Below are 230,686 nucleotides of genomic sequence, written 5' to 3'. Positions count from 1 at the left end.
CCTATAAATATTTGTACAAATATAATGACCGGAATAACCGGACAGAATATAGTATATATGACAAAAAGGATAGTCTGAATGCGCAGTGGTTATATCGGTACAATAAGAATGATAATTTGATAGAAGAATATAAAGATAAAGGGCTAAAATATGAATCTAAGATACTTTATCAATATCAAAGCTTTGATGAAATCGGGAACTGGACCCGGCGCTCGCGTGATGGTAAATTTAAAATCGGGTACCCAATTGGTGAAATGATAACCGAAAGGCAATTTGTGTATTATTAATGAGCGTTATTTAGCGCTATTAGGTATACTGTCGGGCTCTTTTCCATCCATTGGGGAATTATATTAAAAATATTTTAAAAACGTACTTGAATATTTGATTTAAAAGTCTGATATTTGCAAACTCTTTTTGAATAAAGGGTTGATAATTAAAAATATTTGTCATGTCAAGAATTTGTGATCTAACAGGAAAAGGATCTATTGTAGGTAATAACGTTTCTAACTCAAACGTTAAAACAAAACGCAGATTTCATCCTAACTTAAAACTGAAAAAGTTTTATATCCCTGAAGAAGATAAATGGATTACCTTAAAGGTATCTACATCAGCTGTTAAAACTATCAGCAAAAACGGTATTACTGCCTGTATCAATAAATTTGTTAAAAAAGGATACATTTAGTAGGTTGTACGTTTGAGATTTTACGTTATACGTGAAATGGAAAGCGTGCAGAATAATTTGAAAAATTGCGTAAGCCGTGAGGCTATACGTACAACATAAAAAGAAAATGGCAAAAAAAGGCAACAGGGTTCAGGTAATTTTAGAGTGTACTGAACACAAAACAAGCGGTATGCCAGGCATGTCTCGCTATATTACCACCAAAAACAAAAAAAATACAACTGAAAGGTTAGAATTGAAAAAATTCAACCCGGTTTTACGTAAAGTAACCGTTCACAAAGAGATTAAATAATTAGTTGATTCAATTGATGATTGATTAAGCTTTAAGCTGAAATCACAAATTCAATAATTCACTAACTCAATAATTAAACAACATGGCAAAGAAAGTAGTTGCAACACTGAAAGTAGCAGGTAAAGGCAAAGAATATTCAAAAGTGATCACCATGAATAAATCACCAAAAACTGGTGCTTATTCATTCAAAACACAAATTGTCCCTAACGATTTTGTTAAGGATGCAATTGCAGGTAAAACACTGTAATCACTGCCGATCAAAATATACGAAGCCGTCTTGTTTTTACGAGAGGGCTTTTTTTGTTGAGGTCTGAACCGGAATTAAACGAATTAAGGAATTGACAGAATTATTTCATTCTGTGGATTCTAAAATTCCATAAATTCGGGTTCAGACAAAAAAATCTGCACATCTGAAAAAATATGGGATTATTTGATTTTTTTAAGAAAAAGGAAAATACACAGCAGGAGCAGCAGGCGCTTGATACGGGTTTGGAAAAAACCAAGGATAACTTTTTTTCAAAGATCACCAAGGTAATTGCCGGTAAATCAACCGTTGATGACGATGTTCTGGATGAGCTGGAAGAAGTTCTGGTTACATCAGATGTTGGTGTAAGCACCACCCTCAAAATCATCGAGCGTATACAAGCCCGTGTAGCCCGCGATAAATACGTAGGCACCGGCGAGCTGAATGGCTTGCTGAAAGACGAGATACAACAACTCCTGGCCGAAAACAACAGCAACGATTTCCGGAATTTTGAATATGGTAATCACAAACCCTATGTCATTATGGTGGTTGGTGTCAACGGTGTGGGTAAAACTACCACCATCGGTAAGCTGGCGCATAAGCTAAAACAAGCAGGTAACCAGGTGGTGTTAGGTGCCGCGGATACCTTCCGTGCTGCTGCGGTGGATCAGATTAAACTATGGGGCGAGCGTGTTGGTGTAAAGGTAGTGGCCCAGGCCATGGGATCAGACCCTGCATCGGTGGCGTATGATACCCTGCGTTCGGCAGTGGCCGCTGGTGATGATGTAGTCATTATTGATACTGCCGGTAGGTTGCACAATAAAGTTGGCCTGATGAACGAGCTCACCAAGATCAAAAATGTGATGCAAAAGGTAATTCCCGGCGCGCCGCATGAAATATTATTGGTACTGGATGCCTCAACCGGGCAAAATGCCATCGAGCAATGCAAGCAATTTACCGAGGCCACCAATGTAAACGCCCTGGCTTTAACCAAGCTTGACGGGACAGCTAAAGGTGGTGTAGTAATAGGAATATCAGATCAATTTAAGATCCCGGTAAAATATATAGGTGTGGGTGAAGGCATGGATCATTTGCAGTTGTTTGACAGGACCGAGTTTGTAAATAGTTTGTTTAAGCAATAAAAAATATGTCATTGCGAGGAGGAACGACGAAGCAATCTCCTCCCTTGCATTTTTGATACATAGTTCGCGATTGCTTCGTTCCTCGCAATGACATTATGGTTATTGCAATGATTAGTGTGTTATGAAAACAAAAGAAATTTCAAAGCCAGCAGCCAAACCGGTTAAACAACGTGTAAACGTAGTTACTTTGGGCTGCTCCAAAAATATATACGACTCCGAAATATTGATGGGTCAGCTGAAAGGCAACCAATTTGATGTGGTGCACGAGGCCGATAAAGTTGGTAAAAACGATATCGTGGTGATCAATACCTGCGGCTTTATTGATAACGCCAAGCAGGAATCTATCGATACCATATTACAATACAGCGAGCTTAAAGAACAGGGCAAAGTAGGCAAAGTAATTGTAACCGGCTGCCTGAGTGAGCGCTACAAACCCGAGCTGGAAGCCGAGATCACCAATGTGGATGCCTATTTCGGTACCAACGACCTGCAGAATTTATTAACCTCCGTAGGCGCCGATTATAAACATGAACTCATAGGCGAGCGTTTACTCACCACCCCATCGCACTTTGCCTATTTTAAAATTGCCGAAGGCTGTAATCGCCCCTGCTCGTTCTGCGCTATCCCATTGATGCGTGGCAAGCACCTGAGCACCCCTATCGACCAATTGGTTAAAGACGCGCAGGCCTTGGTGAAAAACGGCACCAAAGAATTGATATTGATAGCCCAGGACCTCACCTACTATGGTCTTGACCTGTACGGCAAACGTAACTTGGACGAACTACTGCGCCGACTGAGCGATGTGAACGGTGTGGAGTGGATCAGGTTACAATACGCTTACCCTTCCGGTTTCCCGATGGAAATTTTGGATGTAATGAACGAGCGTGACAATATTTGCAAATACATGGATATGCCGCTGCAGCACATCAGCGATAATATGCTGAAATCTATGCGCCGCGGACTTACCAAACAAAAAACTATCGAAGTTGTCAACGAGATCCGCGACAGGGTGCCGGGCATTGCCATGCGTACCACCCTCATTACCGGTTATCCCGGCGAAACCGAGCGCGATTTTGAAGAAATGATGGAATGGGTTGAAGAAACCAAGTTTGATCGCCTGGGCTGCTTTACCTATTCACACGAAGAAAAAACACATGCCTTCTCTTTAGTGGATGACGTACCTGCCGAAGTAAAACAGGATCGTGCCGATGCCATTATGGAAATTCAGCAGGGTATCTCGTTTGATAAAAACCAGGAAAAAGTGGGTCAAACCTTTAAAGTATTGATCGATAAAAAGGATGGTGATTACTTTGTTGGCCGTACCGAATTTGATTCGCCCGAGGTAGATAATGAGGTTTTGATAGATGCCAGCATTGACTACGCCACCGTTGGAAGCTTTGTAAATGTGAAAGTTAACAGCGCCGAAGACTTCGATCTTTATGGACAAATTGTAAAATAATGTTAATTTGTGGCGCGTTACCACTAATGATTTTACATTTGGCTTCCATACGTTTTTTGACGTACACGGAGAGTTAGTTAAATCACTAATTCGCTAAATCACTAATTCAATAATTGCTTACAGATGGAAGCTTCCTGTACAAGTTATAAAAACACCGGCTTTTTTTCGCCAACGGTTATTGATTACCTCGAAAACCGGGCCGATCTGAAACCTTTTTACAGCTACCGCCCGGATATGGCCGGCTTTGCCGAGCTGCTGAAAAACAAAAAAGTTGTTGCCGATCGGGAGATATTGCACCGTGTACTGACCAAGCAGTATAACCATAACGAGCCCTATCCATCCATCGTAAAACACAACCTCGATCTGCTGAAGGCAGATACTACCTATACCATAACCACCGGTCATCAGCTTAATATTTTTGCCGGCCCCTTATATTTTCTGTATAAAATTGCTACCGCTATAAAATTAGCCCAGCAATTAAAGGCAGCCCATCCCGATAAAAACTTTGTGCCCGTTTACTGGATGGCCAGCGAAGACCATGATTTTGCCGAGATCAACTATACCCACATTGGCGGTAAAAAGGTACACTGGTGGTACGAAGCCTCGGGCGCTACCGGGCGCATCAATCCCGATACCATGCGGCAGGCCCTTAACCAATACAAGGGTGTTTTGGGTATGGAAGGTCACTCCAAAGAACTGGCCGAAATTGTAGAAACTGCCTACACCAAATTTGATAAACTGGCCGATGCCACCCGTTATCTGGTAAACGCGCTGTTTGGTCAATACGGTCTGGTGATCATTGACGCCGACGATCACGAGTTTAAACAACAGTTCGCTCCCATTATAGAGCAGGATATCATCCACCAAAACAGCTTTAAAAATATAACTGCCACCAACGAGCAATTGCAAAAATTGGGGGTACATATACAGGTTAATCCGCGCGAGATCAACTTTTTTTACCTGAAAGATCAGCTGCGCGAGCGTATAGTTTTTGAGCAGGACAGCTACCAGGTAATGAATACCGACATCCGCTTTACCGAAGCGGAATTGAAACAGGAGATCGCTACATCACCAGAGCGTTTTAGTCCCAATGTGGTGATGCGCCCGCTTTACCAGGAATGCATCCTGCCTAATATAGCTTATATAGGCGGTGGCGCCGAAGTAGTGTACTGGCTGGAACTGAAATCGAATTTTGATTTTTACAAGGTTGATTTCCCTATTCTGATATTACGTAACTCGGCCTTGGTGGTTCGTAAAGAACAGGCCGCCAAAGTTGAACGTATGGATCTGGACGTAGCCGCACTGTTTAAACAAACAGATGCGCTGCAAACCGAATGGATAAAAAAACACAGCGATCATAATCTTTCACTGGAAGGCGAATGGCGCGAACTGACCGCCGTTTTTGAAAAGATCAAACTGCGTTCCTATAAAATCGATCCAACACTGTCGCCATCAGCAGCAGCCGTACAGGCCCGTCTGAAAAAAGCGGTTGATAACCTGGAAAAGAAACTGATCCGCGCCGAAAAACGCAATTATGATGTTCGGCTGGAACAGCTATCCGTAGTAAAAGCCGAACTTTTTCCAAAAGACAGTCTGCAGGAACGAACCGAGAATTTTGGCCTGATGTACGTAAAATGGGGACAATCATTTGTTGATGAGCTCATTCGCCATTTTGAGCCGCTTGATTTTGTGTTTACCATTCTGACGGAAGAGTAGCCTAGCCCCACCTTCTAAACCATCGTCTGTGTCCTCACAGACGATTTGCATTGTTGTCTGTGAGGACACAGACAACGGGGGAAGCTAAATTCATTTGTCATCCTGAGGAACGAAGGATCTATTCTTGCATAAGCATAACGGTAAGCAGATTCTTCACTGCGTTCAGAATGACAATATTTATTGGAGTGAACGTTTAAAGCCCCCTCTTTTTCTCCCCTACATCCCCCAAAATATCAGTAATTTCGCAGCATGAATAAAGCGAAACCAACTATACTTGTTGTAAACGATGATGGCATAACCGCCCCCGGTATAAAAGTACTGCTGGAAGCCATGAGCGAGATAGGCCGGGTAGTAGTAGTAGCGCCCGATAGTCCGCAATCGGGCATGGGGCACGCTATCACTATAGGTAAGCCATTACGTTTGGATAAAGTGGATCTGTACGAAGGTGTTGAAATGTATCGCTGTTCGGGCACCCCGGTTGATTGTGTAAAGCTGGCCGTAAATAAAATATTCAAGGGTCAAAAACCAGATCTGTGCGTATCGGGCATCAACCATGGTTTAAATAACTCTATCAACGTATTGTACTCCGGCACCATGTCGGCGGCCGTGGAAGGTGCCATAGAAAGTATCCCATCCATCGGCTTTTCTTTAGATGATTACACCCTGCAGGCCGATTTTAGTCACTGCATAAAATATATTAAAGAGCTGGCTTTACAGGTTTTGGCCAATGGTTTGCCACCGGCTACACTGCTCAATGTAAATTTCCCGAACACGCCTGATATTAAAGGCATTAAAATATGCCGGCAGGCGGCTGCCAAATGGGCCGAGGAATTTGATGAAAGGGTTGATCCGCATAAGCGGCCATACTACTGGCTTACCGGTGTTTTTCAATTAAATGATGGCGGCGAAGATACCGACGTTTGGGCCCTGGAACACAATTATGTATCGGTGGTACCCGTTCAGTTTGATATGACGGCGCATCATGCCATTCCTTATTTAAATAACTGGAAATTCAATGTTTAAGCACAACACAGTAACGGCGGGCACCATTTATGGCGCTATATTACCGGCCATAAGTCTGTTCATTTTTCTGTACCTGTTAAAAGGCAATTTTTTATTGTTTAATAAACCGGGAACTCCTTACCTCGTGGCTATTGGCTTAAATCTTTTGATCATCAGGTGGTATGCCAGCAAAAAGCTGGATAAAACGGTGATCGGTATAGCCGCTGTCACCTTTATATTTATGCTGGCCATATTTGTATTTAAACTGCAGCCCATCAAATGAAATATTACCTGGTAGCCGGCGAAGCCTCGGGCGATATGCATGGGGCCAATTTAATGAAGGCCCTCAAAGCGCTCGACCCAAATGCTGAGTTCCGCTTTTTTGGCGGCGATCTGATGCTGGCCCAGGGTGGTACCCTGGTAAAACACTATCGCGAAATGGCCTATATGGGTTTGGTAGAAGTGATCGTAAATTTGCCCGCCATTCTCAAAAATATCAAACAGTGCAAGCAGGATATTTATGATTGGCAGCCCGATGTACTTATCCTTATTGATATACCCGGTTTTAACCTCAAAATTGCGGCTTATGCGCAAACCATCGGTTTAAAAGTAAATTACTACATCTCTCCAAAAGTTTGGGCCTGGAACCAGAAACGGGTATTAAAGATCAAAAAGGTGGTAAACCATCTTTTCTGTATCCTGCCTTTTGAGGTTGATTTTTATAAAAGCTGGGGCATGGAGGTTGATTATGTGGGCAACCCGCTGCTGGATGCCATCGCGGCTTTTAAACCCGATCCCGGTTTTTTACAACGGCATCAGCTCAGCGGTAAAAGGATTATCGCACTACTACCCGGCAGCCGCAAGCAGGAAATCAGCAACCTGCTGCCCGAAATGATAGGTATTGCCGATCGTTTTCCGGATCATCAGTTAGTAATAGCCGGGGCACCATCTTTTAAACAAGACTATTACGATCAGTTTTTAGGCGGACAAAACATACCGGTATTATTTAATGCCACCTACAATTTATTGAGCCATGCCGAGGCTGCTGTGGTAGCTTCCGGGACAGCCACCCTGGAGACGGCCCTGTTTCATGTACCACAAGTGGTAGTTTATAAAGCCAACCCGCTTACTATAGCCGTTGGCCGCATGGTGATCAAGGTTGAGTTTTTATCCTTGGTAAATTTGATTGTTGGCCGGGGCGTTATCCAGGAATTGATACAGGAAAACTGTACAGTTGCCAAAATCAGCGATGAGATTAACCTGCTGATTAATAATAAAGAGCATCGCCAAAAAGTACTGGCAGATTATGATGAACTGGACAAACGTATGGGCCAGCCTGGGGCATCAGAAAAAACGGCTGCCCTGATTGTCAAATACGCTCAAAATAAATAAAGCCCTGTTTTCGCAGGGCTCTATCTTTTCATAGGTATAATGTATATATGGATCAGGCAGCTGACAGTGTTTGCTGTGCGGCTTTCTGTTGATTGCTTTGTTTAAATCTGTTTCTCGCTCTGAAATTTCTAAGATCTTCCAATAAAATTTCTAACAACTGATTTTCAAAGCGAGTTATCAATTTACTTGCTGATGGTGTTTTATAGTTTTTCATTGCGTGTGTTGGTGTTGTAGGTAAGTGTTTAGTTTGTAATGATTAAGCAGCGGTTGGCAACAATGGTGTTCTGCCTTTAATAGCTTTCAGATCGTTCATGATAATTCTTTTTAGCTGGTTATCAAAGTTGGCTACTAACTTGCTGATTGATGGTTTTTTGGTGCTTTTCATAGTTTTAGTTTTTGTATATTTTAAATTTCTTTAGTGTTTCTTGGTATCGTCGTCTTCGGTAAGGTTATCCTTCCGGCGTTTAGCTTCCTTGTATTGCCTTAGTATCTGTTCTTCATCACGTTCATCTGATGTTTTTGTCGGCTCTACCGGATTCTCCCATTCTTTCTCTGCTTCCTTAATGGTTTTCTTTGTAGCTTTCATAACAGTTACATTTAATAACTAGTATTCCAAACCTGTGCCAAAAAATTAATTACATCTCAAAAAAGTCATTAAAATCTACAGAAAAATTTACAATACCGTGTAAATAGCTGTATTTAAGGCATTTTTATAGCAATAAAAATTTCTGCTTTTTAATACAAGGGGCCTATACACATTCTAAAAAGCGTATGCTAATTGAACATCTCCGTACAGTAATACTAATTTCGAACGTTTGCCTTATAGTTAACAAAGTGCGCTACCAGCGCTATAAACGCCAGGCCACCGCCAATAGCACATACTCCGGTCCACCCGTAATTGTTCCAAAGCAAACTGGCCAGGAAGGTTCCGGACGCGCCGCCCACGAAATAAGACACCATGTATACCGTATTAAGCCGGTTACGGGCTTCCGGTATCAATGCAAAAATGATAGACTGGTTGGAGATATGCGTGGCCTGCACCCCCATATCTAAAACAATTACACCAATAATAAGTCCGGCGATACTGCTGCTGGAGAAGTAAAAGATAACATAGGAGATCAACACTAATAATAAAGTATAGCCCGATAATTTATAAGGGTTCATTTTATCGCTCAGGCGGCCCATTAAGCCTGCCGCCAATGCTCCAAAAGCGCCCACCAATCCGAAGGCTCCGGCTGCTGCACTGCCCTCGTTAAACTGGGGTTGTTTTAATAAAAACACCAGGGTAGTCCAAAAAGCGCTGAAACCTGCAAAACATAAGGCACCTCTGAACGAAGCCATACGCAATTTAGGTTGCGTTTTTATTAAATGAATAAGCGAGTGCATCAATTTTTTATAATTGCCTTTATAATCGGGCTGTACCTCGGGTAAAAAGAAAAATATCATGAGCCACATAGCTGCCATTAAGCCGGTAGCTATATAATACATACTGCGCCAGCCAAAATGCTGCCCAATAAAACCGCTCAGGGTTCGGGAAAGTAATATACCGATCAGCAATCCGCTCATGACAAAGCCCAGCTTTTTGCCTCTTTCGTGCGGCTTGGCCAGATGCGCCGCCATCGGGATTAATAATTGAGGTATGATGGACGATAAGCCTAACAAAAAGCCGGCAATAGTTAATACCAGTATGGATGAAGCAAGTGCACTCACCAATAAAGCGAAAATAACCAATATAAAATCCAGCAATATCAGTTGTTTGCGTTTTACCATATCGGCCAGGGGCACAATAAATAACAAGCCGCAGGCATAGCCAATTTGAGTAAACAGAGATAGTTGCTGGGCTTTTTTATCGGTTATACCAAAAGTATGTGCGATATCGGCCAATAAAGGCTGATTATAATAAATATTGGCTACCACCAAACCGGTAGCAATAGTCATGATCCATAAAGTAAGGGGTGTTAAATGCGGATGTTCTTTAGAGGCTTCAGTAGCTGTCATGATCAATAAAATATAAAATCCGCTGCAAAAGTGACAAAGCATTTTTAAAAAGATGCCTGTTTAAAGTAAATTTTCTTTCACAATAAACAATAAGATAGAATTTATGGAGTTTTATATTTTGACAAAAAGAATTGATTTTATAATCACTTCTTGAGAAACAAGCCTATTAAAATGATAATTTTATTAATTTATTGATTTTTTAGCGAAAAAACGGGTTAAAAATTTTCTATTATTTCATATAACTAATTTTTTAACACTTTTTTAATAAAAAATGCGAACTAAATTACTTTTTCAAATAAAAAAAAACTCATTTAATAAATAAACAACGATCAAACAGAACAATACTTAAAATTTATATAAAAAATTAAAAAATTTATCACATTATTAAAGTTTTATTAGTATTTTTGAGAATCAAATACGAAACAGACATGCATTTGATAAATGTTACAAAAAAATTACAAAATAAAATTGGTGAATTTGAAAACTTAGTGTTACTTTTACACCATAACAAAAACGATAAAAAAAGTCTTCTCATAATTTAGGTTTATAATTGGTTAGTAAAGGCCCCTGCCCATCAGGGGCTTTACTTATTTTAAAGGACCTGGTTTATATTTTAATCCATACTGAATTTATTGCTTTTTAAGACTTCTGCACGGACGACAATATTCATAAATACAGCGAATGATAAAAAATTATTAACAAGAGATTGTGTTTTACTGCATAATGTGATATATTTGCAGCCCAATCCGGGGGATTAGCTCAGCTGGCTAGAGCGCTTGCATGGCATGCAAGAGGTCATCGGTTCGACTCCGATATTCTCCACTCTGACAATCAAGGCTTTACGATTTTTCGTGAGGCCTTTTTTCTTTGTGATAAAACCGTGATAAAACAAAAAACGGTTAAAATCAATTTAAAATGTCTGGTCTTTTCTCACTTAGTTTCATTAAAACCATATCATTTCACTGATAACGAACTAACTTTAAAATTCATTTGCTTTAAATATCTTGTCAAGAACCAGATCTGTCTTATCTTCATTAATCAAATTATAATTACACTACGCCCGAAATTGATATAGGAATCTTGGGAGGAATTTGTCAACCAAATGGCATTTAAATGCCTACTTAAAATATTGTTGTGATCCTGGAACAAGGGACAATCTTCTAAATTATTTTTCTTTATTTTTTTGATAATTAAAATATTAATCGTAATATTGCAATATAATTATGGGGCTTACCAAAACAGAAATATTCACCGAAGAACAGAACAGGTTAGCTGTGATGCTCAAAGCCATCGCGCATCCTGCCCGTATCGCCATCTTACAGGAGATCATTAAATCGAATACCTGTATCTGCGGTGACCTGGTAGACGAATTGGGTTTAGCACAACCGACCATTTCACAGCATTTGAAAGAACTGAAAAATGCCGGCCTGATACAAGGAACCATTGATGGCGTGAGTGTATGCTATTGCATCAACCCGCCTGTTTGGAATGAATTACGTGAACAAATGAGCGGGTTCTTTGCGGCGTATGATTTGAAGACTACCTGCTGTTAAAAAAAATTTGATTAAATCCATCGCAATATTGCAATGATAAAATTAACTATAAAGCCATGAATAAAGTAGAAGCGATCAACTGGAAAACCTTTAAAGACACCTTATTACAGCACCCCGACCTTGACCTGCAATTCCAATACGCGGAAGGCAAACTGGTAGATGCAGCTTATCATATTACTGAGATCAAACAAGCGCCTATCACTTCGGTAGACTGCGGCGGTGTCATGAATGCCTGGACAGAGATCATCGTGCAATTATGGGTACCGGAGAATGCTGATCAGCAGGAACGTTCTATGAAAGTTGGCAAAGCTTTATCTATCGTAGACATTCTAGAAAAAATGCTGCCGCTTAACCCGAACGGTACGGTAAAGATCGAGTTCGGTAATTCAGGGTTTGATACCCGCCAAATGTTCCCGAACGAAATGATCGTTGACGGCAATGCTTTAACCGTAGACCTGCGCCCTGATGCGGTTCAGTGTAAAGCGATAGGCCGTGGCGGCAGTTGCGGTACGACCGAAAAAGGTGAAGAATGCTGTACACCCGCAGTAGCGGAAAAACCTAAAGTACAATTAGTGAACCTGGCTGCACCTGCTGAAGCTTGCTGCACGCCAGGCGGAGGCTGCTGCTAATATTGGAAATATGATCATCGACCAAGCGCAAACATACCGGGACAAAATAGTTGAGCTGCTGGTGGCTGAAAAGCTAGCGGTAGCCGACCTGCCGGAAACGCTGGATAATTTTATTGTTGCCATTCAGGATGGTAATGTGGTTGGTGTCGGTGGTGTTGAGGTTTATGGCAGTTACGGATTGTTACGCTCTTTAGCCGTGCACCGTGAACATAGAAATGCCGGAATCGCTGGCAAACTATTGGCAAGACTGGACAGTATGAGCAAAAAGAATGACCTTTCAGCTTTGTACCTATTAACAGAAACAGCATCGGCGTACTTCGAGCGAAAGAGATACAACCAAATTACCCGGGAAGAAGTGCCTGCCGAGGTTCAAGGATCATCCGAGTTTAGCCACGTTTGCCCGGTATCAGCTATTGTTATGAAAAAAGAATTATGAGCAAGAAAAACATATTAGTGCTTTGCACCGGTAACAGCTGCCGCAGCCAATTGGCCGAAGGTTACCTGCGCTTTTTTGCAGTTGATAAGGCCAATGTTTACAGTGCAGGAATTGAAACGCACGGTGTTAATCCCAAAGCCATACAGGTGATGGCTGAAGATCATATTGATATCTCCAAACATACCTCTAAACATGTAGATGAATATACGGCTATCCCATTTGACCGGGTGATCACCGTTTGCGATAACGCCAATGAAGCCTGCCCATTCTTTCCGGGTCAGGTGGAACGCTTCCACGAGAACTTTCCCGATCCGGCTAAAGCGACCGGCACACCCGAAGACGTAATGGATGAGTTTCGCAGGGTACGTGATATGATCAAAGTTTACGCGGCTGGTTTTGTAAGTAAACACGTTAACTAACCTTTTTTGACCTTATCAATCGTTAAATAGCAATAAACCAATTTAACCACCAAACTTAAAAATCATGAAACACTTATCCTTACTTTTCTTAGCAGGCCTACTGGTAGTAAGTTCCGCTTTTGCACCAGTGGCAGACCCCATCTATCCTGAACTCGCGCAAGCCTTTAAACAGATCAAAAAGAGCACTCTCGTTACAGATGAACGGCAGGAAGTGCTTTACGGTATCCAGCAATTGGGCATCGTTACTAAAGGCAAGAAACTACCGGTGATCGTAGAGTTTGTCGGCAACGATGGCTTTAGTGCACCGGTTGCTAAAGCGGTATTAAAATCAGCGTTAGCATCTTACGGTATCAATGATGTAAAGATCTTCGTAGTTGGTGCTTCATCTTCTCCTAAAGTAGCCCCGGCATTAGCGAAACTGGGCTTTAAGCTCAGCGGTGACGAAGCCAAATATAACGACCAGGGTGGTTCGGTGACAATGGAAACCTCGCCTTCAAACCCGCAGGCGATCCATGTGCTGGCACAGGAAAGCGCGGCTTCACTGCTGGCCAGCCCCGATAAGTTCGCCGTTAAACTAAAATATGCAGCTTTGCCAGCAGGTGCGACCGAGGAGCAATACGAGGCGCAAGCCAAATTAATTACAGCGGAAATGTTTTTTGCCGCCTCTAAATTCAAAGAAAACTGGAAGTAGTTTACACTCAATTCATATTAAAACCCGATATACGCCATAAATTATGTCAGCAAACAACTGTGCCCCGGCGGCAGAACGCAAAAAACTTAGCTTCCTTGATAGCTACTTAACCCTTTGGATATTCCTGGCGATGGCTATTGGCGTAGCTATTGGCTATTTCATTCCCTCATCGTCTGGTTTTATCAACTCCTTTTCGAGCGGTACAACCAATATCCCTTTAGCTATCGGTTTGATCTTAATGATGTACCCACCGTTGGCCAAAGTGAAATACGGGAACATGGGCGAGGTGTTCAAGGATACGAAAGTATTAAGCGCTTCACTTATCCTTAACTGGATCATCGGGCCGGTATTGATGTTTGTATTGGCGATAACTTTATTACGCGACCATCCGGCTTATATGGTCGGATTGATACTGATCGGTTTAGCCCGTTGTATCGCGATGGTGGTAGTTTGGAATGAACTGGCAGAAGGCAACCGCGAATACGCCGCTGGTCTGATCGCTTTGAACAGTATCTTCCAGGTGCTGTTGTACAGTGTCTATGCTTACCTGTTTATTACCGTATTGCCGCCATTATTTGGCCTGAAAGGGTTAGCCGTAAATATCACCATCGGTGAGATTGCGAAAAGCGTGGGCATTTACTTAGGCATTCCCTTTGCCGCAGGCGTTATCAGCCGTTACACTTTAATCAAACTCAAAGGCGAAGAATGGTTCCAAACGAAATATGTACCGTTCATATCGCCCATCACCCTGATAGCTTTGCTATTTACCATCGTGGTCATGTTCAGCTTAAAAGGAAACCTGATCGTACATATACCTTTTGATGTATTGCGGATAGCAATTCCGCTGGTGATCTACTTTACCATCATGTTCGTGCTAAGCTTTTTTATCGGCAAATCATTTGGTGCGGATTATTCCAAGAGCACCTCTATCGCTTTTACCGCTACCGGTAACAACTTTGAACTGGCCATTGCAGTTGCAATTGGTGTTTTTGGCATTAATTCAGGCGAAGCTTTTGCCGGGGTGATTGGTCCATTAGTGGAAGTGCCTGCGCTGATCGCTTTAGTTAACCTCGCTTTCTATTTCCGTAAAAAATACTATACCTCTAAAACTAAAACGCTAACTACTATACAATAATGAAGATTGCTCTTTTTTCTGATATACACGCTAACTTACCGGCGCTGGAGGCTTTCTTCAATGACGTAGAAACTCAAAAGCCTGATGCCATTTATTGCCTGGGTGACCTTGTAGGTTATAATATCTGGCCAAATGAAGTCATTGACGAGATCCGTAAACGAGGCATCCCCTGTATTACCGGAAACTATGATTTTGGCATCGGCCGTCACAGCGATGATTGCGGCTGTGCCTATAAAACCGACGAGGAAAAAGCGATGGGCAAAGTATCCATTGCTTATACCAACGAAGTGGTGAAAGATGAGCAAAGGGCTTATCTGCGTACCCTTCCTGCACATATTCGTTTAGAGTTTCAATTGAATAATGATAAACTGAACGTGCTTTTTGTACACGGCAGTCCCCGTAAAGTAAATGAATACCTGTTTGAAGACAGGGATGAAAAAAGTATGCTGCGTATTATGGAAGGAGGTGATGCCGATGTGATGTGCTTCGGCCATACCCACCAGCCCTATCACCGCATTTTACCAACTGAAATCACGGAGGATACCCATTACCGTCATGCCATCAATATCGGCTCGGTTGGTAAACCGAAAGATAAAGACCCGCGCGGTGGTTATGTGTTGCTGCAGATCAATGAAAACAGTTCTGTTAAAGATAAGAACAGCATTAAGGTAGAATTTATCCGCTTTGACTATGATATAGAAAAAGCGGCCAAAGCCGTGGAAGATAGCCAGCTTCCGAACGAATATGCAGATATGTTAAGGAACGGATAATGAGGATAGCACTATTTTCTGATATACATGCCAACCTGCCGGCATTTGAAGCATTTTTAACAGACCTGGACAGTCGTAAAGTGGATGCGGTTTATTGTTTAGGCGATATGATCGGATATAACATCTGGCCTAATGAGATCATTGCTGAAATCCGCAGGCGCGGTATTGCCACATTGGCTGGGAACCACGACCAAAAGACAAAAGGCTACGCTTATGAACTGGTTTCTGCCGAAAACAGGCAATACCTGACTATGTTACCCGCACATATTAAACTGGAATTTCAATTGAATAATGATCATTTGAATATAGTTCTGGCGCATGGCAGTACCCGCAGTATCAATGAATATGTTTTGGAAGATACTGACGAAACTTATGTACTGGCGATGATGAACGAAGCTGAGGCGGATATTTTATGTGTTGGTCATTCCCATTTACCTTATCATCGCATCATTGATGATAACGGCAGCTTTAAGCATGTCATTAATATCGGTTCCGTTGGCAAACCAAAAGATGGCAACCCCAATTGCTGCTATGTGCTGCTGACTATAAATGAAAGCAGTTCGGTTAATGACAGGGATGGAATCCATGTGGACTCTATCAGGGTACCTTACAATGTTGAACGGGCGGCTAAAGCAGTTGAAGATAGTCCGTTACCGGATGAACTTGCTGACCGCTTGCGCAAAGCTTACTGATATGCATAACGAGACATTAAACATCTGGAAACAGTTTGATAAGGGCTTGAAGCAGTATGTATGCGGCAAAGTCAATCACGGTGAAGAATGCCATGATATATTGCAGAACCTATACCTTAAAATCGACAGTTATGTTGAACTGGTTAAAAAGGTGCGTAACCTGCCATCATGCTTATTCCGAATGGCGCATCATGAAGTGATGAATCACTACCGGGGCAACTCAAAATATGAACTGCATGAAGTGATGGGCTTTGACCGGCCCGTTCATGATCCGGAGGTCAGGGATGGCAGCTTGAAACTGGCCGATTGCTGCCTGTATGTAATTTATACATGTTTTACAAAGTATTCAAGTAACGACTTCTAACCGCAGCAAGATGTACCCTGCTGAACAGGTGGACATTTGACTGATCCGTAACTGCAAAAGACACAGCAATCACCAGCCAGCGGCTTTAAACGGGTCTTGCAGCTTTCACATTCATAGAAAAACTGGCAGGCATCAGTTGGCATTTCTTCTTCTTTTTGAAAGCCGCATTGAGGACAGGTAATTATAGAATTAAGCAGGATCGTTGTTGCCATGAGATTAGTTATTTTTGATCAAAGTAGATTGATACCCTATTTCTTTTATTTTTAGATTGATGCTGTCGGTGTTCGTTTTGGTTGGATCATAACGGACAGCTGTTTCCGCATTTTCAAAAGACGTGTTGGATGCAGATACGCCGTTAAGTCCCATTAAAACTCCATCAATATGTTTGGTACAATCCGCACAGCCCATGCCTTTAATATTCAGTTTAACAAATTTGAATTTAGCTTGCGGAGTAATGGTTGCTATTGGTTGAGTGGTTTTGTAAAAAAAAGAAGAATAATAGGGAAAGGCAATTACCACTCCTGAAAACAGGGTTACGACGAGCAGAAACTTTTTCGACTTCCAGAATGATCGTTTTACAGGCTCACAACAATCCTCTTGCCCACGGCGAACCACAGCCAATTGCTGATACCAGGCCACAGCAAAAATCAGCATGGTCAAACCAATAATATAAGGCCGGAAAGGTTCTATCCAGTTAAAATAGGTAGCTGCCCCGCTTATTCCTCCAAATATGGCGAGCAAGGGTGTAATGCAGCAAAGGGATGCTGCTAATGCGGCAACGAGGCCACCAATCCAGCTGTTTTGAATGTTGACGCTCATGCTTTGATGGTTGATAAAGGCTGATTGATTAAATTAAACAAAGGTTGGAGCAAAGGTAAATGTGGCGGACAAATCGAATAAAATATAGTTTGCCCGGACTTACGAAACTGTATCAATCCGCCGTCTTTTAATTTACGCAGATGTTGGGATATAGCCGGAATAGTCATTTCCAGAATATTACTGAGATCGCAGGGACACAATTCTTTTTCCTGGTGCAAAAGAAAAAATATCTTCAACCTGACCTCATTACCTGCTAAAGCTAAAGCCGCTGACAATGCGGAAAATTCTTGTTGGTTTTCTTTAATGGTTTCTTTGCAATTCTTAATTTGTCCAGAATCAGCAAAAATTCGTTTACAGGTGCTCATCTCCATAATTAAGCAGCAAATATACCAGTATTTAAGCAATTACTTAAATACTGGTGCCAAATATTATAATTACATTTTCATGCCGCTCATGCTATTATTCCCATTTTTAAAAATAGCTTCGCTGTTTAATAAATAAGCGCCATTCGTTACCACAATATCGCCAGGATTTAAGCCGGAAAGGACAGATACATAATTTGAGTTACCCGCACCCGATTTTATCATTTTTGCTGAAAAGCTGCCATCTGCATTTTTTATCCAAACCAGGCTCCCTTTGCCGTCAGTTAAAACAGCAGAGGCAGGCACGGCCAATGAACGCTGTTTACTATTTGCAATAGAAATATAGGCCAGCATTCCGGGTCTAATTAAGTCTTGCGAGTTAGGAATACTGATCCTGATCAGATCCACTTTGGAGGCATCCGATAATTCAGGGTTAATAAACTCAACCTTACCTGCAATGACCTGTCCGCCGAGGTCAGGAAATGAAACACTAACCTGGTCATTTAGCTTATAATTCCCAGCTTCACCGGCATACAATTGAGCTTCTATCCATAAGCTGTTTAACGCCTGCGTTTTCAGTATGGACATGCCCTCGGTTACATAATCTCCCTCATGAACTGCTATTTCACTAACTGTTCCGCTAATTTTGCTTAAAACGGTTGTCATCGCAGATGTTTTTCCGGAAGCAGCTAAGCTCCTGATCTGTGCCGGTGACAGACCCCAAAGTTGCAGTTTGTTTTCGGCAGCACTGATCAGTTGCTGATAATCCACATCCGGGTTATGCAGCACTTTCTGCTGCTGTTTGGCCAGAAGGTATTCCTTTTCAGCTTCCAGCAGGTCTTCACTATAAAGGGAATACACAGGCTGGCCGACCGATACTTTTTCGCCGGTAGTTCTCACAAATAGCTGCTGTATCCTGCCGGCTATTCTTGCACTTAGCTCAGCTGCTGTATTTTCATTAGTGGTTACCGTTCCGGTCAATGTTTTTTCAATCCCAACATTTTCTTCCCGAACCGTGTCTGTCCTGATACCTGCTAACTGGATCTGTCCAGCGGTTAAAGTGATCTTGTTCATATCGGTATTGATATTACCTCCTGTAAGCTCCACTTTGATCAGCTTCATTCCACAGATCGGGCAATTACCTGGATGATCTTCGTGTATTTGCGGGTGCATGGAACATGTGTAATAAGCTTTGCTTTGTACTTTTACAATCTGCTGTGGTTTTTGCTTACAGGCGGCAAACAGCGCAGCTATCAATAAGGAAAAGGCTAATAATTGCAATGGTTTTAGCCAACTATGTTGTTTGATCTTGTTATTCATTGCCTGATGTTTTAATAAATCCTTCACTGTCTGTTAAATATTGAGCATTTGAAGCCAGGCTATCGGTGAGGGATAAGCCTTTCGTTATTTGTATTTCATTGCCATTTATAATTCCCGTATTTACCTGATGAGCCTGAAATAACGGCCCTTTTTTTAGCCATACTATTTTTGTACGGCCTAAGTCCAATAATGCCGATCTTGGTATCCATAAGCCTTTTGCTGAACGGGTTTGTATGTTAGCGTTAACCAGGCTGTTTACTTTCAGGGCATGATCCATGTTATCAATATAAACCCTGATGCTGGTGGTTTTATCACCGTCCTGCAGGGTAGGTTCAATAAAGTTGACTTTCCCGCTGATTGTTTTGCCGGGCATATCCGGTAAGGTGATCTTTACAGACTGGTTTATTTTTAAAGCGGCAACTGCCGATGGATCGATCTTGATCACGGCCCACAATTTATGCGGGTTGACCACATTAAAAATATTCTGCCCTTTTTCTACATACATCCCCTCTTTGATGGAAAGCGGCAGATTGTTTGCGAAATTTGGTGGTGCTTCGGCATTCGTAACGCCCGCCATTTGACTATGCGGCATATCATGAACATGTCCGGCATAGGGACTATACACCGGCAGACTATAAAATGGATTACCGCTTTTGACTTCCAGGGCCACCTGTGCTGTTGTCATTCCTAATAACGATAGTTTTTGTTTGGCCGCATTGATCAATCCCGTTTCCCCGGCTGAATTTTTGATCAGATAGATCAGGTCTTGCTGCGCGGTAACCATATCCGGGCTGTAAATATCAAATATGCGCTGACCTGCATGTATTTTCTGGAATGCGTATTTGATGTACAGCTTTTCGATACGTCCGGAAAAACGGGCCGCAATGTTATTAAATGTCCGTGTATCAAAATCCAGATAGCCCTGGGCTACGATTTGGGTTGGAATCGATTTTTCTTCCGGGCTAATGGCATTTATGTCAGCTATCACCGATGAATTGACTGGCTGCAACACCGTGTTCAGACTGATGCCTGCCCGCTCACTGGTCTGGCCCGATTTTTTAACCAGGGTCATGCCGCATATGGGGCAATTGCCCGGATGATCTTCCATGATCTGCGGATGCATCGGGCAGGTATATTTGATGTCGCTTTTTACCGGTGCTGCAGCAATACCGGATTGCTTCTTTTTATCCGAGCAGGCACTGATCAGCATCGTGATTAACAGGAGACCACTCAGTATGATCCTAATGAGTTTCATTTTCTTTTTCATAAGCTACCTGTACTAATAAAAGTTCCTGTAAACGGTCTAAAGCATCCATCCGGGCCGACTGCAAACCTTTAATGCTGTCCAATACAGATGGCAGATCGCCGGTATTCTGTTCATAAGCGAGCAGGGATGTTTTGTACGTATTCTGTAAAGCAGGAATAATGTTTTGTTTATAGTTTTTAAGCTGCCTTTTTTTGCTGCTCATATCCGTTCTTAAACCGGCCAGCTGCCCTTCAGCCTGGTTCAGCATATCCAGTTTTTTTTGCTGTAGTTCGGCTACCTCATACCGGATACCTTTCAGGTTGGCCTTGTATTCTTTGGATGCCCAAGGGACGATAGGTATAGTTACCGAAGCCATTAAAATGTACTGGTTCGCCATTCCCCCATAGCTGAACATGTGTCCCGCCTGGATACCGAAATCAGGCTTGCGCTTGCTGTATTCCATTTTAGCATTCAACTGCTGCAGATCAATATTCCGGCTGATCCCTTTAATATCACTACGGGCATTGGCAAGGCTTGCGGTATCTGTCAGAGCAGTTTCGTATTCCTTTAATACAATGCTGGTATCCACGGTAAAGGGCGTTTGTTTATCCCGGTTCATCAGCGTATTGAGCATGATATTCTTCTGGCTGATATCATCGTTTAATTGTTCCCGCGTATTGTCCAGCTGATACAAGTCTGCTTTGGCTTTGTAAATATTAGGCAGCTTTTCTTTACCATAAGTAAGCCGGATATTCGCGTCTTTGAGCATATACTCCAGCAGGCTTTGCGTGTTTTTCAATAAGGTTAGTTTTTTCTCCAGCACGACACGTTCATAATAATATTGCTTCGCCTGTGCGATCAGTTGATTTTTCAGGTAGTTTTTATCCTCGGCGGTTACTTTGGACATCCCTTTCATATAATCTTCTTTGGCCCGCAGTTTAGCCGGGTTGGTGAACATTTGCTCTGCCTGGATCATAAAGGATCCTGTATTTGGATTGACCTGATAAGGGGTTTGATACTGGCCTGCACTGATCTTTGGCGCATCCAGGCTTTTTGATCCGGTTGCATAAACATCCTGCGCACTTATTTTTGCATCATACGCCTGCAATGACGGGTTAGCTGTAATTCGCGCCAGTACGCTATCTAAAGGCAAGCGCTGAACCTGAGCTTTTGCTGTCAGCCCTGCAAAGCAGATAAGCACTATATAGGTGATTTGATATTTAGTTTTCATGATATTATTCCTTTACATCCAATACGTCCAGTTTGCCATGCTTCCTTAGTTCATATTCTTTGACCATCAGGAAGATCAATGGGGTAACCAGTAAAATATGCGTGGAAGAAGTTAAAACCCCGCCAATCATTGGCAGCACAATGGGCAGCATAACATCACTGCCAGTCCCGGTTGCCCAAAGCACCGGCACCAAACCAAACAAGGCTACGCAAACCGTCATCAGTTTGGGCCGTAATCGTTTTACTGCTCCATTCATCACATAGGTGCGCAGGTCTTCTTTGGTTATGGTTTCTTTCGAGTCTCCTTTTAAAGCGACTAATTGCTGCATCGCATCATTGAGATAGATCACCATCACGATACCCGTTTCTACCGCGATACCAAACAGAGCGATAAAGCCGACCGCAACCGCAACGGATAAATGCACCCCAAAGAAATACACCATGTAAGCGCCACCGATCAGCGCAAACGGGATACTGATCAAACTGAAAAAAGCTTCGCGGATAGAGTGGAATGCAAAATACAGACACCCAAAAATGATAATTAATACGATGGGAAGAATGAGCTTTAAGGTACGCTCCGCACGGATGAGATTCTCGTACTGGCCGCTCCATTCAATAAAATAGCCTTTGGGCAATGATTTTACCATCGTATTAAGCCTGTCCTGTGCTTCTTTCACGGTACTGCCCAGGTCGCGTTCCCTGACATTGAACAATACAGTGCCACGCAATAAGGCATTTTCAGACTGGATCATCGCCGGGCCATCGCTGATCTTGATATCCGCAACTGACGACAACGGAACAGGGCCATAACTCATCGTTTGAACCAGGGTGCGCCTGATCTCTTCCAGGTTGCTCCGGTAATCCTGCGCTAAGCGCAGATTCACACTGAAGCGCCTGCGACCTTCAATGGTTGGTGTAAGGTTCATGCCGCCTAACGCGCTTTCCACTACCTCGTTCACGTCATCCACGCTCAGGCCATATCTGCCAATAGCATCCTTGTTTACCTGAATATCCAAATATTTGCCGCCAGTAATCGGGTCAACATACAGATCCTTTACACCATTAATGCCCTGCAAAGCCTGTTTCATTTGGTTAGACAAGGCATAAATGGTATCCAGATTTTGGCCGTAAACCTTTAAACCTACATCGGTACGGATGCCGGTTGAAAGCATATTGATCCGGTTGATGATCGGCTGTGTCCAGCCATTCACTACACCCGGTATTTGTAATTTGCTATTCAGTTCATTGATAATATCTTCCTTTTTAATGCCCCTGCGCCATTCGCTGGTTGGTTTTAACAGGATGATGGTTTCCACCATGCTGATCGGTGAATTATCCGTTGCGGTATTCGCCCGGCCTGCCTTTCCTAAAACGTTTTTTACTTCCGGCACGCTTTTTATGATCCTGTCCTGTACCTGTAAAAGCTGTTTAGCCTCTGAGTTGGATACATCCGGCAAGGTAACCGGCATAAAAAGGATCGTTCCTTCATCGAGCGGTGGCATAAATTCGCTGCCCAGGCTCAACAAAAGCGGGATGCTGATCAGTAGTGCGACGATGTTGATACCTATAGTCGTTTTGCGCCAGGTAATGCACCAGTTTAAAATGGGCCGGTAAACGCGTTCTAAAAAACGATTCAATGGGTTACGGTCATCTGAGCTCAGCTTACCTTTCAGAAAAAAGGAGATCAATACCGGGGCCAGCGTAACTGCGAGGATCGCATCGATAGCCAGTATAAAAGTTTTTGTCCACGCCAAAGGGCCAAACAGTTTGCCTTCCTGTCCTTCCAGCATAAATACCGGCAGAAAGGATGCTACGATGATCAGCGTGGAAAAGAACACGCCTCGGCCCACCTGTTTACAGGATGCTTCTATAATTCTAATTCGTTCTGCTGTGGTCATGATTTTTCTTTTTCTTGTGCAGCGGATAAATTCCGGTGCGAATTTTCTACCATCACGATCCCGTTGTCAACGATCACCCCGATGGCTAAGGCAATACCGGTTAAGGACATAATATTGGAGCTAATGCCAAAGGCATTGAGCAGGATAAAGCTGGCCGCGATGGTGATGGGGATCTGGATAATAATGCTCAACGCGCTTTTTAAACTCAGTAAGAACAGGATAACGATGATTGACACCGTGATCATTTCCTCGATTAATGTATGTTTAACTGAACCGATAGCGTTTTCGATCAGTTCACTCCGGTCATAAGCTATCTTAAACTTCACGCCCGGCGGAAAGCCTTTTTGTATATCGGCCATTTTATCCTTAACCGCGTGAATGACCTTATCGGCATTTTCTCCATAGCGCATGACGACGATACCGCCAACCGCTTCCCCTTCACCGTTCTGATCGAATATGCCCAGGCGCAGGTCGCCACCCATTTGTACTGTTGCAATATCTTTCACCCTGACAGGAATGGTCTTGATGGTTCCGATGGAAATATTTTCTACATCCTGCAAACTCTTGATATAACCGAGACCACGGACAATATACCCGGTACCGTTCATTTCAAATTTGCGCCCGCCCACATCATTGTTATTACTTTTAACAGCCTTCAATACCTGTGATAGGGGGATATTGTAATAACTGAGTTTATGCGGGTCTATATTGATCTGGTACTGCTTTTCAAAGCCGCCGAAAGAGGCTACTTCACTCACGCCCGGTACGGTTTGCAGTCCTAATTTGACATACCAGTCCTGTAAGGCCCGCTGTTCGCCCAGGTCTATGCCTTTGGCATCCAGTGTGTACCACAGGATATGGCCCACGCCCGTTCCGTCTGGTCCGAGGGTTGGTGTGATGCCTTCCGGCAATAGACGCTGCGCATAACTTAACCTTTCCAATACCCGGCTGCGTGCCCAATAAACATCCGTATTGTCCTGAAAGACAACATAAACAAAGCTCATTCCAAACATGGAGGTGGCCCGGATGGCTTTGACTTTGGGGATGCCCTGCAGGTTACTCACCAAAGGGTAGGTTACCTGGTCTTCCATGATCTGCGGGCTGCGGCCTTCCCATTCCGTAAATACGATCACCTGGTTTTCCGAGAGGTCGGGAATGGCATCAATAGGATTTTCACGTACTGAATAAGCGCCCCATGCAAAAAGCACAATGGCGATCAGTAATACGATATACCTGTTTTTTAAGGACAGGCTAATAAGTTGATTGATCATCTTAAAGGTTTTGATAAGCCGTCCGTCTGCCAGCTGGCAGACGGACGGCTTAAATGAATTACATCTTCATGGTTTCAGCTTTCTTTTTAGCCGGTTCCTTTTTTACCAGTTCCATACCGCATTTAGGGCATTTGCCGGGCTTATCACTTAATACTTTCGGGTGCATAGTACAGGTATATTGTACTTTTGCCGGTTTAACTTTTTTCGTGGTGTCCGATAAAGCTTTAACGGGTAGATCCGCAGCAAATACGGTTGCAGCAGAGAAAAAGATGGCCGTAGCCATCAGGGTTACTTTTTTCATTTGTTTTTTAATTTAAAAATAGATAAATAGACGGGCATCCCTTAAGAATGATTGATTTTTGACAGGTAATAATTGATCCTGTACTGATGATGATAAGCATCGTAAGAAACCAAATCATTATCCGTCCTGAAGTTGCCATCTATCAAGTCGAAAGCTTTACCGTCCCTGTATATATTTTTCAAATTCTCCAGGGTAAGGGAATATATCTTTTCAGAATCTTTCAAGCTGAAATAGTAAGAAACAACAGGTTTAAAAAGATTAAGTTTATCTCCGGGACGCTCACGTTTGTATATGATGATGACGCCTTTATCCACAACATTATAATCAGAAGGTTGATGTTGTTGAACGGCAGTAATAACAGTATTATTTGAAAGAATTTCAGTAGCATTTAAGCTATGAGCTTGAATAAGTGTTGTTGAAAACAACAATACAAGCATTATAGTTGAAAATGTGATAGTTTTCATTTTTAAAAATTTAAATAGGTATCCCATTGCATGGGCTTGCATCAAATTTGATTAATAAAAAAAGGGATTACAGCTTAAAGAGCCAGATACTCCATTAAACCGTAAGAAAAAGGGGGGGGGAAATCAGATTCTGTAAGTACAAAACAGTGTATAAAGCGCATCCTGAGTGGCTGGCGGCGCATGACTATTATAAGCCAGGGCATTTTTGACGCTTATGTTTTCAGCAGGAATTTGGAAATAATACTCAGCAATTATTAGAGCAAATTGTACATATACAATGGAACTTGTTTTTGTAAAAACATGATTATCTTTTATCTTAAACTCTTGCTTAGTTGTTTTACAACAAGAGGGATCGGACTTGTTCGGACAATTCAGTTGTGCAGTTTTAGCAATACTGACGGTTGAAAGTTGCCCACAGCAATAAAATCTATTTACAGAAACCCCGTAAACAGAGATTGCGTAAGCAAATACGAGCAATAGGGCAATAACTTTTTTCAACACACAAATATAGATAAAAATTAAAAATTTGCCACACACTAAAGTAAAAAGTTTCTACAAAGCGAATTTATGAAAGACAGTTGTTCACGCACACCTGCCGTGCTCCATGTAATGCTTTTAAAGGGGTTGCACTAAACTTTTTGGCCTGACAGCAGATATAATCGCTATCGCCAAGCGAGTGCAGCGTATGACCACATATGCCAAGCGATTGGATTATAATAGGGTAATAGGATTACTAAAAAAAGAACAAGATCAAAACGCTCCGTAAAAAGGGTGAAGTGATATTATCACAAGGCAGTAAGCAAAAAATAGATTAATGATAGTCGGTGAAGAACTTGAATAAGTCTCAGAAATAATTCATCAGATATAAGAAAGCCCCGTAAGCCGGGGCGTTCAAAACTAATTTTAAATTACATTTTCATTTTACCCATCGAGGTTCCTTTTTTCATTTTCATGGGCTTTTTCTTCTTATGAATAACTTTTTTCTTATGAGTTTGAAAGACATCAACTTTTACAGATGAGTTTATGTTTGGTTCCGCATACACGCTGCTAAATGAGATCGCAGTTAAGGCAATCATACAAAAGAATATTTTCATGGTATTTCAATTTATTACTGGTGAACCACTTGATAAACAATAACCGTTCCAATATTTAAGAATATAATAGCTTTTGGTTTAGTCACAATATAATGTTTAAACTAAGCTAACGATTATTTGCCGGTATACCCACTTTGCTTAATGATTAATAAAAGCCAAACCCAAAGGTGTCATTTAACTACTTAAAAAATCAATCTAAGTGCTACTGTTACTGATACGGAACTTATAAATCTAAATCAACTAACAGTGGAATCTTCTTAGTAAAAGCAGGAAACAACATTGTTTCATTGCTGTCCGGCTATCTTTTCTTTTTTGAAAACTGTTTTTTTGGTAATGTTTTTTTTCTGTTAAGTAACAGGCCTTCCAGCCGGGCGATTGTCTTGTTTAACATAACAATAATGAGAAAGGCGATAATCAACGTAATAACTAATCCAATTATCGCCCAGGTATTGTCTGCAGATAAGTTTCTTTCACTAATTTTTCCTTTACTGTGTTTATCATCGTTGGCGGGTTGCATGGTTTTCCATTCGGTTTTTATATACGAAATGATATCCTTAACATCCTTATTGGTGAGGTTACTAAACACCGGCATCGGCTGCTGATTGAATTTATTATAAATCTCCAATGCCTCTGGATTCTTTTTTTCAATCAGGGCCTGATTGTTTTGTATCCAACTAATCAGATAATCTTCTTTGTGGCCCATTGTCACCATTGGCCCCAAGGCTGGCCCCACCATTTGTTCATCGATTTTATGGCAGGAACCACAGTTGTTGGCTGTGAATAATGCTTTACCTTTGACCGGATCCTGCGCGACCGCAATTTGTATAGCCAATAGCATAATTAGGTTAGTGATTAGTAATCTACGTGTGAATTGATCTGAGCTCATAGCAATAGCTTTTAATGGTTTAAAAAGAGGCCGGTTAGATAGCACTTATTATTTTCACTTTCATTTACTGAACTCGATATTAACATCCCTGTCGTGCAGATGAAAAATTATTTTTTCAATTCTCTGATCGGTCCAGCGTACTGTCAATCCGTAATCTAAATATCTACTTCCGTTCGGGTGAACCCCAAAACCTTTTAAAACTGTAATATATTTGTTGGCATGCACGATGCTCATAGGGATTGGCATGACAGACGTATCTCCGGTAGTATGTTCGTCAGACTTCTCAATGAAAACACTATATCCCGGATTTGTTGGCATATTAGTTTTGACCCTGATGACCGTATTTTTGGTATGACAGCCTGAGCTATCCGATTGGGGGCCTATTACAATTTGTTTATTCTGATAACGACGATAAGATGAAGAACAAAAATCTATGTCAACCCGTGTTTCGGCTTTCGATTTTTTAAATAAATTAAAAATTTTTATCATTCTTATTTTAGCAAATGGTTAATGAGACAATTTAACTTGATGATCTTGTAAATCGAGCGTAAGCTTTATAAAATTATTTTCGGCTAATCCATTTTCGATAAACCCACAATTTTTAAAAACTGAAAGCGCGGGCTTGTTTTCACAGTAGATTTTTGTGTAGAGACGTTTTAATTTGAGATAGGAGAAGGCGTAGTCGCTGACCAGGGATAAGGCCTTACCCGCTATTCCTTTGCCCCAAAATAGTTTTTCTCCGATAAGTACATTGCATCGGGCCTCTTCATCTGAAATATTCGTTAGTTCGATGTTTCCAATGTGATGATCAGGAAAATTAAGGCATATGGCAAAACATTTATCTGTTGTATTCTGAAGCACGTAAGATAGCCATGCAGCTTCTAAATCCATCGAGATGTACTTTCCCGGCATTTCCCCGGTTAATCTCCAGAGCTCCGGATCAATACTCCACTTTAAATTGTTTTCCGCATCGCTAATCAGCAAAGGCCTGATATAAATTGAATAATCCATGCCATCATTCTATTATTAAGTTATGACTATTTTACTTTTAACAAGCTGGCATTAATGGCTACGACAACCGTGCTAACGGTCATTAATACAGCTCCAGCTGCCGGGTTTAATACTATACCCTGATTATACAGCACACCGGCGGCGAGCGGCAGGGCAACGACATTGTAACCGGTCGCCCAGGCCAGGTTCTGAATCATTTTCCGGTAAGTGGCTTTACCAAACAAGATCAAATTAACGATATCCTTCGGATTGCTATTGACCAAAACGATTCCGGCCGTTTCTGCCGCAATATCACTGCCGGACCCCACCGCAATGCCAATATCTGCCTGTGCCAGGGCAGGGGCATCATTTACCCCGTCTCCGGTCATAGCCACAAACTCGCCTTTTTGCTGTAATTCCTTTATTTTATCTAATTTTTGATGAGGCAAAACTTCGGCAAAAAAACCGTCCATTTTTAAATAGTCACTTACACTTTCAGCTACCCGCTTATTATCGCCTGTTAAAAGCAGTGATTTGATCCCGTTGTCATGCAGGGTTTGTATGGCTTCAGCCGATTCAGGACGTATCATATCTGATAAAACAATATAACCGTATAAAACATCATTGATCATAACGAAAACCACCGTTTCACTGCCACTAGCCTCGAACCCTTCCGGTAATTTGATATGCTGTTCTTTCAGATAACCCGGGCTGATCACTTTTAGATGTTTACCCTCGACCATTGCTTCCACTCCTTTACCGGTGATCGCCTGAAAATCTTTTGCTTCCGGAACATCCAGGGAGCGTTTCTTGATCTCAGCGAGGATTCCTGTGGCGATGGGGTGCTCCGATTTTTGCTCCAGTGCGCCAACGATACGCAGGAGTTCGTTTTCCCATTTTTGATGATCGTCGCTTTGATGGTCGATAACGACTACCCTGGCCACTTCAAATTTTCCAATTGTAAGGGTGCCGGTTTTATCGAAAACAATAGTGCTGATCTTACGGGAGTTTTCAAATGCGGTCCGATTTTTAATTAACAGACCATGCTGCGCGGAAAGAGATGTCGATTTAGCTACCACTAGCGGAACAGCGAGTCCTAGAGCGTGTGGACAGCAGATCACGATGACCGTAACCATTCGTTCCATTGCAAAGGCCAAGTCTTTGCCATCAGCCAGCCAAAAGACAAAAGTGCCGATACCGGCGATCAACGCGATGATGGTCAGCCATTTTGCTGCTTTATCGGCTAATAGCTGTGTATTGGATTTGGCATCCTGCGCATTTTTAACCAAGGTAATAACTTTTGACAAATAAGAATCTTCACCACTATGGCTCACTTTTACCTTTAGTGAACCGTTGCCATTTACAGAACCTGCGATTACATCCTGTCCTTTTGTTTTTTGCACCGGAGTAGATTCACCCGTCAGCATGGATTCATTGAGGTAACTTTCTCCATCCTCAATAATGCCGTCAGCGGGGATTTTTTCTCCTGGTTTGATCAGGATCAGGTCGCCCAGTTTTAAACTATCCGTTTTAACTTCGGTTGTGTTTTTTCCATTGATCAAATGCGCTTCAGCAGGCATCAACTGTACCAACAACTCCAATTCCCTTGATGCTCCGGCGACTGAACGCATTTCAATCCAATGCCCTAAAAGCATGATCCCGATCAGGGTGGTTAGTTCCCAAAAAAAGTCCATTCCTTTTAAGCCGAACACGGTTGCCGCACTATAAATGTAGGCGACGGTTATGGCAAACCCAATCAAGGTCATCATTCCCGGACTTTTCGCTTTCAGTTCACTGAGCCATCCGGTCAGAAATGGCCATCCGCCATACACAAACACTACAGTCGACAGGCCGAATAGCAGGTAATTAGACCCTGTAAAGTGAAGTTCAAGGCGCAGCCATTGCTGGATTTGCATGGAAAGCAACATCACAGGAACGGTTAGCAGCAGCACAACGTAAAACCGCTTCTTAAAATCAGCGATCATCATTGCGTGATGATCATGGCCCCTCATTCCCATTCGTGCTTGAGCATCGTTTTTACCGTGCCTCATATGCTCCTTGTTTACTGCTGCCTCCAGGGTTTGTTTTTCATGTTCATGTGACGATGATATGCTATTCATATCTCCGGGATGATATTTGTGGGTGTCTTTCATTATCTGCTTATTTTGTTAATAAACTTTTTAAATATTTGATAAAATGTTCATCGTTAAAATCTAATCCCCCTTCCTGTTTGAACACAATTTTTCCAGATTGATCTAAAATGACTGTTGTAGGGATCGCATCGCCTATAAAATCCGCAGGAATCTGGCTCGCCGCCACGTAAACAGGGAGCGTCAATCTATTGCTACTCATAAAAGCCAGAGACTTTTTTAGATTACGATCCATATCCACAGTAACGAATACCAGGTTTGGATCGCTTTTCAAACGCCTGTATAATTTATCCAGACCAGGCATCTCTTCCCTGCATGGCGCGCACCATGGGGCCCAAAAATTGATTACTACGACCTTTCCTTTTAAATCGGTTAAATTTAATTTTTTACTTCTTTTATCTTCGAGCGTCAACGACGGTGTATCGCTTACTATTGAATAATAGGTAGCGGAGGTAGGTACAGGTACTTTGTTTGTATTTGAGTAGTAAGGTTCTGCCGAGCTATTTAATGCACCTGTTGACAGCAGCAAAAGAGCCGCTATTCGCGCATAAAAGCCTTTCTTTTTTTTATTTGTAGTTTGATAATCCATCGTTCATTGATTAAGCATCACATTTTCATAGGTTGACTTGTATGTCCTGGCTGCATTTTATATCTACCCCAATGAGCGGCAGCGGCACCGCCAAGAACAAGAAAGAGCAGGGAAAGAACAGCAACCATTATTTTTTTATTGATATTCTCGGAAGAAGGCATGGTCATCTGGCCATGGCCATTTTTGATGGCGACGTTGGCGGTTGCACCGGATGCCATATTCATTCCGGGCATGACCGCAGGTGATGGTTCATCCTTATTTATGACGGCACCGCCTTTTCCTAATACCCGTTGGGTGCCCATACCGTGTTTGAGTTTGTTTTTAACCATCCACCAGTTGACAGGGTAGGCCAGGCAACCCCCAATGAGGGAGGCAAGGGACATGATTCCCCAAAAACGCAGTGAACTAATTTCCATATTTTCCATGTTGTTGGTCATCAGAATGATCATTACCGGAATCATCCCGGACATCACAAAATTCATTGACATCAATTCCGGATACCAGGTTTTACGAACGGCGGCCAGGTAAGTACCACCCAACATATCTTTCATGAATAGGGCCTGAAAAATAAATAAACCGAAAACGAAGCCCGCCAAATATTCAAGGATACTATCCAGCCACATCGGTAAACCAAGCGCGGCAGTCAGAAAAGCAACCACAATAACGCCGGTTGCATCTCCGGCCATGCAATGGATTGTTGAACCAACCGCTTGTTTCCAAAGCGGCGCGATAAATTTTTCATGGGTGTTTGGGGCGGGCTCCCGGCACGAAATTATGTAGATAGCCAGTCCGAAGATGCCGGTATATAAAGTAACCAAGATCCATCCCCATTTCATTACTTTCATCTCAGGGGTACTGGTTACCAAATCATAAGTAACATATCCGACTGAGGCCGCTGTCAAAGAAAACCAGGTAATGAGTAATATTTCCATGAGCATGTTTATTAATTACCAATAACTTAATGCCGGCTTAGAAGCCGGCATTAAGTTAAATTTAATAAGTTACTGTTAAACCTGCACCCAATCCCATATCGCTGTCATAATGACTTGATAAGGAAAAGTATTTGGTGACAATATACCTTAGTCCTGCTGCATACTCTTTATCGGTGTTGATCATGAAATTCATACGAAGGCGTTTTGATAAAGGAATATCCTCACGGCCCAATTGAAACCGTAATTTACCGTCACCGTCAATACGCGCGTCTGCTATGACCAGCATCGGCAAAGTGTAGGCCATACCGGCTACCACAGTTCTGCGGCTTTCTTTGTTGCTTACCTGCCCGAATAGGTTCCTGTAATCGCTGCCAAAAATATTTTTTTCATTGGGATTAAATTGTTTGTAATGGTAATCGAATCCGACGTAAGGGAAAAACCATTGATTCCGGCCTATGTAACGACCAACCATCGTTTCACTCTCATAGCCCATTTTAGCATTTAACCCCAGGTGCCATATCGAGTTAGCTTTCCATCTAGTATTAGCAAACATGACTTCACCGTCTGTCCCACTACTTTCTAATCCGATACGTGCCATAGGATGGGGCATTTGATCGTCAGCATTTAAACGACGCCTTGCCAACTTGGGATCTGTAATATCCGTTTTATCAACCAGGGTATCTTGGTAACTAAATACCCGTCCCATTCCGCTCATCATGTGATACAAGATATGGCAATGAAAGAACCAATCACCCCCCGGCTCGGTCGCGGCAAACTCGATAGTATCACTTTCCATAGGCATAATATCCAGGACATTCTTCATCGGGGCATATTCGCCCTGCCCATTCAATACTCTGAAATCATGTCCGTGCAGGTGCATGGGATGTCGCATCATCGTATTATTATATAAAATGATACGGACATTTTCCCCCTTTTTGATCAAAATTTTATCCGCCTCGGAGACTACCTTGTTATCTATACTCCAGACATAACGATTCATGTTACCGGTCAAATTAAATTTGAGTTCTTTTACCGGACCTGGACGCAAGGTTGTTTTTTCAGGTGCCCGGAGCATTGCATAGCTTAGGGTTACAATATCTGCATTGCTATTTCCCATATCCATACCGGCCATGCTTTGAGCACCGCCCTGCGGCTGTATCTTTTCGCTACTATCCTTGGTCGGCGCAGGGCTTTTTTCCATATCGCTCTTCCGCATCTCCTGCTTAATTTTCACCGTATCAGCCGGATTTTCAGGTCCCGAAATCTCGGGATACATGACGGTGTTCATATCCATCTCCTGGTTTTTCATGTCCATCCCTTCCATCTTTACCAGGTTGCCCTTCATGTCCATCATGTCATTCATCATTTTCATGCCGGCAAAGTACTTTAGCTTCGGCATTTTTGCAGCCGCAACTTTTTCGCCACTACCCAGCCAGAGCGAAGCATGCTTGGTACGGTCCTCAGGGGTGACTAGAAATTCATAACTTTTATTTTCGGGGATCGTCACCACAATATCGTAGGTTTCTGATACCGCGATAATAAGCCGGTCCACTTCAACTGGTTCTACATCGTTACCATCATTGGCAACCACGGTAATCTTACCCCCCGCCCAATTTAGCCAAAAATAAGAAGAGGCTCCGCCGTTGGCTATACGCAACCTTACTTTATCACCGGCCTTAAATTGCGGCAGTGTAGACTGATTTTTACCGTTGATCAGAAAATTATCGTAAGCCACATCGCTCACATCCATAGCGGTCATTCTCTTCCACTCATTAGTCAGCTTAGTTTTTAAATGTCCGGTACGAATCGCTTCAGCATAGCTCTGGGTGGTTCCCTTAAGGATACTAAACCAGTCGGTTTGGTTGTGAAGACTTCTTTCCACTTCTTTGGGATTCATATCAATCCAGTCGCTCAGTACAACCGGGACCGTCGGAATATTCCATTCCTGCCTTTTTTTCATAATGAAGGCCCCGTACATACCGATTTGCTCCTGCAATCCTGAATGGCTATGATACCAGTGGGTACCATGCTGTACGATTGGAAACTTATAAAGATATTTGGTATGAGGTTTAATGGGCATCTGTGTAATGTAAGGAACGCCATCCATTTTATTGGGTAAAAACAATCCATGCCAGTGAAGTGAGGTTTCTTCATTCAATTCATTGTGAACCCATATTTCAGCGGTATCACCTTCGGTAAATGTCAGCGTGGGCATGGGGATCTGGCCATTTACTGCAATGGCGCGCTTTGATTTTTTCCCAAGCATTACCGTAGTATCCCTGATGTATAAGTCGTAACGGACGGTATGCGGAGGAGCAACAGCTGCAATCGTATTTATAGGGCCTAAATTGGCTTTGGCGCTTTTTATACCAGCCGCCGCAGCATCGTTGTCACCCATTTTCATTCCATCCATATTATCCGTTTTCTTGCCGTCGTCCTTGCCCATCGGCATTTCCATACCGGTTGGTTTTTCCGGATTTGATTTAGATTTCTCCTCTTCCATTTTCATTCCATCCATGCCACCCGTTTTTTTTGTGGTGGGATTTGCAGGCGTTTGCATGCCAGAGGCCTTTTTTGCAACGGTTTTGCTTTTTTCTTTGACCAGCTTCATACCACATTTTGGGCAATTGCCCGGCTTTGATGCATGAATTTCCGGATGCATAGGGCAGGTGTAAGTAACAGCCTGTTGTTTTTCCATCCCAGCCATATTCCGCATGTCGCCTTGAGCGAATGCCAGCTGTTTAAAACAAAGCATTACCACAATTACTAATATTTTTTTCATCTTTACATTTACATATTTAAGACACTATAGCTGGTCAGCCTTTCCGCGGCTGACCGGCTATTTTAGTCATTACTTTATTCATTGACCTTCCTGATCCAACTTTTAATCAGAGCCGTGTCTCGCGGATTAAGTGCAGCGTCGCGGTGAATAATCAGGTATGAAGGCAAAGGCATAGTTCCTTCATCTAAACTTGTGCTGATTGCCCGCAACTTGCTTCTTTTCTTTCTTGCCGAATATGTTCCGAATTCATCGAAGTTTAATTCAGCCTTGCCATTACGGACATGCCTGTCCAGCATCAGTCGCATCGGCTGCAAATGGGCGTAAAAGGGATAATTGGTGTTATTGCTATGGCAATCATAACAGTCTTTCTTAAAAATCGCCTGTACGTCCTGCGGCATGCTGTATACCTCAGCGATATTGTTCGCTGGAATAAGTTTACTCTGGTTGTATTCCCCGGGTATAAACTGAATAACAATAACCGCAATGATGACAACACCCAGCCCAATTAAAATTTTACGCTTCATGTTTCTATTTCAATTCTTCTTTAATCGAACCACAAGTAGGCATTGCCGAACCCAGGTAAGGGTTTTTTATCTCTTTTATTTCGCTTAGCCAAATGGCACCCTTTTTATCATTGAACATCGGGCAGCGGTCAACATATAAAGGCATGCTGGTTCCAAATAATTTTACAAGATCGTACATATCTTTACTCAGCATGTCGAAGTGTTCGCGTTGATGCGGTAATTTGCCGCCACTTATGCCAATATGCTCTGCCATTTCCTTCGCGTCATCAGCTATGTCTGTATACGACTTTTTTTGGTCTGCCGTCAATATAGATTTGTCGAGTTTAACAAAGCCCTCCGATAACGCTTTGCCGGCAGTAGCAGCATCGTTACTATTGTCAGCGGTTAAAGCATTCTTCAGTTGTAAATAATTAGCAATCATCTCCTTAACAGAAGCACTCGTTTTATTATCAACCCCTGGTTTTGATGAAGGAGATTCGGAGGTTGCCGCAGTTGCCACAGCTGACGTATCATTACCCGCTTGCGCAGTCGTGTTTTTAGTATTGTTATTACAAGCTGCTACAAGTAAAGAGGAAAGGCCAAGGGCCAAAACAATGATTAGATTTTTCATATTGTTAAAATTGAAAGTAAAATGCATCCGGAGCATAAAAACGCTCCGGGTACATCAATTAAATAATAGAGGTTAATTACTTATTCAGAGTTTCAGTTACTTTCCCGCAGGTAAGCATCTGGCTACCGAAATATGGATTTTTGATTGACGCATCCGCAGACAACCAATAACTTTTCTTCATTGGGCAATAGTCATAATAAACTGCCTGATCGGTCAGCTTTACAGCCTTAGCCAATTTAAAGAAGTTGGAAGAGAAATTAGCGAAGTGCTCGCGCTGATGGGCGATATCCTTGCTTTCTGAAATATGCTTGGCATCGAAGGCTAACTTGTCCTGGAATGACATAAAGGCATTCATATCAGCGGCAGGCAGCGATTTCATATCAACAGCATTAACCGCTTTGAGAAAGTCAGCTGCATGCGTCGCTGCATCGGTGCTGTTAGATTTGATCAAATCGTTCTTAACATCGTAATAAGAAGACAATAAAGAACCAAGTGCAGATGACTTTGCACTATTCTGAGTGAAGCCTTGGGTAAAAGTAGCTGCAGCTAATGCAACTAAAAGAAATATTTTTTTCATTTTGATTTAATTAATTTTAATAAACATTTAAGGCATGGCTAACCATGTCAACAAGTAACTAAAATTAAAAAAATCAAATTTGGAAACTCCGGATGATGAGCCGAATGCCCCTCGTCGGAGGCCGCTTTTGAGGTATCAGGTAATTAGAAGCTATATCCAAATCATATACGGGCACAAAACGGTAGTCGTAATATAAACCTGCAGAGATAAATGGAATCTGGATATGAACCTTCTCAGGTTGCGGAACAAGCTTAGCAAGCGCCGCAAAATTATTGGACATTCCCTGACAGCACGGGTCTGCTTTTGATTCAAATTGCGGACCGTCACTTTTCGGCTGTTGAAGGGACATCATCTTCATGTGATCATGATGAGCCGCGTGCAAACCATCTTCATGCAACACGCTTTTCCCCGTGCCCTCCACATTCATATGGAGCGCACAACTGAACCCGGCAACCGCGTTCAATAAAAAAACAGTTAAAAGAAATAGCGCCTTACTTTTCATTTTCCGAACAAATTTACATAACTATTTTTATAAATGTTTACATAATTCGGTAAAAAAATTACACAATTATCCATGGTTAAGCATATTGCAATCAACAAACGCATTTTGCTATCTTTTTCATGCTATGATGATCTTCACCTAATTTGCAGATTGCATCACAATATTGACGCAGGTCAGAAAAACAAATATAGGCCATTTGCATGTTCCCTTTACGGATAGAGGGCCTCGAAAGCTGCATGATGACATCCTTTTCCCGCTGATCCGGGACAACCAAATATAGCATTTCACCATCGTCCTGTACACTATAAATCAAATCAGTCAATCGTAGTATCCCCGAATAGATACTCGTACTCTTTTCGACTTCAAAAGCGGCAATCACTTTGGATGTGCCCTTAACGAACCACAAAACATCAATGAGTTTGACTGTATTCAAAATTTCTTTTTCAAGATCCATTTGCGGGAACTCTGCCAGGGAAATAAAAGTAAATTTATTTCCGTCCCAGGATTTGGAACGGTCATTAGATGCGGCTATTACATCATAGCCTAATGAGCACCCGATCTTTAAAAGGCGATACTGCATTTCATTATGTAAATGTTCATCTTCCGTTTCTGCCTTTTTGTCCTTATGCCGCTTTTCAATTAATTTTTCGAGACGAGTACGTTCAGTTTCTGATAGATATTCGTCCTTGCCTAACAACAACTTTTGCGTGCCAATCTCAAATAACAAACCGGCAAAAGCTCCAGTATCCAGCGAAAGTTCATTACAATATTTACGGTTCATATCCATAATGACCTCCCTGATCTTCAGGTACTCGCTCCAACTTCCCAGTTTCTTTTTGTCTTTAAATAAATAATTAAATCCATTGATGATCGCGGTGTTGAACGGCGGAATAAGTGTTGGATGTAAAAAATACAGGATACTGGCCACTGCAGGTCCTAAACCTTTTATCTTTAAAGCATCCAGCTTTTCAATTTCCCGCAGGATTTGGGCTTCATTCTTTGCGTTGATGCAGTTTTCCAAGAATTGTCCAAAAGCAATCTTATTTGCCTGGTTCTCATAAATATCGGGAATCCTTAGTTTAGGTTTCCAATAAAACGGGTGGGAAGCACCTTCAAAGACTTGTTTTTGTTCCGTAATGCAACTCAAAACAAATTCCAATGAAGATCCCTTAAAGTCATTGCCGAAACGTTTGGTCTTGATATCATCGATAACCTGCAATACCCCCCTACGGATAGAACGGAAGGCTTTTAAGCGTTCTTCATTATTGATGAACCAGGTATTATAGACGGATTCCTGATCATTCTTATACTGGGCAATGATAGATCGTAAATGTTCGCTCATGTTTAGCTTAATAGGCTAAGATAACAGAACTTTTTTTATTAATTCTAATCATTGCTAAATCATTAGAGCGATGAAAGCTTGTTTACTCAAGGTAAGCGTTAATAATATTATTTTGCGATCCAACGTGCTAAAGCCTGTTGTAGGGCTTTGAGATTGCGGATCAATCGTTCTTTATAACTATCCAGTAAAAATTTATTTTTCTGATTATCTGGTTGAATGGCTGCTTCGGATTTGCTAAGATCCGATGGCTGAATACTACAAAATCACTTTTTGCATGATGATGATAGTGATGTGCCATTTCGGCAAGACCTAATCCTTCGAAATACATTTTCGACCTGTTCGTGGCTTCTGCGAGTTCTTCAGGCTCATAAAAATGGGTATCTGTTATATGTATTTCACCACGGTCCGTTAAATGGTTTAGCGCCTCAATTATTACACCCGCAAAGGAAGCAAAATACTGTACAGAAGCGGAAAATAAGATAACATCAAATTTAAGTCCTGTTAAGCTTTCAGTTGGAAAGCTGTCATGGATAAATTTTAAATTTGACTTATTAAAAACAGCTATCGCCTGATGGATTTCGCTTTTGTTCGGATCTAATCCAATGATTTCAGTTTGCTGTATTTCGGCTAATTTTGCAGAAAGCCAACCATTGCCGCAACCTATCTCTAAAATCTTTAAGGGTTTCCTCTTCTTTTTAAGATAGTTGATCAATCTATCGCAGGATTTTTTTCTGATCTTCCACTCTTTAAAATGAACATGACCGGGTTCGATCTCGGGTAGCACCGATACCTGAAAATCAGAATAGGTTCTCTTTTCCTTTTGTCGCAAAAGGACATAAACCTTTTCAAAAACGGGATCATGATCTATATTATTAATCCTCAACACATGTATATCTGTATTTGAGCCCTAAAAAACAAGGGCTTCAATTAACATATACGCAAAAATAATAGATAACGTTGCTTCTAAATATAAGTAGTATGAGAACTCGCTTTGAAGCTTAACGACAGCATTTTTTTATAAATAAGAATTTGAAAAGCCAAATAAGGCCACTTTTAATCTTTTTCATATTTATGATTTCTATATTAAGGTATACGTTTAATCAGCCACGATTATTGTATGAACTTAACTGATTAGAGGCTCCGTTTAATTTACTTCATACATTGCAATCATTCCAGCCGCCAAATGATCATTCACATGACAGTGAAACTGCCAGCTACCGGTGTTGTTGGCGTTCATGTCAGCGGTAAGCAAGTTAGCAGGCCCCAAATATAACACATCCGTGCGACCGCCACTCACCGTAACGGTATTGCCATGCCAATGGGCGGTATGGTTATCCAGTTCATTTCCGAGGTCCATCACATACCAGCGTACTTTATCGTTAGCTTTGATCGCAGTAAATTTGCAATTTCCGTACATTAACCCATTCACAGAATGCTTCAGGTTACTTTCCTGGAAATCAGGATCATCATTACTTACGTGGTTTAACGTATATTTAGCTTTATTAGCTGACAGATAAAGACTATTATTCTCATCCATGATCATAAACAGGGCAAACTTCTCTTTGTCCATGTCCTTTGGTTTGTTTTGATCGAGATAACCTTTCCGGTAAATGACAATAGCACCGACAAGGCCCGCGTAAATATCCTTATTGTCTTCTTCCATGACATGGGAATGGTATATCCATCCAACAGAAGAACCATCCTCGCTGCCAGGCCCCGAATTTTCAGTGACTGCCCATTGATAGATAAAAGTTGCCCCAGGAGCGATGCCGGTAATCCCCTCATTATTGCTGTCGTAAACTACCCCATGAGGATGAATACTAAAAGGGAAGGTGGCTTTATTTTTAAAAATAACTTTAATACTGTCATTTACTTCCGCTCTGATGACCGGGCCGATCAGCCCCATGTCCGCCGATTCCTTTACTTTCGGTTGCGTGAAGCTGGCATCGGTATATTCCCGGTATACCGCCTTTATATATTTTTTGCCTATGCGGTCTGTGTCGTTTTGTAAATAAGTATTCTCCTTTATGCCGAAGGCAATCCCGGTTATTTGATTTATACCGGTCGGAGCGTAGTCCCATACTATCTCTTCTGCGGCTATATAATAAACCCGGGTGTTTGTCGCTGTAGTTAACCTCGAAATCGTTAAAATATTTTTATCTTTTTTACAGGCTGTCAAGATCATCAGAAAAACCAAGAGAATGGCTAAGGTGAATATGAGAGGTGATTTTTTTAATTTCATGGCTGTTTAATAAAAAATAATTAAAATTTAGCCCCTAGCCCAAAGTAGAAGCTTCTGCCTATTGCAGGAATGATTCCCGGCCCGGGATATTCATTCGTACGAATGGTGAAATATCGCTTGTCCGCAAGGTTATTCACCCCGAATTTTAAATTGTAGGAATGGAGGGTTAATTTGCCCGACCAATCTAAAACCTGGTAAGCAGGAATTAAACCGACCGCCGGATCAGAGCTATTTAGCGCGTTAGTGGCATCGGCATAAGACTTAGCCGTCTTACTGATCAAAAAGGTGGTAGAAAAAGGTTTATAAGAGTAAGTGATACCCAGCCTTTCTATAGCTCTTGGTGCATATTCGACATCCTTATTTTTAAATTCCCCTGTCGTGTAGCGCGCATCTATGTAGGAAAAAGAATTAAAAAAACTGATCTTGCCAAAAGAAGCATCGGGGAAGAAGGCCCTGGTTACATTCAACTCAATATAAGTTTCCAGTCCCCGGTGGACGCTATTGGCCACATTCGTGCGTAAGGTATATTCATTCCCCTGCGCATCTGTTTTTTGTATGATCCCAATCCGGTTATTATAGCGCAAATAAAAACCGCTGACATCAAAGTTAAAATAGTTTTTGACCGTTCCGCGCCAGCCTAAATCCGTGTTATAGCCATCGGCGTCTTTCATATTGGGGTCTATAACCGCGGTACTTGCAAATGGCGTAAGCTGGTCGTAAGTTACCGGCCGGTAAGCCTGTGAGATATTACCATAAATATTTGTGCTATTGGTGGTTTTGTATTGAAGACCTATTCCGAACAAGGCTACATACCTGTTTTTAGACCGATCAGAGGTCAGCACATCATTTCCGTCCGTAACATAGCCTTTCGCCGTGGAATTGATGTATTCATAACGAATTCCTGGTGTAATGGAGAACCTGTCATTAAGCTTGAACGTATTTTCTAAAAAGGGGGCGATATTTAAAGTGGTAAAATCAAGGTCATATTCATATCTTGGATCTAATAAGCTGAGGTCAAAATCGCTGCCGGTTGTTCCTTCACCGCCGCCTTGTCTTTTCATCCTACCTGTAAAAGCTCTTAATCCAGCCGCGAGTATATTCTCTTGCTTAAATAATTTGTAAGTATGCAATACACGAACCTCGGTCGTCCAGTTTGTAAACCGCTCTCTTTGAACTTCGCGATTCCCGTAAGCGTTGGTTACCGGGCTGATGGTGTCCAACTCGGCAGGTCCACCATCTTCATTTTTCCAAACGAGGTCGCGGGAACTTAACAAGACGGAGGATTTAAAATACAATAGCGTATGGGCCGTAAATTTATATTCTGCAGTCGCGGCAAAGATATTCCACGGACTGCGCAGCCAGTTCCTGGCACGGTAAGATGCCCGGCTGTCCAGATTGAATTGCACATCATCAAAACCACCCGGCATGTGGATACGGTTTCTCAAAATTGAATATTCCAATCCTATTTTTAGCCTGGCATTAGCCTGGTAATTAACACCCGCAAAACCGGAAACCTGCTGTACTTCCGAATTTGACCGCCAGCCTTGTATGTTTTTATATTGAATAAATCCATAATAATTAAATTTCCCTATGGTACCGCCAGCGGAGGTAAATGCATTAAATAGTCCAAAGCTTCCACCGGTTTCCTGAACATTGATCTCCAGTGGTTTATCTTTTACTCCCTGCTTAGTGATATAATTGATCACTCCGCCGAATTGGGGACCAAATTGCAATGACGACGCGCCTCTTGTAACCTCTATCCGTTCTATAGCTTCTAAAGGCGGGAGGTAATAAGCTTCCGGATAGCCATAAATATCAGCAGCGACATTATAGCCATTCTGTCTAGTATTTGTTTCAACTGATTGCGTTGGGTTTAATCCCCGGAATCCTATTCCGTTTGATGGAAAACCCCCGCCCTCCGTTTCTGAATAATTGGCGCCGGGAATACGTCCGAGAACCTGCCGCGGGTTATTTTGAGCGGTATTCGCATCCAGACTGTCCAGCAAAATGACCTCTGTTTTTTTACCAGCGTAAATTACCCCATTATGCACATCATTCAGATACCCCATACCGGTTATAGCTTTATAGCCCTTAACGGTCACTTCAGTTAACTGCTTTACTGCCACCTGGAGTTGGATATTAACTTGTACCTGTTCTATGCCGGTTAATACAATCGTCTTTTGCTGGCTAAAATATCCTTCCCGGCTTAGTTTGATCAGATGACTTCCATTCTGAATTTGAATAAACGAAAAAAAACCATTTTTGTCAGTCATAATCGTTAGCGTGTCCAATTGAACGGTGACTGCGGACAGGCTTATTCCGTTTTCGCCGGTAACGTGCCCGTAAATCTGATACCGCTTGATTTGAGCAGAAAGCGAAGATTGAATTATTAAAGACAACAAAATAAGAATTGTCGTCTTTGGTTTAGAAAGAAAAAAATTAAAGTAAGCTATATTCATTTTTATTTAGACTAATTACAAATAAGTCACAATGATACAAGAAATCACTTAGAAAATAAAACTTTATTAAAGTAAATTAAAAACTTCTTGCTGCAGTTGGCGTAAATCACACTTTCAAGGCTACATAGCCTACTCAATTATTTATGAAAGTTTAATGATTAATTTGAAACTGTGAATAGATATAGCCGAGTGTGAATAATTTGCTAAACAGTGTAAAACGCCGCTATTGTAATATTGAAGAGATTAATATAAATATTCAGAAAGAATCTTCACTTTAGGTTTTAAAGTAAGATAGTTTTTCGTTTTAAAAAAAAGATTGCTCGCAAAAGCTGGACGTAATGTCGTCCTCAGACTTGCGTCCTAATAACTGGAAATCGATTTAAATTTAAGGCATCACCTATTAAGATAAGTTTTAATAAGAAAACTGCGAAAAGGTCTCTATTAAATTCATGGGTCCTTATTTTGAAGCATTATATTGTTGTATCAATTTTCTGATAACCTTAAAATTGTATTTATTTTGTTGCTTGAAGGCAAGGTAGACCTGCTGTTTATCATTGATCAGATCGGTAAAGTGTTGGACTAATTGTTTGTCTGTTCCAAACAAACGCCTTTCGTTATTAATTTCGACCAGTGGCATATTCTTTTTATTTGCATACCAATACTTGGTAGTTGCTCTGTAACGATGAGATATCAATTCATACAAGTTAATTTCCCCGCGTTCGAGCAGGGCAACGAAAGTTGGCTTATCTTGACCTGGTAAAATGGCGGCTATGAATGTCTGAGGATTCATTTTTGACCAATGATAATCCTTTAGCTTATCTTCAGTTACCGACCCAAAATTCGTACTTCCGGGTAATTCATATAGAATATTTCCCAACCAGTTATATTTCAGTTTTACGGCGATGGTATCACCTTGTTTTGTAATAATATAATCGTTGGGCATCTTTTGAGCATAAGCACCTTTCAGGGATAAAAGAAGCACAATTGAGAGGGCGATAATCCTGGTCATAATATAAATTTTAATAGATAAAATTAACTTATTATTATGATGGTAACGTTATGAACTTGCCCATATTATGTAACAATACAGGTTGAAAGCAAAATTTAAAACCGCCTTTTAATTGACGGCGACAAAGGCGTATCTTATTCTGGCGTAATAAGAAATTATAAATGGTTCGTGTGACCGCTGTAGATCAAACGCTCTTTGCGCAGGATCTTTACCTTCGTTTTTCTGGATAATTCACCTACTCATTAATCCGGGTTCCGACCGTATATTTCGGATATCCACTATTTAATAAAACAAATGCGTTCGGGTAATCTTTATACTAATATGGAAAATCATTTCTTTATTAAAGCGCCTTTATGTTTTAACGCGCTGTCCAAAACCCTCGAAATCAATCACGAAGAGGAAATTTTCAGGGTCTCTTTAAATGGAACAACAATCGGCGCGGTTACCAGCAACGAAGATAAAAGCTGGGACCTGGCCGGGGGTGAACTTGATCAGGAAACAGTGAATTTGATAGGCGAAGGCATCGAAAAATATTATGATGAACATTACAGTTAATTTTTAATGTCTTAGTGCACTCAACCAGAAAAGCCCCGCCTAATCGTTTCGTAGGAAAACCCTTTGAAGAAGCTGCCTTTTCATTACCTGTCAAGATTCGTAACAATTGGGTAATTATCGTGCTTAATAATAGGATAACGAAAGAAAAGGAGGATGATTCCGAGTAAAGCGTATACCGCCAGGCTACTTTCGCTTTCATCTTTCGTTCTCATTTTATTAAAGCGTGCAGCCAGCACCTTTGTTCCGCCTTCCTGAATGTTTTTATATTCCGATTTGACGTAGGCGAGGATATTTTTTACATCCTGATCAGCAAGGTTAGTAAAACAGCCATGGCCTGCTGGTTAAACTGCTTATATATTTCCACCACTTAGGATCTTTCTTTGTGATCAGCGCCCGGTTATTTTGTATCCATTGGATCAGGTATTCCTCCTTATGTCCGATGGTAACCATCGGCCCGGGCCGGCCCTTCCGGTAGCGAGTCAATTTTATGACATGTGCCAAAATTATTGGCCGCCAATAACTTTTCCTTTCACCGCATCCGGGCCATTACAAAACAGTTACCGTAGTCGTTAGAACGTAAACAATTAAAATACTTTTAGCTGTGGTCTTATTTAATAGGTTTCATTGTTACGCTCTATGCCACGGTGCCGCTGTTTAAAAAATATATCGGTTAAATGTTCCGTATTTTTCCTTTATCCTTCCTTTTGGTAAACTAAGGGCCAGCAATACCAGACCGGACACTATGCCGTTCCATAAAGCAAAAGGCGGCACCCCTTTTACCAGAAGTATGGCTGCGATCAGCCAAAGGACGAAAATAAAATTAAGGAACCGTAAGGTCCGGCCAACCTCCGCCATGGCAATCACCGAAAAAGTGACCACTAATGCCCCAAGCGTTGTAAAGTAATTAGCGGTTTTACCGGTTATATTGAAATTTCCAGGATACAACATCCACCACAACCCTATAGCTGTGCACAACAGTAAACTCCAGGGCAGGTTCATTCCCCAGCCCATAGCCGGAAGTGTTTTGGAAATCGAATCCGTAAATAGCGGAGTGCGCACATCTTTACTGCCGCCTTTAACCGTGTCGCCCATCCAAAAAGTACGCCAAAAAGGCTTGCCTTCTTTTACCCGTCTGGTTAAAAATTGGATCATAGCTACCACTTCATCCAGTGTAAGGGGTATCATTACGACCATAGCGACAGCAGTTGTAAGACAAATAGTACACCAGTGTCCAACGGAAACCGGCTGCAATGTAATCAACACGATGCTGATCACACCGAGCGGAATGACCAGTATACCAAAAAAGCTGACCATCCATGGCATCGTACGCCACCGGTTCGACATACCCATATAGCCCATCAGCGCTTCTATGGTATAGGAAAGGTTACCCAGACCGGCATCAGATATAGGGAAAGATTTAGAAACCGAGGAGGTTAAAACCTTTTCAGTTCCCATGCTAAAAAAAGGGTCCCAGGCGTGATGGATATAGCCTAATTGATAAGCGGTTAAATAGCGGGAACAAAAAAAACCGATCCAGCCCAGTATGATAATGGGAGTGCGTTGCAGCCAGGTTGAAGGATTGTACGACCAGCCCGGCGGCGTATCTGGCCCCGGAGGCATCGTCATCATCATCTGCATCATACCAGGCATTTCCGGAATAAGCACCGATAAACCGATGGCAAAGACACCGGCTATACTATCAGTTATGTAAGCTGTCGCGTCGGGTGACCAAAAAATCAGCGGAGCGAACAGGAGCCATACACCAACAAACGCAGAAGCCCATGGTGCCCAAAGGCGGAAAGGGTTAGCCGAAAGTAAACTAAAGATAACCAGAAGCACCCCGCTGATAAGATCGCTATAGGTCATTGCGGCACTTTTATAACCAAACGTAAAAGGTGCTGCCATAAGAAAAAAACCGAGCAGGACATTCGTAACGTGTGTCCAATACAAGTTATTGTAATGTTCAACGATCATTTTTGTTTGATCTGCCAGCTGCTTTTGGGAAAATGGTTCACCTTGCGGCGACATGGAAGAATCATCGTGCTGCTTCATATAATTAGAATTTGGTTAAACCATAGTGGGGTTATTTTTTTAGTTTATTTACCTTATAGAACTTCTCTGGGTTTGCTTTTAGATTTTTAACAATTTCTGGCAAGGTATCGCTTAGCGCATGTTTTGGCCTCCAGTCGATCACCTGTTTTGCTTTCGTACTGTCCAGCTCGAAATGATCATCCGCCAAATCGATCATCCAGGGCTTTATAAATGCCTTGCCAAAAAGATTTAACATAAATGCGCCGGTTTTGGCAAACCACTTCGGTATCCGAATGATGTCTGATTTTTTGCCATTAATTGCTTTAGTGATGATATCCTGTAGTTCCTGATAAGCTAAGGTTTCGTTATCTCCGATATTCAAGATCACTTTTGGAGGCAACTCTTTCCTTTTGTCTATGACTTTAACAATAGAATCTACCAGATCATCAAGGTGAACATACGTACTGCCATGAGATATATCGCCAGGGTAAAGCCTTGCACTGATCTGCTCTTCATAAATACGCTGTATCTGGTTAGTAATGGGTATTGAATTGCCCTGTTCGTCATAAACGCCTGCTATACGCATTATCACGACCGGAATTTTACCTCTTTTCTCGTTCAGAACTTTTTCAGTTGCCACTTTTGACTTAGGGTAGTCCCACTTAGGCTTCAGCGGCCATTCCTCGTCCATTTTTACGCCCGGCGATGATGGTTTATATACAAGCATACTACTCGAAAATAAAAACTGGTCTACCTTAAATTTCTGAAGATTTTTTAATAACCTTTCCGTCCCTTTGACCGTTACTTTATCATATAAGTCAGAAGGCTTTCCTAAAAAATCGTAATAAGCTGCCAGATGTACTACAGATGCAATTTGGTTTCCGTAAGCATACCGAATCCGTTCAAAAGCAAATTCGACGCTTTGATCAGAGGTAAGGTCAACACAAATGCATTCAGCTTCGGCAGGTGGAAAAGGATAACCGGCGTTGTCTAATCCTGCAATAAGAAATCTTGAAGCCAGCTTTTCAATAAGCGCGGTACCTATCAACCCGCTGGCACCTGATACAACGATCAGTTCCTTCTGTATTGCACGGGGTTTGTTTGTCCTCTCTGTTTGTTCTTTTTCCATCTGTTCTACCAATTTAAATAGGTGGTTTTTTAATTTAAGCAATTCAGCCGCGAAAGTATATACTGACAGGCTTGCGCACATTCCGCGCAAGCCTGACTGCATTCACTGCTATGTTCAATTCCCATGCCGCAGAGCCTTTCGAGTTCTTCTCCGCAGGAAGTACAAATAAATGCACAAACCTGGCATAAATGTGGGGTAGTGATGTCATCCATTGTCAGCTCTAACGCCATTGCCCGGCAAACAGACGCACAATCCAAAGTCATGCGTATTCCCGTTTCCAACTCAGGTAAGGAAGCCTGTTGCATATTTTGAGCGGAACAGTATCCACAAATCTCAGCACACCGCTCAAACTTGTGGATAAGTTCCTGTTGATATAGATTGGACATCGTTTACTTTAAAATAATAATCGGCATAATCTCACCTTGATTTCTTTTTGACGAAACATTTGCTGCAATAATGTCAAGCGTACCAAAAGTGTCATTTCATAATCAAACACTAGTAGCCATTTGTTCACAGGCTTCAGCGCATTTGCGGCATGTTTCCGCACATTCGCTACAGTGTTCCATGCCCATCTGCGCATGTTTTTCGCATTCTTCCGCACATGCTTTGCAAACATCGGCACAGATACGGCACATATGCGCGCTATACTCACTGCCTAAACTCATCAACTCCGCCGCTGAACGGCAAACGGTCGCACACTCCAAATCAAGTTGAATACACCTTGCCATCATTTTGACTTCTTCCTCATTTAAGCATTCTGTAGCGCAATGGCTACAAGCAACCGCACATGCTACACAAGCATCAATGCAATCTTTGAATTTTTGATGTGACATAATTTTTCGATTATATGGTTAGAATTAATGAATGATGAAGTTATTTATTACCATTTGCCAGCAGCCAATCCTGAAACTGACCGATCTCTTTGGTTTGGCTGTCTATAATACTTTGGGCCATCGTTTTCATCGCATTTTCCGAACCCTTCAAAAGTTCTAAGCGTGAATTTTCAGTTGCCGTTTGGTGATGCCCAATCATAAGTATGGCGAAATCGTGATCGATCCTTCCATCGATAATCTGTAGATCGGCTTGTTTCATGCCTTTTTGCATATCCATCATCTGTTGCATGTCGAAATCCGGGTCGTTGCCGTGTGCCGGATGTGATTTTAAAAACGATGTCAACTGGGCAATCTCTGTCTGCTGAGCTGTAATGATGGATTGAGCCATTTGCTTCATGGTTGCATCAGTTCCGCTTTTTAGTTCAAGGTTGGCCATGTCAATTGCCCCCTGGTGATGGATGCGCATCATCAGCGCGAAGTCGTTATCCGGATCCTTGGTCATTTTTAACGTATCCATTTTCGCCATGGTAGCGTGCATGATCGCCATCATTTGATTTTGGTCATGCGCCTGTAATTGCAATTGGTTGCTGTTGTCTTTCTTACATGCACTGCATATCGCCATAAAAGCAGTTAAGATTGAAAGTTTAAATAGAATTTTCATGGTAATGTGTTTATATTAAATTATCGATTTTATCCTTTATGATTGGTCTTCCATTGCTGGAACGCTTTGATATCCTGGCTTTGCTGCGGAATGGATTTTTGTGCCATTGAACGAAGTTTGTCTGTTTTGCTGTAGGCTATTATACTTTTTGCCATTTGAATGCCGTCGGTATGATGTTTAATCATCATGTCAGCAAATTCATGATCCACCGAGGACATCGACATATGGCCCGGTTTTATCATAGACATCATATCATCTTGCATCGCTTTTGCCGGTCCTGAATTTTTTTTCATGGGATCATAGTTTTTCGGGGCGCTTTGCAAAGAAGCGATCAACTTATCCAAGTCTGAAACTTCCTTCGTTTGGTCATCAATGATCTTTTGGGCCAGTGTTTTCAACTTGGCGTCTTTGCCGTCCTGAAGTTCGATTTTGGCCATATTAATGGCTCCCTGGTGGTGGATTTTTAACATCGACGCGAAATCGAGGTCGACGATGCCTTTCATTGGCTGCGACTCCATATCTTTCATCATCTTATTCATTACCTCCATTAATTCGTCACCATGGAGCGCTTTTTTAATTTCAGAGCTTGAAATATTAAGCACTGCATTTGCCGGTAACCGGCCAGTCCCGATAACTGATCCATTAGCGTTGTTTAAGCTTATTGCATTAATTGTCAAAAATGGGATGATTAAAATTGCTGTTTTCATAGTTTTAGTTTTAGTTTTATTTGTTTTATGATTACATGATAGATTTTATAAGATGATGGTCAGACCTCCGCCAAAACCATATTGGTTATCGTAGCTTGCCGAAACCGCAAAATTTTTGGTAAGGATATAACGCGTGTCGACCTGGAACTCATTATCTGTATTATAAGAGGAGCCCATGTACAGCCTCGTAGTAAGTGGTATGTCCTCCCGGCTAATCGTGAAGCGAAACTGCCCTTTACTGCTGATACGCGCATCTGTTTGTAAGAAAAGCGGAAGAAGGTAGCGCAAACCAACTACCGCGCTGTTATCGCCGTTACGACGAAACAGCCTCCCCTTTTCTGTCTGCTCAAAGTTGCCCCCCACATAAGCAGCCAAATACTGGTTATTATCCAGGTACCGCTGGAAACGCGGGTCAATTTCATAACGTCCGTCGTAGCTGAACCTGTAATTAGCGTTGAATTCATACCGCGTATTCGATATGAAAATGGACCCGACACTGGTTTGTGAATGAAAGGAGGCCATGCCCCAGGTATACCACCGGCGATCATCTTTTAAAAGGGGGTTATTTTTCTGATAGGGCGCAACCTCGGCATTGCTGGGGTTATCTTCATAACGGACTACTCTGGCCATACCGGACATCATATGATATAAGGTATGACAGTGAAAAAACCAATCATGCGCTTCATCTGCTAAAAATTCAATCGTCTTAACCTGCATAGGTTCGATACTGACGGTATGCTTCAGCGGCGCGGAATCACCCATAGCATTCAGAACCCGGAAAAAGTGCCCATGCAAGTGCATAGGATGCTCCATCATCGTGGTATTATGTAAAACAAACCGTACAACCTCGCCTTTTCTGATCAATAATTTGTCTGCTTCCGATAGAGCTTTATTGTTGATCAGCCACGTGTAGCGAATCATACTGCCGGTAAGATAAAGGTGGTAAGTCCTGACCGTATGGTTCCCTTCTATGGCTGTGGAACTGTTGGCCTGAAGCATATCGTAGGTCAGTATTTTCCCTTCACCACCTAATCCAAGCAGCATAGAACCACCCGGCCCCATCTTTGTGCCCTTACCGTCATCGGTCATATTCATGCTTCCCATGTCTCCCATATCCATGTTACCCATGTCTTTCTGCTGGCCGCCCATACCTGGTTTCGTGTCTTTCATGGGCATTTTTTTCCCTTTTTCGCCGACCATTTTTTTCATGCTTGAATCGCCCTTCATGTCCATGCCGTTCATCTTCATTTCAGGCATAGGCTTAGCTGCTTTATCATCCATTTTCATGTCACCCATATCCATGCCATCCATTTTCATTTTGCCGGTACTTTTGCTGAATTCCAGGCCGTCGTTTTTTACTTTTGAGTTGGGCACGGAATTCATAGACATATTCATCTGGCTCATCATCCGGTTAAAGGTGTGCGTCAATTTATAATACGGCACGGGAGGAATGTCTTTCACTTTAACTTCGGCACCAGAACCAAACCAGGCCGACACTTTCCCTGAGACATCCTGATAGGTCGCACGGAATTCATATTTGCCTTTTAAGGGTATTTTGACAAGTACGTCATAAGTTTCTGCCGTTCCGATCAGGATCTTGTCAACCGTCACAGGTTTTACAGCCAGGCCATCAGCCGCGATCACCGTCATCTGGCTTCCGGCGTAATTCAACCAAAAGTAACTGGAAGATGAACCGTTGATAATGCGCAACCTAACGATCTCGCCCGGTTTGAATTTCGACAACTGCTGATCAGTATAGCCATTGACCAGAAACCGGTCGTATTTGACATCCGCCAGATCCATGGCCGGCATACGCCTCCAGTCCAGCTTTAATTTATCGCCCAGGTAACCTTTTGTGATCGCTCCGCCGTAACTGAGTACGCTTCCTTTCTGAATGGAGAACCAGTCGGTTCCACGTTTTAACATCCTTTGCACTTCTTTCGGTTTATAATCCGTCCAGTCGGAAAAAAGCATCACTTGTTCGGGGTATTCTTTGCTTTTCATTTGAGGATGTATCACAATGGAGCCGTAAAGACCAGACTGTTCGTCCAAATCTGTATGTGAATGATACCAGAAAGTACCGGTTTGCCTGAGAGGTATAATAAACAGATGGGTGGAATCCGGCATGATCGGCACTGTGGTCAGATAAGGCACACCGTCGTACTGATTGGGCACCAAAACACCATGCCAGTGAATAGACGTTTCTGTTTTCATCCGGTTGTGAACACGAATATAAGCAGTGTCTCCTTCCGTAAATGATAGCGTGGGGCCTGGTATATGGCCGTTTATCGCCATTGCTTTTACCGGTTTTCCGGTATAGTTAGCAATAGTATCCGTGATATAGAGGTCGTAGTTTATCCGTTTGCCGGCATGAATAAAATGATCATTCAGGGTAGAGGACATACTGGCTATAGTGTCCTTTCCCTGTTTAGTCATCGCTTTCATAGGCATACCCGGCATCCCGTCACCCATTTTCATTTGTTTCTGCATATCCATTTGCTTCATGCCAGTATCTTGCATCTTCATTCCGGGCATTGCCGTTTTGTCCTTCATATTCATTCCGGGCATACGTTCCTTGCTCATTTTCATCCCTGGCATTCCCGTCTTTTCCTTCATATTCATTCCGGGCATACTTTCCTTGCTCATATTCATCCCTGGCATGGCCTTACTTCTTTTTTTAATGCCCGAACGCTTACCTGAACTGCCCTCCATTTTCATCCCTGGCATCCCCGAAGTATTTTTTGAAGGCACATGATGAGTCACCGCAGTCGACTTTGCAGGTTTTTTTATGACATTTTTTGAGGCAGGCATCGGCATTTTCATGTGCATGGTGGTGTCGCCCATACGCATTTTTTTTTGTTGACATTGGGCTGAATGACCAAATCCAAGCAGTAAGATGATTATTAAGTTAATGGTGATTTTCATGAGCTTAAATTTTATCCAGTGGTTTCCTGTCGCTTTTATTGATTGATTTATATTCACTTGGAGTCAAACCAGTGATGCTTTTAAATTGATTAGACAAATGTGCATTGCTGCTATAACCCATAACATTAGCTATTTCATTCATATTCAGCTCACCATATTGCAGCAATTCCTTCACCTTTGCTATCTTTTGCTGAATGATGAACTTTTCGATAGTTACATCCTCGTGATCGGAGAATATACGACTCAGATATGAATATTCCATTTGCAGGGATTCGGCAAGCATACTGCTGAGGGTTTGATGAACATCGGTCAGGTCGGAATGGTGAATCAGCTTGATAACGGTATTTTTGATCTTTTCTACCAGCCGGTCACGTTCCTTATCGATGATCTCAAAACCCAGGATCTTTAACGAGGAAGCTATCTGCTGCATCTGTGCCTCGTTAGGTTCGGGATGGAACTGAACCTCACCAAGGCTGATGTCAGAGATCAGAAAATTATGATTATCAATTTGTTGTTTGACGACCATAATGCAACGGTCGCAAACCATATTTTTTATATGAAGAAGCATATTCGATTTTCAAGTGGTTAATGATTGAACATTAAAATACCAGCCGCGTGGGGTGCGGCAGCTAAAAATCAAATGAGGATGGAACGATTTAGAATGTATATAAATGGCTTCGAGGCATCAGGCGGTGCTTTAGAAATAGGCCATTTGAATTGATCTGTGCGTGTCTGAACAACAATATCCTGGCAATATGAGACGCCGTGAAGTGGAGGTTGATACACCTCCAAATGTAATTCTGATGATCCGGCAATATTTTCCTTGATCACCGATAAGTTCTGCTGGTTGCAGCAAGTACAATGTTGACTTCTTATTTGATAAGCGGAGTCTTCCGATGGCTCGTCACAGCAATGATCGTCGTCACAAGAATCAGTTTTAGACAATGCGGCCCCCTTGTTAACATAGCCGGGGCCTGCATCGGCACAACAATGAAAAAAGCAGGCTGATACCCCTGATGTTAACATCAGGTATAAGGCCGCCAAGATCAGTGCACTAAACTTCTTCATTCCTTATTACTACACAAAAAAGTTACAATTGTTCTTGGCTATATATTTTTCTTTTAAATTAAAATCCCGCTGACATCGCAGCAGGATTTCTGTCTGCTAGTTTGCTAATCAATTCTTTGTGCAAAATAGCCTTTTGCCGTCACGCTTTCGATGATCTGTTCGGCAGTCAATCCTTCTGCCTGCACGGTAAGCACCTTGTCGCGATTGGCTGTATCTACCTCCCATTTATCTATACCCTTTAAATTGTCTAATGATGGGGTTACAGCTGCTATGCAGCCACCACAGTTGATATTCGTTTTGAATTTGAAAGTTTCCATGTTATTGATTTATATTAAATGTTAATTTTTGACAATTTCAGCCGGAGGCTATTGCTCACCACAGATACGGAGCTTAGTGCCATAGCCGCCCCGGCGATCATCGGATTCAATAGGAATCCATTAAAAGGATATAACAATCCCGCCGCAATAGGTATGCCGATCAGGTTGTAAACAAATGCCCAAAACAAATTCTGTCTTATGGTACGGACCGTCAGCCGCGAAAGCTTTAACGCTTTGGCGATCTGCGTAAGATCGGGCGATATTAGCGTGATCTTAGCAACATCCATTGCGATATCTGAACCCTGTCCCATCGCGATGGAAAGATTAGCTTGCGCGAGCGCCTGGCTGTCATTGATACCGTCGCCGACCATAGCTACGACCTTTCCATCGGCTTGCAGTTGTTTAACAAAGTCTGCTTTATCTGAAGGCAACGCTTCTGCTATGACATGATCAATTCCTGCTGCAGCTGCAATGTTGTTCGCCGTTTGCCGGTTGTCACCTGTGACCATATAAACTTCGATGCCTTGTTTTTTTAAATCTTCTACCGCCTGCGCGGAATTGCTTTTAATCTTGTCTTGAATGCCGACGATCCCCAGTACCGATGTATGATCTGCAAAATAGATAACAGTCTTAGCGGAATTCAGCCACAGATCCTGTTGCTTTTTCAAATCATCCGGTATTTTGATGTTAATGCTGTTAACCAGTTTTGGGCTACCGGCCAAATAAGGCTTTCCGTCACGCAAACCTTCAACCCCACGTCCGGTTAGGCTTTTAAAATAACTCATGGAAACAGGTTTTATAGCGAGATTTTTAAGATGTTCTACAATGGCCGCCGCCAAAGGATGTTCTGATTGCTGTTCTAACGACAGCAAAATCCCTGCAAGAAATGATCGGTCCTCTTCGGCCTCTTTTGTCCAGGCCAGATCTGTGACTTTTGGCTTGCCCTCGGTTAATGTTCCGGTTTTATCAAGAATAACAGCATTAACACGATAACCAAGTTCCAGTGCTTCAGCATCTTTAACAAGAATGCCGTTTTCAGCACCTTTACCGATTCCGACCATAACTGCGGTGGGCGTTGCCAGTCCTAAAGCGCAGGGGCAGGCGATCACCATCACCGTCACCATCGCTAATAGCCCCTGGGTGAGGGCGTGCTGCCCGCCAAACAGTATCCATGCCCCGAAACTCAGCAACGCAATTAACATGACAACCGGCACAAAAATGCCAGCAATTTTATCGACAAGTTTTTGCACCGGCGCTTTTGAACCCTGCGCCTCCTGAACCAAGTGGATGATCTGGGCCAGCATCGTTGCGCTTCCTACTTTTTCGGCCGTAAAACGAAAACTGCCTTTTTGATTTATTGTTCCTGCAAATACCTTATCACCTGCCTTTTTTTCAACGGGAACTGGTTCACCGCTGATCATACTCTCGTCAATAAAAGAGTTCCCTTCAAATAGGACGCCGTCAACGGGGATTTTTTCACCTGGTCGAACCTGCAAACGGTTACCAACCTGAACATCTGCAATGGGCGTTTCTATTTCTCCCTGTTCAGTAATTAGTAATACGGTTTTTGGTTGCAGCCCGATCAATTTTTTGATAGCGGAGGAAGTATTCGATTTGGCCCGCTCTTCCAGAAGCTTGCCCAACATAATAAAGACGATCACTACAGCTGCGGCTTCAAAATATACATGGGGCATCAGCCCTTGACGATACCAGAATTCGGGGTATACGGTATTAAAAACGCTAAATGCAAAAGCGATTCCTGTACTCATCGCGACAAGCGTATCCATATTGGCCCTGCCGTGACAGGCCTGTTTCCAGGCATTGATAAAAAAACTCCTGCCCGCAATAAATAATACAGGCGCTGTCAGTACCAACATGATGTAATTCCCATAAGGAACGTTCATGAAAAACATCCCAATCAATACAACGGGAACGGTTAATATTGAGGCCCAAATGATGTTCTTCTTTAGTTTTTCCAAATGGCTTTGCCGGGCTTCTTCTTGTTTTTTCCTCCCATTAACCGTATCAATGATCAAATCATACCCCACAGATTGTACAGCCTGTTGCAAGGTTGAGGGTTGTATCAAAGCTGGATGGAAGGCTACTTTTACCGACTGTGTAGCATAATTAACTTCCGCCTTTTCTACACCTTTTTGTGCATTGATCATTGATTCTACACTGGCCGCACATCCGGCGCAGGTCATGCCGGTCACAGGAAAAGTAAGTGTTTGAGTTGGTGCTGTCATTCTAAATTAAATATATCGTTACAAAGTTACGCCTCATCTTTTTATCACTATTACATAATTCAGGGAAAGAATTACATAATTATTTAAGTCCAAACTTTTTCTTGGTCAAAACGGGATTGTGCCGTCTTAACATAATTAGTTGCTGTTTAATGCAGGTGCGTATGGAATATCGCCCATAAAACAACAACAATTCCCGCCATGCTTAACAAGAACACAAGCGTATAGATAACTTCCTTAATTATTCTGGCGACTGTCCAGGGCCTTTTCTTTTCAGGGGCGGGCTTTTTAATTTTTTTCTTTTTAGGAATTGACATAGACAATAATTTACGGGATAGTGTAATCGAAAGGTCAATTTGTAAGCTCTTACTTAAAAGTTAACGCTCGGCAATGTTCTTGTCTGTTACTTTAACGAATGACGCAGCAATTAAAGATGTTCCGGTCTGTTTATGGCAGGTCTGCCACTTCGCTGATAATAGGCTGATAATTCGCCCATTTCCGTACGTAAACGCTTTATTAGCTTTTTAGAAAAAGCCCCCAGTTCCTTATCATGCCCATACTTCGATAATAGCTTGGCCATTTTTAAACCTTGCTGGTCGAGGTCAATCATCAGCAGCACAAACTCCTCGTCGGTTGTTAGCCTACTTGGAAAAGTGTTTTTTGTATGCTGGGCAAACGAATCTATTTGGCGGCTTATGCCGGTTTCTTTATGTCCGGAATCATAGTTTACATGGAAATTCACTTTAACCAGGAAATTATTCAATTCTAAAGTTTCATGAATACGGTCAGTTATCATTTTCCGGACATTCCGGACCAACAGGTTGTTTTTTCCCTTTTGCATCTCCAGCATTTCCATATCGACAGCACCAAGATTGCTTACGATAATTAACATGACAATATCCCGGTCAGTATTACCCGTCATGAGCAACTGACCGAATTGCACATTCATCTTGTCAATAATACTATTGAAACTAACTGTGGTATCCTGATTATCGAAACCGGACGAGACGTATCTATTCCTGCCATGACCATGAACGGTCACGGCATAAAATAAAAATAACGCAAAAAATCCAAGTGTCTTGTGCCTCATCGGAATTGATCGTATTAGTTGGCCGCATGCTGCCTGATTAGCGGGAAAGCCGGTTATTTCATGGTGGAATCCATCTTCATCAGACTATCTTGTTTGCCGGATTTCGCATGTTCTTTACCCATATCATCCTCTTTCATCAAATATCTGCCCATTGGCCCTACACCGGCGATATGCGTTAACCGTGCACCGTGATGGCCAGCAATGGACAAACAAATAGCAGCAAGTGTAGCTGATACCAGAACGACTGCATTATATGACCTGGAATAAAATTTTGCAAAAACACCTATTGCTTTTAAAAGCAACGTGATGCCCGATAACCATAAAGTGTACTTTGCATACTTCTCGTGCGCTGCAAATATTGCCATAGCAGCCTTAGGCGTATTATCAGCTGGATCAGCATGGAACAAAGTGCTGGCCGCTAATGCGGAAAGAAAAGCCGCGGCCATGATCGCCAATGTGGCCCACCTAATTTGATGCCATTGCGGCTTCGCAACAATAATGACCTGGAAAGCAAATGCCATTAAAATCAATACAATAGGAAAGTGTATAATTAATGGATGTAACGAGGGAAATCCTGAAAACATAGTTTTAATATTTAAGATTTGATATTTGACCGGTTCAAAGCGATACCGGACTCCATAATGAAATAAGCAGGCATTGCTAAAAACAATGGCGCTTAGCAATAACCATTTTCAAGGCATTCCACCAAACATTAACTTTGACTGATGGACGATAAAATGGCCAAAAAAGTCACGGGTCAATTATTCCTTCGAATGATGAAAAGGAAAATTATTGGAGTTTATCAAATCTGGAAACGCTGGATAGCTATCCGCATCGTCCAAGAGGGCGGCCATTGGGAAACCTTTTTACTAGTTTTAATCCGGGGCAATAAACTGGTAATCTTGACGATATGTGGGACACAAGAAAAAAATATTTTCTGAGGTGCGTCAAATGAAATCCTGTTACCTTGGGGTGTTTCTTTGGCCAACGAGTTGAATCGGGACGTGCCGTTCTGACAGCATGCATCTTCCTCGTTTTGAAAACTAGGAGGATGATTATTTTTTTCGTTTAAGGAGCGGTAAACATTAACCTTATTAACTATGGTATGAAAACCATTCTGATGTTCATGATGATCAGGCAGATCCTGAAAAGTCTGGTGCAAAGTACAACCAAGCCCAATAATAGAGTTGAGCAAAAAGATAAATAACAGAAGCGCCGCTTTTTTTCTCATTAACTATCTAAGTTAACATTTTTATTGTTATTTTGTTTCGTAAACCTATACTTTATTGGCCTTTGCTGTAATTGCTGCTTATCAGTTGTTAAAGTGGGGCAATTTATATCCGTGTTCACTTATTACTCCACGCAAATTTGCTCAAGGTCAGCCAAGTTTGTACAGGTCTGCCTGGTTAAAGTTAAAAACATTATTACGGCGAGCTATACAGAAAACTTTTACAGTAAGCTAATACTTGCATTTGTAAAGTGGCAGAGTCGTTACTTTAGAACAGCCTTGGTACAGGTGCGCTTCAGTGGATAAATAAATATATTACGTTTAATGTTTATTTCAACAAAATGAAGAAAAAGTCCGTGTTATAGTGCAGAATCCGGTCATTGTCGAATTGTTTTCCTGATATGCGAAGATGAAGGTTATGAGGTAAAGGTTTTAGAATAGATACGCAGAGCCAAATATGACAAGCGATTATTGACTATAATTTGATGTCATCATCCTGGATATCATCAGCCAAAGTGAAGAAGGTACATTATTATGCTTTACGCTAAAAGAAAACCCAAAAACGAAACACATCCCGGTAATCGTACCTTCGACGCATCCAAAGGTCCTGACTGCCCTTAAAGCAGTTTGCGCAGATGACTCCTGCAAAACGCTTTCACTTTGCCAATTGATACTAAATCCATACGGATTCGGTTCATGTTTTCATAGAATTCAATTAGGACAGCTGCAAGCAGATTGCTGGATTTTATGTTTGGCCGGTGATTAACTTGCTGAAATGTTGTAAAAGAGGCCTCAACTGTTAAATTAATGCGTGCGTCTACAGTTTTTTCTTTGGATTTAACCGACATAAAACAGACAAAATGGTTGCTTATTTGACTATGAAAGCGATGAAACAGTGCCGATTGTTGTGAAACGCTGTTTGATTGTCCATTTCTTATTTGGTATTGTACGATTTCATTTGCTCCATCGTACAATGCCAGCATGAGCTTAACATAGTAATTGTCGGAACCGCTTTCCACTGGTATCGCTTTGGAATTTAGCGACGCGGGCAGCAAGCAATTTGCTCAGTGGGAAGTGACTGTCTGAAAGTTATTATTTTTATGGGAATTGAATGGCCTTGAACACCTTGGTTACGCCAATGCTTCCGTAAACCAATAAAGTTATGATAGTGAATGCAGCAAGTTTAAGCTTTGTGAAAGACAGTTCATCCATGTTTTTAAATTAACTGAAGCAACTGGATATTAAGATCGGCTGTAAAATAGTCGTTGAGCAATTTATTGACTTCGACCAATCTGCTGGTATCAAGATCGATAACGGCGACACGGTCAGCGTTTCAAGAAAATTCTTGGAAAGTATCCTGATCAGCTAAATCTCTATGCAACGTCGTAAAAAGAGGGTACCGCAGAACCATACTACGCATTATACACGCAATGTATCGCCACGCCTTGTGTGGATCAAAATTATCCGTATCATTGATCATACTAAGGTATATTAATGTCACTGATGATCATTGAAGGGATTATACAGTATGTCCATGTAATGAGGAAGCACTAACTTATTGTTTTATCAGTACTCCTGCAAAAAGAATTGTGTTTGTGGGTTGAAAATAGGTGTTACCTGAAAGTGTAAAATGATTTCGGGCGAAAGAAACCAGGAGAGAAACGCTATGTGTTATTTCAAATGCACCCGAAAGGCCATAAATAAAATAGTTTGCCTGTCCTTTTTCATTTTCTTTCTTCTCATTGATTGTTAATAGATTGTATCCAAAATAGGGGGCGAGTGTAATAGAGTGTGCATCTTTGTTTAAAACAATGTCATTCGACAAATGAAAAGCATATTGGGAAAAATTAATTTTATCTGTACCGGTGTTCCCCGATCCTTCAAATTGAAAAAACAAGGATCTATATAGGCGAAAATACGTCCCTATCTGAAATCCGTATTTTACAAAACTTGAAATGTGCGTTGATGAGTTTGCAATATTGACAGGGAATTTTATAAAAGTTAACGAATAATGAAAATTATCCTTCGTAAAATAATTTAACCAACTGCTTTTTTGCTTTACTGAGTTCCTGTTTGTTCGTATGGTATCAGTTATATCAGCAGATAATTTACTCAAATAATTGTATCGCTCAGAATGGCTAAGTAGTGTGTCAGCTTTAAGCCAAATTGAAGAATCGCCTTGTTTTGAAATGTTTTGAGTTACATCATTTTCTTGAATTATATCCCCATAGGCAAATGGCCCGATGTTAGATGTGTCTGTTTTTGAGGTAATATAATTGGTTGTTGTAGTGGGATTTTCCTTTTTATAAATGGTATTACCTTTCATATAGGCCTCTTGTACGTACCAGCGGTTACCTAAAAGACGGTAAGCAATATGGTACTGAAGCTTTGACTTGGGCAAAGTGCCATAACGCGTGACGTTAAAGTAACTGATGTCAGCGCCAACAAAAGCATAAGTGGCTGTATCTATATATAATGTTCCACTGGTTGCCTTTTGCTTTTTAGTAGAATCTCTTTGCGAGAAGTTGATGACATAAACATTCCTATCATGATACAATCTTTTTTGCATCAACTGATATTGAAATTCTTTTACTTTCGACGCTGTAATAAAAGGCGCACGGTTATGGATGATGTCAGCATGAGGCACTGTTAAATATCCTCCAATCCATTTGATGAAAATTAAAGATTTGTCAGTAATTGTATCGATTTTATTTTGAATCAGTTTTACTTCTTCATGCTTATTTTCATAATATGAGGGAACATATATTTGTACAATTGCATCGCTATTGAATAAATCTGACCGATTTTTTAAATATTGTAGCCGCATCGCGCCTGTTAATATATAAGGTTTTTGTGGATAATTATCCGGAATACGACTTATTGCCTTTTTTAAAATAGCAGACCCTGTACCCATAATTCTAACTTCAGCAAGTTCAACATAGCTTGCCCGCAATTCTATGTCAAAAGCGTAATTACCAGTAAAGTTTAGAAACAACTGTTTGTACCCGACACTTGTAAAACGAATACCCACTTGTTTAAATTGCGAAAGCTCAATCGTAATTTTGAATTTCCCTAATGAGTCAGTGGCGATACTAGTCTCGCCAACCCGAACTGTAACACCCTGTAAAAAGTTTTTAGAATCAAAGTCCCGGACAATTCCACTTAAGACAATGTTTTGAGCGTTGCAATATATAGTTATAAAGAGTGGCAAGACAAAGACTAAACATTTCTTCATTTTATGAACCAATAAAAGATGATTTGAATCGACATCTATTAAACCAGCGCTGAAATAAGCTTTTTGATATTCAATTGTTTTCTACTCTCCAGAATCTGTTGTCCGTAACCAGTATGATACCGGTGTTTGCTCATCATCCCAATATTCTGTAAATCCCAATCCCGATCAGTAAACCTTTGAGCAAGATTGACGACCATTCTGCCCGGAGGCGAACGGCATAATCATTGTAGTTCTTCTTCGATAAGTGATAGAGATCTGCATCGCAAATGATCTGTTCCAAAAGACCATTGGGTTGTTGCGGGAAGCGGGTTGACCTTATACATTTTATTACTTTTTCAACGAAATCCCTGCTACATGCTTCGGAGCTTAAAAAACCATCGGCAATATTAATACTTGAGTTTTCATGTCCGTCATATTCAAAGCAATAGCCGGTATCGTGAAACCATCCGGCTACCTCCAGAACAACTATATCCTCGTGAGTAACAGCGCTAACCCTGCCAATTTCCTTCACCGCCTCAGCGACATCCTGAGCATGAATTTCGTTATGAAAGTATATATTATTCGGAAGATTTTCAGAGATAAATTTCCTGACGAACCTTTCAGATCTTGCTACAATATTCATTGTCGTTTATTTAGCAGGTCAATCAATGCGTTTTGCTTTTTAATACTATCCCAAGCTAATTTTTTTAAACGCTCGCTTTCACCCATTGATATAAACGCAACACTGATCTGATCCATGTTTTCATAAAATTCGATTAACAGTGCTGTGAGAAGGCTACTTGACGTTTGGTTTTGTTGAAACTCAAACCGGCTGAAATGCTGTAATGCAACATCGGCCATAGCTTTAAAACGCGGATTGACCCGGCTCTCATGTGATTTAACCGCCAGAAAAGCTACATATCGATTGCTCATTTGATCATGAAATCTTTGAAATAATAAGGATTGTTGCGAAACATTGGTATCCGATATTTTGCCAGCCTGCATTTTTATCATGTCGTTTGCGCCGTCATATAAGGCGAGCATCAGCTTGACATAATAATTATCCGTTCCGTTCTCCACCGGTATCGCTTTAAACGTGGATATACGTGTTTGCAGCAATTTGCTAATGGAAGTATCTGATGGAAAACAATAATGTAGCGTTTTTACAGCAGCCCGGACTTTATCAATCGGCCCACAAGCGGAATAGCAAATCAAAAAGGCAACAAATATACTTTTCATGATAAATAATTAAATGATCAGCCGGGCAATGTCAATGTAACATACATAGATAGCGAGAAGCACAATTATGATTAACCCGCTAATCTGAACATAGGCCAGGACCGTCGTGTTCATCGGTTTTCCACGGACTGCTTCGATCCCAATAAACAAAGCTTGACCGCCATCCAGAACCGGCAAGGGCAGTAGATTAAAAAAAGCAATGGCTGTTGAAATCAAAGCAAGCAACCGCCAGAATCGTAGCCAGTCCAGCTTTCCTCCAAAAAGCATTGCGATCCCTATTGGGCCGGTAATTGCGTCGGCGACCTTAACCTTACCCTCCATAATATCCTTTAATCCCTTGGCATTATCGGAAAACGAAGACCAGGTGCGTGTCGCCCCGACACCTAAGGATTGCGGCAAAGTTACCTTTACGGATTTTAATTTGGGGTGAACCGCCTTTAGCGAAAACCCAATATGGCCGTCCTTATCTTTATGGGCAAGTACCTGGCTGGTCTTGCCATCATGAATTACGGTAAGCAATATCTGCTTTTGCTTATTCTCCTGCAGTCTTACCATGAAGTCATCGTACTGATGCAGTGGTTTTCCGTCAAGCGCTACCACGCGGTCATTTTTCTTGATGCCCGCGTTGCGAAGCTCACTGTTGGTATAAATGGAATCGAATTTAAAAATGGTACTCATACGAAAGAATTCCGTTGGCGCTTTATCTGCCAGCAAACGCATGATCTCCGGCGAGATCTTCAGGTGCATATGTACCTTTTCATCCGCTTTACTTCTGATGACCGTTAATATGGTATTTCTTTTAAGGATGCGCGTGCTCAATAATTCATCCTGATAAAAGACGGAGTCGCCGTCAATGGCGACGATCTTGTCGCCGGGCAATAACCCTGCCTTTAACCCAATTTCACCAGGCGTTATTCCGTAATCTGATTTAAGGCGTTGAATGTATCCTTTACCATAGATCGCCGTTTGCACGGAAAAGATGGAAAACGCCAATAACAAATTTAGTATAATACCCCCGGACATGACAATTAACCGCTGCCAGGCGGGCTTAGTCTTATACGATCCGGCTTCCGTTTCAAAATCAGGGACGCTGCCCGGGTCTTCATCTTCAGGCTCGTGAAGTCCAGCCATTTTAATATAGCCTCCCAAGGGGAGCCAGCCTATGCCATACAACGTTCCTTTATACTCAAATTTGAATAAGCTGTAGCCCCAGGCATCAAAAAACAGGTAGAACTTTTCTACTTTTATCCCAAATGCCCTGGCGGCAATAAAATGTCCTAACTCGTGTACCGTCACCAATAAAGAAATACCCAGCATGAACTGAGCTATCATAATCACTACTTGCATACCTACCTATTCATAAATTCTGTCGACCGCACTGCATAGGACATGCCCGATCAGGATATGCATTTCCTGAATACGGGCTGTAGTTTTGGAATTCACATTCAGTAACACATCTGATAATGTAGCTATTTTGCCGCCACCGTTACCTGTCAGGCCAAGTGTATGGCAATCAAGGCCTTTCGCTGTGATCAAACCTTGTAGTACATTTTCGCTGTTGCCGCTTGTTGATATTCCGATAGCCAGATCGCCGGGTTGTGCCAACGCCTCCACCTGACGGGCGAAAACTCTGGCAAATCCATAATCATTGCTGATCGCGGTTAGGGCCGATGTATCGGTTGTTAACGCTATGGCGGGAAGGCCACGCCTTTCTTTAACATATCGGCCGGTAAATTCTGCGGCAATATGTTGCGCGTCACTGGCTGATCCGCCATTGCCGAAAACCAGTATTTTTTTCCCTGCCGCAATTACACTCGTAACCAATCTGGCAGCCGCTGTTATGGAACTTAGTAGTTCCGGATCGGTAAGCGTTGCTACGGTGTCCTGATGTTCGCGGATCTCCGCCAGTATTAAATCATTATTTTCCATATTATTCCTCATCATTTTTTTCAGCGCCGTGTTTGGCTTGCATTTCTTTCTTCCATCTGGTGTACCATGACTGATGGTGCAAAGCCAGCAGCGCATAAAGCGCACCTGTTGCAACAAAAGCAATGATCAGCATATTCAGTCCTATTGCCACGCCTATACCAGCCGTGCACCAGATCGTGGCCGCCATTGTCAATCCGCTGGAGCTATTGGTGACGTCATTTTTATAAATAATTCCCGCCCCTAAAAAGCCGATACCAACCAGGATATTGGCAATGATCCGTGACGCTGCCGCCAGGTCGCCCATGTGCTCACCGATAGCCGTGAATAAAGCGGCGCCCAGACAAACGGCGGCATAAGTCCTGATGCCTGCGCTTCGGCCATGCTTTTCGCGATCCAGCCCAATCACGCCGCCGAGGATGACTGCCAATAATAGTTTGAGCACTATTGTCCATTCACTTTCATCATTTATTATCATACTATTTCCCCTGTTCATTGTGATTAACCACGGTTATCTTATGTGCTATATCCCGGATCGATTTTATTAATACTGTATCATAATAACCGGAACATTTTCCGCAGAGAATATGAATAAAAAGTTCCTTTTCGAGTAAAAGTTCCGGCAGGTAAGGCGTTCGCTGGGTTGACAAAAAAGCGTGGAGATCTTGTTCCGAACCTGGTTTAAGCGCGAATATTGTGATCGGCGTAGCGGTATCGCCAAAAGTATCCTCGGGAAAACTTTGCAGTGTCAGCAGGTCGTTAAGCGGAAAATAAGCACTTTGTTCTTTAACGATATTGCCGTTACCCGATCTGTTGGACTGACTGAATCCAAGATCCTTACCTAATCCCTCAAAATCATCTGACTGTAAATGATAATGCCAATCTGTTGTGTGTACGAGCTTCAAAACATCCGTTAAGAAAGGAGAATAACGGGTAAGTATGTAACAGTTTAGCCCTGATGTTAATTGCTTAGCAAGGGACAGGTAATGGTGCAAATGCCTGAAATACCGCGCCGAATCATTATCGGTGGCCGCCTGTTTAACGAATAAATAACTGAAAAGTCCTTCACTCGCTGTTTGTTTAAAGGTAATTTCCATTTTAACCCTCCATATCTAAAAACCATTCCTGTGCCTGCTTGATCGCTTCCGGTACAATAGATAATTCCGACACTGTCCGCTCTTCTTTCATTTTGTTGGCGATCTGGATCGCTTTTTCTCTTACGTGAGGTTCCAGGTCATTCATTTCAAAGGGATAGTGCTCATTATTCCAAACCATAGCTGTTGTTTTTAATTGTTACTATTCATTCTATTTTTGCATTAAACCGGCAACCACATTAATACTCAATGCAACAATAACGGTGTTAAAGCTAAACGATAACAAACCGTGCATGAGCGCAAGCCGTCTGATCTTTTTGGAGGTGATCTGTACATCGGAGACCTGAAAGGTCATGCCGATCACAAAAGAAAAATAACTGAAGTCAAGATAGTCGGGTTTGTCTTCATCCGGGAACTGTAAGCCGCCAGGTTTAAGGTTTTTACCGTCAGCATCCTGGTCTATATCGCAATAATAAAAATGGGCATAACGGAAAGTAAATATTGTATGTACCAGTACCCAGGAACTGACCACGCAGGCCAAAGAAAGCAAGACATGCAGGGTTAGCCGCTGGGTAGTATCACCGCCCGTTGACCTCAATAGTACTAATATGGCCAACAGGCTGGCCAAAGAGGCGAACACGGCAAAAACAAAAACGATCGTACGGCTGGAATCCTGTGCATGAGCTTCCCGGTGCACATCGGCAGGATGGATGTTAAAGATCGTCAAACCTGATAATGTCAATGAAGCGACCGCATAGGTAAGCCAGGTCACCATGAAATGGACGGAACCGGAGATGCTGCCGAGCGTCGAAAAGAAACATATTGCAGCCAGACCTAAAGAAACATAGACCTTATGGTTGGCATCCACGCGGTTGATATTGAATTTTTTAGTTGTGATCATATTGTTGATAGGTGTTTTTGCTCCTGGTTAAATACCATTCCCAGGATCATAAAAATTAAAAAGCCGCCAAAAAAGGCAGCGGTGTAGAAAGGCGAATCCTTTTCTTCATGCGCTTCAACCAGTAGTTCTTCAGTAACGAGAAACAAAAGTGCGGCCGAACCAAACGATAAAATCAATTCCAATACTTTATCACCTGCGGCGTGTAGTAACAGTAAGCCGATCAAAGCGCCAACAATAAACAGCGAGCTCAATCCAGCTAAGATGCCGATGACTGTTTTTTTCGATAAGGAAGACTCCAGCAAAGTAGTTACGGTAGCCATCCCTAAAGAAAAGCATTCCAGGGCGAGCGCTAAAGCGAGCAGCACACCTTCTTTTGCACCGGCTGCAAAGCCAATACCCAACAAAATGCCATCCAGTAAAAGGTCAACGCCGATAGCGGTAAGTATTCCCCAGGGTAGTGCTTTACTTTTCTTTACATCGCTTTCTTTATTCGCTAGTTTCTCGGTATTATGTTTGATCAACAGCATTGCCGTGATACCTAAGGTAAAGCCGATAATAATAGACTTCGCATCATGTATCTTAATCATATCCGGCAAAAGCTCAACAGCTACGACCGAGAACACCACACCAGCAGCAAAGTGAAGCACAAAACTTTTTAACGCAGCACCGGGCGGACGGTATAAAGCAATTAAGCCGCCGGTGAAAAGCAGCAAGACCGGGATTATCGAAAATAAGATCTCCTTAGCGTTCATATTTATATTTTAAATTCTTTCATCTGCTTCTAACTTTTTGAACCCAACCCGGCAGGCAAATGCACAGAGTAGCCCGGTGATCATACCAAGCGCTAAACTGGCTGGCAGGTCATCACCAGCATAGATCAGATTGTAAATAATGATCAGCGCAAAAAGCAATAACAAAACTTTAATTATAACGAATTTTTTGCCGAGGTAAAGGCTTACGAAAATAGCTGCGCCAAACGCAAGGGTAGCATTAAGGCAAACCAGTGAACAATCCATAGGAATAAGAGCTGTATATTTATAATGGAAGCCAGCACAGTTTTGCAAAAAAAGCCTTTCGCCGATGCTGTCCAAACCGTAGGCTGTCACACCGGCAATGACAAGATAGACAGTGATCAAAACGCAGGTCTTCAAAAACTTTACGCGATCAAACCCGATCAGCAGGAGGATCACGGAACAATAGAAGGGTATCCAAAAGGAATAACTACCAAAGTGCGGCGAAAGCGAGTCCATAAAGGTAAACCTTGTACTGTTGATCGTTTGACCGACCTCCCGGTTGATCGAGGTCAATTGAATTAAGAGCGCGGTATTGGCCATACAGGTAAAAGCGATCAGTCCGAAGAAGACCAAGCCAACCAAGATCACCGGAAATCGCATATCTATCGCCTTTATCATCATTTCCAGAATTGCAGGTAAACCAGGAAGACAGCGCCCGCTGTCATGACGAGCAGGCAAAGACCGCCCAGGGTATTAGACAGCCATTTATTGGTATAATCCCCCATTACCTTTTTATTGTTCGCAATGTGAAGTACAATAGCAATAATTACGGGGCAGGTGATCCCATACAGGATAGCCGTATACAGCAGCGCATTAATCGGATTGATCCCGAAATAGTTGATGCTTAGGCCGAGTAAGACCGAAACGATAAGTATACCGTAAAATGCTTTGGCCTTTTGAAACTTCTTATCAAGGCTGCCTTTCAAGCCAAAGGTTTCTGTTACGATATAAGACAATGATCCGCTCAGAACCGGGATAGCCAGGAAACCCGTGCCAATAATACCGACCGCAAAAAGCAGATAGGATAATTTCCCGGCTACAGGCTCCAAGGCCTTTGCGGCCTGTTCGACAGTGTTGATATCCCTTATCCCGTGGCTGTACAGCGCAGTTCCTGTTGCCAGGATCGTAAAAAACATGATCATATTAGACAAGAACATGCCCAGGTTCACATCAATGCCCATTTTTTGGATGAGCATGGATAGCAACTTTGCCTCACGTTTTTTTCCGTCATCAGGAAAATCATCGCTGAGTGTCAGTAAGCGTTTATTGATCATCACCTGTCTTTTTAGTGCCCTTACATCTTCGGCTTCCATAGCGGTTTGCCAGAAAAAAAGATAGGGTGATATCGTGGTTCCCAATATGGCGACCAGGACACCAACAAAATCCTTATTCCATTTAATGGTCGGCATCAGTGTTTGCTTTAGCACTATACCCCAGTCCGGTTTTGTAAAAAACGGAACCGCTATATATAATAACAATGTAAGGCACAGATACTTCAGTACTGCAACGAACTTTTGATAAGGCAGGTAAATAATAAAAAATAACAGCAAACCGGTAAACAGAACACTGAAATAAAATGACGGCACTGCAGGAACGAGCAGGTTCGCAACGGCACCCATGGCGGCAATATCTGCGCCTATATTCAAAATGATCGCCGGAACGCTGAAAAGCACCATGAGGTACAACACCGGTTTGCCATAATGCTGTTTTAAGGTTGTCGTGAGCCCGGCCGAGGTGATCAGACCGATCCTGGCGCACATTTCCTGGATAGCGGCCATCAGGGGGAATGTAATGAGCACTGTCCATAAAGTGGCAATGCCGTACTTTGCACCTGCCTGTGAATAGGTCGCTATACCTGATGGGTCATCATCGCTCGCACCTGTTACGATCCCGGGGCCTAACGCGCCGAAGAACTTTTTGACTTTTTTAAACATCCTTTTTGGTTTTCGATTTAGCTATATTTTTATGGTCATTGTCATAGGCCAGCAAGCGGAGGGCATTAAAGACGACCAGTAAGGTGGAACCTTCATGAGCAATCACAGCAGGTCCTATTGAAGCGATGCCCAAAACAGTGAGCGGAATAAGCACTGCCACCATTCCCAGGCTGATCCAGAGGTTTTGTTTGATGATACCTTTCGCTTTACGGCTCAGTCCGATAGCAAATGGCAGGCTTTCCAATTTGTCGCCCATCAAGGCGATATCAGCAGTTTCTAATGCTACATCAGAACCTGCGGCTCCCATAGCGATGCCCACCGTACTTTTAGCCATGGCTGGTGCATCATTTACACCATCTCCGATCATGGCCACCATTTTTTCAGCTTTGTCCAGCTTTTGAACTGACTTTACCTTGTCCTCAGGCATCAGGTCGCCCCAGGCTTCGGTTATGCCTATTTGTTTTGCCACGGCATCTGCCACCTGCTGGTTGTCACCGGTGAGCATGACCATTTTTTTAATGCCGAGATTGCTTAGCTCTGAAAGTACATGTTTAGCTTCTTTGCGGGGCACATCCATCAATGATAACAGCCCGATGAAATCCTTTTCCCTTTTAACCAGCATGGTGGTATGCCCTTGCTTTTCCAGTTCTTCAACCTGTTTAAGAACCTCAACGGGTATGCTTTTTTCAAATAACGCTTTGTTCCCGATCAGCACTTTTTTCCCGCCGACCTCGGCCTGAACGCCGCGCCCCGTAATGCCTTTGACATTATGGGCCTCGGGTATATGGGCTTTCTTGAGTTTTTCCATTGCGCCTTTAACAATTGCTTCAGCAAGCGGGTGGTCGCTGAGTTTTTCCACGGCTACGGCAAGGGTAAGCAATTCTTCTTCTGTGATCTTCTCGAAAGGTATGGCGTTGGTCAGTTGTGGCTTGCCTTCGGTTAGTGTTCCAGTTTTGTCGAATGCGATAGCATTCAGGGAACCCAGATCCTCCAAGGGTCTCCCGCCTTTGATCAGCACTCCACCGCGGGCGGCCCTGGCTACACCAGCAAGGACGGCACTCGGTGTAGATATGGCCAGCGCGCAAGGGCTGGCTGCTACCAGTACGGACATCGCCCGGTAGAAGCTTTTACTGAACGGTTCATCGATCACCAGGTATGCGAAGCATAAGGCAACTACCAGGATCAATACGGCCGGTACAAAGTATTTTTCGAACTTATCCGTAAACAGCTGCGTCGGCGATTTTTGTTTTTCAGCTTCATTGACCATCTTGACAAGTCTGGAGATGGTAGAATCTTTAGCTTCTTTAATGACTTTTACTTCCAATGCCGATGCGCCGTTGATCGTTCCGGCAAATACCCTGTACTGCGGTTTGATCGTCGCTTCATTGGCGAAGTCTTTGCTGGCATCGGGAACGGGGGACTTATCGACCGGTATGCTTTCGCCGGTAATCGGTGCCTGGTTAACGCTGCCTTCACCTTTGACCACTACGCCGTCAGCAGGTATTTTGCTGTTGGGTTTAATGATAATGATGTCACCCAATATCAATTCCTCGATACGCACTTCTTCCTCCTTTCCGTCCCTGGAAACAAGGGCTGTGGGCGGGGCGAGACTGGTAAGCGCCGCAATCGACTTCCGGGCTTTACCCATCGCATAATGCTCCAGGGAATGGCCGAGGCTAAACAGGAAAAGCAATAACGCTCCTTCAACCCACGCGCCGAGGATCGCCGCACCGATGGCAGCTACAAGCATCAGGAAGTCAATTTCAAATCCACCTTTTAGTATGGTTTCGACAGCTTCTTTAGCCGTAAAAAAGCCGCCGAAGAAATAAGCGACAATGTATAAGGACAAACTTACCCATGAAGGCAAGCCGGTAACAAAAGACAATCCCCAACCTGCGCCAAGCGCCGCGCCACATATGATCGCAAAGATCATTTCCGTGTTCTTTCCAAAAATGCCGCCATGCTCGTGGTCGTGGCCTTCGCCTTCCTCATGGTCATGACCTTTCTCTGCATGGTCATGGTCATGCTTTTTATCAGGATGGCCGTCTTTTAACTTTTCTTTTTCGTCAGGTTGCCGTTTTTTTGTGTTTTCCGCGGTAGGGCCTGCTTTTTTCTTGACCGGCTGTTCATTTTTAACCGGCTGTTCATCATTCTTATTTTTCATAGTTTGAGATATTAAATATTTAAACAGGCCCGTCATACGGACTATTCTTCTTCGCTGTTTTTCATTTTAGATAAAAGGTCATATGCACCTTTTAATACGATCCTGCCTTTCAAAGACTGGTCGGCTGGCAATTGAACTTCAGTAAACCCTCCATCGGATATACCGGTGGTGACTTCTGCCATTTCAAAATGAAAAGATTCGCCTGCCGCCTCTTTAACACTCTCTGCTTCGCTTTGTTCATGCTGGTGGCTACTGCTTTGCTTCACCTCAGTGTGTACAAAAACGTATTTTTTCCCCTGAAAATCAACAATCGCGGTTTCCGGTAATGCGGTGACCTGACTGCTGCCGGTTTCTATATAGGCTTTCAGATAAGTTCCCGGGATAAATTTGATACTGCCTTCGGCAATAGCATGTACCGTTATTGTTTTATCCGTATTGACCTCTCGTCCCACCAACTGAACAGTGGCTACCCGATCCGTCGAATCATTAGAGAGGTTAAAGCGCACCTTTTGTCCGGGTTTAACTTTTTCGGCATCCTTTTCAAAAACATTCAGTTCGACATGGAGATTTGAACTATTGACGATCTCAAACATCACGTCGTTCGGTGCAACGAATTTTCCGGTGTTCACGTTCACTTTGGTCACATAGCCGCTGATGGGGGCATAAATATTGACTGAGCTTCGGATATTCCCTGCCGAAAGTCTTTCAGGGCTGATGTTGATCAGCCGGAGGCGTTGCGTCAGCGCATTTTCCCGGGCCAGCATGGTTTGATATTGTGCTTTGGCTTGCTGTAACACCTTTTGTGAATTCACGTTTTGCTGGGCTAAAGTTTGCTGCCGTCTGTATTCGGCATCACTTAGTTCCAGCTGGCTTTTGCTTTCCAGATAATCTTGCTGTAGCTGCACGTAGTCTTGATTTTGCAGGACGGCAATAACCTGGCCTTTGCTGACACTGCTTCCCTGCAATAAGGGGGTAGATTTGACAATTCCCCCCATTTGGGTGGTTATGCTAACCAAATTCTGTGGCGGGACATCGATAAAGCCGTTAACTTTCAGTAATCCGGCAAGATTCTTAGGTTCAGCTGAACCCAAACTGATCCCGATCGCTTTATATTGCGCGGCGGTCACCTCTACAGTATTTTTATCTTCTTTATGAGCCGTATCCGGCTTGGCTTCGCCCGTTGAGGTCTCGGCCGGTTTGCTGCCGCAAGAACTAATGACAAATGGGATGGCTATCATAACAGCCAATTTTCCTATGGATTGAGTGGTAAATTTCATATATTTAATTAAAAGCCGCTAAGGTATTGGAGCGTGTAAACGGATTGGTTGTATTGATTAATTGCTTGCAGGTAATTAAACCTGATCTCAGAATAAGTGCGGAGCGCCTGAGAAAATTCAACATAGCCAATATCACCACTTTGGAAAGCGATCTGGCCTTGTCGCAGGATCAGGTTCGTATTAGGCAACGCACTTTTTTCGTAGTATTCAATGCTGCGCGCGTTCTTCAGTACGTCCTGATAGGCTTGCTGGTACTGGCTTTGCAGGTTGACCTGGTAAAGATTATACTGGGATTCGGAAACCTGTTTGTCAATCTTCGCTGCCTTGATCCGTGCCGCGTAGGGTTTGAAAAATAACGGTACCGAAATACCGGCTTGTATTCCCTGGAAGCGGTTCGCGCCAGTAAAGTTCCGGTCCTGACCGTTGATACTTTGTACGCCAATTATGGACTGGTTAAAATAACCTACAGTAAAATCCGGCCCGGACCGTGATTTTTCCAGGTTGATATTCTTGTCGGCAATGACGATTTGCTGCTTTTGATAGGCGAGCGATGGATTCCTTACAATGCTACTGTCTGCATAGGGGACTGCATCCGTTGTCTTAACAAACTGTACCGGTGTTACAAGTATGCTGTCCGTCGTATTCATCAAGCGCCTTAATTCAGACTTAGCAGCCACTATATCAGACTGATTTTTCATCATCTGGTTTTTAACCTCGTTATATTGCGTTTCCGCAGTGGTCTTTTCCAGCAGGTTCGTTTCACCGGTCTTATAGCGCAGATCCGCGGCCTTTAAAAACGCGCTGTAAATAGAATCCTGGCTGAAGTACAACTTTTGCAAGGCAACGAAATAGGCTAGTTGTGTGTACGCTTGCCTGACCTCGTAGGTAAGCTGGTTTTTGGTAACATTAAGACCGATCTCGGCAGCTCCGATTCTCGCATTGTACACCTCACGTTGGTTTTTATATAAGCCGGGGAAAGGGATATTTTGCTGAATGCTGATATTATTATCCCTTTTTACACTATTAATCTGGCCATATTGGATATTAAAATCCGTCTTACCAAGTTCAGTAGCGCTACCTCTAAGTGCTTGCTGCTGCGTGATCTGCAGTCGCGATGATTGCACGTTTTGGTTATTTATAACAGCCGTACTGATCGCCTGTTGAATATTGAGTGGCTGAGACGGCACATTCTGCGCCCTGGCGGGCACTCCGAATAAAACCAATACCGCAATGATGGCAGCCGGGATAGCTTTGACTTTTTTATCACGCCATTTTTCAAAATAAGTATATAACACGGGTAAAACAATTAAAGTTAAAATAGTAGAAGTGATCAGTCCGCCGATAACAACGGTTGCCAATGGCTTTTGGACTTCCGCACCTGCGGCGGTAGATATGGCCATTGGCAGGAAACCCAGTGAGGCGACTGTGGCGGTCATTAACACCGGCCGCAACCGGACTTCAGTGCCTTCCAGAACAATAGCCTTCAAATCGTTCTTGCCCGATTTTTTCAGGCGGTTAAACTCCGTGATCAGTACGATACCATTCAATACAGCCACACCGAACAAGGCAATAAAACCAACGCCTGCTGAGATGCTGAACGGCATCCCCCTGATAAGCAGGGCAAAGATACCGCCGATGGCAGCCATTGGAATAGCCGAGAAAATAAGCAAAGACTGGTTGAATGAACCGAATGAAAAATAAAGCAGCAAAACGATCAGTAATAACGCCACTGGTACAGCTACCGAAAGGCGCTTGGTCGCTTCTTTAAGGTTCTCAAACTGGCCGCCGTAAGTAACATAATATCCAGGGGGTAATTTGATCTGCTGATCTATCTTCTGTTGGATCTCGGTAACGACACTTTGAATATCGCGGCCACGGACATTCAGCCCGACGATAATGCGTCTTTTCGTATCTTCCCGCTGGATTTGGTTAGGCCCGATCTCAAACGATACATCCGCTAATTGTTCCATGGGTACCTGATTCCCGTTCGGAGCACTTACGTATAAGTTCTTGACATCATCGATACCCTGGCGATTGGCCAGGGAAAGGCGAACCACCATATCATAGCGTTTTTCACCTTCATAGACCAAACCGGCCGACTGACCGGCAAAGGCGGTATTAAGTGCCTGGTTAACGGTGCCAATGCTCAGGCCGTATTGGGCGACCTTATCCCGGTTAATTTTAACTACGATCTGTGGCAGGCCGGTTGCCTGTTCCAAATAAACATCTTTAGCTCCCTGAACAGAACTTACGATCTTGCCAATTTTCCTGGAAAGGTCAGTTAGCCCGTCAAGGTCATCACCAAATATTTTAATGCCGATGTCCTGCCGCACACCTGAGATGAGCTCGTTGGAACGTAACTGGATAGGTTGTGAAAAGCCGAACGTGACACCCGGAACCTGCTCTAAAGACTCTGCCATAAGATTAGCTAATTCTTCCCGGCTGTGGGTTGTGGTCCATTCTTTTTTATCCTTCAGAATAACGGTAAGATCGCAGGCATCCATGGGCATGGGATCAGTCGGGATCTCTGCTGCTCCGATCTTTCCGATCACCTCTTTAACTTCTGGGAATTTTTTTACCAGTATCTGCGAAGCCTGGTTTACTTTGTCAATCGTTTGCGTCAGTGAGCTGCCGGTCAATAACCGTGTCTCTACTGCAAAATCCCCTTCCTCCAGTGTTGGAATAAACTCACCGCCCATACGGGTAAAGATGAATATGCTGACGATGAGCAAAGCAACCGAGCTGCCGACAACGATCAACCGTTTGTTAAGCGCGCCTTTGATCAATGGCAAATAACGGCGGTGAATAGCGTCCATCATCCGGTCGGAAAAATTCTTTTTATGGCTTTGCTTTTTACTTAACGCCAATGACGAAACCATGGGCACGTAGGTCAACGAAAGCAAGAATGCGCCAAGGATGGCAAACGATACGGTTTGCGCCATAGGCCCAAACATTTTGCCTTCAATTCCTACAAGGGCCAGGATAGGAAGATAGACGATCAGAATAATGATCTGACCAAATGCAGCTGCGCTCATCATTCTTCCGGCAGACTGCTCCACCTGCTCGTCCATTTCCTTTTGTGTAAAAGGGCGTCCGGGATTGTTTATCGCCAGCATATGCATCGTCGCTTCGACAATGATCACCGCCCCGTCAACGATCAAACCAAAGTCGATCGCACCGAGGCTCATCAGGTTTCCTGAGACCCCAAAGACGTTCATCAGACAGATGGCAAAAAGCATGGCCAGGGGAATGACGGAGGCAACGACCAATCCTGCCCTGATGTTTCCCAGGAATATCACCAGCACGAAAATAACGATCAGTGCTCCTTCGATAAGATTTCTTGCGACGGTGCCTATCGCACGATCAACCAATGCGCTACGGTCAAGAAACGGCTCTACGGTCACGCCCTCCGGCAGGGTTTTGTTAATACGCGCGATCTTTTCTTTAACCTGCTTAACTACATTATTGGCGTTAGCGCCCTTCAGCATCATGACAATGCCGCCGACAGCTTCTCCTTCACTATTAGCTGTAGACCGGGTTAATGCACCATAACGTATGGAATTGCTGATCCCGACGGTAGCGATATTTCTAATGAGTACAGGTAAACCATTTGCATTGTTCCTGACTACGATCTTATTGATATCATCAATCGTACCAACCAGCCCTTCACTCCGAATAAAGTAAGCATTTGGTTTTTTGTCTATATAAGCTCCGCCTGTATTTTGGTTATTTTGTTCCAGGGCATTGAATACGTCGCTGATGCTTAAGTTAAGACTGCGCAGTTTATCCGGATCAAGAGCGATTTCATATTGCTTCAATAAACCGCCAAAACTGTTCACTTCTGCAATTCCGGGCGTTCCAAGCAGCTGCCGGCGGACGATCCAGTCCTGGATACTGCGCAGCTCACGCGCGTCATACTTCTTTTCATAACCCGGCTTGGCATGGATCACGTATTGGTAGATCTCCCCGAGTCCGGTAGAGATCGGTGATATTTCCGGATTACCTAAACCTGCCGGAATATTGTTTTTCGCTTCGGACAGTTTTTCATTAACCTGCTGCCGGGCCCAATAAATATCGACCTTATCGTGAAAAACGATGGTCACCACCGAAAGGCCGAACCGGGATAGCGAACGTACCTGCTCAATTTCGGGGATCGTCGCCATGGTCTGTTCGACAGGGTAAGATATAAGTCGTTCAACTTCCTGCGTAGCCAGCGAGGGGCTGAGGGTGATAACCTGGACCTGGTTATTGGTGATATCCGGAACGGCATCTATGGGAAGTTGCTTGAGGGAATAAATACCCCATCCGATCAGGGCGAGCGTAAATAGCCCGATGACCAGCTTATTGTTGATGGAAAAATTAATTATTTTATTTAACATGAGAATTTTTAATGCTTAGTTACCATATGGTAATATTTCATAGCAATGCCTATAATGGCCAGAACCATCACGATCACAATAATGATCAGTGAAATAATTCTGATAACGCGCATCCAAGTCGGTTTAGGTCTAGTCTTTCGACCGTAGTAAACTACACGGTGCTTGTTTGGCATTGCTCTTTTTTTTCGAGCCATACCTGATTAATAAATTGAAAAATAGGAATCTCATGTATTTTGCATGAGAAAGAAGCGAAATTTTAAGAAATCAATTTGGGCGGTTGCCAAATATCTATGTTCCTGGTTTTGATCTTAGATGTCGGCAAATGAGGATAAAAATGCAACACCTCTCCTGGTATAGAAAATAGTAAGGGCGTGACAGCAGTTAGTGATGGTGTATTGCAGCAGGAACACTGACAAAATGGGGAACAATGATCTTGCAGCGGGTTTGATTCTCCGTGGCCTTGTTCAAGAGTTATTTTGGCTGAGATTTTAGACGCGGCATTAGAATCTTTGCAAGGCATCAAGCCCAGCACAAGTATAACAACGCACATAACTAAACTCCCAAATTTCATTGTTGGCAAAAATACACAACTAAATTAGTAAATACAAATTCGACTTAAAGAGCAAATAGTGTGCTAAACTCATATCATCCCGCCACTTGCTAACATAAAATAGATGTACTTCGATCCTAAAATTGATACAAAGATTAAAATCAACCAAATAAAGTAGATTAGAACTGTAACATAGTTAGTGAAGCGATGGTTAATATGGCTTCTCGAAGTTTCAACTGATGATGTTTGATCTTAAGAAAGGTCCCCTCTATTTGCTATGACAAATATTTTCCTACAATAGGCATCCGCCTGCCTACCCCGAAAGCTTTTCGGCTAACGCGCAGAATCGGGCAAAATTGATTCCTTTTAAATTCCGCTGTATTGACTAACTTCAGAATACGGTCGACGACAGGTATTTCAAATCCCAGATTGATAATATCCTTCGGTCCTCTTCTACGTTCAATGTACTCATACAGAACACGATCCAATACATCGTATTCCGGAAGCGCATCCGTATCTTTCTGGCCTTCACGCAACTCCGCCGACGGCGCTTTTGTTAAAATGTTTTCAGGAATGATGTTATCCCCGCGGTTGATAAATTTTGCCAGCGCGAAAATCTGCGTTTTATAAAGGTCGCCTAAAATTGATATGCCCCCAGCCATGTCCCCATATAAGGTTCCGTACCCCACAGCCAGTTCGCTCTTGTTAGACGTATTTAAAAGAATATAGCTAAACTTATTCGCAAAGGCCATCAAAAGGTTGCCCCGTATCCGGCTCTGGAGATTTTCCTCTGCAATACTGAAAGGCAGGTCTTCAAATACCGGTAGCAGTGTCGTAAGATATTGATCAAAAATATCCTTTATGGCCAGTACCTCGTACGCATTGCCCAGGTTTTGGCTCAGCTGCTCGGCATCGGCTATAGAATGGCCGGATGAATATTGGGAAGGCATGAGGAGTACGTGTACATTTTCCTTTCCTAAGGCTGCTACAGCTAATGCCTGTACCACTGCACTGTCGATACCGCCACTTGCACCGAGTGTAGCTTTCGAGAAACCCATTTTGGTGAAGTAATCGCGGATGCCCAAAATAAGAGCGTTATAGATCTGTGAAATATTCTTGTCGGTGGTTAAGTAAGTGAGCACTTTATTGCTTTCTTTCAGCCTGGCTACCCGCTCATCGACAAACTTATATTTATCTGCTTCGCCAGCTGGAGCATCGGTGATGTTTTCCGTTACGGCCAGGTAGTAATCTTCCTCAAAATACTTGAGTTCTTTGCAGAGCTTGCCTGATCTGTCAAAAACCAAACTACCGCCATCAAAAATAAGCTCAGTCTGCGCTCCGACAGTATTGCAGTAAATGATGGGAATATGATATTTTTGGATATTTGCCAGGATGATCTCTTTTCGGTCATCATCATGGTCATAGTCAAAGGGGGAAGCGGTGACATTTATCAATAGCGTGGGATTTTCCCTGATCAACAGCTCCATTGGGGAAACCCGGTATAACGGATTTTCAGTGAGATTCCAGATATCTTCGCAGATCGTTAGGGCAATTCGCTCTCCTTTAAATTCAATGACCTTCCACTCGTTGGACGGTTCAAAATACCGATATTCATCAAAGACGTCATAGGTTGGTAACAAGGATTTGTTCGCCACACCGATGATCTGCTTGTCATGTAGGAAAACAGCCGAGTTAAACAAGTCTTTTCCTTCGGGTATAAGGTTTCGCTGAGGAGAACCGATTATTACACCAATGCCATTAGAATGCGCTTTGATCAGTTCAATGCTCTCATAACAATTTGCGATAAAGTCATCGAATTCCAAAAAGTCCCTCGGTGGGTAACCACAAACACATAATTCCGAAAAGACGACGAGGTCTGCCTGATCGCTTTTTGCTTTTTCAATGGCCTTTACTATCTTATTCCTATTATGCTCGAAATTACCAATGTGGTAGTTTTGCTGTACTATTGCTATTTTCATAAAGCAGGTAAATTGAAGTCAGCACTCATTAATTTGATTGCCAATACTCAGGGTTTCGCAAGTTTCAATATCCGGAAAGCGCCGAAACCAACAATGACGAATACAATGGTGCCGATCACAAGATCTGGGATTCTGGAGTGAACCAGATATACCAGGATACCTGCCACTATCACACCGGCGTTGATAACAACATCGTTTGATATAAAAATCGAACCGGCTTGAATATGGGCTTCCTTGTTTTTCGCCTTGTGTAACAGATACAGGGTTAAGGCGTTGCCTGCAAGTGCAAAAGCAGACACAGCAATCATGATCTGATAGTTGGGCGTTTCGTCATGGCCGGCAAACCGTCGTATGACCTCGATCATCCCATAGACGGCCAGGGCCAGCTGCAAATAACCGCTTACTGCGGCCACCTTCTTTTTACTGCTTACTGCTTTACCTACAACAAATAAACTCATTGCAAAGATGAAAGCATCAGCGAGCATATCCAGGCTATCGGCAACCAAGCCCATAGAATCGGCAATAAAGCCAGTTACGATTTCTAGCACAAAAAATCCAAAATTGATTGCAAATACGATCCATAACAGCCGTCTTTCAGCAGCCGTATCTCCTGGTAGCGAAAGTTCGACGTCGACTTCGCCCAAATCTGTTGTCTGCAAGAGCTTCGCACCTAGATTCAGTTCCCTCAGCTGTTGATCAATAGCACCTGTATCGCCCTCGTGAAAAACAGTAAGCTGGCGTCCGGACAGGTCAAAATCAAGTTTTTTGACAGCTTCGTCGCCGTCAAGCTTCATGCGGACAAGTTGCTCTTCGGCAGAGCAATCCATTTTGGGTATTGAAAAAATAGCTTTTTCCATAGCAGATAAACATTAAGGATTAAAAAATCGTTTACTAATTAATGAGACCAATTTTTTTTGAATGTAAGATTGCTTCGCTATTTTCTTTAAAAAAACAAGTGTCTATTCCAAGATTTTTGATTTCTGATAATAAATCCATTGTAAATTTTTCTTTAGCGGGATTAATATTTCTAATATACACTGCAATGATGCGTTTCGGGTGTTTCTTTACGATAGCAGCGTAAATCATAGGGTCCTTTTGAGAATTGTCCCCCAAGAGGACAAACTTTTGATTTGCGAAATCATTTAATATCCTTATTATCCATATCAATTTTCCATCGTGCTTAGCTTTGCGTTTGTTTAAAAGGCGGTGCCATGAAGTAAGATTGTTTAACAGGAGGATACCTTGCGGCAGTTTATTGATAGCAAAAAAATGTTTCAGGTCGTCATATAAGTTCCACTCACTACTTGAGATATAAAAAAAAGGATTTGTTAGGTAACCATCGGTGTGCGACAAAGACAATAAACGGTAATGTTCAACTGCATCGTCAAATACTTTCCTTGAATAGGGGTTCTTAGTCAACAGCGTCTTTAGCTTCTTCAAAAGGTAGGAAGAATGAGAAACCAGTATAGTGTCGTCTATATCAGATATAAAAGCATATTGGGTTGAATGAGGTACATAAATCCTACCTTCACCTGTTACCTGCTTGTTTTCATTTTCATCTAAAACACTAATTTTAACTTTATGCCAGCCGGAAGTCACTTTAGCAATTGATTGCCATTCAAACAGAAAGAAACCATCATTTCTGGTTATTGCGTACAGCTCGTGATGCTTCCATATTAATTGAACCCTCACATTCGCTAAGGGTTTAACGGAGAACAATTTTAGCATTTGAAAAGCATTTGAAAACGGATTGTTGGTAAAAGGACGAAGTGCGGTTTTGTTTTTTACTAGAACATGACCAGATATAAAAAACTTATCAGTGTAGCCATACCCATCATAAATTCGAACACTTCTTTCATTTTTACCTGTTTTCATTTTTCTACCAATTGTGTGCTGTTTTAAATTACCGGTTTATTAAGGTCTTTTTAAACTTAAAACGTAGTTAATCACTTCTTTTCGCTGCTGAACGCCCGTAGCTAACGCTAAAATCAAATATAACCAGGAGAGATAGGTTAACGAATGGATCGTGGTAATTTCGTCGTTCCGGTAAATAAAAGCAATTAAGAGTTGGACGGCAAAAAGAAAAAGCAGTAATAGCGCTTTCTTAAGGGAAAATTTCAAATTCAATAAAAGAGAGAGGGCAAATAGCGATTGGCTTGCGGTTAAAAAAAACTCCTCCCTTTGCCGGGCATCCAAGGGTAAATGCCCCCATGTTCCACCGCCTATAGAATAAGCAAGCGGAATCATTCCAACGAGCAAAGTCCATTGATTAATCTTATCACTGATCAGTGCAGATAGGGCGGATTCCGGTTTGAGGGCGAGGGTTAGTAGAATCGCTATTATAATTGTTGGCGCCTCGCTAGCCAGCGGAGCCAGCCACTGGATCAGCAAAAATTTATTTAGCCCCAACTGCCCGCCTGTAGCGATCAACGATTCAGCAAATGGTTCTGCTGATAACAAAATAACAAATGCGGCATAAACACCCAGAACGGTGATAATTATATACTGCTTTTGCTTTGACAAATTAGTTAAAGCGGCGGCTGGCCCGATTTCTTTTTCCGCTTCTTGCTCTTCATTAGATCCCTTACCGGTTTGCCATAAGTAGATAAAGTAGATAATAATGAGAATAAGGGTGTCCCAAAGATCAATTTTATTTTTCAGGACGATGAAAAATGAATATATACTTGCAAGAAATAAGAACCCTATTTCCTTGAAATTCGAGTTGCCCAGTGTTACACTGTTTTTCTTATTTTGCCACCAGTAGAGTAGAACAATTACAGGCCAGGCCAATCCTACTAAAAGCCGGTTGGCACCGGTCATATTCGCAGCGGCAAAGCCCACGTATTCTGACCCTGGATGACGGCCTGCCTGAAAACTATAATAGATATCTACTGCATATTCGGGAAGTACTGTGATCAGGGCTAATACTGCAATGGCCAGGCCTTTCGCGACAAACTTCTCGGCGGATTCCAATCCCCACGATAGCAGGAAGCCCGCACCCAACAATGCGAAAAAAAAAACAACAGTAGCTATAATCGAAGGAGGGTGCAGATCTGCCAATCGCACAACCACCCCTAATAAGGTAGCTGCGATAGCAAACGCAACAGACAAATAAAATTTTTTCATAATGTGGAAATAATAATAACATGTTTAAAATGATTTGTTTTGGAAATGGCAAACTTTTCGTACAACACTAACTCTGTTTCTTTTGCCGCAATCCGGAAACGATACAGCATTTAGTGCGACAATAATCGCGTTAAAATAAATCCAAATACCAGCATTCGGTTGGAATCCTGACTTTTAGAACACCTACCTATATCGCCTTGTGCCATTGTCATGATCGGGAGCCAGGAAAGCGCCAAACTGCTAATGGAATACCCCAGCCAGGTAATCCTAAAAAGAACTGGGCCATGACAGTTTGTATTGACTCATCAAAAAAACAAACGCGATTAATAAGGAAATATAAAGCTTGTAATGGGCAATTAATTTAAGTATGTTCATATCATTTTTAATTTTTACTAGTAACATGAATTGTTTAAAAATACGCTTAAGGGATGATCACCGTCAAAGCATTTGGCAATATATGTGCCCTGATTTGATTTAAGACCCCTAAATATTCCCCGTCAACTTGAAAATGAGCGGTTTTCTCCATTTGAATAAACAATGTTTTGGTTTGCAGGATCTCCGTTTTTCTATAATCATAGGGCGTGTGTGTGATCATCATTTTAAAGATCTCAGCTATTGAAATCCTTTTGAGAATGATCACCTCAAAAACCTCATCATCCAGCCTGCCGATTGGGTTGATCAACGCCCCTGTACCATATCGGGTCGCGTTTGCGATCACAATCATTGCTGCATACCTTTTGATAGAGGTGCTATCGGTCTGAATGGTTACGCGAACGGTGGGCTTATTCCAAAAGACTTTCCACGATGCTTTCACATAGCCCCACATTCCGCGGTCGTTACCGGTGTCGAACTTTTTTATCATGTATGCATTGAATCCTATATCGCTTAAATGGATACACAGATGATCATTGATTCTGACAAGGTGTACGCGCTTCGTTCCGCCTGTTACAATGACGTCAAGGGCTTGGATGGGATCTTCCGGTATCATCAGTTCTTTCGCCAGGCCGTTAGCAGAGCCTGCCGGTATAATACCCAGCGGGATTTGCGTTTCTTGTAAATATTGCGCCACCATTTTAACCGTTCCGTCGCCACCCACAGCGACAACTTTATCCGGTAGGTAACTCTTAATCTTTTCCTGAATGCTTTCGGGATGACAGGGGACGGTTAGCTGAAATAATTCAATGGCATGATCGGAAGTTTTAAAAAAGTTTTTAATAATGGTATGCCAGTCTATGTCCTTGCACCCAGACCCGGGATTGATTATAAATAATATTTTGAAACCTAAGAGGCTATTCATAAGTCGTATCTAATTAATGTACCGTCAATACTCACCGATAAGTGGGGGTTTTAACTAAAATGAAATTATACCCGGAAATCTTTCCGGGTATAGGATATCAGTTAGCGGCTTTAATTTTTATTTTTTCCTTCCATCGTTTATACCATAATTGCCTGTCCAGAGACAGCAGAAAGTATAGCATGCACGAGGCTACCACGGCAATGATAAACATGTCCAATCCCACAGTAACACCAACTGCTGCTGTACACCAAACTGTTGCTGCGGAAGTTAAGCCATACGCCCCGTTAGCACCTTCGTTTTTGGAAATAATACCAGCGCCTAAAAAACCAATACCGATAATGATGTTGGCAATGATCCGGGAGGCAGAAGTAATGTCATTAAAACTGTCTGCTATAGCGGTAAACAGGGTAGAACCGAAACAGATGGCGGCGTAAGTACGGATACCCGCATCGGCTCCTTGTTTTTCCCGGTCATAACCTATGAAAGCGCCAAAAATAAAGGCTACAAAAAGTTTACCCACCATGACGAGTTCGAAATTCATATCCATATCTAAAATTTTCATGGTAGTTATTCGCCCTCCTCGCCCGCGTTGGTCATTTTGCCTAAGGCAAAAAATGCCCCTTTGGTAATAACTTTCGCAGTTGGTGATATTTCTTCCAGCAGCTTTATTTCTGTATAGCCCATATTACTTGCACCCTTCACCACCTTCACCCTTTTGAAGGACAATCTGGGTTCTTTCCGTTCATTTGCTTCCGCCGCTGTCACGGAACTTTTTGCCGGTTTTCCTTTGGATTCGCTTGACGTCTTTTCATTATTGCCCTGTTCGCTCACTTGAACAAAAATGTAGTCCTGGCCCTGATAGGTCACAATGGCTTCATCCGGCAGCGAAGGCACCACAGCATTACCCACATTCACCATTGCATTGATGCTCATGCCTTCAATCATGCCCTTTTTGTCCCCTAGCACACCTGCCCTTACTGCAATGGTCGTGGAGCCGTCTTCAAAGGCCGTCCCAATGGCGTTGATAACGGCCTGCTGTTCCCTGGCAGGGTTATTCGTTATATTAAAACGGATAGTTTGATTTAGGTGGATCTTAGGCAGGTCTTTTTCATACATAAACAATTTTGCCTGTAAGCGGTCATTATTAACTATTTCCGCTATGACGGTGTTCGCATCCGTGTAGGTACCGATCTCTGCGCTTACCTTGCTGACGGTGCCGGTTACCGGTGCCCTGACAGCTAAGCTGGAAGTGATCTTGCCGCTTGCGACGCTCTCCGGCGAAATGCCCAAGGTTGACAACTGAGTATACAGCGCATCTTTTTCTGTATCCAATGTTTTAAGATCACTCTCCGCCTGCTGCAGGTTCTTTCGGGCACCGGCATTTCCGGTAACGAGAGTCTTTTGCCGGTCATATTCCAGTTTAGCCAGGTTGAGCTTAGTATTGACGGTTAAATATTGTTGCTGCATATTGACCAGATCCGGGTTGACAATAGTGCCGATAGATTGGCCTTTTCGGACAAGGCTACCCGGTACTATCGTGAGGGTACGAACGATACCGTTGAAGGATGAGGTGACTTTAGCTTTAAATTGATTTGGGACTTCTAAAACACCGTTCACTTTAAAAGAGGAAGTTATCCCCCGCGGTTCGATATGGCCCAGTTCGATACCGATGGCTTTCATCTGCTCGTCGGTAAGTTCAACGTTGTCCGGGTTATCCGCAACAGGTGCAGCGGTGTCCTTTGCCGCTTCAGTTTTCTCCGGAGAGCCGCCTTTATCTTTGCTATTGGTACAGGCCGTGAAAAGGGTCAAGGCCAGCAGAAAATATACTATAGTAATTGCTTTCATGTTTCTATTGATTGATATAATAATTTACTTCGATAACCGCTTGATTGTAGTCATTCAAAACATCCAAATAATTTCGTTGAATGTCTATCGCCTGGGTAATAAACTGCGATAGTTCGGCAAAGCCTATTTCGCCTGAACGGTAGGCCAACGTTGCCGCCGCTACAATCGCATTGGCCTGCTTCAGGCCGGTAGTTTCATAAAAAGTCAAGCTTGCTTTTGATCGCTCAAGCTTTTGTACAGCCTGTAAGTAAGCCGTATTCAGATTAAGCCTTTCCAGGTTTAATTGCTGCTCCTGAACATTTTTCTCAATTTCTGCCGCTTTGATCATCGTACGGTAACCCCTGGTGAAAATGGGAATCCGGGCAGTTACAGAAAATCCTGAATAAGGGTTTTGTATACCATAAAGCCGCTGAGAGAAAAACCGTCCTTCAAAATCCGGGTAGCGCGATTGTTTTTGCAGTCGTAATCCCGCATCCGCGATGGCAACATTTTGCTGTTGCAGTTGTATTTGAGGATGACTTTCGATTGCGGCGGCATAAGCACTTATCGGCAGCTTTTCCAAGGGCCCCTGTTCCGAAAATAAGTCGCTTTCACTGCCGGTAAGCTGCCTTAAGGACTGTTGCTGAATGCGGATGTCATTGTTAAATTGTTTTATCTGCGATTCCAGTTCTCTTAAACGCGCTTCAGCGGCTATGCTATCCAGACCTGCGACATCACCGACTCTTACTTTTAACCTCGTGGCCTGATAGGTTGTCGTGTAGATACTGTCCAGCTTTGTATAAAGATTTTTACGCTCCTGTAAATACCAGATCGTATAATATACTTTTCTGATATCCCGGCGAATTTCCAGACGTGACCGATTGATCGTGAGCTGGTCGTATTTAGACTGTTCTTCAAGTAAGTTTCTCCTCGCTTTATAAACGCCCGGCCATTCCAAAGCCTGGGATAAGCCTATTTTTAAAACGCCGTTTGGATTGTCGACATTTTTTCCGGACCGCAGATCTTCATTTTCGGCAAATATGCCTGTTTTGGGAAGTTGATTGGCGGTTCCAATTAAGGTTTGAGATTTGTTCAATTGCAGTTGGTATACTTTTAATTGAAGGTTACCCCGCATAGAAGTGTCAATACCTCTTACAGGTATTTGCTGCGCATATGTTTTTTGGCTCATGCCAAAAAATGAGAGGAAAATAACCGCGGTGGCAACAACACCTTTGCCAGGCAAATTCTTCGTTTTCTTTGCAAAAAGCAGATACAATAAAGGCAGCACGACCAAGGTTAAAAAAGTAGCAGTTATTAATCCTCCGATCACTACTGTAGCTAATGGTTTTTGTACCTCTCCACCTGCACCTGTTGAAAGCGCCATAGGTAAAAATCCGAGCGAAGCCACGGTAGCAGTCATTAGCACCGGTCGCAACCGTAAACTGGTGCCAACTAACACCCGCTTAAGAACATCAGCTACGCCTTCTTTCTCCAGTTGATTAAATGTGCCGATAAGCACAATACCGTTCAATACCGCAACCCCAAAAAGCGCTATGAAGCCTACACCCGCCGAGATACTAAAAGGCATGCCACGAACGAGCAGGGCTGCGACACCACCAATGGCAGACATTGGTATTGCCGTAAAGATCAGTGTAGCCTGCTTAAAGGAATTGAAAGCAAAGAACAACAACAGATAAATTAAAAATAGGGCCAATGGAACCGCGATCTTTAATCTTGCGGACGCTTTCTGCAAATTTTCAAACGCTCCTCCATAGGTCAGATAATAGCCCTGGGGTAGTTTCATTCCATTTAATTTTACCTGAATGTCCTTCACTACGCTTTCAACGTCCCTGCCCTGAACATTAAAACTAATGACGACCCTCCGTTTACCGGATTCCCGGCTTATTTGGGCAGGGCCTTCTTTTAAATTAATACTGGCAATTTGGCTCAGGGGAATTTGCATTCCGGAAGGAGTGGCAACATACAAGTTCCCTACGTCTTCTATTGAGGTTCTAAATGTAGTATCTAAACGGATAACCATGTCAAATCGCCGTTCATTTTCAAATACTACTCCTGCTGATTTACCAGCAAATGCTGAACTGATGACGGTATTAACATCTTCAATATTTAAACCGTAATTGGCGATCTTAGTTCTATCCAGGAGGATGTTGATCTGCGGGAGACCGCCGGTGCGCTCTATTTGCGGCGCGGTTGCACCTTGTACAGAACTGATTATTTTACCTACTTTAGGTGCTAAAGAAGCCAACGTGTCCATATTTTCACCAAATATTTTAATGGCGACATCTTGTTTCACCCCAGTCATCAGTTCATTAAAACGCATCTGAATAGGCTGGCTTCCTTCTACAAAAACCCCGGGAATCACATTCAATTTTTTTTCAATAGCTTCCCTTAGTTCAATAAAATCCATCTTTGATTTCCATTCATCCTCGGGTCTCATCTTGACGATCATATCGGTCATTTCAGGTGGCATTGGGTCCGTTGGGATTTCAGAACTTCCGGTTTTTCCAACAACAGATTCTACTTCAGGAAAACTTTTAATAATACGTTCTACCTGCATAGACGTTTTAATGCTTTGGGTAAGTGACGTGCCCTGGGGCATTAAAACGTTAAATGAATAATCGCCTTCTTTTAACTGGGGAATAAATTCGCCGCCCATTTTACTGAATATGAAAAAGGCTATTAGCATCAAAGCGCCAGCAACGGATACAACCGCAATCTTTCTTTTTATGGCCCAATTCAGTAACGGATCATATCGCTTTTGGATCCATATCATCATTTTATCCGCAAAAGTCGCCTTATGCACTTTATTTTTAGAAAGAAATAACGCAGACATCATTGGAATATAGGTTAGGGAAAGTAACAGCGCGCCAACTATAGCAAATCCTACGGTCATGGCCATTGGTCTGAACATCTTCCCTTCAATTCCCTGTAAGGATAGTATAGGAAGATAAACAATGAGGATGATGATCTGGCCAAATGCTGCAGAGTTCATTAACTGTTTGGCGCTTCCTTCTACCGTCTGGTCCATCTCTTTTTGACTATATTTCAATTGCTTAGACTCCCCCTGATGTGAAGCTAATTTATGCAGGACGCTTTCCACAATAATAACAGCGCCATCTACAATAAGGCCAAAATCTATTGCCCCCAAGCTCATTAGATTTGCAGAAACGCCAAAAACATTCATTAAAGAGAGTGCAAACAGCATGGATAACGGAATGGCGGATGCTACGATCAGTCCAGCCCGGAAATTGCCTAAAAATAAAACCAGTACAATAATGACGATCAGCGCTCCTTCGGCCAAGTTATGTTCAACCGTCGATATCGCACGATCAATCAAACTTGTCCTATCTAAGAACGGTTCAATCTCTATATCGGGGGGCAATGTTTTTTTGATAGTCTCCAGTTTTTCCTTTACCTGTTTCACCACTGAAAAACTGTTGGAACCTTTTAACAGCAGGACGATCCCAACTACCGCCTCTTCTTTACCATTGAATGTCGCAGCCCCGTAGCGAATAGCATTTCCTATCCGAACATTCGCTACATCTTTAACAAGCACAGGTGTGCCTGTATTTTTGACAACTATATTGCGGACATCCTCTAAAGAATTGACCAGCCCTATCCCCCGGATAAAATATGCATTGGGACTTTTGTCGATATAGGCTCCACCTGTATTCTGGTTGTTCTTCTCAAGTGCCGTGAATATTTCCGGTATACTGATGTTGAGTGCTTTTAACCTGGACGGATCAATAGCCACTTCGTATTGCTTTAATAATCCTCCGAAACTGTTAACTTCGGCTACACCGGGTGTACCATAAAGCTGGCGCACAACAACCCAATCCTGCAAAGTGCGCAGGTCCATAGCTGTGTATTTATGTTCACTTCCCTTTTTGGGCCGGATGATGTATTGGTATATTTCGCCAAGGCCTGTACTTACCGGTGCTAATTCCGGGCTGCCTACGCCCTGGGGCATCCTGCTTTCCGCCTCCTTAAGCTTCTCACTAACTAACTGCCTTGCGAAATAGACATTGACATCGTCGTGGAACACAATCGTAATTACAGACAGGCCAAACCGAGAAATGGACCTCATTTCTTCCACGTCCGGCAAATTGGCCAGACTTTGTTCTATAGGGTAAGTGACAAATTGCTCCACTTCCTGGGAAGCAAGGGTTGGTGTGACCGTTATAACCTGTACCTGGTTATTGGTAATATCGGGCACCGCATCTATAGGCAACTGCATTGCGCTCCATATTCCCCAAAGAATGAGGCCGAGCGTCATCAGGCCTATGATAAATTTATTTTTTATCGAAAATTCTATTATTTTGTTTAACATAGTAATTTAATGCTTTGAAACCATGTGGTAATATCTGATGGCAATACCGATCATCGCTAAAATCAATACGATAGATACAATGATCATCGAAATGATTCGTAATACACGCATCCATTTCGGGCGGGCATAACTTTTTTTGTTATAATAAATAACACGATTTTTATTCGGCAATGCTCTTTTTTTTCGAGCCATACCTTTCTAATAAAGTTTAATAAATAGACATTCCATGCGGACAGGCATGGGTTCACGGATCTACGAACGGGATTTAGGCGGCTGCCATATGGCTAATGCCCTATAGGACACTTCTTCGGTCGAAAGCCGAGTGTAAAGTTTTTTTATTCTTGGTAAAATTATGATACTCAGGAAACAAGTTTTGGCAATAATCGGGGCCTGGCAAGTTGAACACGGCCAAAAGGGAGAGCACTGTTCGTTATTGGTTTGTTTACGTTCCTGACCGTTTAATGTACTTTTAATTTTCACAGCGATGCCCCGAGTAATTGGTGAGCTTTTATCCTTACACGGAAAAAAGCTCATTACCAATACAATGACGCTTAATATGTAACAAGCAGCTTTCAATTCACAAATATATAATATTTATATTCCTTATTGTAATTATCTGTCCTTGACTAGTATTAAATCATTTAAGAAGCTGGTAAACACCAAAACTTAGCAGATAGGCCAAGCCTGTCATGTACAAAAATTGAATTACCGGCCATTTTAATGCGTTGGTTTCCTTGTAAACAACGACCATAGTACTCATACACTGCATAGCAAATGCGTAAAAGATCAAAAGCGAGAAACCTACAGCCGTAGTGAAAACAGGCAAACCGGTATCGGGGTTTTTGGCTTTTTTTATTTTTTGCAGGATCGCTTCCTGATGGTGGGCGTCACCATCGGCACTGTAAATAGTTGCCATGGTACCAACAAATACCTCTCTTGCTGCAAAAGAGGTGATCAAGGCGATGCCAATTTTCCAGTCATAACCCAACGGCCTGATGACAGGTTCAATCGTCTTACCCAGTATCCCTGCATAAGACGCTTCTAATTTCGCTGAAGCGACCAGCTTGTCACTTTCTAAGGCAGGGACTTTTTTACTGGACCGCTGTGTTTGATAATAATGTTCTATTGCGGCAAACCGGCCTGGAGGAGCATAACTGGCGAGCACCCAGAGAATGATGGAGACAGCAATAATCACCTTCCCAGCCTGGAAAGCAAACGCCTTTACTTTCTGTAGCATTGTTAAGCCGACATTTTTCCATCTCGGCCACTGGTAAACCGGCAATTCCATAATAAAATAGCCTTTTTGCCCGGATTTAATGATCTTTTTCATCACCCAGGCTACGATAAACGCTGAAAAGAAACCCAACAAGTACATCATCATCAATGCGATGCCCTGCAAACTGATAAAACCCCATACCATACGCTGCGGCACGATCAAAGAGATTAGCAATGTGTATACGGGTAACCTAGCGGAACATGTGATTAAAGGGGTCACCAAAATGGTAATGATGCGATCTTTCCAATTCTCAATACTACGTGTGCTCATGATGGATGGAACGGCGCAGGCCAGCCCACCGATAATCGGAATAACGGATTTTCCGTTTAGCCCAACTTTCCGCATGATCTTATCCATCATGAAAGTTACCCTGGCCATGTAACCGGTATCTTCTAATATCGAGATGAAAATGAAAAGGATAGCGATCTGTGGTATGAATACCAACACACCGCTTAAGCCGGGCAATACCCCGTTGGTGATCAATTGCGTTAACGGCCCCGGGGGTAAATGATCACTTAACAGGTTTGTCAGGGTAACAAAAAAAGAAGAGATCAGGTCCATGGGGACTTTGGCCCAGGTAAAAATAGCCTGAAAGATCAGGAATAAAATCAGTAAAAAAATTGCAAAGCCTCCAAATTTATGCGTCAAAATTTTATCGATCCGATTGCTGTAGTTCTCCTGCGAGGGTTTGCTGTCTCGTTGAACCGTATCATATAAAACATCGTTGATAAATTCATACCTGGCAATAGTTTCCTTTGCCTGTGCTTTGGAGGGATTGATGTCGTATTCTTTTTCTAATTGCTTAAGTTTTTCTATTTCTTCAGATTTCAGGTAGCTGATATAAGGGTATTGATAAACTAATTGTAATGCCAGGTAAGGATTGCTGACATTGACATCCTGAATTATTCGCGTAATTAAACCGGGATATAAACTATCCAGATCAATCGTATCCGCTTGTAAAGGTATATGGTTTGCTTCTGCAATCGCTTGTTTCAATTCCATAATTCCTTTGCCGTTTCTTGCTGATATCGGAATAATTCTCACGCCGAGTTTGTTTGCAAGTGCGTCAATGTCTATTCTTATGCCATTACGATCAGCCATATCCATCATGTTCAAGGCAATGATCACCGGAATCTTTAAATCGGCGACCTGTGTGTACAATAGGAGGTTCCGTTTTAAATTGGAAGCATCCGCGATGAATATCAGGAGATCAGGGTGTCCGCTGTTTTGCGTATCTGCTAATACCTCTAATACGATGGCTTCATCTTTACTCTTTGGGTATAGGCTATAGGTTCCAGGAAGATCGATAATCTGTGCGGTCCGGCCTTCAGGCAATTTTGCAAGTCCTGTTTTTTTTTCAACGGTAACTCCTGGAAAGTTTCCCACTTTTTGATTCATGCCGGTCAAAGCATTAAATAAGGACGATTTTCCGGTATTCGGGTTGCCGATCAAGGCAACTTTAAGATCAATTTTCACCACCTTTTAGATTTATAGAATAAATAATTTAATCAGTCGCACTCGCTATTAATTAACAATTTTGAAGTATTGCCAAGCTTTATAAATGATCACAATGATCATTAAACCACCGATTATGAACATGGCTATAATCCTTACAATTCGCATCCACAGCGGCTTTTTATAGCTTTTACCCGAGTAAACCCCGGTTGGTGTTCGTCTGACTCTTTTTCTTTTTTTGGCCATCATTATTTGTTTTACATTCCCGTTTGGATATGCTTATTTAGCAATAATGTTAAGGTGATTGATTGAAAACGAGATGATCTTGTCAAACATGAAGAATAGATAAGTTAAATACTTTTATAAAGGCACGACGTGCCATTGCCGGTCATAGACCAGCTATTAAGAAAGTACGCTTATCTGTGGTGGCTGCCAGATGGCTAAGACAATTTTGGATAGACCGGGATGATGGTAAGGAGCGTAATCCTTGTTCTCATTTTCGGTTGCTAAAACAACAACGTGGAACAGCGTTTTGGTTACTATAAAACCCCCACAGGTATTGCAGGAAAAAAAGGGTGAACAACCCTGGCACTCCTTTTTTGTGGAGTGTTTCTTTGCAAGTAGGTTTTTGATGTTAGCGCGAACTTCGCATTCCCTGTCCGAACAGCACGGCCGGGCTGCTGCGAACAGCACGAGCATTGCAAATAGCAGACAGAGTGATTTCATACTGCAAATATAGAATAATTCTAAATAAGCAATAATATAAATTAAAAGACGATGTAAGTTACAACGTTTACAGTTGTTGCAACCGTTAAAGTTGAAGTAATGAGGGCTGGTGCCCTTATATGAATTCTTCGAAGCGCCCCTGTTTAACCCAGATCATTAAACAATGAGAAAACAGTGAGCATAGCTTCAGTGTTGAATAAATCAGATCGATTTCTCAGATATTGTAACCGCATCGCCCCTGTTAAAATATAAGGTCTTTGGGATAGTTAACAGGAATACGACTTATAGCCTTTTTTAAAATGGTTAAGCCAGTACCCATAATTCTGACTTCTGGAAGTTCTATATAGCTTGCTCACAATTCAATATCAAAGTTGTAATAAGAAGTATAATTGATAAATGATTCCTTATACCCGACACTTGTAAAACGAATACCCTGTTGCTTAACTTGCGCAAGTTCAATGGTAATTTTGAATTACCTAACAAATCGGTTGAGGTCCTTTTTTTTCAACACGAACAGTAACACCCTGTAAAAAGTTTTTAGAATCAAAATCCCTAACACTTCCAGTTAAGTCAATATTTGGGGTCTTGCAGCATGTAATACCAGAGATTAGCAAGAAAAAAAGTAAATATTTCTTCATTTTAATCAATAGCAGGATAACAAAAAGCCCAGTCAAAATTCAACAACCATAACTGGGCTTAAATGGACAATGGATTTACTAAATCTTCGATACTATCGCCAACACTTAAAATAGCTCCTGTGACAAATCGTGCTCTCCTGGTGAAAATTGAACATATTCCGTTAAATCTTTAACCATTTTCCTGGCAAAAACGGCACTTTCTGAATTACTTTTCACTATGTCATCGTCCCCTAAATCAACGTTTTTCCCATAAATTGCTTGCTTTATTCCCTTCGATTGTTCAATTCGTCCATCTTTCCCCTTAATTTTTCGACCATGGTGAAATCCGGCCGACCATGCTTTACCAAATCCGTAAAATCATTAAAAGGTGCAAGATTGACTTTGATTACTTTTTGCATCACTTCTCCCCATTGCAATACCTCCCGCACTGAAAATACTTTATTATTTCTCGACTGCATTTCCATAACCATCGCCAGGAACATTTCCGGCGTTCCGTTCCAGCACGGCTTAACCTTGAACATCTTTAGAAAGAATGATAATACGCCCATAGCCTCTAATTGATGGTAAATAAATCTCCGCTATTGTAAATATAACCATTGTATCTACTTGTTGTCACGTCTGAATGCGGCTCGTCTAGTCACTATGGCATCCCCTTCGGGCCGGGCTTTCCGCTATATCTTCTATCGAAGGATACGCTTCCAATCCCTGATGCAGAAAAGGGAATGGTATTTCTTTTTTGCGAGGCTCCAGATTTCAAAATACTCGCTGACAGGTTTCCTTTTTACTGTCGGCTGAGGTTTATCGCCTTCGGCTCCAATGGCATTTTTTTATTTAATCAATAATTATTTTAAACGAAACGGGTAAAAAGCGCAGCTAAAATCAAGCCCGGAGTTGTCGTGGGGTTTGCAAAAGATTTCCGGCATAAACGGCTGCCTCCCCAGAGGGTCCCCTCCAATTATTCCATTTCCTTTTGCCCGCTGCCGGGCTTTACGATTTGCTTTCTTTTTTCCCTTTTTCTTTTAAAAATAATCAATCAGGGCAAGGCGGCGAAAGGAAAAGCAAACAAATAATTATTCATTAAAAACATTTAAAAATTATGCTATTCACAGGAAGATTAACCGCAAACGCAGCAGTAAATGCGGTCAAAGGGGACAAACAGGTCATCAATTTTACCGTAGCCATTAACCAAAGATGGAAAAACAAAGCGGGTGAAAAAAAGGAAAAAACCGCATTCGTTGACTGCGCCTACTGGCGCAATTCGGGCGTAGCCGAATACCTCACCAAGGGCGCAGTAGTGGAAATTTCGGGCTGGATGGAAGCACAGGGCTACCAAAGCAAAAAGGACGGCATCAAGGCAAGGCTGATTTGCACCTGCGACACCATCAAGCTTTTTTCATTGGTGGCCAAAGCCGAGCCAAAAGCCGAAAAAAAGGAAACCGCACCTTATACCACGGGCGCAGGGGCAGACGAGGACGATTTGCCATTCTAAGACCATCCACACCACTTAAAAATCTATTTCAGAAACGAACATTAAAAATTAAACATCATGGCACATAATATCAATTTCAACGAGCAAACAGGACAGCATAGTTTTTTCAGCGTAAAGCAAAAGGCATGGCACGGGTTAGGGCAAATCGTACAGGATTACCCCACCAGTAAGGAAGCATTGCAATTTGCAGGGCTTGATTACGAGGTTATCAAATCTCCCTTGTTTACCCAAAGCAGGGGAATGACCGTAGGCAACGGGGGCGAATTAATTTCAGGGATGGACATTGCCGTTCCTAACTACTATGCCACCATGCGCACCGATAACAATGCCGTATTGGGGGTAGTTGGCAGGGATTACAGCATTGTACAAAACCGGGACGCATTCAGCTTTTTTGATGCCATTGTTGGCGGGGACGGGATGCAATACGAAACCGCAGGGGCATTAGGCAACGGTGAACGCATTTTTATTACCGCCAAACTCCCCGGCTATATCAAAGTCGGTAGCGATGATTATATTGAAAAATATCTTTTCCTCACCACTTCGCACGATGGTTCGGGCAGTATCACCGCAGCTTTTACCCCCGTTAGAATTGTCTGCCAAAATACCCTCGGCGCTGCACTCCGTAACAGCTCCAATACGATTAAGATACGGCACACCGCCAATGCAGAGGACAGGCTGAAAGAAGCCCACAAGGTTATGGGCATATCCAACAAAATGGCCGATGAACTGGACGGCATCTTTAACCAATGGACAAAGGTGCGCATCACCGATAAGGACGTCATGAAGCTGATACAGCAGGCAATGGCACCGAGCAAGGAAGTACTAAAAAGCCTGAAAACAGGGGAGGAACTTTCAACCGTTCTTAAAAACATCTGCGATAACGCCTTTATGTACGCAATGGCAAGCCCCACCCAACAGACCGAAACGACCAAAGGGACTTTGTTCGGGGCATTCAACGCCATCACAGGCTACTTCCAAAATGTCAAGGAATACAAGGACGATGAAGCCAAAGTAAAATCCATCATAGGCGGTACAGGACAACTGCGCACACAGGCTGCATTCGACCTATGCCTCGGCTATGCCAAAAACGGGGCAGAAGCATTAACCCTCAATTAGTAATCAGGAGGGGGAGCAATCCCCCTCATTTTAAAACCATAAAAAACAACGTCATGCAAGCATTACATAAATTCAATAATGTAGAAAAAGCGAAGCTTTTACATGCGCTTTTTATCCATCAAATTCCCGGCTTTTTAACCTATGTACAGGAACTGTCAGCCTTTATGAAAGACCATCCCGACGAGGTACGCAAGGTTTGGAAAAACCAGTTGTTCGGGGTAGACTTTTGGTTTCAGCTATCCGAACAGGCAGACCGTAAAATCAAACAATACGGTAAGCAACTGGAGAAAAGCAGCAACCTGTTTGCCGACCAGCTTTTTGACGGCTATAGTGCCTTGTACCTGCATCACTGCCTGACCACCTACACCGAAAAGGGCAAGCATACCGACCCGAAATTCAGAACAGCAGTTGACCTTTTCTTTAACCCTTAACCATTCAAACTATGGCAAATATGTGCAGAAATATGGCGGTGTTCACAGGTGAACAAAGCCAGTTACAAAAAATAGCGATGCTGTTTACCCACATGGCAATCAAGGAAAAACAGGAAGAAAAAGGACAGCTACCCGACTTTGTCACACCTGATAAGGATTGGTTCTTTAACATCGAGTGGGACGGCGATACCCTGTTTTATGATACCCGGTGGTCACCAAATTTTAGTGCGATGCAACAGGTAGCAGACCACTATCAGGTCGGTTTCATACTGGACTATACAGAAACGGGCAACCTGATTTATGGTCAGGCAAGCTACGAACAGGGCGAACTAAACGACATCTTTTTGAAGCCGTCAGACTTTGACCTTTACGAGTTTGACGAGGAAACGGATACCTACACTTTTGAAAATAACACCTACGAAAACAACGAGGAAATACTGGAAATCCTTTTGGAAAGGAAGAAAGGGGAACGGTTATGAAAACGATAACGCTCAAACTATACAGCTTTAACGAACTGGACAAGGAAGCCAAAGGGAAAGCACTAACCACCTACAGGGATTTGAACATCAACTTTGATTGGTGGGACGATGAATTTGAGGATTTTATAGCACTGTGTTCCTATATGGGCATAGCCGTTATTAAAGATAAAATCACATTCAGGGGTTTCTATTCGCAGGGGGACGGTAGTGGTTTCTCTGCAATGGTAGACATACCCAAACTGCTAATGGCAGTAGCTAACCAATCGTGGAAAGACTATGCCCCGATGCAGGAATTTCCGTTCAGCGTTCCACAGATTGACCGCAGGGTGATAGCACTGGTTGCGGATGGTATACTGCCAAGCGAACCGCAAATCATCAGCAGGTCAAGACAATACGGGATAGTCACGGATTTAGGCATTTCGGAAGTTATCAAAGACGGCAAAACACATGATAACATCTTTGAGGAACTGGACAAACTCGAAGAATGGCTGAGAGCGATTGCCGAAAGCCTGAACCGCTACCTGTACAAATCCCTCGAAAATCAATACGAATTTCTGACCAGTGATACTGCCATAAAGGAAAGCATTTTAACGAATGAGTACCTGTTTACCGCAGACGGAAGGTCGGCAAACCACTTAATTGAACTCAATAAAAAACGGACATCTAAAAATTAAAATCATGACAACGAACTTTTTTCAAAACATAAACGCAATGAACGTTCCCGGCAACTGGAAGTTGACGGTACATACAGATGAACAGGGGCAATTTACCGTATCCGCATTATTTACCGCCCTGCACAATGCGGACAATGCCACCAAAGCTATTCCGCCCATGCTTTTTAAGGGGACGGCAACCGAACTGGACGAGGGCTTTTTTGAAGCCATTACCCAACCTGTGCAACAAACAGCAGGGTTATACCACAATCTCAATGCCTACCATAAGGAACTGGAAAAAGCACGGGTAGCCTCCAAAATGGAACAGGACAAGAAAAACAAGAACAACTCCAAACCGAAACCCGCTACTGGTGAAACAGATGAAAATATCGAGTTAAGGGAACCACAACCCAATAAGGAGGAAAAAAGAAAGGCTTATGTCCAGACCATGATTAAGATTAATGAACTGAATGCCGCCTGTAAATATGAGGAAGCAATCGCCATTCTGCCATCAGCCACCGACTATCCTGAAAAGGAAGCCGAACTCAAAACCAAATTAGCCGACCTGACCCGCAAACGGGATCAGATGGCACAGGCATTATCATTATTTAACGCTTAAACGAAGAAGCTATGTTAGCGACAACCACATTAGAAAGAGTTTTCCTGCATAAGGAAAACGGCATAGAAATCATATTGACAGACCCCGGAGAGGGCTTCGCGCCCGAAGCGGTCATGACCTTTTATTCGGCAACCTATCCCGTTTTGACCAACGCCAAAATAGTTGGCCCCGAAATCAAAAACGACCAGATACAGTACCGCTTTGAAAGTACAATGGGCACAAAAGGATAACAGCCATGAAACAACAAATCAAACGGAAAGTACCCATCAATAAAGAAAACGACCAATGGAAACTGCATCAGCTATTCAGAAATTTCACCCAAAAACTCGACCAGCTGCCGGACGCCGGAGAGGTACAGCGCAACCGGGGGCGGAGCGCACCGCAGGGCATCGTACCAATGGTTTTCTAAAGACCCGTTTTCTGCCTTTTTGGGCAATTCAGTCGAGGAATTACAGGCAAGTGGAAGCGGAATTTTTCCGCTCCCTTGCTAACCTGTGTGCCGTTTATGAAATCCCCGAGCCGGATGTTTCAGCCATTGATTTTCCGCAGAATGTCACCATTGCTTATATGCAGGTTAAGGAAACTTTAAAGCTAAAGGATAAAACAGCGGACTGTATCATTATCAAAGATGAGAGCCACAGCGCAACATTAGCCGTACTGAAAAGATTTGATACGGGCATGTGCCTGTATTATATCCCGGTGAGGCCATTGTGGAACTTGGTACAGACCGCACAGCAACAGCCTTTGGCAGAAATGCTCCTGTCGGTTTATGCCTACCTGTATCAAATCGTTAAAGTGTCCTACTATACCGAAAATGACAGCTACCTGTTCGGTGAGTACGATATGTTACAGCAATGGATAGACGAGGCAGACGACGAGGACGAGGAAGAACAGCAATACCGGGATGAACAAACCGAGGTCATGGACACGCTAAATCATGCGGGTAACCGCTTGGTGACGCTTATCAGGGATAATAATTACCTCCTCAAATGGGAAGCAAATATAAAAGCATACAGGCAGACCGAAGATTGGGATTTGGAAACGGAATGTTTGGCTGACCAGTTCCTGACCCTGTTTAAGGAATACCCCGACCGCACCCTTTTTGACAATATCCACGATGAGTTGATAGAACCCGAAGAAACCGACCGCATCAGGATGGAGCAATATGTCAGCTTTTATTGGAGCAGCAACGACTGTTTTTACGATATGCTTTTCGATACGGTCAATAACGAGTTTGGGGAGTGCGGGATAATGGACGAACCAACCTCAGTACAGCTTTTTGACACACCGCAAACGGGTATAATCAACGATTTAGATTTTGAAAAAAGGCTCTTTGAACTAATAGACAAACTATGTGGAATACTAAATAAATACGACCATGACTAACGTAACGAACGATTTTAACGATAAATACATACCCTACAAAGCCTTATTGATATATAACTGCGAAAGGGAAAATGATAATAATATCAATACCGATGAAGCCAATTCGGTATATGTGGAAAGCTATGATATTGGCTTATTGGGCAACCCGATAAACGCCCACCCCTTATCCTTAAAGGAAAGCATCGCTTTAGCGGAATTGCTGCAAAGCAGTGCCGAAATGCAGAACGGCTTTTTGAAATCAAAGGGCTTGTTACCGGGAAACCTCCTGTATGTCAATCCTGACAGTAACGGCTATGCAGTATGGTATACCCCACCGCAGAAAAGGGATTTATTCTTTGTGGAAAATTTGGGCATACCCTGTGGTAAGGGCTATGTCCCGGCAATGGTATGGAAGGCTACAAGGGACAAACTCCGTGTTTTTGCGCTGAAAGGCAAAACAAAGCCAACAGGTAAAACGGAACTATACCATGCACCCTATTTTAACACCTATCAGGATGGCGGTGTGTGTATGGGAAATGTGAACATCAACATCGACCGCACCACCCACTTGGAGAATTTCATGATACAATGGGAGCAGTATTTCTTTGGCAGTTATTTCAGCCACATGCTTGGCGGTATTGACCGTACAAGACAAAACATCGTTCATCTCTGGAAAAATCAAACCACCACAGAAAGCAGGTTTCCTGATGACACGCTGTTTACCTGTGGCTTAAACCTTAATCAGTTAATCCGATGAAAAAGATAAAAATAAGACAAGCCCTGACAGCCGTTCACGTAGTAGAAAAGGAATGGCTAAATCCCTATAACCCCATTGTGGTTAACCTGATCGGCGCAGGTGGTACGGGAAGCCAGGTACTGACCGCTTTGGGCAGAATGAACCATGCCCTGATTGAACTGAACCACCCCGGTTTATTTGTCCGCCTGTTTGATGATGACAAGGTGGAACGTGCCAATCTCGGCAGACAATTGTTCGCCACTGCTGAACTGAAACAGTATAAAGCCGTTGCCCTGATCAACCGGGTAAACCTATTTTTTGGTACGAACTGGAAAGCGGTAACCGCGCGTTACGACAAGGCAAGTTTAAAACAACAGCCCGAACTCGCGCAAGCAGGGCTGACCATTTCCTGTGTGGATACCGTACAGGCAAGGCTTGAAATAGCCGACATCCTGAAAACCTTGCATAAACATTCCGGGCATAGCCGTAACAAGCCTTTGTATTGTATGGATTTTGGTAACAGCCGTTTTACAGGACAGGTGATTCTTTCCACCATTGGTAAAGTGCCACAGCCTGAAATGAAAAAGTACCAAACCGTTGATACCCTGCCGATGGTCACCGATGAATTTAGGGAACTGCTTTTGGCCTCGGAAAGTGCCGATAAAACCCCAAGCTGTTCCTTAGCGGAAGCCCTCACCAAACAGGATTTATTTATCAATTCTGCATTGGCCAATGCTGGCGCATCCCTGTTATGGCAACTGTTCCGGGAGGGCATGTTGGTCAACCGTGGCTTTTTCTTGAACCTGAAAGATTTCAGGATGCAGCCTATTAAGGTTACACAGCCCGTTGCTGTAATCGTTCCGCTGAAACCAAAAAAGAAAAATAAGAAAGTAGCTTAATTTATATTGAAAAAGGTATGAAAATTATTGATTTAGAGGGAAAGGAAATAGCGGTGACGGATTTGTCACTGGCTATTTTGCAGGCGGACGATTACCGCCATTACCGGCACATCAACACTGAATTTGCGGAATTTGACGAAAAACAACGGCGGTATTGGGAGGACATCTATCAAAAATTGTTAAAGCTGAAAAACGAATAAAATTCGCGCCGTCCGGCCACTTGCTGCTTTCATCCGCAACAGGCCGGACGGCGTGTTGGGTCGCCAGACTTTCAAAAAATCAATCCTGCCCCCGGCTATGCTTGCTTTTCTGAAACACTGGCCTATTTCTAAAATCAAGCATATGGTAAAGATCAAAGAGGGCTACGTGATGAACGCCCGTGAAAAGATGGAGTTTGACAGGGTAAATGCCCTGCCACGTAAAAAGGACGGCCGTGTGGATTATTATTATAAACCTCAAACAAAATACCCTCCGCGAATCTATGTGTATATGCACGCTGAAATATGGTGCGACCGCAACCGCCGTCCGATGGGGCTGTTTCACGCCATCCCTTTTCTGACCCGGCCAATGAACCAGGAGGAAATTGAATACCACCATTTTGACATCCGGCTTTGTTACCACCAGTACGAAGACTGGAATAAACTGATCTACGCCGAGGAACAGGAAGCTGATGAACTGGATAAGGAAAATCCCGGCAGCGGAGCGGTATTCCTGGATAAATTAAAAAGCTTCCGGGAACGCTGCCCAATTGGTAAAGTTGTCACGTATATCCCGGCTGTCAGGGAGGAAGTACCTGAAAGTGAGGAACGGGTTTACATGCGGGAACTGATCTCCAACGGTCAACAATATACTGTCGGGCAAATCGGGGAACTGCTAAAGCAAGAACAGCAGGGAGAAAAAAGGCCAACTATCCTTATTCTTTTGCGGGAACTTTATAAAAACAAGGCCACAGGAAAAACTGAGCGGCTGGCTATTACCGCCGAGCAAATCGAACGAAAGGCGTTCATTTCACAGGAGCGCACCCGTAGAAATACTGTCAGGCGGGTCTATAAAAAAAATCCCCTGTTTGCATTGGAAGAAATTCGTACCAAATATCCTGATTATTCCGAGGGCATGTTACCATGCGACCTCATGACCGGGAAAATTAAAGTAAAAAAGACAAAATGTAAACCTGTTTTAGACCTGCGCCGATGCCAGCTGAAAAAGCTAACCCATAAACTCCTGGCGGGAAATTTGAATGCCCGTGATTACCAAAATACTTGCTGCCGGATCGTAATGCTCCAAAATGCCCATAACCTCCGTTTGCCGATTCCCTTAACCGTAACGCTGAACAGGCAAACATTGGTTTACGCCTTTAATTGGCGTACAAGGGAAACCGTGGTAAAGTCTTTTGTTGAACTTGCCAACACCCGGGGGATGACACACGAGGAATTGGGAAGACGTTATAAAGATATCCTAAGCTCCAATTATAGCTATTAAAGATTTTTCGTCCGGCGGCCCCGGCAAAGCCGGGGCCGTTTCCCCGCAGGTTTATTTTTCTGACAGAATTCTTTTAAACCTGCGGGGCTGTGTCTATGAAAAAAATCGTCCTGCTATTTAATAAGCGATAGAAAGACCGTTATTTTCAGAATAGGTGTTACCTTCATATTAAAATGCTGTAAGTTAGGTAATAAGGGCAAAGAAATACCAAATATTGTAAAATGGGCTTCATCAAAACTATCGGCAAAGACGGAAAGCCGTACTATTTCCGGTACGAACTGGAGAACCAGCCCTGCCGGGGAATAGCAAAAGTCTGTTTTAAAACCAGGTTCATTAACCAGAAGGACAACAACTGGTTCGATTTTAAAGTCGCTCCTTTTGAAGAGCGCTATATAAAAGTGACCGATATGTTTGACACGCCAGACTCTTCCACTCAGCAGTTGCTATTTCAGGGCAAAGGCCTGCCTGAAGCGTTAATCCTCGAAGCACAGCGGGTCTATCCCGACAAAATCATTATTTCAGACTCCGGTGAAGCGCTTTGGCCCGCAGGCCGTGCGGTCTGGCAGCGATTAGTTGACCGCAAACTGGCGAAGTATGAAGCAGGCTTAGACAGATTTATTTTGAACAGGTAGCAAACAAAACCAACGTTAACGGCAAAGCATTTTTTGATCGCAGGAATAACAAGTGTACGGGTGGCTATTGGTGCTGAAAGCTTTGGTTTGATCAGCAATATCACACGCTGAATCGACGGTCTGTTAAAATGGAAAAACAAGCAATGGAACCGTAATATGCCCGGGAAGGATATTGGTGATGTACCTGCCTACTATTTCTTCAAAATGGAAATGACGGTTAACCAGTACCAACAGATCGTTTTGCATACCGTTGACGATGACGTCAACAGCAATTAACAAATCCTTTTCCCTTATATTATTAAAAAAAAGTTGATCATAATTAACCTTTTTGCAGACTTCTTCAGCAAATACTTCCCGGGCATATGCTTCGGCCATTTCAGTCAATCCAGGTGCAGTTACATGTCCGATGGATAAATTTGCATTCCATGGTTTTGCCAGTGCCGCCAAATACCGTACGATTTGTATGCGGCAATACCTTAAATCAGCGATGTAGGTCAATCGTTCAATGTTTTTCAATGGCCAGGTTTCCGGAACAAGTAATAAGGGACAAAGAACCCTGTTCAATACAGAATGGACATTAAAAGTTCTATTTATTTCAGGTTCAGTTATGGTGTTGGCCATACCTTTAATGATCATCCATACCTGACGCTTAATCACCAGTTCGATCACTTCACTTTCGCTTGTAAACGAAACATCAACTTCTTCTACCCGCGGCTTAAAATTAGTCGTGCCGTCATTAAGTGTTTTTAAGCGATAGCGCACACCTGAAGCAGGATAATCAACGCAATTACAGGCGTCGGGGCAGGGCTTGAATAATTCACCTTTCACTACCTTATCTGAAACTGGATAAGGAAAGCAGTCGCAGTTATCCGTACAGGAGTCAAAAAACGCGTCTGCCGGTACTTTACAAAAGTCTTTCTCATTTATTTCGATGGTATTCAACAATAAAATGTCAGCCTGCATCTTTTGCGCTATTATTAACGCAAATTCTGCGGCATGCCGGGCTTCGGAAGAATTATCGTTGATGATCAAAATGGTGCTCATGACCTTTGGCTATAGCAATTCTATTTTAAGCCTAAAGTTTAAAAACAAAATGCGTTTAAAATATGATGGCGGTCACCAGGAGAAATGTTTGTTGTCAATTCTTAATGAAAAGAACTTTTAAGCCATATACATCTTTTCATAGTACTCATCGGCTAACCTGCCTGCTTCGAATTCGGGTACTATATCGTTAGCTGCGGTTTTAATCATGGCGATCCAATTTTCCTGCTTAGTATAATACATCGGTAACAAGATGTTTTCAAGTGTATCCAGCAGATTTTTGTTTTCCTGGATATCTCGTTCATCCGTCGAAGGCCTGTCCGGTGCTGGTTGTATCATAAAACAATTTTCCCTGTCCTTCGCAAATTCAGGTACCCAGCCGTCAGGCAACGACAGGTTAATGCTCCCGTTCATTGCCGCCGCCATCCCACTTGTTCCCGACGCTTCGTGGTACATCCTTGGATTATTCAGCCAGACATCTGAACCCTTTTTGAGCAATGCAGATAATCCAAGTTCGTAGCCGGTGAGGACGGCACAGTTAGCGAATGGTTTTGTTTGGTTAATGATCTGGTTAAATAACGCTATGGATCCGTCATCTTCAGGGTACGGCTTTCCCGCCCAGATCAGCTGAACAGGATGGTTTTTATTATTCATTAATTTCAGGAACCTGTCCCAGTCTGCCATGATCAGCCCGGCTCGCTTGTAATCAGCAAACCGCCTGGCCCAAACAACGGTCAATATATTTTCATCGAATAATTTTCCGCACTGGTCAGCCACTACCTTAAATAAGTCGGATTTCATTTCTTTTTTTCTGTCGGCGATCGATTGATCATTGCCCGACATAATCGCAGTATTAAATTGAATATCTGCCCAATAGGATTTATTTTGCGCGTTGGTGATGGCTATAATTTCACATATTCCGGGATTGTCGCCCCACATGCGCCGGGCTACTTCCCCGTGAAGTTTAGAAACACCGTTAGCCTTTCGTGCAAACTTTAGCGCCGCCAGTGTATAGTTAAAATAGTCGCCATTCATACCCAATATGAATTTCGCCTCATGATCCTGCAATTGGTAAAAGAATGACATCTCTTTTAGTAAACTATACGAGTGGGCCTCATTGCCTGCCATCTCTGGGGTATGCGTAGTGAAGACCACCCGTTTTCTTACTTCTTCCAGGCTTTTATATTTCGCGTACAAATAAAAATTCAATGATACGGAATGCCCTTCATTCATGTGGTAAACATCAGGTGTTATACCTAAAATATCCAGCAGCATGGCCCCGCCAATACCTAAAACTATGGTTTGCGCAATGCGGGTTGCTTCGTTTTGGTCGTAAAGACAATGGGTAATTGAGCGGGAAAGCTCATCATTTTCTGCGATATCGGTACTTAATAAAAATAACGGGGCCGAATTAAATGTTCCCGGTTTAAGCAGGTAAGCCTTTACATGTACCGGTGAATCATGGACGGAAACCGTAAAAACAATGCCGGTATCCTGTAAAAACGAATACTCCTTTTCTATGAACTCAGGTTTCATCAGGCCATTATTGTCCCTCACCTGGTCATAATAGCCATATTTCCATAATATACCGATGCCCAGCAGGTTTTGTTTTAACTCATAAGCACTGCGCAGGTGCGATCCGGCCAAAAAACCAAGTCCGCCGCTATATATTTTCAACGCCTGGTCGATGGCAAATTCCATGGAGAAATAGGCGACGCTGGCAGTATATTTTTCATCCGGCGCAAAGCCAAAAATATCCCCTCTGGTTATCATTTATCGTAACGCTTTTATTTTTAATATTTATTAACTTTCTGTCCTATCGGTCCATTTCCAATCCAATATTTCCGGCATGTCCTTACCATTCGCCCTGATATATTGTTTGTGTTCAATTAGCTTATCCATCAATTGTTGTTTTAAATGAACGCCCTTGCTGCCGGTTTGGGGCAGCCGGTCGATCACATCCATTACCAAATGAAACCGGTCCATTTCATTTAAAACGGTCATATCGAACGAAGTCGTTATGGTTCCTTCTTCTTTATAACCTCTGACATGGATATTGGCATTGTTTGCCCGGTTGTAGGTTAGCCGGTGTACCAGCCAGGGATACCCATGAAAGGCAAATATGACGGGCTTGCTGGTGGTAAACAGCTCATCGAAATCTTTATCGCATAAACCGTGGGCATGTTCCGTATTCTTTTCGAGTTTGAAAAGGTCAACCACGTTAATCACCCTGATCTTCAATTCGGGTAAATGTTCGCGCAAAATGGTCACGGCTGCCAATGTCTCCAGGGTCGGCACATCACCGCTGCAGGCCATCACCACATCGGGCTCACAATCCTGGTCATCACTGGCCCAGTCCCATATACCGATCCCACGGGTGCAATGTTCAATCGCCTCATCAATGGTCAGCCATTGCGGCGCAGGATGCTTGCCGGCAACAATGACGTTTACATAATGACAGCTTCGCAGGCAATGATCGGTAACCGATAACAAACAGTTGGCATCAGGCGGCAGGTAAACCCGCACGATGTCCGCCTTTTTATTAACAACATGATCGATAAAGCCGGGGTCCTGGTGCGTAAATCCATTATGGTCCTGCCGCCATACCGTTGATGTCAATAAAATATTTAACGAAGCTATATTTCTTCGCCAAGGGATTTCACGCGTTGTTTTTAACCATTTGGCGTGTTGGTTAAACATGGAGTCAATGATATGTATAAACGCCTCGTAACAGTTAAACAGTCCGTGCCTGCCGGTTAACAAATAACCTTCCAGCCACCCTTCACATTGATGCTCGCTTAACATTTCCATTACACCGCCCGATGAAGATAAAAATTCGTCATGTTCATCAACCGGTCCGAGCCATTGCCGGTTAGTCGCTTCAAACACAATATCCAGGCGGTTTGAAACAGTTTCGTCAGGGCCGAAAATCCTAAAATTTCGTTTGTCACGATTTTCTCTGATCACATCCCGGAGGAAGCGCCCGGAAACATAGGTGTCTCCTTCGCCGCCGGTTCCGCGAACGGGAATGGGTACGGCATATTTCTTAAAATCAGGCATACGCAGCTCATGTAACAGTAGCCCTCCATTTGCATGGGGGTTTGCGCCCATTCGCCTGTGTCCTTTTGGTGCCAGTTCTGCCAGTTCCGGATTCAAGCGCCCGTTTTCGTCAAAAAGCTCTTCCGGCTTGTAGCTTTTCATCCAGCTTTCCAGCAATTGCAAATGTTCAGGCGGGGCAGCGGCGGAAACCGCCAGCGGTATTTGGTGAGCCCTGAAATTCCCTTCTATTTTATACCCGTCCACCTCTTTGGGCCCCGTCCATCCTTTTGGCGACCTTAGAATGATCATTGGCCAGCGCGGGCGCGTTAGCTTCTCCTGGCCAACAGCATCCTGTTTAATTTGCCGGATCTGCTCAATTGCTTTGTCCAATGCTGCCGCCATTGCCCAGTGCATAGCCTCCGGCTCATCGCCTTCGACAAAATAGGGCGTCCAGCCATAGCCAATGAACAGCTGTTCCAGCTCTTCGTGACTTATCCGCGCTAAAACGGTAGGGTTAGATATTTTATACCCGTTTAAATGCAGGATCGGCAATACGGTGCCATCTGTAATCGGGTTTAAGAATTTATTGGAATGCCAGGCGGTAGCCAGCGGGCCGGTTTCGGCCTCGCCGTCACCGACCACGCAGGCCACGATTAGATCGGGATTGTCAAGGACAGCGCCAAAAGAATGACTTAAGGAATAGCCCAGCTCGCCCCCCTCGTGTATAGAGCCTGGTGTCTGCGGTGAAGCATGGCTGGAAATTCCACCGGGGTAGGAAAATTGCGTAAAAAGCCTTTTCAGGCCATCGGTATCCTGTGAAATAGCCGGATAAACTTCACTATAGGTACCTTCCAGGTAAGTGCCCGCAACTACCGCCGGTCCGCCGTGCCCCGGCCCGGAGACGTAGATCATATCCAGGTCATACCGGTTGATTACCCTGTTTAAATGGGTATAAATAAAGTTTTGCCCGGGCGTTGTACCCCAATGCCCCAGCAGCATATTTTTTACATGCGCCAATTTCAACGGCTCTTTAAGCAAAGGGTTATCGCGTAAATAAAGTTGCCCGACTGATAAATAATTGGCTGCGCGCCAGTAGGCATTCATTTTTTGAAGCAGTTCGGGCGACAATGGTTCCGGTTTAATCAATTCAGTTTTCATATTTTTAATTTTTAACGGCTCGATCTAATACCCCGGCAACGAGATTTGCGATCATTAATTCTTCATTTGTTTTTATGACGCGGACGGATACCCGGCTCGTCTGTTTAGAAATCAGTGGGGTGTTCTCCAGATTTTTTTCTTTGTCTATATCAATACCTATAAAATCGAGGTCCCTGCAAATCCGGTCGCGGATAACGGACGAGTTTTCGCCAATACCCCCGGTGAATACCAATATGTCCAGCCCGCCCATTGCAGCAGCGAGCATGCCTATAAACTTTTTGGCCGAATAACAAAAAGTGGTGAGGGCTTCTTTTGCCCGGATGTCGTCAGCCTCCATGTCAAGCAATTCCTGCACATCGCTCACACCCGCGATGGCCTTTAAACCGGAATGTTTGCTCAGCAAATCGTCCAGCTCGGCTGGGCTTAATTGATATTGATTTAAGAGGTATAATAATACACCGGGATCCAGGTCGCCTGACCTGGTACCCATGACCAGGCCCCCCATCGGGCTCATGCCCATTGTCGTGTCAAAGCTTGATCCGTTTATTACTGCCGCCATACTGGCCCCGTTCCCCAAATGGGCGATAATGATTTTTTGCGCGGCAAGCGCTTCATATTCATCAGCCAGTTTCTGCATGATGTACTGGTAGGATATACCGTGAAAACCATATTTCATTAAGCCTTTATCTTTATACTCAGCTGGCAGCGGGTAATTTTGAACGTAAGAAGGCATATCACGGTGAAAAGAGGTATCAAAACAGGCGATCTGCGCGGTATGAGGATAAGCTGATTGAAATGCCCTGATGACTTTGATCTCATCCGGAAGGTGATTTGGGGCGAGGTAAATATACCGGTGTAAGGTTTGCAATAACTCATCGATTATTTTTTCCGGCTGGCGGTGTTCCGGGCCGCCTTGTACGATCCGGTGTCCTATGGCAACCAGCGGATAACGGTGCTGCCTGTTTTTCAGCCAGTCAATGATCACATTGGCTGCGGCGTCCATATCTTTAAAATGCGCAACCCGGTTTTCCAGAATATTAAAAGCACTATCCTTTATTTCAAGCCGGCTATTATCAGCCCCAATGGTGCTGACAGTGCCTGAAAATTCAATTTGGATAGGTGCAGAACGATACAGGCAGAACTTCAGGCTTGAAGAACCGCAGTTTACCGCTAAAATATAGGTATCCGGTGTATCGGTCATTTAATTGCTGTTAGCAGCTATAACGAATAGCTGTGTTCAAGATTGAATCCATAAATCAAATATCAGTGCAGGGATGCCGATGAAAAATGACGGGTATCATTATACTTTCTGATGGAGGACAATAGAACCTTTAAATTTACAAGAACGGGGTCATCCATCGTGAGGTTCAGAAACACTCCATCTGCGATCATAAAAAATGATCACAATCACATTTCCAAATGTCCGCGATCAATTTAATTGCCAGGATATGACCATAGATTTGAACAGGATTTCAATTTATATCAAAAATGAATACTGTTCAAAGATATTTGAGGCCGGCAAAAAAACGGGAAAAGGGAGTAGATCATCTTTTTAAAAGTAAACTCCAAAACTGTATTGATCAGATCACGTACAGGGAAGAAGACTGGGCCGCTCTCGAACAAATGCTTGGCAAGTTAAAAATTTGATAATGCGATTCTGAATAAGTAATCTGATAAGTAAAATGTTATTAATTTAATCTCAAAGGTGAAACGCGCAACGCTCATATTATTAACAGCCATTTATCTGTTACCCAACCTTGGGTTAACGGTTAATAGCTATTATTGTTGCGGCGTATTATTGTCGACTTCCCTTTCCCCGGGGCCTAAACATCATGACGGTTGCAAAATGGCGTCCGACGGATGCTGTAAAACCAAGAAGCAATATCTCAAGATTAAGGATCGGCATTGGGGCGAGCCCGGGTTTAATTTGAATGTAAAGTTATTTCCAGCTTTAGACATACTCAGCCCTTATGTTACCACTCACTCGTGGTTAAATAACCGCGGGCACCAGGTTGTTTCTTATAACAACTACCGGCGGCCCCCTGACCGGCTTAAAACATCCGTTTATATTTTCAATTGCACTTACCTGATTTGAGTGATCCTTTGTCTAACCGCCACTTCGGCTGCATGGTTAGCGTTTCCTTTTGATCTTTCTGAATGCCACGTTAGTACCAGGTCTTTTCGACTTAAATTATTTATCGATCCTTTAACGCAAGGGGTCCGTAAATGAAGATAGTCCTATTTGCCGGCAATGGCGATTCATTTGATTAATCGGGGATATAGTTGCTTTATTTCTAAAGTTCTATCAATAATCACGAAAATTAAAATAAGTAAAAATGAAAAAGCTATTTAGCTTATTGATAATGGCCGGAGGTCTTCTCGCCATATCCCAGCCTTCCTTTGCCCAAAAAGACAGCAGCGGCATTTATAAAACACCTGCCGACTTCCAGCAGCAAAAATTATCCTATGCTATCAATTACAAAACAGGCAAGCATAAAATAAAGGACGAAATGTTCTTTCATGAGAGCAAAATAAAAGTCATCCATGAAGGCGTGACCTATACATTAGACAAGAACAGTACCTATGGCTATAAAAGCACCAAGGGAGAGGTCTTCAGATTTGCCAACAACACGGAGTACAAAGTGCTGAATCCCGGTGAGCCGCTGATGTTATATGAACTCCCCAAAATTAACAATGCAAGCAAAGGGCAGTTTCGTACTTATCCGGTTTATTTTTTCAGCTCCGGCGCAGCGTCAGCACCACAGGCTTTAACAAAGGAAAACCTGAAGGCAGCATTCCCGGACAACCATAAATTTCATGATGCGCTGGATGAGAACTTCAAAACAGATGGAGAGCTGGCGGCTTATGATGGCTTTCACAAAGTATATAAACTGAACCGGGTTTTTAACAACAGTTTAAAATAAAAAGATGAACGCGACTTATTTGCATATCAAAAATATGTGCTGCCAAAGATGTATTGAAATAGTACGGAAGCTAACAAAGGGCATTAAATACCCCGTGATTTCAATTAAACTGGGTGAACTGGTTCTTAAGGGCAAAGTGAGTGCTGAAGACAAAAATAACTTTGAAAAAAAACTGAACGAAAAGGAATTTTATCTTTCTGAAACGCATCAGGAAAAAATTGTTGGCCATCTTAAAGCGCTGCTTCTCCGGTATAGGGACGAGCTGATGGATAATGAAAAGCCAATCAAGTTATCAGAGTTTGTAGTCCGTGATATGCAAATGAGTTTCTCTCATTTAAGCAGGGTTTTTTCAAAATCGCAAGGTTTAACACTCGAAAGGTACTTACTGTTACTGCGTTTAGAGAAGGCAAAGGAGTTGCTGATTCAAAAGCAATTATCCATTACCCAGGTTGGCTATAAATTGGGCTATAACAGCCCGCAATCTTTTATAACACAGTTCAGGAGAGAGATCGGTAAAACACCGCATGAGTACCAGCTAAACCCCTCACCGCCAAGGAATAACCTGGATAACCTGACAAATCAATATATCAAACAATAAGAGCATCCGGGCGAACAACGGCGGGATTAAAGTACGCTAAGTTTGTTGCCAGGTGATCATAAATAAAAAAAATTAAAATGAAAAAATTAAAATGTTTTTTGATACTGGCCGGAGGTTTCCTTGCCATATCGCAGAGTTCATTTGCCCAAAAAGACAGCAGCGGAATTTACAGGACCGCCGCCGACTTTCAGCAAAAAAAATTGTCCTATGCTATAAATTACAAAACAGAAAAGCATAAGATCAACGACGACTTTTTATTTAGCGCAAGTAAAATAAAAGTCGTACATGAGGGCAAGGCTTACTTCATGGACAAGAACAGTACCTACGGTTATAAAAGCACGACCGGTGAGGTTTTCAGATTTGTTGACAATAAGGAATACAAGGTGCTTAATCCCGAGGGACAATCCTTATTGCTCTACGCTTTTTCAAAGATCTCCACCGCAAGCAAAGGAAACGTCAGGCACTATTCGGTTTACTTCTTCAGCACCAATGCATCTTCTGTCCCGCAGCCTTTAACAAAGAGTAACCTGAAGGCAGCATTTCCCGACAATCATAAATTCCATGATACACTGGATGAAAACTTCAAAACGGATGACGAACTGGCTGCCTATGATGGTTTTCACAAAATGTATAAGGTAATCAGGGTTTTTGAAAGTAGTTTAAAATAGCAAAATAAAGGCAACTCATTCGCCTGTCGGCAGTGTGCTGTTGGAAGTTGTTTTATGCAAATCATTTTTTAACAAATAAAATTTATAATCATGAAAAAGTTACTTCAAAATATAGCTTCAAAAAAATCTCTACTGTTAATTCTTGTAGGCCCGCTTTTGGTTGCAACCAGTGCCTTTTATCAGCAAACGCTTTGGAAAGCCCCGGCAACTGCCGATGCCAAAAAAAGCCCGCTCAAGGCGGATGATGCGACCATAACCGCCGGCAAAGCCGTATATGCCCAGCATTGTCAGTCCTGTCATGGAAAAAAAGGAAAGGGTGACGGAAAATCTGCCGCGACCTTAAATACAGAGCCAGGTGATTTTACAACTGCTGCAACACAGGGGCAAAGTGACGGCGCTCTGTTCTGGAAAGTAGAAGAGGGAAGAAAAGACATGCCAAGTTTCAAAAAGAAACTAACCGAAGAGCAGGCATGGCAGGTTGTTGCCTATTTAAGAACATTAAAATAATTACAGCGCTATGAAAAGGAAACTAATAATATCGCTGGCGGGCTTGCTAATAGCCTGGTGTTCGGTACAGGCGCAAGTTACGCCTGAATATGTTGACAGTGTCGTCAGGAAAACTGTTGAATCGCAAGTTTCAAGTAACAGTAAATTCGCTCTTGTAGGGTATACCGGCATTTCTGTCGCGATTAGGAAGGACCAGTCTTCTTTTACCAACCTGGTGTTTGATCCTATTTTACTCTGGCAACCGCATCCGAAAATCCTGGTAGAAGCCGAGCTGGAGACTGAATTGGAAGGAGCCGAGACAAGTATTGAATTGGGCTACGCAAATGCATCCTATATCGTAAATAAATACCTCAGCATCCGTGCGGGAAAATTTCTTGCGCCCTGGGGCATATTTCAAGACCGGCTGCATCCCGGTTGGATCAATAAGCTGCCTACCCTTCCCGTTGGTACAGGAGAAGATCCGTATGGCATAGGCCCGATGAGCGAAATCGGCATTGATCTGCGGGGGGGAATTCCCCTTGGATCTGCGTCAATGAACTATAGTATTTACTTGTCCAATAATGCGCAGTTAGTGACCGATCCGGCGGATCCAACTTTGCAGGGCACACTGATGTATGGTAATATTGATGCCAGCAACAACAACAAGACTATCGGCGGGCGTGTCGGCTTTTTGCCCTTCGCGAATTCATCCCTGGAGATCGGCGGGTCATTCAGAACCGGTAAGGTGGGGGAAAGGACCACGCAATACCAAAATGTTGGTGCGCAACAATACGCCCTGGACCTCTCCTATAACAACCAGATGGATTTTATCGGTGGGACGTTCGATGTAAAAGGCCAGTGGAACTTCGAAAATATTGATAAAGCGGCCTATGCAAATCCGACCGACACGGCTGCCACCTATACTTTCGACAATAAACGTAACTCCATGTTTGCGCAAGCCGCTTACCGGCCAACGATGTCCTCCAGTAAGTTTCTAAAGAAAACGGAATTTGTTTTCCGGTATGCAGGCTTAAATCCGGCAAACAACCCTTTCGGGCCAGCTAAGATACAACAGTACACTTATGGAATTGATTACTGGTTTAACTGGCGCACGGTAGTAAAAGCTGCCTGGCAATCGCAAAAAGACAACAACACATTTTTTGTACAGGTAGCAGTGGGCTTTTAATTAATTGTAGTTAAAAATTAAACATCATGAAAAGGAATATAATCATCGTAGCAGCTATTGCATTAATGTCAATAGTGCTGATAGTTGAAAGCTGCGTCACTTCTAAAAAAGTAGCAGGTAAAGACGGAAGTCAGCTATGGAGTGAAAATTGCCAGCGGTGTCATAACGCCCCTCCTATTTCCGCTTTTACGAGTTCTGAATGGGGTATAGTTAATTTACACATGCGTCAGCGGGCGGTACTCACTGACGATCAGTATAAAAAGATACTTGCGTTTATGCAACAGAAGGACTAATGTAAATGCGGACTTAGCAAAATGAAGTCGGTAAGGTATCTGATTAAATACTAACAAAAAAAGTCATGAACAATAACGAAGAAATAGCCAGGGCAAAAACGACATCGAGAAGAAAATTTCTGTGGTTGTTTAGCATTTTATCTGTGTTTACAGCCGCTGCGTCATCCGGCCGTTTGCGTTTCCCGGGTAAGAAACTTTCCGGTCCCGGGAAACCGGACGACAAAAAAAGAACGGTTAAAATGCTTACACAGGATGGCAGGCTGGTCGAGGTCGATGAGTCGCTGCTGACGGCAAACAGGAAAAAAGTGACCAATACCGAGCTCCAGCAATGGATCAAAAAATAGGTGTCAAATACATTTTCAAATTAAACGAGATGGAACCAGAAAATAATTCAAGAAGGGGTTTCCTGTTAACAGGTTTGGCCGTAGCCGGGCTTGTAGCAGGCTGCACGCAAAAAAAAGACCCATTTGAAGCAGGTGCGGAGGAACAGGCCATGGCTTCAGGCAAGACAGTAAAACTACTTTCTGTAGACGGAGAAGTGATCGAGGTAGATGAGGCATTCCTTAAACCAGTCCCGCACATGCCGCCGGTATCCAACACTGAAGCAAGAGTCGGTATTCCGGGCAAAAAATTTGTCATGGTTATTGACCTTTCCAGGTGCAAAAATTTAAAAATATGCCAGGCCGCATGTGACCATGCCCATGAATTGAGTCCGGGACAGAACTGGATAAAAGTACGTCCGATGCAGGATGCAGAACATACTGCCCCATACTGGCAGCCAACGCTCTGTATGCATTGCGATGAACCGCCATGCGTTAAAGTTTGCCCCGTGGACGCCACATTTAAAAGGCAGGATGGAATCGTTTTAATTGACCACGACCGCTGCATCGGCTGCCGTTTCTGTATGGCCGCCTGCCCATACTCGACAAGGGTATTCAACTGGGGTGAGCCGGAAATCTCCACCGAAATTGCAAGCGAGCCTTACACGCCCGAATCCCCCTTTCCTCAGAAAAAAGGAACGGTAGGCAAATGTGATTTTTGTGCTGACATGACGCGAAGGGGAGAATTACCGCATTGCGTTACAGCTTGTCCGAACAACGTTTACTTGTTCGGCGATATGAATGAAGATTCGGTGTCCAACGGTTCCGAAACGTTCAGGTTCAGCGACCTGATCAGGGATAGAGGGGGGTACAGGCTGATGGAAGACCTGGGAACCAAACCAAGTGTATACTACCTTCCGCCGGTGAACAGGAACTTCCCATTTGAATCAGGGCTTGAAAACGATAAGTTACAAAATAGTTAACCTAAAATAATCAATCGTGGAAAATTCAATTTCAATAGCAGACGACGAAAAAATAATTCAGGATCTGTTGCCGGGGAAGTTTAATACCACCGGCAAAGTCTGGGTTGGCATTTTAACAGCCATTTCTTTGGTGGGTGTTTATGCCTATTATCGTCAACTGCGATATGGCTTGATAGTTACCAATATGAGGGACTATGTTTCATGGGGTATCTATATATCAAACTTTGTGTTTTTTGTGGCCATAAGTTTAGTCGGCTCCTTAATAACAGCCGTATTCCGGTTAGCTGGCGTGAAATGGGGTACCCCGCTCACACGGATCGCGGAGATGATCGCCGTGGCCGCTATCATTTTTGCCTCAATCATTATCATTGTGGATATGGGTAGCCCCGAGCGGTTCTATAATTTATTTATACATCCGCGCATCCAATCCCCCATCATGTGGGATGTGATTGTAATTACTACTTATTTTTTTATAAGTATCCTGCTTTTATATTATCCGCTGCTGCCTGATATTAAGATACTGCTTCGCTTTAAGGAAAAATCAGGGCCAGCCCTATATAAATTCTACAGCTTTCTCGGTTCCTTCTGGAAAGGCAGTCACAAACAATATTTATTGAGCAAAAAAGCCATTAATGTGCTTTGTATTACGATCATACCGGTGGCATTTACTATTCACACCGTGACCTCCTGGTTATTTGCCACAACTTACCGCCCGGGTTGGGACAGCACCAACTTTGGTGCATATTTTATAGCCGGAGCGTTTTTAGTCGGAGCCGGAGGTGTTGTCGTTGCCATGTACATTTTCAGGAAATGCAACAGTCTGGAGAAATACATTACACTGGATCATTTTGATAAAATGGGTCGGGTATTGGTTCTTTTGGCCCTCCTATACCTTTATTTTAATGTCAATGAGTTTTTAACACCCTTCTTTAAAATGAAGGAATCCGAGGCTGGTTATTTAAAAGATCTATTGTCAGGATCGTTTGCACCCATGTTTTGGTTCGCGGTGTTGACGGGAATTATCCTGCCAATCATTGTTTTATTATTCAAAAAGGGCCGGAGACCGCTACCGATGTTTATTGTAGGTATAATGGTGGTGGTTGGCGCATGGTTTAAGCGTTACCTGATTGTGACGCCAACTTTATTGCATCCCTTCCTGCCAATGCATGATGTTCCAAAAGCGTATCATTATTATTTCCCAAGCTGGGAAGAATGGGCAATCAGCATGGGTTCATTAGCGGGGGCTATGCTGATCATAACCCTGCTTAGCCGGATATTTCCAATTATTCCAATTCAAGAAACTTTAACTGAACACCATCATGAAACTGCTGCACAAAATATTTAGAGGATCGTTATTGGTTATTTTCCTGCTTTCAGGATACTATGGCTTTTCGCAGGCTACTGATAAGGGCACATTAAGCATCGCCATTAATTACTTTGTCAACAACAACCAGGCACAATACCTTTTGGTAAAGGTAAAAACCAAGGTGAACAGGAAGTTTCGGAATGTAGCAGGCATCGGGCTGAAATTATTCCTAGATAAAGATTCCATCGGCACCATGATTGGAAAAGTGGTTACCAATGAAGATGGAGAAGCAAGCGCAATGATACCATCCGCGTTACAGAAAGAATGGCGCACTTCGGTCAAACACACTTTCCTGGCATCTTTTGAAGGGAATACGAAATATGAAGCTGCAAAAGCCGACCTCAGCATTACAAAAGCAAAAATTTTAATTGATGCCGGCAGCGATAAGACGGTTACGGCAAGCGTGTTTGAAATGAAAGATACGACTTGGACGCCGGTGAAAGGTGTTGACATAGTGTTAGCTGTAAAGCGCCGGTTTGGGGACCTGCCCATAGATGAAAAGCCAACTTTTACAACTGATTCAACCGGCAAAGCTTCCGGCGATTTTAAACGGGATAGCATCCCCGGCGATGTAAAGGGGAATATTACCCTGGTTGCCAAAATAGTAGATAACGATCAGTATGGAAATTTATCAATAGAAAAAAAAGTTCCCTGGGGGGCCAAATTTATATACGCCAGCACCTTTAACAAAAGAACACTATTTGCCACAAATGACAAAGCCCCTCTTTGGCTGATACTGATCGCTACATCGATAGTTGCCGTTGTTTGGGGCATTTTAATCATGCTGGGTTTTAACTTGATCCGGATCAGGAAACTGGGCAGGGAAGCCTGATAGCTTTCTGTACCTGAAAATTGTGATTTAAATAACATTTAAATATATAAAATATATAAGTTATGAAAAAGAGTATGTGGGTTTCGACGGGCATTATGATAATAATGCTTGCGGGATGCAGCAGTATTTACAATGTCGTTTCGTCTGATTATGACAGGTCTGCTGATTTTACCAAATACAAGACCTTTGCCTGGCTGCCGGATAAAGCGGATACCGCCAATACATCGTATAATAACGAAATTATCCGGAATAATATCCGCAATTATTTTGGCCAATGTATCAGCGATAGAGGATATTCCTTTGATGCTGAAAATCCCGATGTGCTGATGCAGTTGATTATAACCAATGCAAAAAAAGAAAGGGTCATAAACGCGTATCCTAGCTCGTATTATTACAGCCCTTATTACTATGGGAGCTATTATTACTCCCCGTACCGCCTTGGTTACTATTATAATTATTATTCAACTTTCAGATACACGTACCCCGGGCCTGCATATCCCGTTGCTTATTCCGCCACACAAAAACAGGAATATGTAAATGGCGCCATCACATTAGCTTTTATAGACAGGAAAACAGGCAAGCTTATTTGGCGCGGAACGGCTGAAGGAGATATTTATGACCTCTCATTTATCAGCCAGGATTTGCATCCTGCCGTGCATAGAATATTAGCGGAGTACCCGGTGAAGCCTTTATTAACGCGCAGTCATAAAGTCAGATAAAACAGAAAAAAATATATGAACGAACTGTATAAAATTAAAATGAAGCAGAAGGTTATTCTGTAAAGTTCAATTTTCAGAACACATGAAATCAATTAAAGATATAGACCTATCCCCCAAGCCGGGTAAAGAATACTGGATGAATTGTCACCGTGAATGGCGGGAGGAGTTTATCTACTTCTTATTGGTTGACCGTTTTCATGACAACAAAAAAAGACAAAGCATGGAATTTGAAGTGAGGCATTCCGGCTTTGGCGAGGAAAAACAATTGGGTAAGTCGTGCGGGGGCACTATTCGCGGCATCACGGACCATCTTGATTATATCAAAGAACTGGGTTGTACAGCGATCTGGCTAAGCCCTGTTTTTAAAAATAACCCGGAATCCTATCACGGTTATGCCATTGAAAACTACCTGGAAATAGATCCGCGTTTTGGCACAAAGGAAGACATGGAAAAACTGGTTGAAACAGCGCACGGTTACAACATGAGTGTTTTCCTTGATATTGTTTTGCATCATAGCGGCGATAACTGGTGCTACCCCGATGATCTCGAATATTTTTATTATAAAGGTTTCAGGTTTCCTTTCGGCGGATGGCGGTATGAAGATGAACCGGCGCCAGTGGAACTGCGCGACCCGGAGTTATATGGCCGTAAAGGACAGATCCGGAATTTTGACAGTTACCCTGAAACGAGGGAAGGGGATTTCTATGGTTTAAAGGCATTCAAAAACGATGAATCTGCCGAGGCTATTTACGTTCAAAAGATATTAGCTGATATTCATTGCTATTGGATACGAGAACTGGATATAGACGGCTTCCGGCTGGATGCCGTAAAGCATATGGGCGAACTATCCATCAGCCGCTTTTGCTCAGCCATACGGGAATATGCCTATTCTCTTGGCAAGGAAAATTTCTTTCTTTTTGGCGAGGTCGTAGGCGCTGACGAAATGTACAGCCGTTATATTGGGGCTAAGACACTGTCGACGTATCACGACCAAAATATATATTATGGCTTAAATTCCGTATTGGATTTTCAGCTGTATTTCACTTTGGAAGGTGTGATCAAGGGCGCTGACTCACCGGAAAAACTGATCGACCGGTATAAACAACTCCAAAAAAGCGCCCTCGACAGGGGCGAATATGGTGAGTTTCTGGTAACCTTCCTGGACAATCATGACCAGGTTGGTTCTGACATCAAGCACCGTTACGGATACAATGCAGAACCCGCCCAAATCATTGCAGGGATCGCCTTCCTGCTTTGTGCCCTGGGTACGCCATGTATCTACTACGGTACCGAACAAGGCCTTGACGGCCACGGTAAAGGTGATACTCATATCAGGGAATGCCTGTTTAATCCAGGCGATAAAACCACCAACCTTCTCAATCAGCATTCTTCCATTTATGAAGCCATAGCCGAACTGGCAAAATTCAGGAGCACGAATAATGTGCTGAAGTTTGGCAGGATGTTCATGCGGGAAATCTCAAATGACGGCATCAACTTTCATTTGCCGGATTGCAACAAATGCACCCTGGCATTTTCCAGGATATTGGCTGGCGAGGAAATCGTATTTGTATATAATTCCTCCGCCGAGGAAACAAAGGAAGAGCACATACTGGTGGACTGCGAGGTGAACCGCAACCGTCAGTGGATGAGACCGGTATATGGCCACGGAATTGATGTAGAAATACGGCAATCGCCCGACCCCTCCAATCCGGTCAGATATATCAGGCTGGATTTAAAACCTATGCAGTTGGTTATACTTAAAAATTATTAAAAATGGAGACGAATGATTACCTGAATGCAGACCTGAAGCCGCTTGTCGAAAAAGTCTATCAGGAAGGGGTTAAAAAGGCAAAGGATGAAGCAGAGCAAATCATTGAAGCTGCAAAACGGCAGGCGGAAGAACTGCTTAAAAAAGCGGAGCAACAGATCGCCAGGCTGGAAGAACGGTCATTGGCTGAGACTAACCGGATCAGTCAAAATTTAAAAAGCGAGCTGAAGGCTGTCGCCAGTCAAACCATTAGCGCCGTCAAAACGGAACTCGCCGCGGTCATCACCAAAAAGACAAGCGTCCGCGAGATCAATGATGCTTTGGCGGAAAAAGAATTCCTGCAAAAAATCATTTCCGAGGTGCTTCGGAAGTGGGAACCCGCAGATGATCAATTCCAATTTGAATTGCTGTTAAATCAGGATGACGAAGCGCGGCTGAAGGAATTTTTTGAGCAGCGGATCAAAAAAGAATTAAGCGCCGGGGTCGATATTACAATTGACAATAAAATTAAAAGCGGCTTTAAGATCGGTGTAAAAAATGAAGATTACTACGTGGATTTTTCCGGCGGAGAGTTTGAGGAATTCTTCAAGGGGTATTTGCGTAAGGGCACATTGGAATGGATTTACGGTACAAAAGAAAACGAACATGTCTGAGCAGCATTATTTTTATCTGATCTCCGGCCTGCCGGACATTTCTGTGGAAGATGCGCATTTGCCTTTTTCTGCGAAAACATTTTTGGATGAGCATAAAGACCAGGTAGGCGAAAATGATTTCAGACTGCTCTGCTACCTGTATTATCCAAACGACAACCGCAACCTCCTCGATATACTGCTCGGGAAAAAGGAGACGACACCATCGGGTGGGTGCTATTCACTCCAGGAGCTAAAAAAGGGAATTGCGGGAGATGGGGCTTTACCGGATTATATGAACAGGTTTATTTCCGCTTTCGGCGAAAATAAGAACCGTTTCAGCGAAACCGTATGGGAAGCCAGGCTCACCGAAGCCTATTTCAGGGAAGCCATGAACTCGGGGAACGGGTTTCTTAACCGGTGGATGGAATTTGAACTGAACCTGAAAAACCTGCTGCTTTTAATGAAGAACCGTAAGCAGCAACTTCCATTTGCCGAATTCTTAATGGAAGCGAATGAAATGGCAGCAATAATGAAACAAAACCCATCGGTTGATCTCAGCACGGAATCGGCTATCGATTTTATGAGCGGCCTTTCTAAAATTATTGAAACAGGAAATATCGTTGAACAGGAAAGAAAAATTGATTTGCTGAGATGGAGGAAGCTCGAAGAAATGACCTTTTTTAACTATTTCACCGTGGAAGCCGTCATGAGTTTCCTTATTAAACTCCTGATAGTTGAACGATGGGCGAAGCTGAAGCATGATAATGAAGCAACCTTTCTTCCGTCCATATTAAGCACCTACCTCGAAAAAATTGAAATGCCCGAAACAGTAAATATACAATAAGATGCGCACCGGAAAAGTAAAAGCAATCGTTTCAAATTTGGTCATCGTTTCAGCGGATGAAACGGTTATGCAGAATGAGATCTGCATGATCCGTCTTGGCCAAATATTCCTTAAGGCAGAAGTGATTAAGGTGGTCGGCAAAGATGCTTATGTGCAGGCGTTCGAAAGCACGCGGGGCTTAAAAGTTGGTGATGAGGCGATTTTCCAGGGCCATCTGCTGGAAGCAGATCTGGGCCCCGGCATCCTTACAAAAAAATATGACGGGCTGCAAAATGATCTGGATAAGATCGAAACTGTTTTTCTTACCAGGGGCACCTATACCGATGCATTGGATAAGGACAGCGAATGGGATTTCACCCCGATCACAAAAATTGCGGAAACCGTTAGGGCAGGCAGCTGGATCGGTGAAGTAAAAGAAAAAAATATCCCGCATAAGATCATGGTTCCGTTCCTGCTCGAAGGCGAATACACCGTAAAGAAAGTGGCTGAGAAGGGGCGGTATAAAATAACGGATACCGTCGCTGTGATCGCAGATAAGGACGGAAATGAAACTGCGGTAACAATGGTGCAGAAATGGCCGGTTATCAGGCCGCTGAAAGGATATAAGGAAAAAGTCCGCCCCTATAAATTGTTGGAAACCGGCATCAGGATCATCGATATGATGAACCCATTGGCAGAGGGCGGAACAGGGTTTATTCCGGGCCCGTTCGGCAGCGGGAAGACGGTATTGCAGCATGCCATCGCCCGGCAGGCGAAAGCGGATGTCGTTGTCATGATCGCGTGCGGCGAACGGGCCAACGAAATTGTCGAGATCTTCACCGAGTTTCCCCAGCTGGATGATCCCCAGACAGGCGGCAAACTTATTGACAGAACCGTCATTATCGCCAATACCTCGAATATGCCGGTGGCATCCCGCGAAGCTTCCGTGTACACCGGGATGACCATCGCAGAGTATTACCGCGCAATGGGATTAAAAGTTTTAGTGCTGGCCGACTCCACTTCCAGGTGGGCGCAAGCGCTAAGGGAAATGTCAAACCGGATGGAAGAGCTCCCCGGCCCCGATGCCTTTCCGATGGATCTGCCGGCGGTTGTTTCCGGTTTTTATGCCCGGGCCGGCCAGGTAAAACTGGTGAACGACGCTGAAGGCAGTATTACATTTATCGGAACGGTCTCCCCGGCGGGCGGGAATTTAAAAGAGCCGGTAACGGAAGCGACAAAAAAAGCGGCGCATAGTTTTTACGCCTTGTCGCAGCAGCGCGCAGATAGTAAACGTTATCCCGCCATCGATGCTATTGAAAGTTATTCCAAGTTCCTCGACTATCCTGAATTGATCGGCTACATGCAGCAAACCATTTCGCAGAACTGGAAGGCTGAAGTGGTAAAAATGAAAGACCGCCTGTTCAAAGGCCATGAAGCGATGGAACAGATCAATATCCTCGGCGATGACAATGTTCCCCTCGATTACCACGAAAAATTCTGGAAATCGGAGTTGATCGATTTTGTCATTCTGCAACAGGATGCCTTCGATGCGGTAGACGGCTTTACCGCGCTTGACCGCTTGAAATATATGCAGGAAAAAGTGGCCGAAATCTGCGAATCATCGTTCCGGTTTTCCGATTACGAAGAAATAGGCGGTTATTTCCGGGCCATCATTAATATATGGAAGCAGATCAACTACTCCCTGTTCCAATCCGAGGAATTTAAAGGTTTTAACGGGCAATTGGATGAGTTATTAAATCAAAGGAAAAAAACAAATGAAAGCGTCCCTGTTTAAAAAAATTCATACAAAAGTTATTCATTTAACCAAGGCCACTTGTACGCTGGAGGCGACAGGGGTAGGTTATGAAGAAATGGCCATCGTGGACGGCAAAGCCGCCCAGGTCGTAAAGATAGCCGGCAAGCAGGTTACGCTGCAGGTATTTGAGGGAACAGAGGGGATCCGCACAGATGCCGAGGTCGTTTTTTTGGGTACAGCCCCAACATTAAAGGTAAGCGAAGAATTAGGCGGAAGGTTTTTCAATGCCTACGGCGATCCTATAGACGGCAAATATGCGCCTGCAGGAAAAGCGGTGGAAACAGGGGGGCCGGCATTAAACCCTGTAAGAAGGAAGCAGCCGTTCGACATGATTAAAACCGGTATAGCCGGAATTGACCTTAACAACACCCTGGTTGCCGGGCAAAAGATCCCGTTTTTTGCTGATTCCGATCAGCCCTATAATGCTGTTATTGCGCTTGTGGCGCTCCGCGCCAATGCCGACCGCATTATTCTGGGCGGCATCGGTCTTTCCAATGATGATTATTTGTATTTCAGGAGCCTCTTTGCCGATACAGACAGGCCTGAAAAGATCGTCGGCTTTATCAACACCACCGAATCCCCGGCCGTGGAGCGTCTGCTCATCCCGGACATGGCGCTGGCGGCAGCCGAATATTTCGCCATTGAAAAAAATGAAAAGGTGCTGGTATTACTCACCGACATGACTTTATACTGCGATGCGCTGAGCATCGTCTCTAATCGCATGGACCAGATCCCTTCAAAGGACAGCATGCCAGGTTCATTGTACAGCGACCTTGCAAAGATCTACGAGAAATCGCTGCAGCTTCCGTCGGGCGGTTCCATTACGATCATTTCTGTAACGACTATTTCAGAGGGCGATATTACCCATGCCATTCCGGACAATACCGGTTATATCACCGAAGGACAACTATTTTTACGAAGGGACACCGAGATAGGAAAAGTTATTATCGATCCTTTCCGCAGCTTATCCAGATTGAAACAGCTCGTGATCGGCAAAAAGACGAGGGAAGATCACCCGCAGGTGATGAATGCAGCTATTCGCCTGTATGCTGACGCGGCCAACGCCAAAACAAAACTGGAAAATGGTTTTGACCTGAGCGACTACGATAAACGCACCCTGGCATTTGCAAAACAGTACGCGCAGAAATTACTCGCCATTGACGTCAACATCGATATTACCCGGATGCTGGATATCAGCTGGAGCCTTTTCCGAAAGCATTTTCAGCCCGAAGAACTCGGCATCCGCGAGAAATATATGGAGGAATATTGGGAAAAAGCGACAGAGCCGGAAGGTGAAGACGATGTCCTAACAGACGAAAACGTAATGCTGGCAGACACCTCATTTAAACAAAGGAATAAGATAGCAGCAAAATGGCAATAAAATTTCAATATAATAAAATTTCATTGCAGGATATGCAAAAGCAATTGAAAGTTCGTTTGGACGCCCTCCCCGTGATCAGGTATAAGGAGATGGTATTGCACGCCGAAGCGGAAAAAGCAAAAAGAGAGACGACAGCCCTCGAAACGACCATTTTGAATAAAATAAACCAATACGAATATATGAATAGGCTATGGCAGGAATTTCCGCAGGATGTAATGAGCGTGAAAGAAATTAAGACAAGTCTGAAAAATATTGCCGGGGTAAAGGTACAGCAATTCGACGATGTCGTATTTGAAATCAAACCGCTTGTACTGTTCAATCAACCGTTTTGGGTTTCTGATGGCATTGCGCTGCTCTGCGACCTGCTGCGCCTTTCCATCGAAAAACAACTGCTGGTGATCAAAACGGAATCATTGAACACGGCCAGGAAAAAAACTACCCAGAAAGTTAACCTTTATGAAAAAGTACAGGTACCCGGGTACCTGATCGCCATTTCAAAGATTAAAAAGTTTATGAATGATGAAGAAAGTTTGGGAAAAGCCACCCAAAAAATTATGAAGAAAAGAATTTTAGCCATTTAAATAAACGGAAGCCATGATCGTACCGATGTATAAATTTTCAATGCTTATTTTCCATAGGGAATATGATGCTTTTTTGGAGGAACTTAAAGGTATAGGCGTTTTCCACGTAGCCGAAAGAACAAAAGGAACTGATGCCGCGCAAACTGACCAGCTTCAAATGATAACGGCAGTCAATGAGGCCATAGCTTTTCTTCTCCCATTTAAGAAGGACACGGATAGTCCGTCAACTGACGCGAATAAAACGGTTGATGAAATTCTGGAGCAGGTGAAACAAGCGAAGGAAAAATCAGGGACAGAGGTAAATGAAGAAGTGAAAACAAACCTGGAACAATCTGCAGCTGCCTGGATGTCCTTGCTGGAAAAAAGAAAAGCCGAACTGGAGGCGGTTTACGAGTTAAACCGAATGATGAAAAATACGCAGCAGGCAGCCGACGGAACGATCAGCATATTGGAAGGCTTCGTTCCGAGACCGGAGGAAAAGCGATTTTCTGCATTTCTCGCAAGCAAAGGCATTGTGTATATAGAGAAGCGGGCGCTTTTTGCTGACAATCCGCCGATCCTGCTGCATAACAACTGGTTCACCCGCCTGTTTGAACCGATAGGAAGTTTGTTTTCACTGCCAACCTACAATGATTTAGACCTCACCGTTTTCTTTGCCCCGTTTTTTGCTTTGTTCTTCGGTTTCGGTATGAACGATGCGGGTTATGGCCTGCTCCTGCTTATTGGCGCAACACTTATGAAGATTTTGGGGAAACCGAAGATCAAACGGTCATACCTTACGCTGGTGCAGCTGCTTGGCGGCATTACCTTTTGCTTCGGGCTGATTACGGGAAACATTTTCGGCTTTTCAATTGCCGAATTACCGGGGCTTTCTTTTTTAAAAAATGTATTCCTGAAAGATAAGCAGATTTTTACCCTTGCCATCGCCATCGGTTTTGTGCAGATCTTATTCGGCATGACCTTACAGGGAATCAATAAGATGGTAAAATTCGGTTTCAGGTATGGCCTTCCCCAGGTGGGCTGGATCATGATCATCCTGCATATACTCAACATGTTTTATTTCAAGATACTCCCCATGTATGCCCACGTTGACATCTTTATCGGGCTGGGCCTGATCATATTTTTTGCGGACCCCGACGCGGGTTTTTTCAAAGGGATCGGCAGCGGCATTTGGGAATTGTTCGGCATCACCGGCCTCATGGGGGATGTGCTTTCTTATATCCGTCTTTTCGCACTGGGCGTTTCAAGCGCCATACTTGGCCTGGTGATCAATAGTATTGCCTGGCAGATCGAAAAAGTATCCTACATCGGCCCCGTGCTTTTTCTTATCGTACTGATTTTTGGCCATACGTTAAACCTCTTCGTGGCTTCGCTGGGTGCCTTTGTGCACACCATGAGGCTCACGTTTGTGGAATTTTACAAGAATGCGGGATTTACCGGGGGCGGAAATCCTTATAAACCATTTGCAACTATTTCAAACTAAAAAAATAATCATTATGACAAATTTATTAATAGCATATACAGGACTCGCGCTCATGATCATCCTGCCAGGTATAGGAAGTGCGATAGGCGTTTCCATCGGCTCGAACGCCACTATCGGGGCCTTAAAAAAAAGACCCGATGCATTTGGGAATTATATGTTGCTAAGCGCCCTTTCGGGGACACATGGCCTGTTCGGGTTTGCAGCATTTTTTATCTTTTATTCGAAGGCGGTGTTTACACCGGCCATAACACCTTTTGCTGCCACAGCGGTGTTTGGCGCCGGATTAATATTCGTTGTCGCGACCTATGCGGCGATCAGGCAGGGGCAGATCTGTGCTAACGGTATAGCAGAAATTGCGTCGGGCAACGATGTTTTTGGCAAAACAATGATATTGGCGGTATTCCCTGAACTGTATTCCATCCTGGCATTTGCCGCGGCCTTTTTGATCAGTAATAAAATATAACCTATTAAAATATTAGCTAACATTTAAACCCAACCCAATTATGGTACAGGCCCTTATAAAATTTGCTTTACGAAACCGCTTTATCGTGCTACTGCTTGCTGGCGGCCTTTTTGCATGGGGAATTTATGCCGTTAAACAAAATCCGGTTGATGCGATACCGGACTTATCGGAAAACCAGGTGATCGTTTTTACGGAATGGATGGGACGCAGCCCGCAGTTGATAGAGGACCAGATCACCTATCCTTTGGTATCCAACTTACAGGGGATCCCAAATATCAAATCAGTCAGGGGTACATCCATGTTCGGCATGAGTTTCGTTTATGTCATCTTTGAAGACGATGTGGATATTTACTGGGCGCGCACCCGTGTGCTGGAGCGGCTGAATTATGCACAACGACTTTTGCCCCAGGGGATCACCCCCGCTTTAGGACCAGATGGAACAGGGGTAGGCCACGTCTTCTGGTATCACCTTGATGCCCCAAAAATGGATCTTGGAGAACAGCGTGCGCTGCAGGACTGGTATATCAAGTTCGCCTTGCAAACCGTGCCCGGCGTTTCAGAAGTGGCATCCTTCGGCGGTTTTGAAAAACAATACCAGATCATTTTGGATCCGGTAAAACTCCAGTTTTACAATATACCCCTCATGACGGTCATGAATAAAGTACGCGCCAATAACAATGATGTAGGGGGAAGGAAATTTGAAATGAGTGATATGGGCTATGTCATCCGGGGCCTGGGGTATATCAAGTCGAAGGAAGATGTGGAAAATATTGCTTTAGGCGAGAACAACGGGGTGCCGGTCAGGATAAAGGATATAGGCAGTGTACAAATGGGCGGAGACCTCCGGCTTGGGATCGTAGACGAGAACGGTACAGGTGAAATAGTAGGCGGTATCGTGGTCATGCGGTATGGACAAAGCGCAGATAAGGTCATCAAGGCTGTAAAAGCCAAAATGAAGGAAGTGGAAAAAGGGCTTCCGGAAGGGGTCACATTTAAAACTTCTTATGACCGGAGCGATCTGATAGAAGCGGCCATTCAAACAGTAACCGGAAAGTTAAAAGAAGAAATGATCGTGGTTTCTATCGTGGTGCTCATTTTCCTGTTCCACTGGCGCAGCGCAGTAAGTATTATTGTCCAGATCCCCATCACGCTTTCCATCAGTTTCATACTGCTGAATGCATTTGGCCTGTCCTCCAATTTAATGTCTTTGACCGGTATTGCTATCGCCATCGGTGTGATAGTGGATAACGGAATCATCATGTCCGAAAATGCCTACCGGAGACTTTCCGAATGGCAAAATAGTGATCACCCTGAAAATATTTAACGTTATGAAATTAATCATCAAAATAAAAGAATTTTTTAAGAAAAGGAAACCGTCTTACCGGGTGATCCCGGAGGATATCCGGATGAAGCTGGTGGAGTCTTCGTGCATACAGGTGTCAAGAGGCGTGTTCTTTTCAACCGTGATCATCATTGTTTCATTTATGCCGGTATTTCTTTTAACCGGACAGGAAGGGAAATTATTCCATCCGCTTGCCTATACGAAAACTTTCATCCTTGCTGTTGACGCTATATTAGTGGTAACACTGGCCCCGGTGCTGATTTCCTTTTTTATGAAAGGAAAGTTTTTACCCGAAAATGTAAACCCCGTTAACCGTGTGCTTGAACGGATTTATGAACCGATGATCAGGGCATGTATCAAAAGAAGGAAAATCACCATCGGGATAAATATAATTGCGTTACTCATCAGCATTCCCCTGGTGATGAGTCTGGGCCGCGAGTTTATGCCCCCGCTGGATGAAGGCACCTTGCTGTTCATGCCGGTCATGATGCCGGACGTATCCAATTCAGAAGCCAAAAAGTTATTACAGGTGCAGGATAAGATCATCGCGTCCGTGCCGGAAGTAACGCACGTAATGGGCAAAGCTGGCAGGGCCTATACCGCTACCGATAATTCCCCGATCAGCATGATAGAAACCATCATCATGCTAAAGCCAAGGGACCAGTGGAGAAAAGGTTTCACAAAAGACAGTATCATTAATGAACTGAACAAAAAGCTCCAGATTCCGGGCGTGATCAACGGATGGACCCAGCCGATCATCAACAGGATCAATATGCTTTCGACGGGTATCCGAACAGACGTCGGCATAAAAGTGTTTGGTCAGAATTTGGATACGATTTATTCCTTTTCCCAAAAGGTAGAGAAGGCGCTGGAAGGTACGCCCGGTATCAAAGACCTGTATGTCGAGCCTATCACCGGTGGGAAATATATAGATATCATTGTAAAACGGCAGGAAATCGGCCGCTATGGATTAAGCATAGATGACGTAAACGCTGTAGTGGAAAGCGCCCTTGGCGGCATGCGGCTTACCACGACCATAGAGGGACGCCAGCGATTTTCGGTGAACGCCCGTTTTGCTCAAAATTTCAGGGATAATATTCAATCCCTAAAAAGATTGCAGGTGCAAACCATGGGATATGGCCCGATCCCGCTGGAAGCTGTGGCGAACGTGAAAATTAGCGAAGGCCCGCCGATGATCAACTCTGAGAATGCCATGCTGCGCGGAACCGTCCTTTTTAACGTAAGGGAAAGAGACCTGGCAAGCACGGTAGAGGAAGCGCAAAAGAAACTGAATTCCATGATCAGCAAAATGCCAAAGGGTTATTACCTGACCTGGAGCGGAAATTATGAGAATTTGATCCGGGGTGAAAAGACCTTGAAAATTATCATGCCGGTTGTAATAGTGGTCATTTTCATGTTCATGTATTTCGCATTCAATTCCATGCGGGAATCCTTTTTAAGCTTGATCACGATCCCGTTTGCGCTTATTGGCGGGGCCTATATCGTTTACTTCTGGGGCGTAAATATTTCTATTGCCGTCGCCGTAGGATTCATTGCATTGTTCGGATTAGCCGTGGAAACAAATATTGTGATGGTTATTTACCTCAATGATGCCATGTTGCAATTAGTTGCGAAAAGAGGGAATTCGAGCGATACCATTACGAGGGATGAGCTAAAGGAATATGTGATAGCCGGGGCTGCCAAGAGGTTAAGGCCAAAGCTGATGACCGTTAGCGTATCCTTATTTGGCCTGGTGCCCATACTCTGGAGCACCGGCGTAGGAAGTGATGTGATGATACCTATTGTATTGCCTATGATAGGCGGTGTACTGACTTCTTCAACGTTTATCCTGCTGGTAACGCCGCTGATCTTCCTGATGAACAAGGAACACGAATTAAAAAAACACGGGAAAATAGAAGTAATGGAAACGCATCACTAAAAAATGAAAGTGTTGCAAGATGTTTAATTTTTAAAAAAATAGTATGATGAACCAAAGCCGCAAAATAAAACCAATTCCCTGTCCGGGAGTCTTTCTCCGGGGTATAATAGGTATTGCCACAATACTGCTGATCTTATCGGCGGGTGCAGTTAAGGCACAGCAGAGGATGAATATAAAAGGCATTCTTGATTCTATTGAGTCGGGTAACCCATCAATGAAGATGTACGATGCAGATATACGATCGATGAATGAAACAGCCAAAGGCGCCAAAAGCTGGATGGCGCCCGAATTAAGCACAGGTTTTTTTATGACGCCTTACAATCCGGCGCTTTGGAAAAAAAGCGGTGATATCAACGGGATGGGACAATATTCTATAGCCGGTCAGCAGGTCTTTCCTAATAAGAGCCGGCTGGAGGCACAGTCAAAATACATGACCGCGATGTCAACGATAGCCGTACAGAAAAAAGGCGCCACACTCAACGACCTTTATGCACAGGCTAAATCAGCTTATTATGCCTGGATGATCCTTGAAAAGAAATTAGCCATTCTCGATCAGAACGAAAAGGTGTTGAATTTTATGATAGGCAATGCGGAAACAAGGTATAAAAATGGACTAGAAAAGATCAATGCCTACTACAAAGCGAAAGCAGCCCTGGGCTCCTTGCAAAGCATGCGCCTGATGCTACAGAATGATGTGAAGCAAAAACGCATTTTGCTCAATACGTTAATGAATGCAAAAGACAAGACGAAAGATTATGTGATCGATACGACCTATTCGGTAAGGGACTATTCATCTTATATCATCGACAGTTCCCTGTTTGTCAATTCAAGAAGTGATATCAAGGCGATAGAAAAAGATATTCAGTTAACTTACCTGAAACGGGAACTGGAAAGGACGCAGTTAAAACCGGAATTCGGTATCCGTTATGAGCATATGTTCGGTTTTGGCGGAGCCTCCAACCTGTATACATTAATGGGTATGGTGCGTATTCCTATCGCACCCTGGAGCGCTAAAATGAATAAGGCGAATATAGAAGGCCTAAAATGGCAGGCCATTTCGCTGGAGGCCCAGAAACAGATGGTTATTAACGAGAGTACGGGCATGGCACACAGTGCGTTGACGGAAATTGAAACAAAGAAAAAGCAAATCGAATTGTTTGAAAAAAATATCATTCCCGCTTTACGCAGAAATTACCAAACGATGCAATTGGGATATGAGCAAAATACCGAGGAATTGTTTGAACTGTATGATGCCTGGGAAACGCTGAATATGACGCAGCTGGATTACCTGGACCAACTGCAGCAATTGCTGGCGATGCAGGTTGAGTTGGATCGGACGCTGCAAATACGTTAGAGATAGGTCCTTAATAATAACGATTATGAAAAAAAATAAAATAACGCTGATCATATTATCGGTCCTGGTAATATTAGCTTCAGCCGCATGGATATATGTTAAATACATGCGTCAAAAAAGTCATCCTCTGAAACCTGATACCATGGTCAACATGGATATGGGAGATAAGGGACAGATGGATATGGATATGCCGATGCCCGGGAAGGAAACGAATAGTCCTGCTATAGATACTAAACTTGGCCTTTTGCTGAAACCCACGAATGAATATGTATTGTCAAAAATTCCCACTACCTCCATTCAAAATAAAACACAGGATATAGCGATAAATGCGTTTGGCCGCATAGCCTATGATACCAGGCAGGTAGGATCCATTTCGGCGCGCATAACGGGGAGGATCGTAAAACTTTATGTACGTTACCGGTTCCAAAAGGTAAACAAGGGGCAAAAGGTCATGGATATATACAGTCCTGAAATAGTTACCGACGAACAAAATCTGCTGTATCTTTTAAAAAACGATCCTGAAAACGCACCTTTTATATCAGCGGCTAAAGAAAAACTATTGCTGTTAGGTATGCGTGAAGAGCAGTTAGCACAGGTCATCAGGACTCAAAAAGCGGACTTTACGATTTCGGTTTACAGCCCCTACAGCGGCCATATTCATGAAGCAAGTACCCAGGGAACTGAAGAAATGCCCTCAGCCCAACCCGGAGAGATGAAAAACATTGCCCTGATCACAGAAGAGCTTCCGCTTAAAGAAGGGATGTACGTGCAGCAGGGACAGCCTGTCTTCAGTGTTTTCGATCCGGGTAAAGCATGGGCGATCCTGAATTTTTTTGCCGATAAGCAGGCCATCATAAAAAAAGGAAGCCCGGTCCGCATTGTTCCTGAAACTGCCCCGGGGAAGAGTTTCCAGGCAACAATAGATTATATCGAGCCTTTTTATCGCAAAGACAGCAAAACGGTTACAGCACGTGTATACTTTGATAATACCAAACTCAAAATTCCGGTCGGCAGCCAGGTTTCTGCCGTCATCACCAGTAAAAACCCGAATACAAGCTGGCTTCCTTCAGACGCGCTGGTTTCCCTTGGGATGGACAAAGTGGTATTTGTCAAATACCTTACCGGCTTCAAAGCCCACAGGGTGATCACCGGTTTAACAAATGATAAATCAATTCAAATCCTTTCCGGTCTTTCTGTGAAGGATACGGTAGCAGCCAATGCGCAGTACCTGATGGACAGTGAAAGCTTTATAAAAGTAAACGAATAGTTATGAAAAACGAAAACGCTAATATAGGATTACGTTACGGTACAGCCGGCCCGCATGGGGTGACACGTAACCTGCTGCCTGCAACCCGCATACTGCGCATTCCCGGTTTATTTTTATTTCTTTTAATGGCATTCGTGTCATGCAAAAATAAACCGGAGAAACAAGTTGCGCATACTTCAGCACCCAAATTTTATTATACCTGCTCTATGCATACCCAGATTATGCTGCACAAGCCCGGAAATTGTCCGATCTGTGGCATGAAACTGATCGAGGTGAGCGAAACCAATACCGCGAAGGCCGATGAGATCCGGCTAACACAACAGCAAATACAGCTTGGCAATATCCTGGTGGACACCATAAACGATAAGCGTATTGGTGATAAGGTCATATTTACAGGAACGCTGAATTTCAACCTGTATAAAACCGCGTCGGTAAGTGCAAGAGTCGCCGGAAGAATAGAAAAATTGCACTTCAAAAATATTGGAGATTACGTGCGAAAAGGTGATCCATTATTTGACATCTATAGCGAGGAATTGAATAATGCGCGCCAGGAATATATATACACACTTCAAAAAAAACAAACACTTGATAATTCATTAATTGACTATGACCGCCTGGTACAGAGCGCCAGGAATAAGCTCCTCTTATGGGGATTAACGGAAAAACAAATCCAGGATTTAGGCAACAACAAACAGGTTACCAGACTAACCTCTTTTTACAGTACAGGGTCAGGATTTATCACAGAATTAGGTGTGAAGGAAGGCGACTATGTCATGGAAGGGGGCAAGGTTGTCAACCTTGCTGATTTGTCTACGCTCTGGGCTGAGGCACAGGTTTATACCTCCCAGATGAATGATATTGATAAAGATGGCACCGTAACGGTCCAAATACCCGATATGCCGGGTAAAGAATTTAAGGGCCGAATTGAATTTGTCAACCCCGAGATCAATCCTGATACCCGCATTGATCTGGTAAGGGTGGTTATCCCCAATACGGACCGTCAGTTAAAACCGGGTATGCCCGCCTACTTGATTTTTAGAGCACCGGTACACAAAGCTTTCTCCTTACCAATAGATGCGGTGTTGAGAGATGGCTCGGTGTCAGTCGTTTGGGTTCAGACAGGAAAGAATACCTTCAAAAATAAAATGGTGGAAACCGGGCTGGAGACTGAAAATGATATCGAGATCAAATCAGGATTGCAGAAAGGCGACATCGTCGTCATCAACGGCGCCTATTTATTAAACAGTGAGTACAAATTCAAAAAGGGTTCAAGCCCGATGGGCGGCATGAAGATGTAAGATCAATCAATGAGGTCAAACAGTGATTGACCATATGAAATTTAGTTAACCGTATGCGCTGCATTCCGGTTAACTAAATTTGGATACTTCCCTCTCGTATGGTGTTTTTAACAACGCACGGTTTTACCTTACCAGGTATAGAGCGTATGCTTTATCTTTTTAAAATAATCCTCATTATTTTGCAGTCAATGAAATTATGGTGAAAGAATTATTCTTGAAAATGACGCGGGCGGATAAAAAAGGAGGCGTTTTAAGTTTTTCAAAATCTGTATTTGGCAGCAAAACATAGCTGACCTTATATTTCGCAAATAACGCTGCACCTGACGAGGGCGCCGAAGTGCTTAGATAGGAAAGCATGTCATTTCTGTCATTTTCACGTTCCTCATAACTGATATAAGGATTTGAAAAATAAACTTCCACCGAGACCATTTTAATGCCCGTAGCCATAACAGGGAAAAGGGACTGATCATGTTTGCAAAGCATAACATGGTCAAGGGGCAGGTTTTTTACTATAAAACTATACACTTCAATTTTGTCCGTTTCTTTTTCTTTGGCTAATGCCTGTTGTCTTGGTATTACAAAATCAGTCCTGTTACTATAAATAGGATAGTACATCAGCGCATATGCCAGGACGGAAAACACAAATAAATTAGATGAAAGTGCTGCCGAAAATTTGGTGGAATATTTCCTCAGTGCATAATCTTTTATCCAATCAATGATGACGTCTAATAAATAAACAAAGCCAAATCCAAAGAAAACTGATTGCACCCCTTTGAGATAGAAGAAATAGTGTAGCGCAGGGATCGTATCAGGAAGGGTAATATGCAAAATACGATTCGCAGCAGGCAGCACTGCTTCATACAGGTACATGAATAACGTAATGTAAAACCAGTAAAAAATTATTTTTTTGATTAATGGGTTGTCATATTTTTTATAAAATACCACAAATCCAATGACCGCGATCAGCAGGGAAAAGGTAAGGTTTAATTTGAGCAACTCAATCGTCTTGGCCCTTGCAAAAATACCGGGCGCACATTGAAGAATTGTGCGATTTACAAAGTGCAAATGATATTTAATCAGGACAAAATACAAAAACGGGAAACTAAAGATCAGGAAGGGGATTACGGTGAAAAAACCCTGCAGGAAATACGTTTTTACCAAGGAAAGCTCCTTCTGTCTTATTGCTATGATGATTTTCTGGCCTTGCAATAAAATCATCATTAGAATAATAATAATTGTTGGAGCCGCATGTCCAAGGAAACTAATTCCTAAAAATATTCCCAGGACGATAAACCATCTGATTTTTTGCGTTGAAAAAGCTTTGTAGCACAAAAAGATATTCAGGTAAAATATAAACTGAACATAGCAATCTGCTAATTGCAGGGGTGAATAGGTGGCGCCACCCCAGCCGGGCATATTTCCGGTGGCTAAAAAAAGAAAAGACAAAAGCGCTGCCAGAGCAATCTTGTAGTCAAACAGTTTTCTTGCCATGATAAAAAAGAAAATAGGGCCTAACAGATTCAAAAACATACCGGCCCGGGCAACGACGATATTTATGGGCAACCCGGTGATCTGCACAACGGCCGCTTCAGAAAGGTACAACAGGGGATTGTACCACATGTACTGGCCAAGATAATTTGGATCAGTACCATAGTGGCCATTCAGTGTGGTCCGGATATAGCCAATATCGCGGTCAAAATCGGGTTCAAAAGCCCAATGAAGGTCGTGGACGGCTTTATAACATTGTAAAAAAGCGAGCAGCAGCATAATGATACAGGCAATCAGATATTTTATATTTTTCAATTTCATTGTTCGGAGATTATGGGATTCAAGTTTGATTTTTCGTCGTAATCAATTTTGTCACGGGAAGGCAGTTTTATCAAATCACCATGCATATTATTATTGCGCACCATAGCGCCTGATCACTGAATTATATGCGCGGGCAGAAACCCGGGACATTCAGCAAAACCAGCCGTTACGCTTTTTACAGCGCTAAGGCCATAGCCTTATTTCTAATAAAATGATATATGATTTAATACAAGTCTTATTTGCAGGATACAGGAGTTCCCCGCCGCGACGTCGCAGTGCTTGAATCAGATAAGAAGCGAATGATTGGAGATATAAATAGGTTGCCTGAAAATAAAAGGAGGTCCTGTCGCGTTGGGCCACCTGATCGTGCTATTTATAATTGCGGGAATATTATGAAAGACATCTTGTTTTGGCTGAAAAATAGCAAGCTCAACGGTTGCGAACTGAAAACTTATTGACGAATTAAAATTCTCATTAACTACATAAGTCCCATGGTGATAACAACAGGTGCAATCCTCTCCGCAACGATCATCATCCTTGCCCTGTTCCCCTTTATCGTCATCTTCGGCTGAATGACGTGTTTCCTGGATAAGGCCTGTTTTTGATAATAAGTATTCGGTTGTACAGTGGAGCAGACAGGCATAAGTACCTGTCGTTAATAACAAGTAAAATACAGTCAAACAAAATACTCCAGGTCTCTTCATTAATAAAACGGGTGAAGACGCAAATAGGGGTATTATTTTTGTTGTTCCTTCGAAAAACAGTTCGCAGGTTAGCGCTTTAAAGATATTGTTTAAAATATAGGTTTCCTATAATAAACCGCATTTTTAAATTAATTTTTCACCTTTAATAATGCGGCATTGATCGCAACAACAACGGTGCTGACGGTCATCAATACAGCCCCTGCGGCAGGGCTTAATACAATGCCCTGGTTATAAAGCACACCGGCAGCCAATGGCAAGGCAACGACGTTGTAACCTGTTGCCCAAACCAGGTTCTGGATCATCTTGCGATACGTTGCTTTTCCGAATAAAATTAAACCAACGATATCTTTCGGATTGCTGTTCACCAGAACGATGCCTGCGGTTTCCGCGGCGATATCGCTGCCCGACCCAACGGCAATGCCGATATCGGCCTGTGCCAATGCCGGCGCATCGTTGACGCCGTCCCCGGTCATCGCTACGAATTCGCCCTTTTGCTGTAATGCTTTTATTTCTTTCAATTTCTGATCAGGCAATACTTCGGCGATAAAACTATCCATGCCCAAAGTCTTGCTTACACTTGCCGCTACTTTACTGTTGTCCCCGGTAAGCAATATGGATTTAATCTTTTCTTGTTTTAAAGTTTTGATCGCCTCTGCCGATTCAGGCCGTATTTTATCGGACAAAGCAATGTATCCGGCCAATTTTTTATCAATGATGACAAATACAACGGTTTCTGTATCATCAGCGGTAAAGCCCTCGGGAATGGTTATCTTATTTTCTTTTAAATAGCCGGGGCTGACCACCAATATTTTTTTACCTTCTACCGTTGCTTCCACACCTTTGCCTGTAATGGCATTAAAATTTTCCGTTGCCGGTATTTTGATAGCCAGGTCTTTTACTTTTTGCAGGATGCCTGTCGCGATCGGGTGTTCTGATTTTTGTTCCAATGCGGACGCTAAACGAAGGAGCTCATTTTCTTTTAGCGCTTGATCGAGGGAAATTATTTTTGAAACTTCAAACTTTCCTACAGTTAGTGTGCCCGTCTTATCAAACACAACCGTGGTGATCTTTCTTGAATTCTCAAATGCGTTCCTGTTTTTGATCAGTAAGCCATTCTTTGCAGACAGGGCCGTTGATTTGGCTACTACCAAAGGGACAGCTAAACCCAAAGCGTGAGGGCAGCAGATCACAATTACGGTAACCATTCTTTCCATAGCGAAGGCTAAGGGCTGGCCCGTCAAATACCAATATAAAAATGTGGCGATACCACTGCACAAAGCAATAATGGTTAACCACCTGGCGGCTGTATCTGCCAGCAATTGTGTTTTTGATTTTGATTTTTGTGCATCATCCACCAGCTTCACTACCTGCGAGAGGTAGGAATCTTTTGCGGCATGGGATACCGTAACTTTAAAAGAGCCGCTTCCGTTGATGGAGCCGGCGATCACTTTGTCCCCCTTTACTTTCTTTACCGGTTTTGACTCCCCGGTTAGCATACTTTCGTTCAGATAACTTTCCCCTTCCAGTATGATCCCATCTGCAGCAACCTTTTCGCCCGGTTTTACCAGGATGATATCATTTTCTTTTAATGTGTCCGTCTTGACATCATGAATCATATCAGCCATAACCATGTGGGCGTCTGATGGCATCAATTGCACCAATAGCTCCAGTTCTTTTGAGGCCCCTGCAATAGATTTCATTTCGATCCAATGCCCTAATAACATGATCCCGATCAGGGTTGTCAGTTCCCAGAAGAAATCCATACCCTTTAACCCGAATACGATGGCTACGCTGTAGATGTAGGCAACGGTTATAGCGAAGCCGATCAGGAACATCATACCAGGGTTCTTCGCTTTTATTTCCCCGATCCATCCCGTTAAAAAAGGCCAGCCCCCATAAAAAAATACCACGGTTGACAGCGCAAACAATAGATAGGAAGAACCTGCAAATTGCCAGTCAACACCAATGAAACGCTGTATCATTGCCGATAGCAGCATGATCGGTAAAGTTAGGGCCAGTACCACAAAAAACCGCTTCTTAAAGTCGGCGATCATCATGGAATGATCATGCCCTGCCATACCCATTGAGGGATTGGAGCCATGGTGCATGGTGCTATGGTCCATTTTTGAGTGATCCGTTGCCGGCGTTTTAGTGTGATGTTGATGTTCCATTTTTTAATTTATTAATAAGTATTAAATTTATGATTTAAGGACCAGTAACTTGTTTTTTGGCAATACCAAATACGCAGACCCCAGTAGAACGACCGCGACCGACCAATAAGCAATATGATTTGACCAAATCATAATTACTCCCCCGGTCACTACACCAGTGACCTGCCCAAGACTATTGACAGAACTAAATATTCCAAGGGATGCCCCATGCCCTTTTTCTGAATTTTTTGTTATGAGTGAGGCAAGGGCCGGCGTCAAAATGGCCATCCCCGTGGAAATGAAAGCGACATAAATTAGAATCCATTCCATTGCCCGCGAAGTAGTGAGCATGAATATTCCAATGCCCAGAAATAGAAAGCCAAAAGGCAGCAAGCTGTTTTCACCTTTCTTATCGATTAACCATGCAACAGGACCTAACTGCAGAAAGCCCATCAGTGAGCCACAAACGATAAAGACCACGCTCAATTGCTGCGGGCCGAACGAAAAAAGGCGCTGGGAATGTAAGGCGAAGGTGCCTTCAAACATGGATAAGGCGAACTGACTGATAAAGGAAAAAGCAAGTAACGATAGGAATGTCCTATTTAGTAATTTCCAGTTCGGGATCAGCAGTGTCTTTACTTTAGGTATAGGTTGCGTTGCTGCTTTAGGGTAAACCTTGTGTGATTCCGGCAGCAAAATAACGTAAAGGATAAAAACCACTAATGCAAGCAAGGATGAAATAACAAATGGAGTAGAAAATTTATCAAGTTTTAACTGCCCGAAAAAAAGGTTAAGCTTTACATTAACTTTTAACAGATTTCCAAGTAAAGGGCCCGCAACCGCACCGAGCCCGGCAATACTGCTCAGCACCGCCATATTTTTCCCTCTTTGTTCTTTTGAAGTCAAATCGGCAATGTAAGCCCCTGATGCGGTCACAAAACCGGCGGTAAAAATTCCGGCTAATAAACGGGAGGCATAAAGTAACATGACGCTCCCTCCCAGCGAAAAAAGAAAAGTGGAAACAGCAAAACCGGCTATGCCCGCCAGGATGAGTGGCCGCCGACCTATCTTATCAGACAATGAACCCAGGTAAGAAGAGAACAAAAACTGGGTAAGCGGAAAACTCCCGGTGATCAACCCTACGTGGAGGGAAACTTTATCAGATGAAATGCTGCCTGACAGCAGCAACTTTTCAATATAGAACGGAAGCACCGGAAGCGTTATTCCCAGCCCCGTCATTACCAGGAACACGCCGCACAGCAATATTATCTTTCGCTTATCATATTTTTTTATATCAATCATCCGGGCATTTTTAGTATAATTTCCCCTGCATTGTTAAATCCAAACGGATCAGATCCAAATCAGTCCATGGAAGAAATGATCGTTACCCAACAGGTTTCGGTGCTGATCATTTCCATAAAGTATAGTTGCTGACTTCGGACAGGCCTGTAACTAAAAAAACTGCTCACCGGTCGCTTGCGGACAGCAGCCATTTATTTTTGCTTTGCTGAATCATTTTCCAGGATCTTTTTCTTTTCCTGGTATTCTTCCGTTGTGATCTCACCTGAAGCAAACCGCTTTTGCAAAATATCGAGCGGCGATTCTTTTTTCTTTCGCTGCCCGGGAATATCATAAGGCGTTGCGAATATCCAAAAAAGGAGGATCATCCAAACAAACCACCATATCAGGTGCATTCCCCAAAAATTACCGTTGTAGTACATCATGATCTTTATAATTTAATTATTAATATTTGATTATTTATTTCGGCCTAAGGCAGCGTTGTAAATTACAGCTATGCAAGAGCCCATTAACCAGGCGATAATGAACCACTCAATGATCCCAGTTATTGCTTCAGAGAAAGTAATAGGTGCCTTTCTGATAATAGCAGTAAAATCGAAACTATGAGCGAGGGAGCCGAAAAACTTGGCCACAGCCTCGTTACCGAGCGCCAACGATATGATAATGCACCCGGAATAGATGATGGCAACTGTTGTGCCGGCTGCAAATCCTAACTTTGTTACATGCAAACGATTCATGATATGTCCTCCTTATGCTGATCCAGGCCCTGTTGTGCTGATGAATGATAGTGTTTGCTATGCCTTCCCATCATCATAAAATGACAGCCAAACATTAACACGATGAAAATGAGAAATGAATAATTTCCTGTAATGCCAAATAATGGTAAAAGGAAAATGAGCAGCAAGGGCACTGTGCACCCGACGATCATCCAGAATAAGTGCTTGTTCATAATTCAGTTTTTTATTAACTTAAAAATGTTGTTACTTCAATATAATTCAGCCAGCAAGTCCGGTAAGCCCTCTTGCAGAAGACTTACCGGACAAACGAATGAGCATACCCGCTCATTTGCCACGTAAACAAGGCTTATTTTGTCTTTGCTTTATCCGCTTTTTCTTTCTTTAGCTTTGCCTGTTCCAACCAGTAGCAATGCGCCGCGCAGGCATGCAATTTATAATTCCGGTGAACATAGCCCTGGCTATGGCCCTTGGGATCTAAAATTTCACATCTTTCTGCATCTGCATTTTTTAACTGAAGGACAACTTCTCCATCGTTATTATAATAATCGCCGTTCTTTTTAGCCTTTCCCAGTTTGGTGCCGTCTGCACTGATCACATTGCCGTCTCTGTCGATGAAATATAATTTTTGCCCCTTATTGTTCCGGACAATATCATTCTTGTCGATATAGCCGAGTTTGGTGCCGCCGTGATCGTGCATCCCGCCCTTGGCATCGATGACCAATTTCCTGGTGCTGTCTTTTGAAGTTTGCGCCCAGGCATTAACAACAACACCCGTGGTCATTGTTAATATCAATAATAGAAAATACAGTTTTTTCATGATTTTTATTTTTTACGTTGATATAGTTTTTAATTAGTGCAATTTAGCTCGATTTTAGTTTTATTAGCGTGATTATCAGCAATCTAAAAAGTGATAATTATCATTTTATTCAATAATAAGGAGATAATGTTTCGTCATTTATGTCTATTTAACCCGACCTTCAAAGAGCATATTTATTATTCCATTTTCCCAGGCAATCTATCGGGTATATCCAGTCGTGCAACGCCGATGCGGTTATCCGCCATACCGTAATACACATCAAAGCGTTGCGGTTGTCCCAGGTCGTCGCGCCGGTCTATTCCTGTTGGGAATACTACGTTGGCGATCACCCCAACCTGTTCTTCAGGTAGATCCGGAGACAATACAGGGCTCGGCGACCTGTACAATATCCTTTCCGGATGTTCTTTATCCAGTATCATCAGCCCGGCAGCATACCGCAGCTCATGGGCATCATCTTTGGTGGGGCGCATATCGCTTACGCCATGATATAAGATGAGCCAGCCCAGTGGGGTTAACACCGGCGGCGTTCCCGCACCGATTTTAAGACTTTCCCAGGGTGCCGATGGGATCGCCAGCGGCTGATTGGACTCAAACCTTGCTAAATGCCTGGGTTTAGCCGGGTCCATTTTGATATGGCAATAGGATATCCAGATGCATTCATGGTGATCCCCTATTCTGCGGTTAATAGATTTCAGCATTGTATCTTCAGGCCTCGTGCCGGGAAAAAGTGGTCTGTGAAGCATAGCCATGGAGAGGTGGTTATGCTTGCTAAGCACCCCCATTGGAAAAATACAGGCGTCCTTGTTATCGATCCCGTTAAACCGAATTTTTTTATACGGTAAAAATTTCGCCAGGCCTAAACGTTCCCAGCGGATCAGGTCTGTTGATTGAGCCAGCGCAATACGGGGGCCATCTGCCGAAAAAGCAGTATAGGTCATCATATACCGCCCCAGTGTTTCGACAAAGGTTATACGGGGATCCTCACAACCGCCGCCTCCGGGACGTTTTTCATAATCCTCTTCCGGCTCCAGGGCAATGCCCAACCGGTCAACACCACAGGGGTCGCCCTTTTTGTCAAACTTGACCCGCGCGATCCCAATGCGGGAATAATTTCCCTTAGCCACCAGGCGGGGGAACAAATAAAGTGCTCCGTCAGGCCCGCGTACTGCGGCCGGATTGAGCACGCCCCCGATCTCCATATCATTACCCGGTTCGGGTACCATTATTGTGCCGAGGCGGCGTAATTTAAATGCGCTCATGATGATCCATTTGATGTTTAATCGCCCAACAGTTATTTTTTAACCCTTTTTATAAGCCATGATGATTTGTACCTCTCCAAAGAATGTCTTAAAATGCTCACTGATCGTGATCTTTTTAAAACCCGCCTCATTAATTAACCCCGGAAGCTGCCCTTTGGCGTTTGCTGCCGTTGATTCAAACCCGTCAAGGATCCTGATCATGTTAAATTTAAACCTTTGCCAGGCAGATGCTGAACGGCCAAAATCAGCTATGATCAGCTGCCCGCCGCTTTTTAAGATGCGATAGATTTCTTTTAGGATGACTGATTTTTGTGAACTATAAATATGATGAAATACGAGACAGGACACGATGTCAAAAGAAGCATCCTTAAATGGAAGTCTTTCCCCGTTATACCTGATCAGGTTAATATCGGCCATAGTCTTGCTCGTTCTCTCCTTAGCCCCGTTGAGAATGTCTATATCCACGTCAACACCCGAAATATTGGCTAAAGGATGGGCAGTTTTCAGCATTATGGTAAGCGTACCCGAACCGCAACCAAAGTCGAGAATGTCTGACGGCGTTGATACTTTTATTTCACTGATCAAAGCCGTTTTGATGGTTTCCTCCGGCATCGTAAGCTTTAGTAAACGATCATAAAACGGGGTTAACCAATTAAAGCTCAAGGCGGGAATAAATTTCGGTGCGGTTGGTGTATTGCTCATCTTTTTATTCATTAATAGGTGATTGTTAAACCGGCGCCTGCTCCCATATCACTATCGTAATGCGTTGAAAAGGAGAAATACTTAGTTACAATATACCGCAGCCCGGCAGCATATTCCTTATCGGTATTGATCATAATGTTAAAGCGAAGGCGTTGCGTCAGGGGGATGTCTTCGCGGCCTAACTGAAAGCGCAATTTACCGTTCGCGTCAATGCGCATATCAGCTACAAATAACATCGGCAGCGTATAGGCCAGGCCCGCAACCACTGTATGACGGTTTTCTTTGTTGCTAACCTGCCCGAAGAGGTTTTTGTAATCGCTGCCAAAAATATTCTTTTCATCAGGATTGAATTTTTTGTAATGATAGTCAAAGCCCACGTAAGGGAACAGCCATTGGTTCCTGCCTATATATCGGCCGAACGTCGTTTCGCTTTCGTACCCCATCATGGCATCCGTACCCAGGTGCCACATGGTAGTTGCTTTCCAGCGGGTACTGCCCAGCATCAACTGCCCGTCTGTGCCATTGCTTTCCAAACCGACCTTTCCCATCAGGTGAGGCATCTGGTCGTCCCAGAATAAACTGCGCTGTGCAAATTCCGGATCGGGAACATCCGGGTTAGGCGGGGAGTCACTGTAACTGAATATGCGGCCCATTCCGCTCATCATATGGTAAAGGATATGGCAATGAAAGAACCAGTCGCCCCCCGGTTCGTTAGCCGCAAATTCAATGGTGTCCCTTTCCATGGGCATAATATCGATCACATTCTTCATCGGGGCGTTCTCACCCTGCCCGTTCAGCACCCGGAAGTCATGCCCGTGCAAGTGCATCGGGTGCCGCATCATACTATTATTATATAAAATGATCCGCAAGTTTTCCCCTTTTTTGATCAGGATCTTATCAGACTCGGAAACGGTTTTGTTATCCAGCGTCCAAACGTAACGGTTCATATTGCCCGTCAGGTCGAACTTCAGCTCTTTCCAGGGCCCGTTTGACAGTGTTGTCTTATTCGGGTCGCGCAGCATGCTGTAATTAAGGGTGACCAGGTCTGCATTGGCCGTAGCCATATTCATGCCTGACATACTTTTATCAGTCGGTTCCTGCACGGCCGGCATAACTTTCTGTTCCTTTTTGGCGGGTTTTTCTTCACCGGTTATCTCCGGGTACATCACGGTATTCATATCCATGGTCTGGTTCTGCATTTTCATGCCGTCCATTTCAACCATATTGCCATTCATGTCCATCATGTCATTCATCATTTTCATCCCGGCGAAATACTTCAGCTTCGGCATCTTGCCGGCATAAACCTTATCACCCGTACCCAGCCAAAGTGATGCGGACCGGGTCCGGTCCTCAGGTGTCACCAGGAACTCATAACTCTTATTCTCGGGCAGCGTCACCACCACATCGTAAGTTTCCGAAACGGCCACGATCAGCCGGTCGACTTCGACGGGTACCACATCATTGCCATCGGTCGCGACCACGGTCATTTTACCGCCCGCATACTTGAGCCAAAAATAGGAGGATGCGCCGGCGTTGGCGATACGCAGTCTTACCTTATCACCCGCCTTAAATTGCGGTTGCTCACGCTGGTTTTTCCCGTTGATCAGGAACTGATCATAGTAAACATCGCTGACATCCATCGCATTCATTCGCTTCCATTCATTGTCTACCTTAGTTTTAAAATGACCGCTTTGGATGGCCTCCAGGTAACTTTGGGTTGTACCCTTTTTAATAGCGAACCAATCCGTGGCTGCATGCAGGCTGCGCTGTACCTCTTTGGGGCTCATATTGGTCCATTCACTTAAAACGAGCGGAATGGTGGGGATATCCCATTCCTCCCGTTTGTTCATGATAAAAGCGCCGTACATGCCGATTTGTTCCTGTAAGCCGGTATGGCTGTGATACCAGTGTGTGCCATGTTGTTTGATCGGGAACCTGTAAAGATGTGTTGCGCCTGGCTTGATAGGCATTTGCGTCAGGTTCGGAACGCCGTCATAACGGTTGGGCAGGAACAGCCCATGCCAGTGCAGGGAAGTCTCTTCTTTGAGTTTGTTGTGTACATAGATCTCTGCTGTATCGCCTTCGGTAAATGTAAGTGTGGGCATAGGGATACTACCATTGACCGCGATGGCCCTTTTCGGTTTTCCGCCGTAGGTCACCGTCGTGTCGGCAATATACAGGTCGTAACGCACGGTACGCGGAGGAAATTTAGCTGCGACAGTTTTAATAGGTTCCAAGTGGACCTTCGCTGCCGGGCCTGCTGGCATATCCATATCATCCATTTTTACGCCCTGTTTCGTGCTGTCCGTCACCGGCATCTTCATACCGTCCGGCATTTTCTTGATATTTGGCTGCTCTTTGACCAGTTTCATGCCGCATTTAGGACAATTCCCGGGTTGGGCTGCATGGATCTCAGGGTGCATCGGGCAGGTATAACTTACGGCCTTCGTCGCCGGATTTGTACTCATTGGCACATCATCCATCTGCATGCTTTTTTCCTTCACGGGCATGTTCCGGACGGCAGCTTTTTTAGGAACTGCCTTTGGCTTTTCTTTAACCAGCTTCATACCACATTTAGGGCAATTGCCCGGTTTGGTAGCGTGTATCTCCGGATGCATGGGGCAGGTATAGGTAATTGGCTGCTGTTTTTTCATATCCGCCATGGTTTGCATGTCGCTCTGCGCAAAAGCTATCTGCTTCAGGCAAAGTATCAGCACCGCAATCAGTATTTTCTTCATTTTTATTTTTCTACAGGCTATCCGACGTTTGTTTAACCCAGTTCATTAATTGTGCCTTTTCCGTTTGGGAAAGTATCGCGTTACGGTGCAGCAGCGTGTAGGAAGACAGCGGCATCGACCCCTCTTCCAGGCTTTGACCGATCGCACGCAGTTTGCTTCGTTGCTTTCGTGCCGTATAGGTTCCGAAAGTATTGAAGTTCAGTTCGGCCTTACCGTTCCTGACATGACGATCCATCATTAGCCTCACCGGCTGCAGTCGGGCATACCAGGGGTAATCGGTTTGGTCGCTGTGGCAGTCATAACAAGATCTTTTCAGGATCACGCTCACATTCGCAGGGATCTTATACACCCGGTCGATGGCATTGACAGCCGTGTTACCCGCCTCGTTATGGTCGCGCGGGATGAACTGAAGGGCGATCAACAGCAATGTACCGATACCCAGCAAAGGTTTTAGCAAGCGCTTCATGCCTTATTTGATTTCTTCTTTAATAGAACCGCAGGTCGGCATTTGAGCACCCAGGTATGGGTTTTTGATCGCTTCGGTTTCGCTCAGCCAGTTAGCCCCTTTGTTGTGGTTATACATCGGGCAATGATCAACGTACAAGGGTTGTCCGGCGCCAAGTAGTTTAACCAGGTCGACCATATCCTGGCTCAGCATCTCGAAATGCTCCCGCTGATGGGGTAAATTCCCAGCGCTTTTACCAATATGTTCAGCCATTTCTTTGGCATCACCTTCGATGTCAGCAAAAGATTTCTTTTGAGCTGCGTTCAAAGCGGTTTGATCAAATTCTGTGAAGCCTTGTGCAAGCGCTTTACCGGCTGTTGCCGCCTGGTTGCTGTTATCGGCGGCAAGCGCATTTTTTAATTGCAGGTAATTATCCAAAAGACCTTTTACCGCTGTTGCAGAGCGGCCTTCAGCGGCCGGTTTTTTTGTCGCGGAAGCCATCCCGGTGGAATCAGCAGAAGTGGCCGTAGCAGATTTATTGGCATTATTGCAGGCCAGCACGGTTAACGTGGTTGCCACAAATGCAGCTATAATGATCAGATTTTTCATAACGGAAAATTTAAGGGTAAGGGAATAGCCCTGCCAAACGAAGCCTATTCGCCAGCAGGGTCGTTCAATTTTGTCGGTAATTATTTATTCAGGGTTTCGCTCACCTTGCCGCAGGTCAGCATCTGGCTGCCGTAATACGGGTTTTTGATCGGCGCTTCTGCCGATAACCAGTAGCTCTTTTTCATCGGGCAGTAGTCATAATAAACAGCCTGGCCGGTCAGTTTGACCGCTTTGGCCAGTTTAAAGAAGTTAGCGGATAAATCGGCAAAATGCTCCCTTTGATGGGCGATATCCTTGCTTTCAGCGATATGCCTGGCATCGAGCGCCAATTTTTCCTGCAATGACATAAAAGCATTCATATCAGCCGCAGGCAATGATTTCATGTTCACAGCGCTCAATAGTTTGCCGAATTCGGCAGAACTGGCCGCAGCATCCTGGCTGCTGGAAGCAACAAGCGCGTTTTTTACGCTGTAATAAGAGGTCAGCAGTGGTGTCAACGGGCTTGGTTTAACATCCTGCGCGAAAAGTTGTTGGGTAATTGAGGTCGCGATCAGCGCGGCCATTAAAAGTATTTTTTTCATGATCTTTGAATTTGATTAAACAGTAATAGCAATAAAAGGGCATGGAAATGCCACGATAGGTTATACTATTGTTATCAGATCAGGAAACTCTGTATGACGACCCGGATATCTTTGTCCGGTGGCCGCTTTTTCTCCCCCGTAACCATCAATTTGGCTACGTAAAGACTGGTCGGGGCAGTAAGAAAAAAATCAATGGGCTTGCTGACGTAAGTAAACGAAGCAAGCGGTAATATATGATTGCCTGCCGGTACTTGTTTTGCCAGGGAAGCAAAGTTATTAACGGCACCCTGGCAACAGGTTTCGTTTGGAGCGAGGACGGCACTGCTGGCTATTTGTGCGTGAGTAACGGATTCGGTGGCGTGCCCATGTTCGTGATGTCCTGTCAGCTCGTGATGATCCTCATGCATCATATGCAAAGCACAACAGAACCCGGTAACCGTGTTCAGGAGGAATACAACCAGCAATATTAGCGCTTTACCTTTCATTACGATACAAACTTAAAAATTAACGCGGCGGCAGATTTATATAATTCCGTCATTTTTTTATATTTTGACGTGAAAGTTTTCAAATAGCTTTTCTTGCTATTTTCTGCATAATCGCATGGTCATCGCCGAATTTGCAAAGCGCATCACAATGCTGCCTCAAGTCTGAAAAGCAGATGTATTTCATCTCCATATTTCCCTGCCGGATCGATGGCCTGGAGAGCTGCATGATGACATCTTTTTCACGCTGGTCGGGAACCACCAGATAAAGTACTTCTTCCTTATTATTTAAGCTGCAGCTCAGATCGGTTAACCGCAGGATGCCGGAATAGATACTGGTGCTTTTTTCTACTTCAAACGCCGCGATCACTTTTGATGTGGCCTTTTGAAACCAGAGCACATCGATCAGCTTTACGGTATTCAGCACTTCCTTGTCCAGGTCCATCTGCGGAAAATCGGCCAGGGAGATGAAGCTGAACTTATTTCCACCCCACTCCCTGGAGCGATCGTTGGATGCGGCGATCACATCATATCCGAGGGAGTGCCCGATCTTTAGCAAATGATACTGCATTTCATTGTGTAGCTGTTCATCCGCAGTTTCCGTACTTTTTTCCTTGTGGCGCTTTTCGATAAGTTTTTCCAGCCGGTTACGCTCTATCTCTGACAAATACTCATCCTTGCCTAAAAGCAACTTTTGGGTACCGATCTCGAAAAGCAGGCCTGCAAAAGCACCGGTATCCAGGGAAAGTTCGTTACAGTGCTTCCGGTTAGTGTCCATAATAACTTCCCTGATCTTCAGATATTCGCTCCAGCTGCCTAACTTTTTTTTATCCTTAAACAGGTAATTAAATCCGTTGATGATCGCGGTGTTAAACGGCGGCATCCAGGTCGGGTGAAGAAAATACAGGATACTTGCCACGGCCGGTCCAAGGCCCTTTATTTTGAGCGCGTCCAGTTTTTCGATTTCTTTGATCACCTGTTCTTCGTTTTTGGCGTGGATACAGTTCTCCAGGAACTGCCCGAATGCGATCTTGTTCGCCTGGTTCTCATAAATGTCCGGGATCCTTAATTTGGGCTTCCAGTAAAACGGATGGGATGCGCCCTCGAATACCTGTTTTTGTTCTGTGATGCAGGAAAGTACGAATTCAAGCGATGTGCCTTTAAAGTCATTGCCGAAACGTTTGGTCTTGATGTCGTCAATGACCTGCAGTACTCCTCTGCGGATCGAGCGAAAAGCTTTTAAGCGTTCTTCGTTATTGATAAACCAGGTATTATATACCGATTCCTGGTCATTCTTGTATTGATTGATGATGGATTGCAGGTGTTCGCTCATTGCGGATAAAATTGAGGTATCCGCATAAAACGGATACCCTAAATAACAAGTTTAAATAGATAATAACAATAGGCCTAAAATAACCTTCGCTTTATAATTCTCTTAAGGCCAGGATGCGTCGGAGAATTTCTGTTACGAGCTCCTGGTCTCCAAGCGAGCCGCTGTCAATGTAAAACCGGGATTCATCTTGAACTACCATATGCGCGGCGATCGTCCCGTTGATTTGGATATCAAAACCAGCCCCGTTCTGTACGATCCCGATAACATCATCTTCCGGCCCAAAGAGAAAATAAGGCGAAATATTATACAAGGGATGTTGCATGATCGCGGCAAGCTGTTCATCGCTCATGTATAAGGCACTTTGGGGGTCGTTCAGGTCCCCTTCCCTAAGGACCGGGTGATTATCTGCCTCGTCAAACCATTCTTCAACATGTTCCTGAATGATGTTTACCAGCTGCGTAATTTCCATTTCGCAAAGTCCATCGCCTTCATAACGCCATTCGTAAAAATTTTCGTTCAAAAAACGGAGACTGCCTGCGAAGGCCATATAGGCATCTATATCCAGCTCCCGCGGTGGCGGCGCCAGGTCCTTGGGGATCATATGGAAAAGACGGAAAACGCCGGTTATACTGATCCGTCCGTTCACGCCGGGCTTAGTTTCCGGGACGATCTTTATTTCCGCAATGGTACCTGAGGGCTTGTGGATGTTGTAGACAATATGCTGATTCATACGACCTCCGGCTTTTTAAGGTTTACAAAAGCACAACCGCAGGTATCAGCCAACAAACAGGCGCGGTAAGTGAAGATCAAAAGTATTTTATCTCGGTCGATGCTGACCGGAACGAAATGCATATCCGGCACGCTCCCCGATTGGAAGAGTGCCGCATTTAAAATAAAATGTGGGTTCATCGTAATAATTCAAGCTAAAAATGAGATAATGGTTATCCTGGCCGGCGGGTTCCGGCAAAAGCTTGAATCAGATCAGAAGGGAACGGGATAATATGTAAATAGGGTAACTGGATAAAAAGGGCGGCCCGGTTGCTCTCGGCCAGCTAAGGACAGGCAAAGTGAACTCGGCACGATATACCTCCCACACCTTTTGACTTGGAATCACCCCTGTGACGATGTTTGTAAAATCGAAGACAGGATCGCGGCTGAAATTTTCACTGACTACGTAGCTGCCATGATGATAGCAGCAATGACAGTCTCCGCTCTTGCACAGTTCATCATTTTCTCCGCCTTCTTCCTCACTGCCGCTGTGTGCAGCTTGTTGTTGAATGGAAAAACGTTCGGCAAGCAGGTCAGTTGCACAATGAAGCGCACATGCATAAGCTCCCGTCGTCAACAGCAGGTAAAACGCGGTAATACATAAGGTGCATATCTTTCTCATTCGGCGAGCAGGCAATACGGGTTAAAGATAGTAGTTATTGATCAAATTCTTCCAGGTCACCGTTTTGATTGATAAAAGTTGGCAGGCAGCAAAATCTAGCCTGCCAACGGAGCGGTATTCTATAAAAGTTTAACGGAATCCTGTAAAGATGCAGCTGCGCGCTATACATAACTTTGTAGGCTAAACAGAGAAAGAATGTCACCTGCAACCATATACACCCAGACTTTTCCGGTTACCGGCATGACCTGTGCCGGCTGCGCATCGAGCGTCGAATCGATGCTTGGCGCCCAAAAAGGTGTTGAAAAAGCTGAAGTTAATTTTGCCACCCAGTCGGTAAAGGTAGCTTACCACCCGGACCTCATCCGGCCGGAAGGCTTGCAGCTTTCCGTACAGTCGGTTGGTTACGACCTGATCATTGACACGGAAAACGGGAAAGAAAAAAGCGAACAGGCACAACAGGCCCATTACCATGCGCTGAAGAAAAATATCATATGGGCCGCTGTCCTTACCCTGCCGGTTGTCCTGATCGGCATGTTTTTGATGGACATTCCTAATGCCAATTATATCATGCTGGTGCTGACCGCCCCTGTGCTGTTCATTGCGGGCAGGAATTTTTTTACCGGCGCATGGAAACAGGCGAAGCACGGCCGGGCGAATATGGATACGCTGGTAGCGATGAGTACCGGGATCGCCTTTTTATTCAGCGTGTTCAACACGGTATACCCGGAGTTCTGGCACCGGCAGGGCTTGCATCCGCACGTTTATTACGAGGCAGCATCGGTCGTGATCGTATTTATCATGCTGGGAAAATTGCTGGAAGAGCGGGCGAAATCTAACACCTCTTCCGCTATCAAAAAGCTGATCGGGCTACAGCCGAAGACGGTATTGCTGATTACGCCGGGAGGTGAAAAAATTACGCCTGTGGAGGGCGTAAAGATCGGCGACCTGCTACTGGTCCGTCCGGGGGAAAAGATCGCGGTAGATGGAATTGTTGAACAGGGCAGTTCTTACATAGACGAGAGCATGATCAGCGGTGAACCCGTTGCGGTGGAAAAAAAGACAGGGGACCGCGTTTTCGCAGGAACGATCAACCAAAAAGGCAGCTTTCGCTTTAGTGCAGAAAAGGTCGGCAGTGAAACTTTATTAGGGCAGATCATTAACCTGGTGCAGGAGGCGCAAGGCTCAAAAGCGCCGGTGCAACGCCTGGTCGATAAAATCGCCGGGGTATTTGTACCGATGGTGATGCTCATTGCACTGTTGACGTTAGGAACCTGGCTGCTGTTTGGCGGGCAGCAAGCCCTGACACACGGTCTTCTGGCGATGGTGACCGTACTGGTGATCGCCTGTCCCTGCGCGCTGGGACTAGCCACACCGACAGCTGTCATGGTCGGTATCGGCAAAGGAGCCGAGAACGGCATCCTGATCAAAGATGCTGAAGCGCTGGAGCTGGGATTTAAGGTGGACGCCATCGTCTTTGATAAGACCGGTACCATCACTGAGGGTAAACCCATGGTCACCGACCTGATCTGGGCAAAACAAGCGGCCGGTGAAAAGACTGCTTTAATGTCAATATTGTTTTCCCTGGAACAGCAGTCCGAACATCCGCTGGCGACCGCTATAGTCAACTACCTGAAGGAACAAAACATCCCCGCTGCGGCGTCGGGTTACTTCAACAGCCTGACAGGACGGGGCATTGAGGGCCTGTTCGATGGGCAGCCTTTTTTTGCCGGCAACCTTAAACTGGTGGAATCCCGCAAGACGATTGTGCCAGATGAACTTCGTGTTGCCGCAGAAGAGCTTTCCCGGACCGGGAAAACGGTGATCTTCTTTGGTTCCGGTTTAACGGCACTGGCCATTGTCGCCCTTCAGGACCGTGTAAAAAGCAGTTCCGCCAAAGCCATAGCGGAATTGAAAGCCAGCGGTATAGCCGTTTATATGCTTACGGGTGACCAGGCAGCCACTGCAGAGCATATCGGAAAGGCAGCCGGAATCGGCGATATCATCGCCGGCGCGATGCCGGCTGATAAAGCTGAGTTCATTAAGACTTTACAGCGCAAGGGAAAAATAGTGGCCATGGTGGGGGATGGCATCAACGACAGCCAGGCGCTGGCACAGGCAGACCTTTCTATCGCAATGGGACACGGCTCGGATATTGCCATGGATGTAGCCAAGATCACGCTCGTATCATCGGACCTGCTCCAGATCACGAAAGCCCTGAAATTGTCACGGCTGACGGTAAGGACGATCAGGCAGAATTTATTCTGGGCATTTATCTATAACCTGATCGGCATACCGCTGGCTGCCGGTATACTATACCCGGTGAACGGTTTTTTACTGAACCCGATGATCGCTGGTGCCGCAATGGCGCTAAGTTCGGTATCAGTGGTCAGCAACAGCCTGCGGCTTAAAATGTCAAAAATTACTTTTTAATTAAAAACACAAAAATGGAAACTTTAAAATTCAAGACCACCATCAAATGCGGTGGCTGCATAGCAACGGTTACCCCCGTTCTAAATCATTTAAGCGGGGTTGAAAAATGGGAAGTGGATACCGCAAACCCCGATAAGATCCTCACAATAGAGGCGGGCCCTGGTTTGGAGCCAAATGAGGTGATCGCCGCATTGGCAGCCAGCGGATACCGTGCGGAATCCATATAAATAAATCCCTCTCCGGGTAACCTCCTGAACCAAAGGCTTCAGGGGGTTATTTGATTATCCGGAAAATACACTAAATTTAAACAATTGTAACAGTTTAATGTACTATTAGTTAATGAGAAGATTCGGTGCTTTTACGCTGGCTGCGTTTTACCTGTTGTTGACAACAGGTATGTTCGTATGCTTGGTACATTGCGGCGCCGAATATTTTTTTGGAACACCCGGGCATGAATTAGTCGTTCATGAGGATGATGACGACGATGATCATGACCATGAAGCGGTGCCTTCCGCCGGACAGTATGATCAGCACAAAAAGGGAGAATCACACCACCATAAGAAATCCTGCGGGGAAGGCAAAGATTGCAGTTGCTGTAACCGGCACGACAACTATGTAGTTAAAGAAAACACTTCCGGATCACTCGAATTTCAATCGTTCGCCATCCAGGTCATCCTATTCCCGATACCTTACCAGGCATTGCCACCGGTACCCGGCGTATATGAGGCCAAAGTATCCTGGCTTAACGCGACCGGACCGCCTGGGGCGACGAGGCCTCCGCTATTTATTAAATACCGATCCCTTCTGATCTGATTCAAGCTTTGCCGCCTTCTGCGGCCTGAAGAATTATTGCCTTCACTTTTCTTTTAGCTTGAATAAAACATGACATTATATATTAAAAATATGGTTTGCGACCGCTGCATCATGGTCGTTAAACAACAGCTGGAAAACCTTGGGTTCCGGGTCGATTCCATTGTGCTGGGTAGCGCCGTTGTCCAGCCAGGACCGGATGCCATTCAATTAAGCGCCATTTCTTCCGCATTAAAACTGCTCGGCTTCGAGCTGATCGATAATGAAAAGGACCGTGTGGTACAACGCATCAAGGACCTGATCATAGAAAAGATACATCACAGCGACCTATCGGACAGCCACCTCAGCTTTTCGGACTACCTGTCTGATCAGCTGCATAAGGATTATACTTATCTCAGCCGGATGTTCTCGGAGTCGGAAGATACCACTATTGAAAAGTTTATTATTCAGCAAAAGATAGAAAAGGTCAAAGAACTGCTGGAGTATGGCGAACTCAATATAAACGAGATCGCCTGGAAGATGGGCTATAGCAGCAGCGCTCATTTGTCCGCGCAGTTCAAAACGATAACCGGGTTAACGCCAAGCCAGTTCAAAGCATCCGGGCACAGGCAGCGTAAAGCCATTGATAAAATTTAAAATCTATCGTCCTATGAAAAACTTAATGATCACCGCAGTCCTGCTTTTAGGGCTCACTTCTATCGTGTTCGCTCAAACCATGAACATGAATGATACGACGAAGGCCAAAAAAGATAAAAAAATGAACATGCCAATGAAGCATGACGGGATGAAAGGCATGAAAATGCCGGACACCACCAAAAAGGTAAAAAGCAAAAAAATGGGTATGCCAATGAACCATGACCATATGAAAGGCGTGAAGATGAAAGATTCTTCCATGTCGGGCATGGATATGGGCGGCATGAAAATGGATGATATGTCCATGAAAATGATGAGCAGTTCACAGTCGCTTAACTTGCCCATGACCAGGGACGGATCGGGTACCAGCTGGCTGCCGGATGCTTCGCCTATGTATGGTATAATGCTGAACAGCGGCAAATGGAGCTATATGCTGCATGGCAATATCGCCCTGCGTTATACCAAACAAGACCTTGGCAATAAGGGCAACCGGGGCGACGACAGGATCGATGCCCCCAACTGGTTCATGGGTATGGCGCAGCGTAAGGTGGGCACAAACGGCCTGCTGCATTTTAACCTGATGATGTCCCTCGACCGCCTGACGGAAGGCGGTGGCGGATATCCGCTCCTGTTCCAGACTGGTGAAAGCTGGAAAGGTTCTCCGCTGATCGATCATCAGCACCCACACGATCTTTTTTCCGAAGTATCAGCGAGCTATGCCTATGCCTTTTCCAAACAGACCGACCTGAGTATTTATGTAGGCTACCCCGGCGAGCCGGCGTTAGGCCCGGTGGCTTTTATGCACCGGCCCTCTGCGATGTCCGATCCGGATGCGCCGATCAGCCACCATTGGTCTGATGCGACGCATATCACTTTCGGGGTGGCGACCATCGGTTTCCGGTTCTATGATTTCAAGATCGAGGCCTCGTCTTTTACAGGCAGGGAACCTGATGAGAATCGTTATGACTTTGACAGGCCGCGATTTGATTCCTGGAGCGGACGTTTAAATTATAATCCTTCCGCCAATTGGGCGCTGCAGGTTTCCCACGGCTATCTCAAGAGCCCGGAGGAGCTGCACCCGGATGAAAATGTTTACCGTACTACGGCCTCGGCTACTTACAGCCTGCCTTTCGGCGATGAGAAAACGTTCAATGCGACAGCGCTGTGGGGCCTGAATAAAATACCGAACCACGCGGGCAATAATTCGGCCTTGCTTGAAGGAGACCTAAGACTGAAAAAGCTGGCGATCTATGGCCGTTACGAATTTGTGCAGAAGACCACGGAAGAACTGGTATTGAATCCTGCGATTTATGGCGATGATACCATTTTCCCGATCAATGCGATCACCCTTGGGCTGAATTACGACCTGTTTAAGATCGGTCCGCTGAACCTCGCCGCAGGGGGGCAACTGACTTATTATGCTGCCGGTAACAGACTCAACAGCCTGTATGGTAAAAATCCGATGGGCGGCGAGGTCTTCCTGCGGCTTTACCCCCGGATGATGAAAATGTAATATGTCTAAAATGAAGACCGGCGGGCTCGCTGCCGTCGGTCTTTCCTAAATAACTAAACCTTAACACGTATGAAAAACAAAGAAGAAACTAAACAAAAAATCATCAACGCGGTTGGTGAAATTTTTAAAGCCGAAGGCCGGGAAGGGTTGAATTACGCAAAGATCGCTGCCAGGGCGGGTGTGGACCGGGGACTGATCTACCGGTATTTTGGAAAAAACATTGATAAACTGGTTGAAGCCTATGTCGTGCAAAAAGACTACTGGTTAAAATTTGCGGAAAAGATAAATGCCGAAGTCAGCAAAAATACACACGAGAGCAGCAAGGAGCTGATCATTGACATTTTACTTAACCATTGGCGATACTTCTCAGTTGAAACAGAAATGCAGCAACTGATCTTATGGGAATTAACAGGGAAAAGCGATTTAATGAGAAGTATTCACAACACTAGAGAACTGATGGCCCAGCCGATCATAGAAATGGCGGAAGCGGAATTACAGCATAAAACCATCAAGTTTAAGCCCATTGCAGTCCTGTTATTAGGCGGCATATATTATGCCAATATTCACGCGCTGCATAACGGAAAAATCATTTGCGGAATGGATGTGAAATCAGAACAGGGACAGGCTGATATATTAGATGCAATTAAACAGATTATCGAATGGATTTATATGTACGGCAGCTAAGGTATCTCGAAATGTAATAAGATTGAAAGGTATGGTGGGCGGATTAACCGGACTGATCAGGTAGTAGAATTCCTTTGCAAACGGTCGTTAAGACATCGCACGGATCAACATTCATCGCCATCGCGATCTTATATAATTCTTCTACGGTTAGCCTCGTTGTGTTGCTATTTGAAAGTTGGGTCAACCTCGCTTTGCTGATACCTGAACGGCGGGATATTTCTGCCTTATTCACTGACTTCTTTGATAAAAATAATCCCAGCTCTGTCATTAATTTCTAAATCCTAAATAGTTATATAGAATTAATGTACACCTGTTTAATTAAATGAAATAATTATTTTGATTTTGGATAGATTTTCTATACACTTGTTTAGAAAATAGAAACACCATATGTTATGGTGATGCCCTCTTTTCTCCGGTATGAACCAGTAAAGCAGGTGATGGAACAAAAAATTTTGTCTAGCTCAGAAGAACTTTCGCTTTATATTAACACCATAGAGTCCTTTTTTAAACGGAATTTTCCAAAACTTGAAAAGGATAAGTTCTGGCCCTGGTTCCTGAAGATGCTGACAAACAAAGAATACGATATGAATAACCTGGCCACCCAGGAAACGGAGGAAATATTGTGTAAATTAAAGGAGCTGGGCGATCTGCTTTTTGATCCTCGAAAGGTTCACGACATCAATTGATTTCGGTCCCTGTTTAAACCGGGCGGGCTATGGTAAGCTTGAAATTCAGGTACAGCATATTTTCGGTTAACTTATTTTTCTACCTGGGAATTCTTGGCCTTTTCTTTTTTGCGGCAACCGGAGTTTTTTCAACTTTAGCATACCCGGGCGGGTCTGTTGCTTTTGTGGTAAAGACTTTCGACGCACCCCGTTTCGTGTCGTCGGCAATTCGTACACTGATCTTTCTTTCATCTATGGTTGCGCCGTCCAATGCCTTGATTGCTTGTTCCGCGCCGGCTCGATCGCTCATTTCGATAAATCCATATCCCTGGCTTTCGCCTGTTACCTTGTCAGTAATTATGGTTACTGTGTTTACGCTTCCATACCCCCTGAAAATTTCTGTTAGTTCCAGTTCTTCCATATCGCGAGGAATGCCAACGATAAAAAGTTTAATCATAATACCCAAATATAGCCATGATTTGCCAATCGGGATAATTACACCGCATGAACTGGTACAAATAATTTTTTTCGCATGTCACACTTTTTAATATAAAACGCAATTAAATTAGTTTAACACCTATTTTTCTATTAAGATGAAGCGCAACTTAACATATATACCCCTATTTATTCTAGTGTTTATGGCGGCAAGCACAAAGGCGCAGCCGCCCGTAAAAATTGCTGCGGGCGTTATTTATTTAAATGACGGCACATCGGCGCCAAATGAGAAGAAATATGCACCCTTTATAGATAGTCTGGAGCGGAACCTGAAATCGAATCCGAATGACACCACCAGCTTGTTTTACCGGTCTTTGTTGTATCTGCGCTTTAATAGCGTAGTAGCCATTCCCGATTTATCCAATAGCCAGGCCGCCAATAAATTGTTGCTGGCCAGGAGAATGGCTGACCGGGCGGATAGTTTAAGGATGCAAAGTTTTAATTTAAAAGTGCTGAGAGCTCAAATAGCCAAAGAATTAACAAACCGTTATGCGCCAATGGATCTGTGGCGTTTCACTGAAAAGCAAATAGCGGAACGGAAAAAGAAGTTCGAGTATTTTAAAGGATTGGCCAACGGTTATTATGATAAGCTGGCTTTGATTGACAAAGATAACGCTTACGATTATCAAAGGTTAAAGGTGAAATAATACCATTTGCGACATATTTAAACGGATAATAAGTCCTGCCAATTCCTATTCCTTTCTATGCATGGGCAACCAATGATGGCGAATTCAACAGCCGGTTTTATGCAACGATTACAACAGCGCACAAGTTTTACGCTTAGATAACAATCCATGCAGAAATTGACGCTAATTTCAGCTTTTATTATTTACACCTAATAATCATGAAAACCATAATTGCTGCCACAGACTATACTGAATTAGCCGAAAGCGCTGTAAACTATGCAGCCGCTGCAATAGCCGGGCTGAACAACTACCGGCTTATTTTATTCAATGATTTCACCATTCCCATACACGCGATGAGTGCTGCTGTTTCGGCAAATGAAGTGCAGGAATTGATAGATGAGAATAAAGTATTGCTGGAAGCAAAGGCTTTACTGCTTGCTCAGCAATACGGAATTGAAGTATTACCGGTGACTACGTTTTCGTTTGTGGCCGGTGCCATACAGGAATTGATAACTAAATACGCGCCCGAACTGATCGTTATGGGCATGGAAGAAAAAACGCTCGAACAGGAGCTTTTGGGAAATACGACAACTTCGGTGATCAAAAAGCTGCATGTGCCCGTCCTTGCTGTTCCTGCGAATGTAAAGTACAAGGGCTTAAAAAAAGTGCTATTTTCCTGTGACGTGGTGCATGGTGTATCCGGACAATTGTTGGAACGGATCAAAGAAATCGCCCTGGTCACCCAGGCTGAAGTGGAAATACTTTTAATTAATGAGACCGTGGAGGAATTAAAAGCAAAGGGGACAGATCTGGATGCTTTACGCCGCATTGATGAAGGACTGGAAGGTATTGACTATTATTATAAAAATATCAAATCGGATTCCATTATCCGGGGCATTGGCGGCGAGATAAAAAGAATGGATGCTGATTTGTTGATCATGGCTCCGCAGCAGCATGGATTTTGGGGTTCAATGGTACACCGGAGCAAAACACGCATTATGGCCTCGGGATTAAATATACCCTTGTTATCTTTTCCCGTCTGAATATCGCAGTAAATGATAATTGCTTTTCAATTTTAATAAGAAAGCAGATTTTTTTGGGATAATAACGGGTAATTAATGCGCGTGAATCGCTTGCAGCCTTTCCTTAAAAGAATTGGCGATAACTGCTTTTATAAAAGGCGAGGCATTCTGAAAGGTGGTATGTTCCTTTACGACCGGCAGGTCGAAATGAATCATTAACTTGGCGAAGCATTCATCAGCGAAAGAATTGGAGACAATGTCCACACCGGAAAAATCAAAAACGATCTTTTCCTTTTTTTCTATTCCCTGGATGATTTGTTTGCGCATAGCGGCCCCGGCCACCCGAGTGGAAAGCTGTTTGCCGATATGTGAAAACTCGATTCGCATCATTTTAATTTATACAAAAATACAAATAATTATTACCAAAGTTCATTATCCTCGCCAAAATACTTGTCAATGAAAAAGTCATAATCATCCGGCAGGGTGTGATGAGCAGGCATAATATCCTTATAATCTACCGGAACGTCGGTATTGATCCGGAGCGAAACTAAGGTTCCTTTATAAAAGTCACCTTCATGGATTTCATAATTTCCGTGGGTCGCCAGGAGGTAATGATTACCGGAATAGATTAGCAAGTCGCCGTCGTTTTTTAAGATGAATTGGGATGTTGCAAACAACCCGAAACCTAGTCCCTCACCATTCGTGACCCCGCGTTGAATACATAGATCAAGCGCTTCGGCTTCTGAGGCCTGTTTATATTTGCTTTCGGGATGGGTGGTCAGGGAATGATGGATACCATTCCCATGATCGCAAATGGTCAACCTGATCTCCTGCCTGTTTGGATAGTATTGCGCCGATACCCAGCCGCCGTTTAAGCCGGAATGCACAATAATGTTATCCATGATTTCCCCCAGACAATAAAACAGCAATTGTAAAACTTCTTTATTAATACCGCCATTTTGGTAAAGGATCATATTGAGTTCATCTTGTAAGGGATATAAGGTGTCCCGGTCAAACGACTTCAATTCGATAAACCTTCCTGCGTTGTTTCTTCGGATATAATTTTCTTGAAAGGGGACACCAATCAACGAGTAAAAGTTTATCCGGCTGGCGTAGGTGCTTTGCCCATGTATTGTAATTAATACTTCGATATCATTGGAGCGTAGGTGGTTGATGGCCGAAGCCACTATCAAAAGGCTGTCGGAATGCACCATGCTATTGGATAATGCAATGGTAAGATTAAGCGTATCACCTGGCATCAGTTGATAAGCTGGCGAAAGTATCCGGATGAGTTCGCGGTGAATGATCGGCTGAGTAAAGTTGATAGATAAGGTTAGTTCAGCCATAAGATGGAATTATTCGTTGTTGCTGACAAAGGTACTAAAACGAGCACCAGGTATCGGAGCCACTTGGAATTATCATCAATTGGACACCTCTTTTATTTATTTTCTTCATTGTCAGCAGCTTGCTTTTCGCCCAACAATCCGCTGATATCTCGTTTTTTATAATTCTTAGTTGCCTGTTTCTTTACAACTTTCCATATCAATTCTATATCAGTATTTGTAACGTCAGCGAGTTTTAACAAGTCATTAACAGTGAAATTTTCGGGAGCATTAAACTTAGTTACATAACCGTTATTTCCAATCCCTAATGCAGCAATCATTCCGGTCATATACATTTCACCGATCTCTGCCATAGTATTAACTTTCCCAGTTTCAAATCTTGATTGTATCGAAATTAATGTACTTTTTAATTTTGCGGGATTAACTCGGGGTTTCTTTGCCATAATAAAATATTCAACAGGCCCAAAAGTCCGACCGATAAGTTTAGGTGTTATTTAATAACATTGCTTTCCAAAATAAAAACATCAATTTAGTGTTAAAAAATTTGATTTTGATGTTTATTTATTTATTTTTGATGTGCAATAGCTCGCCAACGACGTATTTACAGTTGTAAATGATGTTATTTTAGCGAAATGCAGTTGTGAATTCTTTATACTGGCATTTGGATTTTGGATCTTGCTTTGAAAATGTAGGAATTTTTAGAGGTGCAAGGTGCAAGAGAAAAGTGCCCATTCATTATCTTTGTCGATAATGGTGGGCTCGCTCTTGTATGCACCTCGGCCTCCTACAGGCTTCAAAGCGTACTTGGGCGGGTTCCACTATTATTTAACCCTCCTCAAATAAACGATTTATAATTTCAAATGATATAACATTTGAAATATGAATCGTTTCCCAAATTACACCTATCAACTTAAAATCTGCGCACCTGAATAACTTTAGTTAAGAAATGGCAACCTTAGATCAGCCATTAGTTAATTTATTTCAGGTTGCCATTTTCTTATCTTTTTCTAAGCAGTAATTCTTTTAATGTCCAATTAAAACATTTATGAAAAAAACTATACTCATAATAGTACTGGCCACGCTTTGCCTAAATTTTCGAGCGCTGGCACAATCAAATATCCTCTTAACGGGCCGGGTAACAGACTCAATAGGTAAGCCATTGCCAAGCGCCACAATAAAAATTACAGCTTCTCAATTGTCAACAACTACAGATCGAAATGGCAACTTCTCAATGACTTCAAAAGTCCAGCAAGGAATATTAAGCATAAGCTTTGTAGGTTACAAATCACAGGAGGTCCAATTTTCAATAAATGAAAAAGGCCCTTTTAACATTCAACTCTATGAAGACTATAATACGCTTAACGAAGTAAGTGTTGTATCTACAGGTTATCAAACAATTCCAAAAGAAAGGGCAACGGGAAGTTTTGTTCAAATTGATAGTGCATTGATTAACCGTAAGATAAGTACAAATATTTTGGACAGAATAGATGGTGTAACAAGTGGTTTATTATTTAATAACAACGGCGCATTTCAATATGGGCAAAGCGAAATTGAAATACGGGGAAGAACCACACTATTTTCCAATCCTAATCCTCTAATTATAGTAGATAACTTTCCATATGATGGCGACCCCTCTAATATTAACCCGAATGACGTACAAAGCATCACAGTATTGAAAGATGCAGCCGCAGCCTCGGCATGGGGATCACGCAGCGGTAACGGAGTAATTGTAATAACTACAAAAAAAGGCAGGCTAAATAGTGGCCCTAACGTCTCTTTCAATATTAATACTACTATCGGTGCTAAACCAAATCTAAACTATCTTCCTCAATTAAGTTCTGCGCAATACATTGGGATAGAACAATATTTATTTAATCAGGGTGTATATGATAATGCCATTAGTACCGGTTATCAGGTTTTGTCGCCTGCTGTTCAAATTTTTTCAGCTTCGAGAAACGGCACATTATCTAAAACAGATTCTGCTTCACAGATTAATGCTTTAAAAGCTATTGACTCCCGTAACCAAGTGGCTAAATATTTTTACCGACCACGCGTTGAACAGCAGTACCAGGCAAGTATCAGCGGTGGCGGCTTAAACCAAAAGTATTTTGTTTCTATTGGTTATGATAAAAATATAAATAGCCAGGTTGGCAACAGCTACGACAGAATAAGCCTGAATACAAACAACACTTATTACTTTTTGAATAATAAGCTGGAATTATTCACCAATCTTGTTTATACAGGAAGCACCTCGAAATCTGCACCTACGTTAACGACTACGAATTATCCTTATGACCAACTCGCTGATGCGAAGGGCAATCCATTATTTATTGAAAATAATCTTAATATTCCATACGCAACGACCGCGGGGAATGCCGGTTTGCTAAATTGGTTATATAGTCCATTGCAAGAACTTAGAAGCGGGTATAGCAATTCGCAAAGCGATCTTACTGATTACAGGATCAATGCTTCATTAACTTACAAAATAATAAAAGGGCTGAAAGCGTCTGCACTATACAGCTACGAAAAGGGATTAACTGACTTTAACAATCTTAATCAGCTTCAGTCATATTATACCAGAAACTTAATTAATACATATACTCAAATCGATCCCATTTCAGGGGCGGTAACTTACCCAATACCATTAGGCGGAATCTTAAATAAGCGGAGCAATACGCTCTCTTCCAACAACGGTAGGTTTCAAATTGACTATGAAAACTCGTGGGGTAAAAATAATTTAACTGCAATCGCAGGTACTGAAATAAAAAATTATAATTCCTTTACCAACAGTTATACATTATACGGTTATAATTCAGAAACTGCTACCGACGCCAATCAGAGCGTAAACTTCAATACTTATTATCCTTTTTCGTATGGTTATAATAGTGCCTTAGTGCCTGCTAATACATCAGAATTAGGTAATACCAACCGATTTTTCTCTATATATTTTAATGGAGCTTACACCTATGATGAAAAGTACGTGTTATCTGCCAGCGCAAGAAAGGACGAGTCAAACCTATTCGGCGTTTCCGCAAATCAAAAAGGTGTGCCGCTTTGGAGCGCCGGACTTTCCTGGATTGTAAATAAAGAGAATTTTTACAACATTGACTGGCTGCCACAATTAAAGTTACGGGCGACCTATGGCTATACTGGAAATGTTAATACCAGCATATCTGCTTATCTTACCGCGATAAATATTCCTGGAGCTTCCCAAACCTATAATGCTTATTTTACTAATATTGTTAATCCGCCCAATCCTTCTTTAAAATGGGAAGTTGACCGAAATATTAATTTTGGTGTAGACTTCGTCACAAAGAACAATCGTATCAATGGAAGTATAGATTATTGGCGTAAAGGCGGCCTTGATTTGATTGGAAACAGCCCAATATCCCCTCAAACAGGTGTAACTACCTTTACGGGAAATTCTGCAAATACTTTAACTCAAGGTGTTGACTTACAAATCAATACAATTAACCTAAATGGAAAGTTAAAATGGCTTACAACCTTCCTATATAACTATGACAAAAACATAGTTACCGAGTACAAGGTCAGCAATGGAACAAATTATAATATTGTTTCAGCTAACTATATGAATCCTTTAGCGGGGTATCCTTATTACGCTGTTTTTAGTTACAAATACGAGGGATTAACTAACACAGGTGATCCGCAGGGGTTTTTAAACGGCAAAATAAGCACTGATTATACTGCAATTAGTAATTCAACGAACCGCTCTGAATTAGTTTACAATGGATCTGCAACACCTACGTCTTTTGGCAGCCTGAGAAATACTTTTATATACAATAGCTTCGACCTTTCTTTTAACATCATTTATAAACTCGGATATTATTTTAGAAGGACTTCCTTAAATAACGGCGTATTATATTCGGGAGGCCCTCAAAGCTACTTAATGGCCGATTACGGAAATAGATGGCAAAAACCCGGTGACGAAACACACACCAATGTACCAGCGTTAGTGTACCCTGATAATTTAGACCGAGATAATTTATATACCTATTCAAACATCTTAGTGGAAAGGGCTGATAACGTTCGCCTGCAAGATATTCGTTTTGGATACACCTTTAAAAACGTCAAGTATATCCATTTCCGCAATCTAAATTTATTCACCTATTTAAACAATATCGGTATCCTTTGGCGAGCCAATAAAGAACATATTGACCCCGATTATCCTTACAGCATTCCTGCTGTCAGAACCGTTTCATTTGGTCTTAAAGCAGATTTATAACACATTAACTTAAAAAAATGAAAAAGAATATATTCATATGGGGAATTACCATTAATGCGTTATTTACCCTTTTCAGTTGCACCAAATCTGATTTTTTTAATAAAAAGCCTGCAACAAACTTACTTGTGCCAAGTACACTAAGCGATTTTAGAAGCTTATTGGATAATACCTTGGTTTTTAACCAAACGGGCGGGTTAGGACAACTTTCCGCCGATGAATACAGCGTTAACTTTGTCAATTGGCAAACTGCCTCCCCGACCCAAAGAAACGCTTACATATGGGCAAGTGACATTTACCAGGGTGATGTTGCTATTCGGGACTGGAACGCACTTTATCAGGAAATATTCTATGCGAATAATGTATTAGATGGCTTAAGTAAGTCTGATAGTAGTGCCAGTGCCCAAGGGCAGTATTTAAAAGGCTGGGCACTTTTCAACAGAGCCTATGCTTTTTATGATGTAACCCGGGCTTTTTGCAAAGCTTACGATGGCAGTACGGCATCTTCAGATTTAGGAATACCACTAAGGTTGAGTGCAAACATCAATTACATTCAACAGCGAAGTACATTACAACAGTCCTTCGATCAAATAATCAACGATCTTAATACTTGTCTTCCGCTGCTACCTACCGCCAGGCCATCAGCCAATCTCAACCGGCCCTCACAGATCGCTGCATATGCCTTATTGGCTCGTATTTATTTAGATATGCGAAATTACACAATTGCAAAATCGAATGCTGATCAAGCTTTAACATTGTATAATACCTTGATTGATTATAATACAACAAGTAAAACATCATCAACGCCTTTTTCCACGACAAATAATGAACTTATTTATAACTCCCGGCAAACTACTTCTTATGGTGAATTTACCGGCAATTATTCCGGTGCATTGTCCGCTGTTCCCACTGACATCCTTTCTTTGTATAGTCCAAGTGATTTAAGGTTAACCTTGTATTTTTCAAAACGTGCCGATGGTACATATTATAGAAAAAGAGGTTATTATGGCACAGGCCTTTACTGCTTTACCGGCCTTGCGACTGATGAATTATACCTGATTAAAGCAGAATGCCTCGCGCGGCTCGGACAAACGAACGATGCGATAAGTACACTCAATAGTCTTCTGTTAAGAAGGTATCAAACAGGCACCTTCACCAATTTATCTGCCGCCTCTGCAAACGCCGCTTTAAGTACAATTTTGCTTGAACGTAGAAAGGAATTAATGTGGAGAGGGCTTCGATGGTATGACTTAAAACGCTTGAATGCAGAGGGAGCACAAATAACGCTGACACGGTCATTAAATGGCAACAATTATTCCTTACCACCTAATGATTCGAAATGGGTAATGCCTATACCAAAAGATGAAATCGCTTTAAGCGGTATACAACAGAATCAAAGATAGTTAGACTTCTTAAACTTCAAAATATGATTATAAGCATCAAGAAATGTTGCTATTTATTAGTCTGCATTTTGCTCCTATGTTTAGGGCCAAAAATGAATGCTTGCGCAGCCAGCATAAAACAAGCAAGAGTTACCATAGTGGTAAATAACAATGAGTTTCGTCGGGGGCTGGTAATAACCTTTGTAATTTATCAAAATGGGGTAAGTTCGAATCATCCAGTCGCGACAAAATCCTACGTATTAAAGACAATACAACGTGTCAATAGAATCGACGTTCCGCTGTCAACCGATATTAACTATGGAAGAATAGCATTATGGAAGGATTCGGCATCATTTAAGGATTGGGATATTCCCTTAGATAATAGCAATAATCTTTTCCTTTTTGAAAAAAACGACCAGGTAACTATTACGCTTAATTCACACAAATTTGACGCTAAATTTTCAGGTAAGAGTGAAGACAAATTTAAAGATATGTACGCCATTAATAACATTGACTACCTATCTGAGGACTTAATTAATAGGAAGTATAATTATTACATGCAATTAAATGATCGCGAGCATGCAATGAACTCGTTGAAGCAAGGATACGACAGTCTACTGATGGTTAAAAACAGCCTAATAGATTCTGCGAAAACAAAAATCAATGCAAAAGTAATAAGGCTTATCAAGTTGGATAATTGGGCATTTTGTAATCAAAATATAGTAGGTAGATGTATATCTCCTTTTTTGGGGAAAAAACAAATATGGCTCGCCGAGACGAAAGAATTCTATATTCAAACTTACGAGCGCTTTTTCAGGTTGCCCGAAGCCAACGAAGAGGAACTTGCATTTTCTTATTATGTTGGCGACTTCCTTGCATTTCGTTCAAAAGCTTATGCAATCATCAGCCGAAGCGATGTTAAACTGAGCTTCTTTAACGATTTGAAGTTTAAGGAAATAAATGAGGCAGTATCATTGCAGTGCAAAAACGGTATATTAAAGGACAGAGTAATATTAGGCGCATTTTTAAATGTTGACCGTATAAGGGAACCTGACTTTGTTGATTATACCAATAAAGCTGCTCAAGAGGCAAAGCCTTCCAATATAAAAGATGTCCTTATGTCTTTGTATAATGCAAACTTAGTTGGTTCTAAGGCTTATCAATTCTCATTAAATAATGAGCATGACAAGCAGGTCTCCTTAAACGATTTCAAAGGTAAGATTGTAGTTATCGATTTTTGGTTTACTGGTTGTAGCGGTTGTTTAACTTTGGCTAAATCAATGAAACCTATAATTGCGTCCTATACTAATGAGAATGTAATCTTCATTTCTGTGAGTGTTGACCGAAGTAAATCATCTTGGTTGGAAAGTATAAAACAGGGAAAGTACACTTCAGGCAAGGAAGTCAATTTGTTAGCAGAAAACGGGTGGCAATCAAGTATAATACAACACTATAATATCGATGCCTTTCCTACCTTGATTGTAATATCAGAAAATGGAAAGATTCTTTCAACTGCACCACCTGATCCGAGATATAATTTGGTAGCATTTAAAAGGTTATTAGATCAAAACCAATGATAGTAATTAGAAGATTAAAATGAAAAGGGGATGGATTCATCCCCTTTTCATTTAGTTATAAAGTGCGTTGCTCGAACCAGGTGCAGGTGTGATCCAATTATGACTTAGGTAATTGGTGATATCAGAGGAACTATACGTGCTTTGGTTAGGAATATTAGTCTTACCAGTTGCTGTTACAGAATACCCACAGCGCAACGTTTCCGATGTTGCACAATTACCTGAATCGTAGCTGTTGTCTTGCGCAAATACGCCGGCAACACCTTGGTTTTGAAGCAAAAAGTCATCAGTTATCATATGAGCTTTTAATGCCTTATTGTGGAAAGGCGCCAAACTACTTTTAACAGTTGTAAATGAGCTGAACCCGATTGCCAAAGCACCTACCAAAAGGCCTAAGGCGATTTTTTTGAAATTTTTCATTTTCTTAAGTTTTTAAAGATGTATTTAATTTATTGAAGAGCCGGAGGGCAATTATGGCAATGGTTATAAATGCGAGATTGAACCATATATGTTGTCCCCAGCTTAATTTTTCGATGGCGCCTCCGCAATGACACGGTAGGTTCTTTTCCCAAATCATCGCGCTGACGATATAAATCGTGAACGATGCCATAACCGCAAAAAAGCTGTAGAGTCCGGTTTTGGCGGTTTGCGGGATGAGCAATAACAATGCAACAACAATTTCAATTGCAGGAACGGCATAGGAGATGAATACCGCGAAGCCACTAATGAGATGAACCTTGGTCAGGCCTGCTAAAAAACGGGCGTGATCTGTTATTTTGGCATAGGCGGTATAGAGAAATAATGCCATGCATAACCAGCAAATGGCGATTATTATTTTTTCTTTAGCCGGTTCTGAAAGCTGGAACTTGTCGTTTATTATACTTGTACTTTCCATAAGATATAGGATTGACCATCTTTGATTAAATTGGTAATTCGATTACCGGTAGGTACGTAACCCACATTTTTGTTGTTTTCCTGTTTGTCACTTGCTCCTTTCTTTTGTATTACCTATAGCTAGGTAAGAAGTGAATAGATTTAAATTGGTTACTATAAGAGGGGAAGCTTATGGGTTAAATCTAAGGGCAAATTCTTTGCCCGCCTTGTGATCCAAATCACTATTTACAAGTTGATTTTTCACACTTTTTGCGTGCTGTATTGATCGGTTATTGTGATTGAAATCACACCGTTGGCAAGTTTATGGGGGAATTAGTTACGACCGATATAGCGGGTCAGGGTTTCGCGTGTGATGTGCAGGTAAGAGGCAATGATTCTGGAGGGCGCTTTTTTAAAAATGTTGAGGTTGTTTTCGCGGAATAACAGGAACCGTTCTTCTGCTGGTAATGCGATCAACTTTTGTTTTTCGTATTCTTCATGCTGGTACTTGATCAGTATGGCTTTGATTACGGTAGCAATCTCGGGGAATTTGTTATCTAATTCATGTAAGATTATATAGTTCAGGGTGATCAGCCTGCTTTCTTCCAATATTTCGGTATAAAAATAAGAAGGCACATTATAATAACCTTCATAGGAAAATACGATGTCCCCGGCTTTCCAAAACCTAACGGTATGCTCATTGCCATGATGGTCATAGTAATAATTTCTGGCAAACCCACTTTCAATAAAATATAACCTGTTCTCCATTTGCCCGGCAGCATGAATGATTTGGTGGGCTTTGTACTTTTCTTCTCCCACCTTTTCGGATAGTTCTTCTTTTAACGCGTCTGATAATCCGGTAGTGTTTGACAGTACGCTGAATATGGATGCTAAATTCATAGGTATAGTTTTATAAGCCATTGCAAGCCCGTAAACTGATACACTACCATTAAAAACCAAGACGGATTAAATTACAGGTGTATTTAGATGTAAAGGCGATAATGACCGACTCCAATAATTCGAGCAAAATAAATGTTCTTTTTTCTTGAAAAGTGTGACTTGCTTAATTTATTTCGTTTTAATTAATAAAAAATTAACCAAAATTTTACATGTCACACTTTTGAATCTTTTTGTACGGTATTTTTAGGTCTTTACTTATAATGATACCTATGTCAAAAATAAATTTTGAAAGGGCGAGCTTCAAAGATTTTGAGAATATTGAGGGCCAGGATATTTACCAGACCGCGCAGGAATTCAAAGAATACCTGGACTTTTTACGGTCTAACGGACATTTAAATTACAGAATTGAATCATTATCACCTGTTGGCCCGGAAATGAATTTGATATTACCCGGCGACAGTCACCCGACTTGGTGCGTGTGCCTGGTTTCCAACGATTACCTCGGGTTCAGCCAGCACCCATTGGTCAAGGCCGCGGTGATCAAAGGGATCGAAATGTTTGGCACGGGATCGGGTGCGTCACCGGCCATCGGCGGACACTTTGTTTACCACGAACAATTGGAAAAGAAAATAGCCGGATTTTATCGGCGGAGCGATGCCATTTTATATACTACGGGCTATACCGCGAATAGCGCGACCCTGCAATGCATCCTTCATCGGGATGACAGCAATCAAAAAAAGAATGATATCGCCATCCTTGATATGAATGTACATGCCAGCGTCTACGAAGGTGTACTAACGACAACGATAAAAACCTTTCTGCACAATGACCTGGCCATGCTGGAGCATGTGCTTAAAAATGCGCAGGATAAATACCGTACGAAAATGGTCGTTATCGATGGCGTTTATAGTCAGGATGGGGATATCGCACCGATTGGAAAAATTGCTGAACTGACCCATCGTTATGGGGCATACCTGGTCGTTGACGACGCGCACGGTATCGGTGTTGTGGGAGATACAGGGAGGGGCGTTATCGAAACAGATAACGCGTTTGATCAGGTCGATATTATCACCGGCACATTCAGCAAGGCCCTGGGCAATATCGGCGGTTATGTGATCGCCAGCGCGGAACTTATTACGTATCTGAAATTCCAGTCCAAGCAGCACTTATTTTCTACGACGGCAACACCGGCGGTAATGGGTATCCTGAAGGCGATTGACCTGATAGATGAGGAACCGGTTTGGAGGGCCCGGCTTTGGGAAAATATTGATTATTTGAAAAATGGGCTCATCAACCTCGGTTTTGATGTCGGAACCACCGCTTCCGCCGTAATCCCGGTAAAAGTCGGGGACATCCTAAAAACGCTGGAAGCCGGACGGTTGCTTTTAAAAGCCGGTATATATACCAACCCGATCATGTACCCGGCTGTTTCCAAAAAGAATGCGAGGATCAGGATGAATGTAATGGCGACCCACACTACAGCCCATTTGGATAAAGTATTGGAGGCTTTTACCGAAGTGGACAAGGCGCTACATATTTCCAATAAGTACAGTTAAATCCATTTATTAATAATAGCATGATGCAGCAATTACCACTTGAATTTCCGAATATTTATCTTAAATCCCTTATCCTTAATTATTTATTGCAAATGAAAAATTTATCTGAAGTCAGCTATGAATTTACTATCCGAACAGCTTCAGCTTTTTGTGACCGATTCGTTAAATCCGCAGAAATTCGCTGGACACCAAATTTCAAAAAAGGAATTTGAAAATTGGAAAGCTTTTTTATCCGATGAAATTGCCGGTATAAAACACCAAGCCGGCTATTGTCCCCATGCGAACCGGGGAAAGAACAAAAACGGGATCATTTCATTTATCAATCAAATCGTTGATTTAAGCAATGCAGTCAATATTTACCTTACGAAATTACATCCCATCTGGAAAACGCACCCCCAGGCCGAACAGATCAGGGCCAATTACCAGTACACCTGTAATGTGTTCGAAGAACTGATCGCTGCCCTTTGCGGGACCTACCGCTTTGCTGAGGGCCTGGTCAAAATCACCAATTATAACCTGCCGCAGGTTAAAATGCATTTGAAGCAGCAACATCACTTATTAGCGGAACATCTGAATGATAAAGACATTGATGAGCCCTTAAAGGAATTGGCATTGTACGGTTTTTCTCTGCTTATGCAGCGTAAGGAACTCCGGGGAATTGACGAGGCTTATCTGCAGGAGCTGGCCGATATTATTCTGCAAAGGCCGGATTTAGACACCCAGGCGTTTATGGAACTGCTGATCACCCACGATTTTAACCTCCCCGAATTTTTTCACTATTGTGTCAGCACCTGGCGCAAACGCCTGTCGGACATTCCGGGACTGCATGAACAGCAGGAAATGTTGCTGACCGAGAGGGACCAGCTCTATAATTTACATATTGAAAAAGGATTGCAAATGCCAGGGGCATCATCCCTGTTATATGAAGACCTGGACCGGTTCCTTTCCGAGAAGTACGCATTTGCAAAACAATTGCTGAAACTCAGGCGGGACGCAGTGATGGACAAAGAAAAGGCCAAAGCCGGGATACGGTTCCTGATGAATCTACCCGTGCCGCAATTCGGCCTTTTTATCCGGATGCAGATCGAAAAAGGCTTATTGCCAAAAGAAAATGTCGGCGACCTCTTTAGTTTTTTTGCCCTGCACTTTTATACCCCTCACACTTTATTTATGTCTGCGGAAAGCTTACAAAAAAAATCTACGGATGTGGAATTTTCGACTGCCCAGAAAATGAAAGGTCACCTGATCGGGATGCTGAACTGGCTCAATTCAAATTTTAATTTATCCAATTATAATTAAGGCGGCTATAACTGATTTTCCTGGAACTGGCGCAGCAAGCCCTGTTCCTTCAGCAGATCGAGCATATCTGCATACCATGTAAAACTAAATTCCTTATGCTGCTTTAGCCTTGAAAGGTTTACCTTCATGACATCCCCAAGGTTAAATAACCCTAAGCGTTCTGCTTGCTGGATAAATTGATTCCCCACGCCAAGTGTTGAAAAGGAACAATTAAGTTTACTCACTTCTACCATTGTTGGAAACTAATTTACAATTTGAATATATCAAAATTGGTTATTATGATACAAACCTAAAAACAAAAATTATGGATATGAAATATACTTCATACTAAACAACGGATTTGTGTTGCACATTCGTTCTGTGAAGAACGTCCGAAACCAACCACTTATCAACGCACTTGGCCAAAGGGTCAGGATTCTTAGAACCCAAAAGAAACTTTCCATGGAAAGGCTTGCCGAATTATCCGAGATAGATTATCGCCAGGTATCTTATGTTGAACTGGGACAAACTGATGCTTCGATCAGTACCTTATCCGCATTATGCAAAGGTCTCGAAATTACTTTGGCAGAATTAATGGATGCTGAAGGATTGAAATAACCCACTCTTTTATAAATACTTACATATTTTACGCTTTGCGCAAACTGCCATCAGCAACAGGGGGGTGAAAACTTTGTTTCACCCCCTTTCACTGGTTGCGCATCCCCGTATCCGCTTGCTTTGCTTCCATGATCACCACAACGGTGACCGATCAACCAGTTAACCTGGTTATCAAGCGAGCGTTATTTGACATTGGGGGATAAAGCATTATCCGGCGGGGAGCCGGAAATTTCGCGAAGGTGAGCGTAAAGCCGCAATATGCCGAAAGCGCGAAGGCAGGTGAATAGCCCGGATCGTAGGATCTGACGTGAGTAATCCCGAAAATATAGATACCGGCAGAAGCGAATTACCGGGTTCGATACCCGCTGCCGGTACGATTTATCCCATTGGGGATATTGCTTTATTAAAATAATCTTCACTTAATAACCACTTTCCGGGATAGGTTCTGCAACCAGGCTGTTGCCCGCCAGATCGTAATAAGTGCAGATCATTGCCTGGGTGTCAACAACCCATTTGTTCACCCCAGCTCCGGCCACCAGCTGACAGAATGTTAAGAAATCGCTTTTGCCCTGCTGATGCTCGGCAATGATCTGCCGGACGGCGATTGATGAGGACTGAATTGAAATTATTTTTTCGGGATAGCGCGCCTCGCCATTTACCTGTAAGCCGTTTGCGCCGTGGTATTCGGTTTGTCCGTTTTTCACCAGGAAGTCATAATGCACTAGGCCCAGTTGTTTTATTTCATGCACATAAGCGGGGAAATCTATGCCGCTTTTTACTTTGGCGTGTGCCGCCCTTATTTGTTGTAGTGTGAACATCTTTTTTGTTTTTTCGATGCTCAAAGGTAGCCCGGCCAAAACGCCCCGGATTGTAAAAATCCGTTTATTTCAGGCGCTTTAAATATTGTTCAGGCGTGACCGCGGCGAATTTTTTGAAGTCTTTTATAAAATGCGCCTGGTCATAGAATGCTGAAAGATATTCGGCATAATCCTGGTTACCTCGTTCCATAGCCGCCAATACGTTCCGTGCCCTGACAATGGTAGCAAACTTTTTAGGGGAGGCACCGATTGCCTGTCGGAAGCGTTTTTCAAGCGGGCTGGCGCTGGTATGCAGCAAAGAAGCAAGTTCGCTCATGCGAATAGTGCCTTTCGACTGGTGGATATATTCCAACGCGCGATTAACGAGGAGATCAGCGGAACGTTCGTTTAATTGTCCGGTCAAAAATTGCTCGACCAGTTTGATGCGGTCATGATCGCCCGTAGCCGTAACCAGTTTTTCTTCGAGTTCAGCAAGTTCGCTGGCATCAAAGAAATGTTCCAGTGGCAGGCTTTTCCCGAACAGTTCGTGCAAGGGTTGGTGAAAAAACCTGGCCGCGCCGGTTTCCCGGAATACGACCAACACCGAACCTATGCCGGCAGTGTTTTGGAATACCCGGTAAGTATCCCGTAAACCCGTTATACCGGCGGTCGCCAGCGGGTGCGTTTTAGCATCAGTTAAGTAAGCCAGTTTACCCCGGTACTGAAAACCGATCACTAAGGCGGTATCAGGCAGGATCTGATAAGTGTTCGGATCTTCATTTTCCGAAACAATCAGGTGCTTCACATAAGGCAGTAGCTGATCACAAGGTAAATAAACTTGAAACTTCATAGCTAAAGTTACCAATTATCAATGAATAGGCAGCGACTAACTGCCCCATTAACCAAGGCATCTTTCTTAATGCGAACAGGTGTCTTTTTTTTTTGCCGGTTACCGGCTTTCTGTTTAACTCAAATCCATTATTTATGTCAAAGTTATTAACCGCCAGGGAGCTGAAGGAACAAGCCTCGCTGGTAGACCTGCTAAGCCGTTTAGGATATCAGCCTGTTCCCAAACGCGGCCGCGAAAAAATGTATATCAGTATGCTGCGGGACAATGATAGCAATCCATCCTTTAGTGTGAACGATGATCTTGGTGTATGGTTCGACCACGGTGCCGGGAAAGGCGGGAACATTATTGATTTTGGTTTGGCCTATTGGAAGCATTTGGGGTTTAACGAGGTGGTTAAAAAGATCCAGGACGTATGTTCAATCGAAGCAGCTGAACCGAGGACGTTAAGGCCCCGAAAACCTGTCAAGGTCAACCATGTCGTTGAAAAAGTAAGGCCGTTGGGCGCACATCCGGCTATAACAGATTATTTAAAAAGCCGGGGAGTGTTTGAAGTTGCCAAATTTTACCTGAGCGAGGTCTATTATTTCGTAGAGGATGAGAACGATGTTCGTAAACATTATTTCGCCGCAGGCTGGCTGAATGAAAATAACTCCTGGGAGGTTCGAAACAGGTATTTCAAAGGCTGTATGGGACACAAAGGCATAACCTTTATTCCCGGACATCCGAAAAAGGCTGCCCTGTTTGAAGGCTTTCTTGACTTTTTGAGCTGGCGTTTTGACAATCCCGAGGCAGACCACAGTATTATAGTTTTAAATACCCTGACCTTGTTACAACAAGGTATCGCCAAAGCAAAAGCCTTTTCCTGCCTGGATATCTATTTTGACCGGGATAAGGCCGGTAAACTGGCCAGCAGGGATTTTTTAAAAGCATTACCCTATGCTACCGACCGTTCATCGGCATACGAAGGTTTTAACGATTATAATGATAAGATAAAGGCGCAGGTCAAAACAGGTGCCAGTGAGCAAGGAATCAAAACGAATTTCTTTGGTAATATTAAAGTGCCTTTTGTTAGGTAGCGCCCACAGTCCGATAACGGCAGAGCCGCCACCCAACTTCTTATTTGAGGGTTGAAGCCCAATTTATTAGTCAGGATTTCCGTTGCTTTTGCAACGGCAAGATGTCTTTTTGTTTCACAAAAAGTCACTTGCCCTCCCGGGAGGATTTAAAAAAATTTCGCAACTCATTTTTTCATGGAGCCTATTAAGAAACTGAATGGGAGGCCGAAATTAAAGGAAGGTAAACGGACGAAATTCATTAATGTCAGGTTTACGGAAGACGAATACAGGGAAGTAACTGAACTGGAAAAAGAGTTGTCTGTTTCTAAAACAGACCTCATCAGGATGCGGATTTTATCGGATGCGAAAAAGACGGTGATCAATTCCAGGGAGCTGATCAGATACATTGACGACGCAGGTGCGGAAATGGGACGGATCGGCAATAATATTAACCAGCTGGCTAAACATGCGAACACCCTTAAGTTAAAGGGTGCGCTGAATCCTGCCGTTATAAAGCAATTCAACCTGCTGTTTGAAGAATACATCAGTGTCCAACAACAGTTCGAAGTTTCGCTCCGGAAGATCATCCGTGCCATGGGAGCGTAATACACAGATCGACGGATCACAAGATCTATAGATTGGGAGGTAACAAGATCGGAGGGTCGCCAGATTAACAGATTGGAAGATAACATGATCGCAGGATCACCTGATAGACAGCGCGGTAGATTTGCATATCGCAAGCTATGCCGATAGGCAGATTGTTAGATTCAAGGATTAGCTGATCGTAAGCTATGCAGATTGGATGATCATAAGCTGGTATGATTGGGCGATATCCTGATCGGTTGATAAACTGCTCAGCCGATAGGCCTTTTAAAATTAACCTATGATCGCCCGTATTCTCGAAAAGCCATCCAGGACCTTCGCCGGCGTTAAGTACAATACCGACAAGGTTGACCGCAATACCGGCGAGCTGATGCTGATCGCCAATTTCGGGGCGATGCATGCGCTGAGCAACCCGCGGCCGCAGGACCTGGTTAACTATCTGCTGATGGTTTCCGCCCAGAATAAAGGTATTAAAAATACGCAGTTCCACGCGGTCATTTCAGCATCGGGCCGTAATTATAACAAACAGGAATTAACAAAGATTGCAGTGATGTGGCTTAAAGAAATGAAATACGGCGACCAGCCTTATCTCATTGTCTTCCATAAAGACACGGAAAATAATCACGTTCACGTGGTCAGTTCCCGCGTAGGAAAAGACGGGAAACAGATCGACCGTGATTACGAACAGGTCCGTGCGGTTCGAAACATCAACCAGGTATTGGGCTATGACTTTGCCATGCAATACCGCTTCAGCACCAAAGCGCAGTTCTATCTGATCCTGGAAAACCAGGGTTTTCTCGGGCGGGATTACCTTAATGAAGAGAAGCTTCAAAAAAAGATAAATGCTTATAAACCCGACAGGGCGAGAATTGCAGAACTGCGGGATTTGTTTATTGCCTATAAGGCATCGCCCGATTTCGTTGCATTGATGCATAAGCACTACGGCCTCGACCTGGTATTTCACTCATCCGAAGGAAAAGCACCTTATGGTTATACGGTCATAGACCATTCCACCAAACAGGTTTTTAAAGGAAGCGAGATCCTGAAGCTGCAATACCTGCTGGACCCGCATATGGAAATTCAAGCGGCATTGAGGCCACCGGTCATGGAACTTCATGATTACCTGAGTGACAATGCCATCACCTATTATTCCGGGTATGCACCCGAACCTATTTATATCCGGCCCATCATGATAGCGGATGACGTAGATGACCAGCAGGTGCTTGGCATGAAGCGGCGCAGACAAAAGAAAGCAAGAACAAACACCCGTTAAGGGATCAACCCATGAAAAATTATGATCTGTTTATTTGGAAACCAAAAGGGCGGCGTTGGAAAAAGTACGCTCACCGTCCTATCAGGGAATTACCTGAGCCTGGCTAAAGACTGGCCGGTTACCATCATTGACATGGATTACCAGCAGTCCATTTCGCAAAAGTTTGAAAAAGCCAAGGTGCTGGAAAATGAAGAGCCGTATGATGTGTTACCGGCAAACCTGGAAAGTTTCGCCCCGCTGATCCCCGTCCTTACAAAAAACAAGAAGGACGCGGTATTGATCGACCTGCCCGGCAAACTGGATGATGATGGGCTAATCCCCGTCTTTAAAGCCGCCGACCTGGTCATCTGCCCGTTCGCTTATGACGAGTTTACCTTTGAATCCACGGTGTTATTTAGTGTCGTTCTTAAGAAGGTAAATCCCAAAGTGGATGTTGTTTTTATCCCCAACCGGATCAAGGCAAATGTCAAGTTCGAGATCATGAGCGAGGTAAATGAGCAGCTTTCCAAATTCGGAAAGATCACCGCAGCCATACCGGACCGTATCGACTTTCAACGTATTACCACCTTTCAAACACCCTTATCCCTGTATGGGATCATCACCCCTGTTTTCGATGAAATATTTGCTGACCGATTATGGAAAAAATGAAATCATTAGCCGACCAACTCCGGGAAAAAATGATAAAACCCGGTGAAAAGCCGGTCAAGGCCAGACAGGCGCCAGCAGCCACTAATACTAAAAAGCCGGGACAAAAAGCAAACAAGTCCGCCACTGTGCCTATACTTCAGTTATTGGCTGAATATGATAACAGCGATCATAAGACAATGGTACATTTCCGGTTTGATAAACAAACCGTCGACTTTCTGAACCAGTTTAAAATAGCGACCGGGGTAGATGCCACAAAATTCGTTGCGTATTCCGTCCGGCAATTTATCAGTCTGCATCCCGAACTGAAAACAATCATCAAGGAATTTATACAAAACTCATACTTATGACGCGGATAAAATTTGTAACCGGAATCCTTTGCGCCTATGCGGCCTATTACTCGGTGCTGATCCTCTGCGACGCTAAAGGCCAAAAGCGTGCAGGCATAAACGTCGCGAACGATCTGCGTACCGGCAAGCCAGAGCCCGAAAATATAATTGACATAAAAAACGAGCATAAAGCCAATGGGGTCTTAACTCATGATACGGTGCTCAGATCACTTTGGGCCTATGACAATAGTGACCATAAAAGCCTGGTACACGTCCGTTTTGATAAACCAACCGTCGATCTGATGAACAAGTTTAAAATGGCGACCGGAACGGACATCACAAAATTTGTCGCCTTTGCCGTCAAATATTTCCTGGAAACCAACCCGGAAATCAAAATCATTATTAAAAAATTCATACAAAACACAGAACTATGACCTGGATAAAATTTGCCGTATGGCTGCTTGGTATCTATACCATTTATTATGCAGCCCTTATCTTTTGGGACTACCTGCGAACTAACCGCAGGGAAACCGGGAGTGACCAACATGAACTCACTTTTGTCGAAGATGTTGAACCCGTTAAATCACATGTAGAGGAAGTTACCGGTACCGGGAAAGATTCCTCTTTTACCTTTTCAGGCGGTGTAAACCTGAAACAGCTTTTCAATCTCGCCCGTGAGGAATCGGTCGAGTACATCAAAGCAGTAAGCTTCTGACCCATGAAATATTTCCTGTCTTTTGCCGGCTGCCTGGTATCAGCGGCGGCATTTGCCCAACCCGGTATCGCTGAGATGCAGCAGGCTAAACAGGACCTGTCCTCATCCTTTTTTTCGGCCTTCGATTTTGCAATGGTCCTGGCTGTCCTGTTCGGCCTGTTAGGTGCCCTAAGGGTGTACCATAACTGGCAGATGGGTAAGGACCGCATAGATTCAGCCGTGGCTGCATGGTTCTTCGCTTCATTCTTTATGATCCTTGCGGGTCCTTTTTTGCGGGCATTATTCGGAATCTGATTGCCCGTTTTTTTAAGCGCTTCCACCCGGAGCGATAAAAGATTTCTGTCTAAACATCCAAACCCAACTTTTCAGGTAAGCGTAGCGCTGCTGCTACTAATCCCTATCGGGTGAATTTATTGGGGCGTTGTTCGTGATCTGGACGCCCTTTCATGATAACCCGGCCTCCTCCCGGCTGGCCCTAAAAGATCTCCGCCTTTATTTTTTTTCTCCAATTTAATGTTTACAAAAACAAAAAAATTATGGGCTTCAGCCGTATTGCTGGCCCTGTCGGTTCCTGTATTTGCACAAAGCGGCGTTAACGGCCTGAACACTGCAACCACAACCTTAAAGACCTATGTAGCACCGGTAACCAATATCACGCTGGTGATCGGTGGTATCGTCGGCATTGTGGGTGCCATCCGCGTCTATTCCAAATGGAACAGCGGTGACCAAGACATCAATAAAGAACTCATGGGATGGGGCGGCAGCTGCGTCTTTCTCGTAGTTTCCGCATTGGTGATCAAAGCTTTCTTCGGCTTATAATCATGGCCAGGAAGTATCCTGTATATAAGGGGCTGCAACGGCCCCTTATATTCAAAGGGTTCAAAGGCAAATTCATTTACTGGGGTATTGCCTCCCTTCTGACCGGCCTCGTATTCGGCGCATTAACCATGTCACTGGTCAACATGTGGCTTGGCGCCATGGTACTGATCGGCTTTGTCGTTGGCGGATTATTATTCACCGCCTCGAAACAAAAAGGCGGCCTTCATTCCAAAAGCCGCAGCTCAAACATTTACATTTTAAATCATTATGGGCGTAAAAACCTTGTTTAACATTCCCTATGCGGGTGTGGATAAAGATGGGGAATACGATCTGCTCATCGGCCTGAACGGCGAATATTCGGTGGTTATACAGATGATCAACCCCGTCATCCGTTATTCCGCCTATCCCGCAGGTTACGAAGAATTTCACCACCTGCTGATTAACGTCGTCAAAATATTGGGCGATGGTTATCTGCTGCAAAAACAGGACATGATCAGCCGCTCACCCTATAAAGGGCCGCCGGCAAGTGAATACCTGCAACAACAATACAATGCCCATTTCGAAGGAAGGGAATGCCTGCAGGTAGCCACCTATCTGACGATAACACGCCAGGTCAAAAAAGGGGCGTTTTATGTTTTCGATGGCCGTCTGCTGGGTGAATTCAGGCAGGCTGTGGGCAAGGTGCTTGACATATTACCATCAGCGCGCGCCCTTAACGAAGGCCAGTTGAACCAATTGGTGCTGCAATTGCTGAGCATGGAATTTGGCCGGCCAAATATTGTATTAAATAACCTTTCGCCATCCGAGACCGAGATCAGGATAGGTGAAAAGGCCGTCAGGTGTCTCAGCTTGGTCAATATAGACAGCATCGACCTGCCACCGGACGTTGCCACACACATCGAGCTGAATGACAAGGAAAGCATGCGGGGCTTCCCGGTGGATTTCTTGTCTTTTCTTTTTAAGGTACCCGGGGTCGATGTGATCGTTTTTAATCAGCTCATCGAAATACCTAACCAGGTCGTTACGCTGCGCAAGCTGGAACAAAAAAAGAAACGGCACGCAGGTATTCCCGACCCCGCTAACCAGCTATGCGTGGAAGACATCGACCTTTTATTAAACGATGTTGCCCGTGAAAACCAACTCCTTGTCAACTGCCACTTCAATATTATCGTCGCTGCACCGGTTGCCGCCATCCAGAAGGCAGTGAATTTCGTGGAAAGTTCACTGTTCCAATTAGGGATCATTCCCAGCAAGAACGCTTATAACCAATTAGAGCTTTTCAGGACAGCATTGCCGGGTAACGGGGTGGAGCTTAAAGAATATGATTGGTTCCTGACAACGTGCGACGCGGCCATTTGCTTTTTCTTTAAGGAATCGCTGCCAAAGGATGAGCCGTCCGATTTTCTGCTGCGGTTTACTGATCGCCAGGGCATTCCCGTAGGTATGGACCCGGCAGATCTGCCGATGCGCACAGGCCGGATCAACAACCGGAACAAGTTCGTTTTAGGGCCCAGCGGCTCGGGTAAGAGCTTCTTTATGAATGCCCTGATCGAGCAGTATATGCTCTTCAACATGGACATGGTGATCGTCGATACCGGCCACTCGTATTCCGGGCTGTGTTCTTATTACCAGGGGAAGTACATTACCTATACGGACAAAACACCGATCACGATGAACCCCTTCCGCATTACCGAAGCGGAATACAATATTGAAAAGAAAGATTTCCTGTGCACACTGGTCGGGGTAGCCTGGAAAGGTGCCGAAGGAACCTTCAGCCCTGTAGAACGCGATGTGGTGGCCAACGTGATATCGGCTTATTACAGTAAGTTCTTTGCTGACGGCGGCGAATTGAACTTTAATACCTTTTATGAATTTGCGCTGGAGAAAATACCTGAGATCAAAAGCGAAGAAAAGATCATTTTTGATTTTGACGAGTTCCGCTATGTGCTGAAAAAATTCTATAAGGGCGGTGAATTTGCACCGATCCTGAACAAGGAAGCCGATAAATCGCTCTTCACCGAACGCTTTATTGTTTTCGAGATCGATAGTATAAAGGAGCACAAGATCCTCTTTCCCATCGTTACGCTGATCATAATGGATGTGTTCATCCAAAAGATGCGGTACCGGTCGGACAGGCGTAAAGCGTTAGTTGTAGAGGAAGCCTGGAAAGCCATTGCAAGCCCCTTAATGGCGGGTTATTTGCTCTATTTATACAAGACGGTCAGGAAGTTTTGGGGCGAGGCGATAGTCGTTACGCAGGAACTTGGCGACATCATCGGCAACGCAGTGGTTAAGGACAGCATCATTAATAACTCAGACACGATTTGCCTGCTCGACCAAACTAAATTCAAAGACAATTATAATGATATCGCAGCCTTATTATCTATAAATGAGACTGAGCGCCGCAAAATATTTACGATCAACCAACTGGATAACACGGACAATCGCGGCCGCTTCAAAGAAGTGTATATCCGGCGCGGTGCCGTTGGGGAAGTTTACGGTGTAGAAGTGTCCTTACCGCAGTACCTTACTTATACAACAGAAAAACCGGAGAAATCAGCGGTAGAAAGCTATACCAATCGCTTCGGTTCCTATCCTGAAGGGCTCGATGCCTTTATCCGGAATTTTAAAGACAGCGGTAAATCTTTACCTGCTTTTATTTCACAGGTTAATCAAAATCACCAATCATGAAAACCAGCATTTTTAAACTTTCAATTTTAGGGCTACTGCTATTTTTTAATATTGACAATTCCCGCGCACAAACCCTGACCGTTGACCCGGCAGTTTCCGCCGCGATCGCCGTTAACGCCGGAGTGATCAACGGCCAGTTGAATACCACCAATAATAAGCTTGACCTGATCCAGAAAGGCCAGCTCGCCGTCAGTGGCCAGCTGGTCATCGTAAATGACCTGCAAAATAAGATCTACCAGGGCCTGAGCCAGGTTGCCTCCGTGATTAATAACCTCACCACGATCAAAGAGATCGCGGAATGCGGCACCGACATTATCAACGATGTAGAGGCCTCGGTCACCCTGGCCAAATCCGACCCGGTATTATTGCTTTTTGCTGAACAGGGCGCACGCGATTTCGAGACAAGGGCAGCGACTTTATCAGCCGATGTGACTGCCTTCGTGCTCAAGGGTGGTAAAAACCTCATGGATTCCGGTGAACGCGGCAGGATGCTGAACCATATCGCCGATGAAATGCGCATCCTTCGCGGTATCGCTTACGGGATGGACAGAAGCATGTACTGGGCGAAGATCAACGGTATATTTCGGTCATTGAATCCCTGGGCGGAATGGCAGAACCAGGATGTCAGGATAGCTAATGATGTATTGACCAACGCCAAATACCTGAAGCAATGAATTATGAAGTTTACATGATCTGCCCGCCATGGCGACAGTATCGTAATTACCAGCGATCACAACGCTGGATGATGGACAACCTCCCGCCGAAAACGTTAAAAGCGATGAAGGCATTTTATTTCATACGGGATTGCCTGGAAATTGGTTCATCCCCTAATCAAATGCTGTTCGTCTGGGTCACTTCAAAATTCACGGAAGACTGCAGGGCATATATGAAGCAGTTGGGGTATACCTACTGCAACTATCTCGTCTGGCAAAGACCTCAATGGAAAAAGGGCACGACAAAAATGGTATTCGAATACCTGATGGTTTTCTATAAGGGTCGTTTGTCTTCGCCAGTCGTGCCGTTTCCTGAAGCGCTGGCATCGCCCTTTACGGCAAAAGTTAAAAACAAAAACGAAAAACCCGCCGATGCTTACGTCCTGATCGAATCTATGTTTCCGATGAGCAACAAGCTCCAGATTTTGGGCTTAACGACCCGCCCCGGTTGGGACCTGTTCAGGCACAACGGCAAAAAATAATTGACCTATGAAATCTATACTATTAATACCGGCTATCACCCTGGCCTTTATGGGTAATGCATTTGCACAACAAAAAATACTGGATATCCCCGCACTGCATCAGCTAGTTGATGAGTCGGAGTCCGAAAATAAACTACAGGTAAAGGCAAAAAACCAACAAGCGCTGGCAACGGCGAACGAACAGGCTAACCTGACCTTGCTGGATAAAATGAAGAACATGTACCGGACGCTGCAGCAACGCTATAACACGCTCGGTACAGCCATTAATATAGCAGATATCGGCATATACGCCACGCCAATGGTGGACCGCATTGTCAGCAACCAGGCGCAGATCGTACAGTTGGTCCAGAAAAATCCTGCGTTGATCGCCGTCGGTTATCAATCAGCCCTGCAATTTGCTTCCCAGGCGAAAAGTCTCGTAGCTTATGTCACGGGCCTCACACTTTCGCTGGGCGACGTGAACCAGATGAAGGCTTCCGACCGGAAATTGCTTTTTGATTATGTGCTCTCCGAACTGAGCAAAATACAGGACCTGTCGGGCAATATGCTTAGCATGATGCAGTATTCCAGCCTGGCTTCCCTGCTAAGGGCCGCAAATCCCTTTCAGAATTTTATAGATGCCGATAAGTCTATCGGCAGTGATATCATCCAAAATGCCAAATACCTCAAATGAAAAACGTATTAATCGCAGCATTCCTGCTGATGCCTTTTCAATGGTTGCGGGCACAGGAATATGTCATAGACTACCAGCACCTGGTCGCCGTCACCCAAAATGCCGCGGTCAGAAGCGGCGCAGAGACGACACATGACCAGTATCTCGGCAAGATCAATAACAATATCAATGACCTCAACACTAATGTAGGGTCGGTGGTATTGGCACAGACCATGATCTACAATGGGCTGGCGAATGTGAATTCAGCGCTGAAGGATGGCCTCGCCGTCAAAAACATGGCCGTTATTATCGCGGATATGACGGGTTATATTAACCAGGCACTGGAGATGGCCCGAAGCGAGCCCTATCTGCTCGTATTTGCGGGGAATATTGCTTCGGAAATGCGAACGCGGTCACTGGCGCTGGTTACCGACGTTTCCGGCTATATCCTCAAGGAAGGCAATAACGTACTGGCGGACTATAATGCCCGCGACCAGTTATTACGCAAGGTGGTCACCCAATTGCAAATACTGGACGGCTTAGCTTATGGTGCCTGGAAAGCGATGTATTGGGCAAAGGAACGCGGCGTGATCGCCTCCCTTGATCCCTTTGCCAATTATGTCAGCCAGGATACCCGTGTCGTCAACCAGATCATTCAAAACGCTAAATACTTACACCAATAATCATCATTCGTAATCATCATCCGGCTAGCCGGATGATTGCTTGAATACTGTTTCAAAACAATTTAATCATGAAAATATTCTTAATTCCGTTACCCTTAATATGGATCGCGCTGATCCATCAGTGCTTCGGCCAGGCTGTGGCACAGGACAAAGCCGTCAGGTACCAGGAAGAACGTATGGTATACCTCCAATGGGACCAGAATAAGTTTGAACCGAAGGCCGGTTTTTTAAGCCTTAATCCTTATTACTGGCTAACCTGGGGCTTGTTTCACCCGAATTATCATAAGACGGACCTCCGGCCATTGAGCGCTGCCGGGCCACAGACCCAGCGCCTCGCGCTGGTAGGCGCTATGAACACAACTGATAATAAATACAAACTGCAATCGGATACGGTACGTAACACAGCACTGTCTGAAATCGCTAACCAATCCGGTTTGATCGCTGATGCCGACCCCTTATGGCAGCTGTATTACAGCAATGAATTAAAACCTGTATTAAATAATTCAGCAACTTCTATCCTGACAGGGTTGTCCCCGCAAGTCAGCGCCAAACTGGTTTCCGAAGGGCTTTATAGCTGGTATAAAAATGAACTGGATATGTTAAAGGAAAGGATACAGGCCGCGCACTCGACCACGATGGACCGGGGCGCAAGGATCCTGGCCTATCACCGTTACCTGATGGAATACCGCAGGCTGGCCGGTGTCTGGGCGATCCGTACCTCATCGGCGCAAGCCACTTTAGAAATGACCGCACAGCAGCAAAAGCTGAAAGCCAACCAGGTGACGGTCAGTAACTGGACGCCACAAACGGACATCCAGATCGCTAACCAAGTTTTACAACACCTGCAATGAAAAAGAAAATAGCTTTATTGATACTGCTGCTATGCCTATGTATAACAGTTGTGTCCGCCCAGGCCACGACGAATACCGATAATACCAAAACGCTGCAGTTTTTGCAGGGTGACGGCGTTTACGAAGCCGGCGTCATGGTTTTTCTAAAAGGCCTCAAAGATTCCGTTTGGACACATTTCGATCTGTTCATTACAGACGCCAAGGCGCTTGCCGCTATATTTATGATCATATTTTTTGCGATCAAGTCCTACGAGATGATGGTCGGTGATAAGCAATTGGAGATCATGCCGCTGTTGCGGCCCTTTGGGCTGGCCATGATCATTTTATGGTGGGGCGCGTTCGTAAAAATGATCGCATTTCCAACCGACCTGGTGGCCAACCAGACCGAACAGATGTTTGACAGCGAGCAAGCAACCGTGGATAACCTGCGTCTCAACCGCTCCAACCTGATGCTTGCCGTGGCCAACTCCCTCTATACCTACCAGGCTCAAACCGAGGTCGCCGAAAAGGAAAGCGATACCTGGTACGGACAGGCCTGGGATGCGGTGACCAGCACGGTCAAGCAGGGCATTTCAACTGTAGTAGCACCCTTGCTGGAGCTGAAGAACCGGCTGACGGTCGGCCTGCAATTGCTGTTTACCCAATTGCTGGAACTATTAGGGATATGGATACTGCGCCTGGCAGTTTACATTATCTTTATGATCCAGATCATCTATTCGACCATATTGATCATACTCGGGCCATTTGCGGTCGCCGTCAGTATCCTGCCGGCATTCCGCGATAGCTTCAGCACCTGGATCGCCCGCTTTATCTCCGTAAACCTGTATAGCGGCATCGCTTACCTGATCATGTACCTGTGCGGTCTGATGCAGGAATATGCGCTAACCTCCGAGATCACCAAATACAAAGAATTGGTCGGCGAGAACGGCCTGAGTGCAAACCTGGAAAAAATGGCCTGGTTCGCCGGAAATGGTATCCTGTCCTTTGGTACCGTCATTATTGTATTCCTGATCGGCGCTATTTGTATGTTCACGGTGCCCAGCATCTCGACCTGGATCATCTCGACTTCCGGTATCAGTTCAGCGACCTCGACCTTTGGCCGCAGCGCGGGAACTGTAGTAAGTATGGCCAGGAAGGCATCCGGAAGCTTCTTTTAACCGCTTCTGTTTATTTCTCTTTCTTTCTCCTTTTTATTTGAGGCTGACCTGCGAATGCGGGCCGGCCTTTTTCATTTAAATGTCATTGATCATGATCATAAAAAATATCGAAGCGAAAATAAGGCTGGCGACATTCATTGCCGCGGGCAGCCTGCTGACCTCGCTGATTATTGTCGGCATGAACTGTCTCTACGCCTTCAGGCTTGTCTCTAATGCACAAAAAAGCATTTATATCCTGGATAACAACATCCCCATACTGGCCCGGCAGACCGATGTGCAGATGAACCGCCCGGCGGAATACCGGGCTCATGTCGACCTGTTCCATTCCCTGTTCTTCTCCCTGACGCCGGATGATAACTACATGGAGTACCAGATGAAAAAAGCCATGTACCTGGTGGATGAATCCGGCATGGAACAATACAATAACCTGAAAGAGAACGGTTTTTTTAATTCCATTCTGTCCTCCAGTTCCGTACTGACGCTGCAAACCGATTCCATCACGGTAGATATGCCCAAACACTATTTCCGGTATTACGGAAAATTAAAGATCGACCGCCGCAGCTCAACGGTTGTCCGCTCGCTCATCACCGAAGGCTACCTGAAAGATATCCCGCGAAGCGATAATAACCCGCATGGCGTTCTGATCTGTGGCTGGAAGACCCTTGAAAACAAAGACCTGCAAGATGTGGAAAAAAATACATTCTAACAGGGATCCCAGGGATACCCTGTATAGCGAAATACGCAAGGAATTCGGCGCCTATTTCAACATTGCCGGGGATGCGGCAAAACGTCTGGCCGGAGCCTATCCCAGGTTCTTTTTTGGATGTATGGTCTTGTTGATGGCCCTGTCTTTTGTGCTGTCATTCACAGTTTTCAGGCACCCCGAAAGGGCCAAAGCTATTGCCGTTGAAAAGGTCAGCCCGCTGGAGGACGGCTTCAGCAAGATCATGCAGGCGACCGGCAGTATCCGGGAAACCATACAACTCAAAAAGCTGGTTGACAGCCTGACAGCAAAGAAGCAACTGACGGGGCAGGACAGCACCTTACTGGACAGCGCCCTCGACCATCTCTCCAAAATTCATCAAACACTCAAATAAAATGCTATGAAAATTAATTTTAAGCAGCCCAAATATGTGCTGCCCGTTATCCTGCTGCCTTTTTTGTGCCTGTTCTTTTACGCCTGGCACAGCGGTTTTTCCAAACCGAAGCAAGTAGTCAAAGAAAATACCGGGTTGAACGGCTCAGTCGGCAATGTCTCCGCCGATGTGCGTAAAAAGCAGCTGGCCGATAAGCTGGACGCCTACCGCAATACCTACAAGGAAGCGGACGGACTAACCGCGGTAAATGTGATCCCGCGCGAAAGCTCCAGCAATCCCGCCTATAACAATGATTATTCCGATCAGCAAAAGAAAAAACTGGATTCCATCCAGCAGGCGATGAAGCTAAAATTCGGCACAGCAAATAGCCCGGTTGGCGGACCCGTTCAAACCGAAAGCGTCAGCCATGACCGGCAGGTCGCCAAAGCTATTGAAGCCATGAGCCGCAGGCAGGCGAATACCACCGGTCCGGCGGAAAGCTCCCCGAAGGAAAAAGACCCAATGGAAGTGTTTAAGGCCCAAATGGCCATTATGGATAGCATCAATAAACAAAATGATCCGGCCTACAAGGAGGAACTGAAGAAAAAGCAGTTAGCCGACAAAGCAGCCAGGCAAAAAGAAAACCGGTTTAAACTGGCGGTTGAAAAAGCGGACGCGATCTCAAGCGACTTTAACACGGTGCTTCCGGCAAAAGAACCTGCCTTTATCAGTGCGGTCATCGACGAAAATGTGACCGGTTACGCCGGCTCACGACTCCGGCTGAAGCTGCTGGAAGACATCAAAGCGGGAAATAACCTGATCAAAGCAGGTACTTACCTGTTTGCCCAAATCAGCGGCTTTTCGGAGCAGCGTGTCACGCTGGCCATTACCTCTATCTTATACGAGGGAAGAATACTGCCGGTTAAGCTGGATGTATATGATATGGACGGCCTGCCCGGCCTCTATGTGCCTTCATCTGCCTTTCGCGATTTTACCAAAGACCTGGGCGGCAACGCTGTTCAGGGCGTAACGATCGATGGCAGTTCCGGCAACAGCCAGTTTATCATGAGCTCACTTGATAAAGTTTTTCAGTCTACTTCGTCCGCCATTGCGGACCTCATCCGCAAAAACAAAGCGAAGCTCAAATACAATTCATATATCTATCTGATCGACACCGATGCGCTGCAAAACGCACACAACGGCCCAGCCGTGCCGGATGCCGATAAAACGAAATAAACACCCGAAAAAACTTACGAATCATGAAAAAGATGTTATTCTTCTTATTGGTGCTATGTGCCCCATCCCTTTATGCCCAGGAAAAACTGCCGGTAGTTTATTTGCCGGAAAACCTGACGATCCATTTTATTTCCCCGGAAGCCATCCAATACGTGGATATTTCCACGAAAGAGCTGATCGGCGATCTGCCGCTCAAAAACGTTTTGCGTTTAAAATTGCGGGACTCCCTGAAAACTTTTTCGGGTTCGGTGGTTACCGTGGCAGGCGAGAAATTTATTGCACAATACCGGCTCTTACCCGGCTATCCGGGCGTACCTACAGCGGTCAATATTGTTCCGAACGATATGCGGCCCCTGGATATCTCCGGCATCGGCCTGTCACAAAACCAGCTGAAGGCATTAGCGCTAAGCCTGGTGGCCAAAAGCCCCGATAAGCGCATGGAAAAGGTTAAAGCCTTCGGCATCAAAGGACGATTGAACCATGTGTACACCGTCGGTGATTACATTTTCCTCGACATCGGTTACCACAACAAAACGAACTTGAAATATGATATCGCCGATCTCCGGTTTAAGGTGGATGATAAAAAAGTAACCAAGGCAGCCAATAACCAGTCGGTAGAGGTCAAACCGGAGTTTGTATTGTTCAACCCGCCAGCCTTCTCCAAAAATTACAGGAACATCTTCGTCTTTAAAAAGATGTCCTTTCCCGGGAATAAGGTACTGCATGCGGAACTCAGTGAAAAGCAGCTTTCCGGGCGCATCATAACCCTCAGCATTTCCTACCAGGATATACTCGACGCGGATATGTTGCCCAACTAATTCTTTTACTCATTTTGTATGACTGAATCCATAGCCTACGATTATGTAAAGCTCGTACTGGAACAGGAATTTTTCAGGACCTATCTGCGCTTTTCCAACCACGGGATACTGCACTACGAGCTTACCAATATCCTCGAACTCTGTGCGCCCTTAATGACGGGCCTGGACGAGGACGACCGCTTCTTAAAATATGAAGTGATCGGCACCATAGCAGATTATTTACAGGAGGTGTGATATGGCATTTAACCCGGCAAGGAAGATGGCAGATAATATCGCAGCCATCCGCATCGCGCTGGACTTTACCGGCCGGCAGCTCACCGAAACAGAATTGCAAACCCTGAAAAAATATGCCGGCTTTGGCGGCCTGAAAGCCGTGCTTTTTCCAGCCGGGGAAATTACGGAATGGGAAAAGTTCGGCGCCTCCAATGCTGACCTTAAACTTTACCCCCAGGTCATGGAACTGCATGAACTGCTGCAGGAAAAATTGACCGCAAAAGAATATAAGGCAGCTATTGATGCCCTTAAAAGTAGTTCGCAAACCGCCTATTATACACCAGCTTATATCCCCGGCGCGATCTATGCCGCCATGCTTGAAGCGAATATATTACCAAAACGCTTATATGAGCCCAGCGCCGGGGCCGGTGTATTTATCGACGAGGCGGTACTGGCATTTGAAAGCCTCGAACAGGTCACCGCGGTGGAAAAAGATATCCTGACCGGCAAAATCTTGACCGCCATTTGTTCGGTACACAACGTGCCGGTGGACGTGCAGATCAAAAAACTCGAAGAAACCGCAGCCACCGAAAAGGCGCAAGCCGATCTGATCATCAGCAATATTCCGTTTGGCAAAATCGCGGTACACGATCCGGCTTATAACAAAAGCGGTATCTCAGCCAAAGTACATACTTATTTTTTTGCAAAAGGGCTGGATAAGATCAAAGACGGCGGCATACTGGCCTATATCGTTACCGATGCTTTCCTGAATAATCCTTCCAATGAGCTGGCCAGGAAATACCTGTTTACCTCGGCTGACCTGTTAACGGTTGCGGTACTGCCCGCCAACCTGATGAAGGAAAACGCGAATGTAGAGGTGGGTATGCACCTGATCCTGGTACAGAAGAACGATCATAAGGAAACGCTAAGCGAAGCCGAAAGCCACCTGATCAATACCGTAGAGGTTGAGAATTCTTTTGGTAAATATTACCTGAATGCCTGGTTAGCGGATAAGAACGAACTGATCTATGCCGACGAGATCATTGAAGGCACCAACGCCAGGGGCAAAGCCTCCCGGGTAGCCTGGCAAAATGGGGAAATGGAGAACATTGTCCCCTTACTCAAAGAACAGCTGCTTGCCGGGTTCGCCAATCTCGATCACGCCAAATGGCAGGCGATCTCCTTTGATAAAAAAGAAGGGCACCTGAAACAATTCACATTTTTACCGGTACCCGAACAGGAAAAGAAAGCTGACAACACCGGATTACTTTTTGGCCAGTTAGGTTTGTTTGACGCCCCGGTGCAGGCTGACAAGGAAAACAAAGCGCTGGCTTACCTCGATGATCTGGACAGGCAATTTGTAGATGCGGGGACGGCGCGGGTGATCAGCATCGTTCGCACTACTGCGCGGCCGAACCACGACAGCATTATCCTGGTCACCGCGCGTGCCAAAGCGAATAACCGTTACAGTTATAAGCTGTATAGTAACCTTTCGGAGATTTCGTTCCCGGCAAAATGGCTATCCGGCCTCAGCCTGGGCCAGGAATTGGATGCCCTTTCTGTCAAACTCAAACTTTTCGGTCATGATTATCGCTACGAAGGGGATACAAGCTTAGAGCCGGCCTTTAAATTACTGCCGGATAAACCAAAGGCCTTTACGGACCTGAAACCTTTTTATATCAAGGATACCCTGGTGATCTTTGAAGGCAAGGCCGGCCTGATCGGCGAACCAAACAACTTTGAGGCAAAATTCAAACCGCTTGACCCGCAGCCGGAACTGCCGTTTTACGAGGATTATATTACTCTGCGTGATACCTACCTGGAACTTTCCGGGTATGAGAACGAACACGCGATACAGTTTCCCGAATTACGGCATTCGCTCAATGTTTATTATGACGCCTTTGTCGCCAAATACGGGGAACTGAACAAAAACATTAACCGGAACCGCATCTTTAATGATCCGGCTTTAGGTTTTAAAACGCTTTCCTCGCTTGAGATCAGGGAAGGGGACAAGTTTGTCCGGTCGGATATTTTTTACGGTCCGCTGTTTCAGCAAAAGGAAATGCTGAAAACCGACGACCCTGCCGAAGCGCTGGCGCGCAGCCTGAACGATAGCGGCCGGGTGGATCTGCCGGTCATCGGGCAAATCACCGGCCTGACCGATGACGAGATCATTTTACAACTGGAGAAACAGATCTTATTAAACCCAAAAACACAGGCCTGGGAAACCACCGACAATTACCTGTCCGGCGATGTGGTGCAAAAGTTAAAGATCGCCGAAAAGCTGGCCGCAGACGATCCGCAAAATCTCCAGTTCGCCAGGAGCCTTGCCGCGATCCGCCGGGTTCAGCCGGAAAGAATACCCTTTGAAAGACTGGACTTTAACCTGGGGGAGCGCTGGGTACCTATTGAATATTACGAGCGCTTTGCAAGCGATCTTTTTAAGCTCGATACCAAAATACAGTACCTGGTTTCATTAGACGATTATAAGGTTAGCTACGGAAAAAAGGGTAATACCATCACGAACGAAGAATTTTCGGTAACCCCAAAGGAAAGTAACAAGGTCACCGGCCGGACCTTACTCGAATATGCCTTGCTGAATACCAATCCGCATTTCACCTACCCGGTGGAGCAGTTCGGCAAAGTAGTCCGCGTGCCGGATACCGAAGCGATACAAAATGCGCACCGGAAGATCGATACCATGCGGGCGCGCTACCTGCTTTGGTTAATGGAGCTGCCTAACGAGGACAAGCAGTATTTAGAAAAATTATACAACGATACCTATAACTGCTATTCGCTCCGCGAATACGACGGCAGCCACCTGACCTTTCCGGGGCTCGATTTCAAAGCGCTGAAGATCGAAGACCTTTATTCCTCGCAGCGAAATGCGGCCTGGCGGCTGATGCAAAACAACGGCGGGCTGATCGACCATGAGGTCGGCCTTGGAAAGACCCTCACCATGATCGTTGCCGCCATGGAAATGAAACGCCTGGGCATTGTTCACAAGCCGATGATCATTGCCTTAAAAGCTAATGTGCAGCAGATCACCGATACTTTCCGGCTGGCCTATCCGAAAGCAAAGTTGCTGGCGCCCGGTGAAAATGATTTTGAACCGGCTAAGCGCAAACGGATCTTTCACGAGATCAAAAACAACAATTGGGACTGCATCATTTTAACGCATGACCAGTTTGGCAAAATACCGCAGGCGCCGGAAATACAGCGGCAGATACTCGAAATTGAGCTGGATAACACCGAACTGGATCTGCGCACGGTGCAGGATGCGGGCGAGGAAGTGTCCCGCGAGATGTTAAAAGGCCTGGAGATCAGGAAGGAAAATCTGGAAGCCAAGCTCAAAGGCGTGATCGAGTCCATCGAACAGCGGAAGGATACCGGCATTAATTTCCGGGAGATGAACGTCGATCATTTGTTCATCGATGAATCGCATAAATTCAAAAACCTCACTTTTACGACCCGGCACACGAAGGTTGCCGGCTTAGGCAATATCGCGGGCAGCCAAAAGGCGCTGAATATGCTTTTTGCCATCCGCACCTTACAGGACCGTTACGATACCGATCTCTGCGCCACTTTTTTGTCCGGTACGCCTATCTCCAACAGCCTGACCGAGATGTACCTGATCTTTAAGTATCTCCGCCCAAGGGAACTCGAAAGGCAGCGCATCTCCAATTTTGATGCCTGGGCGGCGGTCTATGCACGGAAGACGGTTGATTTTGAATTTACGGTCACCAATGAGATACGGGCGAAGGAGCGATTCCGGCATTTTATCAAGGTACCTGAACTGGCGCTGTTTTATAACCAGATCACCGATTACAAGACGGCCAAACATATCAACCTGGACAAGCCGGTAATTGAGGAAACCCTGGTCAATATCAAACCAACGCCTGATCAGCAGGAGTTTATTAAACGGCTGATGCAATTTGCCCGGACCGGCGACGCGACGGTCATTGGCAGGCGCCCGCTGTCCAGGGATGAAGACAAGGGCCGGATGCTGATCGCGACCAACTATGCCAAAAAAATGGCCGTCGATATGCGGCTGGTCGACCCTGAAAAATATGGGGACCATCCCGGGAACAAGGTCAATGTATGCGCCAGGAATGTCGCGGAGATCTACCATGAAAGCACGCCGCATAAAGGAACGCAGATCATATTCAGTGACATCGGCACCCCTAAACCCGGTGAATTCAATGTATACGACGCCCTGAAGGAAAAGCTGGTCAATGATTTTAATATCCCGGCTAACCAGATCACCTTTATTCATAATTGGGCAACCGACCGCCAGCGCAAGGAGCTGTTCCGGAAAATGAATGCCGGCGAGATCCGCATCCTGATCGGCAGCACCGAGAAAGCAGGGACGGGCCTCAATGTACAGGAACGGGTCGTTGCCATGCACCATCTGGACATACCATGGAAACCGTCGGAGCTGGAGCAGCGCGACGGTCGCGGCGCAAGGCAGGGTAACTGGCTGGCCAAAATGTTTTATGGCAATAAGGTCAGGAACTTTATCTATGCCGTGGAGCAATCACTGGACAACTATAAATTCAACCTGCTCAAAAACAAGCAGATCTTCATCAGCCAGATGAAAAATAACGAACTCTCTGTCCGAACCCTGGATGAGGGCGCGATCGATGAACAAAGCGGCATGAGCTTTTCCGAGTACATCGCCATTTTATCGGGTGATACCTCCTTACTGGAAAAAACCCGCCTCGAAAAAAAAGTGGCTGAATTAGAAGGTTACAAAGGCGCTCATTTCAAGGAGGTTTCCCAAAGCCGTTACCTGTTGGAAGACCTGGAAAAAAGAAGCCGGGAAACCAGGGCCACACTGGAACTGGTTCGCAAAGATGACGCAGCCTATAAAAATGTGCTAAAACATGACGAAGAAGGCGTCAAGCTGAATCCGTTAAAATTGAAAGATATGCTTTCGGCAGATGCCATCGCTATCGGAAACCACTTTATTGAGTTATACAAGAACTGGCAGCCTGCGGATTACAGCAAACCAGAGTTGCTCCTGGGGGAACTATACGGCTTTGACCTTTACATCCGGCGGAAGCTCCAAACAGTAGAGACAGTATTTAGCAGCAGGATCGAACATGTCACCTCCCTGTATGCCGAGAGCAGGACTACCGGGATCAAATACATGCAGAACGGCGGCGCGCCGAATATTGACAATGCCAAACTCGCGGCGCGTTATTTCCTGGACGCGATCAACCGGGTGGTGGGTATGGCCGACCGGTATGAAAAGGAATTAGCGGGTATCAATAAACAGATACCTGAAGTCCGTGAACTTACGCAGCGGCCATTTGACCAGGAATATGAACTGGCTTCCCTAAAGAAGGAAATGGAAGTGCTCGAAGCAGAGATCAGCCGGAAGATCGCCGAAAAAGAAAAGGAAACACAAGCGCAGCAGGAGATCAATATTCCGGGGGAAGAACAGCGCGAAGCCCTAGAAGAAGAGGCAGAGGTCGTACCGGCCTATGTTAAACGATGATAACGGATAAGCAAATGAAACAGGAAAATAATTACAAGGGGCCCTTCCCGGTCATTGAACTGGAAGGCACACCGTTCTTTGTGAATGGATACCTGATGGCACTGGTGGAAGTTGACAGGCCTGAAAATCAGATCGACCTGTTCGATATGATGTGCTTGGAAGATCATTATGAATTATGGTACGATACGGAAACAAAACAGGTCTATGACGGCCCGCTGACCGGGCAAATTCCCGAACAGGTCAAACTATTTTGGTTCTACCCGTTTGACGCGATGGACCCGCAGGGCAGAAATACAAAGCTCGACGAAATTAAACCGGGCTGGCGTAAAGATTTTCAGACAGATCTGCCGGTGATCCAAATTGCAGGGAAAGATTTCTTCGTGGATGAAAAGCGGAAAGCTTTTCGGGATACCGAAAATTGCTGGAACATGATCAGCTTCGCCGACGTGTTTAAACGAGGGGGTAAAACGGGTATCTATATCGACACGCGCGTAACCCAGGTGCCTTTTTTGCATGAATTTGACCCGTATCATGCGCCTGAAGAATTGCCTGAACATATCGTATTTGCCGGGGTGCCGGATGGTCAGCATCTGGCTTTTCTCCTGAACGAATGGAATAACCCTGAACCTAGCAGACATCAGGGCTGGCCCGATGAAAAGCGGCGAATAGGTCGTTAGACCATCCATTCATCACCTAAGTCATCCGCGTGCGCCGGTGACTTTTTCATTTTAATCCGCTTATTTATGGAAGAACCCCGAAGGGCTCCTTCCATACCATTAAAAATCAAATCATATTATGGAAGAAACCAGAGAGCAGCAAAAACTCCATGGGTTCCTGCAATGCGCAATTTATATATCCATAGGACTGGAAGCCGCTATTTTTATTTACCACGATGCCCCGTTCTGGGGCATTTTTTTTACTCCCCTGGATAAGATCAGTCACCTGGTCATTTATTCCAGTCTGGTTTATAGTAAGCTGACAACGTTTGGCCTCATCTGCCTGGTCAGCATCGGTACGCTGGCAAAAAAGAAAACAGACCTCGACCCTAAAAAGCATATCGTCTACCCGCTTGCGCTCGGTCTGTTTTTATTCTTTGGCTCCCTTGTTTTTCAGGGCAGGGCTTCCTCATTAGCATTTGCTTATACGGGCTGGTATGACCTGCTGTATTTGGTTTGCTCGTTTTCCGGGGCATTGCTGGTCAGCCTGTCTATGGACAATATTTCCAAGTTCATCCGCTCGGGCTTGGGCAAGGATAAATGGAACACCGAAGCGGAAAGCTTTATGCAGCCCATCCAAAGGGTAGATACGCCTTACTCCGTCAATATCCCGATGCTGTTCTACTATAAGGGCAAGGTCAGGAACGGCTGGATCAATATTTGTAATGTCTTTCGCGGTACCATGGTCATCGGCACCCCGGGCAGCGGTAAAAGCTTTTCCATTGTCAATCCTTTTATTCGCCAGCTCATCGCCAAAGAGTTTGCGGTCTGCCTGTACGATTTCAAGTTTCCCGATCTTGGCCATATCGCCTATTATCATTACCTGCTGGCCAAGCAGAACGGTAAGCTGAAAGGCTTTGCCTTTCATGTCATCAACTTGAACGATATCGAAAAAAGCCGGCGCATCAATCCCTGGCGGGCAGACTACATCCGTTCGCTGGCCGATGCAGCGGAAACTGCCGAGGCATTGGTCGAAGCGTTAAAAAAGGGTGACCGGTCAGGCGGCAGCGACCAGTTTTTTACACAGTCAGCGATCAATTTCCTGGCGTCCTGCGTGTATTTCATGAGCAAGTACAAAGGTGGCATCTATTCCAGCTTTCCGCATGTCCTGGCGCTGCTGAACCGTTCCTACGAAGAGATTTTTAATGCGCTGACCTCGGAACCCGAATTGCGTTCGCTCCTATCGCCCTTTATGACCGCTTACAACGCTAAAGCCTTTGATCAGCTGGAGGGCCAGATCGGCACACTCAAGATATTCATCAGCCGCCTGGCAACGAAGGAAACGTACTGGGTCTTTTCCGGCAATGACTTCGACCTGAAAATATCGGCGAAGGAAAATCCCGGAATGCTGGTATTAGCCAATGACCCGAATACCCAGAACATCAATTCAGCCTGCTATTCGATCATTATCAACCGCCTGACCAAGCTGATCAATACCAAAGGTAACCTGCCATCAGCGCTGATCGTGGATGAGATACCCACCTTGTTCGTCCACCGGGTCGAGAATCTGATCGCAACTGCCAGGTCGAATAAGGTCGCCGTCTTGATGGGCCTGCAGGAATTGCCCCAGTTTAACCAGCAATATGGGAAAGATACGGCTGCCACGATCACCGCGGTAGTGGGCACCGTACTGTCCGGCTCGGTCCGGAATAAGGAAACCCTGGAGTGGCTGGAGCGCCTGTTTGGTAAATCCAAACAGATCGGTGAAGGGCTATCCATCGACCGGAACAAAACCTCTACCTCACTCAATGAAAAGCTGGAAGTACTCATCCCGGCGGGAAAGATCGCATCGCTCAATTCGGGTGAAATGGTCGGGGTGATCGCCGCCGATGCCCAGGAAAAATACACCGGGGCTTTTGAAACCTCAGCCGTTAACTGCCGGATCAATCTCGATATGGAGGCCATCCGCAAGGAAGAAAAAGGCTACAAGGGCTTACCGTCTTTCTATGACTTTGGCGGCAAAATGGATGAAAAGCTCCGGCAGAACTTTAACCAGATCAGCCAGGAGATACAGGAAATGGTATTGGCTTTCAAGCCGCCGGCGCCCGTTACACCCATTAAAGCGACCATGAAGAAATGAAAGAAGACCCGAATGAAATACAATTACCCCATTATTTGTTGGTACACCCTGATCTTAAAAATGACCCGGTAAATAAACAGGGGGAGATCGGATTTATAACCGCAGCGATCCTGAACACGGACGAATTTTATGTGGGTTTTGACGACTATGAAGTTGGCTTCTACAGTGCTGACGCCCTGCTAACCTTCAAAGAGCCCGGCGATATCTATGACTTTATGCACCAAAATGCGCTGACACTATCCGTAGATGATTTTAAAGACCTGAAAAATATTGCCCTCTTATTAGATCATGGAACGGAAAAACATATCCGTACCGCCATGGAACTGGTTAAAAAGAACGGCAGCATTCACGATGCAGTAACAATTGGATTAGACCAGTTTCTTGGAATAGATCAAACCAGGGGCCTGAAAAGATAGGCTCCTGCAGGCCAACCCGCCGCCTGCAAAATCTAACAACCATTTAAAGCAATTCGCATGAAAAAGGAAGAAACTATGGGCTTGATGGTCATGATCAGCCCGGTCCTTTGGACTTCTGACCACGCCGGAAAGATCGGCATTATTGAGTTTACAGACTTTGAAGCAGACCAGATATGGGTAAGATTTGAGGACGAGGAAGTAGATTCCTTCAGCGCTAAAACATTGTTTGTCCTTAGAGCTACTGAAGAATTAAAGGAATTGGCGGAAAAATACAAAGCCGTCCAATGGCCACCCGTAGCCCAAAATCTGCAAACCCTTGCTTTGCTGCAAGCATCGGGATCGACCGAACAGCTGAAAAAAGCCTATATACTCCTACAGGACGACCCGGAACTCCACCGTGAGGCAACGATCCGCCTGAATGAAGCCATTGGCCTGGCCCCCGCCCGAAAAACAGGCAGGTAACATCTTAAACATTAAATATTATGGAAAATCAAACTTTAGCCGGAACACTCGTTTTAGTGCAGCCGGATTTAGCAAACAATCCCGAAGAAAAAAAGGGACACATCGGCATTCTGACCTACGCCAGGTCTGAAACAGAGAACTATGTAAGGTTCCCCGAGGGAGGGGAAGCCTTTTATCCTGCCGGTCAGGTCATGATGCTTAAAGATAAACAGGCGGTTTTCAATGACCTGACCAATAATGGCTCCAACATGCCGCTGGAGGATTTTAAGGCCATGTACAAGATCATGCTATTGCAGGACAGGGGTACCTCACAAGCTTTATACTCAGCATTGGCCATAGCGAACGATCATCCCGGTTTACAGGAAAAAGTATTGGAATCAATTAGCCAAACACCAAAACAGGAATTGGCCAAATCGTACAGCCGATGAAGCTATTGATCAGCTTCTGCCTGGTCTGCCTGCCCCTCAAACACCTAAAAATAAATTCAGCATACGGTTACCGTATCCACCCGCTTACCGGCAAATATGCCATGCACGCGGGCGTCGATCTCAAAGCCCGCCACGACACGGTTTATGCTATCCTTAATGGTTTTGTAAGATCCACCGGCTATGAAAATGGCCTTGGCATAAACATCCGGCTGGTTCATGGAGCGGTTGAATCCATATACGGCCACCTCAGCCAAATTTTTGTAATACCCACCGATAGCGTAACCGCTGGTGAGCCTATCGGCATTACCGGCGCTACCGGACATGTGACCGGCGAGCATCTGCACTTCAGCATTTGCTACAGGCATCAATATATCAATCCAATTAAATTTTTATATGAACTGCTAATTAAACAAGAAAATGAGCAAAAACTTCAAACCACTTCCGGTACAGCTTTCAGACAAGCTGATCGGTGAAATCAAAGAGGGTAATTCCCTTTTTCAAAAACCGGTTAAAGAAAACGGCATGCCTGCCTTTGTTAAACCGATTAATCCCACCACCGGGAAAGGCTACAGCGCGATGAATGCGCTGATCCTCGGGATGCAGCGCCATGACGATCCAAGATGGATGTCGGCAGACGCCGCCCGTTATGCCGGTAACTGGGTCAAAAAAGATGAAAAGGGAACGATGATCGAGTTTCCCAAGACCAGTGACATTCAGGCCATCCGTACGGCTGACGGCCAGCGTATCAAGGATGAGGCGGGCGTGACCCAGACCAAAACCGTCGAGTTTGAAAAGCCGCAACAGGGCCAGGCCTTTCTCTTTAACGGCAGTCAGCTCAAGGACATACAACCCCTGGAAGAATTTCTGGCCAAACAGAACGAGGGCCAAACACTATCACCTGTGGAACGCGCCGCCAAGCTGATCGAAGACAGCAAAGCCGTGATCATCCACGGCGGGCAGGAAGCCTATTACGACAAACAGCGCGATGCCATTTTCCTGCCCGAGCCGGAACAGTTTGAAAATGAGACGAAGTATTACCAGGCGGCCATTCACCAGCTGGCGCACTGGACCGGCCATGAGGACCGCCTGAACCGCCCGATGGAGGGAAAATTCGCCTCGCTGGACTACGCCCGCGAAGAAATGCGCGCTGCCGTTGCCGCCATCCTGATCGGCGGCGAATTAAAGATCGGCCATAATTTCGGTCAGCAGGCCGCTTATATGAGCAGTTTCGCGAAGATCCTGAAAGATGAACCTTTTGAGATCGCCAAAGCTTCACGTGACGCCCAAAAAATTGCGAACCTGCTGCTGGGGGTTAACCAGAAACGCGAACAAAAGCAGGGTGCCGAGGCTGTGGGTTTTAAAAAGGGCGACGAGATCGCCTATATGGATACTACCTACAAGGTGCTGGAGACCTACAAGACCAAAAGCATTAAGGTGGAAGATGCAGACGGCGCGCGCAAAGTATTGAAACCGGAATATGGCCTTTATAAATCCCTGCTGGAGGCCAAAACTAACCCGCGCGACCGCGAAGCCGACCTGGTACTGGAAGAAGAGCAGGGCCAGTCCGAGGAACAGGGTCAGCAACACAGAATAGGACGTTAAAAATGAACCTGGTTAACTTTCAAGAAGATGAGCTCCCGATCAAGGATCTGGAAACCATCGGGCTGGCCGCAGGCGGCCAGCTCCTGTTAAATGTCGATGACCTGAAAGCTTTGCTTTCAGGTCGCCGGACAGGGTTAATGGAACTGCATGACCTTGAAGCCGAAAACATTAGGATCAAATCCATCAACGCCAAGATCTCGCTCAAACCTAATGAGGCCGGGAAACTGGACCTGCTTATTCACCCGGTATACCGCAAAGCGGCGACGCCGGAGTTTCTCGACGAGACCGAAGCGCAGCAGTTGCGAAAAGGGGAAGTAGCGAGCTTACTCAAGATCACGGTGGATGACCGTGGCAATAAAAAAGAAATGCTGGTGGAATACGATCCGGAAACCAGGGAGTATATCGTTTCGGATACCGACAAGATATTGGCGCCGGATATGGTCAACAATGAATTTCTGACGCCGGCCCAAAAGGAAAATTACCGCAAGGGCAGAGAAGTGCGGATTGCCGATGGCACCAAATTCAGCTACTCTGCAACAGATCACCACGGCATACGCTCCAATAAACTCAGGCTGGTTGCCTCGATCCTGATCGATGGCGGGCTATCCTATATGGTCTATAAAGGGCTGAACGCCTTGTTTAACCAAAAGCGCGATCAAAAAACTGCTGAAAAATTGAGCCCCGGTTATCACCAGGCGCTTAAAGACATCGAAAACCAGCATGGTTTTGTTCCGCACCAGTTTGAACGTACGCGGGCCGGGAGGTCACGCTGATGAACCCGCTGTTGACCCGGCTGGGGGTACCGCCCGAAGTGCAGGATTTTTTCCATTTAGGCGATGACCTTGTTTTCCGGTACGGTGATTCCGCAGAACATTTTGGCGAAGGGTTTCATAGGCTGCCGGCCACCGAAAATTTATGGCTGGCCGGACCAGAAACCGCCTCCCATGTCGTGGTCTCCTTTTCCGCGATGGAAGCGATAGCCCTCGTCACCCTGCACCGTCATCATTATCCCCGGCTACAGCAAACGGCCTTTGTTGCCATTGGCAGCAGGCTGCATGACGGGCAGGCATCCTGGATAAGGCAGCACTTTCCAAAACGAAAGTTTACCCTGGTCTTCGGAAAGGACCTGCTGGGTCATCTGACCGCTATCAAAATGGCAGCCGGCATCAGGAATGTGCCTGTCCGGATGTTTCATACGGGCCACCAGGTCGCCATATACAATGATGAGCGTGAGTTGATAACGAGCGATGAACGCCTTAGTTTACATGCCTTCCAGGAGGCATTTGGCTTGCGCCCCCGCTTTCGTACCGCGTGTGCCCGCCTGGCTTTAACTTTTTTAGACCAGCTGCAAACCAGCAGGACATAATAAATTTTACCGGGGGCGGTAACCTGTACGCGATTTTCGAATGGCCGGTCACATGAACTCACCGATCATATAATTTAAATCAATAACAAATGATGCAAAACGATGATATCTTATTAAAACCGGCCATGCTGTTCGCTTTTCTGAAAGCCCTGCCGATGATCCTGCTTGCCATCACTTTCCTTTTGCTGGCCTGGTGGCTGTCGCCTTATTTTATTTTATTCAGCCTGGCCGTATGTGCCGCCGCCTGGTACCGGCTCCTGTACATCCGCAGTTTTCAATACCTGGTAACTGCTGAGTATATCCGGATAACACGCGGCATCTTTTTTAAACGGGTAGACCAGGTAGAGATGTTTAGGGTAAAAGATTATATAATCACACAGTCTTTTATCCTGCAAATATGCAAGCTGATGTACCTTACCTTAAAAAGTACCGACCCGGAAAATCCCGTCATCCAGTTCCAGGGCATTCCTGAATCGACCATCACAGATACCATACGGGACAGGGTATTGTCGGCCCGGAAAACCAATAATATTTACGAATTAAATTAAAAAAAAACTTGGAAATTACTAAGTAAATTAGTAATTTTAATTAACAAAATCGCACCATGAAAGCCATTGTCCGCAACATCTTATTGGCCTGTTTAATTTCCATGTTTGCTTTTTTCGGTGCAGTTGGCCGAAAGCATAGTAAAGAAAAAATGACACCGGAACAGAGAGCAGAGGCGAGAAAGGAAACCTTAACTTGTTTGTCAGTTGCCTTTATAGCCTGTGGTTTATGCGCCTGGCGATGTAGCGTCCTCAGTCGCAGGTTGAATGAAGAGCGTGAATACCAGCGCAGGTTCAATGAATATATGCGCAATTCTGCGTTTAACAGGCATTATTAAATTAAATGCTTAATTTTGTAACATCTTAAAAGCGGGCGATCTGCCCGCAATTTGTGATAAGGTTTAGGTTGAAAGGTCCCGGCGGCGAGCGCTAAGGGACCTTTCTTTTTAAATACCTTTCAAGGCTGACATTTTTCTATCAGCCGGCATTCCTGCGGTTGCAGTGATCAGCCCCTTTCTTAAGAACCCTAAAATTTACCAAAATGAACTTGTTCCCATTTGCGATGGTGCCTTTCCGGCCATCCACTGCGTATCTATTGCTTCGCACAGCTCCCTGGTGGATACTCTACTATTTTTCAATTCCGCCGATTTTCCTGATCCATCCCATGCTGATCATCGCCAATTTGTTGATCCTGATGGTTTTCTTCTATCGCTTCTTTTTACTCTGTTCGGAGCTATATATAGTGAGCCCGGATATGCTGATGGTCAGCACCGGTTTAGCCAATAAAACGGTCAAATGGCTTGATCCCTTGCAGGTTAAAGAATTTAAAGTGCAGCAGACCAGGTTGATGCGGTACTTTAAAGTTTCCCATGTTACGGTGATCAGTGAGGACGATATCAACATGTCATTTACTTTAAAAGGGATAGATCTAAATACCTTGACCGAGGCCTTGCGACTGACGGTAGACCTGCTGAAAGTGAGGCAGGAGCATGTTAAACTGCTGACGAAACTGATCGAATTGGCGGATTCCATAAACGCACATCATGGAAAGTAAAGAAATAACAGTCGTCATGGGAGCAGCCCCTTTTATCATCGATACCGTTAAACGGGAACTGGTACAGTTTAACAAACGGGACAATATTATTCCCTTCGCTGACTTAAAAGAAGAAGAGGGGTATTATTCTGCTAAATTCGATAAGAGCCGCAATAAGATTTCTTCGGAATGGCCCGAATCCGGGAAACACGACGATCATATCCTCAACATGCGCATTCCCGCGCCGGTCCTCGACGCGCCTGGCTCCCTGACACCAGAATTTATACAGGACCTGAACAGCTTAAGTCAGCATAAAGAATGGGGATTCTATCTGGCCGATAACGATACCACACTCCGGCTGTCCGGCAAACTGCCGCATATTGACCTGGCTGGCACCGATTTTACGATCGACTGGCGATTAAGGGAATTGCGGGAAACTGAACTGCCCTGGAAAAATATCAGTCTAAGGGACATGGAAATGTCGGACAGCGGGGAAGAATACCTTTGCTTTTACCACACGGAAACCCATGAGCTATTTGAGGTGGATGAAAACCTGTTTGAATTGCCGGAAAATGTCGTAGTGCTCGAAATACCTTATGAAGTAAAACTCGATCCCGTCGCCGTGGCAAGACAGTATGGTATCGGAGAGACAGACCTGTTATTTGAGCACCCCTTTCAGATGAACCTCAGCGCGAAAGTAACCCACTTGTCCGAAACGAACTTATCCAGGTTTATTGAAGAGAATATTCAAAAGCGAGACAACGCAACGGATAATGCTGGCCGCACCCCCAAACGCGGAAGGTAGAAACTTGAATTTTAAACGCAGGCTGACCTGCGGGCGTAACCGCAACGGTAACCCTTACGCTTCCTTAATTGAAAATCTTATTGATCATGGACGTACAAATATTAACTGCCGATGACCTGGAAAAATTCCGGTTGCGGTTATTAGCAGATATAGAGAATTTATTGAACATCAAGCAACCTAAGAAATGGCTGAAGACACATGAAGTCGTTGAATTATTAGGTATTTCAGAAGTAACCTTACAAACCCTTCGTAACCGTAAAAAAATTCCCTTTACCAAATTAGGCGGGGTCTGTTTTTATAATGCAGAAGAAATAGATGAGTATTTATCTAAATCAAAATACACCACACTTTAATTTAAACTTTTATCGCTTCCTTTTTCTTTTTTTCCTGAAAACTCAGATGCTGGAAAAAATTAAAATCGCAGTCAAACAGGTATTGCGCCCGGCCTTCTTCCAGGTCTTTTAAAAACTGTTCCCGGTTCTCCAACTCAGGCGGCATAAGATCGCCGATATACAGTCGCATCAATTTAAACAGGGATATATGCTCTTCATGTTGCTTTAAGATCTCGATTTTCTTCGGCATTCGCGCACGGATGTGATATCTTTTGCCCGGATCGATCAAAGTGTAGTAGGCAGGGCGCTTTTTAATGTTCATATTCAAATAACGGAAACGGGCGAACAGTTCGCGGATCTGTACGGAATTGAGCGGCCCGGTAATTTTATTTAGCATGGTTTTGTAACAAGCCATGCAATACCTGCTGTCATTCAGCACAGCCAGGATCACAATTTTTCCCACCTTAACCATAACGATCTGACTGTTCAGGTTATCCAGATAGTCAAATTCTTCCTCTTCGGTTTCTACCAATGCTTCATAAACTACAATGGTCCCATAAACCTTGTCATTTATTTTGGCGCCGGAATAATGATGCCTGACGATACTATGCACATGATACATCTCATGCCAGCAATACGTTTCTGCAATGGTTCCCGACGTCTTTCTTTTATCCCTCTCTATTGGTAAATAAGTGTCTTTTAAATGCGTCTTGAAAAATAGCAAGGCGACCCAATGAAAGAGCTTTAGATACAATCTTTCATCTCTTTCCAACTCCGCGCAAACCTCATCATAACTTTTCTTTAATAAGGTACTCACCGGTATCTCCAGTGTTTTACCCAATTCCGTATTGCAGTCAGCACAACACGGGACCGTATATTTAGTATGTTTTATAGTAGTCTGATTGGGCAGGATCATAAAGGATGCCGGCGTGCCATAGCTCCGCAAGATCCAGTTGGGTATCACATGTTCATTGTTAAAGGTCTTTCTTTTCGGCGATATGCCGCAAATAAAACAATGGTGCCTTTTTACAATTTTATCGATAAAGTCCTCATAGCTGAAGTACACGATCCTGCGGTCTTTCGCGCTGATGATCGAGTTCGTTTTTTTATGCTGAAGAAATTCGGGCATTTAATAAAATATTACCAAAGATGGGAAAACCTTCCTGAAGTTTTCCATCAGGCAGCTTCCCGTTTCTTTTTTGCTCCCGGTTTGATCAGTGCGCCATTAATGGCTTCAGTAATGATGCTGTCTTCAATATCAGCCAAATAAATGCGTGTATCGGCCTGGGTTTCGTGGCCCATCGCCTCCTGTATAATTTTAATGTCCACATCCGCTTCATTCAGATGGCTCGCAAAACCATGCCTTAAAGCATTCGAGGTAAACTGTTTTTTCCAGCCAATGGCCTCCGCCATTGCCTTTGAATCTTCATTGAAATCCTTTAATGCAGAATCTATCCGGACATCAATTTTCTTCGCGGTGTCATGTTCCTTCATAATAAAAGGAAAGATATACCCGGCATCCGACTGGTCAGGATACTGCTCAAATATCTGGATCACCTTTATGGCCTCCGGATGCAATTCAAAATCATAGTTGCGTTTATTTTTCGACCGCTTGTAAACAATACCGTTATTGACAAAATTCTCTTTCTTGAGTTTCATCATATCGTTAAAGTTCATACCCCTGGCGTAGTACATGAAGCGCATGAGCAGGTGTGAACGGTAGATGCGGGTCTCTTTTGCCGGTTTCAGGTTGAGGATCCTTTCCCAGTAATCGAGTTTGATCGAACGCTTTTTAGTCCTGATCCTTTTATAAGCTTTAAATTTAATGTACTTCTTAGGATGATGATCTTTATTACACAAACCGTCGGCAATCGCTAAATTCCAAACGCGGTAATAGGTTCGTAAATAATGGCTCCGGGTTGATTCAGTGCAGCCTGAAATCTGTTTTTCATAGGCCTCATGATCCGATTTGGTAAACGCTAAAAACATCTTATCCTTATCCTTTAACAATTTCTTAACCGTTAATTTGTTATTATAAAAAACGTTAGCATAACCCGGATTATCAACCGACTCGTAATAATCAATGATAGACTGGATATAAGCCAATATCTTATTCGGTTTTTCAGGGGCTGCTGCCAGCTGAATGCGATTGGTAAGATTTGCCTTAATTTCTACATGTGTGATCGGGCGGTTTGCCTTCTCGGCAGTTTTTATTTCGTAATCAATATCATCAGCGATCTTTTTGATCCTGGCAGACAGTTCAAGGAATTTAGGATGTGAGGTTTTTGGCCTGCTATTATCTTCATCCCAGTTTTCAACTGAGCAGCTAAAGCCCGTGGTCATATATTTAGGTACGCGGTTTTGCATCATCCTTATCCGTACCTCATGCTCTCCGATAACATAATTTTTATCGGTTTCAATTATCTCTCTGTAAGTCCAAAGGACTGGTTTTACAACAATCTCCATACGATCGGTTTTAATGTTTTTTTGTATGCGTGTATGTATGCAAGTGCTCTATCATTTACCTGTCGTGATAAAGCTGTGATAAAACAAATGTAATAAAAAAGCTAATTAAAACCGAAAAATATTGTCATAAAAATGTCGTTAAATAATTGATAATTAGATATTTGAATTATTTTTGTAATTGGTTGAATTTTTCAAAATCCCGTATGGCATGCAAGAGGTCATCGGTTCGACTCCGATATTCTCCACTGATTATCAAGCACTTACGGAACTGTAAGTGCTTTTTTTGTGATTTATCGCATCATATTAAACCTTATTTGGCTTAAATGAAGTGAGGGAATCATTTAATATACAAATATCAACAATCATTAAATAATTGATTATCAGTATTTTGATTATATCGAAATTGATAAGTTGTATGCAAGAGGTCGGCGAAAGATTTGTTAATAAGTTTTAACTTAATTCGGCTTTTTGTGAAAAGTAAAACAAGGGTAAAACATGCTTTGCTTTGTCTATTCATGCTTTGCTTTGTCTATTAAATGAAGATAATGCAGTTAAAACAAGTGTTTTGTTTGTAGTCTCTGATTTATAGATTTTTTTTTACTCCAGTTCACGTCAATCTTACGAATAAAGCATTCAGGACACCAATTCGGCCACCTAAAAATGTTTTTTACTTAAATGTTAAGTATAATTTAATTGTTGAAATTTAGCTATTTATGAATTTAAAGATGGGTTAAAGAGTATTTTTAAAACCTGAAGTCATGATTCTTTAATACGCTTGTACCGTAATTATTATATTTGACTAACTAAACGATCACAATAAATGGACGAATCTGCAAGTGAGCTAATATTTGAACAATCTACAGTAGTTGAGTATCCAGGAGTTTATACATTGGGCTGTTATGCAAAACGAGTAACCTTTCACTCTCAGCAGAATCGAGCTTTAAACTTAGTTTGTGCATTATTCGAAGAAGGAAAAATTAATGAAAAGTCGAAAATAGGAATTGTAGGCGGTGGACTTGCAGGTATGACAGCCGCAGCCGCAGCATCTTCAAAAGGTTGTAGCGTAACATTATTTGAAACAGAAGAACTCCTAATGCCCATTCAAAGAGGAAATACCACTAGATATATTCACCCCAATATATATGACTGGCCGAACGAAGGAAGTGGGACTTTCGAAACTGATCTTCCCTTTTTAAATTGGAAAGCAGATACAACCGTTAATGTTATCAAGCAAATAGAGGATGAATGGAAGTTAGTGGTTGGTTTGATTGATGTAAAAACTGATGTTGAAATCAATGCTATTAGAAAATCAACTAAAGGTGTCAAATTACTTTCAAATAAAGGGAATAAACACTTTTTTTTCGAATGTGTAATTCTTGCAGTGGGCTTTGGAGAAGAAATACCAATAGAAAATTTGGCTATGAGTTTATATTGGACTGACAATGGTCTTCACCAAAAATCAGGTAAAAATTCCCAGAAAGTTCGTGAATACTTAGTGAGTGGATGCGGAGATGGCGGTTTGATGGACACCTTAAGACTAACACTTAAAGATTTTAAGCAGAAAGAATTTACTGAGAAGCTTCTATCTGAAAATTTTCCGGATCTTAATAACGCCCTAATTGAAATTGAAAAAAACGCACCGCCTGATTTTGACGAAGCTTCTGATTACTTACTCGAAAAGTATAGCGAATTAGACATTCCTGAACAATTAGAAAATTACATAAAAGACAATCTCAAAAAAAACACGAAAGTAACGCTTAACGCAATGACTCCTTCTTATTTATCTACGCAATCCTCCATATTGAATAGGTTTGCTGTTAAATTAGTTATGGAATTTGGCGATGTAAGTTATATCCAGGGAAAAATAAACGTTACACGAAAAGAAAGCGGTGGCTACCGGGTGACTTTTAAGACAGAAAACAACCCCCCTCCAGGAGATTATGATGATGTGATTGTCAGGCACGGTCCCACGCCGGTTATTAAAGATTTGACTGGCAAAACAGAGGCCCCTTATAATGCCAATAAAAAGGATTCCACCGGTAAAAAGCTGTGGACAAATGATTTTTATGTGAGTAATACAAAGTTAAGTCAACCGTTGACCCCAAAGGCATTCGCAGAAAATAATAGACCAGAATTTGAAACAGTACTGGCCAAAAGCAGGAATTTCACTGGATGTATTGTTTCAGGGCCCGATAAAGAACCGTTTTATATGGTATTTTTAAATTCAAAATCAATACCCGAAATGTTCAAGGAATACCAAGAATTTATGAAAGTTCCGGTAAAATATCTTTTAGAACAAAAATTCGAGAATAATATGCAAGAATATGCTGATGCTACTAGGTCGAATATTAAAAAAAGGGCAACTTTAGGACCCGGGGTTGCCATTAGAAATATAACGTTGAGTGATGGAGGGCAAGGGACACTGGGGTGCTTTTTAACCCTACCCGACGGCCAAACCGTTATTTTATCTACCAGCCACGTTTTAGGAGAACCATCGAAAACAACAAACTACATTGCTGCATTGGGGATCGATGGACAAGATCAGATGAGAATTGGTAAACTTTATGATAGTGTACGCTTATCTGGTATCAAGGCAGGATCAGATTTTTCAGATGTGAATTTAATCGATGCTGCTATAGCGATACTTGACCCGGGCATTAGATTTTCTTCAAAAATCCCTTTCCGGCAAAAGCAGCTAACTATCGTTGGCTATTCGACACCTGAAATAAATTCCATGGTTTACAAATATGGTAGCGGTAGCGGCCTAACCAAAGGAAAAGTATTGGCGGTAAACGGTACTATGCAGGTAAGCTACAATACAAATCGTAAGCGCGCCTTTAGAGAAGTTATACTGATAGAAAGCGAGGATGGTCGACCATTCTCCCAACCGGGGGATTCAGGGGCATTGATTTTTAACGAAAAAGGAATTGCCTTTGGGATCATATTTGCCGCAAGCGGATCAATTAGTATCGCTTGTCCCATTCAACCCATCTTAACCCAATTTAATTGTAAGCTTTACGATACCCTCGAATAAGCGAAATGTTTAATTAATAATCGTTAATTATTATGATTTGATGTTGATTCTTAATGGCTTCAAACATATCTCTTTACCTAATTTGTGAAAAAGAGAACACCGTTAACAAATCCCTTCAGTATCAAAAATGGAGATCCCGCACCTTATTCCAATAGTACTTTATCGGAAATAGATTCTGTCAAGATTTTAATGGGTCTGCTGAATTCGAATCATATAAAGTGTAAAATTGAAACATTGGATAAAATCCAAATGGCGACGAGTTTCTTGAATTTATGGCAAGTAACAATTCGCCTATCGGAAATTTTCCGATATTTATATAAATGGGAAAACTGCTCGACCAATTTGCGGGGTTGAAATTTAATAACGAAGCCGAAGTAAGTCAGGACTTTATATTGCCCTTGTTGCAGAATTACTTAGGGTATTCTTTAAATGAAATAAAACCGGAGGAACACTATCCAGCCAGGGATTTGCATTCCGGTGTCAATACAGAAAAGGGTGGCTCAAAAGGCCTGACTCACCGGCCGGATTTTGTTATTTGTCTGGATGGAAATATCGATGAACCAAGGTTTATTATAGACAGCAAAGCTCCCTCTGAAAATATCAATGATCATTTTGGGCAATTACGTTCTTACGCTAACAGCGTTGGCCGGAACTTTTTAATGATGACCAACGGTACAGAGATCAAAGTTTTTGATGTCAATGTTCTTTTGTTTTATTCTGATAGCATAGAAAGCCTGCAAAATAAGCTGGATCACCTCGTTGGTCTTTTAGGGAGGGATAACCAGGCCCTCAAATCCCATTTCGAAATTCTGAGTAACCTAAACTATGCGGGATCCATCGGAATTACTCAAGAGGATGAGTTTAACATGCAGGTAAATAAAAACATGTTGATTTTATCGGATTTTAGAATTTACCTGCAAAATATCCGAGATCAATTTACCAATTGGCACCTCCCAATTAATAACTTTCAGGCAATCAACAATCTGGAAATTCAAAAGATAAACCCGCACCATCATTTGACTTTTAAGCATTACCTGGCAGTAAAAGAACGGTATGACAGGGAAAATTCAATTAAGCTTACGCAAATACAAAGAGAATACAACCTCAATATCAAAGTATTTGTGGGGAACACAGGTGCGGGTAAAACTACGCTATTGAGATACCTGACTTATTTTAATGCACAAAACTGCTTAGATTTCAGAGATGTTAATATCCCGGTTTATATTCCTTTAAGGGAAATAGGCCACAATTATAACCTAGAGTTTCTAATAGAGCGCCAGCTGAATAATGGGGGCTATACCTGTAGTTCATTCCGGGATTTAGCTGGTAAGAACAAATTTGTTTTCCTTCTTGACGCATATGACGAAATTAGCGAAGGGCTAAGGCTAGAGACATTCCAGGCCATTGAAAATCTCAGTCAAAAGCATGAATGTTTTGTAACCACCAGGCCAAATATCGTCCCACAGTTTACCCCCTCTGAAATATTTGAGATACTGCCAATTTCGGAAGAACAGATCGAAGAAATTACCCGCGCATATATAGATAATGGTTACTATGACTTTCAAAGCAAGGTTGAAAGTAACAACTTAAAGGCGGAGGCAGGTAACACATTGCTCTTGCTTTTTCTAATTTCAATCTTTAAAGAAACAGGATCGCTGCCCAGTACCGCCACTAAAATTATTAATGATATCGTAACCCGGGTAAAGAAATGGCAAGAGGCCAAGGCAAAACAATTTGGTCATTTAAATTGGGCAACGCTTGCCGAGTTTTTATCTGCAATTGCTTATAGGATTGCTGAAGCAGGTGACGCTAACCTGAGCATCGACGATGCCGAAGAGGTTATTCTTGAAATTCAACTGGAAATGGAAGCCAAAAGGAAAATCCCTGCAAATCTTACGGTTGGAGACATTGTCAATCACCTTAAACAAACCGGCTTAATCATTTCAACGGATGACCAAATTTATTTTTGGCATCGTTTATTTCTGGATTATTTTGCTGCTTTTGGCTTAAAAAGAGATTTTCAAAAAGACCATAACGTTATTCACCGGCTTGTGAACCAGCAAAAATGGGAAATGATCCTGGTGGGGCTGTCTTCTCTGCTGGCTGATTCCTCTAATCTTATCAGTATGGTCAAAGGTGAGATTTGGCTCGCGGCCTACTGCCTTTCTGAAAATATGAATTGTTCCTCAGCCATCACAAAAGAAATCGTCGATGGCCTGATAAATCAACTGGGGTCTCCGGTACAATCTCTGCGGAAAAGGGCCATGAGCTATTTGGCGCGAATTGGTAACGAGCAAGCCAATGAATTTCTATATACCGTTTTTGACCAGGACTATCCTGCTGATGTTAAAATGATAGCCTTATCGAATATCGCGAAACACAAAACTCCAGCGGCAAAAAAGATCATTTATGACCATATAGATTGGAATGAAGGGGATTTTTTTAAAGGGACATCTTCGCAGGCTCATGTTCTTTATGGGCTTTCCTGTTTTGATGAACCGGAACATCTCCGAATAATTGAAAATTGGGAGAAGTATCATGATTACATGGCCAACATGACTTGTGAAAGGATATTTTTAGAGCTTCATGCGAAAAACCAGTTATCAAAAACTGTTATCGGGAAACTAAAGGAATTTTTTATGCGAAATTTTCAGTTGCACAAACAAGGTGGTGAGAAAGTCAACGCACTTGGAAAAATACTCTCCAAATTCCAGGACGAGAATTTTGCGCTTCAGGTTCTGGAACTTGCTTATATACACGCTGATATTAGTAAACAAGATAGTGTTTACATGCTTTTAAAGAGCATTAATTCCATAAAAGTCATCAACTCCGTAAAGGAGAAAATATTTAAACAGCCAGAGCCATATTAGATAGCTGAAAATTTCGCTAAAGCGATCTGCCATAGTGTATGTGATATACCCAAGGAAATATTTATTGAACTTATTGAGCACCCCAACAAAAATATTGGCTCTATAGCCCTGCAGACATTAACAAGGTTCAGCTTCAATGATGTAAAAGAGGTAGTTTCAAAACATCTTGATGGTAAAAATGGTCAACTCCAAAGTGCTGCTTTAAAAGTTGCCGTAGAGAACGCCGAGATTATCAGCCTCATTCGCAATAATACCCTGCCGGAGTTGCTGTATCTGCCTACCATTCATACATTATTAGATGCAATCAGGAGATATAACTTGACTGAAGCGAAATCGACCTTAAAAAATATTTCCAAATGGATCTCCAGGAAGAAAAGGTACGTGCAGGAATATAGCCTCGCTTTTCACCTGGCAAAAACCTGTTACTATATCGGGGAGAAAGAAATTCATGATGCTGTAGTTAAATTATATTTTAATGGTAGCGCTTTCCTGCAAAATGATGAGCACCTCCATAATAACCTGATGAAATCATTAAAAGAAATGGAAAGAGGAGTTGCTATCGAAATCGCTAAATGCTATTATCGGAAGCATTTTCCCGCTCCAGAAGATAAATTTAATTACGAAACCGAGGTGTTTATTGAAACTACTGAGGAATTACAGTATGCCGAACTCAATATATACTTGAAAGAAATAGCCGAAGATATGATCGTGGAGGTAAAAAAAGAGAATGAAACCGCTATACACAGATTGGAAAGACCGCTTAGCGCTTTGGTGCTTTTGGGGACTTCGTCAGACGAAGAATGGATTATTAACCACCTTGATGATTTCAAAATTCAGTCCAGACCAGATCAAGCACAATTGCGCAGGGCACTGGAGTGCCTCGCACAATTCGGTTCAATAAAAGCGCTCAGTTCTATAAGGACTATTGCTCAAGAATATTCAAACGACGACTCATTAGTAAATGTAAGTCAGGTTGCCTATGAAGCTATTTGCTACCGGGAAAATCTATCCGTGCCAGAAAATGCCCTTTTCGAATTTAATTGATCAGGATGTAAAGAATTCCTGATTTTGGTTGGAGGAATTAATGAACCTGGCCACTGGCGGCTACAGGCATTTCGACTTCCATACGCAGGTCAGCTTAGCGGCGTTTTTTGACTACTGACAAGTAGTTGTGCATTATGTATAATCTTATGTCGCGCCTGATGGCCATATTGATTCAGCCACAAGGCGGATACCTTCGATAATACACCAAACAGAGGGAGACGAAGGGCGGATCTCAACATTATGCAACTATTTATTTTGAAATAACTGTCTTATTAGTATAATTTGGTACATTGATTTAAACCTTACACAATGAGCCGACTTCTTTATTCCGTTCAGGAAATATTTTCATCTAACGGTTACCTTAATACTCATCAAAAGGCTTACTATAATATTCCGTTATATCAACGTGGATATAAATGGGAACCCAGGCACATCGAAAAACTTTTGGACGATATTGAAGCCTTTAAATCGGAGGACGGGAAGTTTTATTGCCTGCAGAATATCACCTTGGTACCTAATGCAAACTCTTTTAACGTGGTGGACGGGCAACAACGCCTGACGACGCTTACCCTAATTTTATCGTTTCTGGGCGAGCAACAATTGGTGCACAATAAAGTGTGTTTTCCAGATAACTCTATAAGAAAGGAAACAAATAAATTTCTAAATACTATTGTGACCAATAAAGATGCTGAGTTCCCAGAGGGTAATTGGCAAGAATTCAGCAACATGTTTCCTGATTATGACCACCAGGATGTAAGCTATTTATTTAATGGTTATCAAGCATTACAGAAATGGTTTGCTAAATTCAATCATGATAGAAACGGCGACTCCTCAAAGTTTTTGAATGTCCTTTTGAACGATGTTAAATTAATCGTGAATAAGTTAGAAACTACAGACAGCGAAGAGAAAATATTTGGGAACCTCAATTCAAAAAGAGTTCCGCTAGATGGAGCTGATCTCGTCAGGGCTATTCTAATAACACGTGTGGCACATGAAGAAGGAAAACGAGAAAGCGACATTAAAAACATTGTTAGGGTAAATGAGAGGAGAGTTAAGATTGGATGGGAACTAGATCAAATCAATCAATGGTGGAGTAAAAAAGAGGTCGCTGTCTATTTCAGCAAATTTAAAAATGTTAAGTCTGCTGAAACTGGACCCGGTGTTAAGCTTTTTAACGAAGAACAGTACCCAATTAACTTACTTTATATGCTGTTCGCAGAAAAGAAAGGCAGATCAGAATTGACTCTTGAACTTATTGAGGAGAATAATAACAATGCGCTTGGTTTATATAAGGAAATCCTTAAACTCCATTACACTTTGCAGGATTGGTATAACGATAAATATATCTATCATTTCTTGGGTTATCTCTTTAATCACCTCACTAAACGTGAATTTAATTTTGGTAATGCCTGGAAGATGTGGCGGGATACAAATAGCAGGGAAGAATTTATAAAATCATTAAAAGATCGTATCAAGTTATCAATTTCTATTGAAGAAAGATTGATTGACTACAATGACATCCAGATGAATTGGTATAAGGATAGCCCGGAAATACTTGTTCGCTCATTGGTACTAATGGACATTATCCACTCTTTAAATAAGGATCATCCAAACCTTCCCTTCGAAGCATTTACAAAATCAAATAATGATATTGAGCATATATTCCCGCAAACTCCGGAGGATATCGCAGAAAAGAAGGACTACATTTCTTTTTTAAACAAATATTTGCTTAAAGAAGACAATAATCGTTTTGATCTAACCGAATTTGATAATCGGAAAGATGATGATGACTATATAGAGATAGTTGACAATTTTATAGACGTGCATATCGCTTCCATACGAATAAACTCAATTGGAAATCTCGTATTGTTATATAACAAACTTAACAGGAGTATAAAAAATGCATCGTATCCTGTAAAACGAGGGAAAATTATTCAGTTTTTCCAGCAAGGTAATTTTATACAACCCCATACTTTTCAAGTTTTTACCCGGTATTTCAACAACCAAAATGATGAAAATTTCGATCTGGAACATTGGACAAATCTGGATATAACGGCAAACACAAATTTCATTACCAGTAAAATCAAAGCTTTTTTTAATTGATCATGAATTTCAACCAATCAATGGAGGAAGTTTCAGTAGGAACCTTGCTCGACCGCTATAACCTAATCGTTCCTGAAATTCAGCGGGAGTATGTCTGGGGCAATAATTATAATAATATCCTGGTCACGTTTTTTAATGACATTAAAGAGGGCTTACAGGAAACTAACAATGGAAATGCGCCATCTAAAAGAACCACTGATTTTCTTCTGAACGCCTTATCAAAGGCAGATAGCAACATACAAAAAACCATTAATGAGATGCTGGTGAAAATCAACCAGATTGATAATGAACTTAACATTGGCTTCCTTTATTCCTACCGTCCCGATTACTATGTTTTTAATGATCGTAATGAGGATATAAATTTGATTGATGGCCAACAGCGTTTTACAACATTGTTCTTTATGCTTTTTTATTTTTCTGTCAAGGAAAAACGCAAGGCGGACTTCATGGGGCTTTTTCGATTTGATCTAAGTTTGGAGCGAATCGCTTTCGATTATCGCGTCAGATCGCTAACGCATAGCTTTTTTATTGATCTTATTAATCATACAAAAAGCCTGGATGACTTGATTAAGGTTGATGGTAAAAATTGGTTCCTGGCCAACTACAACGGTGATCCTACTGTGAAGGCAATTGTACATGGACTATTTCCTAAACTTCACGAGTCGTTCAAGGATGATGATAAAAAATATTACAATTTCGTCCGTGATAATGTTAAATTTTGGCATTTCCGTACAGAGGAAACGTCTCAAGGGGAAGAGCTTTATATAACCATGAATTCTCGCGGGCAACAACTCGCTGATAATGAAAATTTAAGAGCAAAACTTTTTGAACTCGAAGCAATAAGAGGCACCGGCAAAACTACACTTGACTGGAGCGAACAGTGGGAAATATGGCAGGACTTCTTTTGGAAAAAACGAAATAAAAAAGACGCTTTGGCAAACGCTGATGCCGGGTTCAACGAGTTTTTACGCTGGATACAGATAATCAAGATGACCGAGAAGCAAAGAATTATCCTCGATGACGAGGATGATGAATCACCTGATAAAAAAGAAATTTTAAAATACATTAGATGGGATCAAGAATGTCAATTGCAAGCCGAACATCTGCCACTAGTGGAAATTAATAAGTATTTTCTTGCCCTGAATTATCTTTTTGAGGAATTTCCTAACGCTTTAAAGCAATTCAGTAAACAGTATTCAAGTTATAATCATTTTGATCTCCTTGATCCAAAATGGCTGGCACCGAATGGCATAATCAATCAATTGGAGTTATTCCGTTTATTACCAATTCTATACCATGTGAAAAAGGTTTTTGAAAATGGAGGACAACCTCAGCCATTAAACATTTTCAGGCTTATCCGATTCTTTTATAATCTTCGCTTTAACGAAACGATTGTCAAAACTTCTAGTTTCCAGACAATCCAGGCTATAAAAATTGCCGGCCGTCTTAAAGCGGAGGATGATAGCACTTCTTTATTATCCAGAAAAGCAGAATCTATCGTGAATAGCGAAGAACGGCTCAAGCTGACTTTGATAAGGGAAAGTAACGAGCGGTTCCAGCTGGAAGAACAACTTTGGATGGCTGAAGACATGGATTATCACCGTGGTAGTATCCGTTTTCTAATTGATTGGACTATAACCCAATCTTCCGGCGTATTCCAATTTAAAATTTTTAAAAAGCTGCTTGCCTCTTATAAAGAGCTTATTCTCGCTGAAAATGAAATACGTGGGGATCTTTTACCGATAAAGGCGTTTCTTAACGTTCCACAACGAGTAACCTGGAACAGTGCTTTCTTTAAAGAACCTGAATATTTGAATTTTGTCCTGAAGTGGAGTAAGGCTAAGAATATTTCACTCAGTGATTACCTCATCGGGCTTCGCAAAAACTTCATAAATAATTACAACACGGTAGAGAATGTTCAGAATGAAGCGAGTTTCAAAAAACAGGTTTACATATACTACATTTTAGGGCAGAATATTTTAAAAAAGAATGATAACTGGAATTGGGCGGCAGGCAAGAATTTCGGCATCTGGGAACGATATCCTGACTGTAAAAGCATTTTTAACAACAAAAATATTTTTCAGCAATATAAATCTCAATGGAAAGAAAATGCCAGAAATATTATTTGGATACAACGTTCCCTTAACATAGGGCCAAGAAAAATTCAAGTATTATTGGATTGGGGTAAATCGTAATAAATTTTTATAGTTGTGGACATCATCAAAGAAACAATTTCGCTTGGGGAATTTGGAGAGTTGTACTTTACAAAGGACCATTCTTCTTTCAAAGAAATTACAAATCGACTTCCCGAAAGTTTATTTGTAAAAATAAGCACCTACAATATTTCTGGCAATAACGAAGAACTGCTGACATTATTAAAATCTTTATCACCGAACACTCAAATAGTAATCGTTACAAACATACCTGGTCGATGGGATGATTATTGGAAACCTAAGTATCGGGAAGGTGCAAGAAAAATCATACAGACCTATCTCCTGAAATTGGATCCTGAAAACTTCCAAAACAAAATTAAGGTTTACTTTAATTTTCACAATCACTCTAAGATAATCGTTACTGACAATCTCGGCTATATTGGTTCAGCCAACTTTAGTAAAGAAAGCGCAAATAGCTTTGAAGCGGGCATTATTATCCGCTCAAAAGCGATTATTACTGATGTTATTGATCGTTTTTTTGACCCTTTAATCACACGGTCGACTCGATATTTCGGAGGAAAACTGCAGCGTTTAGCTATCGAGTTAGAGAATAATTTAGTTACACTAACAGCTTTTGAAAAAGAAATTGTCAAAATTAATAGCCATGCAATTTGGCTTATTCAGCAAGGAGATCACCCAATTCCGGCAATCCAAGCGAATGCTGATAACCTGGAAGAGCTGGAAATATTAACACTGGATTTTGACGATGTATTTACCGATATAGAAAGGTATCTCCATTCAATTGAATCAACGACCGAGATTCGGATAATTGGCAATTCTATTCGCGGCCTTGTTGAACGTGAATCGATATTGCGAGAAAGAAGCAAATTCAATATGGATTGGCAGATAACTAAAAATAAAGATCAGAATTGGATCAACGATACAGGCGAAAACGGTTTCGAGCTTGAACAAGTCGCCCAAGAAAATGCATTAGAACAATACGAGCAGTTAAATAATGAGGCAGGAGAAAAAATTATTGATCTCAACAATCAAATTGGACTTTATCAAATAAGTATTCAGAATCTCATTTTAATGCTTAATGAATTAGATGATGCCGAACGAAGTATTGATAATACTGATAGTTAGCGATCGGAAAAAGATCAATAATAAAAGAATGTTCCAATCATTTTTATATAAGCCATTATTATCATGAGAGACATAAATGAATTAATACAATATCACCAGGAAAGTGAATTTTTAGATTTTAAACTGGAAGAATACAAGGATGCAAAAAGAATGGATTTGGTCAAAGATGTATTGGCAATGGCCAATGCAGCTTATTCAGGTGATCGCTACATCATCATTGGCATTAAAAAGAACAAAGATGAAATAATTTTTAAAGCAGTGGATAACCCAATTGATTCTGCAAGTATTCAACAATTAATCCATAGTAATATAACTCCAGAAATATCGGTCACTTACGAACCTTTCCTTTTTGAAAATAAAAGCCTGATGGTTTTGACAATTAAAGCCACCGCTGACCAGCCTTACTCCATACTTAAAGACACTCCGCTTAATGAAAAAACGGTACTTAAAAAGAACACGATGCTCATTAGGAAAGGAAGCTATCAGGTGTTGATGGGAAGAACAGATATGGAACAGATCTTTGCCAAAAAATTCAAGGTTAAAAATCTTGATGACCAGATTGAACTAGGATTCAAAGAAGGGGGACACATCTTGAAAATGCTTTGTATTAGAAATATTTTCACGCCGTCAGACGATAATAAAAAACAGATAGAAGACCAGATTCATTGGAAAGAAGAGTTGTTACAACAGGATCCAAAGAAATATGTGGAACGATTTGGGCAACAAACGGGTCTTCAAAATTCTTATCAGGAAATGAATTTGCCGACACTTAACTCAAGATTACAATCAGTTAAGCAAAACTACCAGGAAGAAGACCAATACTATCTCAATGAAGAGCGCGCCTTTAAGTTAAATTTTTATATCTTGAATCACGCGGAAATTCATCTGGATAGGGCAATGATTGAATTATACATTCCAAAAATTGAGGGATTTAAAGTAATGCCCCGGATTCAGCCCCGGGTTATAAACTATATCGTAGTAATACCTGTTGAAGAAGGTTATCCGAAAGTAACTACTGAAGCGGAAGGCTACAGGGTATCAAGCGATATTGGTGATGTCCGCCATCAGTTAAAGCATTTGGCTTTTAAAGCCCCTTTAAGGGTTTTTCCGGATGAAAAATTAGCCGGCTCTCATTGCATCATCAAAGTGAAATTGCATGGCGCCAATCTATCGGTACCACGGGAATTTGATATGAGGATCGATTTTATTTGATAATGTTTTAATACTATATACTTACCATTTTTAATAACATTGTCTGCAATGATTGAACCGATATTAGAAGGGATTTTTCCTGCCATTTTAAAAGAATTAAAGTCAGCGACTGGTTCTATTAAAATCGTTATGGCACGATGTTAATCAATCAAATCCTCGGTAAATTCTTTTCCTTTCATATTCAGCATTTTTACGTTCTGCCTGTATTCTTTCCTCCAACCAAATTTGATGATCTAGGTACTCGTGTTGATTAGGCATCTCGTCTATTGCCTCACTTAAGAAGTCAAGTTCTTTAATCCGGTAATCAGCCCATATCTGCCGGCCGTTTGTATATGAGAAGGAATTGTTATTCCAATCGCATTGGTCAATGAAAGTAACATCTTTATTTAAGCTCAGCCAAAATTTGATCAAGGGCACATATAAGTTCTTCATGTAATTTCGAAGTATGTCCCAAACAACGCTTAGCATTTTGGGGTCATTCGGATAGAAAGTAATTAATTGTTTAAAAACAATTTCCGCATCCTGGTAGTATTTTTCGTCTAACTGTATGAAAAATAAAGCAATAAACTGATCTATTCCATGACTGAAAAAATCAAGATGATTTAACTTAACAAAAGTGTCATAAACAAGTTGCTTTCCTTCTGCCAAATCCCAAATTTTCGTCAAAATAATATCAGGTGCTGAGTAATGTGCTTTGTAAATGCCGACCCTATAATCAATGTATTCGTTGAAAAAGTTAACATCTTTTTCCATTAGGAAAAACAGGTCATTTGATTTAGTATCAAATGAATGATTTATGACATCTTGCTGAAAATATATCTTTTTAGACAGTTCAAAATATTTGTCTCTGATATATGGATATTCCTTAAAAAAATCGAATGGAATCTTGTAGATAAACTGGTTTTCGCACTCATGTTTTAAAACGAGGGTCTCAACTACGTCCTTATAAGTGCCAGGTTTGAACTTTTCATATTTTTCAAAATAGGGCGGGTGAACATTGTAGTGATTGCTTGCATGTCGGAAACAAGTCAGCATTAATGCAATAGAATCTACATTAATACCGTCTTCTGGAAGCCATTCAAAGTAATTTTCAAGCCATATTTGCTTAAGTTTGTAATTTGGCCAGCTAATTAAATCATATAGTTTTTTATAATTTCCATTTAGTTGGCGGAAAATAATATTACACAACCTTGTTGATGTAAATTCTATAATATTGCCTTTCTCCAAATAAAAAGCCAACGTTTGAAAGCCGAGCTCAATATTATCCAAAAATATGTTCTCAAATAACACAGGCAGCCCGAAATTAATTGGGTTTTTATGGTAGAATTTAAAATCTCGGATTATCTCGACAAATTCATAAATCTTCAAGAAATCTTCAAAGCTACTTACCACTACAGTTTTTTTAACAAAATCCAGTTTTGCCTGCCAGATATCTTTTATTTCGTAATCGAGGAACTGTTTTCGCACCCTATTACGAACTAATGCTAAAGACCCGTGCAGCGAATAGATTTTATTGTGATATTTTTTTTGGAGCACTTTCACCTCCTGTTTGATTTCTATTCTCTTATCGGTAAGCAGATTGATATATTCTTGCACAAAATAACAATCTTCATATTTAGAAGGAACAAAATGAGATTTAACAATTTCCGCAATATGAACTTGATCCAATATGAGATAAACATAATTTAAATCTCCCCTTTGTTCTAAATATTCTATTAAAAGGTCATAGCAAATATCCTTGTCAATTTCATAGTTCTCTTTGATATCTAACCAGAATTGATTTCTTAGTATTATGAACTCTTCCTTGAAAACATAGTCTCCATCTTTCACCTCGTAAAGATCATGGCTAAAGGTTGTGTTCAAAAGGGCGTGTTGAAAACCGTAATAGAAAAGTATTTTATATATATAACTATCGTTCAGATGCGTTTTAAAAAAATTATAAGCAATGTTTTGTTTCTGAAGTCCGTTTGCGAGATCATCTCCGTTTGCAAAAAGTGGAGTCCTGATTTGCTTAACAAGTAAGTCGAGTAGCGACTTTCGCTTTTGCACATGCTGTATGGCCAGCCCAAGGGCAATTGAAAACTCTTTTAGACTTCTTTCATAAAATGGCTCTAAAAGCCTAAGGACCGGGTCGAAGTCGTGTGGATTTGTTTTTCGATAAGCGTCGGTAAAGTCAAATTCATCAATGGACTGTTCAGCTGCGTCGGTTAATTTTCGAATAAATGAAAAACACTGCATTGGCAGATAGATTCCGAAAACCTCTAAAAAATGAACCGTATCTTTATAATTTGACTGTACCCGAAGAAGGTAGTTCAACAAAGGCTGGCGAGCTTTTCCCATTATCTGTTCTTCTCCAAACGCGTTTATCGCCGGAAGATAAGTGTCGCGAATACGATAAACATATCTATTAAAATATTCAAAAAATAGAGTATCCTGACTTAAATAGCCTTTTTTGACAAATGCCAAGTGGAATAAATATGTACCCAATACCTGGTCACCAATCTTTGCAACTGATTTATAGTTTATTTCGACAAGCTCCATCGCCTCAGCAACATGAACAATTTCACTAAATTCACTTATGCTAATGCCAAAACTTTTAAGTTTATCTTGGTCTTCCTTTTCCTGTATATCGAGTGTTTGAAAAAACGACAATATGCCGAGGACCTTTATTGTGGACGACTCAGCAAGGAAACTTTTATCTTTTACAACTGAATTAAAATAGGATTCGTAAATGGAGGAAACGTCGTTTAATAATGCAATGTCGGGGACTTTCTTCACCGCGTCCGCGGCCATGATGGCTAATCTCGGATTGCCCTTTGCAATTTCGATGACCCGTGCCCTTAATTGATACGTGAGAACACCAAAAGGGGCATTATAGATGATTTTATCAATTGTATCATCTGAAAGTCTACTAATTCGTACTCCTTTAAATTCACGATTTATTAAGTGTTTCTCTACATCTTCTTTTGCATAATCCCTGACTGTAAGGACTAATTTGATAATAAAATCACTTGCAAGCGTTTTAACTAAAATTGGAAGCAGATTTTCCAATTGTCTGTTGGCATCATCAATAAGTATGATATAGGATTTACCGGATTCAAAGAAAATCACAATCTCTTCCATAATGGATTCCGGCTTCGACCAGATGTAACAATCTTCAAATTTAGGATGATCTTTTACAAATTCAGCCATAGCTTGGATCGCAAGTTTAGATTTACCTACTCCTGGTGAACCAGTAATAACTGTGATCTCAGATTGTTCGAATGTAGATTTTAAAAAAAATAATTCGGGTTCTCTTCCATACAAATTATTATCAAGTGGCGTTACGAAACCTTTGCCGCTATATTCATTGAGAAATTCTGCTTTGTCAAGAATCTGACCTGTTTCAAAAGGAATACCGAAAATATCTCGTGCAAACATTCGCCCTTTATCATACAAATAGTTGGTCAGTTCATTAACTCCTAAAATTGTAAGAGGAATTTCAAAGGATTTAACTAGTTTTCTCAGCGATTCATATACTTCAAAATCCACTTCTTTGTTGGTACAGAGCACGATATATTTTACCTGTGTTGGTTCGATATCCCATTTATCGAACTCAAGACACCCTTCTAGGTCTTTTCTTAGTTTGGCGTTATACTTTCCCTTATCTAAATTGTCATGAGTTGTAATTTCAGTTAAAATATAGCCACCTTCATCAAGCACAATATAAGAATCGGGGCGCCCTGGCCTTGTTTTGTCAGTATCTTCTTCTGACCCCGGAGTAAACTGAACTCCTCGAAACATTTTTTTAAGATAATAATTACAGACCCTCTGAAACTTTCCACCTTCATTGGCATAAAGTTCATGTGAAATCCAAGAATATTTACTCATGAAATAGGTTAAATAGATTGTGAAAAGCTAATTTACCAGTTTTAAAACTTAGTGCAGACGTTTCTTTTAAGGATAAAATAATATTAAATTCAAACATTTATTTTCGGATTATCGATTGAATTGAACAAAAATTAACTTCTCAACTAATAAATAAAGGAAGCTATTACTCTAAAATAGCACAAAGGAATAAAACCAGGAATGCCAATTTGGAGCAAGAAAGGAACCCTGGGGATTTTAGTTCGGCACATCCATTAGTGTTTTAATATCACTCGGCGCAAAAGAAATGATTTTTCATCTTGATGCTAAACTATACTTTGAAATTCACCGCAAGCGTATCTACATACCACGGTTGAGTAATAGATACGTATTTTGTTTGTGTTAATTTTCGTATCGCAATCGTTCAACAGTTGAAAGTCCGATTGCAGTTAGATACTTTTATAAAACCTTTAAGATAAATAAGCCCGGCTATCTAGCTAAGATTCACTTTAATATTATATAAGTTTTTATTGTCCTTGATGTTTAGTGCTATATCTAAATAACCATCGGGATTTGTCAAAAATTCCGACCATCTTATGGTTTTTATGAATGAGAATTCGCCATGATGAATAGTTAACCCGTCACAGGATGATAAATTTGGACTCTTCATATTAAACATATTTGACCTCAAAATTTCAAATAATTGTCCCGTCCCATGTGTGGTACAGTTGCAGTTAGCATTTTCTATATAATACCAATTATAACTCCCGGTTTCATCTGGCAAAACAATGCCTAATAATGCATTCATGCGGCAAGTCCTGTCACTTCTTGTAATTTCGCGAAGCGAATAAGAAACCTCCCAAGGTATCCATTGATCTTTCTCATCGAGATAGATTTCTTTCATGCCTTTTGAAATCATGACTACGGTTACGCTACTCCGGAAAATTTTTTCCTTTAAAGATGTCTCAATCGTTGAGTCAGCAAAATTCGCTAAACTTTCACCGTCCTTTTCACCTAAATTTATGTGATCCCAATCAGCCAAAACACCTTGGAGTTTATCTACATAATTTCTGACTTTTGGAAATTCATTCCAGGGTAAATCTGACAAGCGCTGGACCTTGTTGTCAGCATATTTATAGGAAACAAAAATGTTTCTACCCATAATAATTAAATTCTTTCGATTAATAGTTCCTGGAATAAACTCATAAAGCCATAATCTTTTCGCAGTCTTTCATTTTTCATCCCCTCAGGCAAAATAGTATCATAAACAATTTGAGTCGCTGCGCCTGTACTTGCAATAGGAAGCAACAACGCGTTCGGATGATATTCTCTCAAAAGTTTAAATTCATCTTCTATTCCTTCCATGCC

The 230,686-nt window shown here is 43.3% G+C and carries 231 protein-coding genes and 2 tRNA genes (2 of these 233 cut by a window edge); 121 read left to right on the top strand and 112 right to left on the bottom strand.

Going from position 1 to position 230,686, the window contains the following annotated elements:
• From G7092_RS17920 to lpxB, 10 genes are all read left to right on the top strand, one after another.
• Positions 1-287 carry the 3' end of a hypothetical protein gene (locus G7092_RS17920; protein ID WP_166091225.1) on the top strand. 400 nt of this gene lie to the left of the window's left edge, so only the last 287 of its 687 coding nucleotides appear in the window; the start codon falls outside the window, past its left edge; it ends in the stop codon at positions 285-287.
• 161 nt (positions 288-448) lie between these two features.
• Positions 449-682, top strand: a complete 234-nt coding sequence (gene rpmB, locus G7092_RS17915) for a 50S ribosomal protein L28 (protein WP_022830076.1) — start codon at positions 449-451, stop codon at positions 680-682.
• A gap of 106 nt (positions 683-788) precedes the next feature.
• Positions 789-971: a 50S ribosomal protein L33 gene (rpmG, locus tag G7092_RS17910; protein WP_022830075.1), complete on the top strand. Its 183-nt coding sequence runs from the start codon at positions 789-791 to the stop codon at positions 969-971.
• Between the two features lie 82 nt (positions 972-1,053).
• Positions 1,054-1,218 (top strand): DUF4295 domain-containing protein, encoded by a 165-nt coding sequence (locus G7092_RS17905; protein WP_076376000.1) that lies wholly within the window; start codon positions 1,054-1,056, stop codon positions 1,216-1,218.
• Between the two features lie 173 nt (positions 1,219-1,391).
• The gene (ftsY, locus tag G7092_RS17900) at positions 1,392-2,357 is read left to right on the top strand and encodes a signal recognition particle-docking protein FtsY (protein ID WP_166091224.1); all 966 of its coding nucleotides are present in this window, start codon (positions 1,392-1,394) and stop codon (positions 2,355-2,357) included.
• A gap of 121 nt (positions 2,358-2,478) precedes the next feature.
• Entirely contained in the window at positions 2,479-3,816 is a 1,338-nt protein-coding gene (rimO, locus tag G7092_RS17895) for a 30S ribosomal protein S12 methylthiotransferase RimO (RefSeq protein WP_166091223.1), read from the top strand.
• Between the two features lie 123 nt (positions 3,817-3,939).
• Positions 3,940-5,532: a bacillithiol biosynthesis cysteine-adding enzyme BshC gene (gene bshC, locus G7092_RS17890; protein WP_166091221.1), complete on the top strand. Its 1,593-nt coding sequence runs from the start codon at positions 3,940-3,942 to the stop codon at positions 5,530-5,532.
• A gap of 249 nt (positions 5,533-5,781) precedes the next feature.
• On the top strand, positions 5,782-6,555 hold the full coding sequence (gene surE, locus G7092_RS17885; RefSeq protein ID WP_166091220.1) for a 5'/3'-nucleotidase SurE: 774 nt from the start codon (positions 5,782-5,784) through the stop codon (positions 6,553-6,555).
• Entirely contained in the window at positions 6,548-6,817 is a 270-nt protein-coding gene (locus tag G7092_RS17880; protein ID WP_166091218.1) for a hypothetical protein, read from the top strand. The genes surE and G7092_RS17880 overlap by 8 nt, the downstream gene beginning before the upstream one ends.
• A complete protein-coding gene (gene lpxB / locus G7092_RS17875; protein WP_166091217.1) occupies positions 6,814-7,926 on the top strand; it encodes a lipid-A-disaccharide synthase in 1,113 nt (370 codons plus the stop codon). The genes G7092_RS17880 and lpxB overlap by 4 nt, the downstream gene beginning before the upstream one ends.
• A 52-nt stretch (positions 7,927-7,978) precedes the next feature.
• Here the strand turns inward: lpxB and G7092_RS17870 are convergent, their stop codons facing one another.
• The 4 genes from G7092_RS17870 to G7092_RS17860 all read right to left on the bottom strand — a co-directional run bounded on the left by G7092_RS17870 (position 7,979) and on the right by G7092_RS17860 (position 9,924).
• Positions 7,979-8,140 carry a hypothetical protein gene (locus tag G7092_RS17870; RefSeq protein ID WP_166091216.1) on the bottom strand — a complete coding sequence of 54 codons (162 nt, stop codon included), beginning with the start codon at positions 8,138-8,140 and terminating at the stop codon, positions 7,979-7,981.
• Positions 8,141-8,182: 42 nt separating this feature from the next.
• A complete protein-coding gene (locus G7092_RS30835) occupies positions 8,183-8,311 on the bottom strand; it encodes a hypothetical protein (protein WP_262889501.1) in 129 nt (42 codons plus the stop codon).
• 30 nt (positions 8,312-8,341) lie between these two features.
• A complete protein-coding gene (locus G7092_RS17865) occupies positions 8,342-8,512 on the bottom strand; it encodes a hypothetical protein (protein ID WP_166091215.1) in 171 nt (56 codons plus the stop codon).
• Positions 8,513-8,727: 215 nt separating this feature from the next.
• Positions 8,728-9,924, bottom strand: a complete 1,197-nt coding sequence (locus G7092_RS17860; protein WP_202985347.1) for an MFS transporter — start codon at positions 9,922-9,924, stop codon at positions 8,728-8,730.
• A 748-nt stretch (positions 9,925-10,672) separates the two neighbouring features.
• On the opposite strand from G7092_RS17860, the gene G7092_RS17855 reads away from it, so the two are divergent.
• The 10 genes from G7092_RS17855 to G7092_RS17810 all read left to right on the top strand — a co-directional run bounded on the left by G7092_RS17855 (position 10,673) and on the right by G7092_RS17810 (position 16,613).
• Positions 10,673-10,746 (top strand) — tRNA-Ala (locus G7092_RS17855).
• Positions 10,747-11,147: 401 nt separating this feature from the next.
• Entirely contained in the window at positions 11,148-11,477 is a 330-nt protein-coding gene (locus G7092_RS17850) for an ArsR/SmtB family transcription factor (RefSeq protein ID WP_112658263.1), read from the top strand.
• Between the two features lie 56 nt (positions 11,478-11,533).
• Entirely contained in the window at positions 11,534-12,106 is a 573-nt protein-coding gene (locus G7092_RS17845; RefSeq protein ID WP_129568220.1) for a DUF6428 family protein, read from the top strand.
• A 10-nt stretch (positions 12,107-12,116) separates the two neighbouring features.
• On the top strand, positions 12,117-12,542 hold the full coding sequence (gene arsN2, locus G7092_RS17840; protein WP_112658259.1) for an arsenic resistance N-acetyltransferase ArsN2: 426 nt from the start codon (positions 12,117-12,119) through the stop codon (positions 12,540-12,542).
• Entirely contained in the window at positions 12,539-12,961 is a 423-nt protein-coding gene (locus tag G7092_RS17835) for an arsenate reductase ArsC (RefSeq protein WP_112658257.1), read from the top strand. Before arsN2 ends, G7092_RS17835 begins: the two co-directional genes overlap by 4 nt.
• 64 nt (positions 12,962-13,025) lie before the next feature.
• Positions 13,026-13,652 carry a hypothetical protein gene (locus G7092_RS17830; RefSeq protein WP_112658255.1) on the top strand — a complete coding sequence of 209 codons (627 nt, stop codon included), beginning with the start codon at positions 13,026-13,028 and terminating at the stop codon, positions 13,650-13,652.
• A gap of 43 nt (positions 13,653-13,695) precedes the next feature.
• Complete coding sequence (gene arsB, locus G7092_RS17825) at positions 13,696-14,787, top strand: ACR3 family arsenite efflux transporter (protein WP_112658253.1); 1,092 nt, start codon at positions 13,696-13,698, stop codon at positions 14,785-14,787.
• Positions 14,787-15,557, top strand: coding sequence for a metallophosphoesterase family protein (locus G7092_RS17820; protein ID WP_112658251.1), 771 nt, complete (start codon positions 14,787-14,789; stop codon positions 15,555-15,557). Before arsB ends, G7092_RS17820 begins: the two co-directional genes overlap by 1 nt.
• Positions 15,557-16,249, top strand: a complete 693-nt coding sequence (locus G7092_RS17815) for a metallophosphoesterase family protein (protein ID WP_112658249.1) — start codon at positions 15,557-15,559, stop codon at positions 16,247-16,249. Before G7092_RS17820 ends, G7092_RS17815 begins: the two co-directional genes overlap by 1 nt.
• A 1-nt stretch (position 16,250) precedes the next feature.
• Positions 16,251-16,613 (top strand): hypothetical protein, encoded by a 363-nt coding sequence (locus G7092_RS17810; RefSeq protein ID WP_129568221.1) that lies wholly within the window; start codon positions 16,251-16,253, stop codon positions 16,611-16,613.
• On the opposite strand, the gene G7092_RS17805 is transcribed toward G7092_RS17810, so the two are convergent.
• From G7092_RS17805 to G7092_RS17675, 27 genes are all read right to left on the bottom strand, one after another.
• Positions 16,610-16,825 carry a GDCCVxC domain-containing (seleno)protein gene (locus G7092_RS17805; protein WP_112658245.1) on the bottom strand — a complete coding sequence of 72 codons (216 nt, stop codon included), beginning with the start codon at positions 16,823-16,825 and terminating at the stop codon, positions 16,610-16,612. The genes G7092_RS17810 and G7092_RS17805 overlap by 4 nt on opposite strands.
• Before the next feature lie 4 nt (positions 16,826-16,829).
• On the bottom strand, positions 16,830-17,432 hold the full coding sequence (gene merTP / locus G7092_RS17800) for a mercuric transport protein MerTP (protein WP_112658243.1): 603 nt from the start codon (positions 17,430-17,432) through the stop codon (positions 16,830-16,832).
• Entirely contained in the window at positions 17,429-17,803 is a 375-nt protein-coding gene (locus tag G7092_RS17795) for an ArsR/SmtB family transcription factor (RefSeq protein ID WP_112658241.1), read from the bottom strand. The genes merTP and G7092_RS17795 overlap by 4 nt, the downstream gene beginning before the upstream one ends.
• A gap of 63 nt (positions 17,804-17,866) precedes the next feature.
• On the bottom strand, positions 17,867-19,114 hold the full coding sequence (locus G7092_RS17790; protein WP_112658239.1) for an efflux RND transporter periplasmic adaptor subunit: 1,248 nt from the start codon (positions 19,112-19,114) through the stop codon (positions 17,867-17,869).
• Positions 19,107-20,381 (bottom strand): heavy metal-binding domain-containing protein, encoded by a 1,275-nt coding sequence (locus tag G7092_RS17785; protein WP_112658237.1) that lies wholly within the window; start codon positions 20,379-20,381, stop codon positions 19,107-19,109. The genes G7092_RS17790 and G7092_RS17785 overlap by 8 nt, the downstream gene beginning before the upstream one ends.
• Positions 20,356-21,591, bottom strand: coding sequence for a TolC family protein (locus G7092_RS17780; protein ID WP_112658235.1), 1,236 nt, complete (start codon positions 21,589-21,591; stop codon positions 20,356-20,358). Before G7092_RS17780 ends, G7092_RS17785 begins: the two co-directional genes overlap by 26 nt.
• A gap of 4 nt (positions 21,592-21,595) precedes the next feature.
• Positions 21,596-23,488 carry an efflux RND transporter permease subunit gene (locus G7092_RS30830; RefSeq protein WP_112658233.1) on the bottom strand — a complete coding sequence of 631 codons (1,893 nt, stop codon included), beginning with the start codon at positions 23,486-23,488 and terminating at the stop codon, positions 21,596-21,598.
• On the bottom strand, positions 23,485-24,759 hold the full coding sequence (locus G7092_RS30825; RefSeq protein ID WP_112658231.1) for an efflux RND transporter permease subunit: 1,275 nt from the start codon (positions 24,757-24,759) through the stop codon (positions 23,485-23,487). Before G7092_RS30825 ends, G7092_RS30830 begins: the two co-directional genes overlap by 4 nt.
• Before the next feature lie 58 nt (positions 24,760-24,817).
• Entirely contained in the window at positions 24,818-25,060 is a 243-nt protein-coding gene (locus tag G7092_RS17765; protein WP_112658229.1) for a heavy metal-binding domain-containing protein, read from the bottom strand.
• 41 nt (positions 25,061-25,101) lie between these two features.
• A complete protein-coding gene (locus G7092_RS17760) occupies positions 25,102-25,524 on the bottom strand; it encodes a hypothetical protein (protein WP_129568222.1) in 423 nt (140 codons plus the stop codon).
• Positions 25,525-25,647: 123 nt separating this feature from the next.
• The gene (locus tag G7092_RS17755; RefSeq protein WP_129568223.1) at positions 25,648-26,022 is read right to left on the bottom strand and encodes an HYC_CC_PP family protein; all 375 of its coding nucleotides are present in this window, start codon (positions 26,020-26,022) and stop codon (positions 25,648-25,650) included.
• A gap of 894 nt (positions 26,023-26,916) precedes the next feature.
• Positions 26,917-27,504 (bottom strand): c-type cytochrome, encoded by a 588-nt coding sequence (locus G7092_RS17750; RefSeq protein ID WP_129568224.1) that lies wholly within the window; start codon positions 27,502-27,504, stop codon positions 26,917-26,919.
• A gap of 60 nt (positions 27,505-27,564) precedes the next feature.
• On the bottom strand, positions 27,565-27,993 hold the full coding sequence (locus tag G7092_RS17745) for a hypothetical protein (RefSeq protein WP_112658221.1): 429 nt from the start codon (positions 27,991-27,993) through the stop codon (positions 27,565-27,567).
• An 18-nt stretch (positions 27,994-28,011) separates the two neighbouring features.
• Entirely contained in the window at positions 28,012-28,515 is a 504-nt protein-coding gene (locus G7092_RS17740) for a GNAT family N-acetyltransferase (protein ID WP_112658219.1), read from the bottom strand.
• Positions 28,516-28,541: 26 nt separating this feature from the next.
• Positions 28,542-30,647, bottom strand: coding sequence for a copper-translocating P-type ATPase (locus G7092_RS17735; protein ID WP_223266102.1), 2,106 nt, complete (start codon positions 30,645-30,647; stop codon positions 28,542-28,544).
• A gap of 7 nt (positions 30,648-30,654) precedes the next feature.
• On the bottom strand, positions 30,655-31,233 hold the full coding sequence (locus tag G7092_RS17730; protein WP_112658217.1) for a TlpA family protein disulfide reductase: 579 nt from the start codon (positions 31,231-31,233) through the stop codon (positions 30,655-30,657).
• A gap of 17 nt (positions 31,234-31,250) precedes the next feature.
• On the bottom strand, positions 31,251-32,165 hold the full coding sequence (locus tag G7092_RS17725; RefSeq protein WP_208057684.1) for a DUF4396 domain-containing protein: 915 nt from the start codon (positions 32,163-32,165) through the stop codon (positions 31,251-31,253).
• Between the two features lie 61 nt (positions 32,166-32,226).
• Positions 32,227-34,947: a multicopper oxidase domain-containing protein gene (locus G7092_RS17720; protein WP_112658213.1), complete on the bottom strand. Its 2,721-nt coding sequence runs from the start codon at positions 34,945-34,947 to the stop codon at positions 32,227-32,229.
• Positions 34,948-35,021: 74 nt separating this feature from the next.
• On the bottom strand, positions 35,022-35,471 hold the full coding sequence (locus G7092_RS17715; RefSeq protein WP_112658211.1) for a heme-binding domain-containing protein: 450 nt from the start codon (positions 35,469-35,471) through the stop codon (positions 35,022-35,024).
• Between the two features lie 4 nt (positions 35,472-35,475).
• Positions 35,476-36,081 (bottom strand): DUF3347 domain-containing protein, encoded by a 606-nt coding sequence (locus tag G7092_RS17710; protein ID WP_112658281.1) that lies wholly within the window; start codon positions 36,079-36,081, stop codon positions 35,476-35,478.
• Positions 36,082-36,157: 76 nt separating this feature from the next.
• The gene (locus tag G7092_RS17705; RefSeq protein ID WP_112658209.1) at positions 36,158-36,658 is read right to left on the bottom strand and encodes a DUF3347 domain-containing protein; all 501 of its coding nucleotides are present in this window, start codon (positions 36,656-36,658) and stop codon (positions 36,158-36,160) included.
• Between the two features lie 73 nt (positions 36,659-36,731).
• Positions 36,732-37,160: a hypothetical protein gene (locus G7092_RS17700; protein WP_112658207.1), complete on the bottom strand. Its 429-nt coding sequence runs from the start codon at positions 37,158-37,160 to the stop codon at positions 36,732-36,734.
• A 91-nt stretch (positions 37,161-37,251) separates the two neighbouring features.
• Positions 37,252-38,502 carry a type II restriction enzyme NmeDI-related protein gene (locus G7092_RS17695; RefSeq protein ID WP_112658205.1) on the bottom strand — a complete coding sequence of 417 codons (1,251 nt, stop codon included), beginning with the start codon at positions 38,500-38,502 and terminating at the stop codon, positions 37,252-37,254.
• Positions 38,503-38,662: 160 nt separating this feature from the next.
• Positions 38,663-39,388: a class I SAM-dependent methyltransferase gene (locus tag G7092_RS17690; RefSeq protein WP_166091214.1), complete on the bottom strand. Its 726-nt coding sequence runs from the start codon at positions 39,386-39,388 to the stop codon at positions 38,663-38,665.
• 258 nt (positions 39,389-39,646) lie between these two features.
• The gene (locus tag G7092_RS17685) at positions 39,647-40,744 is read right to left on the bottom strand and encodes a multicopper oxidase domain-containing protein (protein ID WP_129568225.1); all 1,098 of its coding nucleotides are present in this window, start codon (positions 40,742-40,744) and stop codon (positions 39,647-39,649) included.
• Between the two features lie 20 nt (positions 40,745-40,764).
• A complete protein-coding gene (locus tag G7092_RS17680) occupies positions 40,765-43,203 on the bottom strand; it encodes a TonB-dependent receptor domain-containing protein (RefSeq protein ID WP_129568226.1) in 2,439 nt (812 codons plus the stop codon).
• A gap of 457 nt (positions 43,204-43,660) precedes the next feature.
• The gene (locus G7092_RS17675) at positions 43,661-44,212 is read right to left on the bottom strand and encodes a hypothetical protein (RefSeq protein ID WP_129568227.1); all 552 of its coding nucleotides are present in this window, start codon (positions 44,210-44,212) and stop codon (positions 43,661-43,663) included.
• Positions 44,213-44,533: 321 nt separating this feature from the next.
• Here G7092_RS17675 and G7092_RS17670 point away from each other — a divergent pair, with 321 nt between their 5' ends.
• Entirely contained in the window at positions 44,534-44,767 is a 234-nt protein-coding gene (locus G7092_RS17670) for a hypothetical protein (RefSeq protein WP_129568228.1), read from the top strand.
• 315 nt (positions 44,768-45,082) lie between these two features.
• Here G7092_RS17670 and G7092_RS17665 read toward each other — a convergent pair whose 3' ends face one another.
• The 14 genes from G7092_RS17665 to G7092_RS17605 form a co-directional block, all read right to left on the bottom strand.
• The gene (locus tag G7092_RS17665) at positions 45,083-45,250 is read right to left on the bottom strand and encodes a hypothetical protein (RefSeq protein ID WP_166091212.1); all 168 of its coding nucleotides are present in this window, start codon (positions 45,248-45,250) and stop codon (positions 45,083-45,085) included.
• A gap of 171 nt (positions 45,251-45,421) precedes the next feature.
• On the bottom strand, positions 45,422-46,819 hold the full coding sequence (locus G7092_RS17660; protein ID WP_202985346.1) for a vitamin K epoxide reductase family protein: 1,398 nt from the start codon (positions 46,817-46,819) through the stop codon (positions 45,422-45,424).
• A 31-nt stretch (positions 46,820-46,850) separates the two neighbouring features.
• Positions 46,851-47,927: an NAD-dependent epimerase/dehydratase family protein gene (locus tag G7092_RS17655; protein ID WP_112658277.1), complete on the bottom strand. Its 1,077-nt coding sequence runs from the start codon at positions 47,925-47,927 to the stop codon at positions 46,851-46,853.
• A gap of 29 nt (positions 47,928-47,956) precedes the next feature.
• Positions 47,957-48,313, bottom strand: coding sequence for a four-helix bundle copper-binding protein (locus tag G7092_RS31070; protein WP_498366045.1), 357 nt, complete (start codon positions 48,311-48,313; stop codon positions 47,957-47,959).
• Between the two features lie 102 nt (positions 48,314-48,415).
• Complete coding sequence (locus tag G7092_RS17645) at positions 48,416-48,760, bottom strand: four-helix bundle copper-binding protein (RefSeq protein WP_112658193.1); 345 nt, start codon at positions 48,758-48,760, stop codon at positions 48,416-48,418.
• Positions 48,761-48,800: 40 nt separating this feature from the next.
• Complete coding sequence (locus G7092_RS17640) at positions 48,801-49,421, bottom strand: DUF305 domain-containing protein (RefSeq protein ID WP_112658191.1); 621 nt, start codon at positions 49,419-49,421, stop codon at positions 48,801-48,803.
• 29 nt (positions 49,422-49,450) lie between these two features.
• Positions 49,451-50,128, bottom strand: coding sequence for a DUF305 domain-containing protein (locus tag G7092_RS17635; RefSeq protein WP_112658189.1), 678 nt, complete (start codon positions 50,126-50,128; stop codon positions 49,451-49,453).
• Positions 50,129-50,173: 45 nt separating this feature from the next.
• Positions 50,174-52,972: a multicopper oxidase domain-containing protein gene (locus tag G7092_RS17630; RefSeq protein ID WP_166091209.1), complete on the bottom strand. Its 2,799-nt coding sequence runs from the start codon at positions 52,970-52,972 to the stop codon at positions 50,174-50,176.
• A gap of 85 nt (positions 52,973-53,057) precedes the next feature.
• Positions 53,058-53,621, bottom strand: coding sequence for a helix-turn-helix domain-containing protein (locus G7092_RS17625; protein ID WP_112658185.1), 564 nt, complete (start codon positions 53,619-53,621; stop codon positions 53,058-53,060).
• A 68-nt stretch (positions 53,622-53,689) separates the two neighbouring features.
• A complete protein-coding gene (locus G7092_RS31065; protein ID WP_112658183.1) occupies positions 53,690-54,121 on the bottom strand; it encodes an HYC_CC_PP family protein in 432 nt (143 codons plus the stop codon).
• Between the two features lie 104 nt (positions 54,122-54,225).
• Positions 54,226-54,438, bottom strand: coding sequence for a heavy-metal-associated domain-containing protein (locus G7092_RS17620; protein WP_129568229.1), 213 nt, complete (start codon positions 54,436-54,438; stop codon positions 54,226-54,228).
• Between the two features lie 14 nt (positions 54,439-54,452).
• A complete protein-coding gene (locus G7092_RS17615; protein WP_129568230.1) occupies positions 54,453-56,684 on the bottom strand; it encodes a heavy metal translocating P-type ATPase in 2,232 nt (743 codons plus the stop codon).
• Between the two features lie 424 nt (positions 56,685-57,108).
• The gene (locus tag G7092_RS17610) at positions 57,109-57,771 is read right to left on the bottom strand and encodes a DUF305 domain-containing protein (protein WP_129568231.1); all 663 of its coding nucleotides are present in this window, start codon (positions 57,769-57,771) and stop codon (positions 57,109-57,111) included.
• 53 nt (positions 57,772-57,824) lie between these two features.
• The gene (locus G7092_RS17605; RefSeq protein WP_112658175.1) at positions 57,825-58,355 is read right to left on the bottom strand and encodes a DUF2231 domain-containing protein; all 531 of its coding nucleotides are present in this window, start codon (positions 58,353-58,355) and stop codon (positions 57,825-57,827) included.
• Between the two features lie 141 nt (positions 58,356-58,496).
• Between G7092_RS17605 and G7092_RS17600 the strand changes: the two genes are divergently transcribed.
• Positions 58,497-58,712, top strand: a complete 216-nt coding sequence (locus G7092_RS17600; protein WP_112658173.1) for a hypothetical protein — start codon at positions 58,497-58,499, stop codon at positions 58,710-58,712.
• A 904-nt stretch (positions 58,713-59,616) separates the two neighbouring features.
• On the opposite strand, the gene G7092_RS17595 is transcribed toward G7092_RS17600, so the two are convergent.
• From G7092_RS17595 to G7092_RS17465, 28 genes are all read right to left on the bottom strand, one after another.
• The gene (locus G7092_RS17595; RefSeq protein WP_166091208.1) at positions 59,617-59,982 is read right to left on the bottom strand and encodes a hypothetical protein; all 366 of its coding nucleotides are present in this window, start codon (positions 59,980-59,982) and stop codon (positions 59,617-59,619) included.
• Positions 59,983-60,554: 572 nt separating this feature from the next.
• A complete protein-coding gene (locus G7092_RS17590) occupies positions 60,555-62,234 on the bottom strand; it encodes a peptidase associated/transthyretin-like domain-containing protein (RefSeq protein ID WP_129568233.1) in 1,680 nt (559 codons plus the stop codon).
• A 133-nt stretch (positions 62,235-62,367) separates the two neighbouring features.
• Positions 62,368-62,856, bottom strand: coding sequence for an HD domain-containing protein (locus G7092_RS17585; protein ID WP_129568234.1), 489 nt, complete (start codon positions 62,854-62,856; stop codon positions 62,368-62,370).
• Positions 62,853-63,452, bottom strand: a complete 600-nt coding sequence (locus G7092_RS17580; protein ID WP_129568235.1) for a hypothetical protein — start codon at positions 63,450-63,452, stop codon at positions 62,853-62,855. The genes G7092_RS17585 and G7092_RS17580 overlap by 4 nt, the downstream gene beginning before the upstream one ends.
• A 9-nt stretch (positions 63,453-63,461) precedes the next feature.
• The gene (gene rseP, locus G7092_RS17575; protein ID WP_129568236.1) at positions 63,462-64,799 is read right to left on the bottom strand and encodes an RIP metalloprotease RseP; all 1,338 of its coding nucleotides are present in this window, start codon (positions 64,797-64,799) and stop codon (positions 63,462-63,464) included.
• 6 nt (positions 64,800-64,805) lie between these two features.
• On the bottom strand, positions 64,806-65,396 hold the full coding sequence (locus G7092_RS17570; protein ID WP_223266103.1) for a D-sedoheptulose 7-phosphate isomerase: 591 nt from the start codon (positions 65,394-65,396) through the stop codon (positions 64,806-64,808).
• Positions 65,383-65,856, bottom strand: coding sequence for an MgtC/SapB family protein (locus G7092_RS17565; RefSeq protein ID WP_129568366.1), 474 nt, complete (start codon positions 65,854-65,856; stop codon positions 65,383-65,385). The genes G7092_RS17570 and G7092_RS17565 overlap by 14 nt, the downstream gene beginning before the upstream one ends.
• A 1-nt stretch (position 65,857) precedes the next feature.
• Entirely contained in the window at positions 65,858-66,475 is a 618-nt protein-coding gene (locus G7092_RS17560) for a hypothetical protein (protein WP_129568238.1), read from the bottom strand.
• 1 nt (position 66,476) lies between these two features.
• Entirely contained in the window at positions 66,477-66,653 is a 177-nt protein-coding gene (locus G7092_RS17555) for a DUF2188 domain-containing protein (protein WP_166091207.1), read from the bottom strand.
• 30 nt (positions 66,654-66,683) lie between these two features.
• Complete coding sequence (locus tag G7092_RS17550) at positions 66,684-67,373, bottom strand: DUF1345 domain-containing protein (protein ID WP_129568239.1); 690 nt, start codon at positions 67,371-67,373, stop codon at positions 66,684-66,686.
• Positions 67,370-68,125, bottom strand: a complete 756-nt coding sequence (locus tag G7092_RS17545) for a ZIP family metal transporter (protein ID WP_129568240.1) — start codon at positions 68,123-68,125, stop codon at positions 67,370-67,372. The genes G7092_RS17550 and G7092_RS17545 overlap by 4 nt, the downstream gene beginning before the upstream one ends.
• Before the next feature lie 9 nt (positions 68,126-68,134).
• Positions 68,135-68,788: a hypothetical protein gene (locus G7092_RS17540; RefSeq protein ID WP_166091206.1), complete on the bottom strand. Its 654-nt coding sequence runs from the start codon at positions 68,786-68,788 to the stop codon at positions 68,135-68,137.
• The gene (locus tag G7092_RS17535; protein WP_129568242.1) at positions 68,785-70,101 is read right to left on the bottom strand and encodes an Nramp family divalent metal transporter; all 1,317 of its coding nucleotides are present in this window, start codon (positions 70,099-70,101) and stop codon (positions 68,785-68,787) included. Before G7092_RS17535 ends, G7092_RS17540 begins: the two co-directional genes overlap by 4 nt.
• Positions 70,094-72,265, bottom strand: coding sequence for a heavy metal translocating P-type ATPase (locus G7092_RS17530; RefSeq protein ID WP_129568367.1), 2,172 nt, complete (start codon positions 72,263-72,265; stop codon positions 70,094-70,096). Before G7092_RS17530 ends, G7092_RS17535 begins: the two co-directional genes overlap by 8 nt.
• Positions 72,266-72,306: 41 nt before the next feature.
• Positions 72,307-73,542 carry an efflux RND transporter periplasmic adaptor subunit gene (locus G7092_RS17525; RefSeq protein ID WP_129568243.1) on the bottom strand — a complete coding sequence of 412 codons (1,236 nt, stop codon included), beginning with the start codon at positions 73,540-73,542 and terminating at the stop codon, positions 72,307-72,309.
• A gap of 8 nt (positions 73,543-73,550) precedes the next feature.
• Entirely contained in the window at positions 73,551-77,921 is a 4,371-nt protein-coding gene (locus G7092_RS17520; RefSeq protein WP_129568244.1) for a CusA/CzcA family heavy metal efflux RND transporter, read from the bottom strand.
• A gap of 256 nt (positions 77,922-78,177) precedes the next feature.
• Entirely contained in the window at positions 78,178-78,492 is a 315-nt protein-coding gene (locus G7092_RS30990) for a DUF6660 family protein (protein WP_369074294.1), read from the bottom strand.
• Between the two features lie 254 nt (positions 78,493-78,746).
• Positions 78,747-80,450 carry an NAD+ synthase gene (locus G7092_RS17515; protein WP_129568245.1) on the bottom strand — a complete coding sequence of 568 codons (1,704 nt, stop codon included), beginning with the start codon at positions 80,448-80,450 and terminating at the stop codon, positions 78,747-78,749.
• A gap of 47 nt (positions 80,451-80,497) precedes the next feature.
• Positions 80,498-81,307: a cation efflux transmembrane domain-containing protein gene (locus G7092_RS17510; RefSeq protein WP_129568246.1), complete on the bottom strand. Its 810-nt coding sequence runs from the start codon at positions 81,305-81,307 to the stop codon at positions 80,498-80,500.
• 34 nt (positions 81,308-81,341) lie between these two features.
• Positions 81,342-82,325 carry an App1 family protein phosphatidate phosphatase gene (locus G7092_RS17505; RefSeq protein WP_129568247.1) on the bottom strand — a complete coding sequence of 328 codons (984 nt, stop codon included), beginning with the start codon at positions 82,323-82,325 and terminating at the stop codon, positions 81,342-81,344.
• Between the two features lie 39 nt (positions 82,326-82,364).
• Positions 82,365-83,576: a calcium:cation antiporter family protein gene (locus G7092_RS17500; RefSeq protein ID WP_129568248.1), complete on the bottom strand. Its 1,212-nt coding sequence runs from the start codon at positions 83,574-83,576 to the stop codon at positions 82,365-82,367.
• A 421-nt stretch (positions 83,577-83,997) separates the two neighbouring features.
• Positions 83,998-84,873 (bottom strand): diacylglycerol/lipid kinase family protein, encoded by an 876-nt coding sequence (locus G7092_RS17495; protein ID WP_129568249.1) that lies wholly within the window; start codon positions 84,871-84,873, stop codon positions 83,998-84,000.
• A gap of 97 nt (positions 84,874-84,970) precedes the next feature.
• Positions 84,971-85,435, bottom strand: a complete 465-nt coding sequence (locus tag G7092_RS17490) for an MgtC/SapB family protein (RefSeq protein ID WP_223266106.1) — start codon at positions 85,433-85,435, stop codon at positions 84,971-84,973.
• A gap of 5 nt (positions 85,436-85,440) precedes the next feature.
• Complete coding sequence (locus G7092_RS17485) at positions 85,441-86,718, bottom strand: efflux RND transporter periplasmic adaptor subunit (protein WP_129568250.1); 1,278 nt, start codon at positions 86,716-86,718, stop codon at positions 85,441-85,443.
• Positions 86,719-86,722: 4 nt separating this feature from the next.
• Complete coding sequence (locus G7092_RS17480) at positions 86,723-91,048, bottom strand: CusA/CzcA family heavy metal efflux RND transporter (protein ID WP_129568251.1); 4,326 nt, start codon at positions 91,046-91,048, stop codon at positions 86,723-86,725.
• Between the two features lie 6 nt (positions 91,049-91,054).
• A complete protein-coding gene (locus G7092_RS17475) occupies positions 91,055-91,240 on the bottom strand; it encodes a hypothetical protein (RefSeq protein WP_129568252.1) in 186 nt (61 codons plus the stop codon).
• A gap of 445 nt (positions 91,241-91,685) precedes the next feature.
• Positions 91,686-93,800, bottom strand: coding sequence for a ferrous iron transport protein B (gene feoB, locus G7092_RS17470; protein ID WP_129568253.1), 2,115 nt, complete (start codon positions 93,798-93,800; stop codon positions 91,686-91,688).
• A gap of 1,606 nt (positions 93,801-95,406) precedes the next feature.
• On the bottom strand, positions 95,407-95,691 hold the full coding sequence (locus G7092_RS17465) for a hypothetical protein (protein WP_129568254.1): 285 nt from the start codon (positions 95,689-95,691) through the stop codon (positions 95,407-95,409).
• A gap of 548 nt (positions 95,692-96,239) precedes the next feature.
• Between G7092_RS17465 and G7092_RS17460 the strand changes: the two genes are divergently transcribed.
• From G7092_RS17460 to G7092_RS17395, 14 genes are all read left to right on the top strand, one after another.
• Complete coding sequence (locus G7092_RS17460; RefSeq protein WP_129568255.1) at positions 96,240-96,632, top strand: single-stranded DNA-binding protein; 393 nt, start codon at positions 96,240-96,242, stop codon at positions 96,630-96,632.
• A gap of 57 nt (positions 96,633-96,689) precedes the next feature.
• Entirely contained in the window at positions 96,690-97,748 is a 1,059-nt protein-coding gene (locus tag G7092_RS17455) for a DUF932 domain-containing protein (protein ID WP_129568256.1), read from the top strand.
• A gap of 53 nt (positions 97,749-97,801) precedes the next feature.
• A complete protein-coding gene (locus G7092_RS17450) occupies positions 97,802-98,179 on the top strand; it encodes a hypothetical protein (RefSeq protein WP_129568257.1) in 378 nt (125 codons plus the stop codon).
• 11 nt (positions 98,180-98,190) lie between these two features.
• Positions 98,191-98,658 (top strand): DUF1281 family ferredoxin-like fold protein, encoded by a 468-nt coding sequence (locus G7092_RS17445; protein ID WP_129568258.1) that lies wholly within the window; start codon positions 98,191-98,193, stop codon positions 98,656-98,658.
• Positions 98,655-99,332 (top strand): DUF8835 domain-containing pootine, encoded by a 678-nt coding sequence (locus G7092_RS17440; RefSeq protein ID WP_129568259.1) that lies wholly within the window; start codon positions 98,655-98,657, stop codon positions 99,330-99,332. The genes G7092_RS17445 and G7092_RS17440 overlap by 4 nt, the downstream gene beginning before the upstream one ends.
• A gap of 4 nt (positions 99,333-99,336) precedes the next feature.
• A complete protein-coding gene (locus G7092_RS17435; protein ID WP_112658700.1) occupies positions 99,337-99,930 on the top strand; it encodes a PRTRC system protein E in 594 nt (197 codons plus the stop codon).
• A gap of 11 nt (positions 99,931-99,941) precedes the next feature.
• On the top strand, positions 99,942-100,160 hold the full coding sequence (locus G7092_RS17430; RefSeq protein ID WP_112658702.1) for a PRTRC system protein C: 219 nt from the start codon (positions 99,942-99,944) through the stop codon (positions 100,158-100,160).
• 5 nt (positions 100,161-100,165) lie between these two features.
• Positions 100,166-100,339: a hypothetical protein gene (locus G7092_RS17425; protein WP_166091205.1), complete on the top strand. Its 174-nt coding sequence runs from the start codon at positions 100,166-100,168 to the stop codon at positions 100,337-100,339.
• 50 nt (positions 100,340-100,389) lie between these two features.
• The gene (locus G7092_RS17420) at positions 100,390-101,316 is read left to right on the top strand and encodes a hypothetical protein (protein ID WP_129568260.1); all 927 of its coding nucleotides are present in this window, start codon (positions 100,390-100,392) and stop codon (positions 101,314-101,316) included.
• Positions 101,309-102,052: a PRTRC system protein B gene (locus G7092_RS17415; protein WP_129568261.1), complete on the top strand. Its 744-nt coding sequence runs from the start codon at positions 101,309-101,311 to the stop codon at positions 102,050-102,052. Before G7092_RS17420 ends, G7092_RS17415 begins: the two co-directional genes overlap by 8 nt.
• The gene (locus G7092_RS17410) at positions 102,049-102,930 is read left to right on the top strand and encodes a PRTRC system ThiF family protein (RefSeq protein WP_129568262.1); all 882 of its coding nucleotides are present in this window, start codon (positions 102,049-102,051) and stop codon (positions 102,928-102,930) included. The genes G7092_RS17415 and G7092_RS17410 overlap by 4 nt, the downstream gene beginning before the upstream one ends.
• A gap of 17 nt (positions 102,931-102,947) precedes the next feature.
• Complete coding sequence (locus G7092_RS17405) at positions 102,948-103,130, top strand: hypothetical protein (RefSeq protein WP_129568263.1); 183 nt, start codon at positions 102,948-102,950, stop codon at positions 103,128-103,130.
• 142 nt (positions 103,131-103,272) lie between these two features.
• Entirely contained in the window at positions 103,273-104,409 is a 1,137-nt protein-coding gene (locus G7092_RS17400) for a hypothetical protein (protein WP_129568264.1), read from the top strand.
• Between the two features lie 221 nt (positions 104,410-104,630).
• Positions 104,631-105,041 (top strand): hypothetical protein, encoded by a 411-nt coding sequence (locus G7092_RS17395; RefSeq protein WP_129568265.1) that lies wholly within the window; start codon positions 104,631-104,633, stop codon positions 105,039-105,041.
• Between the two features lie 123 nt (positions 105,042-105,164).
• Here G7092_RS17395 and G7092_RS17390 read toward each other — a convergent pair whose 3' ends face one another.
• The 4 genes from G7092_RS17390 to G7092_RS17375 form a co-directional block, all read right to left on the bottom strand.
• On the bottom strand, positions 105,165-106,085 hold the full coding sequence (locus tag G7092_RS17390) for a hypothetical protein (RefSeq protein ID WP_129568266.1): 921 nt from the start codon (positions 106,083-106,085) through the stop codon (positions 105,165-105,167).
• Positions 106,086-106,202: 117 nt separating this feature from the next.
• Positions 106,203-107,855, bottom strand: a complete 1,653-nt coding sequence (gene glgP / locus G7092_RS17385) for an alpha-glucan family phosphorylase (RefSeq protein WP_129568267.1) — start codon at positions 107,853-107,855, stop codon at positions 106,203-106,205.
• Positions 107,856-107,885: 30 nt separating this feature from the next.
• Complete coding sequence (locus G7092_RS17380; protein ID WP_129568268.1) at positions 107,886-110,279, bottom strand: phosphoketolase family protein; 2,394 nt, start codon at positions 110,277-110,279, stop codon at positions 107,886-107,888.
• Between the two features lie 4 nt (positions 110,280-110,283).
• Complete coding sequence (locus G7092_RS17375; RefSeq protein WP_129568269.1) at positions 110,284-111,480, bottom strand: acetate/propionate family kinase; 1,197 nt, start codon at positions 111,478-111,480, stop codon at positions 110,284-110,286.
• A 504-nt stretch (positions 111,481-111,984) separates the two neighbouring features.
• Between G7092_RS17375 and G7092_RS31050 the strand changes: the two genes are divergently transcribed.
• From G7092_RS31050 to G7092_RS17255, 25 genes are all read left to right on the top strand, one after another.
• The gene (locus G7092_RS31050) at positions 111,985-112,374 is read left to right on the top strand and encodes an HYC_CC_PP family protein (protein WP_438861465.1); all 390 of its coding nucleotides are present in this window, start codon (positions 111,985-111,987) and stop codon (positions 112,372-112,374) included.
• A gap of 241 nt (positions 112,375-112,615) precedes the next feature.
• A complete protein-coding gene (locus G7092_RS17370) occupies positions 112,616-113,203 on the top strand; it encodes a hypothetical protein (RefSeq protein WP_129568270.1) in 588 nt (195 codons plus the stop codon).
• A 94-nt stretch (positions 113,204-113,297) separates the two neighbouring features.
• Positions 113,298-113,801 carry a helix-turn-helix domain-containing protein gene (locus G7092_RS30910; RefSeq protein WP_166091204.1) on the top strand — a complete coding sequence of 168 codons (504 nt, stop codon included), beginning with the start codon at positions 113,298-113,300 and terminating at the stop codon, positions 113,799-113,801.
• A 77-nt stretch (positions 113,802-113,878) separates the two neighbouring features.
• Positions 113,879-114,469 carry a hypothetical protein gene (locus G7092_RS17360; protein ID WP_129568272.1) on the top strand — a complete coding sequence of 197 codons (591 nt, stop codon included), beginning with the start codon at positions 113,879-113,881 and terminating at the stop codon, positions 114,467-114,469.
• A gap of 90 nt (positions 114,470-114,559) precedes the next feature.
• Entirely contained in the window at positions 114,560-114,976 is a 417-nt protein-coding gene (locus G7092_RS17355) for a c-type cytochrome (protein WP_112658732.1), read from the top strand.
• 10 nt (positions 114,977-114,986) lie between these two features.
• Positions 114,987-116,141, top strand: a complete 1,155-nt coding sequence (locus G7092_RS17350) for a hypothetical protein (RefSeq protein WP_112658734.1) — start codon at positions 114,987-114,989, stop codon at positions 116,139-116,141.
• 26 nt (positions 116,142-116,167) lie between these two features.
• A complete protein-coding gene (locus G7092_RS17345; RefSeq protein ID WP_112658736.1) occupies positions 116,168-116,434 on the top strand; it encodes a c-type cytochrome in 267 nt (88 codons plus the stop codon).
• 65 nt (positions 116,435-116,499) lie between these two features.
• Positions 116,500-116,778, top strand: a complete 279-nt coding sequence (locus tag G7092_RS17340) for a hypothetical protein (protein WP_112658738.1) — start codon at positions 116,500-116,502, stop codon at positions 116,776-116,778.
• On the top strand, positions 116,763-117,737 hold the full coding sequence (locus tag G7092_RS17335) for a 4Fe-4S dicluster domain-containing protein (RefSeq protein WP_235953888.1): 975 nt from the start codon (positions 116,763-116,765) through the stop codon (positions 117,735-117,737). The genes G7092_RS17340 and G7092_RS17335 overlap by 16 nt, the downstream gene beginning before the upstream one ends.
• A gap of 16 nt (positions 117,738-117,753) precedes the next feature.
• Positions 117,754-119,082 (top strand): NrfD/PsrC family molybdoenzyme membrane anchor subunit, encoded by a 1,329-nt coding sequence (gene nrfD, locus G7092_RS17330; RefSeq protein WP_223266107.1) that lies wholly within the window; start codon positions 117,754-117,756, stop codon positions 119,080-119,082.
• The gene (locus tag G7092_RS17325; protein WP_129568274.1) at positions 119,057-119,935 is read left to right on the top strand and encodes a hypothetical protein; all 879 of its coding nucleotides are present in this window, start codon (positions 119,057-119,059) and stop codon (positions 119,933-119,935) included. Before nrfD ends, G7092_RS17325 begins: the two co-directional genes overlap by 26 nt.
• 62 nt (positions 119,936-119,997) lie before the next feature.
• Positions 119,998-120,654: a DUF4136 domain-containing protein gene (locus tag G7092_RS17320; RefSeq protein WP_129568275.1), complete on the top strand. Its 657-nt coding sequence runs from the start codon at positions 119,998-120,000 to the stop codon at positions 120,652-120,654.
• Positions 120,655-120,736: 82 nt separating this feature from the next.
• Entirely contained in the window at positions 120,737-122,425 is a 1,689-nt protein-coding gene (locus G7092_RS17315; RefSeq protein ID WP_129568276.1) for an alpha-amylase family glycosyl hydrolase, read from the top strand.
• Positions 122,426-122,427: 2 nt separating this feature from the next.
• The gene (locus tag G7092_RS17310) at positions 122,428-123,075 is read left to right on the top strand and encodes a hypothetical protein (protein ID WP_129568277.1); all 648 of its coding nucleotides are present in this window, start codon (positions 122,428-122,430) and stop codon (positions 123,073-123,075) included.
• Positions 123,068-123,898 carry a DUF2764 family protein gene (locus G7092_RS17305; RefSeq protein WP_166091203.1) on the top strand — a complete coding sequence of 277 codons (831 nt, stop codon included), beginning with the start codon at positions 123,068-123,070 and terminating at the stop codon, positions 123,896-123,898. The genes G7092_RS17310 and G7092_RS17305 overlap by 8 nt, the downstream gene beginning before the upstream one ends.
• Before the next feature lies 1 nt (position 123,899).
• The gene (locus tag G7092_RS17300) at positions 123,900-125,672 is read left to right on the top strand and encodes a V-type ATP synthase subunit A (RefSeq protein WP_129568279.1); all 1,773 of its coding nucleotides are present in this window, start codon (positions 123,900-123,902) and stop codon (positions 125,670-125,672) included.
• Positions 125,653-127,074 (top strand): V-type ATP synthase subunit B, encoded by a 1,422-nt coding sequence (locus G7092_RS17295; protein ID WP_129568280.1) that lies wholly within the window; start codon positions 125,653-125,655, stop codon positions 127,072-127,074. The genes G7092_RS17300 and G7092_RS17295 overlap by 20 nt, the downstream gene beginning before the upstream one ends.
• Entirely contained in the window at positions 127,065-127,655 is a 591-nt protein-coding gene (locus G7092_RS17290; protein ID WP_129568281.1) for a V-type ATP synthase subunit D, read from the top strand. The genes G7092_RS17295 and G7092_RS17290 overlap by 10 nt, the downstream gene beginning before the upstream one ends.
• A gap of 25 nt (positions 127,656-127,680) precedes the next feature.
• Complete coding sequence (locus G7092_RS17285; protein ID WP_166091202.1) at positions 127,681-129,138, top strand: V-type ATP synthase subunit I; 1,458 nt, start codon at positions 127,681-127,683, stop codon at positions 129,136-129,138.
• Between the two features lie 13 nt (positions 129,139-129,151).
• Positions 129,152-129,601, top strand: a complete 450-nt coding sequence (locus tag G7092_RS17280; protein ID WP_112658756.1) for an ATP synthase subunit C-like protein — start codon at positions 129,152-129,154, stop codon at positions 129,599-129,601.
• A gap of 40 nt (positions 129,602-129,641) precedes the next feature.
• Positions 129,642-130,925, top strand: coding sequence for an efflux RND transporter permease subunit (locus G7092_RS30820; RefSeq protein ID WP_112658758.1), 1,284 nt, complete (start codon positions 129,642-129,644; stop codon positions 130,923-130,925).
• A gap of 4 nt (positions 130,926-130,929) precedes the next feature.
• Positions 130,930-132,882: an efflux RND transporter permease subunit gene (locus G7092_RS30815; RefSeq protein WP_129568283.1), complete on the top strand. Its 1,953-nt coding sequence runs from the start codon at positions 130,930-130,932 to the stop codon at positions 132,880-132,882.
• A 43-nt stretch (positions 132,883-132,925) separates the two neighbouring features.
• Positions 132,926-134,236, top strand: a complete 1,311-nt coding sequence (locus G7092_RS17265; RefSeq protein WP_202985345.1) for a TolC family protein — start codon at positions 132,926-132,928, stop codon at positions 134,234-134,236.
• Between the two features lie 25 nt (positions 134,237-134,261).
• The gene (locus G7092_RS17260; RefSeq protein WP_129568284.1) at positions 134,262-135,503 is read left to right on the top strand and encodes an efflux RND transporter periplasmic adaptor subunit; all 1,242 of its coding nucleotides are present in this window, start codon (positions 134,262-134,264) and stop codon (positions 135,501-135,503) included.
• 2 nt (positions 135,504-135,505) lie between these two features.
• Complete coding sequence (locus G7092_RS17255; RefSeq protein ID WP_202985344.1) at positions 135,506-136,801, top strand: efflux RND transporter periplasmic adaptor subunit; 1,296 nt, start codon at positions 135,506-135,508, stop codon at positions 136,799-136,801.
• A 174-nt stretch (positions 136,802-136,975) separates the two neighbouring features.
• Here the strand turns inward: G7092_RS17255 and G7092_RS17250 are convergent, their stop codons facing one another.
• The 19 genes from G7092_RS17250 to G7092_RS17165 form a co-directional block, all read right to left on the bottom strand.
• The gene (locus G7092_RS17250; protein WP_129568285.1) at positions 136,976-138,292 is read right to left on the bottom strand and encodes a hypothetical protein; all 1,317 of its coding nucleotides are present in this window, start codon (positions 138,290-138,292) and stop codon (positions 136,976-136,978) included.
• A 602-nt stretch (positions 138,293-138,894) separates the two neighbouring features.
• Complete coding sequence (locus G7092_RS31060; protein WP_498366044.1) at positions 138,895-139,314, bottom strand: HYC_CC_PP family protein; 420 nt, start codon at positions 139,312-139,314, stop codon at positions 138,895-138,897.
• Between the two features lie 128 nt (positions 139,315-139,442).
• A complete protein-coding gene (locus G7092_RS17245; RefSeq protein WP_129568286.1) occupies positions 139,443-141,485 on the bottom strand; it encodes a copper-translocating P-type ATPase in 2,043 nt (680 codons plus the stop codon).
• Positions 141,486-141,512: 27 nt separating this feature from the next.
• Positions 141,513-142,766 (bottom strand): MFS transporter, encoded by a 1,254-nt coding sequence (locus tag G7092_RS17240; RefSeq protein WP_129568287.1) that lies wholly within the window; start codon positions 142,764-142,766, stop codon positions 141,513-141,515.
• 191 nt (positions 142,767-142,957) lie between these two features.
• Positions 142,958-143,188 carry an SHOCT domain-containing protein gene (locus tag G7092_RS17235; RefSeq protein ID WP_095705315.1) on the bottom strand — a complete coding sequence of 77 codons (231 nt, stop codon included), beginning with the start codon at positions 143,186-143,188 and terminating at the stop codon, positions 142,958-142,960.
• A 30-nt stretch (positions 143,189-143,218) separates the two neighbouring features.
• Positions 143,219-143,500 carry a DUF5676 family membrane protein gene (locus G7092_RS17230; RefSeq protein WP_129568288.1) on the bottom strand — a complete coding sequence of 94 codons (282 nt, stop codon included), beginning with the start codon at positions 143,498-143,500 and terminating at the stop codon, positions 143,219-143,221.
• Positions 143,497-143,712: a hypothetical protein gene (locus G7092_RS17225; RefSeq protein WP_129568289.1), complete on the bottom strand. Its 216-nt coding sequence runs from the start codon at positions 143,710-143,712 to the stop codon at positions 143,497-143,499. The genes G7092_RS17230 and G7092_RS17225 overlap by 4 nt, the downstream gene beginning before the upstream one ends.
• Positions 143,713-143,846: 134 nt before the next feature.
• The gene (locus G7092_RS17220; RefSeq protein WP_129568290.1) at positions 143,847-144,317 is read right to left on the bottom strand and encodes a 5-fold beta-flower protein; all 471 of its coding nucleotides are present in this window, start codon (positions 144,315-144,317) and stop codon (positions 143,847-143,849) included.
• 176 nt (positions 144,318-144,493) lie between these two features.
• Positions 144,494-145,576, bottom strand: a complete 1,083-nt coding sequence (locus G7092_RS17215) for a glycoside hydrolase family 130 protein (protein WP_129568291.1) — start codon at positions 145,574-145,576, stop codon at positions 144,494-144,496.
• 39 nt (positions 145,577-145,615) lie between these two features.
• Positions 145,616-146,290 carry a class I SAM-dependent methyltransferase gene (locus tag G7092_RS17210; RefSeq protein WP_129568292.1) on the bottom strand — a complete coding sequence of 225 codons (675 nt, stop codon included), beginning with the start codon at positions 146,288-146,290 and terminating at the stop codon, positions 145,616-145,618.
• Entirely contained in the window at positions 146,290-149,016 is a 2,727-nt protein-coding gene (locus G7092_RS17205; RefSeq protein ID WP_129568293.1) for a multicopper oxidase domain-containing protein, read from the bottom strand. Before G7092_RS17205 ends, G7092_RS17210 begins: the two co-directional genes overlap by 1 nt.
• Positions 149,017-149,026: 10 nt before the next feature.
• Positions 149,027-149,482 (bottom strand): heme-binding domain-containing protein, encoded by a 456-nt coding sequence (locus G7092_RS17200; RefSeq protein ID WP_129568294.1) that lies wholly within the window; start codon positions 149,480-149,482, stop codon positions 149,027-149,029.
• 3 nt (positions 149,483-149,485) lie between these two features.
• Positions 149,486-150,070, bottom strand: a complete 585-nt coding sequence (locus G7092_RS17195) for a DUF3347 domain-containing protein (RefSeq protein ID WP_129568295.1) — start codon at positions 150,068-150,070, stop codon at positions 149,486-149,488.
• An 80-nt stretch (positions 150,071-150,150) separates the two neighbouring features.
• A complete protein-coding gene (locus G7092_RS17190; protein ID WP_129568296.1) occupies positions 150,151-150,651 on the bottom strand; it encodes a DUF3347 domain-containing protein in 501 nt (166 codons plus the stop codon).
• Between the two features lie 74 nt (positions 150,652-150,725).
• Positions 150,726-151,136: a hypothetical protein gene (locus tag G7092_RS17185; protein ID WP_129568297.1), complete on the bottom strand. Its 411-nt coding sequence runs from the start codon at positions 151,134-151,136 to the stop codon at positions 150,726-150,728.
• Positions 151,137-151,215: 79 nt separating this feature from the next.
• The gene (locus G7092_RS17180) at positions 151,216-152,466 is read right to left on the bottom strand and encodes a type II restriction enzyme NmeDI-related protein (RefSeq protein WP_129568298.1); all 1,251 of its coding nucleotides are present in this window, start codon (positions 152,464-152,466) and stop codon (positions 151,216-151,218) included.
• Between the two features lie 91 nt (positions 152,467-152,557).
• Positions 152,558-153,196, bottom strand: a complete 639-nt coding sequence (locus G7092_RS17175) for a hypothetical protein (RefSeq protein ID WP_166091201.1) — start codon at positions 153,194-153,196, stop codon at positions 152,558-152,560.
• The gene (locus G7092_RS17170; protein WP_166091200.1) at positions 153,193-153,375 is read right to left on the bottom strand and encodes a hypothetical protein; all 183 of its coding nucleotides are present in this window, start codon (positions 153,373-153,375) and stop codon (positions 153,193-153,195) included. Before G7092_RS17170 ends, G7092_RS17175 begins: the two co-directional genes overlap by 4 nt.
• A 67-nt stretch (positions 153,376-153,442) precedes the next feature.
• Entirely contained in the window at positions 153,443-153,856 is a 414-nt protein-coding gene (locus G7092_RS17165) for an HYC_CC_PP family protein (protein WP_129568300.1), read from the bottom strand.
• Positions 153,857-154,051: 195 nt separating this feature from the next.
• Between G7092_RS17165 and G7092_RS17160 the strand changes: the two genes are divergently transcribed.
• From G7092_RS17160 to G7092_RS17135, 6 genes are all read left to right on the top strand, one after another.
• The gene (locus G7092_RS17160; protein ID WP_129568301.1) at positions 154,052-156,286 is read left to right on the top strand and encodes a heavy metal translocating P-type ATPase; all 2,235 of its coding nucleotides are present in this window, start codon (positions 154,052-154,054) and stop codon (positions 156,284-156,286) included.
• Positions 156,287-156,300: 14 nt separating this feature from the next.
• Positions 156,301-156,513 carry a heavy-metal-associated domain-containing protein gene (locus G7092_RS17155; RefSeq protein ID WP_129568302.1) on the top strand — a complete coding sequence of 71 codons (213 nt, stop codon included), beginning with the start codon at positions 156,301-156,303 and terminating at the stop codon, positions 156,511-156,513.
• A gap of 112 nt (positions 156,514-156,625) precedes the next feature.
• Entirely contained in the window at positions 156,626-157,099 is a 474-nt protein-coding gene (locus G7092_RS17150) for an HYC_CC_PP family protein (protein ID WP_129568303.1), read from the top strand.
• 69 nt (positions 157,100-157,168) lie between these two features.
• On the top strand, positions 157,169-157,732 hold the full coding sequence (locus tag G7092_RS17145; RefSeq protein ID WP_129568304.1) for a helix-turn-helix domain-containing protein: 564 nt from the start codon (positions 157,169-157,171) through the stop codon (positions 157,730-157,732).
• Positions 157,733-157,745: 13 nt separating this feature from the next.
• Positions 157,746-159,242 (top strand): hypothetical protein, encoded by a 1,497-nt coding sequence (locus G7092_RS17140; protein ID WP_129568305.1) that lies wholly within the window; start codon positions 157,746-157,748, stop codon positions 159,240-159,242.
• A gap of 69 nt (positions 159,243-159,311) precedes the next feature.
• Positions 159,312-159,926 carry a TetR/AcrR family transcriptional regulator gene (locus G7092_RS17135; RefSeq protein WP_129568306.1) on the top strand — a complete coding sequence of 205 codons (615 nt, stop codon included), beginning with the start codon at positions 159,312-159,314 and terminating at the stop codon, positions 159,924-159,926.
• Positions 159,927-159,969: 43 nt separating this feature from the next.
• On the opposite strand, the gene G7092_RS17130 is transcribed toward G7092_RS17135, so the two are convergent.
• Entirely contained in the window at positions 159,970-160,194 is a 225-nt protein-coding gene (locus G7092_RS17130) for a helix-turn-helix domain-containing protein (RefSeq protein ID WP_129568307.1), read from the bottom strand.
• Positions 160,195-160,363: 169 nt separating this feature from the next.
• Here G7092_RS17130 and G7092_RS17125 point away from each other — a divergent pair, with 169 nt between their 5' ends.
• Entirely contained in the window at positions 160,364-160,612 is a 249-nt protein-coding gene (locus G7092_RS17125) for a hypothetical protein (protein ID WP_166091199.1), read from the top strand.
• A gap of 79 nt (positions 160,613-160,691) precedes the next feature.
• Here the strand turns inward: G7092_RS17125 and G7092_RS17120 are convergent, their stop codons facing one another.
• Complete coding sequence (locus G7092_RS17120; RefSeq protein WP_129568309.1) at positions 160,692-161,048, bottom strand: RNA recognition motif domain-containing protein; 357 nt, start codon at positions 161,046-161,048, stop codon at positions 160,692-160,694.
• 181 nt (positions 161,049-161,229) lie between these two features.
• On the opposite strand from G7092_RS17120, the gene G7092_RS17115 reads away from it, so the two are divergent.
• Both G7092_RS17115 and G7092_RS17110 read left to right on the top strand, forming a co-directional pair.
• The gene (locus tag G7092_RS17115; protein WP_129568310.1) at positions 161,230-161,733 is read left to right on the top strand and encodes a hypothetical protein; all 504 of its coding nucleotides are present in this window, start codon (positions 161,230-161,232) and stop codon (positions 161,731-161,733) included.
• 197 nt (positions 161,734-161,930) lie between these two features.
• Positions 161,931-162,755, top strand: coding sequence for a universal stress protein (locus tag G7092_RS17110; RefSeq protein WP_129568311.1), 825 nt, complete (start codon positions 161,931-161,933; stop codon positions 162,753-162,755).
• A 72-nt stretch (positions 162,756-162,827) separates the two neighbouring features.
• On the opposite strand, the gene G7092_RS17105 is transcribed toward G7092_RS17110, so the two are convergent.
• The 3 genes from G7092_RS17105 to G7092_RS17095 all read right to left on the bottom strand — a co-directional run bounded on the left by G7092_RS17105 (position 162,828) and on the right by G7092_RS17095 (position 164,520).
• Complete coding sequence (locus G7092_RS17105; protein WP_129568312.1) at positions 162,828-163,124, bottom strand: STAS-like domain-containing protein; 297 nt, start codon at positions 163,122-163,124, stop codon at positions 162,828-162,830.
• 29 nt (positions 163,125-163,153) lie between these two features.
• Positions 163,154-164,080, bottom strand: a complete 927-nt coding sequence (locus tag G7092_RS17100; RefSeq protein ID WP_129568313.1) for an ATP-binding protein — start codon at positions 164,078-164,080, stop codon at positions 163,154-163,156.
• Between the two features lie 92 nt (positions 164,081-164,172).
• A complete protein-coding gene (locus G7092_RS17095) occupies positions 164,173-164,520 on the bottom strand; it encodes a hypothetical protein (RefSeq protein WP_129568314.1) in 348 nt (115 codons plus the stop codon).
• A 602-nt stretch (positions 164,521-165,122) separates the two neighbouring features.
• Between G7092_RS17095 and G7092_RS17090 the strand changes: the two genes are divergently transcribed.
• From G7092_RS17090 to G7092_RS17080, 3 genes are read left to right on the top strand one after another with little or no spacing between them, the layout of a single operon-like run.
• Positions 165,123-168,320: a SusC/RagA family TonB-linked outer membrane protein gene (locus G7092_RS17090; protein ID WP_129568315.1), complete on the top strand. Its 3,198-nt coding sequence runs from the start codon at positions 165,123-165,125 to the stop codon at positions 168,318-168,320.
• Between the two features lie 17 nt (positions 168,321-168,337).
• Positions 168,338-169,720 (top strand): RagB/SusD family nutrient uptake outer membrane protein, encoded by a 1,383-nt coding sequence (locus G7092_RS17085; RefSeq protein ID WP_129568316.1) that lies wholly within the window; start codon positions 168,338-168,340, stop codon positions 169,718-169,720.
• Positions 169,721-169,743: 23 nt separating this feature from the next.
• Entirely contained in the window at positions 169,744-171,276 is a 1,533-nt protein-coding gene (locus G7092_RS17080; protein WP_129568317.1) for a peroxiredoxin family protein, read from the top strand.
• A gap of 51 nt (positions 171,277-171,327) precedes the next feature.
• On the opposite strand, the gene G7092_RS17075 is transcribed toward G7092_RS17080, so the two are convergent.
• The 3 genes from G7092_RS17075 to G7092_RS17065 form a co-directional block, all read right to left on the bottom strand.
• Positions 171,328-171,693 (bottom strand): hypothetical protein, encoded by a 366-nt coding sequence (locus G7092_RS17075; protein ID WP_129568318.1) that lies wholly within the window; start codon positions 171,691-171,693, stop codon positions 171,328-171,330.
• 4 nt (positions 171,694-171,697) lie between these two features.
• Positions 171,698-172,168, bottom strand: a complete 471-nt coding sequence (locus G7092_RS17070) for a MauE/DoxX family redox-associated membrane protein (RefSeq protein WP_146749905.1) — start codon at positions 172,166-172,168, stop codon at positions 171,698-171,700.
• Between the two features lie 311 nt (positions 172,169-172,479).
• Positions 172,480-173,046 (bottom strand): Crp/Fnr family transcriptional regulator, encoded by a 567-nt coding sequence (locus G7092_RS17065; protein ID WP_166091198.1) that lies wholly within the window; start codon positions 173,044-173,046, stop codon positions 172,480-172,482.
• 269 nt (positions 173,047-173,315) lie between these two features.
• Between G7092_RS17065 and G7092_RS17060 the strand changes: the two genes are divergently transcribed.
• Together G7092_RS17060 and G7092_RS17055 are read left to right on the top strand one after the other, a co-directional pair.
• Positions 173,316-174,602: an aminotransferase class I/II-fold pyridoxal phosphate-dependent enzyme gene (locus tag G7092_RS17060; protein ID WP_129568321.1), complete on the top strand. Its 1,287-nt coding sequence runs from the start codon at positions 173,316-173,318 to the stop codon at positions 174,600-174,602.
• Positions 174,603-174,719: 117 nt separating this feature from the next.
• Positions 174,720-175,901 carry a hypothetical protein gene (locus G7092_RS17055; protein WP_129568322.1) on the top strand — a complete coding sequence of 394 codons (1,182 nt, stop codon included), beginning with the start codon at positions 174,720-174,722 and terminating at the stop codon, positions 175,899-175,901.
• 5 nt (positions 175,902-175,906) lie between these two features.
• Here G7092_RS17055 and G7092_RS30810 read toward each other — a convergent pair whose 3' ends face one another.
• Entirely contained in the window at positions 175,907-176,029 is a 123-nt protein-coding gene (locus G7092_RS30810) for a hypothetical protein (RefSeq protein WP_262511168.1), read from the bottom strand.
• Positions 176,030-176,243: 214 nt separating this feature from the next.
• On the opposite strand from G7092_RS30810, the gene G7092_RS30805 reads away from it, so the two are divergent.
• Complete coding sequence (locus G7092_RS30805) at positions 176,244-176,498, top strand: helix-turn-helix domain-containing protein (protein WP_317170004.1); 255 nt, start codon at positions 176,244-176,246, stop codon at positions 176,496-176,498.
• 419 nt (positions 176,499-176,917) lie between these two features.
• Here G7092_RS30805 and G7092_RS17045 read toward each other — a convergent pair whose 3' ends face one another.
• A complete protein-coding gene (locus G7092_RS17045; RefSeq protein ID WP_129568324.1) occupies positions 176,918-177,316 on the bottom strand; it encodes a DUF1398 domain-containing protein in 399 nt (132 codons plus the stop codon).
• Between the two features lie 64 nt (positions 177,317-177,380).
• Complete coding sequence (locus G7092_RS17040; protein WP_129568325.1) at positions 177,381-178,145, bottom strand: helix-turn-helix domain-containing protein; 765 nt, start codon at positions 178,143-178,145, stop codon at positions 177,381-177,383.
• 134 nt (positions 178,146-178,279) lie between these two features.
• Here G7092_RS17040 and G7092_RS17035 point away from each other — a divergent pair, with 134 nt between their 5' ends.
• The 37 genes from G7092_RS17035 to G7092_RS16855 all read left to right on the top strand — a co-directional run bounded on the left by G7092_RS17035 (position 178,280) and on the right by G7092_RS16855 (position 209,465).
• Positions 178,280-179,221 carry a DUF8464 domain-containing protein gene (locus G7092_RS17035; RefSeq protein WP_129568326.1) on the top strand — a complete coding sequence of 314 codons (942 nt, stop codon included), beginning with the start codon at positions 178,280-178,282 and terminating at the stop codon, positions 179,219-179,221.
• Positions 179,222-179,395: 174 nt separating this feature from the next.
• The gene (locus G7092_RS17030; RefSeq protein WP_129568327.1) at positions 179,396-179,806 is read left to right on the top strand and encodes a plasmid mobilization protein; all 411 of its coding nucleotides are present in this window, start codon (positions 179,396-179,398) and stop codon (positions 179,804-179,806) included.
• 277 nt (positions 179,807-180,083) lie between these two features.
• The gene (locus G7092_RS17025; protein WP_129568328.1) at positions 180,084-181,076 is read left to right on the top strand and encodes a relaxase/mobilization nuclease domain-containing protein; all 993 of its coding nucleotides are present in this window, start codon (positions 180,084-180,086) and stop codon (positions 181,074-181,076) included.
• A 21-nt stretch (positions 181,077-181,097) separates the two neighbouring features.
• On the top strand, positions 181,098-181,724 hold the full coding sequence (locus tag G7092_RS17020) for a ParA family protein (RefSeq protein WP_129568329.1): 627 nt from the start codon (positions 181,098-181,100) through the stop codon (positions 181,722-181,724).
• Positions 181,712-182,071, top strand: a complete 360-nt coding sequence (locus G7092_RS17015; RefSeq protein WP_129568330.1) for a hypothetical protein — start codon at positions 181,712-181,714, stop codon at positions 182,069-182,071. The genes G7092_RS17020 and G7092_RS17015 overlap by 13 nt, the downstream gene beginning before the upstream one ends.
• Entirely contained in the window at positions 182,068-182,484 is a 417-nt protein-coding gene (locus tag G7092_RS17010) for a hypothetical protein (RefSeq protein WP_129568331.1), read from the top strand. Before G7092_RS17015 ends, G7092_RS17010 begins: the two co-directional genes overlap by 4 nt.
• Positions 182,481-182,765, top strand: coding sequence for a hypothetical protein (locus tag G7092_RS17005; RefSeq protein WP_129568332.1), 285 nt, complete (start codon positions 182,481-182,483; stop codon positions 182,763-182,765). Before G7092_RS17010 ends, G7092_RS17005 begins: the two co-directional genes overlap by 4 nt.
• A 3-nt stretch (positions 182,766-182,768) precedes the next feature.
• Positions 182,769-183,059 carry a DUF4134 family protein gene (locus G7092_RS17000; RefSeq protein ID WP_129568333.1) on the top strand — a complete coding sequence of 97 codons (291 nt, stop codon included), beginning with the start codon at positions 182,769-182,771 and terminating at the stop codon, positions 183,057-183,059.
• Between the two features lie 219 nt (positions 183,060-183,278).
• Complete coding sequence (locus G7092_RS16995) at positions 183,279-183,584, top strand: DUF4134 domain-containing protein (RefSeq protein WP_129568334.1); 306 nt, start codon at positions 183,279-183,281, stop codon at positions 183,582-183,584.
• 2 nt (positions 183,585-183,586) lie between these two features.
• Positions 183,587-183,874, top strand: a complete 288-nt coding sequence (locus tag G7092_RS16990) for a plasmid transfer protein (protein WP_129568335.1) — start codon at positions 183,587-183,589, stop codon at positions 183,872-183,874.
• A complete protein-coding gene (locus G7092_RS16985; RefSeq protein WP_129568336.1) occupies positions 183,852-186,275 on the top strand; it encodes a TraG family conjugative transposon ATPase in 2,424 nt (807 codons plus the stop codon). Before G7092_RS16990 ends, G7092_RS16985 begins: the two co-directional genes overlap by 23 nt.
• On the top strand, positions 186,272-186,949 hold the full coding sequence (locus tag G7092_RS16980) for a hypothetical protein (protein WP_166091196.1): 678 nt from the start codon (positions 186,272-186,274) through the stop codon (positions 186,947-186,949). The genes G7092_RS16985 and G7092_RS16980 overlap by 4 nt, the downstream gene beginning before the upstream one ends.
• Entirely contained in the window at positions 186,946-187,470 is a 525-nt protein-coding gene (locus G7092_RS16975) for an MT-A70 family methyltransferase (RefSeq protein WP_129568337.1), read from the top strand. The genes G7092_RS16980 and G7092_RS16975 overlap by 4 nt, the downstream gene beginning before the upstream one ends.
• A gap of 7 nt (positions 187,471-187,477) precedes the next feature.
• Positions 187,478-188,143, top strand: coding sequence for a hypothetical protein (locus tag G7092_RS16970; protein ID WP_129568338.1), 666 nt, complete (start codon positions 187,478-187,480; stop codon positions 188,141-188,143).
• Positions 188,140-188,805: a hypothetical protein gene (locus tag G7092_RS16965; RefSeq protein ID WP_129568339.1), complete on the top strand. Its 666-nt coding sequence runs from the start codon at positions 188,140-188,142 to the stop codon at positions 188,803-188,805. The genes G7092_RS16970 and G7092_RS16965 overlap by 4 nt, the downstream gene beginning before the upstream one ends.
• Before the next feature lie 68 nt (positions 188,806-188,873).
• The gene (locus G7092_RS16960; protein ID WP_129568340.1) at positions 188,874-189,656 is read left to right on the top strand and encodes a hypothetical protein; all 783 of its coding nucleotides are present in this window, start codon (positions 188,874-188,876) and stop codon (positions 189,654-189,656) included.
• A complete protein-coding gene (locus G7092_RS16955; RefSeq protein WP_129568341.1) occupies positions 189,653-190,813 on the top strand; it encodes a TraJ family protein in 1,161 nt (386 codons plus the stop codon). Before G7092_RS16960 ends, G7092_RS16955 begins: the two co-directional genes overlap by 4 nt.
• A 79-nt stretch (positions 190,814-190,892) precedes the next feature.
• Positions 190,893-191,519, top strand: a complete 627-nt coding sequence (gene traK / locus G7092_RS16950) for a conjugative transposon protein TraK (RefSeq protein ID WP_438861464.1) — start codon at positions 190,893-190,895, stop codon at positions 191,517-191,519.
• A complete protein-coding gene (locus tag G7092_RS16945; RefSeq protein ID WP_129568343.1) occupies positions 191,497-191,910 on the top strand; it encodes a hypothetical protein in 414 nt (137 codons plus the stop codon). Before traK ends, G7092_RS16945 begins: the two co-directional genes overlap by 23 nt.
• Positions 191,911-191,916: 6 nt before the next feature.
• Positions 191,917-193,125 carry a conjugative transposon protein TraM gene (gene traM / locus G7092_RS16940; protein ID WP_129568344.1) on the top strand — a complete coding sequence of 403 codons (1,209 nt, stop codon included), beginning with the start codon at positions 191,917-191,919 and terminating at the stop codon, positions 193,123-193,125.
• Between the two features lie 23 nt (positions 193,126-193,148).
• Positions 193,149-193,943 carry a DUF4138 domain-containing protein gene (locus G7092_RS16935; RefSeq protein ID WP_129568345.1) on the top strand — a complete coding sequence of 265 codons (795 nt, stop codon included), beginning with the start codon at positions 193,149-193,151 and terminating at the stop codon, positions 193,941-193,943.
• 18 nt (positions 193,944-193,961) lie between these two features.
• A complete protein-coding gene (locus G7092_RS16930) occupies positions 193,962-194,177 on the top strand; it encodes a hypothetical protein (protein WP_129568346.1) in 216 nt (71 codons plus the stop codon).
• 25 nt (positions 194,178-194,202) lie between these two features.
• Positions 194,203-199,659 (top strand): helicase-like domain-containing protein, encoded by a 5,457-nt coding sequence (locus G7092_RS16925; protein WP_223266108.1) that lies wholly within the window; start codon positions 194,203-194,205, stop codon positions 199,657-199,659.
• A 14-nt stretch (positions 199,660-199,673) separates the two neighbouring features.
• The gene (locus G7092_RS16920) at positions 199,674-200,336 is read left to right on the top strand and encodes a hypothetical protein (protein ID WP_129568348.1); all 663 of its coding nucleotides are present in this window, start codon (positions 199,674-199,676) and stop codon (positions 200,334-200,336) included.
• A 118-nt stretch (positions 200,337-200,454) separates the two neighbouring features.
• Positions 200,455-202,455 carry a type IV secretion system DNA-binding domain-containing protein gene (locus tag G7092_RS16915; RefSeq protein WP_129568349.1) on the top strand — a complete coding sequence of 667 codons (2,001 nt, stop codon included), beginning with the start codon at positions 200,455-200,457 and terminating at the stop codon, positions 202,453-202,455.
• Positions 202,452-202,871, top strand: a complete 420-nt coding sequence (locus tag G7092_RS16910) for a hypothetical protein (protein ID WP_129568350.1) — start codon at positions 202,452-202,454, stop codon at positions 202,869-202,871. Before G7092_RS16915 ends, G7092_RS16910 begins: the two co-directional genes overlap by 4 nt.
• 57 nt (positions 202,872-202,928) lie before the next feature.
• Positions 202,929-203,333, top strand: coding sequence for a hypothetical protein (locus tag G7092_RS16905; RefSeq protein ID WP_129568351.1), 405 nt, complete (start codon positions 202,929-202,931; stop codon positions 203,331-203,333).
• A gap of 20 nt (positions 203,334-203,353) precedes the next feature.
• The gene (locus G7092_RS16900) at positions 203,354-203,761 is read left to right on the top strand and encodes a hypothetical protein (protein ID WP_129568352.1); all 408 of its coding nucleotides are present in this window, start codon (positions 203,354-203,356) and stop codon (positions 203,759-203,761) included.
• Positions 203,758-204,234, top strand: coding sequence for a M23 family metallopeptidase (locus G7092_RS30985; protein ID WP_129568353.1), 477 nt, complete (start codon positions 203,758-203,760; stop codon positions 204,232-204,234). Before G7092_RS16900 ends, G7092_RS30985 begins: the two co-directional genes overlap by 4 nt.
• Entirely contained in the window at positions 204,179-205,363 is a 1,185-nt protein-coding gene (locus G7092_RS16890) for a zincin-like metallopeptidase domain-containing protein (RefSeq protein WP_129568354.1), read from the top strand. The genes G7092_RS30985 and G7092_RS16890 overlap by 56 nt, the downstream gene beginning before the upstream one ends.
• Positions 205,364-205,365: 2 nt before the next feature.
• Positions 205,366-206,136 (top strand): DUF4099 domain-containing protein, encoded by a 771-nt coding sequence (locus G7092_RS16885; protein WP_129568355.1) that lies wholly within the window; start codon positions 205,366-205,368, stop codon positions 206,134-206,136.
• Positions 206,136-206,729: a hypothetical protein gene (locus G7092_RS16880; RefSeq protein ID WP_166091194.1), complete on the top strand. Its 594-nt coding sequence runs from the start codon at positions 206,136-206,138 to the stop codon at positions 206,727-206,729. Before G7092_RS16885 ends, G7092_RS16880 begins: the two co-directional genes overlap by 1 nt.
• Before the next feature lie 89 nt (positions 206,730-206,818).
• Positions 206,819-207,277, top strand: a complete 459-nt coding sequence (locus G7092_RS16875) for a PH domain-containing protein (protein ID WP_129568357.1) — start codon at positions 206,819-206,821, stop codon at positions 207,275-207,277.
• Between the two features lie 56 nt (positions 207,278-207,333).
• Positions 207,334-207,612, top strand: a complete 279-nt coding sequence (locus tag G7092_RS16870; RefSeq protein WP_129568358.1) for a hypothetical protein — start codon at positions 207,334-207,336, stop codon at positions 207,610-207,612.
• A gap of 203 nt (positions 207,613-207,815) precedes the next feature.
• Positions 207,816-208,328 carry a hypothetical protein gene (locus G7092_RS16865; protein WP_112659168.1) on the top strand — a complete coding sequence of 171 codons (513 nt, stop codon included), beginning with the start codon at positions 207,816-207,818 and terminating at the stop codon, positions 208,326-208,328.
• Entirely contained in the window at positions 208,318-209,112 is a 795-nt protein-coding gene (locus tag G7092_RS16860; protein WP_129568359.1) for a hypothetical protein, read from the top strand. Before G7092_RS16865 ends, G7092_RS16860 begins: the two co-directional genes overlap by 11 nt.
• Positions 209,113-209,198: 86 nt before the next feature.
• The gene (locus tag G7092_RS16855) at positions 209,199-209,465 is read left to right on the top strand and encodes a helix-turn-helix domain-containing protein (RefSeq protein WP_129568360.1); all 267 of its coding nucleotides are present in this window, start codon (positions 209,199-209,201) and stop codon (positions 209,463-209,465) included.
• Position 209,466: 1 nt separating this feature from the next.
• On the opposite strand, the gene G7092_RS16850 is transcribed toward G7092_RS16855, so the two are convergent.
• Together G7092_RS16850 and G7092_RS16845 are read right to left on the bottom strand one after the other, a co-directional pair.
• Positions 209,467-210,573, bottom strand: coding sequence for a hypothetical protein (locus tag G7092_RS16850; protein ID WP_129568361.1), 1,107 nt, complete (start codon positions 210,571-210,573; stop codon positions 209,467-209,469).
• Between the two features lie 47 nt (positions 210,574-210,620).
• Positions 210,621-211,910, bottom strand: coding sequence for a tyrosine-type recombinase/integrase (locus tag G7092_RS16845; protein ID WP_129568362.1), 1,290 nt, complete (start codon positions 211,908-211,910; stop codon positions 210,621-210,623).
• A gap of 163 nt (positions 211,911-212,073) precedes the next feature.
• Here G7092_RS16845 and G7092_RS16840 point away from each other — a divergent pair.
• The 8 genes from G7092_RS16840 (at position 212,074) to G7092_RS16805 (ending at position 225,472) form a co-directional block, all read left to right on the top strand.
• Positions 212,074-212,155 (top strand) — tRNA-OTHER (locus G7092_RS16840).
• Positions 212,156-212,730: 575 nt separating this feature from the next.
• Positions 212,731-214,944, top strand: a complete 2,214-nt coding sequence (locus G7092_RS16835; RefSeq protein ID WP_166091193.1) for an NAD(P)-binding protein — start codon at positions 212,731-212,733, stop codon at positions 214,942-214,944.
• Positions 214,945-215,264: 320 nt separating this feature from the next.
• Positions 215,265-217,814, top strand: coding sequence for an NACHT domain-containing protein (locus G7092_RS16830; RefSeq protein WP_166091192.1), 2,550 nt, complete (start codon positions 215,265-215,267; stop codon positions 217,812-217,814).
• Positions 217,815-218,132: 318 nt separating this feature from the next.
• Positions 218,133-218,858, top strand: coding sequence for a hypothetical protein (locus G7092_RS16825; protein ID WP_166091191.1), 726 nt, complete (start codon positions 218,133-218,135; stop codon positions 218,856-218,858).
• 309 nt (positions 218,859-219,167) lie between these two features.
• Positions 219,168-220,961, top strand: coding sequence for a DUF262 domain-containing protein (locus G7092_RS16820; RefSeq protein WP_166091190.1), 1,794 nt, complete (start codon positions 219,168-219,170; stop codon positions 220,959-220,961).
• 2 nt (positions 220,962-220,963) lie between these two features.
• Positions 220,964-223,156 (top strand): GmrSD restriction endonuclease domain-containing protein, encoded by a 2,193-nt coding sequence (locus tag G7092_RS16815; RefSeq protein WP_166091189.1) that lies wholly within the window; start codon positions 220,964-220,966, stop codon positions 223,154-223,156.
• Between the two features lie 15 nt (positions 223,157-223,171).
• Positions 223,172-224,260 (top strand): phospholipase D-like domain-containing protein, encoded by a 1,089-nt coding sequence (locus G7092_RS16810; RefSeq protein ID WP_166091188.1) that lies wholly within the window; start codon positions 223,172-223,174, stop codon positions 224,258-224,260.
• Between the two features lie 63 nt (positions 224,261-224,323).
• The gene (locus tag G7092_RS16805) at positions 224,324-225,472 is read left to right on the top strand and encodes an AlbA family DNA-binding domain-containing protein (protein ID WP_166091187.1); all 1,149 of its coding nucleotides are present in this window, start codon (positions 224,324-224,326) and stop codon (positions 225,470-225,472) included.
• Positions 225,473-225,616: 144 nt separating this feature from the next.
• Here the strand turns inward: G7092_RS16805 and G7092_RS16800 are convergent, their stop codons facing one another.
• The 3 genes from G7092_RS16800 to thcA form a co-directional block, all read right to left on the bottom strand.
• On the bottom strand, positions 225,617-229,342 hold the full coding sequence (locus tag G7092_RS16800) for an ATP-binding protein (protein ID WP_166091186.1): 3,726 nt from the start codon (positions 229,340-229,342) through the stop codon (positions 225,617-225,619).
• 469 nt (positions 229,343-229,811) lie between these two features.
• Positions 229,812-230,480 (bottom strand): TIR domain-containing protein, encoded by a 669-nt coding sequence (locus G7092_RS16795; protein WP_166091184.1) that lies wholly within the window; start codon positions 230,478-230,480, stop codon positions 229,812-229,814.
• Between the two features lie 5 nt (positions 230,481-230,485).
• A protein-coding gene (gene thcA, locus G7092_RS16790) for a Thoeris type III anti-phage system protein ThcA (RefSeq protein ID WP_166091183.1) crosses the window boundary here: on the bottom strand, positions 230,486-230,686 show its final stretch. It continues 396 nt past the right edge of the window; 201 of the gene's 597 nt are visible here — the last part of the coding sequence; the start codon falls outside the window, past its right edge; the stop codon is at positions 230,486-230,488.

The organism is Mucilaginibacter inviolabilis, from assembly GCF_011089895.1.
In the GTDB taxonomy this organism is placed as follows: domain Bacteria; phylum Bacteroidota; class Bacteroidia; order Sphingobacteriales; family Sphingobacteriaceae; genus Mucilaginibacter; species Mucilaginibacter inviolabilis.
The sequence above is the reverse complement of the archived record's forward strand: the minus strand, read 5'-3'. Positions and strand labels throughout refer to the sequence as shown.

Excerpts from the sequence above, each read along its gene's own strand:
- rpmG (WP_022830075.1), top strand. The coding sequence starts at position 789 with ATGGCAAAAAAAGGCAACAGGGTTCAGGTAATTTTAGAGTGTACTGAA.
- G7092_RS17310 (WP_129568277.1), top strand. The coding sequence starts at position 122,428 with ATGGAGACGAATGATTACCTGAATGCAGACCTGAAGCCGCTTGTCGAA.
- G7092_RS31060 (WP_498366044.1), bottom strand. The coding sequence starts at position 139,314 with ATGAAGAGACCTGGAGTATTTTGTTTGACTGTATTTTACTTGTTATTA.
- G7092_RS17155 (WP_129568302.1), top strand. The coding sequence starts at position 156,301 with ATGGAAACTTTAAAATTCAAGACCACCATCAAATGCGGTGGCTGCATA.
- G7092_RS16870 (WP_129568358.1), top strand. The coding sequence starts at position 207,334 with ATGAAAGCCATTGTCCGCAACATCTTATTGGCCTGTTTAATTTCCATG.
- G7092_RS17265 (WP_202985345.1), top strand. The coding sequence starts at position 132,926 with ATGATGAACCAAAGCCGCAAAATAAAACCAATTCCCTGTCCGGGAGTC.
- G7092_RS17205 (WP_129568293.1), bottom strand. The coding sequence starts at position 149,016 with ATGAAGAAAATACTGATTGCGGTGCTGATACTTTGCCTGAAGCAGATA.
- G7092_RS17085 (WP_129568316.1), top strand. The coding sequence starts at position 168,338 with ATGAAAAAGAATATATTCATATGGGGAATTACCATTAATGCGTTATTT.
- G7092_RS17640 (WP_112658191.1), bottom strand. The coding sequence starts at position 49,421 with ATGAAAATTCTATTTAAACTTTCAATCTTAACTGCTTTTATGGCGATA.
- G7092_RS17305 (WP_166091203.1), top strand. The coding sequence starts at position 123,068 with ATGTCTGAGCAGCATTATTTTTATCTGATCTCCGGCCTGCCGGACATT.
- G7092_RS17700 (WP_112658207.1), bottom strand. The coding sequence starts at position 37,160 with ATGAAAAGTAAGGCGCTATTTCTTTTAACTGTTTTTTTATTGAACGCG.
- G7092_RS30835 (WP_262889501.1), bottom strand. The coding sequence starts at position 8,311 with ATGAAAAGCACCAAAAAACCATCAATCAGCAAGTTAGTAGCCAACTTT.
- G7092_RS17455 (WP_129568256.1), top strand. The coding sequence starts at position 96,690 with ATGGCACATAATATCAATTTCAACGAGCAAACAGGACAGCATAGTTTT.
- rpmB (WP_022830076.1), top strand. The coding sequence starts at position 449 with ATGTCAAGAATTTGTGATCTAACAGGAAAAGGATCTATTGTAGGTAAT.
- G7092_RS17395 (WP_129568265.1), top strand. The coding sequence starts at position 104,631 with ATGGGCTTCATCAAAACTATCGGCAAAGACGGAAAGCCGTACTATTTC.
- G7092_RS17860 (WP_202985347.1), bottom strand. The coding sequence starts at position 9,924 with ATGACAGCTACTGAAGCCTCTAAAGAACATCCGCATTTAACACCCCTT.
- G7092_RS17425 (WP_166091205.1), top strand. The coding sequence starts at position 100,166 with ATGAAACAACAAATCAAACGGAAAGTACCCATCAATAAAGAAAACGAC.
- G7092_RS17815 (WP_112658249.1), top strand. The coding sequence starts at position 15,557 with ATGAGGATAGCACTATTTTCTGATATACATGCCAACCTGCCGGCATTT.
- G7092_RS16945 (WP_129568343.1), top strand. The coding sequence starts at position 191,497 with ATGTGGAAAAAAATACATTCTAACAGGGATCCCAGGGATACCCTGTAT.
- G7092_RS17175 (WP_166091201.1), bottom strand. The coding sequence starts at position 153,196 with ATGAATCAGCATATTGTCTACAACATCCACAAGCCCTCAGGTACCATT.
- G7092_RS17465 (WP_129568254.1), bottom strand. The coding sequence starts at position 95,691 with ATGGGCGTATTATCATTCTTTCTAAAGATGTTCAAGGTTAAGCCGTGC.
- G7092_RS17595 (WP_166091208.1), bottom strand. The coding sequence starts at position 59,982 with ATGCTGGCATTGTACGATGGAGCAAATGAAATCGTACAATACCAAATA.
- G7092_RS17715 (WP_112658211.1), bottom strand. The coding sequence starts at position 35,471 with ATGAAGCGTAAAATTTTAATTGGGCTGGGTGTTGTCATCATTGCGGTT.
- G7092_RS16880 (WP_166091194.1), top strand. The coding sequence starts at position 206,136 with ATGAACCCGCTGTTGACCCGGCTGGGGGTACCGCCCGAAGTGCAGGAT.
- G7092_RS17540 (WP_166091206.1), bottom strand. The coding sequence starts at position 68,788 with ATGATGATAAAGGCGATAGATATGCGATTTCCGGTGATCTTGGTTGGC.
- G7092_RS17160 (WP_129568301.1), top strand. The coding sequence starts at position 154,052 with ATGTCACCTGCAACCATATACACCCAGACTTTTCCGGTTACCGGCATG.
- G7092_RS17390 (WP_129568266.1), bottom strand. The coding sequence starts at position 106,085 with ATGAGCACCATTTTGATCATCAACGATAATTCTTCCGAAGCCCGGCAT.
- G7092_RS17865 (WP_166091215.1), bottom strand. The coding sequence starts at position 8,512 with ATGAAAGCTACAAAGAAAACCATTAAGGAAGCAGAGAAAGAATGGGAG.
- G7092_RS17740 (WP_112658219.1), bottom strand. The coding sequence starts at position 28,515 with ATGGATTATTCAATTTATATCAGGCCTTTGCTGATTAGCGATGCGGAA.
- G7092_RS17480 (WP_129568251.1), bottom strand. The coding sequence starts at position 91,048 with ATGTTAAACAAAATAATAGAATTTTCGATAAAAAATAAATTTATCATA.
- G7092_RS17105 (WP_129568312.1), bottom strand. The coding sequence starts at position 163,124 with ATGATGCGAATCGAGTTTTCACATATCGGCAAACAGCTTTCCACTCGG.
- G7092_RS17765 (WP_112658229.1), bottom strand. The coding sequence starts at position 25,060 with ATGAAAAAAGTAACCCTGATGGCTACGGCCATCTTTTTCTCTGCTGCA.
- lpxB (WP_166091217.1), top strand. The coding sequence starts at position 6,814 with ATGAAATATTACCTGGTAGCCGGCGAAGCCTCGGGCGATATGCATGGG.
- G7092_RS17140 (WP_129568305.1), top strand. The coding sequence starts at position 157,746 with ATGAAAAACTTAATGATCACCGCAGTCCTGCTTTTAGGGCTCACTTCT.
- G7092_RS17490 (WP_223266106.1), bottom strand. The coding sequence starts at position 85,435 with ATGAAAATTTTAGATATGGATATGAATTTCGAACTCGTCATGGTGGGT.
- G7092_RS17100 (WP_129568313.1), bottom strand. The coding sequence starts at position 164,080 with ATGGCTGAACTAACCTTATCTATCAACTTTACTCAGCCGATCATTCAC.
- G7092_RS17415 (WP_129568261.1), top strand. The coding sequence starts at position 101,309 with ATGACTAACGTAACGAACGATTTTAACGATAAATACATACCCTACAAA.
- G7092_RS16835 (WP_166091193.1), top strand. The coding sequence starts at position 212,731 with ATGGACGAATCTGCAAGTGAGCTAATATTTGAACAATCTACAGTAGTT.
- G7092_RS17565 (WP_129568366.1), bottom strand. The coding sequence starts at position 65,856 with ATGATAATAAATGATGAAAGTGAATGGACAATAGTGCTCAAACTATTA.
- G7092_RS17370 (WP_129568270.1), top strand. The coding sequence starts at position 112,616 with ATGAAAAAGCTATTTAGCTTATTGATAATGGCCGGAGGTCTTCTCGCC.
- G7092_RS17520 (WP_129568244.1), bottom strand. The coding sequence starts at position 77,921 with ATGTTAAATAAAATAATTAATTTTTCCATCAACAATAAGCTGGTCATC.
- G7092_RS17655 (WP_112658277.1), bottom strand. The coding sequence starts at position 47,927 with ATGGAAAAAGAACAAACAGAGAGGACAAACAAACCCCGTGCAATACAG.
- G7092_RS17500 (WP_129568248.1), bottom strand. The coding sequence starts at position 83,576 with ATGAAAAAATTTTATTTGTCTGTTGCGTTTGCTATCGCAGCTACCTTA.
- G7092_RS17020 (WP_129568329.1), top strand. The coding sequence starts at position 181,098 with ATGATCTGTTTATTTGGAAACCAAAAGGGCGGCGTTGGAAAAAGTACG.
- G7092_RS17360 (WP_129568272.1), top strand. The coding sequence starts at position 113,879 with ATGAAAAAATTAAAATGTTTTTTGATACTGGCCGGAGGTTTCCTTGCC.
- G7092_RS16955 (WP_129568341.1), top strand. The coding sequence starts at position 189,653 with ATGAAAAAGAAAATAGCTTTATTGATACTGCTGCTATGCCTATGTATA.
- G7092_RS17870 (WP_166091216.1), bottom strand. The coding sequence starts at position 8,140 with ATGAAAAACTATAAAACACCATCAGCAAGTAAATTGATAACTCGCTTT.
- G7092_RS16850 (WP_129568361.1), bottom strand. The coding sequence starts at position 210,573 with ATGCCCGAATTTCTTCAGCATAAAAAAACGAACTCGATCATCAGCGCG.
- G7092_RS17605 (WP_112658175.1), bottom strand. The coding sequence starts at position 58,355 with ATGTTTTCAGGATTTCCCTCGTTACATCCATTAATTATACACTTTCCT.
- G7092_RS17475 (WP_129568252.1), bottom strand. The coding sequence starts at position 91,240 with ATGGCTCGAAAAAAAAGAGCATTGCCGAATAAAAATCGTGTTATTTAT.
- G7092_RS17435 (WP_112658700.1), top strand. The coding sequence starts at position 99,337 with ATGACAACGAACTTTTTTCAAAACATAAACGCAATGAACGTTCCCGGC.
- G7092_RS17745 (WP_112658221.1), bottom strand. The coding sequence starts at position 27,993 with ATGATAAAAATTTTTAATTTATTTAAAAAATCGAAAGCCGAAACACGG.
- G7092_RS30830 (WP_112658233.1), bottom strand. The coding sequence starts at position 23,488 with ATGACCACAGCAGAACGAATTAGAATTATAGAAGCATCCTGTAAACAG.
- G7092_RS17230 (WP_129568288.1), bottom strand. The coding sequence starts at position 143,500 with ATGAATCGTTTGCATGTAACAAAGTTAGGATTTGCAGCCGGCACAACA.
- G7092_RS17670 (WP_129568228.1), top strand. The coding sequence starts at position 44,534 with ATGGAAAATCATTTCTTTATTAAAGCGCCTTTATGTTTTAACGCGCTG.
- G7092_RS16820 (WP_166091190.1), top strand. The coding sequence starts at position 219,168 with ATGAGCCGACTTCTTTATTCCGTTCAGGAAATATTTTCATCTAACGGT.
- G7092_RS16795 (WP_166091184.1), bottom strand. The coding sequence starts at position 230,480 with ATGGGTAGAAACATTTTTGTTTCCTATAAATATGCTGACAACAAGGTC.
- G7092_RS17785 (WP_112658237.1), bottom strand. The coding sequence starts at position 20,381 with ATGAAAAAGAAAATGAAACTCATTAGGATCATACTGAGTGGTCTCCTG.
- G7092_RS16875 (WP_129568357.1), top strand. The coding sequence starts at position 206,819 with ATGATGCAAAACGATGATATCTTATTAAAACCGGCCATGCTGTTCGCT.
- G7092_RS16970 (WP_129568338.1), top strand. The coding sequence starts at position 187,478 with ATGAAATCTATACTATTAATACCGGCTATCACCCTGGCCTTTATGGGT.
- G7092_RS31070 (WP_498366045.1), bottom strand. The coding sequence starts at position 48,313 with ATGTCCAATCTATATCAACAGGAACTTATCCACAAGTTTGAGCGGTGT.
- G7092_RS17580 (WP_129568235.1), bottom strand. The coding sequence starts at position 63,452 with ATGAAAAGTATATTTGTTGCCTTTTTGATTTGCTATTCCGCTTGTGGG.
- G7092_RS16965 (WP_129568339.1), top strand. The coding sequence starts at position 188,140 with ATGAAAAACGTATTAATCGCAGCATTCCTGCTGATGCCTTTTCAATGG.
- G7092_RS17125 (WP_166091199.1), top strand. The coding sequence starts at position 160,364 with ATGGAACAAAAAATTTTGTCTAGCTCAGAAGAACTTTCGCTTTATATT.
- G7092_RS17025 (WP_129568328.1), top strand. The coding sequence starts at position 180,084 with ATGATCGCCCGTATTCTCGAAAAGCCATCCAGGACCTTCGCCGGCGTT.
- G7092_RS17440 (WP_129568259.1), top strand. The coding sequence starts at position 98,655 with ATGAAAACGATAACGCTCAAACTATACAGCTTTAACGAACTGGACAAG.
- G7092_RS17290 (WP_129568281.1), top strand. The coding sequence starts at position 127,065 with ATGGCAATAAAATTTCAATATAATAAAATTTCATTGCAGGATATGCAA.
- G7092_RS17410 (WP_129568262.1), top strand. The coding sequence starts at position 102,049 with ATGAAAAAGATAAAAATAAGACAAGCCCTGACAGCCGTTCACGTAGTA.
- G7092_RS17215 (WP_129568291.1), bottom strand. The coding sequence starts at position 145,576 with ATGAGCGCATTTAAATTACGCCGCCTCGGCACAATAATGGTACCCGAA.
- G7092_RS17780 (WP_112658235.1), bottom strand. The coding sequence starts at position 21,591 with ATGAAAACTAAATATCAAATCACCTATATAGTGCTTATCTGCTTTGCA.
- G7092_RS17355 (WP_112658732.1), top strand. The coding sequence starts at position 114,560 with ATGAAAAAGTTACTTCAAAATATAGCTTCAAAAAAATCTCTACTGTTA.
- G7092_RS17555 (WP_166091207.1), bottom strand. The coding sequence starts at position 66,653 with ATGGTTTGGAATAATGAGCACTATCCCTTTGAAATGAATGACCTGGAA.
- G7092_RS17380 (WP_129568268.1), bottom strand. The coding sequence starts at position 110,279 with ATGAAAACTGAATTGATTAAACCGGAACCATTGTCGCCCGAACTGCTT.
- G7092_RS17095 (WP_129568314.1), bottom strand. The coding sequence starts at position 164,520 with ATGGCAAAGAAACCCCGAGTTAATCCCGCAAAATTAAAAAGTACATTA.
- rseP (WP_129568236.1), bottom strand. The coding sequence starts at position 64,799 with ATGCAAGTAGTGATTATGATAGCTCAGTTCATGCTGGGTATTTCTTTA.
- G7092_RS17135 (WP_129568306.1), top strand. The coding sequence starts at position 159,312 with ATGAAAAACAAAGAAGAAACTAAACAAAAAATCATCAACGCGGTTGGT.
- G7092_RS16990 (WP_129568335.1), top strand. The coding sequence starts at position 183,587 with ATGGCCAGGAAGTATCCTGTATATAAGGGGCTGCAACGGCCCCTTATA.
- G7092_RS17315 (WP_129568276.1), top strand. The coding sequence starts at position 120,737 with ATGAAATCAATTAAAGATATAGACCTATCCCCCAAGCCGGGTAAAGAA.
- G7092_RS17710 (WP_112658281.1), bottom strand. The coding sequence starts at position 36,081 with ATGAAAAATCTAATCATTGTTTTGGCCCTTGGCCTTTCCTCTTTACTT.
- G7092_RS17245 (WP_129568286.1), bottom strand. The coding sequence starts at position 141,485 with ATGGAACATCAACATCACACTAAAACGCCGGCAACGGATCACTCAAAA.
- G7092_RS17065 (WP_166091198.1), bottom strand. The coding sequence starts at position 173,046 with ATGAATTTAGCATCCATATTCAGCGTACTGTCAAACACTACCGGATTA.
- G7092_RS17320 (WP_129568275.1), top strand. The coding sequence starts at position 119,998 with ATGAAAAAGAGTATGTGGGTTTCGACGGGCATTATGATAATAATGCTT.
- G7092_RS16845 (WP_129568362.1), bottom strand. The coding sequence starts at position 211,910 with ATGGAGATTGTTGTAAAACCAGTCCTTTGGACTTACAGAGAGATAATT.
- G7092_RS17610 (WP_129568231.1), bottom strand. The coding sequence starts at position 57,771 with ATGAGGCACAAGACACTTGGATTTTTTGCGTTATTTTTATTTTATGCC.
- G7092_RS17725 (WP_208057684.1), bottom strand. The coding sequence starts at position 32,165 with ATGGAAATATTACTCATTACCTGGTTTTCTTTGACAGCGGCCTCAGTC.
- G7092_RS17535 (WP_129568242.1), bottom strand. The coding sequence starts at position 70,101 with ATGTTTAAAAAAGTCAAAAAGTTCTTCGGCGCGTTAGGCCCCGGGATC.
- G7092_RS17430 (WP_112658702.1), top strand. The coding sequence starts at position 99,942 with ATGTTAGCGACAACCACATTAGAAAGAGTTTTCCTGCATAAGGAAAAC.
- G7092_RS16920 (WP_129568348.1), top strand. The coding sequence starts at position 199,674 with ATGAAACAGGAAAATAATTACAAGGGGCCCTTCCCGGTCATTGAACTG.
- G7092_RS17015 (WP_129568330.1), top strand. The coding sequence starts at position 181,712 with ATGGAAAAAATGAAATCATTAGCCGACCAACTCCGGGAAAAAATGATA.
- G7092_RS17165 (WP_129568300.1), bottom strand. The coding sequence starts at position 153,856 with ATGAGAAAGATATGCACCTTATGTATTACCGCGTTTTACCTGCTGTTG.
- G7092_RS17180 (WP_129568298.1), bottom strand. The coding sequence starts at position 152,466 with ATGAGCGAACACCTGCAATCCATCATCAATCAATACAAGAATGACCAG.
- G7092_RS16855 (WP_129568360.1), top strand. The coding sequence starts at position 209,199 with ATGGACGTACAAATATTAACTGCCGATGACCTGGAAAAATTCCGGTTG.
- G7092_RS17820 (WP_112658251.1), top strand. The coding sequence starts at position 14,787 with ATGAAGATTGCTCTTTTTTCTGATATACACGCTAACTTACCGGCGCTG.
- G7092_RS17240 (WP_129568287.1), bottom strand. The coding sequence starts at position 142,766 with ATGATTGATATAAAAAAATATGATAAGCGAAAGATAATATTGCTGTGC.
- G7092_RS17635 (WP_112658189.1), bottom strand. The coding sequence starts at position 50,128 with ATGAAAACAGCAATTTTAATCATCCCATTTTTGACAATTAATGCAATA.
- G7092_RS17285 (WP_166091202.1), top strand. The coding sequence starts at position 127,681 with ATGTATAAATTTTCAATGCTTATTTTCCATAGGGAATATGATGCTTTT.
- bshC (WP_166091221.1), top strand. The coding sequence starts at position 3,940 with ATGGAAGCTTCCTGTACAAGTTATAAAAACACCGGCTTTTTTTCGCCA.
- G7092_RS17000 (WP_129568333.1), top strand. The coding sequence starts at position 182,769 with ATGAAATATTTCCTGTCTTTTGCCGGCTGCCTGGTATCAGCGGCGGCA.
- G7092_RS17005 (WP_129568332.1), top strand. The coding sequence starts at position 182,481 with ATGACCTGGATAAAATTTGCCGTATGGCTGCTTGGTATCTATACCATT.
- G7092_RS17300 (WP_129568279.1), top strand. The coding sequence starts at position 123,900 with ATGCGCACCGGAAAAGTAAAAGCAATCGTTTCAAATTTGGTCATCGTT.
- G7092_RS17620 (WP_129568229.1), bottom strand. The coding sequence starts at position 54,438 with ATGGAAACTTTCAAATTCAAAACGAATATCAACTGTGGTGGCTGCATA.
- G7092_RS17250 (WP_129568285.1), bottom strand. The coding sequence starts at position 138,292 with ATGGCAAGAAAACTGTTTGACTACAAGATTGCTCTGGCAGCGCTTTTG.
- G7092_RS17680 (WP_129568226.1), bottom strand. The coding sequence starts at position 43,203 with ATGAATATAGCTTACTTTAATTTTTTTCTTTCTAAACCAAAGACGACA.
- rimO (WP_166091223.1), top strand. The coding sequence starts at position 2,479 with ATGAAAACAAAAGAAATTTCAAAGCCAGCAGCCAAACCGGTTAAACAA.
- G7092_RS17235 (WP_095705315.1), bottom strand. The coding sequence starts at position 143,188 with ATGATGTACTACAACGGTAATTTTTGGGGAATGCACCTGATATGGTGG.
- G7092_RS17560 (WP_129568238.1), bottom strand. The coding sequence starts at position 66,475 with ATGGAAATTACCTTTAAACAAACAGCGAGTGAAGGACTTTTCAGTTAT.
- merTP (WP_112658243.1), bottom strand. The coding sequence starts at position 17,432 with ATGAGCGTCAACATTCAAAACAGCTGGATTGGTGGCCTCGTTGCCGCA.
- traM (WP_129568344.1), top strand. The coding sequence starts at position 191,917 with ATGAAAATTAATTTTAAGCAGCCCAAATATGTGCTGCCCGTTATCCTG.
- G7092_RS17505 (WP_129568247.1), bottom strand. The coding sequence starts at position 82,325 with ATGAAAACAGGTAAAAATGAAAGAAGTGTTCGAATTTATGATGGGTAT.
- G7092_RS17080 (WP_129568317.1), top strand. The coding sequence starts at position 169,744 with ATGATTATAAGCATCAAGAAATGTTGCTATTTATTAGTCTGCATTTTG.
- ftsY (WP_166091224.1), top strand. The coding sequence starts at position 1,392 with ATGGGATTATTTGATTTTTTTAAGAAAAAGGAAAATACACAGCAGGAG.
- G7092_RS16865 (WP_112659168.1), top strand. The coding sequence starts at position 207,816 with ATGAACTTGTTCCCATTTGCGATGGTGCCTTTCCGGCCATCCACTGCG.
- G7092_RS17280 (WP_112658756.1), top strand. The coding sequence starts at position 129,152 with ATGACAAATTTATTAATAGCATATACAGGACTCGCGCTCATGATCATC.
- G7092_RS17795 (WP_112658241.1), bottom strand. The coding sequence starts at position 17,803 with ATGGAGATGAGCACCTGTAAACGAATTTTTGCTGATTCTGGACAAATT.
- G7092_RS16900 (WP_129568352.1), top strand. The coding sequence starts at position 203,354 with ATGGAAAATCAAACTTTAGCCGGAACACTCGTTTTAGTGCAGCCGGAT.
- G7092_RS16910 (WP_129568350.1), top strand. The coding sequence starts at position 202,452 with ATGAAAGAAGACCCGAATGAAATACAATTACCCCATTATTTGTTGGTA.
- G7092_RS16905 (WP_129568351.1), top strand. The coding sequence starts at position 202,929 with ATGAAAAAGGAAGAAACTATGGGCTTGATGGTCATGATCAGCCCGGTC.
- G7092_RS17130 (WP_129568307.1), bottom strand. The coding sequence starts at position 160,194 with ATGACAGAGCTGGGATTATTTTTATCAAAGAAGTCAGTGAATAAGGCA.
- G7092_RS17880 (WP_166091218.1), top strand. The coding sequence starts at position 6,548 with ATGTTTAAGCACAACACAGTAACGGCGGGCACCATTTATGGCGCTATA.
- G7092_RS17510 (WP_129568246.1), bottom strand. The coding sequence starts at position 81,307 with ATGGAAAAAGCTATTTTTTCAATACCCAAAATGGATTGCTCTGCCGAA.
- surE (WP_166091220.1), top strand. The coding sequence starts at position 5,782 with ATGAATAAAGCGAAACCAACTATACTTGTTGTAAACGATGATGGCATA.
- G7092_RS17345 (WP_112658736.1), top strand. The coding sequence starts at position 116,168 with ATGAAAAGGAATATAATCATCGTAGCAGCTATTGCATTAATGTCAATA.
- G7092_RS17805 (WP_112658245.1), bottom strand. The coding sequence starts at position 16,825 with ATGGCAACAACGATCCTGCTTAATTCTATAATTACCTGTCCTCAATGC.
- G7092_RS17010 (WP_129568331.1), top strand. The coding sequence starts at position 182,068 with ATGACGCGGATAAAATTTGTAACCGGAATCCTTTGCGCCTATGCGGCC.
- glgP (WP_129568267.1), bottom strand. The coding sequence starts at position 107,855 with ATGATAACCAGAGGGGATATTTTTGGCTTTGCGCCGGATGAAAAATAT.
- traK (WP_438861464.1), top strand. The coding sequence starts at position 190,893 with ATGTCATTGATCATGATCATAAAAAATATCGAAGCGAAAATAAGGCTG.
- G7092_RS17515 (WP_129568245.1), bottom strand. The coding sequence starts at position 80,450 with ATGAAAATAGCAATAGTACAGCAAAACTACCACATTGGTAATTTCGAG.
- G7092_RS16815 (WP_166091189.1), top strand. The coding sequence starts at position 220,964 with ATGAATTTCAACCAATCAATGGAGGAAGTTTCAGTAGGAACCTTGCTC.
- G7092_RS17850 (WP_112658263.1), top strand. The coding sequence starts at position 11,148 with ATGGGGCTTACCAAAACAGAAATATTCACCGAAGAACAGAACAGGTTA.
- G7092_RS17530 (WP_129568367.1), bottom strand. The coding sequence starts at position 72,265 with ATGAAAAATAAGAATGATGAACAGCCGGTTAAAAATGAACAGCCGGTC.
- G7092_RS30810 (WP_262511168.1), bottom strand. The coding sequence starts at position 176,029 with ATGAAGGTAAACCTTTCAAGGCTAAAGCAGCATAAGGAATTTAGTTTT.
- arsN2 (WP_112658259.1), top strand. The coding sequence starts at position 12,117 with ATGATCATCGACCAAGCGCAAACATACCGGGACAAAATAGTTGAGCTG.
- G7092_RS30825 (WP_112658231.1), bottom strand. The coding sequence starts at position 24,759 with ATGATCAATCAACTTATTAGCCTGTCCTTAAAAAACAGGTATATCGTA.
- G7092_RS17460 (WP_129568255.1), top strand. The coding sequence starts at position 96,240 with ATGCTATTCACAGGAAGATTAACCGCAAACGCAGCAGTAAATGCGGTC.
- G7092_RS17035 (WP_129568326.1), top strand. The coding sequence starts at position 178,280 with ATGTCAAAGTTATTAACCGCCAGGGAGCTGAAGGAACAAGCCTCGCTG.
- G7092_RS17335 (WP_235953888.1), top strand. The coding sequence starts at position 116,763 with ATGGATCAAAAAATAGGTGTCAAATACATTTTCAAATTAAACGAGATG.
- arsB (WP_112658253.1), top strand. The coding sequence starts at position 13,696 with ATGTCAGCAAACAACTGTGCCCCGGCGGCAGAACGCAAAAAACTTAGC.
- G7092_RS17375 (WP_129568269.1), bottom strand. The coding sequence starts at position 111,480 with ATGACCGATACACCGGATACCTATATTTTAGCGGTAAACTGCGGTTCT.
- G7092_RS17590 (WP_129568233.1), bottom strand. The coding sequence starts at position 62,234 with ATGAAGAAATGTTTAGTCTTTGTCTTGCCACTCTTTATAACTATATAT.
- G7092_RS17040 (WP_129568325.1), bottom strand. The coding sequence starts at position 178,145 with ATGAAGTTTCAAGTTTATTTACCTTGTGATCAGCTACTGCCTTATGTG.
- G7092_RS17340 (WP_112658738.1), top strand. The coding sequence starts at position 116,500 with ATGAACAATAACGAAGAAATAGCCAGGGCAAAAACGACATCGAGAAGA.
- G7092_RS16890 (WP_129568354.1), top strand. The coding sequence starts at position 204,179 with ATGAGCAAAAACTTCAAACCACTTCCGGTACAGCTTTCAGACAAGCTG.
- G7092_RS17190 (WP_129568296.1), bottom strand. The coding sequence starts at position 150,651 with ATGAAAAAAATACTTTTAATGGCCGCGCTGATCGCGACCTCAATTACC.
- G7092_RS17170 (WP_166091200.1), bottom strand. The coding sequence starts at position 153,375 with ATGAACCCACATTTTATTTTAAATGCGGCACTCTTCCAATCGGGGAGC.
- G7092_RS16975 (WP_129568337.1), top strand. The coding sequence starts at position 186,946 with ATGAATTATGAAGTTTACATGATCTGCCCGCCATGGCGACAGTATCGT.
- G7092_RS30815 (WP_129568283.1), top strand. The coding sequence starts at position 130,930 with ATGAAATTAATCATCAAAATAAAAGAATTTTTTAAGAAAAGGAAACCG.
- G7092_RS17675 (WP_129568227.1), bottom strand. The coding sequence starts at position 44,212 with ATGACCAGGATTATCGCCCTCTCAATTGTGCTTCTTTTATCCCTGAAA.
- G7092_RS17905 (WP_076376000.1), top strand. The coding sequence starts at position 1,054 with ATGGCAAAGAAAGTAGTTGCAACACTGAAAGTAGCAGGTAAAGGCAAA.
- G7092_RS16915 (WP_129568349.1), top strand. The coding sequence starts at position 200,455 with ATGGAAGAAACCAGAGAGCAGCAAAAACTCCATGGGTTCCTGCAATGC.
- G7092_RS17400 (WP_129568264.1), top strand. The coding sequence starts at position 103,273 with ATGGTAAAGATCAAAGAGGGCTACGTGATGAACGCCCGTGAAAAGATG.
- G7092_RS17195 (WP_129568295.1), bottom strand. The coding sequence starts at position 150,070 with ATGAAAAATCTGATCATTATAGCTGCATTTGTGGCAACCACGTTAACC.
- G7092_RS16830 (WP_166091192.1), top strand. The coding sequence starts at position 215,265 with ATGGGAAAACTGCTCGACCAATTTGCGGGGTTGAAATTTAATAACGAA.
- G7092_RS17325 (WP_129568274.1), top strand. The coding sequence starts at position 119,057 with ATGAAACTGCTGCACAAAATATTTAGAGGATCGTTATTGGTTATTTTC.
- G7092_RS17220 (WP_129568290.1), bottom strand. The coding sequence starts at position 144,317 with ATGAAAAAACTGTATTTTCTATTATTGATATTAACAATGACCACGGGT.
- G7092_RS17045 (WP_129568324.1), bottom strand. The coding sequence starts at position 177,316 with ATGTTCACACTACAACAAATAAGGGCGGCACACGCCAAAGTAAAAAGC.
- G7092_RS17120 (WP_129568309.1), bottom strand. The coding sequence starts at position 161,048 with ATGATTAAACTTTTTATCGTTGGCATTCCTCGCGATATGGAAGAACTG.
- G7092_RS17450 (WP_129568257.1), top strand. The coding sequence starts at position 97,802 with ATGCAAGCATTACATAAATTCAATAATGTAGAAAAAGCGAAGCTTTTA.
- G7092_RS17545 (WP_129568240.1), bottom strand. The coding sequence starts at position 68,125 with ATGAACGCTAAGGAGATCTTATTTTCGATAATCCCGGTCTTGCTGCTT.
- G7092_RS17810 (WP_129568221.1), top strand. The coding sequence starts at position 16,251 with ATGCATAACGAGACATTAAACATCTGGAAACAGTTTGATAAGGGCTTG.
- G7092_RS17060 (WP_129568321.1), top strand. The coding sequence starts at position 173,316 with ATGTCAAAAATAAATTTTGAAAGGGCGAGCTTCAAAGATTTTGAGAAT.
- G7092_RS17830 (WP_112658255.1), top strand. The coding sequence starts at position 13,026 with ATGAAACACTTATCCTTACTTTTCTTAGCAGGCCTACTGGTAGTAAGT.
- G7092_RS17735 (WP_223266102.1), bottom strand. The coding sequence starts at position 30,647 with ATGAAAGACACCCACAAATATCATCCCGGAGATATGAATAGCATATCA.
- G7092_RS17200 (WP_129568294.1), bottom strand. The coding sequence starts at position 149,482 with ATGAAGCGCTTGCTAAAACCTTTGCTGGGTATCGGTACATTGCTGTTG.
- G7092_RS16885 (WP_129568355.1), top strand. The coding sequence starts at position 205,366 with ATGAACCTGGTTAACTTTCAAGAAGATGAGCTCCCGATCAAGGATCTG.
- G7092_RS17660 (WP_202985346.1), bottom strand. The coding sequence starts at position 46,819 with ATGAAGCAGCACGATGATTCTTCCATGTCGCCGCAAGGTGAACCATTT.
- G7092_RS17730 (WP_112658217.1), bottom strand. The coding sequence starts at position 31,233 with ATGGATTATCAAACTACAAATAAAAAAAAGAAAGGCTTTTATGCGCGA.
- G7092_RS17350 (WP_112658734.1), top strand. The coding sequence starts at position 114,987 with ATGAAAAGGAAACTAATAATATCGCTGGCGGGCTTGCTAATAGCCTGG.
- G7092_RS17225 (WP_129568289.1), bottom strand. The coding sequence starts at position 143,712 with ATGAACAAGCACTTATTCTGGATGATCGTCGGGTGCACAGTGCCCTTG.
- G7092_RS17760 (WP_129568222.1), bottom strand. The coding sequence starts at position 25,524 with ATGAAAACTATCACATTTTCAACTATAATGCTTGTATTGTTGTTTTCA.
- G7092_RS17255 (WP_202985344.1), top strand. The coding sequence starts at position 135,506 with ATGAAAAACGAAAACGCTAATATAGGATTACGTTACGGTACAGCCGGC.
- G7092_RS17720 (WP_112658213.1), bottom strand. The coding sequence starts at position 34,947 with ATGAAAAAAATATTAGTAATTGTGGTAATGCTTTGTTTTAAACAGCTG.
- G7092_RS17295 (WP_129568280.1), top strand. The coding sequence starts at position 125,653 with ATGAAAGCGTCCCTGTTTAAAAAAATTCATACAAAAGTTATTCATTTA.
- G7092_RS17585 (WP_129568234.1), bottom strand. The coding sequence starts at position 62,856 with ATGAATATTGTAGCAAGATCTGAAAGGTTCGTCAGGAAATTTATCTCT.
- G7092_RS17445 (WP_129568258.1), top strand. The coding sequence starts at position 98,191 with ATGGCAAATATGTGCAGAAATATGGCGGTGTTCACAGGTGAACAAAGC.
- G7092_RS17110 (WP_129568311.1), top strand. The coding sequence starts at position 161,931 with ATGAAAACCATAATTGCTGCCACAGACTATACTGAATTAGCCGAAAGC.
- G7092_RS17145 (WP_129568304.1), top strand. The coding sequence starts at position 157,169 with ATGACATTATATATTAAAAATATGGTTTGCGACCGCTGCATCATGGTC.
- G7092_RS16860 (WP_129568359.1), top strand. The coding sequence starts at position 208,318 with ATGGAAAGTAAAGAAATAACAGTCGTCATGGGAGCAGCCCCTTTTATC.
- G7092_RS17630 (WP_166091209.1), bottom strand. The coding sequence starts at position 52,972 with ATGGGCGACACCACCATGCACATGAAAATGCCGATGCCTGCCTCAAAA.
- G7092_RS17090 (WP_129568315.1), top strand. The coding sequence starts at position 165,123 with ATGAAAAAAACTATACTCATAATAGTACTGGCCACGCTTTGCCTAAAT.
- G7092_RS17030 (WP_129568327.1), top strand. The coding sequence starts at position 179,396 with ATGGAGCCTATTAAGAAACTGAATGGGAGGCCGAAATTAAAGGAAGGT.
- G7092_RS17115 (WP_129568310.1), top strand. The coding sequence starts at position 161,230 with ATGGCGGCAAGCACAAAGGCGCAGCCGCCCGTAAAAATTGCTGCGGGC.
- G7092_RS16930 (WP_129568346.1), top strand. The coding sequence starts at position 193,962 with ATGACTGAATCCATAGCCTACGATTATGTAAAGCTCGTACTGGAACAG.
- G7092_RS17695 (WP_112658205.1), bottom strand. The coding sequence starts at position 38,502 with ATGAGCGAACATTTACGATCTATCATTGCCCAGTATAAGAATGATCAG.
- G7092_RS17835 (WP_112658257.1), top strand. The coding sequence starts at position 12,539 with ATGAGCAAGAAAAACATATTAGTGCTTTGCACCGGTAACAGCTGCCGC.
- G7092_RS30985 (WP_129568353.1), top strand. The coding sequence starts at position 203,758 with ATGAAGCTATTGATCAGCTTCTGCCTGGTCTGCCTGCCCCTCAAACAC.
- G7092_RS30990 (WP_369074294.1), bottom strand. The coding sequence starts at position 78,492 with ATGAAATTTGGGAGTTTAGTTATGTGCGTTGTTATACTTGTGCTGGGC.
- G7092_RS16985 (WP_129568336.1), top strand. The coding sequence starts at position 183,852 with ATGGGCGTAAAAACCTTGTTTAACATTCCCTATGCGGGTGTGGATAAA.
- G7092_RS16960 (WP_129568340.1), top strand. The coding sequence starts at position 188,874 with ATGAAAATATTCTTAATTCCGTTACCCTTAATATGGATCGCGCTGATC.
- G7092_RS16980 (WP_166091196.1), top strand. The coding sequence starts at position 186,272 with ATGAAAACCAGCATTTTTAAACTTTCAATTTTAGGGCTACTGCTATTT.
- G7092_RS17185 (WP_129568297.1), bottom strand. The coding sequence starts at position 151,136 with ATGAAAGGTAAAGCGCTAATATTGCTGGTTGTATTCCTCCTGAACACG.
- G7092_RS17550 (WP_129568239.1), bottom strand. The coding sequence starts at position 67,373 with ATGATCACAACTAAAAAATTCAATATCAACCGCGTGGATGCCAACCAT.
- G7092_RS17625 (WP_112658185.1), bottom strand. The coding sequence starts at position 53,621 with ATGCTTCTTCATATAAAAAATATGGTTTGCGACCGTTGCATTATGGTC.
- G7092_RS16925 (WP_223266108.1), top strand. The coding sequence starts at position 194,203 with ATGGCAGATAATATCGCAGCCATCCGCATCGCGCTGGACTTTACCGGC.
- G7092_RS17260 (WP_129568284.1), top strand. The coding sequence starts at position 134,262 with ATGAAAAAAAATAAAATAACGCTGATCATATTATCGGTCCTGGTAATA.
- G7092_RS17495 (WP_129568249.1), bottom strand. The coding sequence starts at position 84,873 with ATGAATAGCCTCTTAGGTTTCAAAATATTATTTATAATCAATCCCGGG.
- G7092_RS17845 (WP_129568220.1), top strand. The coding sequence starts at position 11,534 with ATGAATAAAGTAGAAGCGATCAACTGGAAAACCTTTAAAGACACCTTA.
- G7092_RS30820 (WP_112658758.1), top strand. The coding sequence starts at position 129,642 with ATGGTACAGGCCCTTATAAAATTTGCTTTACGAAACCGCTTTATCGTG.
- G7092_RS17070 (WP_146749905.1), bottom strand. The coding sequence starts at position 172,168 with ATGGAAAGTACAAGTATAATAAACGACAAGTTCCAGCTTTCAGAACCG.
- G7092_RS17055 (WP_129568322.1), top strand. The coding sequence starts at position 174,720 with ATGAATTTACTATCCGAACAGCTTCAGCTTTTTGTGACCGATTCGTTA.
- G7092_RS17150 (WP_129568303.1), top strand. The coding sequence starts at position 156,626 with ATGAGAAGATTCGGTGCTTTTACGCTGGCTGCGTTTTACCTGTTGTTG.
- G7092_RS17485 (WP_129568250.1), bottom strand. The coding sequence starts at position 86,718 with ATGAAAGCAATTACTATAGTATATTTTCTGCTGGCCTTGACCCTTTTC.
- G7092_RS17075 (WP_129568318.1), bottom strand. The coding sequence starts at position 171,693 with ATGAAAAATTTCAAAAAAATCGCCTTAGGCCTTTTGGTAGGTGCTTTG.
- G7092_RS17790 (WP_112658239.1), bottom strand. The coding sequence starts at position 19,114 with ATGAATAACAAGATCAAACAACATAGTTGGCTAAAACCATTGCAATTA.
- G7092_RS16935 (WP_129568345.1), top strand. The coding sequence starts at position 193,149 with ATGAAAAAGATGTTATTCTTCTTATTGGTGCTATGTGCCCCATCCCTT.
- G7092_RS17600 (WP_112658173.1), top strand. The coding sequence starts at position 58,497 with ATGGACGATAAAATGGCCAAAAAAGTCACGGGTCAATTATTCCTTCGA.
- G7092_RS17405 (WP_129568263.1), top strand. The coding sequence starts at position 102,948 with ATGAAAATTATTGATTTAGAGGGAAAGGAAATAGCGGTGACGGATTTG.
- G7092_RS16805 (WP_166091187.1), top strand. The coding sequence starts at position 224,324 with ATGAGAGACATAAATGAATTAATACAATATCACCAGGAAAGTGAATTT.
- G7092_RS17570 (WP_223266103.1), bottom strand. The coding sequence starts at position 65,396 with ATGATGAGGAATAATATGGAAAATAATGATTTAATACTGGCGGAGATC.
- G7092_RS17645 (WP_112658193.1), bottom strand. The coding sequence starts at position 48,760 with ATGTCACATCAAAAATTCAAAGATTGCATTGATGCTTGTGTAGCATGT.
- G7092_RS17705 (WP_112658209.1), bottom strand. The coding sequence starts at position 36,658 with ATGAAAAAAATATTTCTTTTAGTTGCATTAGCTGCAGCTACTTTTACC.
- G7092_RS31065 (WP_112658183.1), bottom strand. The coding sequence starts at position 54,121 with ATGAAGAAGTTTAGTGCACTGATCTTGGCGGCCTTATACCTGATGTTA.
- G7092_RS16800 (WP_166091186.1), bottom strand. The coding sequence starts at position 229,342 with ATGAGTAAATATTCTTGGATTTCACATGAACTTTATGCCAATGAAGGT.
- G7092_RS17615 (WP_129568230.1), bottom strand. The coding sequence starts at position 56,684 with ATGACAGCACCAACTCAAACACTTACTTTTCCTGTGACCGGCATGACC.
- G7092_RS17525 (WP_129568243.1), bottom strand. The coding sequence starts at position 73,542 with ATGAAATTTACCACTCAATCCATAGGAAAATTGGCTGTTATGATAGCC.
- G7092_RS16995 (WP_129568334.1), top strand. The coding sequence starts at position 183,279 with ATGTTTACAAAAACAAAAAAATTATGGGCTTCAGCCGTATTGCTGGCC.
- G7092_RS17685 (WP_129568225.1), bottom strand. The coding sequence starts at position 40,744 with ATGAAATTAAAAAAATCACCTCTCATATTCACCTTAGCCATTCTCTTG.
- G7092_RS17210 (WP_129568292.1), bottom strand. The coding sequence starts at position 146,290 with ATGAATAAAAAGATGAGCAATACACCAACCGCACCGAAATTTATTCCC.
- G7092_RS17750 (WP_129568224.1), bottom strand. The coding sequence starts at position 27,504 with ATGAGCTCAGATCAATTCACACGTAGATTACTAATCACTAACCTAATT.